The sequence below is a fragment of the Hymenobacter sp. 15J16-1T3B genome (assembly GCF_020711235.1).
Classification (GTDB): Bacteria; Bacteroidota; Bacteroidia; order Cytophagales; family Hymenobacteraceae; genus Solirubrum.
In genome coordinates this window covers 57672-285726 of the sequence record NZ_JAJFAV010000007.1, presented here as the reverse complement: position 1 = coordinate 285726, position 228055 = coordinate 57672, and the positions used below count along the sequence as shown (strand labels likewise).

Annotated in this window: 198 protein-coding genes, 1 tRNA gene and 1 pseudogene (1 of these 200 running past the window's edge); 109 read left to right on the top strand and 91 right to left on the bottom strand. The window is 65.2% G+C overall.

Annotated features, from left to right (window positions below; all coding sequences use genetic code 11):
* Positions 1-53: 53 nt before the first annotated feature.
* Positions 54-1019 (top strand): alpha/beta fold hydrolase, encoded by a 966-nt coding sequence (locus LJ737_RS14240; RefSeq protein ID WP_227766826.1) that lies wholly within the window; start codon positions 54-56, stop codon positions 1017-1019.
* A 168-nt stretch (positions 1020-1187) separates the two neighbouring features.
* On the opposite strand, the gene LJ737_RS14235 is transcribed toward LJ737_RS14240, so the two are convergent.
* Positions 1188-1595, bottom strand: coding sequence for a hypothetical protein (locus tag LJ737_RS14235; protein WP_227766825.1), 408 nt, complete (start codon positions 1593-1595; stop codon positions 1188-1190).
* Positions 1596-1956: 361 nt separating this feature from the next.
* Between LJ737_RS14235 and LJ737_RS14230 the strand changes: the two genes are divergently transcribed.
* The 5 genes from LJ737_RS14230 to LJ737_RS14210 all read left to right on the top strand — a co-directional run bounded on the left by LJ737_RS14230 (position 1957) and on the right by LJ737_RS14210 (position 3644).
* Positions 1957-2334, top strand: coding sequence for a hypothetical protein (locus LJ737_RS14230; RefSeq protein WP_227766824.1), 378 nt, complete (start codon positions 1957-1959; stop codon positions 2332-2334).
* A gap of 57 nt (positions 2335-2391) precedes the next feature.
* The gene (locus LJ737_RS14225) at positions 2392-2670 is read left to right on the top strand and encodes a hypothetical protein (protein WP_227766822.1); all 279 of its coding nucleotides are present in this window, start codon (positions 2392-2394) and stop codon (positions 2668-2670) included.
* Positions 2671-2769: 99 nt separating this feature from the next.
* Positions 2770-3120 carry a hypothetical protein gene (locus LJ737_RS14220; RefSeq protein ID WP_227766820.1) on the top strand — a complete coding sequence of 117 codons (351 nt, stop codon included), beginning with the start codon at positions 2770-2772 and terminating at the stop codon, positions 3118-3120.
* 17 nt (positions 3121-3137) lie between these two features.
* Positions 3138-3422: a hypothetical protein gene (locus LJ737_RS14215; RefSeq protein WP_227766818.1), complete on the top strand. Its 285-nt coding sequence runs from the start codon at positions 3138-3140 to the stop codon at positions 3420-3422.
* A gap of 12 nt (positions 3423-3434) precedes the next feature.
* Positions 3435-3644, top strand: a complete 210-nt coding sequence (locus LJ737_RS14210; protein WP_227766816.1) for a hypothetical protein — start codon at positions 3435-3437, stop codon at positions 3642-3644.
* A gap of 88 nt (positions 3645-3732) precedes the next feature.
* Here the strand turns inward: LJ737_RS14210 and LJ737_RS14205 are convergent, their stop codons facing one another.
* From LJ737_RS14205 to LJ737_RS14185, 5 genes are all read right to left on the bottom strand, one after another.
* Positions 3733-5184 (bottom strand): TolC family protein, encoded by a 1452-nt coding sequence (locus tag LJ737_RS14205; protein WP_227766814.1) that lies wholly within the window; start codon positions 5182-5184, stop codon positions 3733-3735.
* Between the two features lie 80 nt (positions 5185-5264).
* Positions 5265-8393: an efflux RND transporter permease subunit gene (locus LJ737_RS14200; protein WP_227766813.1), complete on the bottom strand. Its 3129-nt coding sequence runs from the start codon at positions 8391-8393 to the stop codon at positions 5265-5267.
* Positions 8394-8472: 79 nt separating this feature from the next.
* Positions 8473-8928 (bottom strand): GNAT family N-acetyltransferase, encoded by a 456-nt coding sequence (locus LJ737_RS14195; protein ID WP_227766810.1) that lies wholly within the window; start codon positions 8926-8928, stop codon positions 8473-8475.
* Positions 8929-8972: 44 nt separating this feature from the next.
* Entirely contained in the window at positions 8973-10121 is a 1149-nt protein-coding gene (locus LJ737_RS14190) for an efflux RND transporter periplasmic adaptor subunit (protein ID WP_227766809.1), read from the bottom strand.
* A 203-nt stretch (positions 10122-10324) separates the two neighbouring features.
* Positions 10325-10828, bottom strand: coding sequence for a YciE/YciF ferroxidase family protein (locus LJ737_RS14185; RefSeq protein ID WP_227766807.1), 504 nt, complete (start codon positions 10826-10828; stop codon positions 10325-10327).
* Between the two features lie 443 nt (positions 10829-11271).
* On the opposite strand from LJ737_RS14185, the gene xseA reads away from it, so the two are divergent.
* The 8 genes from xseA to LJ737_RS14145 all read left to right on the top strand — a co-directional run bounded on the left by xseA (position 11272) and on the right by LJ737_RS14145 (position 17972).
* Entirely contained in the window at positions 11272-12768 is a 1497-nt protein-coding gene (xseA, locus tag LJ737_RS14180) for an exodeoxyribonuclease VII large subunit (protein WP_227766804.1), read from the top strand.
* 45 nt (positions 12769-12813) lie between these two features.
* The gene (gene xseB, locus LJ737_RS14175; RefSeq protein WP_227766801.1) at positions 12814-13047 is read left to right on the top strand and encodes an exodeoxyribonuclease VII small subunit; all 234 of its coding nucleotides are present in this window, start codon (positions 12814-12816) and stop codon (positions 13045-13047) included.
* Between the two features lie 26 nt (positions 13048-13073).
* Positions 13074-13796 (top strand): hypothetical protein, encoded by a 723-nt coding sequence (locus LJ737_RS14170; protein WP_227766798.1) that lies wholly within the window; start codon positions 13074-13076, stop codon positions 13794-13796.
* 145 nt (positions 13797-13941) lie between these two features.
* Positions 13942-14259 carry a hypothetical protein gene (locus LJ737_RS14165; RefSeq protein ID WP_227766797.1) on the top strand — a complete coding sequence of 106 codons (318 nt, stop codon included), beginning with the start codon at positions 13942-13944 and terminating at the stop codon, positions 14257-14259.
* A 63-nt stretch (positions 14260-14322) separates the two neighbouring features.
* On the top strand, positions 14323-14970 hold the full coding sequence (locus LJ737_RS14160) for a hypothetical protein (protein ID WP_227766795.1): 648 nt from the start codon (positions 14323-14325) through the stop codon (positions 14968-14970).
* Positions 14971-15291: 321 nt separating this feature from the next.
* Entirely contained in the window at positions 15292-16122 is an 831-nt protein-coding gene (locus LJ737_RS14155) for a sensor histidine kinase (protein WP_227766793.1), read from the top strand.
* Complete coding sequence (locus tag LJ737_RS14150) at positions 16119-16523, top strand: response regulator (RefSeq protein WP_227766791.1); 405 nt, start codon at positions 16119-16121, stop codon at positions 16521-16523. The genes LJ737_RS14155 and LJ737_RS14150 overlap by 4 nt, the downstream gene beginning before the upstream one ends.
* Before the next feature lie 33 nt (positions 16524-16556).
* Positions 16557-17972: a hypothetical protein gene (locus tag LJ737_RS14145; protein WP_227766789.1), complete on the top strand. Its 1416-nt coding sequence runs from the start codon at positions 16557-16559 to the stop codon at positions 17970-17972.
* Positions 17973-17978: 6 nt separating this feature from the next.
* On the opposite strand, the gene LJ737_RS14140 is transcribed toward LJ737_RS14145, so the two are convergent.
* Positions 17979-18335 carry an MGMT family protein gene (locus LJ737_RS14140; RefSeq protein ID WP_227766786.1) on the bottom strand — a complete coding sequence of 119 codons (357 nt, stop codon included), beginning with the start codon at positions 18333-18335 and terminating at the stop codon, positions 17979-17981.
* A 154-nt stretch (positions 18336-18489) separates the two neighbouring features.
* On the opposite strand from LJ737_RS14140, the gene LJ737_RS14135 reads away from it, so the two are divergent.
* Together LJ737_RS14135 and LJ737_RS14130 are read left to right on the top strand one after the other, a co-directional pair.
* A complete protein-coding gene (locus tag LJ737_RS14135) occupies positions 18490-20616 on the top strand; it encodes a M13 family metallopeptidase (RefSeq protein WP_227766784.1) in 2127 nt (708 codons plus the stop codon).
* Between the two features lie 143 nt (positions 20617-20759).
* Positions 20760-21206, top strand: coding sequence for a hypothetical protein (locus LJ737_RS14130; RefSeq protein WP_227766782.1), 447 nt, complete (start codon positions 20760-20762; stop codon positions 21204-21206).
* Between the two features lie 102 nt (positions 21207-21308).
* Here the strand turns inward: LJ737_RS14130 and LJ737_RS14125 are convergent, their stop codons facing one another.
* From LJ737_RS14125 to LJ737_RS14115, 3 genes are all read right to left on the bottom strand, one after another.
* The gene (locus LJ737_RS14125) at positions 21309-22061 is read right to left on the bottom strand and encodes a peptidylprolyl isomerase (protein WP_227766780.1); all 753 of its coding nucleotides are present in this window, start codon (positions 22059-22061) and stop codon (positions 21309-21311) included.
* Between the two features lie 112 nt (positions 22062-22173).
* Positions 22174-23076 (bottom strand): manganese catalase family protein, encoded by a 903-nt coding sequence (locus tag LJ737_RS14120; protein WP_227766778.1) that lies wholly within the window; start codon positions 23074-23076, stop codon positions 22174-22176.
* A 154-nt stretch (positions 23077-23230) separates the two neighbouring features.
* Positions 23231-24451, bottom strand: coding sequence for a zinc dependent phospholipase C family protein (locus tag LJ737_RS14115; protein ID WP_227766776.1), 1221 nt, complete (start codon positions 24449-24451; stop codon positions 23231-23233).
* A 128-nt stretch (positions 24452-24579) separates the two neighbouring features.
* Between LJ737_RS14115 and LJ737_RS14110 the strand changes: the two genes are divergently transcribed.
* On the top strand, positions 24580-25617 hold the full coding sequence (locus LJ737_RS14110; protein WP_227766775.1) for a hypothetical protein: 1038 nt from the start codon (positions 24580-24582) through the stop codon (positions 25615-25617).
* Positions 25618-25891: 274 nt separating this feature from the next.
* Here the strand turns inward: LJ737_RS14110 and LJ737_RS14105 are convergent, their stop codons facing one another.
* From LJ737_RS14105 to LJ737_RS14095, 3 genes are all read right to left on the bottom strand, one after another.
* Entirely contained in the window at positions 25892-26575 is a 684-nt protein-coding gene (locus tag LJ737_RS14105) for a hypothetical protein (RefSeq protein WP_227766773.1), read from the bottom strand.
* Positions 26576-26650: 75 nt separating this feature from the next.
* Positions 26651-27232: a hypothetical protein gene (locus LJ737_RS14100; RefSeq protein ID WP_227766771.1), complete on the bottom strand. Its 582-nt coding sequence runs from the start codon at positions 27230-27232 to the stop codon at positions 26651-26653.
* Positions 27233-27294: 62 nt separating this feature from the next.
* Positions 27295-27810 carry a CinA family protein gene (locus tag LJ737_RS14095; RefSeq protein ID WP_227766769.1) on the bottom strand — a complete coding sequence of 172 codons (516 nt, stop codon included), beginning with the start codon at positions 27808-27810 and terminating at the stop codon, positions 27295-27297.
* 232 nt (positions 27811-28042) lie between these two features.
* Here LJ737_RS14095 and LJ737_RS14090 point away from each other — a divergent pair, with 232 nt between their 5' ends.
* Entirely contained in the window at positions 28043-30052 is a 2010-nt protein-coding gene (locus tag LJ737_RS14090; protein WP_227766768.1) for a lipase family protein, read from the top strand.
* 95 nt (positions 30053-30147) lie between these two features.
* Complete coding sequence (locus LJ737_RS14085; protein WP_227766765.1) at positions 30148-30708, top strand: sugar O-acetyltransferase; 561 nt, start codon at positions 30148-30150, stop codon at positions 30706-30708.
* 35 nt (positions 30709-30743) lie between these two features.
* Here the strand turns inward: LJ737_RS14085 and LJ737_RS14080 are convergent, their stop codons facing one another.
* Entirely contained in the window at positions 30744-31529 is a 786-nt protein-coding gene (locus tag LJ737_RS14080) for a hypothetical protein (RefSeq protein WP_227766763.1), read from the bottom strand.
* Between the two features lie 61 nt (positions 31530-31590).
* Entirely contained in the window at positions 31591-32886 is a 1296-nt protein-coding gene (locus LJ737_RS14075) for a metal-dependent hydrolase family protein (protein WP_227766762.1), read from the bottom strand.
* Between the two features lie 138 nt (positions 32887-33024).
* On the opposite strand from LJ737_RS14075, the gene LJ737_RS14070 reads away from it, so the two are divergent.
* Complete coding sequence (locus LJ737_RS14070; protein WP_227766760.1) at positions 33025-33285, top strand: acyl-CoA-binding protein; 261 nt, start codon at positions 33025-33027, stop codon at positions 33283-33285.
* A gap of 274 nt (positions 33286-33559) precedes the next feature.
* Here LJ737_RS14070 and LJ737_RS14065 read toward each other — a convergent pair whose 3' ends face one another.
* Both LJ737_RS14065 and LJ737_RS14060 read right to left on the bottom strand, forming a co-directional pair.
* Positions 33560-33784, bottom strand: coding sequence for a CDGSH iron-sulfur domain-containing protein (locus LJ737_RS14065; RefSeq protein ID WP_227766758.1), 225 nt, complete (start codon positions 33782-33784; stop codon positions 33560-33562).
* A 113-nt stretch (positions 33785-33897) separates the two neighbouring features.
* Positions 33898-34419, bottom strand: a complete 522-nt coding sequence (locus LJ737_RS14060; RefSeq protein WP_227766757.1) for a GNAT family N-acetyltransferase — start codon at positions 34417-34419, stop codon at positions 33898-33900.
* A 155-nt stretch (positions 34420-34574) separates the two neighbouring features.
* Here LJ737_RS14060 and LJ737_RS14055 point away from each other — a divergent pair, with 155 nt between their 5' ends.
* Complete coding sequence (locus LJ737_RS14055; RefSeq protein WP_227766755.1) at positions 34575-35276, top strand: hypothetical protein; 702 nt, start codon at positions 34575-34577, stop codon at positions 35274-35276.
* Between the two features lie 136 nt (positions 35277-35412).
* Here the strand turns inward: LJ737_RS14055 and LJ737_RS14050 are convergent, their stop codons facing one another.
* Entirely contained in the window at positions 35413-35898 is a 486-nt protein-coding gene (locus LJ737_RS14050) for a hypothetical protein (RefSeq protein ID WP_227766753.1), read from the bottom strand.
* 112 nt (positions 35899-36010) lie between these two features.
* On the opposite strand from LJ737_RS14050, the gene LJ737_RS14045 reads away from it, so the two are divergent.
* Complete coding sequence (locus LJ737_RS14045) at positions 36011-36634, top strand: deoxynucleoside kinase (protein ID WP_227766751.1); 624 nt, start codon at positions 36011-36013, stop codon at positions 36632-36634.
* A 220-nt stretch (positions 36635-36854) separates the two neighbouring features.
* Here the strand turns inward: LJ737_RS14045 and LJ737_RS14040 are convergent, their stop codons facing one another.
* The 5 genes from LJ737_RS14040 to LJ737_RS14020 all read right to left on the bottom strand — a co-directional run bounded on the left by LJ737_RS14040 (position 36855) and on the right by LJ737_RS14020 (position 41094).
* Positions 36855-37529 carry a DUF2461 domain-containing protein gene (locus LJ737_RS14040; RefSeq protein ID WP_227766749.1) on the bottom strand — a complete coding sequence of 225 codons (675 nt, stop codon included), beginning with the start codon at positions 37527-37529 and terminating at the stop codon, positions 36855-36857.
* A gap of 155 nt (positions 37530-37684) precedes the next feature.
* Entirely contained in the window at positions 37685-38482 is a 798-nt protein-coding gene (locus tag LJ737_RS14035; protein WP_227766747.1) for a DUF547 domain-containing protein, read from the bottom strand.
* 157 nt (positions 38483-38639) lie between these two features.
* The gene (locus LJ737_RS14030; RefSeq protein ID WP_410779953.1) at positions 38640-39110 is read right to left on the bottom strand and encodes a nucleoside-triphosphatase; all 471 of its coding nucleotides are present in this window, start codon (positions 39108-39110) and stop codon (positions 38640-38642) included.
* 3 nt (positions 39111-39113) lie between these two features.
* Positions 39114-40184, bottom strand: coding sequence for a hypothetical protein (locus LJ737_RS14025; RefSeq protein ID WP_227766743.1), 1071 nt, complete (start codon positions 40182-40184; stop codon positions 39114-39116).
* Positions 40185-40263: 79 nt separating this feature from the next.
* On the bottom strand, positions 40264-41094 hold the full coding sequence (locus tag LJ737_RS14020) for an MOSC domain-containing protein (RefSeq protein ID WP_227766742.1): 831 nt from the start codon (positions 41092-41094) through the stop codon (positions 40264-40266).
* 81 nt (positions 41095-41175) lie between these two features.
* Between LJ737_RS14020 and LJ737_RS14015 the strand changes: the two genes are divergently transcribed.
* Positions 41176-41997: a DUF3667 domain-containing protein gene (locus LJ737_RS14015; protein ID WP_227766741.1), complete on the top strand. Its 822-nt coding sequence runs from the start codon at positions 41176-41178 to the stop codon at positions 41995-41997.
* Positions 41998-42257: 260 nt separating this feature from the next.
* On the opposite strand, the gene LJ737_RS14010 is transcribed toward LJ737_RS14015, so the two are convergent.
* Entirely contained in the window at positions 42258-43217 is a 960-nt protein-coding gene (locus LJ737_RS14010) for a YitT family protein (protein ID WP_227766738.1), read from the bottom strand.
* A gap of 239 nt (positions 43218-43456) precedes the next feature.
* Complete coding sequence (locus LJ737_RS14005; protein WP_227766737.1) at positions 43457-45118, bottom strand: S8 family serine peptidase; 1662 nt, start codon at positions 45116-45118, stop codon at positions 43457-43459.
* Positions 45119-45281: 163 nt separating this feature from the next.
* Between LJ737_RS14005 and LJ737_RS14000 the strand changes: the two genes are divergently transcribed.
* The 4 genes from LJ737_RS14000 to LJ737_RS13985 all read left to right on the top strand — a co-directional run bounded on the left by LJ737_RS14000 (position 45282) and on the right by LJ737_RS13985 (position 50939).
* On the top strand, positions 45282-45746 hold the full coding sequence (locus LJ737_RS14000; protein ID WP_227766735.1) for a hypothetical protein: 465 nt from the start codon (positions 45282-45284) through the stop codon (positions 45744-45746).
* A gap of 126 nt (positions 45747-45872) precedes the next feature.
* Positions 45873-48608: a PIG-L family deacetylase gene (locus tag LJ737_RS13995; protein ID WP_227766733.1), complete on the top strand. Its 2736-nt coding sequence runs from the start codon at positions 45873-45875 to the stop codon at positions 48606-48608.
* Between the two features lie 448 nt (positions 48609-49056).
* Positions 49057-49209, top strand: a complete 153-nt coding sequence (locus tag LJ737_RS13990; RefSeq protein ID WP_227766730.1) for a hypothetical protein — start codon at positions 49057-49059, stop codon at positions 49207-49209.
* Positions 49206-50939: a sodium:solute symporter family protein gene (locus tag LJ737_RS13985; protein ID WP_227766729.1), complete on the top strand. Its 1734-nt coding sequence runs from the start codon at positions 49206-49208 to the stop codon at positions 50937-50939. The genes LJ737_RS13990 and LJ737_RS13985 overlap by 4 nt, the downstream gene beginning before the upstream one ends.
* Positions 50940-51258: 319 nt before the next feature.
* Here LJ737_RS13985 and LJ737_RS13980 read toward each other — a convergent pair whose 3' ends face one another.
* The 4 genes from LJ737_RS13980 to LJ737_RS13965 form a co-directional block, all read right to left on the bottom strand.
* Positions 51259-52317, bottom strand: a complete 1059-nt coding sequence (locus LJ737_RS13980) for a DUF2911 domain-containing protein (RefSeq protein WP_227766727.1) — start codon at positions 52315-52317, stop codon at positions 51259-51261.
* Between the two features lie 108 nt (positions 52318-52425).
* Positions 52426-52674 (bottom strand): hypothetical protein, encoded by a 249-nt coding sequence (locus tag LJ737_RS13975; protein WP_227766725.1) that lies wholly within the window; start codon positions 52672-52674, stop codon positions 52426-52428.
* Between the two features lie 9 nt (positions 52675-52683).
* Entirely contained in the window at positions 52684-53187 is a 504-nt protein-coding gene (locus tag LJ737_RS13970; protein WP_227766723.1) for a YcxB family protein, read from the bottom strand.
* Positions 53188-53201: 14 nt separating this feature from the next.
* Positions 53202-53702 carry a hypothetical protein gene (locus tag LJ737_RS13965; protein ID WP_227766722.1) on the bottom strand — a complete coding sequence of 167 codons (501 nt, stop codon included), beginning with the start codon at positions 53700-53702 and terminating at the stop codon, positions 53202-53204.
* A 156-nt stretch (positions 53703-53858) separates the two neighbouring features.
* Here LJ737_RS13965 and LJ737_RS13960 point away from each other — a divergent pair, with 156 nt between their 5' ends.
* Positions 53859-53969 carry a T9SS type A sorting domain-containing protein gene (locus LJ737_RS13960; protein ID WP_227766719.1) on the top strand — a complete coding sequence of 37 codons (111 nt, stop codon included), beginning with the start codon at positions 53859-53861 and terminating at the stop codon, positions 53967-53969.
* Between the two features lie 106 nt (positions 53970-54075).
* Here the strand turns inward: LJ737_RS13960 and LJ737_RS13955 are convergent, their stop codons facing one another.
* The 5 genes from LJ737_RS13955 to LJ737_RS13935 form a co-directional block, all read right to left on the bottom strand.
* On the bottom strand, positions 54076-54714 hold the full coding sequence (locus tag LJ737_RS13955) for a hypothetical protein (protein WP_227766717.1): 639 nt from the start codon (positions 54712-54714) through the stop codon (positions 54076-54078).
* Between the two features lie 78 nt (positions 54715-54792).
* Positions 54793-56625 (bottom strand): ABC transporter ATP-binding protein, encoded by a 1833-nt coding sequence (locus LJ737_RS13950; protein ID WP_227766715.1) that lies wholly within the window; start codon positions 56623-56625, stop codon positions 54793-54795.
* 131 nt (positions 56626-56756) lie between these two features.
* Positions 56757-57239: an energy transducer TonB gene (locus LJ737_RS27140; protein ID WP_227766713.1), complete on the bottom strand. Its 483-nt coding sequence runs from the start codon at positions 57237-57239 to the stop codon at positions 56757-56759.
* 127 nt (positions 57240-57366) lie between these two features.
* Positions 57367-58869 (bottom strand): sodium:solute symporter, encoded by a 1503-nt coding sequence (locus LJ737_RS13940; protein WP_227766711.1) that lies wholly within the window; start codon positions 58867-58869, stop codon positions 57367-57369.
* A 70-nt stretch (positions 58870-58939) separates the two neighbouring features.
* Positions 58940-60001, bottom strand: coding sequence for an NAD(P)H-dependent flavin oxidoreductase (locus tag LJ737_RS13935; protein ID WP_227766709.1), 1062 nt, complete (start codon positions 59999-60001; stop codon positions 58940-58942).
* Between the two features lie 146 nt (positions 60002-60147).
* On the opposite strand from LJ737_RS13935, the gene LJ737_RS13930 reads away from it, so the two are divergent.
* The gene (locus LJ737_RS13930) at positions 60148-60402 is read left to right on the top strand and encodes a hypothetical protein (protein ID WP_227766707.1); all 255 of its coding nucleotides are present in this window, start codon (positions 60148-60150) and stop codon (positions 60400-60402) included.
* Positions 60403-60657: 255 nt separating this feature from the next.
* On the opposite strand, the gene LJ737_RS13925 is transcribed toward LJ737_RS13930, so the two are convergent.
* Together LJ737_RS13925 and LJ737_RS13920 are read right to left on the bottom strand one after the other, a co-directional pair.
* On the bottom strand, positions 60658-61155 hold the full coding sequence (locus tag LJ737_RS13925) for a YciE/YciF ferroxidase family protein (protein WP_227766705.1): 498 nt from the start codon (positions 61153-61155) through the stop codon (positions 60658-60660).
* A gap of 112 nt (positions 61156-61267) precedes the next feature.
* On the bottom strand, positions 61268-62296 hold the full coding sequence (locus tag LJ737_RS13920; RefSeq protein WP_227766704.1) for an MBL fold metallo-hydrolase: 1029 nt from the start codon (positions 62294-62296) through the stop codon (positions 61268-61270).
* Between the two features lie 126 nt (positions 62297-62422).
* Here LJ737_RS13920 and LJ737_RS13915 point away from each other — a divergent pair, with 126 nt between their 5' ends.
* Both LJ737_RS13915 and LJ737_RS13910 read left to right on the top strand, forming a co-directional pair.
* Entirely contained in the window at positions 62423-63160 is a 738-nt protein-coding gene (locus LJ737_RS13915; protein WP_227766702.1) for a Bax inhibitor-1/YccA family protein, read from the top strand.
* An 83-nt stretch (positions 63161-63243) separates the two neighbouring features.
* A complete protein-coding gene (locus LJ737_RS13910) occupies positions 63244-63903 on the top strand; it encodes a hypothetical protein (RefSeq protein ID WP_227766700.1) in 660 nt (219 codons plus the stop codon).
* Here the strand turns inward: LJ737_RS13910 and LJ737_RS13905 are convergent.
* The 3 genes from LJ737_RS13905 to LJ737_RS13895 form a co-directional block, all read right to left on the bottom strand.
* Entirely contained in the window at positions 63854-65104 is a 1251-nt protein-coding gene (locus tag LJ737_RS13905) for an MFS transporter (RefSeq protein ID WP_227766698.1), read from the bottom strand. The two genes, LJ737_RS13910 and LJ737_RS13905, sit on opposite strands and share 50 nt — an antisense overlap.
* Positions 65105-65244: 140 nt before the next feature.
* Positions 65245-67131 (bottom strand): M61 family metallopeptidase, encoded by a 1887-nt coding sequence (locus LJ737_RS13900; RefSeq protein ID WP_227766697.1) that lies wholly within the window; start codon positions 67129-67131, stop codon positions 65245-65247.
* A 365-nt stretch (positions 67132-67496) separates the two neighbouring features.
* Positions 67497-68138 carry a class I SAM-dependent methyltransferase gene (locus tag LJ737_RS13895; RefSeq protein ID WP_227766695.1) on the bottom strand — a complete coding sequence of 214 codons (642 nt, stop codon included), beginning with the start codon at positions 68136-68138 and terminating at the stop codon, positions 67497-67499.
* 100 nt (positions 68139-68238) lie between these two features.
* Here LJ737_RS13895 and LJ737_RS13890 point away from each other — a divergent pair, with 100 nt between their 5' ends.
* The 3 genes from LJ737_RS13890 to LJ737_RS13880 all read left to right on the top strand — a co-directional run bounded on the left by LJ737_RS13890 (position 68239) and on the right by LJ737_RS13880 (position 70003).
* The gene (locus tag LJ737_RS13890) at positions 68239-68955 is read left to right on the top strand and encodes a phosphatase PAP2 family protein (RefSeq protein ID WP_227766693.1); all 717 of its coding nucleotides are present in this window, start codon (positions 68239-68241) and stop codon (positions 68953-68955) included.
* Between the two features lie 173 nt (positions 68956-69128).
* Positions 69129-69210, top strand: a tRNA-Leu gene (locus tag LJ737_RS13885).
* A gap of 118 nt (positions 69211-69328) precedes the next feature.
* Positions 69329-70003 (top strand): phosphatase PAP2 family protein, encoded by a 675-nt coding sequence (locus LJ737_RS13880; RefSeq protein WP_227766691.1) that lies wholly within the window; start codon positions 69329-69331, stop codon positions 70001-70003.
* Between the two features lie 64 nt (positions 70004-70067).
* On the opposite strand, the gene LJ737_RS13875 is transcribed toward LJ737_RS13880, so the two are convergent.
* Positions 70068-72407 (bottom strand): GAF domain-containing protein, encoded by a 2340-nt coding sequence (locus tag LJ737_RS13875; RefSeq protein WP_227766689.1) that lies wholly within the window; start codon positions 72405-72407, stop codon positions 70068-70070.
* 154 nt (positions 72408-72561) lie between these two features.
* Positions 72562-73170 (bottom strand): hypothetical protein, encoded by a 609-nt coding sequence (locus LJ737_RS13870; RefSeq protein ID WP_227766687.1) that lies wholly within the window; start codon positions 73168-73170, stop codon positions 72562-72564.
* 279 nt (positions 73171-73449) lie between these two features.
* Here LJ737_RS13870 and LJ737_RS13865 point away from each other — a divergent pair, with 279 nt between their 5' ends.
* Positions 73450-73938 (top strand): hypothetical protein, encoded by a 489-nt coding sequence (locus LJ737_RS13865; RefSeq protein WP_227766686.1) that lies wholly within the window; start codon positions 73450-73452, stop codon positions 73936-73938.
* A gap of 49 nt (positions 73939-73987) precedes the next feature.
* Here LJ737_RS13865 and LJ737_RS13860 read toward each other — a convergent pair whose 3' ends face one another.
* From LJ737_RS13860 to LJ737_RS13835, 6 genes are all read right to left on the bottom strand, one after another.
* Entirely contained in the window at positions 73988-74929 is a 942-nt protein-coding gene (locus LJ737_RS13860) for a T9SS type A sorting domain-containing protein (protein WP_227766683.1), read from the bottom strand.
* Positions 74930-75384: 455 nt separating this feature from the next.
* Complete coding sequence (locus LJ737_RS13855) at positions 75385-76947, bottom strand: M16 family metallopeptidase (RefSeq protein WP_227766681.1); 1563 nt, start codon at positions 76945-76947, stop codon at positions 75385-75387.
* A gap of 136 nt (positions 76948-77083) precedes the next feature.
* Positions 77084-78448, bottom strand: coding sequence for a M16 family metallopeptidase (locus LJ737_RS13850; protein ID WP_227766679.1), 1365 nt, complete (start codon positions 78446-78448; stop codon positions 77084-77086).
* Positions 78449-78739: 291 nt separating this feature from the next.
* Positions 78740-79405, bottom strand: coding sequence for a hypothetical protein (locus LJ737_RS13845; protein WP_227766677.1), 666 nt, complete (start codon positions 79403-79405; stop codon positions 78740-78742).
* A gap of 223 nt (positions 79406-79628) precedes the next feature.
* The gene (locus LJ737_RS13840; RefSeq protein ID WP_227766675.1) at positions 79629-81062 is read right to left on the bottom strand and encodes a dicarboxylate/amino acid:cation symporter; all 1434 of its coding nucleotides are present in this window, start codon (positions 81060-81062) and stop codon (positions 79629-79631) included.
* A 101-nt stretch (positions 81063-81163) separates the two neighbouring features.
* On the bottom strand, positions 81164-82363 hold the full coding sequence (locus LJ737_RS13835; protein WP_227766673.1) for a hypothetical protein: 1200 nt from the start codon (positions 82361-82363) through the stop codon (positions 81164-81166).
* A gap of 201 nt (positions 82364-82564) precedes the next feature.
* Between LJ737_RS13835 and LJ737_RS13830 the strand changes: the two genes are divergently transcribed.
* Complete coding sequence (locus tag LJ737_RS13830) at positions 82565-83593, top strand: dipeptide epimerase (protein ID WP_227766671.1); 1029 nt, start codon at positions 82565-82567, stop codon at positions 83591-83593.
* Positions 83594-83667: 74 nt separating this feature from the next.
* On the opposite strand, the gene LJ737_RS13825 is transcribed toward LJ737_RS13830, so the two are convergent.
* A complete protein-coding gene (locus tag LJ737_RS13825) occupies positions 83668-84252 on the bottom strand; it encodes a DUF6799 domain-containing protein (RefSeq protein WP_227766669.1) in 585 nt (194 codons plus the stop codon).
* A gap of 166 nt (positions 84253-84418) precedes the next feature.
* Between LJ737_RS13825 and LJ737_RS13820 the strand changes: the two genes are divergently transcribed.
* Both LJ737_RS13820 and LJ737_RS13815 read left to right on the top strand, forming a co-directional pair.
* Entirely contained in the window at positions 84419-84868 is a 450-nt protein-coding gene (locus LJ737_RS13820; protein ID WP_227766667.1) for a MarR family winged helix-turn-helix transcriptional regulator, read from the top strand.
* Between the two features lie 53 nt (positions 84869-84921).
* Entirely contained in the window at positions 84922-85569 is a 648-nt protein-coding gene (locus LJ737_RS13815; protein ID WP_227766665.1) for a YceI family protein, read from the top strand.
* A 98-nt stretch (positions 85570-85667) separates the two neighbouring features.
* Here the strand turns inward: LJ737_RS13815 and LJ737_RS13810 are convergent, their stop codons facing one another.
* From LJ737_RS13810 to LJ737_RS13800, 3 genes are all read right to left on the bottom strand, one after another.
* Complete coding sequence (locus LJ737_RS13810) at positions 85668-86384, bottom strand: hypothetical protein (protein WP_227766663.1); 717 nt, start codon at positions 86382-86384, stop codon at positions 85668-85670.
* A gap of 113 nt (positions 86385-86497) precedes the next feature.
* The gene (locus LJ737_RS13805; RefSeq protein ID WP_227766661.1) at positions 86498-87049 is read right to left on the bottom strand and encodes a hypothetical protein; all 552 of its coding nucleotides are present in this window, start codon (positions 87047-87049) and stop codon (positions 86498-86500) included.
* Positions 87050-87231: 182 nt separating this feature from the next.
* Complete coding sequence (locus LJ737_RS13800) at positions 87232-89460, bottom strand: S9 family peptidase (protein ID WP_227766659.1); 2229 nt, start codon at positions 89458-89460, stop codon at positions 87232-87234.
* Positions 89461-89646: 186 nt separating this feature from the next.
* On the opposite strand from LJ737_RS13800, the gene LJ737_RS13795 reads away from it, so the two are divergent.
* The 3 genes from LJ737_RS13795 to LJ737_RS13785 all read left to right on the top strand — a co-directional run bounded on the left by LJ737_RS13795 (position 89647) and on the right by LJ737_RS13785 (position 93679).
* Positions 89647-89928, top strand: a complete 282-nt coding sequence (locus tag LJ737_RS13795; RefSeq protein ID WP_227766657.1) for an ATP-dependent Clp protease adaptor ClpS — start codon at positions 89647-89649, stop codon at positions 89926-89928.
* A gap of 136 nt (positions 89929-90064) precedes the next feature.
* Complete coding sequence (recR, locus tag LJ737_RS13790) at positions 90065-90679, top strand: recombination mediator RecR (RefSeq protein ID WP_227766655.1); 615 nt, start codon at positions 90065-90067, stop codon at positions 90677-90679.
* Between the two features lie 429 nt (positions 90680-91108).
* Entirely contained in the window at positions 91109-93679 is a 2571-nt protein-coding gene (locus tag LJ737_RS13785; protein ID WP_227766653.1) for a pectinesterase family protein, read from the top strand.
* Positions 93680-93765: 86 nt separating this feature from the next.
* On the opposite strand, the gene LJ737_RS13780 is transcribed toward LJ737_RS13785, so the two are convergent.
* Complete coding sequence (locus tag LJ737_RS13780) at positions 93766-94113, bottom strand: hypothetical protein (protein ID WP_227766651.1); 348 nt, start codon at positions 94111-94113, stop codon at positions 93766-93768.
* Positions 94114-94263: 150 nt separating this feature from the next.
* Between LJ737_RS13780 and pta the strand changes: the two genes are divergently transcribed.
* Positions 94264-96357, top strand: coding sequence for a phosphate acetyltransferase (gene pta, locus LJ737_RS13775; RefSeq protein WP_227766648.1), 2094 nt, complete (start codon positions 94264-94266; stop codon positions 96355-96357).
* A 108-nt stretch (positions 96358-96465) separates the two neighbouring features.
* Here the strand turns inward: pta and LJ737_RS13770 are convergent, their stop codons facing one another.
* Positions 96466-97806, bottom strand: coding sequence for a serine hydrolase (locus LJ737_RS13770; protein WP_227766647.1), 1341 nt, complete (start codon positions 97804-97806; stop codon positions 96466-96468).
* Between the two features lie 105 nt (positions 97807-97911).
* On the opposite strand from LJ737_RS13770, the pseudogene LJ737_RS27260 reads away from it, so the two are divergent.
* Positions 97912-98016 (top strand): annotated as a pseudogene (locus tag LJ737_RS27260) (phosphate acyltransferase); the annotation flags it as partial.
* Between the two features lie 232 nt (positions 98017-98248).
* Entirely contained in the window at positions 98249-99187 is a 939-nt protein-coding gene (locus LJ737_RS13760) for a DUF808 domain-containing protein (RefSeq protein ID WP_227766642.1), read from the top strand.
* Between the two features lie 84 nt (positions 99188-99271).
* On the opposite strand, the gene LJ737_RS13755 is transcribed toward LJ737_RS13760, so the two are convergent.
* Positions 99272-99790, bottom strand: coding sequence for an N-acyl amino acid synthase FeeM domain-containing protein (locus tag LJ737_RS13755; protein ID WP_227766640.1), 519 nt, complete (start codon positions 99788-99790; stop codon positions 99272-99274).
* Positions 99791-100048: 258 nt separating this feature from the next.
* On the opposite strand from LJ737_RS13755, the gene LJ737_RS13750 reads away from it, so the two are divergent.
* The 6 genes from LJ737_RS13750 (at position 100049) to LJ737_RS13725 (ending at position 107857) form a co-directional block, all read left to right on the top strand.
* A complete protein-coding gene (locus LJ737_RS13750) occupies positions 100049-101329 on the top strand; it encodes an acetate/propionate family kinase (RefSeq protein WP_227766638.1) in 1281 nt (426 codons plus the stop codon).
* Between the two features lie 126 nt (positions 101330-101455).
* The gene (locus LJ737_RS13745) at positions 101456-102418 is read left to right on the top strand and encodes a S41 family peptidase (RefSeq protein WP_227766637.1); all 963 of its coding nucleotides are present in this window, start codon (positions 101456-101458) and stop codon (positions 102416-102418) included.
* Positions 102419-102463: 45 nt separating this feature from the next.
* Entirely contained in the window at positions 102464-104455 is a 1992-nt protein-coding gene (locus tag LJ737_RS13740) for a glycosyltransferase (RefSeq protein WP_227766634.1), read from the top strand.
* Between the two features lie 146 nt (positions 104456-104601).
* Entirely contained in the window at positions 104602-105729 is a 1128-nt protein-coding gene (locus LJ737_RS13735; RefSeq protein WP_227766633.1) for a lipase family protein, read from the top strand.
* A gap of 214 nt (positions 105730-105943) precedes the next feature.
* Positions 105944-107170, top strand: a complete 1227-nt coding sequence (locus LJ737_RS13730; RefSeq protein WP_227766631.1) for a pyridoxal phosphate-dependent aminotransferase — start codon at positions 105944-105946, stop codon at positions 107168-107170.
* 126 nt (positions 107171-107296) lie between these two features.
* Entirely contained in the window at positions 107297-107857 is a 561-nt protein-coding gene (locus tag LJ737_RS13725) for a YfiT family bacillithiol transferase (RefSeq protein WP_227766629.1), read from the top strand.
* An 88-nt stretch (positions 107858-107945) separates the two neighbouring features.
* Here LJ737_RS13725 and LJ737_RS13720 read toward each other — a convergent pair whose 3' ends face one another.
* Positions 107946-108215: a TenA family protein gene (locus tag LJ737_RS13720; protein ID WP_227766627.1), complete on the bottom strand. Its 270-nt coding sequence runs from the start codon at positions 108213-108215 to the stop codon at positions 107946-107948.
* 184 nt (positions 108216-108399) lie between these two features.
* Between LJ737_RS13720 and LJ737_RS13715 the strand changes: the two genes are divergently transcribed.
* Positions 108400-109410, top strand: coding sequence for a bifunctional heptose 7-phosphate kinase/heptose 1-phosphate adenyltransferase (locus LJ737_RS13715; RefSeq protein WP_227766625.1), 1011 nt, complete (start codon positions 108400-108402; stop codon positions 109408-109410).
* A gap of 242 nt (positions 109411-109652) precedes the next feature.
* Here LJ737_RS13715 and hemE read toward each other — a convergent pair whose 3' ends face one another.
* The 3 genes from hemE to LJ737_RS13700 form a co-directional block, all read right to left on the bottom strand.
* Positions 109653-110702: a uroporphyrinogen decarboxylase gene (gene hemE / locus LJ737_RS13710; protein ID WP_227766899.1), complete on the bottom strand. Its 1050-nt coding sequence runs from the start codon at positions 110700-110702 to the stop codon at positions 109653-109655.
* A gap of 80 nt (positions 110703-110782) precedes the next feature.
* On the bottom strand, positions 110783-111271 hold the full coding sequence (locus tag LJ737_RS13705; protein WP_227766623.1) for a hypothetical protein: 489 nt from the start codon (positions 111269-111271) through the stop codon (positions 110783-110785).
* Between the two features lies 1 nt (position 111272).
* Positions 111273-111890, bottom strand: coding sequence for a MarC family protein (locus LJ737_RS13700; RefSeq protein ID WP_227766621.1), 618 nt, complete (start codon positions 111888-111890; stop codon positions 111273-111275).
* 138 nt (positions 111891-112028) lie between these two features.
* On the opposite strand from LJ737_RS13700, the gene purE reads away from it, so the two are divergent.
* Both purE and LJ737_RS13690 read left to right on the top strand, forming a co-directional pair.
* Positions 112029-112574 carry a 5-(carboxyamino)imidazole ribonucleotide mutase gene (gene purE, locus LJ737_RS13695; protein WP_227766619.1) on the top strand — a complete coding sequence of 182 codons (546 nt, stop codon included), beginning with the start codon at positions 112029-112031 and terminating at the stop codon, positions 112572-112574.
* Positions 112575-112704: 130 nt separating this feature from the next.
* Positions 112705-113898, top strand: coding sequence for an endonuclease/exonuclease/phosphatase family protein (locus tag LJ737_RS13690; protein ID WP_227766617.1), 1194 nt, complete (start codon positions 112705-112707; stop codon positions 113896-113898).
* 78 nt (positions 113899-113976) lie between these two features.
* On the opposite strand, the gene LJ737_RS13685 is transcribed toward LJ737_RS13690, so the two are convergent.
* Together LJ737_RS13685 and LJ737_RS13680 are read right to left on the bottom strand one after the other, a co-directional pair.
* The gene (locus tag LJ737_RS13685; protein WP_227766615.1) at positions 113977-119004 is read right to left on the bottom strand and encodes a DUF8693 domain-containing protein; all 5028 of its coding nucleotides are present in this window, start codon (positions 119002-119004) and stop codon (positions 113977-113979) included.
* A 126-nt stretch (positions 119005-119130) separates the two neighbouring features.
* Positions 119131-120273, bottom strand: a complete 1143-nt coding sequence (locus tag LJ737_RS13680; protein ID WP_227766613.1) for an FAD-dependent monooxygenase — start codon at positions 120271-120273, stop codon at positions 119131-119133.
* 307 nt (positions 120274-120580) lie between these two features.
* On the opposite strand from LJ737_RS13680, the gene LJ737_RS13675 reads away from it, so the two are divergent.
* Positions 120581-121240 (top strand): hypothetical protein, encoded by a 660-nt coding sequence (locus LJ737_RS13675; RefSeq protein ID WP_227766610.1) that lies wholly within the window; start codon positions 120581-120583, stop codon positions 121238-121240.
* A 132-nt stretch (positions 121241-121372) separates the two neighbouring features.
* Complete coding sequence (locus LJ737_RS13670; RefSeq protein ID WP_227766608.1) at positions 121373-122059, top strand: hypothetical protein; 687 nt, start codon at positions 121373-121375, stop codon at positions 122057-122059.
* 62 nt (positions 122060-122121) lie between these two features.
* Here LJ737_RS13670 and dnaK read toward each other — a convergent pair whose 3' ends face one another.
* The 5 genes from dnaK to LJ737_RS13645 all read right to left on the bottom strand — a co-directional run bounded on the left by dnaK (position 122122) and on the right by LJ737_RS13645 (position 129090).
* Positions 122122-124071 carry a molecular chaperone DnaK gene (dnaK, locus tag LJ737_RS13665; RefSeq protein WP_227766606.1) on the bottom strand — a complete coding sequence of 650 codons (1950 nt, stop codon included), beginning with the start codon at positions 124069-124071 and terminating at the stop codon, positions 122122-122124.
* A gap of 299 nt (positions 124072-124370) precedes the next feature.
* Positions 124371-125354 (bottom strand): alpha/beta hydrolase, encoded by a 984-nt coding sequence (locus LJ737_RS13660; RefSeq protein WP_227766604.1) that lies wholly within the window; start codon positions 125352-125354, stop codon positions 124371-124373.
* Positions 125351-126274, bottom strand: a complete 924-nt coding sequence (locus LJ737_RS13655; RefSeq protein WP_227766601.1) for a pseudouridine synthase — start codon at positions 126272-126274, stop codon at positions 125351-125353. Before LJ737_RS13655 ends, LJ737_RS13660 begins: the two co-directional genes overlap by 4 nt.
* 84 nt (positions 126275-126358) lie before the next feature.
* Positions 126359-126793, bottom strand: a complete 435-nt coding sequence (locus LJ737_RS13650) for a hypothetical protein (RefSeq protein ID WP_227766599.1) — start codon at positions 126791-126793, stop codon at positions 126359-126361.
* Positions 126794-127011: 218 nt separating this feature from the next.
* Positions 127012-129090, bottom strand: a complete 2079-nt coding sequence (locus LJ737_RS13645; protein WP_227766596.1) for a VWA domain-containing protein — start codon at positions 129088-129090, stop codon at positions 127012-127014.
* A 195-nt stretch (positions 129091-129285) separates the two neighbouring features.
* On the opposite strand from LJ737_RS13645, the gene LJ737_RS13640 reads away from it, so the two are divergent.
* The 4 genes from LJ737_RS13640 to LJ737_RS13625 all read left to right on the top strand — a co-directional run bounded on the left by LJ737_RS13640 (position 129286) and on the right by LJ737_RS13625 (position 133656).
* A complete protein-coding gene (locus tag LJ737_RS13640; protein ID WP_227766594.1) occupies positions 129286-129843 on the top strand; it encodes a hypothetical protein in 558 nt (185 codons plus the stop codon).
* A 190-nt stretch (positions 129844-130033) separates the two neighbouring features.
* Entirely contained in the window at positions 130034-130873 is an 840-nt protein-coding gene (locus LJ737_RS13635) for a hypothetical protein (RefSeq protein WP_227766592.1), read from the top strand.
* A gap of 100 nt (positions 130874-130973) precedes the next feature.
* The gene (locus LJ737_RS13630) at positions 130974-132128 is read left to right on the top strand and encodes a hypothetical protein (protein WP_227766590.1); all 1155 of its coding nucleotides are present in this window, start codon (positions 130974-130976) and stop codon (positions 132126-132128) included.
* Between the two features lie 46 nt (positions 132129-132174).
* The gene (locus LJ737_RS13625; RefSeq protein WP_227766588.1) at positions 132175-133656 is read left to right on the top strand and encodes a rhomboid family intramembrane serine protease; all 1482 of its coding nucleotides are present in this window, start codon (positions 132175-132177) and stop codon (positions 133654-133656) included.
* 32 nt (positions 133657-133688) lie between these two features.
* On the opposite strand, the gene LJ737_RS13620 is transcribed toward LJ737_RS13625, so the two are convergent.
* On the bottom strand, positions 133689-134339 hold the full coding sequence (locus LJ737_RS13620) for a YiiX family permuted papain-like enzyme (RefSeq protein ID WP_227766586.1): 651 nt from the start codon (positions 134337-134339) through the stop codon (positions 133689-133691).
* 228 nt (positions 134340-134567) lie between these two features.
* Positions 134568-135317 (bottom strand): 3-oxoacyl-[acyl-carrier-protein] reductase, encoded by a 750-nt coding sequence (gene fabG / locus LJ737_RS13615; protein ID WP_227766583.1) that lies wholly within the window; start codon positions 135315-135317, stop codon positions 134568-134570.
* 448 nt (positions 135318-135765) lie between these two features.
* On the opposite strand from fabG, the gene LJ737_RS13610 reads away from it, so the two are divergent.
* From LJ737_RS13610 to LJ737_RS13600, 3 genes are all read left to right on the top strand, one after another.
* On the top strand, positions 135766-138102 hold the full coding sequence (locus tag LJ737_RS13610) for a TonB-dependent receptor (protein ID WP_227766582.1): 2337 nt from the start codon (positions 135766-135768) through the stop codon (positions 138100-138102).
* Between the two features lie 11 nt (positions 138103-138113).
* A complete protein-coding gene (locus LJ737_RS13605) occupies positions 138114-139007 on the top strand; it encodes a DUF4249 domain-containing protein (protein ID WP_227766580.1) in 894 nt (297 codons plus the stop codon).
* A gap of 307 nt (positions 139008-139314) precedes the next feature.
* Positions 139315-139725, top strand: coding sequence for a hypothetical protein (locus tag LJ737_RS13600; RefSeq protein WP_227766577.1), 411 nt, complete (start codon positions 139315-139317; stop codon positions 139723-139725).
* An 81-nt stretch (positions 139726-139806) separates the two neighbouring features.
* Here LJ737_RS13600 and LJ737_RS13595 read toward each other — a convergent pair whose 3' ends face one another.
* The 3 genes from LJ737_RS13595 to sppA form a co-directional block, all read right to left on the bottom strand.
* A complete protein-coding gene (locus tag LJ737_RS13595) occupies positions 139807-140652 on the bottom strand; it encodes a purine-nucleoside phosphorylase (RefSeq protein WP_227766575.1) in 846 nt (281 codons plus the stop codon).
* An 81-nt stretch (positions 140653-140733) separates the two neighbouring features.
* Complete coding sequence (locus LJ737_RS13590; protein WP_227766573.1) at positions 140734-141135, bottom strand: hypothetical protein; 402 nt, start codon at positions 141133-141135, stop codon at positions 140734-140736.
* An 89-nt stretch (positions 141136-141224) separates the two neighbouring features.
* Positions 141225-142991, bottom strand: a complete 1767-nt coding sequence (gene sppA / locus LJ737_RS13585) for a signal peptide peptidase SppA (RefSeq protein WP_227766570.1) — start codon at positions 142989-142991, stop codon at positions 141225-141227.
* Positions 142992-143316: 325 nt separating this feature from the next.
* Here sppA and LJ737_RS13580 point away from each other — a divergent pair, with 325 nt between their 5' ends.
* Positions 143317-145119: an RICIN domain-containing protein gene (locus LJ737_RS13580; protein ID WP_227766568.1), complete on the top strand. Its 1803-nt coding sequence runs from the start codon at positions 143317-143319 to the stop codon at positions 145117-145119.
* A gap of 88 nt (positions 145120-145207) precedes the next feature.
* On the opposite strand, the gene LJ737_RS13575 is transcribed toward LJ737_RS13580, so the two are convergent.
* Complete coding sequence (locus tag LJ737_RS13575; protein ID WP_227766566.1) at positions 145208-146518, bottom strand: replication-associated recombination protein A; 1311 nt, start codon at positions 146516-146518, stop codon at positions 145208-145210.
* Positions 146519-146656: 138 nt separating this feature from the next.
* On the opposite strand from LJ737_RS13575, the gene LJ737_RS13570 reads away from it, so the two are divergent.
* Together LJ737_RS13570 and map are read left to right on the top strand one after the other, a co-directional pair.
* Positions 146657-147607 carry a DMT family transporter gene (locus tag LJ737_RS13570; RefSeq protein WP_227766564.1) on the top strand — a complete coding sequence of 317 codons (951 nt, stop codon included), beginning with the start codon at positions 146657-146659 and terminating at the stop codon, positions 147605-147607.
* Positions 147608-147740: 133 nt separating this feature from the next.
* A complete protein-coding gene (map, locus tag LJ737_RS13565) occupies positions 147741-148508 on the top strand; it encodes a type I methionyl aminopeptidase (RefSeq protein WP_227766562.1) in 768 nt (255 codons plus the stop codon).
* A gap of 19 nt (positions 148509-148527) precedes the next feature.
* Here the strand turns inward: map and LJ737_RS13560 are convergent, their stop codons facing one another.
* Positions 148528-148749, bottom strand: coding sequence for a hypothetical protein (locus LJ737_RS13560; RefSeq protein ID WP_227766560.1), 222 nt, complete (start codon positions 148747-148749; stop codon positions 148528-148530).
* A gap of 183 nt (positions 148750-148932) precedes the next feature.
* On the opposite strand from LJ737_RS13560, the gene LJ737_RS13555 reads away from it, so the two are divergent.
* From LJ737_RS13555 to LJ737_RS13485, 15 genes are all read left to right on the top strand, one after another.
* On the top strand, positions 148933-149610 hold the full coding sequence (locus LJ737_RS13555; protein WP_227766558.1) for a response regulator transcription factor: 678 nt from the start codon (positions 148933-148935) through the stop codon (positions 149608-149610).
* Positions 149611-149841: 231 nt separating this feature from the next.
* Entirely contained in the window at positions 149842-151221 is a 1380-nt protein-coding gene (locus LJ737_RS13550; protein WP_227766556.1) for a sensor histidine kinase, read from the top strand.
* Entirely contained in the window at positions 151218-151655 is a 438-nt protein-coding gene (locus LJ737_RS13545) for a hypothetical protein (RefSeq protein ID WP_227766554.1), read from the top strand. The genes LJ737_RS13550 and LJ737_RS13545 overlap by 4 nt, the downstream gene beginning before the upstream one ends.
* A 149-nt stretch (positions 151656-151804) precedes the next feature.
* Positions 151805-152071, top strand: coding sequence for a hypothetical protein (locus LJ737_RS13540; protein ID WP_227766552.1), 267 nt, complete (start codon positions 151805-151807; stop codon positions 152069-152071).
* A 104-nt stretch (positions 152072-152175) separates the two neighbouring features.
* Positions 152176-153393, top strand: a complete 1218-nt coding sequence (locus tag LJ737_RS13535) for an efflux RND transporter periplasmic adaptor subunit (protein ID WP_227766550.1) — start codon at positions 152176-152178, stop codon at positions 153391-153393.
* Positions 153394-153725: 332 nt separating this feature from the next.
* On the top strand, positions 153726-156950 hold the full coding sequence (locus LJ737_RS13530; RefSeq protein WP_227766548.1) for an efflux RND transporter permease subunit: 3225 nt from the start codon (positions 153726-153728) through the stop codon (positions 156948-156950).
* Positions 156951-157242: 292 nt separating this feature from the next.
* Positions 157243-158709: a TolC family protein gene (locus LJ737_RS13525; protein WP_227766547.1), complete on the top strand. Its 1467-nt coding sequence runs from the start codon at positions 157243-157245 to the stop codon at positions 158707-158709.
* Positions 158710-158764: 55 nt separating this feature from the next.
* The gene (locus LJ737_RS13520) at positions 158765-159001 is read left to right on the top strand and encodes a hypothetical protein (protein WP_227766545.1); all 237 of its coding nucleotides are present in this window, start codon (positions 158765-158767) and stop codon (positions 158999-159001) included.
* Positions 159002-159461: 460 nt separating this feature from the next.
* The gene (locus LJ737_RS13515; RefSeq protein WP_227766542.1) at positions 159462-161984 is read left to right on the top strand and encodes a hypothetical protein; all 2523 of its coding nucleotides are present in this window, start codon (positions 159462-159464) and stop codon (positions 161982-161984) included.
* Between the two features lie 114 nt (positions 161985-162098).
* Positions 162099-163094, top strand: coding sequence for a hypothetical protein (locus LJ737_RS13510; RefSeq protein ID WP_227766541.1), 996 nt, complete (start codon positions 162099-162101; stop codon positions 163092-163094).
* A complete protein-coding gene (locus tag LJ737_RS13505; protein WP_227766539.1) occupies positions 163087-163959 on the top strand; it encodes a hypothetical protein in 873 nt (290 codons plus the stop codon). Before LJ737_RS13510 ends, LJ737_RS13505 begins: the two co-directional genes overlap by 8 nt.
* A 10-nt stretch (positions 163960-163969) precedes the next feature.
* A complete protein-coding gene (locus LJ737_RS13500) occupies positions 163970-164593 on the top strand; it encodes a hypothetical protein (RefSeq protein WP_227766537.1) in 624 nt (207 codons plus the stop codon).
* Positions 164594-164645: 52 nt separating this feature from the next.
* Positions 164646-165581: a hypothetical protein gene (locus LJ737_RS13495; protein ID WP_227766536.1), complete on the top strand. Its 936-nt coding sequence runs from the start codon at positions 164646-164648 to the stop codon at positions 165579-165581.
* A 39-nt stretch (positions 165582-165620) separates the two neighbouring features.
* A complete protein-coding gene (locus tag LJ737_RS13490; RefSeq protein WP_227766534.1) occupies positions 165621-166697 on the top strand; it encodes an exonuclease/endonuclease/phosphatase family protein in 1077 nt (358 codons plus the stop codon).
* Between the two features lie 45 nt (positions 166698-166742).
* Positions 166743-171290 (top strand): hypothetical protein, encoded by a 4548-nt coding sequence (locus LJ737_RS13485; protein WP_227766533.1) that lies wholly within the window; start codon positions 166743-166745, stop codon positions 171288-171290.
* Between the two features lie 230 nt (positions 171291-171520).
* Here LJ737_RS13485 and LJ737_RS13480 read toward each other — a convergent pair whose 3' ends face one another.
* The 5 genes from LJ737_RS13480 to LJ737_RS13460 all read right to left on the bottom strand — a co-directional run bounded on the left by LJ737_RS13480 (position 171521) and on the right by LJ737_RS13460 (position 175943).
* Positions 171521-172198 carry a response regulator gene (locus LJ737_RS13480; RefSeq protein ID WP_227766531.1) on the bottom strand — a complete coding sequence of 226 codons (678 nt, stop codon included), beginning with the start codon at positions 172196-172198 and terminating at the stop codon, positions 171521-171523.
* Positions 172185-172997, bottom strand: coding sequence for a sensor histidine kinase (locus tag LJ737_RS13475; RefSeq protein ID WP_227766529.1), 813 nt, complete (start codon positions 172995-172997; stop codon positions 172185-172187). Before LJ737_RS13475 ends, LJ737_RS13480 begins: the two co-directional genes overlap by 14 nt.
* Complete coding sequence (locus tag LJ737_RS13470; RefSeq protein ID WP_227766527.1) at positions 172976-173599, bottom strand: hypothetical protein; 624 nt, start codon at positions 173597-173599, stop codon at positions 172976-172978. Before LJ737_RS13470 ends, LJ737_RS13475 begins: the two co-directional genes overlap by 22 nt.
* Positions 173600-173686: 87 nt before the next feature.
* Positions 173687-174370, bottom strand: a complete 684-nt coding sequence (locus LJ737_RS13465) for a hypothetical protein (RefSeq protein ID WP_227766524.1) — start codon at positions 174368-174370, stop codon at positions 173687-173689.
* 379 nt (positions 174371-174749) lie between these two features.
* Positions 174750-175943, bottom strand: a complete 1194-nt coding sequence (locus LJ737_RS13460) for a lactonase family protein (RefSeq protein WP_227766521.1) — start codon at positions 175941-175943, stop codon at positions 174750-174752.
* A 175-nt stretch (positions 175944-176118) separates the two neighbouring features.
* On the opposite strand from LJ737_RS13460, the gene LJ737_RS13455 reads away from it, so the two are divergent.
* A complete protein-coding gene (locus LJ737_RS13455) occupies positions 176119-176385 on the top strand; it encodes a hypothetical protein (protein ID WP_227766518.1) in 267 nt (88 codons plus the stop codon).
* Positions 176386-176392: 7 nt separating this feature from the next.
* Here the strand turns inward: LJ737_RS13455 and LJ737_RS13450 are convergent, their stop codons facing one another.
* From LJ737_RS13450 to LJ737_RS13440, 3 genes are all read right to left on the bottom strand, one after another.
* Positions 176393-177103, bottom strand: a complete 711-nt coding sequence (locus tag LJ737_RS13450; RefSeq protein WP_227766517.1) for a LytR/AlgR family response regulator transcription factor — start codon at positions 177101-177103, stop codon at positions 176393-176395.
* Positions 177100-178158, bottom strand: coding sequence for a sensor histidine kinase (locus LJ737_RS27135; RefSeq protein ID WP_227766515.1), 1059 nt, complete (start codon positions 178156-178158; stop codon positions 177100-177102). Before LJ737_RS27135 ends, LJ737_RS13450 begins: the two co-directional genes overlap by 4 nt.
* 215 nt (positions 178159-178373) lie before the next feature.
* A complete protein-coding gene (locus tag LJ737_RS13440) occupies positions 178374-179549 on the bottom strand; it encodes an acyltransferase family protein (RefSeq protein ID WP_227766513.1) in 1176 nt (391 codons plus the stop codon).
* A 234-nt stretch (positions 179550-179783) separates the two neighbouring features.
* On the opposite strand from LJ737_RS13440, the gene LJ737_RS13435 reads away from it, so the two are divergent.
* From LJ737_RS13435 to LJ737_RS13380, 12 genes are all read left to right on the top strand, one after another.
* Positions 179784-180293, top strand: coding sequence for a nuclear transport factor 2 family protein (locus tag LJ737_RS13435; RefSeq protein ID WP_227766511.1), 510 nt, complete (start codon positions 179784-179786; stop codon positions 180291-180293).
* 132 nt (positions 180294-180425) lie between these two features.
* A complete protein-coding gene (locus LJ737_RS13430) occupies positions 180426-180995 on the top strand; it encodes a cupin domain-containing protein (protein WP_227766509.1) in 570 nt (189 codons plus the stop codon).
* A 55-nt stretch (positions 180996-181050) separates the two neighbouring features.
* Positions 181051-181530, top strand: coding sequence for a hypothetical protein (locus LJ737_RS13425; protein ID WP_227766508.1), 480 nt, complete (start codon positions 181051-181053; stop codon positions 181528-181530).
* A 57-nt stretch (positions 181531-181587) separates the two neighbouring features.
* A complete protein-coding gene (locus tag LJ737_RS13420) occupies positions 181588-182460 on the top strand; it encodes a class I SAM-dependent methyltransferase (protein WP_227766505.1) in 873 nt (290 codons plus the stop codon).
* 65 nt (positions 182461-182525) lie between these two features.
* Positions 182526-183395, top strand: a complete 870-nt coding sequence (locus LJ737_RS13415) for a DUF7003 family protein (protein ID WP_227766503.1) — start codon at positions 182526-182528, stop codon at positions 183393-183395.
* 53 nt (positions 183396-183448) lie between these two features.
* On the top strand, positions 183449-185767 hold the full coding sequence (locus tag LJ737_RS13410) for a GH92 family glycosyl hydrolase (RefSeq protein WP_227766502.1): 2319 nt from the start codon (positions 183449-183451) through the stop codon (positions 185765-185767).
* A gap of 21 nt (positions 185768-185788) precedes the next feature.
* Complete coding sequence (locus LJ737_RS13405; RefSeq protein ID WP_227766501.1) at positions 185789-186406, top strand: hypothetical protein; 618 nt, start codon at positions 185789-185791, stop codon at positions 186404-186406.
* A gap of 197 nt (positions 186407-186603) precedes the next feature.
* On the top strand, positions 186604-187053 hold the full coding sequence (locus LJ737_RS13400) for a hypothetical protein (RefSeq protein ID WP_227766500.1): 450 nt from the start codon (positions 186604-186606) through the stop codon (positions 187051-187053).
* Positions 187054-187180: 127 nt separating this feature from the next.
* Positions 187181-187744 carry a hypothetical protein gene (locus LJ737_RS13395; RefSeq protein ID WP_227766499.1) on the top strand — a complete coding sequence of 188 codons (564 nt, stop codon included), beginning with the start codon at positions 187181-187183 and terminating at the stop codon, positions 187742-187744.
* 308 nt (positions 187745-188052) lie between these two features.
* Entirely contained in the window at positions 188053-188748 is a 696-nt protein-coding gene (locus LJ737_RS13390; protein WP_227766498.1) for a helix-turn-helix transcriptional regulator, read from the top strand.
* An 88-nt stretch (positions 188749-188836) separates the two neighbouring features.
* Complete coding sequence (locus LJ737_RS13385; protein WP_227766497.1) at positions 188837-189247, top strand: VOC family protein; 411 nt, start codon at positions 188837-188839, stop codon at positions 189245-189247.
* 441 nt (positions 189248-189688) lie between these two features.
* Positions 189689-190375, top strand: a complete 687-nt coding sequence (locus LJ737_RS13380) for a GNAT family N-acetyltransferase (protein WP_227766496.1) — start codon at positions 189689-189691, stop codon at positions 190373-190375.
* Between the two features lie 68 nt (positions 190376-190443).
* On the opposite strand, the gene LJ737_RS13375 is transcribed toward LJ737_RS13380, so the two are convergent.
* Positions 190444-191154, bottom strand: coding sequence for a DUF1345 domain-containing protein (locus LJ737_RS13375; protein WP_227766495.1), 711 nt, complete (start codon positions 191152-191154; stop codon positions 190444-190446).
* A gap of 484 nt (positions 191155-191638) precedes the next feature.
* Here LJ737_RS13375 and LJ737_RS13370 point away from each other — a divergent pair, with 484 nt between their 5' ends.
* From LJ737_RS13370 to LJ737_RS13360, 3 genes are all read left to right on the top strand, one after another.
* Positions 191639-192751: a pectate lyase family protein gene (locus tag LJ737_RS13370; protein WP_227766493.1), complete on the top strand. Its 1113-nt coding sequence runs from the start codon at positions 191639-191641 to the stop codon at positions 192749-192751.
* A gap of 126 nt (positions 192752-192877) precedes the next feature.
* On the top strand, positions 192878-193417 hold the full coding sequence (locus tag LJ737_RS13365) for a GNAT family N-acetyltransferase (RefSeq protein WP_227766488.1): 540 nt from the start codon (positions 192878-192880) through the stop codon (positions 193415-193417).
* Between the two features lie 36 nt (positions 193418-193453).
* Positions 193454-194731: a glycoside hydrolase family 2 TIM barrel-domain containing protein gene (locus LJ737_RS13360; protein ID WP_227766484.1), complete on the top strand. Its 1278-nt coding sequence runs from the start codon at positions 193454-193456 to the stop codon at positions 194729-194731.
* A 6-nt stretch (positions 194732-194737) separates the two neighbouring features.
* On the opposite strand, the gene LJ737_RS13355 is transcribed toward LJ737_RS13360, so the two are convergent.
* Both LJ737_RS13355 and LJ737_RS13350 read right to left on the bottom strand, forming a co-directional pair.
* Positions 194738-197200 (bottom strand): TonB-dependent receptor domain-containing protein, encoded by a 2463-nt coding sequence (locus LJ737_RS13355; RefSeq protein WP_227766483.1) that lies wholly within the window; start codon positions 197198-197200, stop codon positions 194738-194740.
* A gap of 518 nt (positions 197201-197718) precedes the next feature.
* Entirely contained in the window at positions 197719-201111 is a 3393-nt protein-coding gene (locus LJ737_RS13350) for a DEAD/DEAH box helicase (RefSeq protein ID WP_227766482.1), read from the bottom strand.
* A gap of 167 nt (positions 201112-201278) precedes the next feature.
* Here LJ737_RS13350 and LJ737_RS13345 point away from each other — a divergent pair, with 167 nt between their 5' ends.
* From LJ737_RS13345 to LJ737_RS13335, 3 genes are all read left to right on the top strand, one after another.
* Positions 201279-201602, top strand: a complete 324-nt coding sequence (locus tag LJ737_RS13345) for a hypothetical protein (RefSeq protein WP_227766479.1) — start codon at positions 201279-201281, stop codon at positions 201600-201602.
* Between the two features lie 140 nt (positions 201603-201742).
* Positions 201743-202396 (top strand): hypothetical protein, encoded by a 654-nt coding sequence (locus LJ737_RS13340; protein WP_227766477.1) that lies wholly within the window; start codon positions 201743-201745, stop codon positions 202394-202396.
* Positions 202397-202536: 140 nt separating this feature from the next.
* Positions 202537-202941 (top strand): hypothetical protein, encoded by a 405-nt coding sequence (locus tag LJ737_RS13335; RefSeq protein WP_227766475.1) that lies wholly within the window; start codon positions 202537-202539, stop codon positions 202939-202941.
* 80 nt (positions 202942-203021) lie between these two features.
* Here the strand turns inward: LJ737_RS13335 and lpdA are convergent, their stop codons facing one another.
* Positions 203022-204416, bottom strand: a complete 1395-nt coding sequence (gene lpdA, locus LJ737_RS13330; protein ID WP_227766472.1) for a dihydrolipoyl dehydrogenase — start codon at positions 204414-204416, stop codon at positions 203022-203024.
* A gap of 185 nt (positions 204417-204601) precedes the next feature.
* On the opposite strand from lpdA, the gene LJ737_RS13325 reads away from it, so the two are divergent.
* Positions 204602-205399, top strand: coding sequence for a tetratricopeptide repeat protein (locus LJ737_RS13325; RefSeq protein WP_227766470.1), 798 nt, complete (start codon positions 204602-204604; stop codon positions 205397-205399).
* Positions 205400-205560: 161 nt separating this feature from the next.
* Here the strand turns inward: LJ737_RS13325 and trxA are convergent, their stop codons facing one another.
* Together trxA and LJ737_RS13315 are read right to left on the bottom strand one after the other, a co-directional pair.
* Positions 205561-205872: a thioredoxin gene (gene trxA / locus LJ737_RS13320; protein ID WP_227766468.1), complete on the bottom strand. Its 312-nt coding sequence runs from the start codon at positions 205870-205872 to the stop codon at positions 205561-205563.
* 120 nt (positions 205873-205992) lie between these two features.
* Positions 205993-206427: a hypothetical protein gene (locus LJ737_RS13315; protein ID WP_227766466.1), complete on the bottom strand. Its 435-nt coding sequence runs from the start codon at positions 206425-206427 to the stop codon at positions 205993-205995.
* Between the two features lie 246 nt (positions 206428-206673).
* On the opposite strand from LJ737_RS13315, the gene LJ737_RS13310 reads away from it, so the two are divergent.
* Together LJ737_RS13310 and LJ737_RS13305 are read left to right on the top strand one after the other, a co-directional pair.
* Positions 206674-206991 carry an HNH endonuclease gene (locus LJ737_RS13310; protein ID WP_227766465.1) on the top strand — a complete coding sequence of 106 codons (318 nt, stop codon included), beginning with the start codon at positions 206674-206676 and terminating at the stop codon, positions 206989-206991.
* Between the two features lie 38 nt (positions 206992-207029).
* Positions 207030-208106 carry a DUF6687 family protein gene (locus tag LJ737_RS13305; protein ID WP_227766463.1) on the top strand — a complete coding sequence of 359 codons (1077 nt, stop codon included), beginning with the start codon at positions 207030-207032 and terminating at the stop codon, positions 208104-208106.
* Positions 208107-208126: 20 nt separating this feature from the next.
* Here LJ737_RS13305 and LJ737_RS13300 read toward each other — a convergent pair whose 3' ends face one another.
* Positions 208127-211852 carry an AAA family ATPase gene (locus LJ737_RS13300; protein WP_227766461.1) on the bottom strand — a complete coding sequence of 1242 codons (3726 nt, stop codon included), beginning with the start codon at positions 211850-211852 and terminating at the stop codon, positions 208127-208129.
* A gap of 250 nt (positions 211853-212102) precedes the next feature.
* The gene (locus LJ737_RS13295) at positions 212103-213365 is read right to left on the bottom strand and encodes an exonuclease SbcCD subunit D C-terminal domain-containing protein (protein ID WP_227766458.1); all 1263 of its coding nucleotides are present in this window, start codon (positions 213363-213365) and stop codon (positions 212103-212105) included.
* Positions 213366-213565: 200 nt separating this feature from the next.
* Between LJ737_RS13295 and LJ737_RS13290 the strand changes: the two genes are divergently transcribed.
* Positions 213566-214300, top strand: a complete 735-nt coding sequence (locus LJ737_RS13290; protein ID WP_227766457.1) for an MOSC domain-containing protein — start codon at positions 213566-213568, stop codon at positions 214298-214300.
* Positions 214301-214467: 167 nt separating this feature from the next.
* On the opposite strand, the gene LJ737_RS13285 is transcribed toward LJ737_RS13290, so the two are convergent.
* Both LJ737_RS13285 and LJ737_RS13280 read right to left on the bottom strand, forming a co-directional pair.
* Complete coding sequence (locus LJ737_RS13285; RefSeq protein ID WP_227766455.1) at positions 214468-215844, bottom strand: MBL fold metallo-hydrolase; 1377 nt, start codon at positions 215842-215844, stop codon at positions 214468-214470.
* Positions 215845-216237: 393 nt separating this feature from the next.
* Positions 216238-216711, bottom strand: a complete 474-nt coding sequence (locus tag LJ737_RS13280; protein WP_227766451.1) for a Spy/CpxP family protein refolding chaperone — start codon at positions 216709-216711, stop codon at positions 216238-216240.
* A 210-nt stretch (positions 216712-216921) separates the two neighbouring features.
* Between LJ737_RS13280 and LJ737_RS13275 the strand changes: the two genes are divergently transcribed.
* Positions 216922-218490 (top strand): APC family permease, encoded by a 1569-nt coding sequence (locus LJ737_RS13275; protein ID WP_227766449.1) that lies wholly within the window; start codon positions 216922-216924, stop codon positions 218488-218490.
* Positions 218491-218675: 185 nt separating this feature from the next.
* On the opposite strand, the gene LJ737_RS13270 is transcribed toward LJ737_RS13275, so the two are convergent.
* A complete protein-coding gene (locus tag LJ737_RS13270) occupies positions 218676-218885 on the bottom strand; it encodes a hypervirulence associated TUDOR domain-containing protein (protein WP_227766447.1) in 210 nt (69 codons plus the stop codon).
* A 306-nt stretch (positions 218886-219191) separates the two neighbouring features.
* Between LJ737_RS13270 and LJ737_RS13265 the strand changes: the two genes are divergently transcribed.
* The 5 genes from LJ737_RS13265 to LJ737_RS13245 all read left to right on the top strand — a co-directional run.
* On the top strand, positions 219192-219863 hold the full coding sequence (locus LJ737_RS13265) for a response regulator (RefSeq protein ID WP_227766444.1): 672 nt from the start codon (positions 219192-219194) through the stop codon (positions 219861-219863).
* Between the two features lie 327 nt (positions 219864-220190).
* On the top strand, positions 220191-220397 hold the full coding sequence (locus tag LJ737_RS13260; RefSeq protein ID WP_227766442.1) for a putative molybdenum carrier protein: 207 nt from the start codon (positions 220191-220193) through the stop codon (positions 220395-220397).
* A 130-nt stretch (positions 220398-220527) separates the two neighbouring features.
* Entirely contained in the window at positions 220528-222582 is a 2055-nt protein-coding gene (locus tag LJ737_RS13255) for an RICIN domain-containing protein (protein ID WP_227766440.1), read from the top strand.
* A 111-nt stretch (positions 222583-222693) separates the two neighbouring features.
* Entirely contained in the window at positions 222694-223611 is a 918-nt protein-coding gene (locus LJ737_RS13250; RefSeq protein ID WP_227766437.1) for a DUF6929 family protein, read from the top strand.
* A 735-nt stretch (positions 223612-224346) separates the two neighbouring features.
* Positions 224347-228055, top strand: partial view of an Ig-like domain-containing protein gene (locus tag LJ737_RS13245; RefSeq protein ID WP_227766435.1) — the 5' portion only. The gene runs 3335 nt beyond the window's last position; only the first 3709 of its 7044 coding nucleotides appear in the window; its start codon is at positions 224347-224349; its stop codon lies beyond the right edge, outside the window.

The window sequence follows — 228055 nt, the reverse complement described above, 5'->3', positions numbered from 1 at the left end:
CTGTCGCCCCGGAGCCGCCCCGGATGGCGGCCTGCTGCCTTACTTCCATCCCCATGTTCCGCTTCCTTGCCCACCGCCCGCGCCGGGCCGCTCTGCTGCTGGCCCTGCTGTTTCCGCTCACGCTGCTGGCCGCGCCCCGGCCCGCTAAGCTTACCAACGGCCCCGTCGCCCTTAAAACAACCGACGGCGTGCAGCTATTTGCCTCCGTCACCGGGCAGGGTGTGCCCTGCGTGTTCGTGCACGGCGGGCCCGGCGCCTGGAGCGGCATGCCGGAGCAGCTGGCCGGCCCCCTGCTCAACGACCGGCTGCAGATGATCTGGCTGGACCAGCGCGGCTGCGGCCGTAGCCAGAACGCCCCCCGCCACGACTACTCCCTGGCCCGCCTGGTGCAGGATTTGGAAGACGTCCGCCAGCAGCTCGGCTTGGAAAGCTGGGTGCTGATGGCCCACAGCTTCGGCGGCACCATTGCCACCGAATACGCTGCTCGCCACCCCGAACGTGTGCGCGGCTTGGTGCTGGTGGAATGCACGCTGAACCTGCCGGCCTCCATGCAGGACATGATTCAAAGCGGCTTTGATTTCGTGCAAGTGCCCGACCGCACGCCCTACCTCGACCAAGGCAAGCCCGTGCAGGAACGGTTCGGGCTGATGGTGCAGCACTTCAACGAGCACAACGTGTGGCGCCAGCTGCAGTACACCACCGACGCCGGCTTCGACAGTGTCAGCAAAGCCGACGAAAGCAACCCGCACACCGGCAACGAGTTTGGCCAGTACGCCATGGGCATCAGCGACTACCAGCGCGACTTCACGGCCCTGACGCCGGACATCAAAGCGCCGGTGCTGGTGATGACGGGCAAGCGGGACCTGTGCATCGGCGCCAACCATTACAAGCTGTTTCGCTTTCCGCGCCAGCAGGTAGCGCTGATGCAAACCGGGCACGTGCCCTTCGTAGAGGAGCCCGAGGCGTTTCGGCAAGCCGTGCTCACGTGGCTGAAAAAGCTGCCCCGCCGGGCTGCATAAGGTGGTGCCCGGCGCAGTACACGCCGGGGCCGGGCAGCCCGAATTCCAAGCTTGGTCGATTCGGCAAGACCGGGGCTGCGCACGGATTGCCGACGCGGAACAACGGGGCTGGCTCCAAGGCCAACGCCCGCGGAAGCGGCAAGGAACAACCGGTGGACCTTGCCGGACTCAGCCGTTCAGCCACTGCATGGCGGCGCCCTCGTCGCCGAACAGCAGCAGGCGGTAGGGGCGGCTGTCGGCTTGCCCGTAGGCCAGGGTGCGGCGCTGGTATTCGTCGCGCTCATACACCAACATGCGGGTGGGCGAAGCCAGGGTGGCAATGCGCAGGGGCGGAGCGCCCAGCTGCGCGGCAGCCCGCGGAAAGAAGTCGTGGGTAGTCCAGTGGGCCAGCTCCGGCGCCAGGTCTTCGCGGCGGCGCACGTCGAGCAGCCAGCGGTGGGCCTGGTGCGAAGCCGCTGCGTGCAGCACAGCCTCAAAATCGGCCTGCAGCTGCGGCAGCGGCGCATCGGCGGGCCAGCGCACCACGAGCACCTGCAAGTCGGAGCGGTATTGAATCGAGCAGCTAGGCGGTAGCATAGCCAGCAAGTTAGGCGCTCCAATCCAAATACGCAGCCTAGTGCGCCGGCGCCCGGTGCATCTTTCCCCGCGGAGTGCAATTGGCGCGGGCAAGCGGCCGCCGCGCAGTCGCTAAGCCGTGGTTGGCGGGCACGGGGCGCCGCAACCCGCGACGCCGCCGGCGCGCAAGGCAATGGGCGCGGGGCAGGCCGTCCGCCGGGGTTGCAGGCGCAGGCGGATATTTATTTTCCTACGGACGAGTAAAAACCGGCCGCCGCCGCCGGGACTGCGTACAGGCCAAGGTCAAGAGCTGCGAACCGGTGATAGTACGCCGGGGCTATGGACTGAGTGGGTGGCCGCCAAGCGGCCGTTTGGATGTGGTATGAACAGTCAGTGGTCCTATAAATACGCCTGCAGCAACCTGCTGCAGCTCTTGGCCGGACAGGCGTGGCTGCCGGAGGCATCCGGGCGGCTGCAGGAGCGGGCGCAACTGGTGTTTCGCAGCCTCAGCCCGTACCATCCCACCTACCTCAGTCAGCAGCTGACCGACGCCCACTCGCTGTACTTCAACGCCTACCTGCGCACCCCGTTGCTGGCCGAGGTCGAGGTATACAGCACGCCGGCGGTGCCCGACAATCCCGCTTCCGTGTACCTGCGCCTGCTCGAAGGCGGGCAGTACGTGCTGCAGCAGGAAATGGCCCCCGGCGAAATAGCCGGCCGCCTGGCCCTGTACTACGCCGCGGCCGATCCGCCGCGCTAGGCCGCTTCCTCCCGGCACTGGCTGCCGCGGGCTTTCCCACCCTTCAGCCCGATTCCCATGACGCCGTTTCTCCCCGATACCAACCTTTCCCTCGCGGCGGCGCTGCTGGTTAGCCCCGTGCTCGACTATGCCCGCTGCCTCGACGCCAGCGGCCGCCCGCCCGGCCACGTCGGCGACTGGCCCGAAGAAGGCCGCGTGTACCCCGTGCGCGTGGTGCAAAACGCCCACCGCGGCATCACCCTGGTGTATTTGCTCGGCCTGACGGCCCCGCCCCCGCACTACAACGCCTTTGCGCCGCACCGCTTCCGCATGGTGTGCTCGACTTGGCTCAATTAAACGCCACACCGCGCGGCCGCTGGCTGCGTGGTGCCCTGGTCCGAGTGGGCGGCGGGAGTTGTTCGGTTCGTTTTACGTCACCTTTTTTCCCTTCTCCCGATGACCGCTCCTTCCTTTCACGCGCTGGGTTTCAGCCCCGTTACCGACTCCGGCCAGGGGCGGCCGACGTCGACTTTCTTCAATACCTGGCTGTACCGCCACGACCAAGCCGCGCGGGACGGCAGCCACTTGTTTCTGGCCTTGCCCTTCGGCATTCCGCGCTGGCGCCTGAGCATGCTGCCCTGGCCGCTAGCTCATCAGGACGTGGTGCAAGACCTGGCCATCGACGACCTGCCGGGCTTGCAGCGGGCCGTCGACGCGTTTTTTACCACCCACGGCGGCCGGGCCGAGGACATTCCGGCGCCCAAGCGCTGGAAGCCCGTCGGTTTTCCGCACGAGGCCACCCGCTAGCCCCGGGCTAGTAGGTCATGACCCGCGCCGATTTCCAGGCCGCCGGCTTCGATTACCAGCCCCCGCTGGGCGACCCGCTGAGCTGGCGCATGGACGACGTGCGCGTGTACCGCCACCGCGACTGCCCCGCCGACGGGCCGCAGCTCTACGCGCTGTGGCGGGTGGGCGAGGCCAGCTACCTGCTCTCGACGGCCGCCGACAGTCACGACACGGCGGCCGTGCTGCGGCGTCTGCCCATGCGCGAGCCGCAGCAGCTGGAACGAGCCGTCTTCGCGTTTTTTCACCCTTCCTCGCTTTCCTGATATTCTCCACCGATGAGCACTGCCCAGGAACTAACCGCCCGCACGACCATGCTGGAAGAGCACTTTCGCGACTACCAAGTTATCGTGGCCAACAGCCCGGTGCTGCAGGCGGAAATGAGCTTTTCGGCCTACCTGGCCTACGCCACCGCCGAGCACCGCGACAAGCAGCTGACCGATCAGCTAAAAAACATGATTCACCTGCTCAACCGCATCGACCACTAAGCCGCCGCTACAGCTGCCCCGAAACCCCGCCGCCCGCGTCGTCCCCTGTTGGGGCAGCGCGGGCGGCGGGGTTTCGGGGCGAAGCAACTTATTTCGGCGCGCCCGGCGGTTGCTGCACCAAGTCGCCGCTGAGCTGGCGCAGCACCACTTCGGCCTGCTTGGCCAAGAAGCGGGCGTCGAGCAGGCGGTTTTCGGCGTCGAGCAGGTTGCGCTGAGCTTCGCGTAGCGAGAGTTGGTTGAGCAGTCCCAGGCGGTAGCGCTCCAGCGTGATGGCCACGTTCTGGCGGGCCAGCTGAATGTTGCTTTCTTCCAAGTCCAGCAGCTGCAGGCGGTTTTGGTACTGCAAAAAGGCCTGCTCGGCCTGGGTGTTGAGGTCGAGCTGGGCTTGGTCGAGCTGCAGCTTGCTGCGCTCGATGTTCACACGGGCATTTTGCTCCAGGCGGCGGCGGTTGAAGCCGTCGAAGATGGGCACCGAAGCCACTACGCCGTAGTTGGGCCCGTACACGCGGTTGGTGTTGGTGGCCAAGGTCGAACCCTGGGGCGTGTTGATGAAGGCAGCGTTGTTGATGTTGCGGTTCAGGTTGTAGCCGCCCACCACGTCCACCTGGGGCAGGCGCGTGGCGGCCACCTGCTTGCGCTCCAGCGTGGCCACGTCCACGCCCAAGCGGGCCTGCTGCAGCACCGGGTTGCGCTCCACGATGCCGGCTACTACCTGTTCCTTGTTTAGCGCCCGGTTCACCACGATGGAGTCGGCCGGGTTCATGTCGGTGCTCGGCGCGCGACCGAGCAGGTTGTTGAGGTTGGTTTTGGCCGTGGCCAGGGCTTCCTGCTGCTGAATGAGCAGGGCGCGGTCGGCGTTGTAGTCCACCTGGGCCGTGAGCAGCTCCACCTTGGCCGTCACGCCCACGTCCACCTGCGCCTGCGTCAGGTCGATGCGTGCCTGCCCGACTTTCAGCGCCTCCTCAAACGCCCGGATCTTGCCCCGCTCGCGCACCACGGTGTAGTAGGCGTCGGTGATGTCGGCCACGGCCTGCTCCACGGTGGCGCGCGTGACCTGCTGCTGCTGCTGGTCGAGGGTGCGCAGCCGGTCGTAGGCGATGAACATGCCCAGCCCGTCGAAAATGGTCCAGTTCAGGCCCAATCCCACGCCCAGGGCGTTGGCCTTGCCGCCGCTGACGAGGCGCGGCTCGGTGTTGTTGAGCTGCTGGCGCGAGTAGTTGATGTTGAACGTGCGCGAGAGGTTGCCGCTGACGGTGGGCAGCTGCCCAGCGTTGCCGCGCGTCACGTTGTTGCGCACGATTTCCTCGTCGCGGCGCGCAATACGGATGCCGTAATTGTTTTCGAGCCCGAGGCGGATGGCTTCTTCCAGCGACAGGGGCGTGCCGGGCGCCACCGTCTGCGGCTGGGCCAGCTGGCTGCCGGGGTTGGGCGCCTTGGCGGGGGCCTTGCCGGGCTGCTGGGCAGCGGCGGCCAGGGGCAGCAGCAGCGCCACGGCCGGTAGGAGGGAGCGGAACGGGGCTATGTGTGTGGGGAAACGCATTCGGGGAAGCTTGCGAAATCGAAGCTAAAAGGTGACTGGAAAGCCCCGCCCCTCAACGGAGCAGCGAAGCTTTCGACTGGTTAGTGCGCCAAAGCCGGTTCGGCCGGCTCGGCGTGCTTGCTGGTATCCTCGCTGGGCGCGGGCTTGGCGTGCTTTTTCTTGGCCGTGGCGAAGTACGAGTACATCACCGGTACGATGTAGAGCGTCAGGCCGGTGGCAAACACCAGGCCGCCCACCACGCCGATGCCCATGGCGCGGCGGCTCAGGGCGCCGGCGCCGGTGGCAATGGCAATGGGCATGATGCCGAGAATGGCGCACAGCGAGGTCATCAGAATGGGGCGGAAGCGGGTGGCAGCGGCTTCTACCAGCGCTTCGAGGTAATGCACGCCCTGCTCGGCCCGCTGGTTGGCAAACTCCACGATGAGGATGCCATTTTTGGTCACCAGGCCGATGAGCATGATGATGCCAATCTGCGAGAAGATGTTGAGCGTCTGGTTGAAGTACCACAGGCTCAGCAGCGCCCCGGCCAGGGCCAGCGGCACCGTCACCATGATGATGGCCGGGTCCTTAAAGCTCTCGAACTGCGCCGCCAGCGTGAGGTAAATCAGCAGCAGCGCCAGGCCGAAGGCAAACACCAGCGAGGAGGAGCTTTCCTGGAAGTCGCGGGAGGTGCCGGCCAGCTCGGTGGAGTACGTGTCGTCGAGCAGCTTGTCGGCAATGGCCTGCATGGCGGCAATACCGTCGCCCACGGTCTTGCCCTTGGCCAGGGAAGCCGAGAACGTGGCCGCGTTGTAGCGGTTGAAGCGGTAGAGCTGCGGCGGGGTGCTGCTTTCCACCAGGCGCACCACGTTATCGAGCTGCACTTGCTCGCCGCGGTTGTTTTTCACCGAGAGCAGGCGCACGTCCAGGGGCTGGTTGCGGTCCTCGCGGGCCACCTGCCCGATGATCTGGTACTGCTTGCCCTCCCGCAGGAAGTAGCCGTAGCGTTGGCCCGAGAGGCCGGCCTGCAGGGTCTGCGAAATGTCCTGCACCGACACACCCAGCGACTGTGCTTTTTCCCGGTCGATGATGATGCGCAGCTCGGGCTTGTTGAACTTCAGGTTCACGTCGGCGAACTGAAAGGTCGGGTCGGCCTGGGCCGCGGCCAGAAACTTGGGCACGATTTCGCGCAGCTTCTCGAAGTCCTGGTTTTGCACCACGAACTGCACCGGCAGGCCACCGCCCCCGCCGCCACCCCCGCCGCCGCCGCCAATACTCTGGTCCTGCGACACCGAGGCGCGGGCCGCGGAGAACTTCTTCACCATGCCGCTAAGCTTGTCGGCGAGTTGCTGCTGGGTCATTTTCCGCGCGTCCGGATCCACCAGCAGCACGCGGGCAATGCCGGAGTTGGCGCCCGAGCCCGAGCCCGGCGAGGTCACGGCGTAGGTGCTGCTCATGTTCGCGCCGGCCGAGTCCATGGCCGCCTGCTGCATCTGGCTCATGTATGCGTCCATGAATTCGAACGAGGAGCCTTCCGGGGCTGTGGCGCTGATGTTCACGCGCGAGCGGTCCTCAATCGGGGCCAGCTCCGAGGGAATGGCCTTGATGAAAAACGCGATGCCGCCAATGGTGGCCGCCACCATCAGCCAGGCCCAGATGCGGTTCGCCAGGAAGCTTTCCAGGCTGTGCTTGTAGCCGTTGGTGAGCTTCTCGAAGAAGGGCTCGGTTTTGCGGTAAAACCAGTTGTGCGTCTCGCTGCGCTTAAGCAGCCGCGACGACATCATCGGCGTCAGGGTCAGCGACACGAAGGCCGAAATCAGCACCGAGCCGGCCACCACGATGCCAAACTCGCGGAACAGGCGGCCGGTGATGCCCGAGAGAAATACCACCGGCAAGAATACCGCCGCCAGCACCACCGTGGTGGAAATGATGGCGAAGAAGATTTCGTTGGAGCCCTTGTGGGCCGCTTCCATGGGTTCTTCGCCCGCCTCGATGCGCGAGTAAATGTTTTCGAGCACCACAATGGCGTCGTCGACTACCAGACCAATGGCCAGCACGATGGCCAGGGTGGTGAGCACGTTCACCGAGAAGTTCAGCAGGTACATCACGAAGAAAATACCCACCAAGGACACCGGAATGGCCACCATCGGGATGATGGTGCTGCGCCAGTCGCGCAGGAAGAGGAAGATGATGACCACCACGAGCACGAAGGCCTCGAAGATGGTGTGCTTCACCTCATTCAAGGACTTGCGCACGAACTGCGAATTGTCGAAGCCCGGCTGGATTTTCAGGTCCTTTGGCAAGTCGGTACGCAGCTGCGTCAGGCGCTTGTTGAACGCGTCGGCAATTTCAATCTGGTTCGAGCCCGGCTGCGGAATCACGGCCACGCCCACCTGCGGCACGCCGTTGACGCGAAACAGGGTCTGGTCGTTTTCGGGGTACAGCTCGGCGTAGCCCACGTCGCTGAGGCGAATCAGCGAGGTGGAGTCGCGGCGCAAGATGAGGTTGTTGAAGTCGGCCTCGGTGCTCAGGCGGCCCATGGTGCGCAGCGTGAGCTGGGTGCTGCTGCCCTGCACCGAGCCGGAGGGCAGCTCCACGTTTTCGCGCGTCAGCGCCTGCTGCACCTCCGTCGGCGACACGCGCAGGGCGGTAAGCTTCACCGGGTCGAGCCAGAGGCGCATGGAGTAACGCCGCTCCCCGAACACGCGCACTTCCGACACACCCGGGATGGTCTGAATCCGCTCCTTGAGCACGTTCACGGCGTAGTCGGTCAGCTCCAGCAGGCTGCGCTTGTCGGAGCTGAGGTACACCATCATGATGGGCTGCGAGTCGGCGTTGGCCTTGGTGACGGTGGGCGGGTCCATGTCGCGGGGCAGGCGGCCCTGCACGCTCGACACCTTGTCGCGCACGTCGTTGGCGGCCGTTTCCAGGTCGGCTTCGAGGTCAAACTCCACGGTGATGTTGGAGCGGCCGTCGCGCGAGGTGGACGTGAGGTTTTTGATGCCGGCAATGCCGTTGATGCCTTCTTCCAGCGGCTCGGTCACCTGCGACTGAATCACGTCGGCCGAGGCGCCGGTGTAGGAGCCGCTCACGGTGATGATGGGCGGATCGACGCTGGGGTACTCGCGCACCGAGAGGTAGCGGTAGCCAATCACGCCGAAGAGCACGATGACCACGCTCATCACGATGGCCAGTACGGGCCGGTCGATACTGGTGGAGGATATACTCATAGCAGCAAACTGCGGTAGGTTCTATTGGGAAAAACGAGGCGGCCGGAGATACTTCGGCAAGGGAAGGGCGGCCGAAACATCAGCCGCCGAGCAGCTTCACGAAGCGCTTGGACTGTTCCTGGTAGCCCTCGCGCAGGTAAAAGCGGTGCGCCGCCTCGCGCGAGAAGCCGCTGGTGATTTCCACGCGCCCGCAGCCCCACTCGCGCAGCACCCGCTCGGCCTCCTGCAGCAGGCGCCGGCCCAGGCCCTGGCTGCGCAGCTCTTCGGCCACGGCCAGCGTCACCACGCGGCCGTCAGGGGCGCGGTGCAGGAAGGGCATCTGGTGCAAATGCGCGTAGCCCACCACCCGGCCTTGCAAATCCGCCACCAGCACTTGGTCGCCGGCGGCCGTGAGGTGGGCCAAGCGCCGGCGCAGCACGGCGGCCTCGGTGGGGTAGCCGATAGAGCCAATCAACCCGGCCAGCGCCTCCGCGTCGGCGGCTGCGGCGGGGCGGAAGAGGACTTCGCTAACGGTAATAGGAGCGGGGACGTTCATCAACGGGGGCGTTTCGGGGGCGAACAGCAAGGAAGAAGCGGCCGTTAGGGGTTGCTTTTCTGAATCTTCACCTTGTCGCCGGGCTTCACTTGCAGGATGCCGGTGCGCAGAATCGTGTCGCCCTGGGCCAAGCCGTCGGTAATTTGAATCAGGCTTTCCGAGCGAATCCCAATCTTGACCGGCTGCCGCTCGGCCTTGCCCTTCACTACTTTGTACACGATGTAGCCCGAGGCTTCCGGCGACACCGACTCGGTCGGAATCTGAATGGCCTCGTCGACCTGCCCGATCTGCAGGTTCACCCGCACGAAGGCGCCGGGGCGCAGCTCCTGTTGGCTGTTGGGGTAGATGGCCCGCACCGAGAGCGTGCGCGAGGTCGGGTCGATCTGCGGGTTGATGGCGTAGACCTTGGCGGTGTACTTCTTGTTCGAGGCTTCGTCGAGCACCTGCACCTGGTCGCCCACTTTCACGGCCGAGGCGTAGCGGCCCGGTACGGCGAAGTCTACCTTCACCGGCGACACCCGCGACACGGTGGTGATGGGCGAGTTCGGCGATACGTAGGCGCCCACCGACACCGAGCGCAGCCCCACCACGCCGTTGAACGGGGCCCGCACGTAAGCTTTGGCCAGCTGGGCCTGCAGGAGGCGCAAATCGGCCTGGGCCGTGAGCAGAGCATTGTTCGACTGTTCGTACTCCTGGGCGCTGATGTACTCTTTTTCGAGCAGGGTGCGCTGGCGCTTTTCCTGGTCGGCGTAGAGCTTGATGTTGTAGCGCAGCTTCTGCAGCTGGGCTTGGATTTCGTCGGCGTTGATGGTCAGCAGCAGCTGGCCCTTGCGCACCGGCTGGCCTTCCTGGAAGTTCAGGCTGGTGATGCGCCCGTTGATTTCGCTGCGCACGGTCACCTGCTCGTCGGCCAGCACCGAGCCGGTGGCGGCCACGGCGTCGGTGAGCTTGGTGGGCTTAACCACGTACACCTGCACGGGCACCGGCCCGCCGCCCGCGGCTCCTTTGCCGCCGCCCTTGCCGCCTTCGGCCGACTGCGAGGGGAAGTACTTGATTTTGACGAAGGCCAGCACCGCCACCACCGCGGCGGCCAGCAGCCACCAGCGCCACGCGCCGCCGGAGCGGGGTTCTTCGGGGCCGCTGGTTTCGTGGTGAACGTTTGGGGAGTCGGTTAACGGCTCGGTTTGGGGCATGACAAGAGGTATAGAAAAGCAGAACGGCCGGGCTTGCTGCCGGGCCGACCAGGCACAACAGCCGAAACCCGGCGGAAAGTTGCCGGGCGCGCAAACACCCGGCCAGTTCACGGACAAGTCCAGTAGACCCAAAAAAAGCCTGCGCGTTGCAGGCTTTTTTTGGAGAAAGGGCGGCCCGGCCGTGCGCCGGGCAGTATACGGCGTTACATAGCGCGCTGGTTGATGTAGCCTTTGGCTAAATCATTCAGCTTGGTGTCAGTGAGTTGCTCTTCCTGCAGCGTTTGCGAGAGCAGCGCCGCCGCTTCGGCGTGGCCCAGGCGCTCGGCAAAGTGCCGCGCCGTGCCGTAGCCCGATATTTCGTAGTGCTCGATGCGCTGCGAGGCGGCAATCAGGGCGGCGTCCTTCACCTCGGGGGTGGCGTCTTCGCTCAGGGTTTCCTTGCCCTCGGCCACCAGCCCCTGCATGGCCTTGCAGGTGTGCCCGCCCAGGTCCAGGCTCAGGCTGCGGCCGATTTGCTCCAGGCGCGACACCTGATCCTGCGTTTCCTGCAGGTGCATCTGAAACGCCTCGCGCAGGCGCGGGTCGCTGGCTTCCTGGGCCATCATCGGGAGGGCCTTCACCAACTGGTTTTCGGCGCTGTACAAGTCTTTCAGCTGTTCGGCGAACAGGTCGTCCAGGGAATTGAGCTTGCCTTCAAAGAAACTCATGATGTGCGGGTGTTTTGGGTGAGAATGGTAGGTGAGGCTTCGAGCGGCAACTGCGGTTCCTACGGCGGCCCCGGCGTCTGGGTTGAAACGGCCGAGTATGGGATTTGCGCAGCAACGGCGGTACGGATGCGAATAGGGCAGCAGCTGAGTAGCCAAGCCCGTCATTCGGAGGCGCGGCCGAAGGCCCTTGCTCGCGCCTCGTACTAACGGGGAAGCGCCGCCATCAGCACGTTCTTCCGCCAGGGCCGCGGCGGCTGCGCGTCGGTATTTCAGCCGGCGGCAACAACGTTTGCTCGTAGTAGGGCGAGGCGGAGCAGGGCAGAAGTAAGGTCCTGGGCCAGGGCTACGGATGAGAATCCGGGTTAGCGGCTTGTCTGTTATCTGCCCACACGCATAGCTGTGCATTCCGGCATCCACGCATTCATCCGTACCTTGCAGGTTGCATGCCTCCCCGTAGTCCCCGCCGTACCGCCACTCCGCTGCTGCCGCCGGCACCCGTGCCCCTGGCCGAGCTGCTGCGCCGCGTGCGCGACGTGCTGCACCTCGCCTTCGACGACGCCTACTGGGTGACGGCCGAAATTGCCGAAATCACCTTGCCGCGCTTCGGCGCCGGCCACTGCTACCTTACCCTCACCGACCCCGCGGCCGGCCCCGGCGGCGCCGAGGTGCGCACCCAGGTGCGGGCCACCATCTGGCGCACCCGCTACGAGGTGCTCGGGCCGCATTTTGAGGAGCAAACCGGGCAGGAACTGCGCGCCGGCCTGCGGGTGCTGGCCCGCTGCCAGGTGCGCTTCCACGAGCAGTACGGCCTCAGCCTCGACGTCATTGCCCTCGACGCCTCCTATACCGTGGGCGACCTGGCCCGGCAGCGCGCCGAAACTATTGCCAAGCTTAAGGAGCGCGACTTGCTGGAACGCAACAAGCGCCTGCCCCTGGCGCTGGCCCCGCAGCGGCTGGCGGTGGTGTCGTCGGCCACGGCGGCGGGCTGGCAGGACTTCGTGCGCCAGCTGGAAGAAGCGCCTTACGCCTTCGAGGTGGCCCTGTTCCCGGCTCAGATGCAGGGCCAAGATGCCCCGGCCAGCATGTTGGCCGCGCTGGATATGATCCGGCGCGAGCGGACGGCCTTCGATGCAGTGGTCATCATCCGCGGCGGCGGCTCCCGCACCGACCTGCTGTGCTTCGATGACTTCGGCCTTGCCGCGGCCGTGGGGGCGTTTCCGCTGCCGGTGCTCACCGGCATCGGCCACGACCGCGACGAAGCCGTGGTGGACCTCGCCGCCCACACCTCGCTCAAAACGCCCACGGCCGTGGCCATTTTTCTGGTCGAGCGCCTCGCCCGGCTCGACGCGGCCTTCGACGGCTACGGCGTGCGCATTCACGAGCTGATGCTGCAGCAACTGGCCCAGTACGGCGCCGGGCTGGAGCGCCTGGGCCGGCAGCTGGTGCAGGCCAGCCAGGGCCGCCTCGCCGCCGAGCAAACGGTGCTGCGCCAGCGCCTGCGCCGCGCTACCGACGCCCCGCGCGAGGCCTTGCAACGCGAAGCCCGGCAGCTCACCGCCCAGCGCCACCAGTTGCAGCGCACCGCCCGCCGAGCCGTGGAGCGCCAACGCCAGTACGTGCGCCACCTCGGCCGCGAGCTGCTGCGGCGCTGCCGGCGCCAGCACCAGCGCCGCCGCGAGGCCCTGCTGCGCCAGCGCTACGAGCTGGAGCTGGCGGCCGTGCGCGCCACCGCCCGCCACGCCCTGGCCCTTTCGGCCGCCACCACCCGCCACGCCGCCCTCGACCCGGTGCCGCTGGCCCGGCGCGGCTACCTGCACGCCGACAGCCTGCAGCCGCTCACGCCCGCCACGCCCCCCGGCACCGTGCTCGTGCTGCAGCTGCCCGCCGGCCCCTTGCCCGTGCAGGTTATCAACCCGGCCGCTCCGCGCCTGCCGTTCTGATAGCGGCTTCCGCATATTCCTTAACGACTCCGATTACCGCCTGACATGCCTGACCAACAACCCGCCGCCGACCGCAGCTACCGCGACGCCATTGCCGAGCTGGAAGTGCTGCTGCGCCGCCTCGAAACCGAATCCGTCGACGTGGACGACCTGACCGCCAGCGCCGAGCGCGCCGCCGAACTGATCCGCTTCTGCAAGCAGCGCCTGCGCACCGCCGAGGCCACCCTCGACCGCGTGTTCGACGCCCTCGACGAGGAAGACGACAACGCCGAGGCCTAACCACTTGCTTCTGAGTTGTTGGTACTATGAGTTTCGAATGGCCGCCGTGGCTGGACCACTGGAACATGCTCATCAACTACGTGGGGAGTTTCGGCATCATCGTGCCCACGGTGATGGGCCGGCGCCGCTGGGACCGACTATCGAGCCCCATGCGGGCGGTGTGGTGGTATTGTTTGTTCTGGTCCCTGGAGGCCCCCGTCAACCTGTTTTGCCGCAAGGTGCTGCATAATAACCGGCCGATGTATCACATCGACGTGCTGGCCGAAACGCTGCTGCTGGCCTGGGCCTACTACCTGGCTCTCGGGGCCCAACACCCCCGCCGCTGGCTGCTGGGCGGGGCCGCTTTCACTGCCATAGCCGTGGCCGACGCCACGGTGCTCAGCGGCATTTGGGAAATGAACGTGTACGCCCACACGGCCGAAACCATCCTGCTGGTTGTGCTGATCATGTTCTACTTCGAACGATGGGTACACATGCCCGAACGCCGCATCGGGCTGCGCGAAGGCATGTTTTACGTCAGCAGTGGGCAGATGATCTACTTGACCGGTTCCATCACCGGTTACGTGCTGATGCCCATGGCTACCAGCCGCGACCTGCAAGTGCCGCTGGGGGCTGTTATCGATCTGCTGTTCCTGGTGTGCCTGGGGCTGCTCATCGAAGCCTTCCGCGTGGAAGGGAAACGGGCGTCGGCAGGGCCCGCGCAGATGGTAGGGCAGACGCTAAGTCGCGAAGTAAGCCTTAACCGTTGAGAATCTTAGTGCTGCTCCGACGCGGAGGGGCTGCCAAGATGAATCCAGAAAATTATTGGCTTAATAATGTAGGTGGATACATATATTTGGGCGCCTATACTGGGCATTGACCTCTTTCCACTTTCACCTATTCACCAACAACTTTATGGGATTCAGCGGCGACGAAGGCAGCCTCATCAGCCTGGAGGCAGGCGTGGAAATGACGACCGTGTTCCGCGAAGAGCAGCCCACCCAGAATAAGGGCGTGTTCTTCGGCAAGGCCATGCTCACCGAGTTGCTCAACCAAGCCGGCGCCAAAGGCCTGCGCTTTTACTTCGCTTACGACGAAACCGGCAAGATGACGCTGGTGACCGTTGCCGCCGACGGCGAAGGCAAGGATATCCTGGACCGAGTGGGCAACAAGGGCGAAAAGTGCCCGGACAACTGCTGCGCCGCTAGCCCTCTTTGCAACGGCGAAGCCTAAGCGTACCTTTGGGCGATGGATGCTCCCACGCCAGCGCCCGCATGGCTTGATACGGCCAGACACGTGCTTAATTACATAAGCAGCTTTGGCGTATTTATTCCCCTGATTATCGGGCTCCGGCGCTGGGGCAGCCTCTCGGCGCCGGCCCGAATCATCGTTGGGTATTTCGGCTTCTGGGCGCTGGAAGCCGTCGTCGACCGGTGGAGCCGCAAGGTGCTGCACACTAATATGTACCTGTTTCACGTCACGGTGCTGGTGGAAACCTGGCTGCTGGGCTGGGCCTATTACCAGGCTTACGACCTGAAACCGGTGCGCCGCGTCATGCCGTGGGTCGGCGCCGTATTTACGCTGGTCGCACTGGCCGACGCGTTCTGGTTGGAAGGTCTCAACCACGAGAACCTAGTGGCCCGGGCCGTGCAGGTGCCGCTCATGATTATCATGATTTTGCTCTACTTCGAGCAGTGGGTTCGGGAAATGCGCCTCGACAATCCGTGGCATAACTTCATGTTTACGGTAAGCGTGGGATTGAGCATTTACTACGCAGGCTCGGTCATGAGCTACCTGAACGACACCCGCAATCCGCTGGCCGTTTCGGTTATGGGCTTTATCATCGATGCTTCCTACATCATCAACTTGGTGCTGATGACCGGGGCCCTCTGGCGCGAAGCACAGCCGCAGGCCGGCGAGTCCTACGGCCCGAAAGCGGCCTGAGGTCCGAAGCCCCGCTGCCGGATGCACCGCCTGCGAAGGAACGGCACTCCGGGGCCTAACCGGTTTTAGCAAGAAAGCCCCGCGCAAATCAGCCCGCTCGCTGCACTGGCGCCACTTGGTGGGATAGAACCCCGGATAGGATAACTTGGCTTATGGCGAGGTGCCTGTAATATGCGCGTTGGGAAATGCCGCTAACATCGGCTACATTTAGACCTTCCGAGCCATTGCCTCCGCCCTCCGGGGTTTGCATTCGGGTTCTTGTGCTTCTGCGCGGCTGTTCGCCCGGCATGGCCCGCCCCGAGTCTTGATGTAATCTACTGAATGAACTCCCTGCTTATGTCCCTCATGCTCGTCACGCCGGTCTTGCTGATCCTGGCGCTGGGCATTGTGGGCTTTGTGCTGCGTTACCAGCGCCGGCTGCTGCAGCAGCAGGAGGAGCTGCGCCGCGAGCGGGAGTATGCTCAGGCCCAGTCGCTGGAAGCGGCACTGCTGGCCCAGGAGGAGGAACGCCGCCGCATCGCCGGCGACCTGCACGACGCCGTCGGCACCATGCTCTCCATCGTGAAGCTGCACCTGAGCGGCCTGCCCGAATCGGCTACCACGGTGGAAATGACAGCCATGCTCGACCAAGCCATTTCGGAAGTGCGCCGCATCTCGCGCAACCTGCTGCCGGCCGTGCTCCAAAAATTCGGGCTGGCCTTTGCCGTGGAGGCCCTGGGCCGGGCCGTGCCCGAAGGCGGCCCTCGCGTCACCATTCAGCAGGTAGGGGAGCCCCGCCGCCTGCCTCCGCACCACGAACTGGCCGTGTACCGCGTGGTGCAGGAGTTGCTCGGCAACGGCCTCAAGCACGCCCAGGCCCGGCAAATCACCGTGCGCCTGGAATACGGGGAGCACCGCCTCGCCATCGAATACGCCGACGACGGGGTGGGCTACAACCACGCCGCCATCGAAGCCATGACTTCGCCTGATATTCGCACTGGGCTGGGCCTGACCAACCTGCGCAGCCGCGTAGCCGTGCTACGCGGCGTGCTCCGCCACGAATCGGCCCCCGGGGCCGGTACCCGGGTTTGGATTTCCTTCCCGGCCGCCTATCTTCCTATTGCTCAATCCACTCCGGCGGCTGCGCCGCTTACCGTCTCGCTTACCTCATGAGTTCTACTTCGCCGATCCGGCTAGCCATTGCCGACGACCACATCCTGTTCCGCAAGGGCCTGCGCGCCCTGCTGACGGGGTTCGACGAGATGGAAGTGCTCTTCGAAGCCGGCGACGGGCAGGACCTGCTCGAACGCCTCGACTCGGTGCCCGTGCGCCCCGACGTGATTCTGATGGACTTGCAGATGCCCATTCTCGACGGGCTGCAAACCACTCGCCTGCTGCGCGTGCAGTACCCGCAGGTGCGCGTCATCATCATCTCCATGCACGACGAGCCCGAACTCATCGAGAGCCTGAAAAGCGAGGGCGCCTTCGGCTACCTGCTTAAAAATGCCTCGCCGGAAGAAATGCGCCGGCTGATTTACGCCGCGGTGGGGCGCAAGGTGACGGCCACGGTGTGAGCCGTCAGCTGCTTATCTGAATCTAGTTACAGAATGCCGGGGAAGGCCCTGTTGTACGCCGTGAAGTGCGCCCTGCTGCTGCCGATGCCGGCACTGGCGCAGGTAAAGTACATTTCGCTGGTCGAACAGAAGCTGACCGCGCCGTTGCGCTGCGGGCGGGTGCAGCAGGTAATCGACGCCCGCGCCGACCGCGTCGGCATCGGGTGGGTGCAGAAGGGACTCGACAACAAACGCACGCTGGCCGCCCTGCGCGAGCCGCTGCCCGTGGCGCTGACGGATCTGCTGGCTACCGGCGTGGGGGCCGCCACCACGCCCTACGCCATGCGCGTGCACCGGCTGCGCGTGAGCGAACTGACCGCCAACAATTCGGAAACCGGGACGGCGGAACTGGTGGTGGATTTTCTGCGGATGTTGCCCGACCAGCGCTACGAACTGGTGCTGCGGGCCGCAGGCCGCGCGCTGCACCGCGACGTGGACGTGACGGCCCGGCATCCCGTCAATATCGCCGCGGCCGTGCAGCAATGCCTGACGCAGCTCGACTCGGCTGCCGCCCGGGGGCTGACCGTGCACGCCGTGCTCACGGCCGCCGAAGTAGCGCAGCCGGTGACGCCGCTGCTGGCCTTGCTGCCGTTTCCCATCGAGCAGGCCGCCGCGGCGCCGGCCGCGGGCATCTACCGCAGCTTCCAGGCATTTCGCTACAACCAGCCCGACGCGCAGCACCCGACGACGCTGACCAGAAGCCCCAGCACGAAAGCCGGCTGGGCCGGCACCGACGAAATTGAGGTGCACTACGTGGGGGCCGGCGGCCAGCGCACCCCCGTGCGCGACGCCTGGGGCTACTGCGACGGAAAGCACACGTACATCCTGCATCGGCGGCATTTCTACCAATTGGAACGCACCACCGAGGGCTACCGCTTCGTGGCGCCGAGTGCCCCCGATGCCGGCGCGGTAAATGCGGCGGCGCTGACGGGCGGGCTGGTCGGCGGACTGATTGCGGCCAACAATACGAGCAGCTATCGGCAGGAGCTCTGGCTGAACCTGCTTACCGGGGCAGTGGAAGCCGAGCCCCTGGCGCCGCTAGCCGAGCCGCCCGCGCACTACCTGCCGGCCGTGCCCGGCCAGCCTGCCCGCTTGGTGCTGTACGGGCGCACGCCGGCCGCCGCCACCGTGGAGGTCAACGGCCAGCCCTACGGCGCGCTCAGCGCGGATTCCGTGCAGACAACCTTGGTGTGGCAGGAACGGCGCGGCCCCGCGCAGCTGTGCATCCGGGCGACGGGACAGCCCGAAGCATGTGCGTCGGTGTACCCGTACGCCGGCCAGACGGTGTATCTGAAATGGATGCCCGGGGCATTGGTGGAAATGCCGGCCCGGGAAGCGCAGTTCGACCTGCGCCGCGGCGTGCTGCGCCAGCAACAGGCGCAGCGTAAACTGGCGGGGCGGCCGAAATAGCCGCTATCAGGGCTGTAGCTCCACGCTCGGGTCCCAGAACAGCCGCGGGAAGTCCTGCACCTGGTCGTCGACGACGCGCACGCCTTCGGCTTCGAGGGCGGCCTGCATGGCCGTGGGCCCGCCGAAAAACTGCTTGCCAGTGAGCATGCCGAGGCGGTTGATGACGCGGTGGCAGGGCACGTACTCGGCGCCGCTGAGGGCGTGGGCGGCCTGCATGGCCCAGCCCACGGTGCGGGCGCCCGAGCGGCTGCCCAGGTAGCCGGCAATGGCGCCGTAGGTGGTCACGCGGCCGGGTGGCACGAGGCGCACCACCTCGTACACGTCGTGGAAGAAGTTGCGGTTCTGCTCGTTGGGCTGCTTCATGGAAATGCGAAGATAGGGCGCGGCTGCCCGCGCCTGAACGAGCCGCGGCCGGCTAGTGTTGGGGGAAAAGGGCATCAAGGCCGGTAAAAACGCGCTTCTGTGCTACCTTACCAGCCCAATTCCCACTACCATCACCGCTTTTCCCTTCATTTTTATGAAAAACCGCAACCGCGTAGCGCTGGTCGCTACGGCCTGGAGCGCGCTGGCGCTGGGAGGCTGCGCCTCCAGCTCCAAAACCACCACGGCCAGCACCGCCCCCGCTTCGCAGCCCACCGCCAGCGCTACGCCGGCTCCAGCTGCCGAAACGTTTCCGAAGGGCACGGGCCTGAACGTGAGCAACATCGATAAGGCAGCTTCGCCTTGTCAAGACTTCAACCAGTACGCTTCGGGCAACTGGTACAAGAACAACCCCATCCCGGCCGCCGAGGTGCGCTGGGGCTCGTTCAACGAACTGGCCGACAAGAACAACGCCGTGATGCGGCAGATCTTGCAGGAGGCTGCGGCCAATAAGAACGCCGCCAAGGGCACCAACGCCCAAAAAGTCGGCGACTACTACGCCACGGCCATGGACACCATGGCCATCGAAAAGGCCGGCATGGCGCCGCTGAAGCCGGAGCTGGACCGCATCAGCGCCGTCAAGAACCTCGACGGGCTGCAGATTCAGATTGCCCGCAGCCAGCAGCTGCAAACTGGCGCGTTTTTCAACGCCTACGTGGGGCAGGACGACAAAATCAGCTCGCAGTACGCCGTCAACATCTCGCAGGGCGGCCTCTCGCTGCCCGACCGCGACTACTACCTGAAGGACGACGCCCGCTCGAAGAACATTCGCGCGGCGTACCAGACCTACTTGGTCAATACCTTCAAGCTGGCCGGCGACAACGAGGCCACGGCCCAGAAAAACGCCGCTACCATCATGCGCCTGGAGACGCGCCTGGCGAAGGCCTCCAAGAGCCGGGTGGACCTGCGCGACCCGTACGCCAACTACAACAAGATGACGGTGGCGCAGCTGCAGCAGAAGTACCCGAATCTGAACCCCAAGCACATCCTGGAGCACCTGGAGCTGAAAAGCGCCAAGGACGTGATTGTGGGCCAGCCGGCCTTCTTCCAGGAGCTGAACACCATGCTCAAGCAGGAGCCCCTGGCCGACCTGAAAACCTACCTGCGCTGGCACCTGGTGACGTCGATGACCTCGGCGCTGCCCCAGGCCTTCAACGACGAGTCGTTTAAGCTCACGCAGGTACTGACGGGCGCTAAGAAGCAGCAGCCCCGCTGGAAGCGCATGAACCGCGCCACCGACGGCGCCCTGGGCGAAGCCTTCGGCCAGCTGTACGTCGACAAGGCCTTCACGCCGGCCACCAAGGCCAAGGCTATGACGATGGTGCAGAACATCAAGGAGGCCATGGGCGAGCATATTCAGCAAAGCGACTGGATGAGCGACGCGACCAAGAAGGAAGCCATGAAGAAGCTCAACGCCTTCACGGTGAAAATCGGCTACCCGGACCAGTGGAAGGACTATTCCTCGCTGACCATCTCGCGCGACTCCTACCTGCAGAACGTCATTGCCACACGTCTGTGGAGCTACAAGGACAACACCAGCAAGTTCGGTAAGCCCATCGACCGCAAAGAGTGGGGCATGACGCCGCCCACGGTGAATGCCTACTACAACCCGGCGATGAACGAAATCGTCTTCCCGGCCGGCATCATGCAGCCCCCGTTCTTCGACCCGAACGCCGACGACGCGGTGAACTACGGCGGCATGGGCGCCGTCATCGGCCACGAAATCACCCACGGCTTCGACGACCAGGGCCGCCAGTACGACGCCGAGGGCAACCTCAAGGATTGGTGGACCAAGGAAGACGCGGAAAAGTTTGAGGCCCGCGCCGCCGTGGTAGGCAAGCAGTACGACGCTTTCACCCCGCTCGACTCGGTGCACGTGAACGGCAAGCTGACCATGGGCGAAAACCTGGCCGACCTCGGGGGCCTCAACATTGCCTACACGGCCCTGCACAAGGAGCTGAAAAAGCAGTACCCCGACGGCAACTACCCCAAGTACGACGGCCTGACGCCCGACCAGCGCTTCTTCCTCTCGTGGGCCCAGGTGTGGCGCACCAATGCCCGCCCCGAGTACCTGCGCCAGCAGGTGATGACCGACCCGCACAGCCCGGCCCAGTTCCGCACCAACGGCCCGCTGATGAACATGCCGCAGTTCTACGAGGCCTTCGGCTGCAAAGAGGACGCGAAAATGATGCGCGCCCAAGCCGACCGCGCCAAGGTGTGGTAGGGCTCAATGGCCTAACTGTTGCCTCCTTTTAAAGTTGAAAAAGGGCGGCCCGCACCATGCGGGCCGCCCTTTTTGTTTACCGCGGGTTGGTTTATCACCGTACAACCAGCTCCGAGCCGCCGTTCGAGCCTTTTCTTTGCAGTATGAGTAAATCCGTTGCCGCTGTGGCGGCCCTGTTGCTGCTGGGCCTCGCGGCCTGCCAGTCCGAAAACAAACCCGAACAAGCTGCCACGGAGCCGGCCAGCACCGAATCGACCACGCTGGCCGTGCCCGCGCCGCCGGCCGATAAAACCGCCGAATACCTGGCCAACCCGCTGGTGGGCGACGTGCTGGTGGTGCGCTTCGTGCCCGAGGGCAGCGCGGCCGAGCAGTTCTACTTCTACCAAGTCTACAAGCTCGGCGGCGACACGGTGTACACGCACCCGGCCCGAAAGCCCGTGGCCTCGGCCGATGCCGACGCCAGCCGCCCCGACATCTTCGCCGCCGAAGCCACCCGCGCCTACACCAAGCGCGAACTAGCCGAGTACCAGCACGAGTCGCCGGCCGATCCGCAGCACTCGCGGCTGGTGCGGGTGCGCCGCGGGGAATAAGGCACCCCTCATAAGCCGAACGTCATTCCGAGCGCAGCCGAGGAATGACGTTCTTTTCGTGTCTGATTCACTCCGCTGGCGTATGCACCTACACCTAACCACTCACTTCACTACTTCGACCTTCATGGTCACGTCTTTCTCGGGCCAGTCGTAGCGGTCGACGGGCACTTGGTTGATTTTCTCCACCACGTCCATGCCCTCGATGACCTCGCCGAAGACGGTGTATTGGCCGTCGAGGGCAGGGGCGCCGCCTTCGGTGGCGTAGGTTTTGAGCTCGGCGGGGGTGAGCTTGCGGCCGGCAATGCTCTGAGCCTGCTGCGGGGTGTATTTCTGGCCCACGGTGAAGTAGAAGTCGTGGGAGGAGGAGAGCTTGCCGGGATTTTTCTCGTCGTCGTAGCGGGCCATGCCCAGGGCGCCGCGGCGGTGGAAGTGGCCGGGCCGGAACTCGGGCGGAATGTGGTACTTGCCCAGCTTGATTTCGCGCTTGTCGGAGTTGCCGCCCTGCACCACGAAGCCCTTTTCCACCCGGTAAAACACGGTTTGGTCGAAGTAGCCCTTGTTGGTGAGCAGCAGGAAGCTGGCCCGGTGCAGCGGGGTGTCCTCGTACAACTTCACTTTCACGTCGCCCATTGAGGTGTGGAAGAGCACCTGCGTTTCGGGGTGTTCCTTGCCATAGGCCGTTAGCAGACGCACGGCGTTGGAGTCGCGCATGGCCGTCAGGTCGGGGCCGGGAATAGCCGGGGCCGCTGGAGCGGGCTTTTCCTGCGCGGGCGGGGGCTGCTGGTTACAGGCGGCCAGCATCGTCAGCAGGCCACAGGCGGCCGGCAGCAGCGGGGTGGGGCGGGAGCGGAGCATAAGCGGGCACGAAAAATCCCCCGAACCCAAGGGCGGGTCCGGGGGACAAACATACGAGGCAGCCGCCCGTTCGGCCGCGGGCCGGGGGCGTCGGTGGCGTTGGTGGGGGCGGTTAGAGCTTGATGCCGAGCTTCTTGGCAATGTCCTTGAACATATCCGGGTCGTAGTCGTCGGCGCCGGGCGAGTTCAGCTGTGGTTCTTCTTCCAAATCGGGGTAGGGCACACCTTCCACCGAGCCCTTCACCACTTCCAACGGCTGCCCGTCCTCGGGGTGCGGGCCGTTCCAGATCAGGCCGGCCTGCAGGTAGTCTTCCTGGCTGAAGGTGTAGAGCTTGCGGTGCAGACCCTTTTCCTCGTGCTTGCGGGCCTCTTTGAAGGCTTTGTTGCTCAAATCGGGCACGGGCACCAGCTTGGTCACTTCCACGCCGGTGAGGTATTCGAGGGCGCGGGCGTAGGCCACCACGTGCACCCCGCCGCGCACCAGCAGGTAGCCCACCATTTCGCGGGCCGTGGGGTCGGTGACCATCGAGTACACCCGCATTTTGTTGGCGCGGGCGCCGCATTCGAGGAAGAAGTTGTGCAGCAGGTCCAGCTTCAGGTTGCCGGAGTTGTGCACGTACTGCCCGGTCCAGGGGTTGCCCATCGAGTCGTAGGGCACGGCGCACTGGTTGCTGCTCAGGAAGTGGTAGCTGTTGCGCGCGTCCACGGCACCCTGCAGCGGGCCCGGCTCCGGGTCGTGCCCGCGCTTGGTGGTGCCGGTCAGCAGCAGGTTGATGGCGTACGACACGGCTTCGATGTGGCTGTATTCCTCCGCCGCAATGCTGGCCACCAGCTCGTAGAACGGCCGCAGCCGCTTGCGCCCCCGAAAGTTGAACGACTGGAACGTGTAGTTCATCAGCGTCGACATCTCGCCGTACTTGCCGCCGAGTAGCTCCTGCACGGCCGCCGCGTCGTTGGGCGAGGCGTTTTTGGGGGTGGGCAGCTCCAGGGCCAGCCGGTCAATGCGGTGAATCATAGGACGCAGGGTTATGGTTGAGGATACGACAACGCGGAACAGCATGCGGCGCTAAGGCTAACGCCCTGGCCCGGTAACAGTTATAGCCGAGGTAAACAAAAACGCCCCCGGAAACCGGGGGCGTTTAGCCGAATCGAGGGCGTACGGGTAGATTTTAGTCGCCGAAGGGGTCGTCGGATTTTTTCTCGTCTTTCTTCTTCCCGTCGTCCTTCTTCACTTTGGTTTTCTCTTTCTGCTTGGGCGCGTCCTCCTTCTTCTCCTTCACTTTCACCTTGGCCGGCTGCTCGGCGGGCTTGGCCTCCGCCGATTTGGGCGCGTCGGCGGGCGCCGCCGGGGCGGCCGGCGTCGAGGTTTCGTCCGGTATGTCGGCGGGGTTGGTGGGGCCGGCGGCTTCCTTCTGCATGGCCAGCAGCAGGTTCTGGTCCACCAGCTGGTTTTCCTTCCAAGCCTTGAGCTGGGTGTCGAGTTGCTCCTTTTCGTCCTTGCTGAGCTTGCTCGGGCGCATGAGCTTGTTCAGGTCGGGGCTGCCGGCGTCTTTCCAGGCCGAGTACCAGAACGAGGCCACCATGGTGGGGGCGCCCTTCAGGCGGTAGGCCACCATGCCGCCCACTTTCTTGTTGTACTCCTTGGCAAACTCGTCGGAGTAGGAGCGGCGCGTCTTGCCGTACTTGTGCGAGAAGGTGTACTTCTTCTCGGTGGTAAACTTCTTGTTCAGCTCCGCCTCAATGTCGAAGGTGGCGCCGAGGAAGCCGTAGGAGCTTTGGATCACGCCCCAGATGGCCGCCTGCGGGTCCTTGAGGTAGTCGGCTTTTTCCGAATCGAGCTTGTACTGGGCAATGAACAGCTCCGGCAGCTTCGATTCCCAGAGCGAGTGAATGCCCTGCTGCTTGGTGAGCTGCCCGTCGTAGTTTTCGGTGGTGTGCAGCGGCACGAAGGCGTCGGCCACGTAGTGGTCCAGGTCGGCCGAGAGGGCAATGATGGCGGTGGTGTCGCCGTCCCGGAATGCGTCGGTGAGCTTTTCCTTCACCTCCAGCACCGTCCACGGCACGGTGCCGTACTTCTTGAGCGTGTCGGCCGTGTACTTGGCCACCGCCTTGTCGTAGGCTTTCGGCATCAGCCCGAAGGGGTTGTCGCCGAAGTGGTCCATGTCGATGTAGTGTTTGTGCTCCTCGTTGGGGTCGTCGGTGCGGCGCTCGTCCGGGGCGGTGCTCAGCTTCACCAGCTGGGCCATGTGCCGAAAGTAGAAGTTCTGCATGCCGCTCGGCAGAGCGTACACGGCCACCTGCGTGATGGTGCGGTGGCCGAAGAAGCCCCAGCCGGGCGAAAACACCGGCACGAGCAAGGCCAGCGCGAGAGGAAGTAAAGCTTTTTTCATGGGCAGAAGGCCGCACATGCGGTCAGGCGGTTAAAGTTCGGGAATTTTCGGCGACGCCCGAACTCCCTGCCGCCGCCCCGCCGCCGAGTTTGCCGTTCTTGTCAGCTGCCACCGCCGCTTCCCGCCCCATGAACGACAACATTTCCAAGAAAAAGCCCTCGTACCGCATCAGCGCGGGCCTGCGCCAGTACCTGCACCAGTACGACCGCGAAACCCGCCTGCCCGTCACCTACGCCGATTTGCTGCGCCACACCGGCTCGTTTCCCTTGCTCGACCGCCAGGGCAAGGACACGCTCTGGGAAACCGTGCAGTACGAGCCGCACACGCTGCTGGAGCTCAGCCAGGGCCTGACCGAGGTGTACGCCCGCCTGAAAACCGACGGCGACCTGTCCTTCACCGAGCACCTCATTGCCGACCGCATCGACTACTGCCGCTTCGGCAATTCCAACCCGTTTCGGGTGCGCATCGTCAACCAGTTCAACGACAACTACGACTACTTCTACGTCAAGCGCGCCGATGCCTCGCGGGTGTACGGGCTGGAGCTGGAGCACCTGCTGAGCCCGAACAGCATCAACTTTCTGGTGGCCGGCGACACGCTTATCGAGGAGCACATTGCCGGCATTCCCGGCGACGATTTTATTCGCACGCGCCTCGACCGGCCCCACCTCAACCAGGTGCGCATTGCCAAGGAGTTCGTGAAGTTCAACGAGCGGTGCTTTGCCCGCCTGCTCGGCGACATGCGCTCCTACAACTACGTCGTCGACGTGACGCCCGACTTCGAGGACGAGCAGTACCGGGTGCGCGCCATCGACTTCGACCAGCAGAGCTACGAGGGCCACAAGGCCATGTACCTGCCCCAGTACTTCCGCGACAACCGCCCCGTGGTGGACTTGGTGCGCCGCCTGCTCCCGGCCGAAACCATCCGGCAGTACCAAGTGGAGGAGCGAGCCCTGATGGCCCGCCGCGCCCGCGCCGAGCGGTACCGCCTCAAGGACCTCGTCGACTGCATGCGGCAGGAGGAACTCTCGCAGCCCGACAAAATTGCCCAGCTCAAAAAGGAGCTGAACCTGCACCACCAAACCCAGGAATTCGACCGCTGCGACTCCGTGGGCGACATCGTGCGCCTGAACCTGCGCCTAGTGCTCGGCCGCCCGCGCAATCAGTGAGACGGGTAGGCAGATGGGTAGATGCGTGGCTGAGCAAATGGATGGCTGAGCTGATGACCGGACAAAAGAGCGTCATCCTGAGCCCAAGCGAAGGACCTTGCACCGCCGCTGAAGCCAACGAGCAGACACGTTCCGCCCTCCAGCTCGGAACAAAAAATGCAGCCACAGCGGCCCTGACGAATGGGCGTTGGTGGCTGCGCTTTTCAGGTAGTGCAGGGGCGAGCAAGATCCTGCGCGCTGCTCAGGATGACGGGCTAGCTTAGCTACTCATCTGCTAGTTGCGGCCCAGGCCGAAAAGCACCCCCACCGATACCTCCAGGCCGCCGGCGCTCATGGCCCGCACCACGTTGACCATGTCCTGGGAAGGCATGCCGTACGCGTAGGTATCGTTGAAGACCACCGGGTCGCCGGTGAGGCGGGCGCCGTAGCCGATGGAGCCCAGCAGGCCCACCGAGCCGGGCTGCCAGCGTACCCCGCCGCGCAGGTGCAGCACGCCGCTGGGCTTAAAGCTGAAGTTGGCCTTTTCCTCGCGGCCGCGCACATTCAGCGTCATGTCCACATTGTCGATGCGGCCGGTGCGGGCTAGCGCCGCCCCGAAGTAGGGCGTCACGCGCCGGTCGGGGCGCAGGAAATAGCGTGCCCCCACCCCGATTTTGCCGCCCAGGCCCAGCCCCAGCCCGGCGTTGACGTCGAAGTGCGGGGCCACCAGGTAAGCATATTGCACGCCGAAACCGTACGGGGCGCCCCAGCCCATTTCGAGGCCGATGGCGCTGGTGGGGTAGAGGCTGGGCAGCGGCGGCGCTTTGTAGGGCGCCGAAACCGTGGGCGTGGGCACCCGCGGCGCCGGCTGGGCCGCGGGGTCGGGGCGGCTGGGCAGCTCGGTCTGGGCCTGCGCCCCCAAAGCAGTAAATACGGCCAGCACAGCGGCCCCAATAGCAGCAACAGTATAGGTCTTCATACTACGAAGGTGGGGAAAAGCGCACGCACTGCGACGGGCGCCGGGCAGAAAAACCTGCCGCACAACGCCGCTACGCTAGCGCCGCGGGCCCAGCCCAATGCTCATGCCGAAGGAAATTTCCAGGCCGCCGGGCGCAAAGGCCCGCGCCATGCGCACGGTTTCGGGCCGCGGCCCGGCCTGCCCCTCGGCGGGCTCCCGAAAACGGATGGGGTAGCCGCTCAGGCGCACGCCGTAGCCCAAGGTGCCGAGGAAGCCCACCCGGTCGCTCTGCCAACGCAGGCCGCTGCGCAGGTGCAGCACCGCGCTGGGCCGCACGTCGTAATGCACGTCGTTGCTGAAGGAGGCGGTCTGGTCGCGCAGGCGGCCGGAGTACACCGCGTTCAGGCCGAAGTAGGGCGACGTATTGCGCTGCGGGAGTAGAAAATAGCGTGCCCCAGCGCCGGCCTTGAGGCCGCTGGCCGCCAGGCCGCCGCCCACGGTGGCCTCCAGCTTGTCGCTGAAGAAACGGCCCACGTCGAGGCCCCAGCCGTAGGGGGCGCCCCAGCCGGCCGTCAGGCCTAGGGTGGTGCGGTAGTAGGGGCCGGGCGGTTCGGCGCGGGCGGCGCTCAGGGCCAAGGGCAGCACAATGATGCCGGCCAGCAGACGGGGAACGTTCATGCCGTAAAGAACCGCGCTAGCGGCCCCGTCGTCAATCCCCTAATGATGTGAGGGCCTGCGGGCTAGCTGCCTTGCACGGCCGCCGTCGGGCTGTCCTGGCGCCGCGCCAGCAGTTCGCCCAGCTTGGTATAAATGAAATCCGCAGCCAGGTCGCGAAACTTGTCGGTGGCGCCTTGGAGCACCTCGCGGTACTCGTGGGCACGGCCTTCCAGCAGAATAGTGACGAAGATGGTGCCGGCGGGCTTGTCGGGCGTTTCGGAGGCACCGGGCCCGAACAAGCCGGTGATGGACACGCACACGTCGGCGGGCAGGTGCTTGTGCAGGCCTTCCACCATTTCGTTGGCCACCTGCTGGCTTTCGGCGGAATATTCCTCCAGGGTTTTCTTCTTCACGCCCAGCAGGCGCTGCTTGGCCTCGGCGTGGTAGGTGACCACCGAGCCGAGCAAGACCTCGCTCACGCCCTGCGCCGGGGCCAGCTGGGCCGCCACCCAGCCGCAGGTGCAGCTTTCGGCCAGGGCCAGGGTGAGCTTGTGCTGAATGAATTTCTTGACGAGGGCGTCGACGTCGGGGGACTTCATGGAAAGCAGGGAAATTTAAGGACGGCGCGGCGGGGGGCATACGGTCGCCTTGCTTTGGGGTTACGCTTGTGATGCGGCAGCGCGTGCCCTTGGCAGAGGAGACCCGCGCTAGTTGCGCTGCTAGGTTTCACTTAATAAGAAAGTATTAGGCAATTTTAATATGGATAGTCTTGCATTGGACTTGGTAAATTGCTACTTTATTATGCTCTGATAACTATAAACGGTTTCGAGGATGGCCACTATTTCTGCGCAAACAAACTTCTCTTCCTCATCTGGCCAGGCACAAGTAGAAGTGCACGAAGCGGGCCCGATTCCGGCTGTGTCCGGCCGGGAGGTTACCAAGGTCATTGTTGCAATACACGGTGTGGGCGACCAGCACAGTTTTGGCACGTTGCAGTCGGTTGTCAACCGCTTCTGCTCTTACCATCACGCGCCAGCAGCGGTACCGCTAGGCAGCTTTCACACCAAGGATAATCTGTATTGCCTGCCCGATTGGTATCCACGCGAGCAGTTTCAGCACTTGGCGTTTGCCGAGGTATACTGGGCTGATATTCCCCGGGCAGTAGTCAAAGAACGTTACACCTTGGAGGAAGCCAAGAACTGGGCTCGCACCATCGTCGAGCGGATGCGCATGCGCCAAAAAGCGGCCCAGTTGCGGCAGGGGCCGGAACTGCCCGCGTCCGAGCGCCGCGCTGTCGATGCGGAGTTTCAGCGCATCAAGTTCATCATGACGGAGATGATTGAGAGCCTGGCAGTGGCCGAGCGCTTCTGTTACCTGGCCGAAAAAGCAAGTTTGTTCACGTTTGACCTGCGCAAATTGCTCGATAACTACTTGGGCGACGTGCAGGTAGTGACGGAGTTCGGCACGGCCCGCGGGCAAATCCTCACCGCCTTCGACAAGATGCTGACGCGCGTGCACGAGGCCTACCCGGGCGCCGAAATCCACATAGTGGCCCACAGCGAAGGCACGGTCGTGTCGCTGCTGGGGCTGCTACAAGCCCTGCACGAGCCGGGCAAAGCTCCGTGGCTGGAGCAAGTGCGCGGCTTCATGACGCTTGGCTCGCCGATTGACAAGCATATTGTTCTATGGGAAGACCTGTTTAGCTGGCCCGAGGGCGCGGGCTTGGAGCGCAAGCAGGATCAGAAAATCCACTGGCGCAACTACTACGACTTCGGTGACCCCATCGGGTTTAACCTCGACGAGGCCCGCAACCGACTCGAGCAGCACAACCTGAAAGGCGTTTTCGAATTCGAAGACCAACACGACCACGGATTTGCGCGCTACCAGTTTCCGGGCAAGGCCCACGTCGACTACTGGGAAGATGAGCACGTGTTCGGCCACTTTATCCGCACGGTGGTCAACCGCAATGAATCCCCCGAACGCCGGCATGATGTCTACACTAAACCCCCGGGCAGCAAGCTGAAGGCGCAGCTGATCAGTTACACGCTGCCCTACGTGGGCGTGCTAGGCATGCTGTTCGGCGCGGCGTACGTCGTATTCAAAGCCTTGCTTGATTACTTTTTTAAAAATTACGGCGACGTTGCGACCAAGGCTGGCCAAGCGGTAGGCGAGGTAGCGGCCGCCGCCAACGCCGGAGCGGCGGCGGCCAAGCCGTTATTTAGTTTCACGCTCGAAAAGCTCAACAGCGACTATTTCGTGTTTGCCAGCGCCCTGGGCGGCATGTGCCTCTTGGGCGGTCTGACCTTGGTAGGGCGCCTGCCGCGGCTGAAGCAGAACAGCTGGGTGCAGGTCGGCGCCTGGGTCGGCGCTTTGGCGGGGCTGGGCCTCGGGTGGTTGCTGCTGGCCGGGCAACTTGCCAGCGCGGACGCAACTGCTGATTGGGCGGATAGCCTCGACTGGCTACGCCAACACAGTCAATTTCCTTTGCTAACACTAGCCGGCGCCCTGGTAGCTTACCTGACGGCGCGGTTCTGTACCCACTGGGGCATGGTGCCGCTGCTGGTTCTGGGGGCCTTGGGCGTAGGAGTACTGGTGTGGGAAGGCACGCACATGATGCGCGAGGACCAGGAGCCCGGGCCGCTCTGGCCGGTGCTGCTGGCTACTGCCGTGGCACTGTACGTGTGGTGGCTGGCGGCCCTGCTGTTCGACATGGTGTGCGTCTGGCACGCCTCCATTCGTCAGTCGGCCTGTGTGCAGCACATCACCCAGATGATGGAAGCCAAACCCTTGCCCGACGCAAAAGCTCACGCCGCGCAGAAGCCCACGCTGGTGAAGGCATGAAGGTCTCCAGCTTCTCTACCCCAGGATTTTGCGTTCTAGGTGTAAAGAGTTGAGTAGGAGCAGGCCTGCGCAAACCGGCTGCTACCTTCGCCGCCATGAGTGCTCCTACCGAAAAAGACAAGATGCTGGCTGGCGAACTGTACCAGGCCAACGACCCGCAACTGGTGGCCGAGCGGCACCGCGCCAAGGAGCTTTGCCACCGCTACAACCAGAGCCCCGTCGACCTGGACCGCGCCACCCTGGTCGAGCTGCTCGGCCGCGACACCGATGCCCACCTCGAAGCCCCGCTGCGCCTCGACTACGGCTACAACCTACGCCTGGGCCGCCGCGTGTACGCCAACTACAACCTCACCGTGCTCGACTGCGCCCCCGTCACCATCGGCGACGACGTGTTCATTGCCCCGAACGTGGTGTTGAGCACGGCCGGCCACCCCGTGGAGCCCGGTCCGCGCACGGCCGGCTGGGAGTTTGCCCGTCCCATCGTCATCGGCGACCGGGCCTGGCTGGGCGCGGGCGTCATCGTGCTGCCCGGCGTGCGCATCGGCGCGGGCAGCACCATCGGGGCGGGCAGCGTGGTCACGCGGGATATTCCGGCGGGCGTGGTAGCGGCCGGCAACCCCTGCCGGGTGCTGCGCGAACTGCCGCCGGAGGAGTAAGCGGCCGCACGTAGGGGGCCGCCGAGGTGACTGCGCTACGAGCGAGCCGGCCAGCTATACAGGCCCAGCGTGAAGCCAAAGGCCGAACCGCGGGCCCGCAACTGGCCCTGGGTGATGGCCGCGCCGCCAACGCCGTACTGGGTTTCAAAGCTGAGCAGGTCGGCCAGGCCCTGGGCAACATACACGCTCACAAAAGCCCGCTCCCGGTTGCGCCAGTGCACCCGGGTGGTGAGGCCTGCGGTGAACTGCGGCGCCCAGGCCCGGTGGAAGCTGCTGCGGGCTCGCAGCACGGTATCCTGGTTGCTGACAACGTAGCTAAAGCCGCGTTGCTGCTCCACATCACGCCCGAGGTAGTTTATTCCTGCCCCGGCCAGCAACTCCCATATCAAGCGCAGATTGCGGACCGCCCGGGTCGGGTCATGGACCCGGCCCGGGCGGTAGTGCGCTAGCCAGCTGAGCCGCTCCAGCTCGAAGGAGTGACCAACGCGGGCCCGGAGCAAGCTGCTCGGGGTGCCGGCCGGTGGCGTGATGACGTAGCTGCAGTCCAGCACGACCACGGCGTAGTCAAGCGAGGTGCTCCAGCGGCCCGGGCCGCGCAGGCGCAGGGCCACCCCAGGGCGGGGACTCACGCTGCCCGGACGCACGCGCAGCCCGGGGGCCTGGGGTCCTCGCAGCCACCCCTGGGCGTAACCGGCTTCAAACTGCCCGCGCAGGTCGAGGTACAGGTGGTGCTGCGCCGGGCGGGCACGGTCAGCAGCAACGCGCCGCCGAGCAGATAAGAGGTAACGCGCGGCATAAAACGGGTAATAGCAATACGGCAATTAGCCGGCTAAACGTCGGGGCCTGTGGGCGTAATGCGTGCCGGCTGCCGGGGCCCGCGGGTTAGTCCTGCCGGTACACCGCGCCCTGCTTCATCACGAAGCGCACCCGCAGCAGGCTGCCCACGTCCTGCAGCGGGTCGCCGTCGACGGCCACCACGTCGGCCAGCTTGCCGGGCTCCAGGGCGCCGAGGTTGTCGGGTTGGCCGAGCAGCTCGGCGGCGTTGAGCGTGGCGGCGCGCAGGGCTTCGAGCGGGGGCATGCCGGCCTCCACCATATACTGGAATTCCTTGGCGTTGACGCCGTGGCGGTACACCGAGGCGTCGGTGCCGAAGGCAATTTTCACCCCGGCCTTGTAGGCGCGCCCGAATGTGCCCTGCAGCCGGGGGCCAATGGCCAGGGCCTTGGGGGTCACCAGCGGCGGGTAGTAGTTGGGGTGTTTCGTGGCCGAGTCGGCCACCGATTTGCCGGCAATGATGGTGGGCACGTACCAAGTGCCGTTTTTCTTCATAAGCCGGAATACCTCGTCGTCCATGAGCGTGCCGTGCTCGATGCTGTTGACGCCGGCCCGCACCGCCCGCTTCATGCCCTCGGCGCCGTGGGCGTGGCAGGCCACGCGCAGGCCCAGGTCGTGGGCCGTTTCCACCACCGCCCGGATTTCCTCCTCCGTCATCTGCGGGGCCGAGCCGTCCTTGGCCACCGACAGCACCCCGCCGGTGGAGGCAATCTTGATCAGGTCGGCGCCGCGCTTGTACTGCTCGCGCACGGCCTGCCGGGCTTCGCTGGGGCCGTTGGCCACGCCTTCGGCCGGGCCCGGCACGCCCATCAGGTCGAGGCGGTAGCCGTTGGTGGGGTCCATGTGCCCGCCGGTGCCGCTGATGGCCTTGCCCGCGGTGAAAATGCGCGGCCCCTGCACCAAGCCGCGGTTGATGGCGTTGCGCAAGGCAATGTTGACGCCCGAACCGCCCAGGTCGCGCACGGTGGTAAAGCCCGCGCGCAGGGTGGTGCGGGCGTACACTTCGGCTTGGTAAGCCACGTCGGCGGGGTTGTCGGTGAATTCCTTGAGGAAGCCGTTGGGGCTGGTTTCGCCCTCCAGGTGCACGTGGCAGTCGATGAGCCCGGGCAGCACGGTGCGGTTGCGCAGGTCGATAACCTTGTCGGCCGGACCGGCGGCGGGCGTGTAGCCGGCTTGTACGGCCTGCACCCGCCCGTTTTCCACCACCACGGTTTGCTCCGTGAGCAAGCGGCCGGCGCGCACGTCGAGCAGGTGGCCGCAGTGCAGGTAGGTTTTCTGGGCCGCAGCCGATAGAGGAAGCAGTGCCAGCAGGGCGAAAAGGGTAGGAGCGGAACGGAGGCGCATGGTGGTGGGAAATGAGGCAGGGCCGGATGGCGGAAGATACGCGCTAAAAGAACGCTGCATGCCTACCAAATTCCGCGCAATCCGTACCTTACTGCCCGGGCCGCAGTGGCCCGCTCACTTTCTACCCATTCCCCGCCCATGGCAACCCAGCAAGAATTTCAGGACGCCGCCGACCGCGCCCAGCAACTGCCCAAGAAACCCGACAACCTGACCCTGCTCAAGCTCTACGCTCTCTACAAGCAAGCCACCGAGGGCGACGTGAGCGGCGACCGGCCCGGCGGCTTCGACTTCAAAGCCATTGCCAAGTACGACGCCTGGGCCGGCCTGAACGGCAAAGGCCAGGAGGAGGCCCGGCAGGAGTACGTAGACCTGGTGAACCAGCTCTTCCAGCAAGCCTAAACCGTCACCCCGGTTGAGCCAGCGGCCGCACCGGCCGTCATTGCGAGCGAAGCGCGGCAACCGCAGAAGGCGTCGCCAAGCCTTCCGCCAGGAGCACTGCCGCTACAATCCTTGCCAACCAAAAAGACACCGCCCGAAACTGGCTTTTGCAGTTTCGGGCGGTGTCTTTTGGGCTCCTGCCAATTGCGGTGTCGTGCCGCGAGAGGAAAGATGGCGTCGTCCTTCGTTCTCGCAATGACGGTGGGGTGAACCCGTGCTGCTGGCCGGCGGCTACTTATGCCTTCTTGGGCGGCAGGTCGAAGGCTACGGCGTTGTGCTCGAAGTGGCCTTTGTGCGACCCGTCGCAGAAGGGCTTGTTGCTGGAGAGGCCGCAGCGGCAGATGCTGACCAGGGTGCGGCCCTGCAGGCCGTACTCATTGCCTTGGGCGTCGACGATGACGAAGTCTTCGCCTTCGACGCGCAACGAGCCGTTGTTGTTAACGGTGAGTTTCGTGGGCATGGGGAACAGGAAAAATGGTGAAGTGACAGAGTAGATGGTGACAGGTGCGGCAGCGGAATGAGCCGGCAATGAGAACAGCGAAGCGGACCGGGCACCAGTCCCGGGTTGCCCGACTACCCGTTCAGCTTTTTTCGCATCACGTAGTCGTTCATCCAGTACGGGCCGATGGGAATGTCTTCCTCGCGGTGCTGCTGAAAGCCCAGGCGCTGGTAGAACGTGAGGGCGGGGTTATGGCGGTTCACGTTCAGCTCCAGCCACTGGCCGCCGGCCATGCGGGCGCCGCCCTCCACGGCCGTCACCAGGCGCTGGCCCAGGCCCAGGCCCTGGTGCGAAGGTAGCACGTAGAGTTTGTGCAGCTTGAACACCTCGGGCTCCGTGGAGCGGGCGCTGTACGACGCGTAGCCGGCGGGGTGGCCGTCGTAGTACACCAGCAAAAAGCGGTGGCCCTCGTCCTGCATCTGCCGCGCCAGCGAGGCGGGCGTGTAGATGACGCGGTACATGTACTCGATTTGCTCCTTGCTGATAATGAAGCGGTAGGTGGGCTCCCAGGTGGCCTCGGCCAGCTCGATGATGAGGGGAATATCGGCCGCGGTGGCGGGCTGAATGGTGACGGGAGCGGCTACCGAATCGGGCATAGGAGGCGGGCAGAATATAATTTCGCAAAATAACGAACGTTCTTCCGGCCCGTAAGTGGGTTTGGCCCGAAATTTAAAGAGCCGGGCTGTAGCCCGGTTGCGGGCCCCGCGGCCCGGTGCCGGACCGCGCCTCTTTTTTCCCTCAGTTGCTCGCTATGAAACGAATCCTGCGTTCTGCCGCCTTCGCCGCCGCCACGCTGCTGGTCGCCTCCGCGGCCTCGGCCCAAACGACGCCGGCCAAGACGCCTACCAAGACCACCACGCCCGCCAAAACGCCCTCCAAAGCGTCGTCGACCACCGACCAAGTCCTCTCCGACGTGGAGCGCGACCTAGGCGTGTTCCGCGAGTGGGTAAACGACCACCTCGACAAGGCCGACGTGGTCACCAAGCGCGAACTGCCGCGCATCAAGGAAGAATACGAAACCCAAAGCTCGCGCATCGACCGCGGCCTCGACAGCCTCACGGCGGCGGGCAAGCGCGAATACGCCGGCCTGAAAAACCGGTACGAAACCTGGGAAGCCCGGCAGGAGCGCCTGGAAAAGCAAGCCAGCCAGCCCGAAACGGCCCAGCAAACCCAGACGCGCATGCTCGGCGAAAACGTGAACGTGACCACGGCCCGGGCGTCGGAGATGACCGACCTCTACAGCCGCTTCATCGACTACGTGCGCACCAACCGCAAAAACTGGACGCCCGAGGACTGGGCCCAGGCCTCGGTGGTGCTCACCCGCCTCAACCAGCGCTACGAGAAAGTGCGCGACTTGATTGAGGTCGATGACCGCCTGCGCATTCGCTCCTGGCAGGCCGAGTTCCGCACCTTGGAGCAGGCCAAAAAGACCAAGGAGGCCATCAGTGAGTAAGAGTAGGCCCTACTGACCGCCGGGCCGCGCGAAGCTGGGCAGCTGCCGGATTTCCTTGTTGAGGTGGCCATCCGGCATTGGTCCGCGAGATGCTCCGACAAGGCCGACGTGACAGGCTAGGCAATTCCCGAATGGTTTAAGCTGCTGCGCCAGTGCGCCGAAAGGTGTGCTGGCGCAGCCATTTCCAGGCCGCCCCGACGCTGTAGAACGTGCGTAACTCCACTTGCTCGCGGATTTTGTCGATCAAGGCGGCGTTTTCGAACGACACCATCATGTCGGCGTTGATGACGTAGGCAAAGCCCGTGAGGCCGCTGACTTTGGCCCGCGGAATCCACTCGTACTCGATCCACGCCATGGCTTCGCCCCAGTCGCCGCTGGTGCCGCGCTTGTCGTTGAGCAGGCCCGTGGGGTGCAGCTGCTCCAGCCACGGCAGGCTGGCCTCGGCCACGCGGATGACCTCGTCGGCGGTGAGGTGGCCGTGCCAACGGATGTAGAGCACGCGCTCGGCGGCAAAATAGCCGAAGTCGGCCACGCGCTGCCCGTGTGCGTCGTCGACGTGGTAGACCAATTCCACGGGCGAATGGATTTTGCAGGTGCGGGGAAGCGGGGCAGACAGCGGCATATAGATAAGTTACCATATTTCCAGCGGCCCCGCAATTCCTGCGCACTCAGCACAATCGGCCCGCGGCTTTCCCGTACTTTTGTCGGCCTCATTCTGCATTTGCCCTCCACCCATGCATATCGCCATTGTCGGCAACATCGGCGCCGGTAAGACTACCCTGGCTCACAAGCTGGCCCACCACTTCCAGTGGGAAGTGTTCCTGGAAGACGTCGACGACAACCCCTACCTGAAGGATTTTTACGACGACATGCCGCGGTGGGCCTTCCACCTGCAGGTGTACTTCCTCAACAGCCGCTTCCGCCAGACGCAGCGCATCAAGGAGCTGCAGAAGGGTAACAAGGGCGTGATTCAGGACCGCACCATCTACGAGGACGCCCACATCTTCGCCGCGAACCTGAACGAATCGGGCCTGATGAACGAGCGGGACTTCAAAAACTACCGCTCGCTGTTCGATTCGATGATCAGCATGGTGGAGCCGCCCGATTTGCTGCTCTACCTCAAGGCCGATCTGCCCAAGCTCATCCAGCAGATCGAGAAGCGCGGCCGCGACTACGAGACGCACATGCGCATTGAGTACCTCAAAAACCTCAACGAGCACTACGAGCGGTGGATCAGCAGCTACGACGCCGGTAAGCTGCTCGTCATCGACGTAAACCAGCTCGACTACGTGGCCCGCCCCGAAGACCTGGGCGTCATTATCGAGAAGATTCAGGGCAAGCTGTTCGGCTTGTTTTAAGAAGCCCCGTCATCCTGAGCAGCGGGAAGGATCTTCCTTCAGCCCCGTTAAAAAGAAGCGCAGCCACCGATCTGGTGGCTGCGCTTCTTTTTGCTATCCTGTCGAGCGGGGCGTTTGGGCTTGGCTCTGCGTAAGCCGCGGCGGTGCGGGGTAGGAGGAAGGTCCTTCGCTGCGCTCAGGATGGCTGTCGGGATGATCGGGCTCCTTACTCTTTACTCCCTTATTCCCCCGCCATGGCTTCGTTCAGGAAGCTGACCAGCGGCTGCGCGGCTTGCCAGGCGGCCAGCACGCGCTCGGGGAAGTCGGGGCGGAGCACTTCTTTGTCGGGGAAGGCGCGCCACACGAAGAAGCTTTTCAGCCGCAGCCACTCGATGTCGGGGTCGGTGCGGTCGTAGCCTTTGGGGGCGGTGCGCAGGGCCTGGCTCATGTCGAGGCCATTGGGGAATTCGCGCAGCAGCTCGGGAGCTTGGCGAATGGAGTGGAAGGCGTCGGCGTTGTAGTGAATTTCCTGGCGGATGCGGGCTAGTTGCTGGGGTTCGGGCTGCCAGCGGCCGGCGCCCACGTAGGTTTCGCCGCCAGCCTCGAGGGCCACGAAGTAGCCGGCCCAGGGGCTTTGGCGGCCGTCGCGCTTGAGGCCGGCGCCCATGTGGTTTTTGTAGGGCTCGTCGCTTTGCTGAAACCGGTCGTTTTTGTTGATGCGGTACATCACGTCCGACGGGCTGAGCGTCAGGAGCCCGGGCTCAAACTGCTGGGCGCGCTGCAGCAGGTCGGCAATGAGGGCGGTGTAGGTTTTGCGGGCGCGCTGGTAGTCGGCGCGGTGCGCGTCCATCCAGGGTTTGTTGTTGTTCTGCTTGAGCTGGCGCAGAAACTCGAGTACGGGGGCGAGGTCCGTCACGGGCGGAGAAGGGGAAGTGGGAAGTGCGAAAAGCGGGCCGGCGGGCCCGGTGATGAACAACCACCCGAGACGGTGGTTAGTGCCGCCGGCAAAGAAAAAGGCCCGTTGCCGGGCCTTGGGGTTTGGATAAGGAGCAACACGGGCCGCCCCCGCGGCTAGCGGTGGCGCTGGGCCATCACGCCGGGGTGTTCCGCCTCGTTGAGCGACCAATCGTAGGGCAGGTACTGCACCGTGGCGGTGGGCGCTACCGGCGTCTGGGCGTAGCGGTTGAGAAAGGCCACGAGCCGGGCCGCGTCGCCAAACTCGGCGGCGTGCCAGTCGAACACGCTGGACACCTGCACGGCCGCCGGCGTGAGCTGGTTACGCGTGGCGTCGTTGACGAAGCGGCGGGCCTGGGCGTCGAGTTGCGCGTCGAGCTGTGGGCCGCTGAAGGCTTCGGGCAGCAGGGTTGGGCTGGAGGCGGCGGCGCAGTGCAGGGCCAGGAAGCGGCGCGGGTCCTGGGGCAGCAGGCGGGGCAGGATTTCGCGCTCAATCTGGTTGAGCGAGTACTGCTTGCCGCCCACGTTGACCTCGGGCGCTTCCCACACCGAGCGGTAGCCGCCCACGGTCTTCACTTTGATGTCGCTCAGGCGCTGCACGGGGTAATACTCCACCGCCAAGTGCACCGTGTACGCGTTGTACACATTCAGCCAAAACGCCGCTTGGTCCTGGCGCGACCAAGCGGCCTGGGGCGTGGTGCGGCGCAGGGCCTGCAGGTAGCCGCGCAGCTGGTCGTCGTGCTCGGCTAGGTCGGCGTAGCTCAGGCGGCCGTCGGCCTGCACGTTTCGTTTGAGCAGATCATCCCAGGGCTGGTGCAACAACTCGAGGGTGTTGTTGTCGGCGCGGGCGCCGGTGCTGATGAGCAGCGTAAGCCACAGGAGCAGCTGTGACCAAACGAAGCGGGGTTGAATCATTGCTTAGGTGCAGGCAGGGGCGCGAAAAGAACTTTTGCCAAGGGCCTGTTCCTATTTCGGGATAAGAGCCAGCCACTTGCGCGTGGCAAAAGTATAATCAAGCCGGCATTTTACCAATGCTAAATAAAATTATTCCGGAAGGGATATGTAATAATTGTTAGCTGTTACCAAAATGGGACATAGGCCAACGGTGCAGTTTAAACCGCCGCCACACTGCTTCGACCAGCCCACTGCGGACCACAATTATCAAATGATCCGGATGTGATGCTGCCCTGAGCACGTCGGTCAGGGCTGGGGCCAGTCCCTCGCCGCGCAGCTCCAGTGGGCCAATTTCATCGACCACTAGCCAGTGAACAGCCGGGTCCGTAGCGGCGCCGCGCAGGGCGGCGTTGGCCCAGGCAAAGGCCGCCGGAGAAAATTGAAAGCGGCCCACCGACAAAACCGGCCACTGGCCCGGCCGCGCCGCTACGGGCCAGCGCAAGCCGCTGCGCAGGTCCAGGAAGTGCCGCTGACTCTGGTAGTCGGTGGGCATAAGCAACCCGCCTACTCCGGCCTGGCCGGCGACCCAGCGGCGCAGGCAAGTGGTTTTGCCGGAGCGGATGGGGCCGCTGAGTAAGTGAATCTGCATGGCTCAGGCAGCCGGCGGCCCGTCGTCGGGGCGCAGCAGGACGTTGACGGCCAGGGCTCGGCCAAACCAGCGCAGGCGGTTGCGGCCGCGGTACCCGGCCGAGTGCCGCCAGCAACTAGCTACCAGCTGCCGGGTGGCGGGCAACAAAGCGAGGGTGTGACGTAGGTCGGCGGCCCAGCGGCCGCGCGGCCGCGTGAGCCAGTGGCGCAGGCGCTGGGTGAGCCAGGGCCCGAGCAGCAGCGTCCACGCGCCGTAAAGCAAAACGGAGCGCAGCAGCAGGCCGCCTAGGCGGTGCTCGTTGGCCGCCGCGGCCGGCACCCAGCCCAGCTCGGCGGCCAGCCACAGCCCCAGGCACCCCAGCCAGAGCCCGAGCAGCAAGCGGCTGATGCCCCCGCGGCGGGGGCGGTTCGCCGCCGATTCAGCTGGGCTTTCCGTCTCGTCGTGGGAGGCCTCGGGGTGCAGCTGCAGCCAGGCGTAGCGCTGCACGAGGCCGGGTAGGCGGGCCGGCAAGCCCCCGGCCCACCAGCCCAGCGCCGCGCCCACCACGGCGTGCGCGCCGAAGTACAGGCCCACCAGCCAGAGCGCGTAGTTCGGCTGGCTGGTAGCGGTGGTGCCGAGCAAGCCGCGCACAAAATCATTGAAGGCGGCCGGCAGAGCTTGGCCGCCCAGCAGCCACAGCGTCAACACCCGCTGCCCGGCCGACTCCACCATCGTGAGCAAGCCTAGCAGCAGGCCGCGCAGGCGAGGCAGGGCCCGCGGCCAGCTCAGCACTTCGCCCAGCAGGCCCTGGAAAGCCACGGCCACGTAGGCATTGGGCGAGGTATGCGGGCTCAGCAGCGCCTTGATGGTAAGCACCACCAGCAGCGCGCGCAGCACCGTGCCGGGGCCGCGGCGGTAGTGGCCCAGCAGGGTCAGCAGCACCACGGCCGCGCCGCCCACCAGCAAGCCCGTCACCGGCAGCCGAAACGCGTGCAGCACCCCGCCGAGCAGGGCTTCGCTCAGCGCCCACAGCGCCACGAGGCGCGGCAGCAGCAGGGGCGGGGCAACAACGGCGGTAGCGGCGGGCTGGGGCATGGCAAGCGGGGCGAAGCGGCGGCTGAAAACCCGGCGGCGGGCAAAACGAGTGGGGGCAGGCCGGACGGGGCGGCGGGGGCTACGTGAGCAGGTGGTGGCTGACCACGGCCGCCGCCGCGCCCACGCGCAGCAGCCCCTGGGCCGGCCCGACGACGTTCATGCCGAACATGACCTTGTTGCCCTGGGTGCGGTAGCCGGCCAGGGTGCGCAGGGGCTCGGGGCCGCGCTGGGCCGTTTGCTGGTCGGTGGTGGTGAGCACGCAGCGGGCGCAGGGCCGAATGCCGTGGAAGGTCACGCCGCCGAGCTGAAACTCGTACCAAGTGTCCTCGGCGTAGGGCGCCGCGCCGCTCACCACTAGGTTGGGGCGGAAGCGGTTCATGGGCACGGCCTCGGGCAGGCGCTGGTTCAGATCGTCGAGCGAAGCTTGGCCGATGAGTAAGTACGGGTAGGCATCGGCGAAGCTAACCAGACCGGGGGCGTAGCCGCCGTCGGCGTCGCGCAGGGCGGCTTCGGGCATGTGCACCAGGCGCACCGGCAAGCCCAGGGCCTCGGTCAGCCACTCGTCGTGCTCCTTGAGGCCGCGGAAGGCAAACACCATGTCGTCCCAGATGGTGACGAACTGCGTGCCCTTGTGTTCGGCCTCGAAGGGCACGAGCAAGGGGCGTAGGTCGGGGCGCTGGATGTGGCGGATGATGAAGCCGTTGTGGGCGTAGTCGAGGTGGAGCAGCGCCATTTGCGGGTGGGTGCGCTGCGTCAGAAACTGCCCGCGCTGGTCGACCACCAGCCAGCGCCGGTCGTGGCGCAGGCCGCGGCTGGTCAGCTCGGCCTCGGGCACGCGCAGGCCCCCGAGCGACTTGACGGGGTAGAGGTATAAATCGGTCAGCGTGAGCGGAGCGGAGGTATCGGCCATAGTGGGACGAAGGTACGGCTTGCGCGGGAGTCGGAAAGGGGGTAAACTGCGGAGCCGCTGCTTACCAGTGGTGCCGTTGCTATGCATCCCGCCGCCACTCTGCCCGCCGACGTGGCGGAACTGCCGCCCGCGGCCGAGCCCTGCCTGAACTGCGCGCAGCCCCTGCTGGCCGGGGCCGGTTACTGCCCGCACTGCGGGCAGCCGCGCCCGCACCGCCTTTCCACGGCCCACGTGCTGCACGAAATCCTGCACGTATTTACCCACGCCGACAAGAGCATCGTCGGCTTCGTGGGGCAGGTGCTGCTGCACCCCGGCCGCGTGGTGCGCGACTACCTGGCCGGGCGCCGCAAGCGGTATTTCAACCCGTTTCAGTTCTTGCTGCTGGCGGTGGGCGTGGCCACGGTACTGGCCGTGCAGCTGCACTACTATGAGCGCATCGGCGAGCAGGTGCAGCACACCATGCAGGCCCACGGCGCCCCGGCGGCCGTGCTGGCGCGGGTGGGCCGGTATTTTCACGCCGTCGGTAAGTTTTTCAACGTGTGGTGGCTGGGCCTCATGCCCGTGCACGCGCTGGTGGCCTGGGCCGTTTACCGCCGCCGGCTCAACTACGCCGAGTCGTTCTTCGTGCTGGTCGTCATCGGCAGCGCCTTTCAGCTGCTGCTGATTCTGGCGCTGGTAAGCGTGTTTCTGTTCGTGGGGCTGGAGCCGGGCAGCAGCACGGCCCTGCTGCAAGGCCTGGTGTACTTCGGCTACCTGAGCTGGATTGGGCGGGGCGGCTTGGAGCTAAGCTGGCCGCGGGCCCTTGGCAGCGCGCTGGCGGTCAGTTTGCTGGCCGGGCTGATCAACTTCGGCGCCAACTGGGTGGCCTTTTGGATCTACGTCATGCACTTCTGGCTGCCGTAGCGGGCGGGCAGCAATTGGACGAACCAATCAGCCCGTCATCCGGAGCGCAGCGAAGGACCTTGTTGGCACCTTGCATATCCCCTAATGCCAACGAGCAGACGCTAACCAGCCCTAAAGGCGAAGCGCAGCCACCACGACCAATATGAAGGCCGTTGGGGGCTGCGCTTCTCGGTTGGTGCGGGGCACGAAGAAGGTCCTTCGCTGCGCTCCGGATGACGGGCTGTTTTACTCATCTGCTCATCCACTCCGCCACAAAGCCGCTAATGCAGCGGCCGTTTTTTAATCAAGCCGCCGCGGGTGTCCTTGATGCTGTGCATGAGGATGAAGGCCTGGTGGTCAATGGCTTCGACTTCGGTGCGCAGGCGGGTGAGTTCCAGGCGCGTGACGGCGGTGAAGACGATGTCGAGGCCTTCCTGCTGGTGGCCGTGGCCGCCGTAGCCGGTGCGGCCGGCGTAGATGGTCACGCCGTGGCCGAGCTTCTCGGTAATCATCAGGCGAATGGCCTCGCTGCGCTTGGAAATGATGGTGACACCGGTGTACTCTTCGAGGCCGTCAATCATGAAATCGACGGTTTTGGAGGCCGAGAGGTAGGCCAGGATGGAGTACAACGCGGTTTCGACCGACAGCACCCAGGCCGCCACCAGGAAGATGACGATGTTGATGAGCAGAATCACGTCGCCCACGCTCAGCGGGCTTTTGCGGCTGGCAAAGACCGAGAGAATTTCGGTGCCGTCGAGCACGCCGCCGCCGCGGATGGTGAGGCCGATGCCCGCCCCGAGGAAAAACCCGCCGAACACCGAAATCAGCAGCTTGTCGGTGGTCAGCACCGGGAAGGTGACGAAGTAGAGCACCAGGGCCAGACCAATAATGGCCAGCGTGGCGCGCACGGCCACCACCCGGTCGAGGTGGAAATAAGCCAGCAGCAGAAACGGCGCGTTGATGACGATGATGAGCACCGACAGCGGCCAGCCCGTCACGTGCGCCGTCAGCAGCGACATGCCCGTCACGCCGCCGTCGATGAAGTCGTTGGGCAACAGAAAGCCCTTCAAGCCCAGCGCCGCCGAGAAAATGCCCGCCAGCATCAGCCCTGCGTTGACGAGCTGCCGCCGCAGCAGCCGCCGCGCCTGCTGCCACAGCTCGTGGTTGGAGGGTCCGGGCGTGGGGCCGTCGGCTTGTTGCTGGCGGAGGACGTTGCGGATGATGAGTTGTTGGATCAGCATGCGGCGGCGAGGCTAGGTAATAGTGCTAGGTACGGCCAAAGATGGTTTTTTGACCGGAATGAGCGTACCCTAGCCGGGCGGCTGCGAAAAAAGGCTACCCAACGGGCCTGCCCTTTCCGAACCAAGCCGCCGCTGAGCCCGCCCGCGGGCACGCCGAGGGCTCCGGCGCGTATGGCCCAAAAACGAAGCCGCCACCAACGCCGAAGCGCCGGTGGCGGCTGCCGAAGGAGGGAGCTTGCTTATTTGCCGCCGGCGGAAGTGGCGCCGCTAGCCGAGGCCGTGGCCTGCTGGGCCAGTTGCACGGCGCGGTAGAGGTTCACCACGCCGCCGGTGTTCGACAGGGTCGTGAAATCGACTTTTTTCTTTTCCTCGCCGGGCTTGAGCACCTGCGTGTGCACCGGCTCGGCCGACTGCATGATGATGCGCTTCAGGTCGGCGGCCTGCAGCTGCGGGAAGTAACTTTTGAGCACCGCCGCTACGCCGGCCACCGTGGGCGCGGCCATGCTGGTGCCGCTTTCGTTGCCGTACTTGCTGCCGGGCAGCGTGTTGTAGATGGCTACGCCCGGGGCGAAAACGTCGACGCGCTTGCCGTAGTTGGAAAACTCAGCCGCCAGCTTCTCGTCGTTTTTGCTGGCCGAGGCGCCCACGGTCAGCACGTTGGGGTAAGTGGTTTTGGCGCCCTCGGCAATGGCAGCCGGGAAGTGGTCCACCTGGTCGATGTTGTTCGACTCGTTGCCGGCCGCGTGCACCAGCAGCACGCCCTTGGAGCCGGCGTAGCGGATAGCGTCCTCCACGGCCTTGCGCTGGGGCGAGTAGTACTTGCCGAAGCTCATGTTGATGACCGTCGCGCCGTTGTCGACGGCGTAGCGGATGGCGTTGGCTACGTCCTTGTCGTGCTCGTCGCCGTCGGGCACGGCGCGCACGGCCATGATGCGCACCGGCGCATCAGCCACGCCGAGCACGCCCTCGTTGTTGCGGCGGTCGGCGGCGATGATGCCCGACACGTGGGTGCCGTGCATGGGGTCGGGGCCGTGCACGTCGTTGTTGCCGTAGGTGCGCTGGGCCACGTTGTTTTCGTCGTCCTGCACGATTTCGGCCCGGGGATTATAGTCCAGGTTCAGCGAGTATTTCACCCGCTTCTCCGAACTGGTGGCCGCCTCCTGCATCTGCGTCACCACCGATTCCATGTCGGGCGCGCCCGAGGCCACCAAGCTCTGGTACCACTGCGAGGCCACCGATTTCAGGCGGGCATCCTGGGTGGGCGGGTTGCGCAGCACGGCCGTATCCAGCCGCTGCACGCCCAGCACCTTCTTCACGATGTCCACGTTCTTGCCGATGGTTTCGCTCAGCGGGCCGTACTGCTGGGCGTTTTCGGTGTCTTCCTTGACTTTCTTGTCGTAGTCCTTCTTCACGCGCTGGTACAGGTCGTACTCGGCCTGCTTGTCTTTGGCTACCGCCGAGCGGCTTTTGCCCTCGTAGAGCGGCTTGAGCTTGGCGACCAGGCGCGTCTCCTCGTAGGTGTCGGTGTCCACGTTGCGGCCGTCCTTGCCGCCGAGGAAGTTCCAGCCGTAAATGTCGTCGACGTAGCCGTTGCCGTCGTCGTCCTTGCCGTTGCCGGCAATTTCCTTGGGGTTGTGCCAGAGCACGCGTTTCAGGTCCACGTGGGCCGTGTCCACGCCCGAGTCGATGACGGCCACCACCACCGGGGCGGCGGTACGGCCTTTTAGCAGCTCGGCGTAGGCGCGGTCGGCGCTAATACCCATCACGTTGTTGGCCTTGGGGTCGAGCATCGTCCACTGGGGGGCGGCGGCCGGCGCCGGGGCGGCGCTTTGGGCAAAAGACGCGGCGGGCAGCAGGGCCACGCCGAGCACGGTCAGCCAGGGACGGAGGGAAATGCGCATGGGCAAAGGGAAAAATCTAGGGTAAGGTGCGGCGGCAACCAAACGAATTGCGTGCCGGAAAGATAGGCCACTGACGCCAGCCGGAGGGCGGGCGTTGCGGCCAAGTCAGGTTTTTCTATCCATAGGCTTTAACTGATATTGTGGTATATCTCGTTCCCGCCGCGTGAATTACCGGCCCGATACTCTCCATCGGTTGCCGCCGCAGGTGTGGGCCGGTGTGCTGGGCATAGCCTGGCTACTGGTGCTGCCGGTGCTGGCGCTAGCCGTGCTGCTGCCCTGGCTGGAGCCGCGGTCCGTGCCGGCCAGCCCGGCCGCCGAAGCGCCGCCGCCCGCGGCCGGGCTGGCCGGGGCGCTGCAGGTATTCGGCAACTCCCTCGAAGCCGCTTTCTTCTTCTTGGGCTGCCTGCTGGTGTTCAGCGCACTCGTGGTCGTGCAAGCCTTCTGGAGCCCGTGGCCCTCGTACCGGCGCTACCTGCACGCGCGGCCGCGGACGCTGCAGCTGGGGGCGGCTGTGGGCTGGTACGCGCTAGTGCACGCCTCACCCAGCTCGCTGGCCACCGCTTGGTCCACGCGCTACTGCCTGGGCTGTGGCGCACTGGCCCTGGGCCTGCCCGCCCTTATTGAGTAGCTGGGCAGTACCCGGCGGCGCCCGGCTGGGCAGTGACTGCCAGCACCGCGGGCCTGCCGAGTCTGCCGAAACATCTTACCCCTTCGGCGGTCTACCTTTACGCCCCGCGTTTCTAGTCTTGCCCGAATGTCTTTGACCCGTCGCCTCGTCCGCGCCGCCCTGCCGGCCCTCAGCCTGTTTGCCGCGTCGTTCTTCCCCGCCCAAGCCCAGGCCCAGGCGCCCAAAATCTACTCGTCCTCGGAAATTCTGCTGGGCCTCAAAAAGCTCAACGTCCTGGGCTCGGTGCTCTACCTTGCCGCCCACCCCGACGACGAAAACACGCGCCTGATTGCCTACATGGCCAACGGCCGCCTCGTGGAAACGGGCTACTTCAGCTGCACCCGCGGCGACGGCGGCCAGAACCTCATCGGCCCGGAGCTGCGCGAGCAGCTGGGCGTCATCCGTACCCAGGAGCTGCTGGCGGCCCGCCGCATCGACGGCGGCCGGCAGTTTTTCTCCCGCGCCAACGACTTCGGCTTCTCCAAGACCTCCGACGAGACGTTCAAGATCTGGGACAAGGAGCAAGTGCTGGCCGACATGGTCTGGGTGATTCGCCAGCGCCGGCCCGACGTGCTCATCACCCGTTTCCCGCCCGACGCCCGCGCCGGCCACGGCCACCACCAAGCCTCCGCCATCCTCGCCGCCGAAGCCTTCGACGCCGCCGGCGACCCGAAGCGCTTTCCCGAGCAGCTCAAGTACGTGCAGCCCTGGAGCCCGAAGCGCCTGCTTTGGAACACGGGCTCCTTCTTCGTGAAGCCCGGCGAGTCGATGGAGGGCTACCTCAAGCTCGACGCCGGTGGCTACAACGCCCTGCTCGGCCAGAGCTACGGCGAAATTGCCGCCCGCAGCCGCTCCCAGCACCGTTCCCAGGGCTTCGGTTCGGCCGCCCAGCGCGGCGAGGCGCTGGAGTACCTGCAGCTGGTGAAAGGGGAGAAGGCCACGAAAGACCCGCTCGACGGCGTGGACCTGAGCTGGAACCGCGTGAAGGGCGGCGCCGCCGTGGGCAAGCTCATTGACGAAGTCATCCGCAAGTACGATGCGAGCAAGCCGGAAGCCTCGGTGCCCGCGCTGCTCAAGGTGCGGGCGGTCCTGGCGAAGCTCAGTCAGAACGTGGGGGAGAATAGCCTGCCGACCACCGAGTCCTTTTGGGCCCGGGAAAAGCAGCAGGAGCTGGAGCAGCTGTGCCAAGCGGCGCTGGGCCTGAGCGTGGAGGCGCTGGCGCCGGCTCCCTTGCTAGGCGCCCGCGAACAGACGCGCCTGCGCGTGGAAGTGCTAAACCGCTCGAGCATGCCGGTGAAGGTGACGGACGTGTCATTCGACGGCACCACGCCGGGCCTGGCCAAGGATACTACCTGGACGCAGACCCTGCTGCCGGGCAAGTTGCTGACCTTGCGCCCGGCTTTCTCCATTCCCGACTGCGGCCCCAACTCGCAGCCCTACTGGCTGCAGCAGCGTAGCCAAGGTGCAGGCATGTACGAACTGCCGTATGCCGTCAGCCTCAACCGCTGGGTGCGGCCGGGCGACAACTTGGATGCGCCGCACTCCCTGATCGGGGCTCAAGAGCTGGTATTCTTGACGAATTTAACCAGCCCGGATGGCACCAAAGCCTACCAGGCCGGCACGCACGACTTGCTCGGCCGCCCTGAAAACCCAACGCTGGCCGTTGCTTCGGTGGCGGTGCAGGTCGGGGAGACGCCGCCGCTGCTGATCAGCGTGCCGGTGCAGTTCAAGCGCGTCGATCCGGCCGTGGGCGAAATCTACCAGCCGCTGGTGGTGCTGCCGCCGATTCTGGTTAACCTGCCCGGCGCCCGGGCCTACGTGTTTGCCGATCAGCAACCGAAAACGGTGCCCGTCACGGTGCGGGCCGGGCAAGCCAACGCCAGTGGCTCCGTAAGCTTGTCGGTACCCGCGGGCTGGAAGGTCAGCCCGGCCGCAACCGAGTTCAAACTGGCCACCAAAAACGAAGAGAAAACGCTGTATTTCCAAGTGCAGCCCGGACCGGAGGTGGCCCCCGGGCAGGCCGAGCTACGGGCTGTGGTTAGCTACAGCGGCTATTTCTGCGTGCCGGGCCCGGAGGGGCCCCGCAAGCTCACGCGCGGCATCCAGCAGATCAATTACCCACACATTCCGACGCAAACGCTCTTCCCCGAAGCCGTGGCCCCGTTGGTGCGCCTCGACGTGAAGCGCCGCAAGGAGGAAATCGGCTACCTCATGGGCGCCGGCGACGAAGTGCCCGACGCCCTGCGCCAGCTCGGCTACCGCGTCACCCTGCTCAAGCCCGAGGAGCTGTCGGCCGACAAGCTTAAGCGCTTCGACGCGGTGGTGCTCGGCGTGCGCGCCTACAACACCGTCGACCGGCTTAAATACCAGCAGAAGGAGCTGCTCGAATACGTGGAAAAGGGCGGGACGCTGGTGGTGCAGTACACCGTCAACCGCGGCACGGTGCTGCCCGAAATCGGCCCGTACCCCATGCAGCTATCGAATGACCGCGTGACGGTGGAAGACGCGCCGGTGACCATCACCCGGCCCCAGCACCAGCTCATGAGCCTGCCCAACAAGATTACCGCCAAGGATTTTGAGGGCTGGCAGCAGGAGCAGGGGCTCTACTACCCCAGCTCCTGGGACCCGAAGTACCAGACCGTCATCAGCTCCCAGGACCCCGGCGAAAAGCCCAAGGAATCGGCCATTCTCGTCACCGACTACGGCAAGGGCCACTATATCTACACCGGCCTCTCGTTCTTCCGCGAGCTGCCCGCCGGCGTGCCCGGCGCCTACCGCCTCATCACCAACATGATCGAGCTGGGCAAGGACAAGGCGAATTAGGGCCGGCAGGAATGAGGGTAGTTGTTTAGAAGTTGAATCGGCCAGGTAGGGCAGGGGCAGCAGAACGACCAACTACCCTCCTCGGACGAGGAGGAAGCCGCCGCGCCAGCGGCGGCCTGGGTGGCGGACCGTCGTTGCTGACGCTGAAAGCTACACTTGCCCGCAACGCATTGCCACCAATCAGGCTGCGCCGGCAGCCTGGTAATCGGTTCCGTCGGTTGTCCGTGGCGCCCGGCCGCCATTCGCGTGTTGCTACCGGCTCACCGACACTTTCTGCCGCCTCGCCGACGCTGCTACCGCCGAAGTGTCCGGCTGCCTCGCCGCTTGTGCCGGCCGGCGCTGCGTCGCTTCCCGCCATCTGGCACGATATTGCCGGCTGATGACCAGCGTCCGCGCCGCAACCTGCGCCCAGCCGCCCACGTCCCTTCCGCGCATTCCCGCCCTGCCCATGCCCCAGCCTGCCACTTCGCCCGCCGATGCCGCCAACGATGCCCGGCCCCCGCTGCTGTCCTCGTGGCGAGCCTGGTACGCGCTGGTGCTGGCCGCGCTGGCCGCCGAAATAGCCCTGATGGCTGCCCTCACCCGCTATTTCGCCGCATGAGTGCACTTGATTGGGCCGTACTCTGCGGCGCTCTGCTCTTCATCATCGGCTACGGCACCTGGCGCACCCGCCGCGCCGGTCACTCCCTCGATGGCTACCTGCTCGGCGGCCGCCAGACGCGCTGGTGGGGCGTGGGCCTGAGCATCATTGCCACTCAGGCCTCGGCCGTTACCTTCCTGAGCACGCCCGGCCAGGCCTACGCCGACGGCATGCGCTTCATTCAGTTCTACTTCGGCCTGCCCGTGGCCATGGTGCTGATTGCGGTGGTGGCCGTGCCCATCTACCACCGCCTGCGCGTCTACACCGCCTACGAATACCTGCAAAGCCGCTTCGACCGCCGCACCCGCACCCTGGCCGCGGGCCTGTTCCTGGTGCAGCGCGGCTTCAGCAACGGCCTCTCGCTCTACGCCCCGGCGCTGGTCCTCTCCGCCATTCTGGGCTGGAACACCACCGCCACCGTGCTGCTGCTCGGCGCGGTGATGATAGCCTACACCGTCAGCGGGGGCACCCGGGCCGTCACCGTCACCCAGCAGGGGCAGGTGGCCGTCATCTTCGCCGGCATGGCCACGGCCGGCTATTTGCTCGTGCATTACCTGCCCCGGGAGGTCGGCTTTCAGGACGCGCTGCACCTGGCCGGGGGCCTGGGCCGGCTGAACTTCGTCGACTTCCACTTTAGCTGGACCGACCGCTACAACTTCTGGACCGGCATGACCGGCGGCCTGTTCCTGGCCCTCTCGTACTTCGGCACCGACCAAAGCCAAGTGCAGCGCTACCTCTCGGGGCAAAGCGTTACCCAAAGCCGCCTTGGCCTGCTCATGAATGGCCTGGTGAAAGTGCCCATGCAGCTCGGCATCCTGCTCATCGGCGTGTTGATGTTCGTGTTCTACCTCTTTCAGCCGGCTCCGCTTACTTTCAACCGCCCTGTGTACGACCGGGTGATGCAGGGCGCCCAGGCCCCCGCTGCCCGCCAATTGGAACAACAACACCAGGACCTGCAGCGTGCCCAGCAGCAGGCGGCCACCGCCTTCGTGCGGGCCCGCCACGCCCACGACACGCCGGGCCAGGCCGCCGCCCGCCAGCGCCTGCAGCTCGCCCAAGCCGCCGCCGCCGGTCTGCGCCAAGACTGGCTGGCGCTGGTCAAGCAAACCGCGCCCGCCGCCGACGCCAAGGACACCGACTACGTGTTCATTTCCTTTGTGCTGCGCTACCTGCCGCAGGGCCTCGTCGGGCTGCTGATAGCCGTGGTGCTGAGCGCCGCCCTGGGTTCGGCCGCGGGCGGGCTGAACTCGCTTGGCTCCACCACCCTCATCGACCTCTACCGCCCCTACACCCGCCGCGAGCAGTGCACCGACGAGCACCTCGTGCGCGTGTCGCGCTGGGCCACGGTGGGCTGGGGCGTGCTCGGCATCGGCTTTGCGCTGTTTGCCGCCCGCATGGAAAACCTCATTCAGGCCGTCAACATCCTCGGCTCTTTGTTCTACGGCACCATCCTGGGCATTTTCGCCGTGGCCTTTTTCCAGAAGCAGGTGCACGGCCGCGCCGTGTTTTGGGCCGCCGCCGCCGTGCAGCTGGCCACCGTGCTCTGCTTCTGGCTCACCGACATTGCCTACCTCTGGTACAACATCCTCGGCTGCGCCGCCGTGATGCTGCTGGCCGCGCTATTGCAGCGCCTCTGGCCCGAGCCGAAAACCCAACCAACAGCGCATAACCAGGAAGCCGTGGTCGGTTGAGCCCCAGCTCAACACGGTAGCCCCGGCCGTCATTGCGAGCGAAGCGCGGCAATCCTTCCGCTAGCTGCACCGCCGACGCAATACTTATTACCCGAAAACAGCCGCGCCCAGAACTGATGCTACAGTTTCGGGCGCGGCTGTTTTTTAGTTGCTGCCAGCTGTATCGTCGCGCCGCGAGGGGTCGGATTGCCGCGCCTCGCTCGCAATGACTACCACCCGAACCGCTGGGTTGAGCGGCTGAACGTGGCAAATAGGTTGAAAAAACGAACGGCCCGCTACCGGAGGGCAGCGGGCCGTTCGTGGCGGCTAGAAAAGCAGCTTAGCTTTTCTTGGCCGGCTCGTCAGCTTTCTTGTCGTCGGCTTTGGGCTTGTAAAGGGCTTTTTCCTTCACCTCAGCCTTCTTGTCGTCGGCTTTGACTTTGGTTTTCACCTCCGCTTTGTCGTCACCCTTGGGCTTGGCTTCGGCTTTCACCTTCACTTTCTCGTCGGAGCCACCGCCCAGCTCGGCCTTCTTCGCGTCCACGATGAGTTGGTCGTTCAGGCGCACGTAGTCGGCGTTGTTGGCGGCCAGGGCCAAGGTGCGCGACTGTTCGGCGGCCGTGGCGGCCCCCTTGTAGTCCTTCTGCTTCAGCTTGATTTTGGCCTCGGTGTGCACGTTCCAGAACTTCGGGTCCGTGGCGTTGGCCTTCTGAATCCAGGTCAGGGCCTGCGTGAGGTCCTTGTTGTTGTCGTAGTAGTACGAAGCGGCCGCGGCCAGGTCGCCGGCGGCGGGGGTGGCGTTTTTCACCACCTTCTCGTCGATCTGGGCCATGACCTTGGGCTCCACGTCGGCGGTGATTTTAAACTTGGCGCCGGTCAGTTCCCACTGCATATCCACGTTGGCGGTGGCGGGAGTGAGGTCGGCGAAGTTGATGGTGAAGGTTTCCACCTTCGAGCTGAGCTTGTAGGGCTTGATGGTGAAGCGGGCCACGTCCTGGTCGTCCATGAACTTGTCCACGTCGGCGCCGCGCTTCAGGTCCTTGTTGAACACCACCAGCCACTCGGTTTTACCCGGAATGGTGTAGATGCCGTACTCGCCGGCGGGCACTTTTTTGCCTTCCACCGTCACGTCGTCCGAAAACTTGATGCTGGTGGTGCTGTTGGCGCCGGTGCGCCAGCGCTTGCCGAAGGGCACCAGGGCGCCGTACACGGCGCGGCCCTTGGCGCTGGGGCGCGAGTACGTCACGGTGACGTCGGTGAGGCCCACGCGCTGCTGCACGGTGCTTTTGGGGCTGGCGGCGGGGGTGTTGAGCTGGGCCTGGGCAACCGAAGCGCTAAGGAGCAGTACGCCTGCCACGGCCGAGCCGGCCAGCCGCGAAATCCGGGTTTGTAGCAACATGAAAGGAGAGTAAGTGGAGTTGATACGTGCCGGTAAAAGTACGGCTTTCGGCCAAAGTAGCCGTGCTAAAGCCACTGGTTTTGTCAATGAAATTAGCAAACGGTGCCTTTAACCCCGGAACACCTGGCCATCGATCAGCAGGCGCGCAAACGAATCGTGGTGGTGCAGCAGCCGCCAAAACCGCTGCAGCGACACCTGCGTGTAGGGCCCGTACAGCGTGAAAGTCACCGTGGCAGGTGCCGGACTGTAGCCCCGGCTGTATTGCGCCCCGGCGTCCATGGCCGCGTAGAACAGCTGCTGCACCGTGGGCACATCGAGGTAATTTTCGTTGAAGGTGACGCGCAGGCGGGTTTGCATGGCTTGTAGTTACCCGAGGGCGACGCCGTGGTGTTGGAGCAGGCGCAGCACGTTGTCGGCCGCATAAGGCGGCTGCACGCGGCGCAGGTCGAGAAAGAAGCCTTGCTGCCCTCCGCCGTTTAGGATGAGCCAATGGCCGAATTGATAGGCGCGGGGCAGCACCTGCCAGTCTAGCTGCGTGTTTTGCTGCTCATTGACCACCCGCAGCCCGTTGTCGCTTAGCTCGTAGGAAGTGCTGCCGCTCAGCAGCGGCGTCCGGCGGTACTGTTTCCGCATCTGAAAAGGTATTAGCAGCAGGGAACCCAGCAGGATGATGAACACCAACGGCGGTTCGCGGAGCGCTTCTCCCAGCAGGTGAGGCTTGGTGATGAAGCTGATTATTCCACTGACCACGCTTAGCAACGGCAGCAGCACCACCCACAGGGCCGGATTGGTTTTAAGAGTAAAACGCCAGGCGAGCAGGAAATACTGCCCAAACGCCAGGCGGACATCGGGAATGGCAATGAAGTACATAGAATCGTTGTAGCTCAGGCCAGCAGGCCGCGTTGGCGCAATAGGGCGGTAACGTCGGCGGAGCTAGCGGGCGGTTGCACCCGGTCGGCGGGCAGCAGGTAGCTACCGGTGGTCGTCTGCAGATGCCACCAGCCGTCGGCAACGGCAGCGCGGTGAAAGGCGCTCCACTGCACATTGCTGCTAACGGAGGTGCTGAAAATGCTCACGCCTTCTTCGCTCAAGATGTAGGTCGTCGGCGTCGACAAGGCGCGGTTGGCGGTGTAGGCCGTCCGCACGGCACGACGGGAAAGTACCTGCAGCATCACGACCACGAAGCCCAGCAACAGCGCAATTATCACCGCGTTTGCGGCAGTGAGGGGCTCGGTGCCGCCGCGGGTAAGCGTGCTCCAGGAAACAAAACCGCTCAACACCGGCAGCGCCCACAGCCTGAGCAGGCGCCGGCTGGTGAGCTGTTTGTTCAGGCGTTCAAACTCCTCGAATGATACCGTGACGTCGGCAATGACAATGGGCTGCATGAGAGCGAAGATAGCCACGCGCGCCCAGACGGTTGGCGTACGGCTGCAGCCCATACCTAACCCCGTCACCGAAACCGTGACCCTGCGCGTGGACAAGGCCGAGTAGCAAGCCCAGGCCATGCTGATGGACCTGACCGGCCGCGTGCAGCAGGGGGCGTGCAAAACCTGCAGGCCAGCTTCCGCCAGAGCCCCCTGCCCGCCGGCGTGTACTTGGTCCGCTACCAGAGCGAACTGGGCAGCCATACCATCAGGGTGGTGAAGCAGTAAAGGTAGCCTAACGACGCAACAAGGCCCCGCGGCGGTAGCTGCGGGGCCTTGTTGCGTTGTCCGTGTGCAATACAATGAATCTTTCCATACTTGTTGGAGCAAGCATTTAGCGGGAAAAGGCTAGGTGTCTGACGTAAAACCGATAAAGATGCTGACGCTGCAAGGTGCGCATGAAGCGTTTGATGTCAGCCATTTGGGTGCGGCTGTCGGCGTTCAGCACGATATACGGCGCGCTGTTCAGTAGGCGAATGTTGCTCTGACGGCCAGTAATAACGCAAGCTGTTAGCTGGTCGTTGGAATAGTTGTAAGGCAAGCCGGATAACGCTTGTTGCGGCCGCGCATAGCTTGGCAATGACAGATAAGCCGGGAGTTGTCGGACGTCCATGCCCAGGTATGGCAACTGGGCCAGCTCCCGCTGCTGGGCAGCAGAGAAGTGAACATTGTGCCGATTGGCTAGCTGCTGAATTGTGGCGGTCTGAATGGACCTGGAATCAGCAGAGAAGTAGCTGCGGCCCGCGGCATCCATGCTAATAACAATTGAGCCTTTATCGGGCATGCATCTGCTGACACCAGAATTAAGCACCGGCAGATGAACGTGTGGCGGCTGTGAAATATCAGAATAGTAAATATCCGCGCAAGCAAGCCAAGCCGTGCTAATAGCTAGTAAAGTAGCCGCAAGAGCAGACCGGTCCGGTAAACAGAAGGTGCGACGAGGGCGGCGCGGGTAAAGAGGAGCAGCAATCATAGAGCCGAAAAGCCAAGCGGCGCGAGGTATGCTCAGCATAACCCGCGCCGCTTGGCTTTTATTGTCCGTCCTGCAGTCTTATGTCAGCTCAAACTGCAGCTTGAGCAGGTTGGCGTACAGCCCGTTGTCGTCGTGGCTCAGTTCCTCGTGGGTGCCTTGCTCCACGATGCGGCCGCCGTCGATAACCAGAATCTTGTCGACTTTGCGGATGGTGCTCAGGCGGTGGGCAATGATGATGCTGGTGCGATTCTGCATCAGCTCGTCCATGGCTTGCTGCACCAGTTTCTCGCTTTCCGAATCGAGGGCGGAAGTAGCTTCGTCGAGCAGCAGGATGGCGGGGTTTTTCAGGATGGCGCGGGCAATGGCAATGCGCTGGCGCTGCCCGCCCGAGAGCTTGATGCCCCGCTCACCCACCACGGTGTCGAGCCCCTCGGGGAAGCTCTGGATGAACTGCCAGGCGTTGGCGCGCCGGGCCGCGTCGATGATGTCGGCCTCGGGGGCGTCGGGGCGGCCGTAGAGGATGTTTTCGCGGATGGTGCCGCCGAACAGCAGCGTTTCCTGCGGCACGATGCCGATGTGCTGGCGCAGCTCGGTCAGGTCCAGGTCGTTAATGTCGCGGCCGTCGACGCGGATGCTACCGCCGCTGAGGGGGTAGAGCAGCATCAGGAGCTGCACGATGGTGCTCTTGCCCGCGCCCGAGGGGCCCACCAAAGCCACTTTTTCGCCGGCTTCGATGTGGAAACTGATGTCTTTGAGCACGGTCAGGTCCGGGCGCGTGGGGTAGCGGAACTCCACGTTCTGGTACTCGATGTCGCCGTGCACCTTGAGCGGCGCAGCGCCGGCCGGGCGCGGCTGGTGCACCGGCTCGGAGGTTTCGTCCAGGATTTCGAGGATGCGCTCCGAGGCGCCGAGGCTGCTCTGAATCTTGCCGTACATCTCGCCCAGCCCGGCCACTGAGGCGCCGATAAACATGGTGTAGAGAATGAACGACACCAAGTCGCCCATGGGCAGGTGGCGCGGGTCGGAGGCGGGCAGCTCCACGTAGGTGGCGCCGCGCCAGAGTACCAGGAAGATGCCGCCGAAGATGGCCACGATGATAAACGACACGAAGCCGCCGCGGAATACGCTGGCCTTCAAGGCCGCCTGCACGGTGCGGTTCAGGCCGGCGCCGTAGCGCTGCACCTCGTGCTGCTCGCTGGTGAAGGCCTTCACCGAGTTGATGCCCTGCATGGTTTCCTCCACGATGACGTTGGTTTTGGCCAGCTCATCTTGGGTTTGCTTCGAGAGCTTGCGGATGCTGCGCCCGAACAAGAAGGCCAGCAGCACCAGCGGCGGAAACGTGGCCAGCATAAATAACGACAGCCGCCACGACTCCCACATGATGAAGGCCACGCCGGCCAGCAGGGTCAGGATCTGGCGCATGAACTCGGCCAGCGTCAGCGTGAACGTGTCCTGGATGTTGGCCACGTCCGAGGTCAGGCGGGAGGTGATTTCGCCAACCCGGCGCTGCTCGAAGAAGGGAATCGGCAGCGTGACGAGCTTCTGGTAGAGCGTGCGGCGAATGTCGCGCACCGTAAACTCGCTGACCCGCGAGAAGAAGAAAATGCGGAAAAAGGAAAAGATGCCCTGCAGCAGCACCACGCCGAACAGCACCAAAGCCACGCCGGTGATGGTCTTGGGCAGGTAGGGCGGCAGGGTGGCCGTCTGGTGGTTGGCAATGTTGACGAGGTAACCCAGCATTTTGGGCATCACCATCGTGGAGACGCTGCTGAGAACCAGCAGCAACAGGCCCGCGATGAACGGCGCCTTGTAAGGCAGCACGAAGCGGAAAATCCGCAGCCCGCGCTGGAAGTTTTCTTTGGTGAGCTTGACCTTGGGTACGTCGGCCCCCACCTGGCCGCTGGTATTCATTCCGCTTCTGGCTGCCATCCTTTATGCAAGTGGTGAAGTTGTGAAGTGGTGAAATGGAAAGTGTGGTTCTAACTGCTTGAACATCAGATTCACTACTTCACCACTTCACAAATTCACCCTTGTAGTCGCTGTTACTCAAATTTTACTTTGCCCTTCTCTACAATTAATTCCCCGGAGTGCCCGATGGGCACCGGCAGCGTCACGTCCACGGCTACGGGCTTGCCCTTGCGCGTGGCGGGCTTCCAAGCCGGCATCAGCCCGAGCACCCGCAGCGCTTCGGCGTCGCACTCCGCGTTGTAGCCTTTCTCCACCTTGAGGTTCGACAGGCGGCCGTCTTCGCCCACGTTGAAGCTGGTGAAGACGACGCCCGATTTCTGCTGGTCGAGCATGGCCTGCGGGGTTTTCACGTTCTGCTGAATAAACTCGCTGAGCGCGGGCTGCCCGCCGGGGTAAGCCGGAGCCACGTCGGGGCGGTTTTCGCCGGGCTTGAGCTGCGGGCGCATCTGGTCGGCGCGCATCACCACCGGACCGCGCACGTTGGGCGGGCGGCGTTGGGCCACGGCGGCCGAGCCGCAAGTTGCCAGCAGCAGGATGAAGAGCAGGTGATATTTCACGGGCAGAAGGGGTTACAACGCAGCGCGGGCCCGAGCCCGCGTTCATCGGGCGGCAACCTGCGCACGGCAGGCAGGTACCGTCCGACGGACGCGGGCTCAAGCCCGCGCTACCGGGCAAAGGTACGGCTTAGCTAACCAATTCGGGGGCAGCGGGGTTCACCGCCGCCGCGACTTCTGCCGGGCGCGAAATGGCCAGCAGCGAGCAGTACGTGAGCAGGCCGTTGACCAGCAGAATTTCGAAACCGAATTCGTAGCCGCCCAGCCAGGCTTTGGAGTTGGCGTTGAGGATGTAGCAGAACACCGGCGGCCAGGCGCACATCCAGGGCACGTACTTGTCGATGAGCTGGCGCTTGGTGAAAATGCCGAAGGCGAACAGACCCAGCATGGGCCCGTAGGTGTAGCCCGCGGCTTTGAACACGGCCGTAATCAGGCTCTGGTTGTTCAGGGCCCGGAACACCAGGATGATGGCCACCAGCACCACCGTGAACATGAGGTGGGTGCGGTGGCGCAGGGTAGTTTGCCGCTCCTCCGAATACTTGCCGATGCTCAGGAAGTCGACGCAGAAGGAGGTGGTCAGTGCCGTCAGGGCCGAGTCGGCGGAGGAGTAAGTGACGGCAATGATGCCCAGGATGAAGATGATGCCGGCAAACAGGGTGAAGTGCCCGGTGGCCAGCATCGGAAACACGTCGTCGCCGATAACCTTGCCGTTGGGCCCGACGGGCAACTGAATACCCTTGGCGGCGGCGTATTGGTAGAGCAGCACGCCCAGCGAGAGGAAGAGCATGTTCACCGGCACCAGGATGAGGGCAAACCAGAACATATTCTTCTGCGCGTCCTTAAGGGAGCGGCAGCTCAGGTTCTTCTGCATCAGGTCCTGATCCAGCCCGGTCATCACGATGGTAATGAACATGCCCGAGATGAACTGCGTCCAGAACTTGCGCGAGTCCGTCCACTCCCAGAAGAAGATGCGCGACATTTCCGAGTTCTTGATGGTGCTAATCACCTGCCCGAAGCCCAGGTTCAGCTCGTCGGAAATTAAGTACACGCTCACGGCCACGCAGGTGAGCATGGCCAGGGTCTGGAAGGTGTCGGTCCAGAGAATGGTGCTCAGGCCCCCGCGGAAGGTGTAGAGGTAAATCAGCAGAATGCTCACGGCCACCGTCACGGCGAAGGGCACGCCCAGCTGATCGAACACGGCAAACTGCAGCACCCCGGCCACCACGTAGAGGCGTAGGGCGGCGCCCACGGCCCTGGAAATCAAGAACAAAGCCGCGCCGGTCTTGTAGCTCCAAAAGCCGAAGCGCTTTTCCAGGTAGGTGTAGATGCTGACCAGGTTGAGCTTGTAGTACAGCGGCAGCAGTACCGTGCCGATAACCAAATAGCCCACCAGGTAGCCCATGACCACGGCCATGTAGCTCCAGGCTTGCGCGTACACCATGCCCGGCACCGAGATGAAGCTCACGCCCGACAGCGAGGTGCCAATCATGGCAAAAGCCACCATGTACCAGGGCGCGTTGCGGTTGGCCACGAAGAACGAGGCGCTGGTGGCTTTGCGCGAGGTCAGGAAGGCGATGATGATGAGAATGACGAAGTAGCCGGCAATCAGGCTCAGGACCAGGGTAGGCGACATAGGCGGGGAAAGTAGGCGGCAAAGATACGCAATGCCACCCCCGCGGCGGACACCCCGGCAGCGGCGCCGCTCAGCCGCCCGCTGCTGCCAGCTCGGCCAGCAGTGCGCCCACCAGCTCGGCCGCCGGCAGGGCCCGGGCCAGCGGCGCGCCCTGCCCGGCCCACTGCACCGCGACGTCGGCGGCGCCTTGGGCTTGAGCGGCGGCAATCAGTGCGCGGGCCGCTTCGTAGGCCCGCGGGTACGCCGCCACGGCCGCCCGGCCCGGCGCGTCCGCTTCGCGCACCAAACGCGTCAGAAAACCCCGCGCCGGCCGGCCGGAAATCACGCTGCTGATAACCGTGGGCGGCTGGTCGGGGCTTAGCAGCCGGGCCCGGTACGCCGCATCGGCCGCCGACTCGGGACAGACCACGAAGGCCGTGCCGAGCTGGGCCGCCGCGGCGCCGAGCCGGCGCACGGCCGCAATGCCGGCGCCGTCCATGATGCCGCCCGCCGCCACCACCGGCAGGCGCAGCGTGCGCACCAACAGGCGCGTGAGCGGCAGCGTGCCCAGGCCGGCGTCGCCCAGTTCGGGCCGGAACACGCCGCGGTGCCCGCCCGCTTCCGCGCCCTGCGCCACCACCGCGTCGAGGCCGGCGGCCTCGACCTGCCGGGCTTCGGCCAGCGTGGTGGCTGAGGCCAGCAGCACGGCCCCGGTGCTGCGCAGCGCGGCCAGTGTGTCGGCGGGCGGCAGGCCAAAATGGAAGCTGATGACCGGCGGCCGCGCATCCAGCAGCAGGGCCAGCAGTTCGTCGTTGTCGGCGAAGCTGGGGTAGGGCTCGGCGAGGGCCGCGGGCGGCTCGGCCCCGAATTCGGTGAACAGCGGTAACAGGTAGTCCAGCCACGCGGCGTCGCCGGATGCGTCGGGGGCGGGCTGCGCGTGGCAGAACAGGTTCACGTTGAAGGGCCGCGCCGTGCGGGCGCGCACCTCGGCTATCTGCTGGGCCAGGGCCGCGGCCGGGGCCGAGCCCGCCGCCACCGAGCCCAGCCCGCCGGCTTCCGACACGGCCGCCGCCAGCGCCGGGGTGGAGACGCCGGCCATGGGCGCTTGGATGATGGGGTGCGGGATTCCCAGGCGAGTGAGCAGGTCGGGCATGGCAGCGGGCGGAGACGCCGAGTACGCGGCTCCAGGTGGTTATATGCCGGAGGGCCACCGAAGGTTCGGGTGTTGGCAGGGCAGCTCGACCAAAACAGGCGCCGCGGCGGTGCGTACCTCTCCCCATACCAACTTTCCCCTGCGCCATGCCATTGCATCCCGAACTCGATAAAAAGCTCAGCAAGCAGTACGAGCCCAAAACGCGCGTCGACGACGTGTTCAAGGGCTACGACATCACCTTCCTCACCAACGAGCACGGCGAACCGGTCGTGCTCTTTTTCGGCCGGCGACGCCCCGACGGCGCCATTGTCGGCGAGCGGTACACCCGCACCATCAAGCGCGTGCCCAATTCGCTGGAGGTACGGCACAGCCACTGGGACTTGCAAGGCAAGATTCGCTAACGCCCAGCTCATGCCCGGCGGCTCACCCTCGCCGTCATTGCGAGCAACGCGAAGCAATCCTTCCGCTAGTAGCACCGCCGCTGCAATACCTACTTGCCAGACAACGGCCCCGGCCGAAACCCCGCGTCTGCAGGTTTCGGCCGGGGCCGGTTGCGTCCGAATGGCTTTTCGGTTTCTGCCAGCGGTAGCGTTGTGCTGCTAGCGGAAGGATTGCCGCGCTTCGCTCGCAATGACGGCGGCGTGAGCCGGGGGCACTTACTCGGCTTTCTTGTTCAGGTAGTTCTTGGCCAGCTCGTTGAGCTTGGTGTCGGTGAACTGCTCTTCTTCCAGCGTCTTGCGCAGCAAATCGGCGGCGTCGGTGTAGCCCAGGCGCTCGGCGTAATGGGCGGCCGTGCCGTAGCAGGCTATTTCGTAGTGCTCGATTTTCTGCGAAGCTCCGATCAGGGCGGCGTCCATGACCTCCTCGGTGGCGTTTTCCGACATCAGCTTCTGGCCCTCCTTGATCAGGCCTTTCATGGCCACGCAGGTTTCGCCGGTCAGGTCCTGGCCCAGGGACTTGCCGATGCGCTCCAGCCGCTTAACCTGCTCTTCGGTTTCGCGCAAGTGCCGCTCCAGGCCGCGGCGCAGGCGGCCGTCCTTGGCCGATTCGGCCATTTGGGGCAGGGCTTCCACCAGTTGCGTTTCGGCGCTGTAAAGGTCCTTGAGGCACATCAGCAGCAAATCATCCAGGGTTTCGAGCTTGTCAAACAGCATGGCGTAACGGGGTTGGTTGTGGGCGGCGGGCACGTCCGGCCGCCGCAACAGTTACGCGCCCGCCAGCGGGGTGTTAAGGCCGAGCTGGCGCCCGCAACCCCTACGGCGGAGCTTATTCCATATCCGCCAGGCGCAACGGCTGGCCCACGGCGGGCGTGTGCAGCTGGGCGTTGAGCATGCCCTCGGCCGCCACTTGCTCCACGGTGCGCAGCGGCTCGGAGGCGGGCTCGTCGGAGAGGTCGTAGGTGCCGTAGTGCATGGGGACGAAGTGCCCGGCCCGCAGCTGGTTGCTGATTTTGGCCGCCTCGTTGGGGTTCATGTGGCTGCGCTGCATCATAAAGGCCGGCTTGTAGGCTCCGATGGGCAGCAGCACCACGTCGAGGGGCCCGAACTGCTCCTCGATTTGAACGAAGTGCGGCCCGTCGGCCGAGTCGCCGCAGAAGTAAAGCGTGCGGCCCGACTCCTTTTCGCGCAGCAAAAACGAGCCCCAGAGCACGGTGTTCAGGTCGCCGATGCCGCGGCGGTGCCAGTGGGCGGCCGGCAGGTAAACCACTTCCACGGGCGCGTCGGGGCCGAGGTCGAACTGCTGCCACCAGCCCGCTTCCTGGGTGGGCGGCAGCGCGCCGGCGGTGCGCTTCAGCAGCCCGGCCACCCGCAGCGGGCCCAGCACCTGCATCCCGGGGTTCTGGCGGGCCAGCAGGCGGATGGAGTCGTCGTCGAGGTGGTCTCGGTGGCCGTGGCTGAGCAGCAGGTAGTCGATGCCGGTCAGGTCCTGGGGGGCGCACGGCAGCGGGTGGCGGCGCTTGATGAGGGGCAGATCGAAGAGCACCGGGTCGAAGAGGAAGGTGCGCCCGCCCCAGCGCAGCCAGAACGAGGCGTGGCCCAGCCAGATGAGCGTGCCCTCGGGGGGCTGGCGCAGCACCTCGGCGCAGGGCTGCACGGCCGGGGCCCAAGTGTCTTGCTTTTTGGCCTCTGCCTGCGGGTTCTTGCTGAGCACTTTCCAGCGAAAGACCGTGGAAAACGCCGGTTCGTAGAGCTGCTCGTTGGCGTTGGCAAACTCGCGGCCCACCATCAGGTTGCCGGGGTAATTGGGGCGGATGGTCGGCAGCTGCTCGTTGCGGACGCGGCGGGAAGAAGGCATAAGCGGGGGCAGAATCGGCGCGAAAGGTAGCCCGGCCGGCGGCTGGTTTTGCGGCGGCAAACAACTATTTTACCCCCGCATTTGCCTTCCTGTTTCCGCTTTTCTCATATCCACCGTTCCGCTTTCATGGAAAACCTTACCCCGGCCGAAGAAACCCACGAGCCGCGCCCCCGCCAGATTACCTTATCGGCCGAAGAGGCCTCCGCCATCCAAACCCGCTTTCTGACCCAGGTTTACGGCTGGATGACCGGCGCGCTGGCCGTCACCGGCGGCGTGGCCATGGTGGTCGGCGCCTCCCCCGAGCTGCAGGAGCTGGTCGTTGGCAACCGCTTGGTATTCTGGGGGCTGTTGTTGCTGGAGCTATTCATCGTCGGCTACATCGGCGCGCGGCTCATGAAGATGTCGGCCAGCCAGGCCATCGGCGCCTTCGCGGCCTACTCCGTCATCAACGGCCTCACCCTGGGCATCATTTTCATGGTGTACACCGCCGACAGCATTGCCTCCACCTTCTTCGTGACGGCCGGCACCTTCGGGGTGATGAGCGCCTACGGCTACTTCACCCGCACCGACCTCTCGCGCTGGGGTAACCTGCTGCTGATGGCGCTGATTGGCGTCATCATCGCCACAGTGGTCAACCTGTTCCTGCAAAACAGCATGCTCTACTGGATTACCTCCCTGCTGGGCGTGTTCATCTTCGTGGGCCTGACCGCCTACGACACTCAGAAAATCAAGGAGCTGGCCTTCGTTGGCCTCGAAGACGAGGAAGTGGACCGCAAAGCCGCCGTATGGGGCGCCCTCACGCTCTACCTCGATTTCGTGAACCTGTTCCTCTACTTGCTGCGCTTCTTCGGCCGGCGCAAGTAGCACCTGCTCGTCTCTGTTCCCGAAGCGCGCCGGCTGAGTTATCAGCGGCGCGCTTCGTTGTTATCCTGACTAGTCCCAAAACCGTGGAAGCCGATTTTCAGACTTACCAGAAGTATCCCACCCTGGCGGCCACCGAACCGCTGCTGGCCCTGCTGCAGCAGCACGACGTGTCCTACCGCCTGCAGGAAGACCGCGCCACTGTGGAGCCGGCTTTTGCCTTCAACGAGCACGACCGCAGCTTTTTGGTGAAGCTGCGGCCCGCCGATTTCGCCCGCGCCGACGTCCTGCAGGACGAGGCCAACGCCCAGCTCGTGGCCGCCACCGGGCCCGAGCACTACCTCTTCGGCTTCAGCAACGAGGAACTGATGGACCTGCTGGTGCACCCCGACGAGTGGAGCCGCTTCGACGTGCTGCTGGCCCAGCGCCTACTGCGCGAACGGGGCCAACCCGTCAGCCCCGACACGGTGCGCCTGCTGGAGCAGCGCCGCCACGCGGAGCTGAACAAGCCGCCCGAAAAGCAGACCGCCTGGGTGATGCTGGGCTACGTGTCGGCCTTGCTGGGCGGGCTGCTGGGCCTGGCCATCGGCTGGCACCTCTACGCGCACCGGCGCCGGCTCACCACCGGGCAGCTGGTGCCCGCTTTTGCGGCCGAGGAGCGCGTGCACGGCCTTCGCATCGTAGCCCTGGGCGTGGTCAGCCTCGTGACGTGGGTGGGCCTGCAGCTGTATTTTGGGGGCGACTGAGTCCGCGCCAGGCTACCACCGCCACGCCCGCCAGGCACAGCGCAAACCACGCCCACGGCAGCCGCAAATCGACCACCGACAAGGCCCCGTACAGCAGCGTGGAGGTGATGCTGGCCAGGCCTTGCACGGCTTGGTTCAGCCCGAATATTTCGCCGCGGTCCTGCTCGGAGGTGTGCTGCGCGATGAGGCCGTCGAGCAGGCCAGGAATAAGCGAGAGGGTGAGACAATCGACGGCGACGATGCTGAACAGCGCCGGACGCGAGGCGCCCACCAGGCCGTAGGCCCCGAGCACCGGCACCCCGAGCACGGCCAGCCACTGAATGAGGCGGCGCTGGTTGAGCCGGTCGGCCAGGAAGGTGAAGAAGCCGTAGTTGATGGCAATGCTGAGCGTGCCGAAGAAGATGAAGAACAGCGAAATGGCCCGGGCATCCATGCGCAGCGCGCTCAGGCTGGCGTAGGGCACGAAGTAGGAGTAGTAGCCGATGCTGAGCGTGAAGAGCAGCTGCGTGAGCACCAGCGGCAGCAGGCCGGGGTGCTCCTGGCCCTTGCGCTGCAGCCGCCGCCACAGCTGGGGCACGTTCAGGGCCTCCACCACGGTGCGGCGCAGCTCTTGGCGACTCAGGCCGGTGCGCTCGGCGTGGGTTTCGCGCAGCAGCACGCTCAGCCCGATGTTCAGGGCCGCCAAGGCCACCGCCAGCCCCACCACGGCGCGGGCCTGCTGCTGGGGCGTGAAGTCGTACACGGTCAGCAGCAGGCCGCCGGCCATGGGCCCGAGCACAAAGCCCAGCGAAATGATGGCGCCCTCTATGCCCAGGTTGCGAAACAGCCTTTCGGGCGGCGACACGTCGGTAATGGCCGAGCGCACGGTGGCGTACATGCCGTTGGTGAGCCCGTCGCTGAGGCGGTTGACGAAGTACAGCCCGGCCCGCACCGGCAGCAGCAGCCCGTTGGCCAGCAAGGTGCCGATGGCCGACACGATGAGAATGGGCCGGCGCCCGTAGCCGTCGGAGAGCTTGCCCAGCAGCGGCGCGGCCACCAGCTGCACCCCCAGAAACAGCCCCGTGCCCAGCGCCAGCCACAGCTGCGGCCGCGGCAGCCCGCGCACAAACTCCGGTACTATTGGCCCAGTAGCTGCCCCTACAATCACGTCGACCAGGATGATGGCGTAAAGCAGCCAGAGGCGACGGTCGGGTGGGGGCATAATGGATCAGAAAGTAGCAAGTACGACAAAGCCGGACGGTTGAGGTCCGGCTTTGCACTTTGGGTAACGAAGCCACGCTGCCCGGGTGACGGCCCTAGGACACCCGCAGCTAGGCAAATGATTCGAAAGGGGCTCTAGAGCTACTTCACCTGGGTGCCAAGCCAGGCCGTGCGGAAGGCCAGCTGCTCGGCCGTGGGCTGCTGCCCAGCTTTTTCCAACGTCAGCACTTCCAGCACCGACGAGGCCAGCAGCGGCACCTGCACGGTACGCACCTGCCCGCGCGAGCGGACTTCCAGCGCCGCCGTGTCGCCCACCTTGTGCTTTTTCAGCGCCTTGGCCAGGTCGGCTTCTTTTTTCAGCTCCTTGCCGTCGAGGCGCAGGATTTCGTCGTCGCGGTCGAGGCCGGCCTGGTAGAGCGGGGTGCCCGTCTGGGTATTGAAAGTGATGACGAAGCGGCCGTTGTTGAAGGCCACTTGCCCGGGCAGGCCCAGGCTGGGGTCGTTGGGCCGGGCCGGGCGCACCAGCAGGCCGGCCGGGGCCAGCAGCGTGGCGTAGTCGTGGGCCGCGGCGGCCGAGTAAATGTGCTGGCGGAAAAACTGCCCGGCAAAGGCCGTGTCGCCGCTGACCTGCCCGAGCAGACGCTGCAGGTCGGGCACGGTGTAGGGGCGGGCGGGGGCGTAGTTCTGCTGGGGTTTGCCGTGCTGGTGCCACACCAGGCGCATGTACTGGTCGAGGGTGGTGCGGTAGCGCTGGCGCAGGGTCAGGTCCAGGGCCAGGGCGGTGGCCCCGCCCAGCGGGTAGTACGATTGGTAGGTGTTGGCCCGGTTGCTCGGGTCGATGGACTTGGCGGCATCCACGAACGGCGCCTGCTGGCTCATGTAGATGGCCCCGTAGCGCTTGGCCCCGGGCGCCTGCATGGCGTTGACTAGGCCCGTCAGCGCCTCCTCGCAGTACTGCTGGTCGGTGGCATAGGCGCCCGAGCGACGCAGCACCAGCTCGCCGTAGTACTGCGTGAAGCCCTCGGCAAACCAGAGCATGTCGCTCATGTTGGCCCGCTCGAAGTCGAAGGGCTCCAGGTCGCGCGGGCGGATGCGCTCCACGTTCCAGCTGTGGAAAAACTCATGCGACACGGTGCCCAGGTTGTCCAGGGCGCCGGGGCCGCTGAGGGGGCGCGGGCTGGTCACCGAGGTGGAGTTGCGGTGCTCCATGCCGTCGCCGCTGGCTTGGGGCAGGTAGTCGGCCACGAAGGTGTAGCGGCCGAAGTCGTAGGCGGGCAGCTCGCCAAACACGGCGCGGGCTTCGGTAACCACTTTCTTGGTCAGCTCGGCAAAGCGGTCCAGGTCGGCCTCCGCGCCCGGGTGCAGCACCGCCAGCTCGATCTGCTGGCCGGCTTCCTGCCAGCTGCGCACCTGCTGGGCGCCCAAGGAAGTGGGCGAGTCCATGAAATACTGCAGGTGCGGCGCCTCGTACTGGCCGGGCACGGTTGTGCCGTTGAGCTGCACGGGGATGAGCTGGGTAGCCACTTTCCAGTCGGCGGGCAGCTGCTCAAACACCACGCGCACCGGGCGCTGTTCCAGCCCGCGGGCGTAAGCGAAGGTGGCCGGAATGTTCAGGTGGGCGTGCTGCTGGTCGATGCCGGCGTAGGTGCCGTCGGTTCGGTCGCCGTAGAGCGTGTAGCTCAGGCGCACGGTGCCGTCGGGGCCGGGCGTCACGTCCCAGCCGTAGGGGTCGGGGTGGGTGAGGGGCAGGGGGCGGCCCTGGGCGTCGGTGGCCTTCACGTCGTACACGTTCTTGGCGAATTCGTGCAGGGCGTAGCGGCCGGGTGAGGAACGGGCCATGCGTACGTGCAGCGGCTGGCCCGCGGGCACTTGGCTAAACTGCGCCACCACCTGCGCCTCGTGGTGCACGGCGTTGGGGAAGCTGATGCGGTATTGCACCGGCGCGGCGGCCTGTTGGGCCGAAAGAGTCAGCGGAACGGCCAGCAGGCCCAGGCCCAGCAGCCGGGCGGCAGCGGAAGAAGAAAGCATACGGGGGAAGGTCAGCGGGAAAGGGCCCGAAAGTACGCGCCCGCCAGCAGACACCGAAACCGGCTCGGCCGTTGCGCCTGGCCGTTGCCAGGACTGAGCCCGTTTATCCGCCCGTCGTCCTCCATCTGGCGTACGGCGCAGCCGAAGGACCTTTCTCCAATCCCGCACCAGCCACGAAGCGCAGTCACCAACGCCCTGCTACACCGGCTTGATGGCTGCGCTTCGGCGTTTCGCCGCCAGTACGAAAGCGTCGGCACTGCTTCGGCAGCGGCGGTGCAGGGTGAGAGGAAGGTCCTTCGCTTAGGCGTACGCCAGATGAGGATGACGGGCAACATCAACAACACCTACTCAACACGGAGCTCGGGTTACTGCCACACCCCGGCCTGCACCAAGCCATCGGCCCAGCGCTGCTCCCAGGTTGGCCGCAGGCCCAGCCCGCCCAACGCGGCGGCTATGTCGGGCATGCGCCGCCCGCGCACGCCCGAGGTCAGCCCGAAGAAGCGGTACATCAGCCACTGCAGGCCGCGCTGCCAGCCGCGCCGGGGCGGGGCAAAATCGGCCACCAGCCAGTGCGTGCCGCCGTGCGCGTGCTGGCGCAGCCGCACCAGCAGCGCGCTGAGCTCGGCCGGCGGAAACAAATCGAACAGGAAAAACGCGATGATGACGTCGAACTGCTCGGCGGGCTGTAGGGCGGCTTCGGTGCCGTGGCGGAAGCTGATGCGCGCCGCGGCGCCGGGCAGCTGCCGCGCCAGTTGCTCGGCCTGCGCCAGCATCCGGGCCGAAGCCTCCAGATACAAGACGTTGGCTGCCGGGCTAGCCGCCCGCAGCTCGGGCAGCACCCGCCCCGTGCCTCCGCCGATGAAGAGCACCCGCGGCGCGGCCCCGGCCAGCGGCAGCCCGGCCCGCAGCGCCGCGCGCTGGGCCCGCAGCAGCGTGGAGCCGAATACCAGCCGGGCCAGCGGGTCGTAGACGCCGGCCACAAAATCAAAATCAGGAGCAGCAGCCATAGCGCAAAGTTGCCCGATCATACGCGGACGGCGGCCAAGGGGTATCCTTCGGCGGCGGCTTTGCGTTGTTTCCGGTACCCGTCACCGCTTCCCCCTGCGCATGACCACCACGCTCCGCCGCCTGCTCGCCGGCTTCGTCCTGTTTTTCACCGAATTTGCCCTGACCCTGGCTGTGGGCACCGCCGGGGTGGTCGTGTTCCTGCTGCTGGGCCGGCAGGTGCTCGGCGACGGGCAGCTCAGCTTCGACGAAGGCGCTTTCGCATGGTCGCACGCGTTTTTGGGCGAAGCCAACCGCCGCTGGGTGGATTTCATCACCTTTCTGGCCTCGCGCAACTTCATCATCGGGGCCGCGCTGGCCGTTATCGGCTATTTTCTGTTTCTGCGCCAGCACCGCTGGTACTCGCTGAAAGTGCCGGTGGTGGCCCTGGGCAGCATCACGCTCAACCTGCTGCTGAAAAACTTCTACCACCGCCCGCGGCCCCTGCTGCCGCTGACGTCGGCCTCGGGCCTGAGCTTTCCGAGCGGCCACGCCATGATTTCGGCCTCGTTCTACGGCTTGCTCATCTACCTCGTCTGGCGCCACGTCGACAACCGCTCCCTGCGCTGGCTGCTTACTGTGCTCATCGGCACGCTCATCCTGCTGATTGGCCTGACGCGGGTGTATCTGCGCGTGCACTACGCCTCCGACGTGCTGGCCGGCTTCGCGGCGGGCGGGCTGTGGCTGCTGATTGCCATTCCGCTGCTCAACCGGCTCGAACGCACCGTTAAGCACCGCGTGCGCACCGCCACGGCCGATTCCATCCTGCCGGCCGAGTAACGCAGCGTTACCGGTAGGTTACGGCCGGTGAAAAATTTCCCGCTGATTGTCAGGATAAAAAGCAGCTGATGGGAAAAATCTTTGCCCGAGTGCTTGACAACTGCCCGGAAGCCCTCTACTTTTGTATCACAATTCGCCACTGACCTACCAACAGCGGCGAGTTTTTAAAAGCTGCGGTTGTGGCGAAATTGGTAGACGCGCTGTCTTCAGGCGGCAGTTCCGAAAGGTGTGAGAGTTCGAGTCTCTCCGACCGCACAAGCCGAAAGCCGGTTCCGAAAGGGCCGGCTTTCGCCTTTTTGGCGTTTTCGGTTGGACGCCCTGCCAAGGCCGCCTTGGACCGCCCGCCGGGTTTTGCCGTAAGCCAAGGCCAGTTATGAACCGTCTTGCCCAGTTCCTGCTTCGCCTGACCGGCCAGCTCACGGCCGAGGTGCTGACGTTAGCCGGGGCCTTCGTAGCGTCCTTTCTGGCTTTTCTGTACCTCACGCGCCTGGTGTTCGTGGCCGGCCCGGAGCACTTCGACCAAGCTGCCTTCGATTTAATGGACCGGCTGCGCGCCGCCACGCCGGGCCTGACCGAATGGGCCCTGCGCGTGACGTTTTTCGGCTCGGCCCGCTGGTTTGTCATTGCGGCCGTGGCGCTGCCCGCGCTGCTGTGGTGGGGGCTGAAGCGGCAGCGCGAAGCCGTGGAGGTCTTTGCCGCCATTGCCGGCTCGGCCTTGCTGAATCAGTTGCTCAAGCACTTTTTCGGCCGCGTCCGGCCGCTCACGGCCCTGGTCTACCAACCCGGCTTGAGCTTTCCCAGCGGCCATTCCATGATCGGGTTGGCGCTGTACGGCATGCTGGCTTGGCAGCTGTGGCGCCACGGCCGGCACCCGGCTTGGGCGGTGTTGCTAGTGGTCTGGGCCCTGTTCATTGGTCTGACGCGCATCTACCTGCACGTGCACTACGCCACCGACGTGCTGGCCGGCTTCGCGGCCGGGGTGGCTTGGGTAGTGCTGGTACAGACCGCCGTGCGCCGCCGCCTGCGCCGCATGGGGGCAAAAGGGTAGACGGGTGCGCAGTAGGAAGTCCTTGCAACGATAACCGACTCAACTCGCATCCGCCTACCCAGACTCAGTCCAGCTTGACCTTCACCCGGATGGCCTGCAGGCCTTTCACGCCCTGCAATTCCTCTAATTCCAGCTCTTCCACGCCGGGGTCGAGCAGGCCCCGGTCCTGCAGGTAGTCCACGTACTCGCGGTACTCGGCGGCTTCGCGGGCCTGGGCGTACACCAGAGCAATGTGGCCGGGCTGGGTGAGCCGCTCGCCGGTGCCGGCCACGGTGGCCTTGTCCACGCGCTTCTTGATGATTTCGTAGCGGATGTTGTAGGCCCCGTCCACGTCGAACTGCCGCTCGTCCATGCGGAAGCGGATGCTTAGGGCCTGCGAGTGGATGAGCACCAGTTGGGTGGTATCGAGCGGGACGGGCAGCGTGGGCTTGAGGCGGTGGGTGAGGCGGGTAATTTCGCAGCTTACCAGCAGCTGCCACAGGCGCAGGTTTTTGAGGAAGATGAGGTCGAAAGGCTTGTCGTGCACCAGGGCGGCGCCCACGTAGATGTTGTACTCCACGCCGTCGGTCTTGAAGCGCTGGAAGTAGTGCGGGAACATCTGCTGGGCGCGGCGGTCTTCCTCGTCGAGGTAGTCGCTGACGGCGTCGTTGAGCTGGGTGATGCTCTGCTCGAAGGCCTTGCGGCGCTTGTACAGAATGCCCAGCTCGGGGTCAATGTTGGACCAGTACTCGCTGATAACCGGGCGCAGCTCGGGCGTGTGCTGGGCCAGGTACTCGAACAGCGGCTCGACCTCCGACTTAATCGACTCCAGAATGCTCACCTCGTCGCCCGACAAAATGCCCTGGCGCAGGCGCTTCAGATTTTTGGTGACGTAGAATTTCAGCTCGTCGAGAATGGGCAGGGCCTGAAACTCGGTGGCTTTTTTGAGCACCCGGTTGGCCAGCGTCAGGTGCTCGATCAAGTCGCCCTGAATGGCCTCGTTGCGGGCCGTGCTCGAGCCGCGCACGTCCGACGAGCCGTAGAGCGGGTACACGTCCTGGAACACGATGGGCTCCATTTCCGCGTTTTTGTTGCCGTCCTCGATTTTCTCGAGCAGGTTCAAGGCCGCGTCGGTGAAGCGCCACTCCATGCTGGGGTGAATGGCCGTGAACTTCTCCTTGATGATGGCCTGCACCCGGGTCTGGATTTCCTCGGCGTTGCGCTTCACCGCCACCGCAAACAGCGGCAAAAAGGCCGTGACTTTATCCAGGGAAAACTCGTCCAGGTCGCCGGCGTTGGGCGAACCCAGCTCCAGCAGGCCCACCGCGTCGTCGCCGTAGGGCAGCAGGGCCAGAATGGCCGAGCGGATGCCGATGCTGGTGAGCTGCTCGCGCAAATCCTCCGGAATGTCGGCCGTGGCCACGTCTTCCAGCACCAGCGGGCGGCGCTCCTGCGTCACTTGGGCGTACACGCGCCGGAAGCCGGAGTTGGCATCCTGACGCTGCAGCTGCTTCATCAGGAAGCTGTGGTTGATCTTGCGCCCGAAGTCCACAAAGGCCTTTTTCTTCTCGTCGTAGGCCGCAATGCCGAGCTGCAGGAAGGGCCGGCCGAAGAGCACGCGCAGCTTTTCCTGGATCTGCTCCAGCCGGTCGGAGGCCTGCAGCACGTCCCGCTCCAGCAGGTCGTACTTCAGCTCGGAGAGGATTTCCTGGTTGGTGACGTCGCTCAGGTTCAGGATGTTGAAGCCTTCGAGAGCGAAGTTTTCGGGCGGCAGCAGCTGGCGCCACAGGGCCACGTCGTAGGGGTTGCGGCGCAGCTGCTCCAGGTCGTCCGGGCTGAGCTCGGGCTTGTCGCCCACCACTTTCACGTCGAGAAATGCCGAGTTGAAGGCCACGCTGTAGTGCCGGTACAGGCCGATGCTGTAGTCGGGCACGGTGAAGATGATGCTGCCGTAGTGGTCGGGCAGCTCCTCGCCGTAGAGCTTCTCCATGATCTGGGCGTAGACCATGTGCACCATGTGGCGCTCCATGGTGGCCGCGTCGATGTTGAGCGGCTGCTTCACGCGCTTGTCGGGCGCCAGCAGCACCTCCGCGAAGTGCGGGGTGTGGTAGAAGCTAAAGCGCTGAAAGGGCGGAATGGCCCCGCTGATGTCTTTATCGAAGGAAGCGGGCGGAAACACGGCCACCATCAGCGCCTGCACTAGGGGCTGGTGAGCGTCGAGCACGGCCGGCTCGGTCAGGGGGCCGCGCAGCTCGGGGGCCTGTTCCAACTCCCGCAAAATGCCGCGCGCCAGCAGCGACACGCCGGGGTTGGGGTCGTCGGTGCGGGCCTGCCACCACGCAATGATGGGCTCCAGGCTCAGGGTGGTCTGAAAGAAAAAAGTCGGCGCGGCGGGTGCCGGGGCAACGTCGGAAGGGCGGGGCATACGGAAGGGGAAGTCAGCCAGGGCGGCAATCGGCGCAACTACCGGACATATACGCAGCCACCCGCCCGGCGGACGTAGCCCGGGCGGCCCGCCGCGTGGCCGCCGCGTCGACGGCCGCGCGGCAGCTCGGCAAGGCGCGGCCCAAACCGACCGTCTAGCGCCGCAGAATAGTTACCCGCGGCTCGGTGCCGGGGGGCGTGTGCGCGTCGACGAGCGTATCGCGGCGGGTGCCATTGGCGAAGGAGCTGAGGGTAAATTGCTTGGACTCGTTGCGGTAACAGCTGCAGCAGCCATCGGCCTCGTACTGCCCCCGAAGCTGCACCCGCCCGATGTAATAACGCGCCACCACCCGGCCCCGGCGCGCCGGCTCGCGCACCAGAATGGTGTAGCGGTACGATTTGCTGGCTGTGGAGTCGCCGAGCTTGCGCCCGTTGACGGCCGCAAACGGCTCGGCATTGTCGAGCACGATGGGCGTGGTGAAGACCAGGGACCGGTCGCGGACGATGCTGGCCGTGTCGCCCTTGGCGTACGTGATGCCAGTGGCGGTGGTGGTAGACGTGTCGCGCGGGTACACCGAGCGCACCAGCAGCACCGTATCGAGCTGGGCCGCGGTAAAGGAGCCGGGCTTGAAGTTGAACAGCAGCGCGTCGGCGCGGTAGTTCTGGCAATTGCACGACACCGAGCCGCAGCAGCCGGCAAACAGGGCGGCGCACAACAGCGGAAAAACCACGGACCGGAGCAGCACAGCAGAGGAGAATTTCATCACAAAACGCGGGGCAGCCGCCCCCACGCGGGACCGGCTGCGAAGAAGCTTAACGAACGGCCCGTAAAAATAGTGGTACCAAGCCAGTAAAGCCCGGACCAGGCGGGCCGACCGCGCAGTGCTGACTTCCGGCACCGGTCACGCGCGGCCCAAACGCAGCGGTGCCACGACGTGGGGGTCGTGGCACCGCGGGTCTTCACTAGGCTCAGCAACTGGCCGCTCGCGCCGACGTCCGGCCGGCTGGGGCACTTAGAGCGTGTTGGGGATTTACCTTTATCCATGCTCGAACGTGTAACTCGGTGTTGGAAGCTGCTGGTAATGGCCGGTATGTCTGCTTGCCAGTCTGATAGAAATGCTGGTCTGGAGAAAGTGAGCCCAGTCCTCATGCCGTTTGTAAAAGGCTATATGGAAGCTCACAAAGTAGATCAGAAGTCAGACACAATCATCATTATCGGTTTCGATTCAGCGCGAGTCTCTATCCATAGCGAACCAATGACTACCGCAATGGCCACACAGATACAAGATGTTTTACTAGGAGTCGAGCACCTTGGTAAGTACGATCTTTATTTCGTTGGCAAACCCAATCCATACATTTATCAGCCAACGAAACGTCCTGCTCGAAGCAAGCCACCCATCCAACGAGAGGTAGATGGGCCGCCGCCACCACCTCCACCTGGCTATAACTATGAACTCTGGGAGTTAAGATTCCAGGGGGACAGTGTGATCAGCTATAGTCCCAAAGAGCGTATTGACCGCTACGTTCAATAGCAGCCGATTATGTCCCTTTCTACGAATCCCCAACACGCTCTTAGGGCCGTTACTCCTTCACGAAGCGGCGGGTTTCGGAGCTGCCTTTGCTCGTGATTTTGTAGTAGTACGTGCCGCGGTTCAGGTCCGCGAGATTCACGTCGAGCGAGTGGCTGCCCTTGTCCTGCTTGCCGTCGAACACGGTGCGCAGGGTTTTGCCCTGCTCGTTGAGCAGTTCCACCTTCACGTTGCCGTCCTTTTTTATCTCGTAATCCAGGCGCTGGGCGCTGCTGGCGGGGTTGGGATACATAGCGGCCGGGCGGCTGGCTTCCACGGCCGTAGCCGGGGCGGAGGCGTTCGGGTCCAAGAGCAGGAAGCGCGTGGCGCCGAAGAAGTTCTGCTTCGGGCCGTGGCCGCCGCGGCCGTGGTGCCCGCGCGGGCCGCCGTGGGCTTGGTGCTGCGCCAGGTTCTGCTGCTGCTCGGGCGTGAGCTGCTTCTGCACCAGTGCTTTGATATCGGTGGCCCACTTTTCGCGCTGGGGCTGCACCTCGGTTTTCAGCTGGTTGATCTGCGCCGCGTACTTGGTGGCCAGTTGGCCGACGCCCTGCATAATGGTGCGGCGCTGCTCGTGCAACTGCTGCAGCTGCTGACGCTGGGCATCGGTGAGGGCCGGGCGCTGGCCGGGTGTGGCACCGGCCGCCGGCTTAAGCGTTTCGCGCAGGGCCTTGCCTTGCTCGCGCAGGGCTTTGAGCTGGGTGCGGTAGGTGGCGAGCTGGGCTTGGTCGGCGGCGGCAAGCTGGGTTTCCAGCTTCTGGCGCTGCTGCCGCACCACCGGCAGCACGTTCTGCTCGACGTAGGCGCGCACTTCGCCGTTGCCGCGGTGGTGGCCGGGGCCACCCAGCCCGGGCCGCTCAAAGCCGGGGCCGTGTTGGAGAGAGGCGCCGAAGCCAGCCGTGGCGGGCAGCAGGGCGCAGGAAAAGGCGAGGACCTTCAGCCAGGAGGAGGTTTTCATGCTTATGCGAGGAGGAAATAGTTACCGTTTTCTGCTCACATAGAGGCGTAAGTGGTCGGGGAGTTTAACGCGGTGATGGAAAATTATCCGGACCAGAAAGCATTGGTTCACTCCCTAGTCATTGCGAGCAACGCGCGGTAACCGCAGGAAGGCGTAGCCAGTCCTTTCGCTAGCAGCACCGCCGTCTCAATACCTACCGACCTGAATACATCGGCCCAAAAGCCGGACCGCCCGGAACCACAGATGTTGGTTGCGGGCGGTCCGGTTTTGGTTAGTGCTTCTTGTACCGTCGTGCTACTAGCGGAACGATTGGCTACGCCTTCCTGCGGGTGCCGCGCGTTGCTCGCAAGGACTACCGGGTGCTACCGTCGGCGGCCTACCTCCTCGCGCTGCTGGCCTGGGGAAGCCGGATGGCTGCCGCGCAAGGACGGGGAGCCAGCAGCTTGCGGGGCGGCTTACTTGAACGTGTCTTTCGTGTCAACCACCTTTACGTTCGTCACATTCAGCTTGTACGTTGCCACTTGCTCGTCTTCGGCCAGGATTTCCTTGGGCAGGCCTTCGCGCACCACTTTGGCGTAGCTCATGGGCGAGGCGGTGTTGGTTTTGAGCACCTCGGCCAGGGGCTGGGCTTCGCTGTCGTCGGTAACGATGGTGACGTACATATTCTGCACCTGCCAGTACTTCTTGATGGCTTTGTTGACGTCGTCCAGCGTGAGCTTGGCCAGCTGCCCGTCCAGCTCCTGCAGCCAGTCCTTGCGGCCGTAGAACTTGGAGTCGAGCAGGAAGCCGAGCTGCTTGGCCGAGGTCAGGCCGTAAAGCTTGGTGTAGGAGCGCAGGAAGGTGCGCGTCAGCTCGAAGTCTTCCTTCGACATGCCGTTCTTCACCAGCCCGTCCATTTCGCGCAGGGCCAAGCGCAGTGCGAAAGGCGCTTGGCCCACTTTCAGGTCGCCCAGCTCGGCGGGGTACTGCTTGCGCAGGCCTTCGGCAATTTGCACCGGCCGAATCCAGATGCTGGCGTAGTTGGCGTGGCGGGGCACGCCGGGCACGGGCAGCATGTTGTTGCCGCCGGCCTCGTACCACTCGATGTAGCTGTAGTCGCCGTAGTTCATCGAGCGGGCCGTGCGGATTTTGTCGTAGAGCTTGCCGTAGCTTTTGCGGTGCTCCCCGAGAAAGGAATTGGCCACCATCAGGGCCGCAAAGTCATCCTTGGCCCGGGTGGTTTCGATGGGGAAGCCCGCGTACACGGCCGAGCCCAGCGCGTCGGGCTTGCTCACAATTTCCACCTGCACGCCTTTTGGCGCGGCGGCTTTGGGCACGTCGGGCTTCACGGTGGCGGTGGGCAGCGCATCCATGTCCTTCTTGAGCTTCTGCACGAAGCTTTCGGGGTAATTGCCGCTCAGGCCGATGGTGAGGTTGTTTTTGCCGTAGGCCGCGGCGTAGAATTTCTTCACGTCGTCGAGCGTGAGGCTCTGCACGCCGGCCGCGGTGCCGCGGGTCATGTGCTGGTAGCGGGTGCCGCGGAAAAGCTGGTCTTCGAGGGCAAACTTGCTGTAGTCCTCATCCGAGGAGGCCCGAATAACCTGCTCCACGTAGTTGAGCTGGTTGGACTTGAGGCGGGCAAAATCCTCCGGGGTGAAGCTTGGGGTGAGCATCAGACCCTTGAGCACCGGATAAAACTGGTCGAGGAAGTCGCGGTGAAACTCGAAGGTGAAGGTGGTGACTTCCTTGTCGGTGCGGGCGCCGTAGCGCACGGCCATGGGGTAGAGCTTGTCCTTGAGCTGGCTGGCCGTCAGCTCCTTGGTGCCGCCCTCGGTCACGAGCTGGGAGGTGAGGTAGGCCAGGCCTTCCTTGCCCTTGGGGTCAGAAGCCGAACCGTTCTGGAAGCGCAGCATCACCACCACCTTGGCGGCGTTGGGCTGCTTGAGTTCTACCACGTCGGCGGCCAGGGCCGGACGGGCGGTGATGGTAGCCGCGCCCAGCAGCAGGCCGAGAGAGGCGCGGAGAAAGGTCTGTTTCATGGGAAGCAGCGCGGGCTTTAGCCCGCGTTATGTAGACCGATGACGGCAAAGCGGCGTCGCTCGGGCAAATGAAAACTGGTATCTGGCGGACGCGGGCCAAACCGAAGGTCGGCGTAGCCCAGCCCGCGCCACATGGTTACTGCACGCCGCCGGTGTCCTTCGGGCCGATGGTGCCCACAGTCAAGTGCTCCGGCACGAAGTACTTCTGGGCCGCGGCCTGAATGTCGGCCGCCGTCACCTGGTCGTAGAGGCCGTAGTAGCGGTTTACCGACTGCGCGTCGCCGCTGAGCCAGATGAATTCCGACAGCGCGTTGGCAATGTTGTCGGGTGCGTCCAGGCTCATCAGGTTGCCGTACTTCAGCGCCGATTTGGTGTCAGCCAGCTTCTTCTGGTCGATGGGCTTGGTCTTCGCGTCCTCCAGGGCCTGCACGATGCGCTGCTTCACGTAGGGAATGTCGTCGGCCTTCACCACCGAGGCGCGGATGCTGGTCAGGTACGGGTCGCGGGTCATGTTGGGGGCGCCGCCCACGAAGCGCACTTTCTGCTCCTTCACCACCAGCTGCTGGTACAGCTCCGAGTTTTCGGCGAAGAGCATGGTCATCAGCACGTCCAGGGCCGGCAGGTCCTTGCTCTGGTCCGAAAAAGCCGGGCCCTTGTAGCTCAGGCTGAGGAAGGGCGGGAAGTTGGCGTTCTGGATGTGCACGTAGCGCGGGGCCGTCTGCGCGGGCTCGGCCTTCATGTTGGGCACGTAGGAGCCGCGCTGCCAGCCGCTGAAGTATTTCTGGGCCAGCTGGTTGACCTCGGCCGCTTTCACGTCGCCGACCACCAGCAGGGTGGTGTACTCCGGGCGGTAAAACCGGTCGAAGAAGGTCTTGGAGTAGGCGTACTGGTTGGGCATGTCCACCACGTCCTTGAAGAAGCCCATGGTGGTGTGCTCGTAGGTGTGCTGGTCGAAGGCCGCGTCGGCCACCTTCTCGTTGAGCTGGGTGTAGAGCGAAGCGGAGTTCTTGGTGTACTCGCCCTTCACCGCGCCGGCCTCGGTTTTGAAGTCGTGCTCGGAGTATTTCAGGTGCTGAAACCGGTCGGCTTCCACTTCCAGCATCTTATCGAGCATGCGGGCGTTGCCGGTCATGTGGTACACGGTGCGGTCCAGCGAAGTGTTGGCGTTGGCCGCCGCGCCCAGGCTCTTGAGCACCTCGTCGTACTGCTCCTTGGAGTACTTCTCGGTGCCGCGGAACATCACGTGCTCGAAAAAGTGCGCGAAGCCGGTTTTGCCGGCCTCCACTTCGTCGCGCGAGCCGGCGCGCACCACCAGAAACACCGAGGCCAGTCCCGGCGAGGCATAGGGCACCGTTACGATTTTCAGCCCATTAGGCAGTTGGCTCTGCTCGATGGCGTAGGGGAAGGCGCCCTTGGCGGCCGCCTGCTGCGCCCGGGTGGTGGGCGCGGCGGCCGTCAGCAGACTAGCGGCCAGGCCAAGCGACCGAAATGCGTGTTTCATATTAATGGCAATGGAAAAAGCACAAACGCGCCGCCCCGGTTGCGGGGCGGCGCGGCAAAGAAACGGGATAGAGGCCAACCGTTGCAGCGGGCCCAGGAAGGCGGAGCCGTGGCCCGCGCGTTAAGTTGGGTGAAGCAGATGCTCGCTAGGCGCGCCTGACAAGGCGCTACTACAAGCAAGCCCTGCCGATGGGGACAAGCTGGCAAGTATCCGGACCCAGCCGGCGGCCCCAGTAAGCCAATTCCGGTAGCCGAACGGCGCTACCGGCTGCGTGTCGCCGGGGCCGGCGCGCTACGGTTCGACCCGCGCCGAGCCGTCGGGCGGTGCCGCGGCGGCGGAGTAGCCCCGCACTTTGCCGGCGGTCAGCAGTGCCTCGCGCAGGCGGGCGGCGTCCAAGTCCAGCTGGGGCTTGATGTGCGCCAGCGCCAGCCGCAGGGCTTCCATATCAGCCAGGCGGTGGGCCTGCGTTTGCGGGTAGCCGTGGTACATGGCCACCCGAACCCTGGATTTGCCCGCGCCGGTGTACGTCGCCAAGGTGTCGCCCTTGGCGCTGATGATTTGCACGGCCGCTTTCAGGTCGGTTTCGTACCACTCCAGCGGCACGCCCAGCAACGACGGCGTCATGAAAGTGAGCATCTGCAGGCTCTGCAGCACCTTGCCGGTGCGGACGGTGCGGGCCTCTTTTACCAGCAGCCGGGCGTAGCCGTAGCGCGCCGTGTCTTCCGGGTCCGAAAGGTTCATGCGCACATCCCGCTCAAACAGGCGCTGCGCATCTTCCAATGACGCGCCCGTTGATTGGTCGAGCGGCCCATTTTCGACGGCTATTTCCAACGACGGGAGCCGGTCGACCAAGGCCGCCGGTGAAGGCTGGAACAGCACTTTGTCGACTGATTTGCAGCTGCCGACCAGCAGTGCTGAGGCTAACAGCAGGAAACAAATGCGAATCGGGCTAGGCATGGCGGTAGCAGAAAGGCCAATGGCCAGTGGAGCAGGAGAGGAGGCAACAGGATATTATTAATTGCAAGTATAACTTATTGTTGACTATTATTTATACTTTAAAAATAATTTATATGAATAAAATGCGTGTATTCGGCGTTCATAGCTCAGTAAACGCACAACGCCCGGACAAGCACGATGGCTTGTCCGGGCGTTGTGAGCCGCTTGCGTTTGGGCCGCAGGTCTAGTGCAGGTGGCCGGCCGGTTGCGCTTCCTCAAACAGCTCACTGACGGGCTGCCCCTGGTAGTTATCGACAAATTCACCTTCCCACCGGGCCACGACGGCCGAGGCCAGGCAGTTGCCGATGACGTTGACGGCGGTGCGGGCCATATCCATCAGCGCGTCGATGCCGAGGATAATGAACACCGGCCAGGGCGGCAGGTTAAACGAGGCCACCGTGGCCAGCAGAATCACCAGCGAGGCGCGCGGCACGCCGGCCACGCCCTTGGACGTGAGCATCAGGGTAAACACCATCACCAGCTGCTCGCCGAAGCTCAACGGCACGCCGGCCGCCTGGGCCACAAAAATGGCCGCCAGCGAGAGGTACAGGGTGGTGCCGTCGAGGTTGAAGGAGTACCCCGTGGGCATCACGAAGGCCACCACCCGGCGCGGCACGCCGATGCTTTCCATGGCTTCCATGGCCCGGGGTAGGGCCGCCTCCGACGACGTGGTGGCAAAGGCAATGCTCACCGGCTCGGCAATAGCCTGCACGAAGCGCTTGATCGGGATGCGGGCAATGAGAGCCACCGGCAGCAGAATCAGCAGGATGAAGGCAATGAGCGCGCCGTAGAGCGTCAGCAGCAGCTGCAAGGCGTTCAGCAGGGGGGCAAAGCCCATTTTGCCCACGGTGTAGGCAATGGCGCCGCCCACGCCCAGCGGGGCGAAGAACATGACCACGTTGGTGAATTTGAACATCACCTCCGAGAGGCTTTCCGACCACTCCAGCATGGGCCGGCGGTGCTTTTCGGGCACCATGGCCAGGCCAATGGCGAAGATGATGGCGAAAACCACTACCTGCAACACCTGCCCTTCGGCCACCGATTTGGCAATGTTTTCGGGGAAGATGTGGGCGATGATGTCGGCCGCCGACTGCTTGGGCGCGGTGGCAATGGCGTCGTTGGTGGTATTGCCGGCGCGGGCGGCGGCCAGTACGGCCGGGTCTAGCTTGCCGGCCTGCGTGAGGTTGATGGCGGCCAAGCCGATGAAGAGGGCAAACGTGGTGACGATTTCAAAGTACACCAGGGCCTTGACGCCCATGCGGCCCACCTTCTTCAGGTCGGCGTGGCCGGCAATGCCCACCACCAGCGTGGCAAATACCAGCGGGGCAATGATGGTCTTGACGAGGCGCAGGAACACGTCGGACAGCACCTTCAGGTTCTGCGCGCCTTCCGGAAAGTCGGCCCCCGCTTCGGCCCCGACGAGCATGCTCACCACAATCCAGAAGGTGAGGGAGCGGCGCTGCACGGCCCAGGCAATCAGGGCCACGAGGGCCAACCAGCGGGCAGCCAGCGGCACCGCGGGCGGCAGGGCCAGCACGCCGTAGTGAGAAAGGGCAGTCAGCAGCGCGGCCACGAGCAATAGGAGCAGCGCCGGCACGGCAAAGCGGGTAAGCTTCATACAGCAGATAAAAAGGACGGACGCTGCCCGGTGGGAAGGGGGCAGCGTCCGGCAAAGATAGCCGATTGGGGCAGAGCCCAACGGCAGCGCAAATCGAGCGACTAGGGCAGCGTGAGCAGGTAGCCGATGGTGAAGTTGGCGTCCCAGTCGAACACAAACTGCTGGCAGCCGGTGGCCTTGGCCACGGCCTGGTAGATGTTGACGCCGGCCTGGGCCTTGGCGCCTTCCAGCGAAGTATAGTCGGCGGGCGCTTTCAGCACGGTGTAGCGCTCCGTGCCTTGGCGGTGGGGCTTGGCCAGCTCGTACGGAATGCCGCCGATGATAAAGCAGGTGGCGCGCTCCTCGGCCGGCACTTGCTGGGCTTTGGCCTGCACATCGGCGGCGACGGCGGCCGGGTCGGCGTTTTTCTGGAAGTACTTCGAGCCGTAGGTGTCGGCCGTTTGCACCGTGCCGGTTTCCAGCCACGCCAGCTTGGTGTTGCCCGAGCCCATGTCGGTCAGGAAGGCCTTATCGGCGTAGGCGGCGGGCAGGGCGGCGCGCAGGCCCAGGGCGGCTTCGCGCTCCGGCGTGACGGTGATGACCACGTAGTTCATGGCCCGCAGCGCCTTGATGATTTTCTGGGTGCCCTCGGCCGCCACGGCGCCGGAGCTGACCACGAAGTGAATGTCGCGCCCGCCCACGCCGTAGTCGAGCATCTTGCCGATGTAGGTTTTGAGGCCCTTGCGGATATCATCCTCGGAGGCCAGATTTTCCATCACCAGGCTATTGCCGAACTCCGACTTCTCCAGCTTCCAGTTTTTGTCCGCGTCGACGCGCACAATGAAGGAGTTGAAGCCGCTGGCACCGAGCTCCACCACGCCGCGCAGCTTGCCGTTGACCGGCGCAGCAGGACGGAAGCTGAAGGTCATAGGTGTTTTGGCGGGGGCCGGCTTGACTACGGGAGCCGGCGCGGCGGCCACCGGGGCAGCCGAGGCTACGGCCGTAGCAGGAGCTTCGGCCGTCGGGGTGGGGGCCGGCGTGGCCGGCGTAGGCGCCGCCGAGGCCACGGCGCTTTCTTTGGCTTGGTGCACTTCGCCGTACAGCGTCACGGTGTCGCCTTCGCGTAGCACCACTTTCTGGCCGCCGGGCAGCATGGCCGTGCGCGTCTGGTAATCGAGGCGGGTGCCGTTGATGAGCACCACGCTCTTGGTCAGCGGGGTGGACTTGGTGTTGGTTTGGACCACCAAGGAGTTGTCTTTCACCGCGAACCACGAGGTGAAGCCGGCTCCGCCGCCCGTTTGCGCCCATAAGCGCGTCGGCATGGTCAAGGCCCACAGGAGGCAAAGGAGTAAGAAGTTTTTCATGTGCAATAGGAGAGTGTAGAACAGTGTTGCAAGATAGATATGATAATAGTCATATAAAATAAAATTTGCCCTAACGCCGCTAATTTCTGTCCCAAAGCCCTTCAATACTGGCTAAGCGAATTTCTGCCCATCTTCGGCCGCTTTACGTTTCTGCTGCCAATGCTACACTGGTCGATCCGCCCGCTGGAGTTGCCGCTCCGCTTTACCTGGAAAATTTCCCGCAACGCCTCCGACGCCAAGACCAACCTGGTGGTGCGCGTGGGCGAGGCGGCGGGCGCGTCCGGCTGGGGTGAGGCGGCCCCCAACGTGCGCTACGGCGAGTCGCCGGCGCTGCTGCTGACGCAGTTCGAAGGGCTGCTGCAGGCCGGCCTGGCCCAGGTGCAGGAACTACCGGACCTGACGGCCTTGCTCGAAGCCCAGCAGCCGGCCCACGCCCTGCGCTTCGCCGTCGAGTCGGCCTACGTGCACTACCTGGCGCAGCGGCGCGGGCAGTCGGTGCCGGCTCTGCTAGGCGTGCCCGCGCCCTTGCCGGCCGTGGGCACGGCCTTTACCCTGCCGATTATGGCGCCCGCGGAGGTAGCCGGGTTCATCGAGCGGTACGGGCTGGCGCGCTTCCCTTTGCTGAAGGTGAAAGTAAACCAGGAACTGGGCGCCGACCTGCTGGCCGAAGTAGCCCGCCTGCTGCCCGGCCGGCCGGTGCTCGTCGACGGCAACGAGGCCTGGACCGACGCCGACGCGCTGCTGCGCTTTATCGAGCAGGTGCAGCGGGTGCCCGCGCTGAACGTGCAGCTGCTGGAGCAACCCCTGCCCGCCGCCTGCGCCGACGACTACCGCTACCTGCGCCCGCGCAGCCCCTGGCCGCTCATTGCCGACGAGTCCGTCACCGACGCGGCCGACTTCCACGACATTGCCCGGCAGTTTCACGTGCTGAACATGAAGCTGATGAAGGCCGGCGGCTACCTCAACGGCATCCGGCTGCTCAACGAGGCCCGGGCCCACGGCCTGCGCACCATGGTCGGCTGCATGGTCGAAACCTCGCTGGGCATCTGGTCGGCCCTGCAGGTCAGCGGCCTCTGCGAAATCTGCGACCTGGACGGCCTGCTCATCGTCCGCGACGAGCCCTTTGGCGTGGTGCAGGAAGAAAGCGGCCGCCTGATGCCGCAGCCGCAGGTGCCGCAACTAGGGTAGGGCGCAGCCGAGCAACCCAACAAAATGAACGTCATTCCGCGGCACGCTCGGAAGGACGTTCTGTAAGCTCGTCTTTACTTTACCGCCCGCAGCTGCTCGTCCAGCGCTTTGAGCTGGCCGTCGAGCTGGGTGGTGTCGGGGGCTTTGGGGTTGCCTTGGCTGAGCAGGCTGATCTTTTGATTGAGCAGCTGAATCTTCTGCGCCATCAGCTCCACGCGGCGGTTCAGGCCCGAAAGGCGTGCGTCGACATCGGCGGCGGAAGTCGGGGCCGGGCCGCGGTCGACCACCTCGCCAAACTTGGCATCGGCCGGGGCGGTTTCGCCCCGCGCGGCGGCCGCGCTCTGGGGTGTGGCGTACATCACGCCGCCGTCGGCGGCCACGTAGTCGCCCTCCTTTAGAGTAATCATTTTGCCGGTGGGCAGCTCCACGATGCCGCTTTTCACGTTCACCTTCGTGCCGTTGGGCAGGCGCACGTTCTGGCTCAGGCCGGTGGTCTGGCCGTTGCGGCGGCGCACCACGGCCCCGTTTTGCATCACAAACTGGTCGCCGTTCTGCAAATCCACGCGGTTGTCGGCGGGCGTTTTGGAGGATTGGGCCTGGGCAACGGGGGCGGCGGCCAGGGCGGCGAGCAAAACCAAGAGGGGGGCAAACGGTTTCATGGCGGAGCAGTGGGGAAATGTGGTGTGGTTGTTGGTAGAAGCGCGCCCCTGCATACGCAAGATGCCGCGGCAGGGTGGTAGCCTGCGGGATACCTAAAAAAGTATGGAACCAATGTTGTGACATTAAATGTATGTACATATATTTGCACCGTCATTTGGTTCTGCCATGAAGCTTGAAGACGAAATCCAGCAGCGCGCCTTTAAAAACGTCCACCAGAAAGCTCACCTGAACGTGGTGTTCACGGCGGGCTGGCTGCAGCAGCGCCTGGCCGCGGCCTTCAAGCCCTACGGCCTGACCCTGCCCCAGTACAACGTGCTGCGCATCCTGCGCGGGCAGCACCCCAAGCCGGCCACCGTCAACTTGCTCATCGAGCGGATGCTGGACAAAACCAGCAATGCCTCGCGCATCGTCGACAAGCTGGAAGCCAAGCATCTGGTTACGCGGCAGATCTGCCCCAGCAACCGCCGCGCCGTGGACATCCGCATCACCGAAGCCGGCCTGGAGCTGCTGCGCCAGACGGAAAGCCTGGCCGACTCGCAGCACCGGGGCCTGCACAACCTCAACGACGAAGAAGCCGCTCAGCTGAGCGACCTGCTCGATAAAATCCGCGACTGACGGCCGCATATCTCAGTCAAACCAACCCCAGACTCTCTCACCGTTTTCAAAACATGAAAAAATTGATCCTGCCTCTGCTCGTTGCCGGTGCCCTGTTTGCTGCTCCGGCTCAGGCCCAGCAAAAAGCCACCGCCGCCGTTGCTGCCGTGGGCAAATCCACCAAAGGCGCCCAAACCTACGCCGTGCAGCCGCAGCTGAGCACCCTGGGCTGGGTGGGCAAAAAAGTGGGCGGTCAGCACAACGGCACCATCTCCGTAAAGGACGGCGCCGTGCAAGTGAAAGGCAACCAAATTGTGGGCGGCACCTTCGCCTTCGACATGAACACCATCAAGGTGGAAGACCTGAAGGACGCCGAGTGGAACGGCAAGCTGGTGGGGCACCTGAAGAATGACGACTTCTTCGCCGTGGACAAGAACCCGACGGCCAATTTCGTCATCACCTCGGTGAAGCCCATCAAGGCTGACGCCGCCGGCAACAACGCCCAAATCACCGGTAACCTGACCATCAAAGGCAAAACCAACCCCGTGAGCTTCCCCGCCAAAGTAGGCGTGAAGGACGGCGTGGCTTCGGCCTCGGGCGTGGCTACCGTGGACCGCACCAAGTACGACGTGAAGTACGGTTCGACCCTGTTTGGCGCCGCTGCCGATAAGGCCATCGAAGACAACTTCACCCTGAGCTTCAACGTCATTGCCAAGCAGTAATCGTTGATATTTCGTCCGCAACCCGGCCCAAAAGCGAAACGGCCCCTTCACCGCTGCGGTGAAGGGGCCGTTTCGCTTTTGGGCAGGTAGCCCGGCGCTTATTGGCCGCCCGAAGCCGGCACGGTGGTAGCCGGAGCGGCCGGAGCGGCCGGTTCGGCGGGCACGGCCGTGGGCGCCGCGGCGGCGGCGCCCCGCAGCTGCAGGCGCAGCGGGGCCACGTTCATTTCGCGCAGGCTGATGATGCCGTACACCGTTTCGCCGGGGCGGATGATTTTGTTGGTCATTTCCTGCGACACGAATTCCTTGCGCATGTTGGAGTTGGCCGTAGCCGCCCCGATCATGTTGCCGGCGCCCACAATCGGGCCCCAGGGCAGCAGGGTGCCGCCGGTGGTCTGGCCGGTGTAGGGGTCGTAGGTGCCGCCCACCTGGCCGATGCCCAGGAAGTAGAGCACGTAGATGGCCACGCCCTGCTTCATATCGTTGGCGGCTTGGATGGCCGGCACCGGGATGGTGGGCCGCTCGCCGAAGTACAGCTCCAGGTCGCGGGAGAAGTTCAGGTCGGTGCTCGTGTTATTTTTCACGCGCACGGCCACGGTTTGGTAGCCGCGCTTGCGTTCCTTCTTGATGTACTTGCGGTTGCCGCCGGCCAGCTGCAGGGCGCTGAACTGGTAGCTGAACTCCACCGGCGCGCCGGCCGGGCTCACGGATTGGTAGCGGGTATAAGTAGCCGGGCGGATTTGGCGGTAGCTGCCAGCGCAGCTGCTCAGGGCCAGGGCCAGGACGCCAGCGGCCAGGGGCGTAGCGGTCAAACGCATAGAGAAACGGGTAAACGGTGGGGATGAAGGAAACGTGAACAAGTGTCGAACTTTCAAAGATACCGCTTGCCGCTGGCCAGCCAACAACCGCCGCACGTAAAAAAAGAGCTGCCCTAGGCGGGCAGCTCCAGTTCGGTGGGCAGCGGGTAGCGCAGCTGCCGGTGCTTGTCGTGGGCGCGCAGGGTGCGCAGCATTTCGTCGAAGTCGTCCTTGTACTCCAGCCAGAGGTCCTCGTGCAGCTTCGGAATGAGCTTGGCCGTGCGCACCACGAAGCGCACCGTGGCCACGTAGAACAAGTGGAAGTAGCCGTCGAAGTACTGCTGGTACTCTTCGAGCACGAGGCGCAGCACGTACATGTTCAGCTCCACTTCCAAGCGCTTGTCCTTGGTGATGCGCTTGGCGCGGGCCACTTCCTTGGCGGCTTTGCCCAGGGCCCGGGCCAGGGCGCGGTTCATCACGCGGCCGTTGGCTTTCTGCAGCAGCTCGGCAATGCGCTCGGCGTGCTCGTCCTGCACGGCGCGCAGGTCCACTTCCGGCAGGATTTCGTAGCGCACCAAGTCGTAGAGCTCCGCGTCGCGGCGCACGGCTTTCAGCAGCAGGTCTTCCTTTTCCTTGTCGGTGAGCTGGCGCAGGGCGCGCTTGAAGTCGGTACTGGGAGCGGGCATTCTTGTCAGGAAAGAACGAGGAGTGAGGAATCAAATGAATAAGAACGTCATGTCGAGCTTGCCGAGACATCTCGCGTGCTGACGTTGAATAGCCGTCTTTCGTTCAACGAAGACTCTACTAGCTGGCTAAACACGCGAGATGCCTCGACTTCGCTCGGCATGACGTTCGGGTAGTCCTAAACTTACTGCCCGTTGCTGGTGCCGGCGGCCGGGGCTTCGGGCTTCAGGTACTGGTCGAGGTAGTTGGTAATCTTCGTGTAGAGGTGCACGCGGTCCTTGCCCATCACGTTGTGCGGGTGGCCGGGGTACACGAAGTAGTCGAGCTGCACGCCGTGGTCGACGGCATTTTTCAGGTAGTCGAGGCTGTGCTGCCACACCACCACGTCGTCCACAGTGCCGTGAATCATGAGCAGCGGGGCCTTCAGGTTCTGCACGTAGCCGAGCAGGTTGGCCTTCTGGTAGCCCTCGGGGTTTTGCTGCGGGGTGTCCATGTAGCGCTCCGTGTACATCACCTCGTACATGCGCCAGTCGATAACCGGGCCGCCGGCCACGCCCACCTTGAAGGTGCCCTCGGGGGCGCGGGTGAGCATGGTGGTGGTCATGAAGCCGCCGAAGCTCCAGCCGTGCACGCCGATGCGCTGGCTGTCCACGTAGGGCAGGCTCTTGAGGTAGTCCACGCCCTTGAGCTGGTCGGCCAGCTCCTGGGTGCCGAGCTGGCGGAACGTAGCTTGCTCGAAGGGCAGGCCGCGGTTGCCGCTACCGCGCGAGTCGACGGTAAACACCACGTAGCCCTTCTCGGCCATCATCTGCATCCAGAGGTTGCCGCCGCCCAGCCAGGAGTCGGTGACGAGCTGCACGTGCGGGCCACCGTACACGTAAATCACCGCCGGGTACTTTTTATTCGGGTCGAAGCCGGGCGGGGTGATGAGGCGGGCGTACAGGTCCGTCTGCCCGTCGGCGGCCTTGATCGGGAAGACCTTGGTCTGGCCCAGGCGGTAGTTGCTGATGGGATTGGGCGCGTTCAGCAGCTGCTGGCGCGCCTTGCCATCCTTGGTGCCCAGCACCGCAACGGTGCGCGGCGTGGTTTGGCTGCTGTAGCTGTCGAGTAGGGCCTCACCGGAAGGGCTGAGTGTGCCCGCGTGCGTGCCGGCCTGGCTAGTCAGCTTCTTGGGTTTGCCGCCGCTCAGGCCCACGCTGTAGAGGTGGCGCTGAATGGTGCCGTCCTGGTTGCTGGCGTAGTACAGCGTCTTGCCCTTGGCGTCGAAGCCGAGCACGTCCGTTACCAGCCAGGTACCCTGGGTGAGCTGGCGCAGCAGCTTGCCCGAGGTCGAGTAGAGGTAGAGGTGGTTGTAGCCGCTTCGCTCGCTCTGGTAGACGAACTGGTCGGGGTGGCCGGGCACGAACATCAGCGGGTGCGTGGGCTCCACGTACTCGGTGTCGGTTTCCTCGAACAAGGTTTTCACCAGCGCGCCCGTTGTGGCGTCGTACTGGCGCAGCCACATGTGGTTTTGGTCGCGGTTGAGCACGGCCACGTAGATGCTCTTCTCATCCGGGCTCCAACTGATGTTGGTGAGGTACTGCTCCTTCGGCTCGCCGGTCTGCAAAAACACTGTCTTGCCCGAGGCCACGTCGTACACGCCCACGGTTACTTCGTGGCTTTTGTCGCCGGCCATGGGGTACTTGATGGGCTCGGCCTGGGCCGGCGTGGGCGCCACCGACACCAGCGGGTAGTCCGTCACCATGGTCTGGTCCATGCGGTAGTAGGCCAGCTTGGTGCCCTTGGGGCTCCAGAACGTGCCTTTGGTGATGCCAAACTCCGAGCGGTGCGCCGCCTGCCCGTTCACGATGGCCGGGTTGGCTTCGGTGGTCACGGCCACGTTTTCCTGGCCCGGCAGGCTCACGTACAGGTTCTGCTCCTTGGTGAAGGCCACGCGGGTTTTCGCGGGGTCGAAGTCCACGTTGTCGGCGCCGGCCTGGTAGCTTAGCAGCTTGGTGGCTTTGCCGTCGGCGACGCTGTACCGGAACACGTCCCGGCTGGGCATGCTCACCACAAACGCGTCGGGGCCCGCCCACTGCAGCTGCGGAAACGCGGCGGCTTTGAGCGTGGGGGCACCGGCGGCCTGCAGGGCTTTGTACAGGTTGGCCATGCTCACCACCGGCTGCAAAGGGCCGCCGGCCGCGCGGCCGCGCACCAGCTCGTCCTGTCCGTTCTCGGTGCGCACGAAGCTGAATTCGTCGTTCGAGCCCGGAATCCAGGTCAGCTGCTTGAGGTTGGCGGGGGCGAGGGCGGGGTTGCGGAAGGCGTCTTCCACGGTGAGCAGCTGCTGCTGGGCGCGCAGGGCGGTGGTGGGGGCCGCGGCCAGGGTCAGCAGCAGGGCGGGCAGCGCGAGGCGCCGGAACGTCAGGGTCATAGCGAAAAGCAACGAGAGAAGGGGAGGGGAAGGCAGGCGGTTCGGGCCGGGAATTTACGGCGGAATCAACAGACCCGCCCGCCTACAAATTCCCCAAGCCCGGCGGCACTATCCGGCCGGCCGCAGTGTTAAGGGGTGCTTTTTGCGAGACACGAACCTAGCGCCCTAATCCGTACCTTTACCACCATGAACACCAACCCGCAGATTGCACACGACGAGGACGTTCTGTTGTTGGAAGAAACCACCGACCTGCGTGACCTCATCGTCTACAACGACGACGTAAATACCTTCGACCACGTTATCCAGACGCTCATCGACGTGTGCCAGCACGAGCCCATGCAGGCCGAGCAGTGCACTTTGCTGATCCACCACAAGGGCAAGTGCACCGTCAAAATCGGTTCGTACGAAGAGCTGGAACCCCTGTGCACCGCCATCCACGACCGCGGCATTTCGGCCGACGTGGTGTAGCTTTTGCCGAAGAAAATATCTGTCATCCTGCGCTTCGCGAAGGACCTTATCACGCCGGGTAATTGTTATCTGACGTATGCCGTTTCGACGGCGTAAGGTCCCTTGCAAAGCTCAGGATGACATCCGTATAGACTGAATGGAATTTCCCTCCAAACTCATCGAAAACGCCGTCGGCGAGCTGGCCAAGCTGCCGGGCATCGGCCGCAAAACGGCCCTGCGCCTGGCCCTGCACCTGCTCAAAGCGGATACCGATACCACCAGTTCCCTGGCCGAGGCCCTGGCCAAGATGCGCTTCGACATTCGCTACTGCCAGAGCTGCCACAACATCTCCGACACGGAAGAGTGCTCGATCTGCGCCAACAAGCTGCGCGACCACAGCACCGTCTGCGTCGTGTGCGACATCCGCGACGTTATTGCCATCGAAAACACCGGGCAGTACCAGGGCGTGTACCACGTACTCGGCGGCGTCATCTCGCCCATCGAGGGCATTGGCCCGGCCGATTTGCACATTGACTCCCTGCTGACGCGCGTGCAAACCGAAGGCTCGGAAGTGAAGGAAGTTATCCTGGCCATCAGCCCTACGATGGAGGGCGACACCACGGCCTTTTACCTCACCCGCCGCCTGCGCGAAACGCCCGAGGTGCACATCAGCAGCATTGCCCGCGGCATCCCGGTGGGCGGCGAACTGGAGTACGCCGACGAAATTACCCTGGGCCGCTCCATCGTGGAGCGCCAGCGGCAGGCCCGGTAACGCCCGCCAAGCAACCATCAACCTCGCGAAAAGCGCCGTCCTGCTCAGGGCGGCGCTTTTTTCGTGGTCAGCTCAGGCCCGCTGGCTGTTCCGCCGCAGTGGGGCAGAAGGCAACACGTCCGCCTGGATGCGGGCCGCCAGCTTTGGGCACAGGTCGCTATGGCGGGGCGGGCCGCGGCAAGTGCGGCAGAGCCGCAGATTTTCTAAGCGGCTGCTTTTCAAGGCCGGCTCACGGGCTGGCGGCGCCATCGTTGCCGGGAACGATGCCAGTAGTTATTCCCGGGAAATGCTTGGCGAGGCCGCGGCGGGCGTCCACCTTAGGGCACTGAAAACGATTCCGAAGCCGGCGTAATCTGCTTGCCGCTTTCGGAATAGGTGGAGTAGCAAGGGCCGAACGGCCCGGTGCCTGCCGCCTCAACGCCTTTGCCTATGACCCCAACCTCTACCCGTCGCCGGCGCAGCTGGCTGAGCCTATTGTTGCTGCTGCTAAGCCTGAGCGCCTACGCCCAAACCTACGACGCCGTGGTGGCCAAAGACGGCAGCGGCACCTACGCCACGGTGCAGGCGGCCGTCAACGCCGCGCCCGCGGGCCGCACCACGCCCTGGGTTATCTTCATCAAGAACGGCAAGTACCGCGAGAAGCTGACCGTGCCGGCCTCCAAGCCGTTTTTGCAGCTGGTCGGGGAGAGCGTGGCCAACACGTTCATTACCTGGAACGACGCCAACACGCCCACGTTTCCGGGCAACTCGTCCACGGTCATCGTCAACGCCTCGGACTTTTCGGCCCTGAACATCAGCTTCGAAAACTCCTTTGGCGAGTCGCCGCAGGCCCTGGCCATGTACACCACCGGTGACCGAATAGCCTTCAAGAACTGCCGCTTTCTGGGCGGGCAGGATACGATGCAGCTGAACTCGGGTGTCGGCAACCGCAACTACTTCAAGGACTGCTACATCGACGGGGTGGTTGACTTCATCTTTGGCAGCGCCCGGGGCGTGTTCGAAACCTGCATGATCTACCCCAAGACGCGGCAGAACGGCGGCAGCCTGGGCTACATCACGGCGGCCAACACCCAGCCCGGCCAGCCCTATGGCTTCGTGTTCCGCAACTGCACCATTCTTAACAACCGCGGCGTGACCACCTACACCCTGGGCCGCCCCTGGCAAAACGACGCCGGCTCGACCGCCACCGACCGCTCGCACACGAAAGTGGTGTGGCTGAATGCGACGATGGGCTCGACCATCCGGCCGGTGGGCTGGCAGCTCTGGGACGCGGGCACCGTGCCCAGCGTCATCACCTACGCCGAGTACAAAAGCCGCGACTTCAGCGGCAACCTGGTCGACGTGAGCCAGCGCATTGCTTGGTCGCAACAGCTCACCGACGCCGACACCGCGCAGTACACCCGCGCCGCCGTGCTCGGTAGCTGGAACCCCTGCGCCCTGCCGGGCTTCTGCGGCAGCGCGCCCGCGCCCATTGCCGTGGCCAACTTCCGGGCGGTGAAGGGCACGGGCACCACGCCCTCCGCGCTGACCTGGAACCTGAGCTGGCCCATCGGCGGCGTGCAGTACCAGCTGCTGCGCAGCACCAGCCGCCGCGGCCCCTACGCCCCGGTGTATACAACTACCGGCGCCGTGGCTACCGACGTGAATTTCGGCACGACCGACGCCGTGCCGGCGGCCGGCACCTCGTACTTCTACTACGTGCAGGCCACGAAAACCGGCCTGGCTGCGCACCTCACCGACACGCTGCAGATTTCGAGCACGCCCACCATTACCACCAGCGGCACGCTGCAGGCCTTTTTGCAGGGCGTGGGGCTGCCCTCGGCGGCACAAACTCTGTTGGTAACGGGCGAGAACCTGACGGCGGGCTTGGTCGTGACGCCGCCGGCGGGCTATCAGGTTTCCGCCAACGGCGGCACTACCTGGTTTGGCAACGCCGCGCCGCTGACCCTGGCCCCGACGGCCGGGGCGGTGGCCAGCACCCCGCTGGCGCTGCGGCTGAATGCGGCCGCGGCCGGCGCCTACGCGGGCAACCTGACGCTGACCAGCCCGGGCGCCGCGCCCGTGACGCTGCCGCTGAGCGGCACGGTGCAAAGCAGCCCGCTGCCGCAGTCTATCCCGCTGCAGTGGTGGCCCCTGACGCGCAACAACCAGGACAGCGCGGCCGTGCGCGCGGCCCAGATGCTGGCCAGCGCGCCCACTTTCCGCAAGCTGGCGGTTTCCACCGGCTCGGCCACGGCCGTTATTCCGCCGTACTCGGCCCGCTACGGGCAGGCCTTTGCGCCCTCGGCCGAAGGCGGCTGGACGCCGGCCGTGGGCGGCAACGGCTCGAACCTGAACCGCACGTACTACGAGCAGTTCACCGTGCGGGGCACGCCCGGCAGCCCGCTGCGCCTCGATTCGCTGCTGCTGACCTCGTACGTGACCAGTTCCACCACCGGCACCAAGCTGGCCGTGGCGTGGTCGAAATCGGGCTTTGCCGCCGACTCGGCCGACGTAACCGGCGGCAGCGGCCCCGGCGGCCCGCTGCTGAGCACGGCCAACGGCGCCTTTGCCACGCCCATTCTGCTGGGCGCCCAAAGCACCTACCGCCTCTCGTTCGCCGGCGCCGCGGGCGTCACGCTGCAGCCCGGCCAAGCGCTGACCTTCCGCCTCTACTACAGCTGCGGCTCCACCACCGTCACCACCCGCTTTGCCACCTTGCGCAACGTGGTCGTGAAGGGCGAAGCCAGCATCGTCAACGGCACCCGCCCGGCCCGCAGCAGCGCCGTGCAGGCGTACCCCACCCCCGCCACTGAGCAATTAACCCTCACGCACCCGGCCGCGCCGGCCGACGCGCAGCTGGCCGTGTACACCGTGCTCGGGCAGTGCGTACGCCGGCTGCCGTGCGCCCCCGGCACCCGCGAAACCCAGGTGAGCCTGCGCGGCCTGGGCAGCGGGCACTACGTCGTGCACTACACCAGCGGCTCCCAGCGCTTCACCGTACCCGTCAGCAAGCTTTAGCGTGTACGTCAGGCTGGGAGGCCGGTGCCCAAAGCAACACCCGGTCCGCTGAGGACTGGCCTTGGTGGCCGGACGGCTCCATCTACTCAGATGGGGCCGTTCAGCGTTTTGGGCGTCACCCACACGGTTTTGTGTTCGTAAGGCTCGGTGCGGAGGATGCAGCCTTGGCCAACGGCATGCGGGTAGGTGCCGAATAGAATCGTGCTGCCGACCTGCAGGTAGGGCTCGAGCACCTCGGGAATGATGGTGGCAATGCGCACCACCGTCGGGGTATCTGCGTGCAGGCGCTCGGTTAACTGAAACTCCGAAGGGGTGGAGCCCGGCGCCTCGCGCCCCCACAGCGACATGCGGCGTGGGCCGCTCATGGGAAACTTCGGCCAATCCGCGTTGGTGGCGTAGAAGACGACTTCGGCTAGCAGGGTGACGTTTGTCATGCTACGGCGGCGGGCCAGCCCGGATGTTTGCGGCGCGAAAGCGCGGGCTTCGCCTGCTCAAGGATAGCAAGCAAACGAATTCTTGCGTAGGTACAGCCAAAACCCGCCTTCCGCGGTTCTGTTGCTGTCCACCCGAACGCACCCTCCGGCATGACCAAAACCGTTTTCATAGCCTCCGCCGAGCCCTACAGCGGCAAATCCCTCGTCACCCTGGGCCTGGTGAACATGCTGCTCAGCAAAGCCCAGAAAGTCGGCTACTTCAAGCCCGTGGTCAACGCGGCCACGGCCGACAAGCGCGACGCGCACATCGACACGGTGCTGCGCTATTTTCAGCTGCCGACGGCCTACGAGGACACCTTCGCCTACACCGGCGCGCAGGTGCTGCAACTGATGGAAAGTGAGCGGCAGGGCGAAATGATTGACACCATCATTCGTCGCTACAAACAACTGGAGGACGAGCACGACTTCATCGTGGTGGAAGGCACCGACTTTGTGGGGCAGGGCACAGCCTTCGAGTTCGACCTGAACGTGACCATTGCCAAAAACCTGGGCGTACCGGTGCTGCTGGTGGTGTCGGGAGAGGGCAAAACCACCGCCCAGATCATCAGCAGCACGCTCACGGCCCTGCGCGGCTTCGAAGCCCGCGAGGTGCCGGTGCTCACGGTGGTGGCCAACAAGGTAGGCCCCGAGCAGGTAGCCGACGTGCAGCAACTGCTGCGCGCGCAGCTGCCGGCCGAAACCGGCTTGTCGGTGATTCCCGAGGACAAAGCCCTGCTCAACCCTACCATGCGCGAAATCCACGAGGCGGTGGGCGGCAAGCTGCTCTTCGGTGAAGAGCTGCTCAGCAGCCAGGTCGACAACTTCGTCACGGGGGCCATGAACGTGCCCAACTTCCTGAACTACCTCAAGCCCAACGTGGTCATCGTCACGCCCGGCGACCGGGGCGACATCGTCATCTGCGCGGTGCAGGCCAATATGTCGGCCAGCTACCCCAAGGTGGCGGGCGTGGTGCTGACGGCCGGCTGGCAGCCCGAGGAGCCCATTCTGCGCCTGCTGCGCGGCCTGCAGGGCGTGATGCCCATTCTGGCCGTCGAGACGGGTACCTTCGAAACCAGCGCCCGGCTGGCGGCGGTGAAGTCGCGTATTTCCGCCGACAACCCCAAAAAGGTGCAGCTGGCCATCCAGACGTTTGAACGCTACGTAGACGTGCCCGCCCTGGACCGGCAGCTGGCCGCGTACCAGTCGGAGGGCATTACCCCGCACATGTTTCAGTACCGGCTGCTGCAGTGGGCCCGGCAGCAGCGCCGCCACATCGTGCTGCCCGAGGGCAACGACGACCGGATTCTGAAGGCCGCCGCGCTGCTCTTGCAGCAGGACGTGGTGGATTTGACCATCCTCGGCAACCCCGCCGAAATAGCCGCCTCGGCCAAGCGCCTGGGGCTGAACCTGCCGCTGGGCCATTTGCGCGTCATCGACCCGGTGCACTCCGAGTACTACGAGGACTACGTGCAGACCTTCTACGAGCTGCGCAAGGCTAAGGGCGTGAACGAGGACATGGCCCGCGACCTGCTGCGCGACGTGTCGTACTTCGGCTCGATGATGGTGTACAAGGGCCACGCCGACGGCATGGTGTCGGGGGCGGTGCACACCACCCAGCACACCATCCGGCCGGCCCTGCAGTTCATCAAAACCAAGCCGGGCATCTCGCTCGTGTCGTCGGTGTTTTTCATGTGCCTGCCCGACCGCGTGGCCGTGTTCGGCGACTGCGCCGTGAACCCCAACCCCACGGCCGAGCAGCTGGCCGAAATTGCCATTTCCTCGGCCGAAAGCGCACAGCGCTTCGGCGTGGCGCCGCGGGTGGCCATGCTTTCGTACTCCTCGGGCACCTCCGGCGAGGGCGCCGAAGTCGACAAGGTGCGCCGCGCCACCGAGCTGGTGCGCCAGCTGCGTCCCGACTTGCCGGTGGAAGGCCCCATTCAGTACGACGCCGCCGTGGACCCGTTGGTGGGCCAGCAGAAGCTGCCCGGCTCGGCCGTGGCGGGCCAAGCCAGTGTGCTCATCTTCCCCGACCTGAACACCGGCAACAACACCTACAAGGCCGTGCAGCGCGAAACCGGCGCCCTGGCCATCGGCCCGGTGCTGCAGGGCCTGAATAAGCCGGTAAACGACCTGAGCCGCGGCTGCACCGTCGACGACGTGTTTAACACGGTTGTCATCACAGCCATCCAGAGCCAGCAAGGGTAGGAGCGGAGCAGTACACGGACGGCCGTAGCTAAGGGGCGTCGAGGTTTCAACTCTGGCTGAAACATCGATGCCCCTTGAATTTGCGTGGGTAATTTTTGTGCGGTGCTGTTATATCTTGTCGGCTATTTTTGTCGCCAATCCCTGTTTTATTTTTAGTTGGACGATTTTATCGTCTTTAGAAATAAATTCCAAGGCCATGTCCTCGTCGTTGATAAAGAAACGGTTTTCGCTTTCTGCCAACAGCTTCACCTTGTCTCCGTTGTTTATTCTCATAAAGAGTTTATCGGCTTCTTGTGATATTTCTAATTTGTAATTAGCTGATACTTCGAAGAAGCCAGTGTATCGGAGTAGCGCCTTTTCTCCTAGTTTAATTTCCTGTTGGGGCTTAGGGATACTGTATGGTTTATTTCGTAACGCGGCGTACATAGATTTGCCTGTTTTTTCTAAAGTCGTCGAGGTTATATTGTTTAGAAGGATAATGCAGGTTTGGTGCTCGGGTGAGAACAGAAAGTAGCTGGTAGCGCCTGGGATATTGCCGCCATGATCAATAACTCGGTCGCCGTGTATCACGTCGAGAAACCAGCCGTACCCATAATGTCCTAGAAGAGGATTGGTCGCTTGTTCTAACGTTTGCTCTGATACAATTTTAAAGCTACTCAGGCCCTCGTAGAACTTAAGAAGGTCTCCCGCAGTGCTGTACAAAGCACCGGATGAATATGTCAGGTTTGAATTCCAAATTTTTACCTCGGCTTGCCTTGTGGGTGATAAATAAGCGTAATTGGTGACTTTGTTGTCGTCCTGCAGCTTCTGAAAGTTGAAGCCGCTCTTCTTCATCTGCAGGGGACCAAAAATATACTTGCTAACGGCCGCGGAATATGGCAGCCGCGTTACTTTTTCAATAATGACACCCAGTAAGTCGTAGCCGGAATTGGAGTAGCTAAACTTACTGCCGGGCTCAAAATCAAGCGGCTCGTTTTTGAAAAAGCCCATGACTTCCGCGGGCTTGAACGCATGGTCAGCCACTACTTGCTCTAGGTACTTTGGGTTTCTGAGCGGTTCGTAAATACCAGCTGTATGCGTAAGCAAATGTTTTAGCTGTATTTGGCTGCCTCGCGGGTAATCGGGTATGAATTTGCTAACGGGGTCAGTTAACGATAACTTGTTTTCTTCGACAAGCTTTAAAATCACCAGAGCAGTAAACGGTTTAGTTAATGAACCGACGGGATATATGCTGTTGCTGGTATTTAGCTTCTTGGTAACCGCATCTTGATAGCCAAAGCTTTTTTCATACACTGTTTTGTGGTCTTGGGTAACCAAGGCTGTTCCATTGAATTTATGGACCGAAGCGTATGCGTTTAGCAGGGTGTCAATTTTGCCGTAGCCACTTTGTGCCCTTGCTGAAATAATGGTTGATAAGCATAAGACGATTGTTTGTAGTTGTCTTCTCATAAAAATCAAGCTGCTGTTTTAGAGCAAGTTTATACCAACATCCGAATTGCCGTTATTGGCAATCAGCGGCGAAGCTCGGTAATCTGGCAATGCCATACAACGGACCCGGTATTGCCGGGCCTGAACAAGCCCGTACATGACCTGAGCCGCGGTGGCACCGTCGGCGACGTGTTCAACACCGTCGTCATCACGGCTAACCAGAGCCAGCAGGGACTAGCCACCGGGGCCGGCGGGAGCGAAGACGTAATGCAGGCCCTCTTGCCCCGGGCCGGTGCTGCTGCCGGCACGCCGCAGCCACAAGCCGAATACCTTTGCCCGCTTCGGGCGTTGCGCCGACCGAGGCCGTCGAAGCACAACTTCGAGCGGCCAATTTCGGACCGCGAAATCAGCCGCTGCGTACGTCCTGACAAACCCACGTTCCTCCATAGCACCACCCGCCTGCATGCCTTCCGGATTTTTTGCCCTGTTAGATGATATTTCGGCGCTGGTGAAAGCCAGTGCCGCCAGCCTCGACGACGTGCCCGCGCAGGTGGCCAAAACCACCGGCAAGGTGTCCGGCATAGTCATCGACGACACGGCCGTGACGCCCAAATACGTGGTGGGCCTGGACCCCAGCCGGGAGCTGGCCATCATCTTCCAGATTGCCAAAAAGTCCCTCGTCAACAAGCTGCTGATTCTGAGCCCGGCGGCGCTGCTGCTCGGGTATTTTGCGCCCTGGGCCATCACGCCCATTCTGATGCTGGGCGGCGCGTATTTGTGCTTCGAGGGCTACGAGAAAGTACATTCACTGTTCGGCCAGCACCCCGAGGCCGCAGCCGAAGACGAGGCGCTGCCGACCATTACACCGGAGGAGCTGGAGCAGCAGCGGGTGGCCGGGGCGGTGCGCACGGACATCATCCTGTCGGCCGAAATCATGGCCATTGCCTACAGCCAAGTCACCGATCAGCCGATAGTAAACCAAATCCTGGTCATGCTGGCGGTGGCGGTGGTCATCACCGTGGGCGTGTATGGTTTCGTGGGGCTGATTGTGAAAATGGATGATATCGGCCTGCACCTAGCCCAGGACAAGCACGGCGCCGCCACCCAACACCTCGGCCGCGGCATCGTGCGGTTCATGCCGCATTTCCTGCGGATTCTGAGCTACGTCGGGACGGCCGCCATGCTCTGGGTGGGGGCCGAAATCATTGCCCACGGCATTCCCGTCACCGCCCACTGGCTGCACGAGCTGGAACTTGCCCTGGCCGACGTGCCGGCCGTAGCCTGGCTGGCCAAGGCCCTGGCCTGCGGCGTGTTTGGGCTGATGGTGGGGTTTGTGGTCGAGAAAATCGTGGGACTGGTGAAGAAGGTATGGCCGGGCAAGAAGGAGGGCAGCGCGGGCTGAACCAGAACTTCGCCAGCCAGTGAATAAACCCCAGCGGCCGCGCCGCCGGTGCCCCGGCTACCGCCGGGTTCGTGCGAGCGGCAACTACTTGATCAGGGCAAACGCTTCGAGCTGATCTGCGGCGCCGTTGCCCCAATCGTATTCGACGGAGCCCACCGGGTGGAACCCCAACCTTTTAACCGCGTTGGTCCGCTCGGGGATGATAAAGCACAGCGCAAATGCAACCGAGGGCGTTTGGAGAATAAAGTCTTTGACCGCATGATCGAGTTGCAGCATGACCCGGCCAGTCCGGTAATCGGGGTGGACTGCCGTGCGGCCGCAGTACGCGAACGTGCCAGTTGGGGGCACGTCCAGCTGGGAAATGTCCTCGGGCAGCAAGCTCCGGTCCTCGATGACGGCCGCGCGGACCGACCCGATGATTTCGGTGCCGTCTTCCACAATCCAATGGTAAGTCGTGGCGAGTGGGTCCAATTCGTCGAAGTAGCCGTTGGGGTATTTCTCGCCGTTGACGTATTCCGCATAGGGCGAGGCTTCGTAGGCCTTCACCCGAAGCCGGTAGATATCCTGCAGCCGACTTTTGTCGGTTAATAGCTTGGCTTCCATGGGACAAGAAAATTAGGGGTGACAAAAAGCGTCCGCGAATCGATTGGGTTCTTAAACTAGGCAATGTGACCCGGCAAGTCAACGGGCGCTGGCCGGGTGGAGCGCCGTGCCGGAGGGCCGCCAAGCCACCCGCCACCTCTAGGCGCCCCGCAAACGGCTGCGGGCGTACTTTGCCACGTAACCACCGCGCGGCCCCGCACCGCGTAAGTGCTAGCTCCGTCTGCTGCGGCGGACTGGGCGCCCCGAACCAACTTCTGCATGAACATCTTCGTCGTCAACTCCGGTAGCTCGTCCATCAAGTACCAACTGTTCCGCTGGCCCGCCGAGCAGCCCGTGTGCGCGGGCCTCGTGGAGCGCCTCGCCCTCCCCGATTCGGTTATTACGCACACCGTGTTCAGCCCCGACGGGGAGCCGCGCAAGCAGCAGCGCACCCTCGCGCTGCCCGACCACGCCGCCGGCCTGCGCGAGGTGGTGGGCCTGCTCACGGCTGCCGAAACCGGCGTCATCCGGGACCCGGCCGACATTGCCGTCGTCGGGCACCGAGTGGTGCACGGCGGGGAGAAATTTGCCGCCACCACGCTGATTGACGCCGCAGTAAAGGCCGAAATCAAGCGGCTGTTTGCCCTGGCCCCGCTGCACAACCCGGCCAATTACCTCGGCATCGAAGTCTGCGAAGAGCTGTTTCCGCAGGCCCAGCAGGTGGCCGTGTTCGACACGGCCTTTCACCAGACCCTGCCTGCGCACGCGTTTCGCTACGCCTTGCCCGCCGCGCTCTACCACGAGCACGGCATCCGCGTCTACGGCTTCCACGGCACCAGCCACCAGTACGTGGCCGCCCGCGCCGCCGAGCACCTCGGCAACCCCGCCGCCCGCCTCGTCACGGTGCACCTGGGCAACGGCTGCAGCATGGCCGCCGTGCAGGCCGGCCGCTGCCTCGATACCAGCATGGGCTTTGGCCCGCTCAGCGGCCTGGTGATGGGCACCCGCTCCGGCGACCTCGACCCCTCGGTGATTTTCCACTTGGTGCAGCAACTCGGCTACTCGGTGGACGAGGTCAGCGCCCTGCTCAACAAGCAGAGCGGCATGCTGGGCCTGACCGGCCACAGCGACATGCGCGACGTGGGCGCGGCCGTAGCCGCCGGCGACCCGGAAGCCGCGCTGGCGCTGGAACTCTACGCCTACCGCATCAAGAAGTACCTCGGGGCCTACGCCGCCGTGCTCGGCGGGCTCGACGCGGTAGTGTTCACGGCCGGGGTAGGGGAGAACGACGCCGCCGTACGCCGATTGGCTTGCGCAGGGCTGGCGTTTCTAGGTATCGAGGTCGACGAAGCGCGCAACGCCGTCCGCAGCCGGGAGCTGCGCGAAATCAGCCCGGAAGGTGCGGCCGTGAAGGTGCTGGTGGTGCCCACGAACGAAGAGCTGGAAATAGCCCGGCAGTGCGCGGCGCTGCTGGAAGCGGCTGGTGAGCCAGCTTCGGGCGCACGAACCCAGTCGGTAGGGTACTCCCGCTGGTCTTTCATGCGTTCAACCGGTAATTAGCAGGTCGCCATGCATGGAATTCCTGCACGTCAGCGTTACCTGTAGATCAACGACGTCCAGGCCGCAGCGCGAGGCCGCAAATCGGTTCGTTGACCTGATAACTACCCATTTTTTATCCGCCGACCCATGATCCGGAATGCTCTACTCCTCCTGTGTTGCGCGCTGTGTGCTCGGTCCGGCGCGGCCCAGATTCTTTCCCCGGCGGCCGAAAAATACCTCGACGACGCGCTGGATCTGATGCAGCGGCACTCCATCAACCGGGACAACATCGACTGGCCGCAACTGCGGCAGCAGGTAAAGAGCCGGGCTTTCCAGGTGAGCAGTATCCCCGAAACCTACACCCTGATTCAGGCCGCGCTGCGCGGCCTCGACGACAACCACAGCGGTTTCACAGCCGCCTCGGCCCTGGCGGCGCGCACGCAACGGCAGGCCGCCGAGCTGAAGGAGCCCGTCCCCGCGCCCCCGGTGCTGCCCGCCGGCGTGGGGTACCTGCGCATTCCCCACTTCAGCAGCGGCAACGACTCCCTGGCCCGGCAGTACGTGGCGCAGCTGCACGCCCAGATCCGGCGGCAGGACGGACCCGCGCTCCGCGGCTGGGTGGTCGATTTGCGGGGCAATACCGGTGGCAACATGTGGCCCATGCTCATCGGCGCCGGGCCGGTGCTGGGCGAGGGGGTAGCGGGCTACTTCGATGATTTGCACGGCCGCGCCACCGAGTGGGGCTACCGCGCGGGGCAAGCCTACATTGGCGAGCAGCCCCCCATGCAGCTGGCGCCTGAGTTGCGCTGCCAGCGTCCGGGGCTGCCGGTGGCGGTGCTTACCGACGAGCGAACGGCCAGCTCGGGGGAGGCCCTGGCGGTGGCCTTCCGGGGGCGGCCCCGTACCCGCAGCTTCGGCATCGGCACCTACGGCGTGTCGACGTCCAACCAGTCGTTTCGCCTCGCCGACGGGGCCCGGCTGAATCTGACCACCGCCGTAATGGCCGACCGCAGCTGCCGCCCGTACGGGCACAGCGTGACGCCCGACGAGGTGGTGGATGATAGTGAAGTGCTGGCGCAGGCCGTCCGCTGGATTCAGGCGCAGCCCTGAAAAGCCGCAATCCTGCGTAACTTTCGCAGTCCGTATTGCCCGCCCGTGCCCGCCCCGACCAAGCTTTCCGTCGTTATTGTCAACTACAACGTCTGCTACTTCCTGGAGCAGACGCTGCTGTCGGTGCGCCGGGCGGTGGAGAAGCTCGCGCAGCCGGTGGAGGTGTTCGTGGTCGACAACAACTCGGTGGACCGCTCCGTGGCCATGGTGCGGCAGCGCTTCCCCGAGGTCATCCTCATCGAAAACCACGACAACCCGGGCTTCTCGAAGGCCAACAACCAAGCCCTGCGCGTGGCCACCGGCGAGTACCAGCTGCTGCTGAACCCCGACACGGTGGTGGAGGAAGATACCTTCCTGCGTTGTTGCGAGTTCATGGACGCGCACCCCGACTGCGGCGGCCTGGGCGTGAAAATGCTCGACGGGCAGGGCAAGTTTCTGCCCGAGAGCAAGCGCGGGCTGCCCACGCCCTGGGTGGCCTTTTACAAGGTGTTTGGGCTGGCGGCCGTTTTCCCCCGGTCGCGGCGCTTCGGGCGCTACCACCTCGGCTTCCTCGACAAAGACCAGACCCACGAAATCGAGGTGCTCAGCGGGGCGTTTATGCTCATGCGCAAGGCCGCGCTGGACCAGGTCGGGCTGCTCGACGAGGACTATTTTATGTACGGCGAGGACATCGACCTCTCGTACCGGCTCACGCAGGGCGGCTGGAAGAATTACTACTACCCCGGCACCCGCATCATTCACTACAAGGGCGAAAGCACCAAGCGCACCAGCGTGAACTACGTGTTCGTGTTCTACCGCGCCATGGTCATCTTCGCCCGCAAGCACTTCGCGCCGCAGCGGGCGGGCACGTTTTCGCTGCTGATCAATATGGCCATCTGGCTGCGCGCCGGGGTGGCCATTGCGCGGCGCTTCTGGGACTCGGCCTGGCCCATTCTGCTCGACGCGCTGATCATCTTCGTGGGCATGTACTTCCTGAAGGAGTACTGGGAAGACAACCACAAGTACGTGCCCACGCCTTACCCGCCGCAGTACATGCTGGTGGCCGTGCCGGCCTATATCGGGCTGTGGCTGGGCTCGAGCTACCTCAGCGGGGCCTACGACGAGCCCACCAAGTCCGCGCGCATCGTGCGCGGGGTGTTTTTCGGCACCGTCATCATTTCGGCGGCCTCCAACTTCCTCGATGCCTGGCGCTTTTCCAAGGCGCTCATCGTGCTCGGGGGCGTGTGGGCGGTGGCGGCCATGGTGGGCCGGCGGCTGGTGCAGCACTTTCTGCGCTACCGCGACCTGCGCCTCTCGGAGCGGCGGCAGAAAAACATTGCCATCGTGGGCTCGGAGGCCGAAAGCCGCCGCGTGCGCCACCTGCTCGAAGCCGCCAGCGTGCAGGCCCGCATCATCGGCTTCGTGAGCCCCACCGCCGACGCGGCCGCCGCCGACGCGCCCGAGGACCTGCTCGGCTCCCTGCGCCAGCTCGACGAGGTGCTGCGCATCTACGCGCTGGACGAGCTGATTTTCTGCGGCAAGGACCTCTCGGCCGGCCAGATCATGGGCCGCATGGTGCAGCTGCAGCAGACGCACCCGAACGTGGCGTTCAAGATTTTGCCCGAGGACAGCCAGTACATCATCGGCTCGTCCTCGAAGGATTCGCCCGGCGACTATTACGCCCTGGACATCGAGCTGAACCTCTACAAGCCTCAGCAGCGCCGTGCCAAGCGCCTGGTGGACATCCTGCTCAGCCTGGGCCTTTTGGTGGGTGCGCCGCTGCTGGTGGGCCTGCAGCGCCAGGCCGGCGGCTACCTGCGCAACGTGTTGCGCGTGTTGGCCGGCCGCCGCACCTGGGTGGGCCTGCGCTACTCCGCCCCGCGCCAGGGCACGGCCCGGGCCGTTCTCTCGCCCGCCGACCACGCCGAGCCCGAAGGCGCCTTGCCGCTCACCGAGGCCACGCGCCGCCGCCTGGAGCTGCTCTACGCCCGCGACTACACCCCCGCCGACGACCTGCGCCTGGTGCTGCAGAACCTGCGCGGGCTGGGGCGGGAGTAAGGACGGGGCTGGCGCCAGCCGACCAGGGACAAGCAACTGGTACTTCGTGGCCGGGTTGCCGAGAAAAGCACGTAGAATTACCCTGTTGCGGACGCGCGGCGAGGCGGACATTTGGCCCATCCTCAACGCTTTAACCTCTTTGCTCCGTGGCAACTACTCCCGCTTTCCCCGCCTCCGCGCTTAGCAGCCCGGCCCCGCTCATCACCCCGCCCAACCCCATGCTGCCGCCGGCGGCTATCTTTTGCATGATAGCCTACGTCGACAACCCGAACGAGCCCAACGCGGGCGGGCAGCTCAACATCGAGGCGGCGGTGCAAAGCATCTTCCCGACCTGCAAGGTGGTGTGGTCGTCGACGAACACCTACGACGACAACTACGCCTACATCGTCCAGTCGCCCGACAACGAGTTTTTCCTGGCCGTGCGCGGGTCCCTGCCTTTCGAGGTCGACGGGCACACCGTCATCGACTGGGGCATCATTGCCAACTGGCTGCTGGAAGACTTCAAGGTGTACACGCAGAGCAAGTGGCCCTACGTGAACAGCGGCAAGGCCTACATTGCCAGCGGCACGATGGACGCGTTCAACAACATCAGCTCGGCCACCAATTACTTCGGCAACACCGGGGAGTCGGCCTTGAGCTACCTGCAGGACAACGCCGTGGCCCACGGCTACCCCGTCTACATCACCGGCCACAGCCTGGGCGGCAACGTGGCCAACGTGTACGCCTCCTACTTTGCCCAGCAGTGCCCGGCGGCCAACGCCTCGGTGTTCAGCTTCGCCGCCCCGGCCGCCGGCAACCAAGACTTCGTGACCGATCTGCAGGCCAAGTACCCGGCCGGCAAGGCCTACCACTACGAGATGAACAACGACATCATCCCGCGCTTCCCGGTGGTGGCCGCGGTGGAGTCGCTGGAAGACATGTTCCAGCCCAGCCCGCTGGCCACCGCCATTTCCGAGCTCGACGTGACGCTGGCCGACCTGCTGCAGGGCGTGGCCGACACGCTGAAATACGACGCCGACATCGACCTCATCGACCCCTACGTGGCCACGGAAATTACCTACGCCAGCTACCCACTCTCCCCGGCCTGGACGCAAAACACCTTCGGCGACTGGTTTGGGCAGGCGTCGTACCAGCACACGGCCTCGCACTACGCCAGCATTTTCTGGCAGAATACCGACGCCATTGTGGCCGCGCTGGCGCCTAAGATTACCAAGGCCCGGGCCGTGTACACCGCCGAGCCGGCCGCCGCGGCCAGCCCGGCGCCGCTGGCCTAACCGCCGGTTTAGTACTCCACCGCTCCCGTAAACCCGAAAAGCCCGGCGCCCGCGCGCCGGGCTTTTTTGTTGCCTCCGGCCTCCGGAAGCGCGGGCGCCGCCGGGTGCCGCGACGCCGGCAACTTGCTAGCTTTGCTAGGAGCGCCGGCAGCACCGGCTGCTGCTTACCTTTGCCGTTTATTCCCGTATTCCGAGCTTTTCAGCCTGCCCCGCCATGCCAACCGACGCCGCTGCCACGCCTGCCCTGTCCGTAATTTCCGACCGCATCAACGCACTCGAAGCCCCGCAGACCATCGAAATGGCCAAAAAGGCCCGGGCCCTGGCCGCCCAAGGCGTCGATGTGATTAGCCTGAGCTTCGGCGAGCCGGACTTTCAGACGCCGCAGTACATCAAGGACGCGGCCAAGCAGGCCATCGACGAGGGTTTCACCTTCTACACCCCGGTGCCCGGCATCCCGGAGCTGCGCCAGGCCATCTGCGACAAGTTTAAGCGCGACAACAACCTCGACTACAAGCCCGAAAACATCGTGGTGGGCACCGGCGCCAAGCAGGCCCTGGCCAACGCGGTGCTGGCCCTGGTCAACCCCGGCGACGAGGTCATCATCTTTTCGCCTTTCTGGGTGAGCTACGAGGAGATGGTGAAGCTGGCCGAGGGCGTGACCATTCGCCTGGACGGCGCCCTGGATAACGACTACAAAGTGACGGCCGCCCAGCTGGAAGCCGCCATCACGCCGCGCACCAAGCTCATCATGTACTCCTCGCCCTGCAACCCCACCGGCGCGGTGTGGTCGCGCGAGGAGCTGGGGGCCATTGCCGAGGTGGTGGCCCGGCACCCGCAGGTGCTGGTGGTGGCCGATGAGATTTACGAGTACATCAACTTCGTGGGCGAGCACGCCAGCCTGGCGCAGTTCGACGCGGTGAAAGACCAAGTCGTGACGGTCAATGGCTTCTCCAAAGGCTACGCCATGACGGGCTGGCGCATCGGCTACCTGGCCGCCCGCGCCGACGTGGCCGCCGCCTGCGAAAAGCTGCAGAGCCAGATTACCTCGGCCACCTGCTCCATCACCCAGCGCGCCGGCCTGGCCGCCCTGCAGGGCGGCCGCAGCTCCTCCGACGAAATGGTGGCCGCCTACCGTCGCCGCCGCGACCTGGTACTCGACATCGTGAAGGACATTCCGGGCCTGGTGACGCCCACGCCCGCCGGGGCTTTCTACATCTTCCCCGACGTGTCGGCCTACTTCGGCAAAACCACGCCCTCCGGCGACGTTATCCACTCCTCGCGCGACCTGGCCATGCACCTGCTCAACGACGGCCACGTGGCCGCCGTCGACGGCGGGGCCTTCGGGGCACCGCGCTGCCTGCGCTTCAGCACCGCCACCGCCGACGAGAAGCTGGTGGAGGCCTTCCGCCGGGTAAAGGAAAGCCTAGCGCGGTTGCGGTAAAAGTCGCTTCACGGTCGTCCCGTGCTCTGCGCCGCATGACAGAAGAATAATCACTGCAAAAGCCGCGCCCGGCCACCGGGCGCGGCTTTTTGCTTAAACTGCCAGCGCAATTCTCCTCACCTTGCTATGAGCCAAATCCCCGTTGCCCCGCTGCCCACCGACGAGCACCTGCGCTACCCCATCGGCCGCGTGCAGTTGCCCGAGGGCCCGCTCACGCCCGCCGAGCGCGCCGTGTACATCCAGCAGATTGCCGACCTGCCCGCCCAGCTGCGCGAAGCCGGCAAGGCCGCCGGTGGGGTGCGTCTGGAGCAGCCCTACCGCCCCGGCGGCTGGAACGGCCGCCAAGTTATCCACCACCTGGCCGACGCGCACCTGAACAACTACCTGCGCTTTCACCTGGCCCTGACCGAAGAACACCCCAGCATTCCGGCTTGGAACCCTAGCGCCTGGGTGGAACTGCCCGACGTGGCCGCCACGCCCGTCACGGTGTCGTTGGGCCTGCTGGAGCACCTGCACGCCCGCTGGGTGGTGCTGCTGCACCACCTCACCGCGGCCGACTGGCAGCGCACCTTCTACCACCCGGTATTCGACCGCGTCTACACGCTCGACCAAGCCCTGGTGCAGTACGCCTGGCACGGCCGGCACCACCTCGGCCACGTGCAGCTACTGGCGCGCGAAAACGCGTAGCGAATCGGGGCTTCTGCCCAAAAAATAACCGCCCCGCGCTGATTCCTCGTTGGAAGGAGCGCGGGGCGGTTGAGCCAGGGCCGGGGCCTTAGTGGGTGCCGTGGTGACCGTCGATGGCGTGGTCCATGGCTTCTTTGAAAGCGGCCATAATCTTTTCGCGCTCCTCGTTGGAGCTGTGGCGCAGCACGCGGTCCACCATGTTGCGGTAGACCTTCACCATGAAGCCAGGGCCGTAGGTAGAGAGAAAATCGTCGTGGATTTTGTCGAATGCCACTTTTTCCGCGTCGGAAATAGAAAGGGATAGGGCCAGCCAGGCTTTGGCGTTGTTGGCGAGGCTGGTTTTGAGGTCTTCGTCCATGCAAAAAGGAGGATAAGGAGGCGGTGAATAAGTCGTGGCGTGCCTCACTACCTCAACCCGGCTGCCCGTGGATTCGTGCCTCGGAAGGTACGCTTCTTTAGCCAGATAGGCCTTGGTCCGGAGTCCGATGCGGCGGGCAAGCACGCCCGGGCGTATCTTTGCGCCCTCATTTGCCTTGCTACTGATGCCCGCTGCTGCTTCGCCTGCTCCCGCTACGCTGCCCGACCTCTTCAATGCCTTCAACGACCTGACCGTGCTCATCGTGGGCGACGTGATGGTGGACGCTTACGTGTGGGGCAAAGCCACCCGCCTTTCGCCCGAAGCCCCGGTGCCGGTGGTCAACGTGACGCGTACCGAGCAGCGCCTCGGCGGGGCCGCCAACGTGGCCCTGAACGTGCAGGCCCTGGGCGCCACGCCGCTGCTGTGCGCCGTCATCGGCGACGACGCGGGCGGCGACCAGCTGCTGCACCAGCTGCACGAGCGGCACCTCTCCGCCGACGGCCTCGTGCGCAGCCAAGAGCGCCCCACCACCGTCAAGCAGCGCATTCTGGCCCACGACCAGCAACTGCTGCGTATCGACGCGGAGGTGGAAACCGACCTGTCGGCCACGGAGGACGCGGGGCTCACGGAAGCTTACACCCAGCTGCTGGGCCGCGCCGACGTGGTCATCTTCGAAGACTACGACAAGGGCGTACTCAACGCCGCGCGCATTGCCCGCTTCATCGAGCTGGCCCGGGCCCAGGGCGTGCCTACGGTGGTCGACCCGAAAAAGCGCAACTTCCTGGCTTACCGCGGCTGCACCCTGTTCAAGCCCAACCTGAAAGAGCTGCGCGAAGGCCTTAAACTCGACTTCGCCGACGGCGACAACGCCGGCCTGGAACACGCCGTGCAGGTACTGCGCGGCCACCTCGCCCCCGACATGGTGCTGGTGACCCTTTCGGAGCGCGGCGTGTTCTGCGACGCCGGCCGGGGCCCCATCTACCTGCCCGCCCATGTACGCGCCATTTCCGACGTATCCGGCGCCGGCGACACGGTTATCAGCATTGCCGCTCTGTGCGTGGCCCTGGACGTGGCTCCGGCCAGCATGGCCGCCCTGGCCAACCTCGGCGGCGGCTTGGTGTGCGAACAAGTGGGCGTGGTGCCCATCGAGAAAACGCGCCTGCTGCAGGAAGCCGAAGCCGCCCAAGTGCTGTAAAAAGCAATGGCAAAACGAGGAAACCGGCCCGGCATCCTAAGCCTTAGCGAAGGACCTTCCTCGCACCCCGCACCGCCGCTGCCGACGAAGTGCTGACGTTCTGATCAAACAGAAGCGCAGCCACCTTGCCCGGACGAAAGGGCGTTGGTGGCTGCGCTTTTGAGGTAGTGCTAGTAAGCGGAAGGTCCTTCGCTAAGGCTTGGGATGACGGACTTTCCCTAGGGTTTTTACAGCTTTTAAGCTTACGCCAAGTCCTGGCGCATGCGCAGGCTGTGCTCCTTCACCGTGTCGATGAACACGCGCACGCGGTCGGGGTTGGTGTCGGGGTACACGCCGTGGCCGAGGTTGGCAATGTGGCGCTGCGGGCCGAAGCGCTCCAGCATTTCGATGGTGGCGGCGCGCACCTGCTCGGGCGAGCCGTACAGCGCGCAGGGGTCCAGGTTGCCCTGCAGCGTCTTGTCGCCGACCAGAGGGCGCACTTTGCGCGGATCCTCGTTCCAGTCCAGGCCGATGGTGCGGCAGGGCAGCTGGGCGAAGTCCTGGTGGGCGAAGTAGGCGCCCTTGGCAAACACCGTCACCGGAATGTCGGCGGGCATGGCGGCGCAAATTTCGCCGATGTAGCTGGCCGAGAACGTGTGGTAGTGCTGCGGGTTGAGGATGCCGGCCCAGGAGTCGAACACCTGCAGCATGTTGGCCCCGGCTTCCACCTGGGCGCGCAGGTAGGCAATTGTGGTGTCGGTGATTTTGCGCAGCAGGGCGTGGGCCAGCTCCGGCTCCTGAAACAGCATGCGGCGGGCCTTGCTGAAGGTCTTGGAGCCGTGGCCTTCCACCATGTAGGCCAAGATGGTCCACGGGGCGCCGGCGAAGCCGATGAGCGGCACGCGCCCGTTCAGCGCCTTGCGCGTCACGCGCAGGGCTTCGAGCACGTAGCCCAGGTGCTCCTCGGGGTCGGCCACGCGCAGCCGCTCCACGTCGGCGGCCGACTTCACCGTCTCGGGGAACAACGGGCCGCGGGCTTCCACCATTTCGTAGGTCAGGCCCATGGCTTCGGGCACCACCAGGATGTCGCTGAAGATGATGGCCGCGTCCACGTCCAGCGCGTCGATGGGCTGAATGGTGACTTCGGCGGCCAGCTCCGGCGTCTCGACCAGCTCCTTGAACCCGCTGAGCTTGGCGCGCAGGGCGCGGTACTCGGGCAGGATGCGGCCGGCTTGGCGCATCAGCCACACGGGGGTGCGTTCGGTTTGTTCGCCGCGGGCGGCACGCAGGATCAGGTCGTTCTTCAGCATCAGCGCAGGGAGTTTCGGGCCGCAAAGATAACCCACGGGCGGCAGTGGCGCGCAGCTGATAGTTGTCAGGGCAACTATGACACTCAAGGAATGCTAATGGGGCCTTCCATGATGTGGATGAAGAGGTGTTTAGGCTCGTAAAGTTCTGCTACAACAGCATCTACTCCCTCGGGCGGTTCCATCTGCCTTATATGGTTAATATCTGCCTCGTCGAGCTTTTTGTAATTGAAGCCTACGAACACGTGCGTCAGCGGATTGCGCACGATAATCGTTGAATCCAGCCGCAACTGGTTCATGCTATTCACAACTCGGATGTGATGCTCCCCAGGCCGAATGCTCAGTTGATAGGTCTGAAACTGGTCACTGACATTGGTATAGCGGAAGGTGTCCTGCGCTACTACGGTGGTGTCCCAGCGGATGAGCAAGTCAGTGGCTGGCTGGGTTTTGCTGCTGTTTTCGACGTAGAACGTAACCTGATACGCCTGCTGAGCCGGTGGCTTGGTTGTCGTTGGATAGTCGCAACCCGCTAAGGAACTGATACCACTAAGCAGCAACAAGGGACGTGACTTCATCCTAGCTCTGAAACAGCGCCTTGATGGCCGTGGCCAGAAAGTTCACCCCGATGGCCAGGGTCAGAAAGCCCATGATGCGGGCCAGGGCGGCCATGCCGGGGCGACCCAGAAAGCGCGTCAGGCGCAGGGAGGACAGCAGAATCATGTAGCTGGCGGCGGCCACCAGCACGAAGCCAAAGAAAATCAGGCCCATGTCCAGCCAAGTCAGCTTCTCGGTGAAGAGGCCGATGCACACGGCCATGGAGCCCGGGCCCGAGAGCATGGGCATGGCCAGCGGGGTGAAGCTGATGTCGTCCTTGTGCATGCTCTCCTCCAAGGTGGCCTCCGATACCTTGGCGCGGTTGCCGCCCGGCGTGAGCAGGTCGAAGGCCGAGCGCATGAGCAGGATGCCGCCGGCAATGCGCAGGTGGTGAATGTTGATGCCGAAGAAGTTGAGCACGTACTGCCCGGCAAAAAACGACACCGCCAGCACGCCCACCATGTACATACAGGCGCGCAGCGCGGTGCGGGCCCGCTCCCCGGCCGATTCGTTTTCGGTCAGCGTCAGGAACACCGGCATGGCGCCGAAGGGGTTCACGACGGAAAACAGGGTGGTGAAGGTGGCGAGCAGTATTTCCATGCAACGGGCGAAAATCCGGCTAAAGGTAGGCCAGAAGGGCATACGAACGGGCCCGAAGTTGAGTATGTTTAGCAGCGGGTGCGCGGGCTTGTTGCCGGGCTGCGCGCCCGCCGCTTCATCCTTCCGGTTTTCGCTTACATGACCACCACTTCCCCCGCCGATACCACCCCCGATACGCCCACGCCCATTGTCGGCATCCTCGTGGGCGGGCAGTCCGATCTGCGCGTGATGAACGCCGCGGCCGAAATGCTGCGCCAGTTCCAGGTACCCTACGAACTGACCCTCGTCTCGCCCCACCGCACCCCGCACCGCCTGGTCGATTATGCCGAGTCGGCCCGCAAGCGCGGGCTGCGCGTCATCATTGCCGGCGGGGGCGGGGCGGCCCACCTACCCGGCATGGTGGCGGCCTTCACCACCATCCCTGTCATCGGCGTGCCCATCAACGTGGCCACCTCCATCGGCGGGCTCGACTCGATTCTGTCCATGCTGCAGATGCCCACCGGCGTGCCCGTGGCCACCGTGGCCCTCGACAACGCCGCCAACGCCGCCGTGCTGGCCGTGCAGATGCTGGCCCTGGGCAACGCCCGCCTCGCCGACGCGCTGGAGAAGTACCGCGCCGCCCTGCGCGACAAGGTGATGCGCACCGTGGATGAGTTGCGCAAAGGCGGGCTCGACGACATCTAGCCGTCCGGGAATTTCTGAGCAGGGTGCAATTTTGCAAACGACAAAGGCGGATTGCGGCCGGGCCGTGCAACCAACTCGGCGGGGCGTAGTACAACACCACAATTCCCCTGCTTCTCTCTCCCGCCCACCTGTGCAAACCTTGCTCTCGATAACCGTTCCGCACCTGCTCACCGGCCTCGTGGCCGCGCTGGGCGTGGCTGGGCTGGTGGCCACGTTGCTGCCGCTGATCCGGGCCACGGCCTGGTGGATTCGCATATTTGACTTTCCACGCCTGCAAATTGTGGGCGTTATGGCCGTGGTGCTGCCCGCCGCTCTGCTGCTCGATTTCTGGCACTGGCAAGACTATCCCTGGCTGGGCAGGGGCCTCGTGTTGGCTCTGGGCGCGGCCATCGTCTACCAGTTCGTGCGGATTTTGCCCTACACCCCGCTGATGCGCAAGCAGGTGGGCGACAGCAGCGTCGACAGCAGCCGCGGCCACGTAAGCCTGCTGATGATGAACGTGCTGCAGTACAACAAGCAGGGCGCACGGGCCTTGCAAGTCATCCGCGAAGCCGACCCGGACATCATCATGGCCGTCGAAACCGACCAGTGGTGGCTGGACCAATTGCGGCCCCTGCAGCAAACCCACCCCTACACCTGCCACGAACCGCTCGACAACACCTACGGCCTGCTGTTTTTCTCGCGCCTGCCGCTCATCGGCTGCCGCATCAAATACCTGCTCGACGACGACGTGCCCAGCCTCCACACCCGCGTGCAGATGCCCGACGGCACCAAGTTGCACGTGTACGGGCTGCACCCCAAGCCGCCCGCGCCGCAGGAATCCAAAACCAGCACCAAGCGCGACGCCGAGCTGCTGCTGGTGGGCAAGGAAATCGACCGCAAGGACGAGCCCACCATCGTGTTCGGCGACATGAACGACGTGGCTTGGTCGCACACGTCCGAGCTGTTTCGGCGCATCAGCGGGCTTATGGATCCGCGCGTGGGCCGGGGCCTGCTGCCCACCTTCCACGCTGAGTACCGCCTGCTGCGCTGGCCTCTCGACCACGTGTTCGTGTCCCCGCACTTCAAGGTCGACGACATGCAGCGCTTGCCCTACGTGGGGTCTGACCACTTCCCCATTTTCATCAAGCTCAGCTACGAGCCCCGCGACAAGCACGAGCAGGAAGCCAACCTCGAAGAAGCCGACGAATCGGACCACGTGGAGGCGCTGGAAAAAATCAAGGAGGGCTTCGAGGAAGAGGTGGAAGAAGAGCGCGAAGAAGCCAAGGCCGAGCCGGTGCGCAACGTGACCCGCGTGCGGCCAAACCGGTCGTTGTGGCTGTAGCCCACCACGCCGATCCGCCATAAAAAAGCCCCGCCGGAACGCTCCGGCGGGGCTTTTTTAGGACTGAGGCCTACGCGGCTATTCCACTACCACGCGGCGGGTAACGGGGGCCTGGCCCGCCGCCGTCACGCTCAGCAGGTAAGTACCGCGCGCCAGGCCGGCAGTGGGCAGGCTGGTGCTGCTCCCGGCGAAGGCCTGCGTGGCCACTGTGCGGCCCACCACGTCGCGCAGCGTGGCGGTGGCAGCCGGCACGGCTTTGCTCAGGGTCAGGTGCAGCGGCGCCTGGCCGGCTACGGGGTTGGGCCACACGCTCAACTGCAGCGTCTGGGCGGCGGCCGTTGCCAGCGGGCGTTGCGGCGAGAAGACCAGCTCGAAGCGGCCGGTAATCAGGCTAGTGGCATTGGTTACCGTGAACTGGTAGCTCGGCTGCTGGGCCAGGTCGATGACGGCGCCGGTCTGCAGGTCGCGCAGGTAGGTGGGCACCCCGGCCAGGTTCAGCAGCTCGGCGGCGCTGAGCGAGTAGGTGCCGGGCGCCGGCACGCCCACGGCCAGCGGTACCACGCGCGGGGCGGTGCCCAGCTCGGCGCGCCCGTCGATGCTCAGGCGCTGGGTGGCCGAGAGGCTGGTCGAGAGGTTCAGGCCCGAGGGGTTGGGCAGTTTCTCCGCGTCGTACTGCGCGTCGTAGCCATCCGTTGCGCCCTGTTCGAAGTACACAAACGCGGCGTCGCTCACCGCGCTGCCCGCGGCGCGCAGGGCCAGCTGCACCAGCGGGCGGGTTTCGTTGGGGCGGTGGTAGGTCGGGTTCGTGTAGGCGGTGGGGCGCTGGCTGTTCCGGAAGGTGAGCGTGCCCGCGGTTTGGCCGGCCGTCACCCGCACGAAGAAGCCCTGGCCCAGCGGCAGCACCGGGCTGATGGTGCCGATGCCGTTGTTGTAGAAGCCGTAAGCGCCGGCGTACGCGTTGGACGGGTCGTTGCTGGCAAACACGTAGATGCTCCCGTCCACGTTGGGGCGGTCGGCGGCCGACAGCAGGCTCCAGTCCAGGGGCGAGGGGTAGGGGTTGCCCACCAGCGCCAGGCCCGCGTCGGCAGCCGTGGCGCCGCTGTTGCGGCCCAGCGCGACGGCGAGGGTGCCGTTGTTCTGCGGGCCGGTGAAGCTCAGCGCCTGCCCGGCGGCCAGGTTCACGGTGTAGCCCTGGCCCACGTTCAGCGCGTCGTTCAAGGTGCCGGGCGAGAACCAGCCCTTGTCGAAGGTCGACAGGTTGTTGCTGGCCGCGGTCAAGCGGCTTTGGTCGTAGCCGAATACAGTCGGGAAGGGCGTCACCGCAGCGGGCGTGGCCGAGCCGTTGTACGCCGGGTTCACCACCGGGCTGAAGCCGGCCGTGGCCAGGCTGCCGACCGTAGCCGTGCTGATCGGGGCCGACACGTGGCGGTAGCCCAGGTTCGGGTTCAGGTCCGGCGTGATGTAGCGCTGCACCGTCAGGTTGCCCGTTACCACGTTGCTGCCGTTGTTGACCACCATGGCCGTGTTCGTCGCGTCAGAGGCCAGCGTGAGCGGGTTGCCTTGGCTGGCGAGGTTGCCGTTCAGCGTGAGCAGGCGCCGGACGGCCGCGCCGGCCGAGGTGCTCACCTGCGCCCCGTTGCTGCTCACCGTCAGATTCCAGAAACGGGTGCTGCTGCTGCCCAGCAAGTTGCCCAGCGTGGTGCTGCCCAGCACCACGGTGCCGCCGGTGGGCCCGAAGGTGCCGTTGTTGGTCAGGTTGGCGCGCACGTCGAGCGTGCCGCCGGTTTGCGTCAGCGAGGCTCCGCTGCCGATGCTCAGGCTGCGGGTAGTGGCCACGCCGCTTGCAATCAGCGGCATGCGCGGGGCTGCGCTGGGAATGGTCGCGTCGAGCGAAGCCGTGGGCACGCCGGCCGTCCAGTTGCCCGCCGTGTACCAGTCGGTGCTCACGGCGCCCGTCCAGGTGGTGGCCGTAGCCGGGGCGAGGTAGGTCAGCGAGTACGACGAAGACGCCAAATTGCCGTTGCCGGCGGCGTCCTGGGCGGCGCCCGCTGCAACCTGTACCGTGGTAGCCGTACCAGCCGTGGTGGGCGTGACGCTAAACGTGTACGGCCCGCTGCCCGAGCCCGTCGGCCCGCTGCTCACCGTGCCGTTCGTCACGCTGATGCCGCTGGCTGAGAAGCCCGTCACCGATTCCGAGAAGCTCACCGCGAAGGGCAGGGGCGTGGTTGCGGTCGACGCCCCCGACGCGCCGGCCGAGGAGCTGAGGGTTGCCGTCGGGGCCGTGGTGTCAACGGCGAAGGTGTTGGTGTTGCTGTCCACGCTGGTGTTGCCAGCCGCGTCGGTGGCGCGGACTTTCACCGTGTGGCTGCCGTCGGCCAGGGCCGTGGGGTGGGAGAGGCCCCAGGTGCCGCCCGGCACGGCGGTGGTGGTTCCAATCGGAGTACCATCGACGAACACCGTAACGGTTGCGCCGGCTTCACCCGAACCGCCGTAGAGGGGGCGGTTGTTGCTGGTCTGGCTGCCGTTGGCCGGCACCACCACCACCGGCGCCGCGGGCGGGGTCGTGTCCACCGTGAAGGTGTTGCTGTTGCTGGCGGGGCTGACGGCACCGCCGCTGGCCTGGGCGGTGGCCGAGGCCGTGTACACGCCGTCGGCCAGCAGCGTGACCGAAGTCATCGTCCAGTTGCCGGAGGCGTCGGTCGTCGCCGAGCCCACGCTGCTGGCACCGATGTACACCGTCACGGTGCTGCCGGGCGTGGCCGTGCCGGTGTAGGGCGGGCGGGTGTTGTTGGTCAGGCTGCCGTTGGCCGGGTTCAGCAGCACCGGGGCCGCCGTAGCCGGCTGGGTGGTGCTAAAGACGGTGCTGGCCGCCGCAGAAGTGGCGCCACCGGCGCAGTTCGAGACGATGTTGACCGTGTAGCTGGTGCCCGGCGTGAGGCCCGTCAGGGTCACCGGCGAACCGGCCACCGTCTGCGGGCTCGTGGCGGGCGTGGTCGTCACGGTGTAGCTCGTGGCCGAGCCGCTGGCCGTAAAGCTAACCGAGGCCGTGGTTTGCGTGATGCTGCCGGCCGACAGGTTGGTGGGCGCATTGCAAACCGCGGCGGTGATGGTGAAGTTGGTATTCGAAATGTCGAAGAAGTAATTGTCGGCCGCTTCCACCATGATGCGGGCCGTGGTGGTGGCCACGTTGGGCACCGTGACGGCTTGGCTGCCGTCGTTGGCCACGCCGCTGGCCAGGGTAGTGGGATAGGTCAGCCCGCCGTCCGTGGAGAGCAGGATGTTGACCGTGGCGCAGTTTACCCCGTTGGCGGTGGTGCCGGCCACGTTCCAGGTCACGGTTTGGGTGCTGCTGCCCGTCCAGGTCAGGGCCGTGTTCGGGGCCGTTACCAGGAAGGGGCCGGCCGCGCTGGTCACGGGCAGCACTAGGTTGGCGCTGTAATTTACCCCGCCGACCACGCCGGCCGCGCCGTTGTGCTGGTCGCGGGCGGTGCAGCGGAAGGTGAGCGTGCGCGACACCGTGGGCAGCCGCTCATTGGCGCTGCTGGTGTTGCTGATGATGTCGGCCAGACGCGGAAAATACCGCGTGGGTGAGCTGACGGGCAGGAAGGAGCGAAACAGCGGCACGTTGCTGTTGGCCGCTTGCGGGGTCGTAAGGGTAGCGTAGGCTCCCAGGTCCATTTCCTCCCAGCAGTACGTCAAGGCGTCGCCGTTGGCGTCCGTGGCGCTGGCCGTCAGGCGGAAGGGCGTGCCGATGGGCAGCGTCCGAGCTGCGGGAATACTCACCACCGGGGCCGTGTTGCCGGTGGCCGTCGAGGTGCCGCAGGCCGTGGAGGCAATAAACGCCGCCATTTCCTGGAAACTGCCGGTGTGGAAGTAAGCGTCGGAGTTGGGTTGCAGGTTGTCGGGCGCGCAGATACCCGCGTAGGCCATAATCGTGCTGCCCGAGCCCGGTTCGAACGCCGTGCCGGGGTTGCCGTTGCTGGTGCCGCAGTTGGGCCCGGAAGCGCTGTTAAAGGTGTGGTTGCCGCCGAACTGGTGCCCCATTTCGTGGGCCACGTAGTCGATGTCGAAGGCGTCGCCCAACGGGGCGCTGCTGCCGGTCACGCCGCGGGCTTTGAACGAGGCGTTGCACACCACGCCCAAGCCGGCGTAGCCCCCGGAATTGGTGCCGAACACGTGCCCGATGTCAAAGTTGGGCGTCCCGATAACGTTGGTGATGTTGGTCTGGGCCTCGCCAATCATCAGGTCCGCCCGGCCGTTGGTGTAGGGGTCGGATCCGCCGTCGGTATAGATAATTTGGGCGTTGGAACCCACCAGCTGCAGGCGCACGGCCAGTTCCTTTTCGTACACGCCCACCACCCGGTTCACCGTCGTCACGATGGCCGCCTGGGCCAGGGCTACGGTACCGCCGTGGAAGGCGGTGTACTCGCCGGTAGCAGCCACGGCCAAGCGGTAGGTGCGCAGGGTCGGGCCGGTGGCAATCAGCACGCGGTTCTGGCCGTTGCCGGCCGCTATGCCCCGCATCTGGCTGGCGGCCAGCTCGGCGGCCGTGGGCTGAAACTGGCACACCGGCACGGCTCCGGCCGCCGCCCGGTTCATGTCGCGGCGGTAAAAGCTGAGCACGTGCTGCTGGTCGCCGCGCGTGGCCGGGTCGATGTACACGGTGCCGGCCGTCTCCGACAAAATCTGGGCGTGAAAGCCCTGGGGCGTCACATCCAGCCGCACGGTGGCCGTGGGGTCGTCGAGGCCCACGCCGCGGTAGGTCTTGATCTGCGGAAACTGCGCCGCCAGGGCCGGCGCCATCACGGCTGTTTCCGTCACCGCGAAGCGGCCTGAGGTGCCGTCAGGCAGGGGCAGGGCTAGGGTCAGCGGCGCGGCGCCGGCGCGGGTTTCGGCCGGGGCCGCGGCCAGCGCCGTTCGCAGGCCGGCGGCGTTTAGCGTGAGCGGCCGGCTGTGGCGCAGGGCCGCGCCCAGGGCCGAGCGGGCCGCCGTGGCGTCGTCCTGAAAATACGGGGCGGCCGCCCGTTGCTGGGCCTGAGCACCGCCGCCCAAGCCGAGACCCAGGGCCAGCGCGTAGGCGGATGTGTGGAGGTATTTTTTTATCATAAAAACCAGAAAGCGTGCGTAAAAAAGCAAGGGGTCAAAGATGGAATTATAGGTGCAGCCGGTAAAGAGCGGGGTCGAAAATAATTTTGCCCGCCCCGCCGCCGGCCTTGGTTAGGGCCCGGGCGGCTACTCGGCGTAGAGAAAGGCCATCTGCCGGGTGTTCACGGCCGCGGGCAGGCGGCGCATCACGGCGTTGCGCAGTGTTACCAGCAGCGGGTGGCGCAGCTGCGCCACCCAGCCCAGCTGCCGCGACTGCCGCACGATGCGCGTGGTGCGCGGCCGGCGGCGCTGGTCAAACAGGCGGAAGGCAGCCGTGGTATCCGCGGGGTGCTCCTGCAGGCAGCGGGCGAGCATGGCCGCATCTTCCACGGCCTGCCCGGCGCCCTGGCCCATGTTGGGCGTGGTGGCATGGGCCGCGTCGCCGGTGAGCAGCACCCGGCCAAAATCGAAGCGCGGCAGCGGAGCCAGGTCGATGATGTCGCCCCACAGCACTTGCTCGTCGGTGGTGAGGGCCAGCAACTCGGGAATGGGCCGGTGGAAGCCGGCGAAGTGGCGTTGCAGATCCGCGAGCCGGAAGGCCCGGTAGCGCGGATTCTGGGGCTCGGCGCTCGAAATGCAGGCAAACCAGTACACCTGCCCCGTGCCCAGCGGCACCACGCCGAAGCGCCCGGCCCGGCCCCAGCTTTCGGTGCTGCGCCCCGGCGGCAGGCCCAGCGCCGCCGCCTCGATGACGCCGCGCCAGCAAGTGTAGCCCGCGTAGCGCGGCTGGGCGGCGGGCAACAGCTGCTGGCGCACCCGCGAGCGGATGCCGTCGGCGGCAATCAGGTACGGCGCCTGCGCCTGGGTGCCGTCGGCAAAATGGGCCGTGACGCCGGCAGCGCTTTGTTCGAAGCTGGTGAGGCTTTTGCCCAAGTGTAGGCAGCCGACCGGCAGGTGCTCAAGCAGCACGCGCTGCAAGTCGGCGCGGTGAATGGCGAGGTTGTCGTAGCCCAGTGGCTCGGTGAAAGCGCGGGTGTCCACGTCGTTGAGCACCTGGCCGTGCTCGTCGAGCAGGCCGATGCTGGTGACGGGGGAGCCAGCGGCGCGCACCGCTGCGTGCACGCCCAGGTGGTCGAGGGCCCGCATGGCGTTGGCGCCCAGCACCACGCCCGCCCCGATTTCGCGCAGCGCCGCTGCGGCTTCGAACACCCGCACCTGATGGCCGAGTTGGTGCAGGGCCAGAGCCGTGGCCAGGCCCCCGATGCCCGCGCCGATAATGAGAAACTCCATGGATTAACGCCGTAAGGTGCCACCCTCGCCCAATGATGTGGGGCAGCGCCATTGCGGCCGCAACTTACTCAGCAGTCGGCGCCCGCTCTACCACATGATCGGGTGAGAAGTGCACCGCAGTGCCCGCGGGGCTGCTACTTTGCTTACACCAAGGGCCTGACGGCCGCCGCGGTCGGGTTTCCCAGATAGGAAAAGCAACCTCCCAAATAGGGAGAAGGCAAATTGAACTAAAGTTTCCGCCGGCAGAGTTTCGGGCGGGTAGCTTTACTTGAAGTAGCGCAGAAATATGACTTTTCTCTTTACCTCTTTGTTGATCGGCCTTGCGGGGCTAACCACGCCCAACCCCGAGTCCGGGCCCGCTTTCAAAGCCGACATGGTGCCGGCCACGGCTACGCGCGCCACGGCCTTCGTGCCTGCCGGCTGGCTGCTGGAAAAGCAGATCAGCGGCGACCTGAACGGCGACAACCGCCCCGACCCGGTGCTGATGCTGGTGGAGCGCCCCAGCGCCTCGGCCCCCGAAGCCCGCCGCGAACGGGCTCTGGTGGTGCTCATCAACGAGCCCACCGGGCAGCTGCGCCGGGTGGCCACCTCCGGCACTGCCCTTTACTGCACCGGCTGCTTCGCCTCCGACCGCACCGTGGCCCCGGACCTTGCCATCAGCAAGGGCACCCTCTCGGTGCGCCACCTCTCGGGCGTGGAACAGTCGTTGGATGTGACCCAGCGCTACCGTTTCGACAATGGCCGCGTGCGCCTCGTGGGCGAAAGCGTGATGCAAAGCAGCCGCCTCAAACTCGACACCACCTACAAGCGCACCGATTACCTCACCGGCCAGCAGCAAACCGAGCACATCGTGGCCGACCCCGCCGACCCCAGCGGCGCCAAGCAGCTCGTCACGCGCAAGGAAGCCAAAGTGCCTACTGCGCCGCGCTTTCTGGAAGACGTGAACGTCGCCAGCCTGAATCTGTAGTAATTCCGCTCAATCTGCTCACATAGCAAGCGACAGGCCGGGGCCATGCTCCGGCCTTTGTTGTGACCGGTCCGCCGCGTATCTGCGTATCTTAGGAGTGATATGCGAGCCGCGGCATTGTTCATTGGTCTGTTGCCGCTTCTCGTCGGCTCGGTGGCGGCCCAAAGCCGCAAAAGCCAGCTTGCGTCCCTCGAGCAGCTGCCCGTTACCGCCCGGCAGCCCACGGCGTTTGTGCCCGCCGGCTGGCGCATCGAAAGCCGCCTCGGGGGCGACCTGAACGCCGACCAGCGGCCCGATTCGGTGCTGGTGCTGGTGGAAAGTTCTGAGGAAGAGCCAGGGGCCGCCGATGTCAACCGCAACCGGGCGCTGGTGGTCATGCTGGCCCAGCCCAGTGGCGCTTTTCAGCGCGTTGGCGTGGGGGTAGGGGCCTTGTACTGCACCAAGTGCCTGTCCCGGGATTCGTCCCGGGTCGGCACGCCCGGCGTAAGCCTGGTGCGGGGCGACATCTTGGTGAAACACCGGGCCGGCACCAACCAGCGGCTGACGCAGACGCAGCATTACCGCTACGAAAACGCCAGCGGCCGCGTCCGGCTGGTGGTCGAGGACTACAGCTGCCTGGACCGGGCCAACGCCACGTTTGTCAGCGCAACGACCGATTTTCTAACCGGGCAGCAGATTGTACGCCGCGGCACGGGGCATTGGTACTTCACGATGGCCAAGCCGACCACCCGCGCCGTGGAGGTGCCCCTGCTGTACCTGGAAGACGTCAACCTGCACAAGACCATACCCGCCTGGCTGCCGCCCGATTTCTTCAATTAGGCCACAAAAAAAGGCCCCGCAGCATCTGCTGTGGGGCCTTTTGCTTACCGAAGTTGGCCGGGTTACTTGCCTACTTCTTCGTAGTCTACGTCGGTCACGTTGTCGTGGCCCGCGCCCTGGCCTTGCTGGCCGTTGCCGCCGGGCTGGCCGCCCTGGAAGCCGCTGGCGTCGCCGCCGGGGTAGCCCTGGGGCTGGCCTTCACCGCCCTGAGCGTACATCTCCTGCGAGGCTGCCTGCCAGGCCGCGTTGATGGCCGTCATGGCCGAGTCGATGCGGGCCAGGTCCTTGCTCTCGTGGGCCGAGCGCAGTTCCGTCAGGGCCGATTCGATGGCCGACTTGTTGCCGGCGCTCAGCTTGTCGCCGTACTCCTTCAGCTGCTTCTCGGTCTGGAAGATCATCGAGTCGGCCTGGTTAACCTTCTCAATCCGCTCCCGCTCGGTTTTGTCCGCTTCGGCGTTGGCCTGGGCTTCCTGGCGCATCCGCTCGATGTCGGCGTCCGACAGACCGGACGAGGCCTCGATGCGAATTTTCTGCTCCTTGCCGGTGCCTTTGTCCTTGGCCGTCACGTGCAGAATGCCGTTGGCGTCGATGTCGAAGGTCACTTCGATCTGCGGCACGCCGCGCGGCGCGGGCGGGATGCTGTCGAGGTGGAACTTGCCGATGGTGCGGTTCTGCGAAGCCAGCGGACGTTCACCTTGCAGCACGTGGATTTCCACCGAAGGCTGGTTGTCCGAAGCCGTCGAGAAGGTCTCGGACTTCTTGGTCGGGATGGTCGTGTTCGACTCGATGAGCTTGGTCATCACGCCGCCCATGGTTTCGATGCCGAGGCTCAGCGGGGTCACGTCCAGCAGCAGCACGTCCTTCACCTCACCGGTGAGCACGCCGCCCTGGATGGCAGCGCCCACGGCCACCACTTCGTCGGGGTTTACACCCTTCGAGGGCTTCTTGCCGAAGAACTTCTCTACTTCTTCCTGGATGCGCGGAATGCGCGTCGAGCCACCTACGAGGATAACGTCGTTGATGTCAGCGGCGGTCAGGCCGGCGTCGGAGAGGGCCTTTTTGCAGGGCTCCATCGAGCGGCGGATCAGCGAGTCGGCCAACTGCTCAAACTTGGCGCGGCTGATTTTTACCACCAAGTGCTTGGGGCCCGAGGCGGTAGCCGTGATGTAGGGCAGGTTGACTTCCGTCTCGTTCGAGGACGACAGCTCAATCTTGGCCTTTTCGGCGGCTTCCTTCAGGCGCTGCAGGGCCATCGGGTCCTTGCGCAGGTCCAGGCCTTCGTTTTCCGAGGAGAAAGTCTCGGCCAGGAAGTTGATGATAACCTGGTCAAAGTCGTCGCCGCCGAGGTGGGTGTCGCCGTTAGTCGACAGCACTTCGAACACGCCGTTGTCCAGCTCGAGGATGGAAATATCAAACGTACCACCGCCGAGGTCGTACACGGCGACTTTGTGGTTCGAGTGGTCTTTGTCGAGGCCGTAGGCCAGGGCGGCGGCCGTGGGCTCGTTGATGATGCGCTTCACGTCGAGGCCCGCAATGGCGCCGGCCTCTTTGGTGGCCTGGCGCTGGGCGTCGTTGAAGTAAGCCGGAACGGTGATAACCGCTTCGGTTACGGGCGTGCCGAGGTAGTCCTCCGCGGTCTGCTTCATTTTTTGCAGCACCATCGCGGAAATTTCCTGCGGGGTGTACTGCCGGTCACCGATTTGCACGACGGCCGTATCGTTGTTGCCGCGCACGACTTGGTAGGGCATGTGCGCCGCTTCGTCGGAAACTTCCGAGAAACGACGGCCCATAAAGCGCTTGATCGAGGCGATGGTGTTCTTGGGGTTGGTAATAGCCTGGCGCTTAGCGGGGTCGCCCACTTTACGCTCGCCTTTGCCATTATCGAGGAAAGCCACAATCGACGGGGTCGTGCGGCGGCCTTCGCTATTCGGAATTACAACCGGCTCGTTGCCTTCCATCACGGCCACGCACGAGTTGGTCGTGCCGAGGTCAATACCGATAATTTTGCCCATTGCTATGGAGTGGTGAGTAAGGTGAAGGTGTCTCAGTTTGAGGGGCCGCCCCGCTCGGGGCAGCTGTGCGGCAGATTACAAGCAGCGTACCAAGGGCCGGAATTGACTTTTTAGCTGCCACAATGTCACCGTGCGGCAGGGACAGCGCGGGTTTTCTGACGAAAAGAAGTTGTACGGCGGATAGCGGCCGACAGATATTCCGAAAAGCGCGAAAGCCGGCAATTTGTGTCTGCCACAAAGCGAATGAGCCCACAACCTGGGCCTTGCGTGCGGATTTGCCGGCAACTGCTGCGACGTCGCTACGGGGCCACGGCGGCGCTGTCGCGTTTTTCCAGAAAGGTCCAGATAGCACTCTGCCACGCGGCTTGGTGCCGGCGCCAATACGGCTCGTGGCCGCTGCCGGGAAAGTCGCGGCGCTGCTTGGGGCCGGCCAGAGCGGCGTAGATGGCGTCGGTTTCCGGGCGCGTCACGCGCGGGTCGGCCGTGCCCCAGAGCAGCAAGGTGGGCACGGTAATCTTGTGTGCGTAGTGCTCGGCCGAAAGGTCGTAAGCCCAGAACCCGTTTTGCACGCCGCCCCAGAACACGAGCAGGTTAGCCATCGGGAAAGGAGGCACGCCCATGCTGCGGAAACGGTTCTGGGCCGTTTGCAGCATGCTGCCGTAGGGGCACTCCACAATGTTGGCGTCGGCTTGCACGCCCAGCTCACTTTCGGCCCGCAGGATGGCCACGGCGCCCATGCTCACGCCGTAGAGCACCAAGCGGGCCTCGGGCTGCCGCTCGCGCAGCCAGCGCACCACGGCCGCCACGTCGTCGGCTTCGCGGTAGCCCACGGTGGTGCGGTAGCCGGCCGAGCCGCCGTTGCCGGCGAAGTCGGTCAGCAGCACGGAGTAGCCGAGCTGTCGGAAATACGCCGCCTCGGTGAGCAGCTTGGATTTGTCGCTGGCGTAGCCGTGAAACAGCGCGACCGTGCCGTGGGCTTCCTCCACCGGGCAGTACCAGCTTTGCAGCCGGCCGTTGGGGCTGCTGATGCTGACTTCCTGAAAGAAAAACGCCGGTGCCTTGCCGTTGCGGGGCTTGGGATTCTTGATGCCGGTGGCCAACACCCACAGCTTTTCGGCCACCGAGAGCTGTTCGGGATTGGCCGTGTGCGTGCCGGCTTCGGCCGAAAAGTGCGTGAAGCGCCAGGCGTGGTTGAAGGCCACCACGTTGGCCAGCAACAACAGCAGCAACGCGGCTAGCAATAGCCGGACCCCGAACCGACGGCGCTTCACGGGTGATTTCATTTGCCGCGGCGCGGGGAGCGGCTCGTCGGAGCCGATGAACGGCCAGGAGCCGTGGGGCGGCCGGTGCCGGTGGGTTTGCCGCCACTGCGCGGGGTGCCGGTGCTGCCGGCGGGCTTGGGGCCGCGCGGGGCGCCGCTGCCCGGGCCGCCGCTACGGGCGCTGCCGGCTGCCGAAGCGGAACGGCCGCCCGAGCGGCCCCCGCCCTTCGGGCCACGGCCGGAAGCCGCTTTTTCGGCGGCGCGGCGGGCGCGGGCAGCTTTTTCGGCGGCTACTTTCTGCTCGTAGTTGGGGTCGTACTTCACCGTGGGCTTCTTGCGGGCGGGAGCCGTTTCGCCGGGCAGGGCCGCCGCGGTGAGGCTTTTCAGCTCCTGCACTTCGGCGGCGGTCAGCTCGCGCCACTTGCCGGGGGGCAGGCCCCGCAGGCCCAGGCTGGCAATGCCGGCGCGCACTAGGCGCAGCGTCGGAAAGCCCACGGCCGCCGTCATCTTGCGCACCTGCCGGTTCATGCCTTCCGAAATGGTCAGCGCCAGCCAGCTGGTGGGAATGTTGGCGCGGAAGCGCACCGGCTTGCTCCGCTCCCAGAGGCCGGCGGGCGGCTCGGGCAGCAGCTCCACTTCGGCGGGGGCGGTGAAGCCGTCTTTGATCTGCACGCCGCGGCGCAGCTGTTCCAAGGCTTCTTCGGTCGGCTCGCCCTCCACCTGCACCCAGTAGGTTTTGGGCACTTTGTAGCGCGGCTCGGAGAGGCGGAACTGCAGCTGCTTGTCGTCGGTGAGCAGCATCAGGCCCTCAGAGTCGTAATCGAGGCGGCCGACGGGATACACGTCGGGCACCTGCACCAGCTGCTTGAGGGTGGCACGGCCGGCCTCGTCGGTAAACTGGGGCAGGACTTCGTAGGGCTTGTTGACGAGCAGGTAGCGCATGGGGCGGGGTAGGAGCACGCAAGAGGTGCCCAGCGGGAAATAACGGCCGAAGCCAGGGTTTTGATGCGGCGCTACGCAGCGCCGCTAGTCGAGCCAGGTTTCGACGTCCTTCCGAATGGAATTCGAGTCGCCGGCCAGCACAAAGTTCCACCCTAATTCGATAGCCTGCACGGCTCGTTGCATTTCGGCCACGTCGGCCGGGGCAAAACCGGACTCGGCGGCCATCCAAGCGGCATATTTTCGGCCCGTCGTGAGCAGGCTGTTGAGGGCGTACACCAGCGGACGGTCCAGGGCCGCGGCCTTGGAAGCGTCGTCGGCATCAGCGGGCTTTTCACCGTTCAGGTGCTGATTTACCGTTTCCAGCGCCACCAGCACGTCGTCGGCCAGCGGCTGCACCGGGCGGAAGGCCTTTTTGTCGCTGATGAGGTAGAGCACGTACTGAAAATCTTCGGCCGAGGGCTTCTGTTTCGAGAGGCCCGCGTGGCGCAGGAGCTTTTCGAGGGAGGTGGGATAGTCCATGTGGGAATATAGGGGCAGTGCTAACAAAGAACGTCATCCTGCGCAGAGCGACGGACCTTCCTCGTGCCCTGCACCGCCGCTAAAGTCTTGGCTTAAGCCGTTCAGTTGAAAGCGTCAGGGGCTGCGCTTCTCAGTTAGTGCGGAGTGGGAGGAAGGTCCTTCGGCTACGCCTCAGGATGACGGAAAAACAAGGGCCGCGGCTCAACCTGAAAAGAATGTTAAATACTGCCCGAGTACCGCCGCACGGCCCATTCGGCCGAGGCCAGCAGCACCAACAGCACCAGCAGCCAGGGCTCGTCGATGAGGTCCTTGAGCTCCTCCTGGGAGTAGAGCACGGGCTTGAACTTGGCCTGCACGAGCTGCTGCTCCAGCTGCTGCAGCTGCTGCGGGTAGTAGAGGCGGCCGCCGCTGCGTTGGGCCAGTTGGTAGAGGGCGTTGTGGTCGGCGTGAGCGGCGCCGGCTTCCAACTGCTGCTCCTGCACCAGCAATTCGCCGCGGTCTTGCTGGGCCTGGCCGGCTACGGTGGCCGTGGCCGTATAGCGGTACACACCGCCGGGCAGCGGGCCGAGGCGCAGCGGGCCGCCGTTCTGGCGGTTGGTGAAGGTGAACGTGCGCGGGCGGTTCTGCTCGTCGGTCAGCGTGAGGCTGATCTGCTGGTCGTACACGCGCTCAAACACGGCGTTGTAGGTTTCCACGCCCAGGGTCACGTCGTCCGAGGTATTGAAGACGTCCTGGGTGGGGTACACGTCGAGGCGCTTGCGGCGCGCGTCCTGGGTGAGCAGCTGCAACAGGCGCGTGACGAGGCCGTCGTAGGCCGGGGCCCGCTCGTCGGGGTGGGTGGCGGCCTCGTGCAGGCGCCACTGCCAGCTGCCCTCGGTGAGCAAGGTGGCCTGGCGCTGCCCGGCGGGCCCGGCCACCAGCAGCAGCGGGCGGGCGGTGCTGGCGCGGCCCTGCCGTTGGCGCAGAATCACTTCGGCCCCGCCGCCCACCTGCGCGTCGGTGGCAGCCACGGGCACGGCGGGGTAATCGGCTACGCGGGCCTGGGCATCCGCGTCGAGGGTAAAGCGGGTGAAGTTGGGGTTGACCACCGGCGAGACTTCCGCGCCCGGGCCGCCCGCCACGCGCAGGCCGGTGCCCAGAGCGTTGTAGGCGGGTAGGTCCGACTGCGCCCCGAGCACGAACAGCGCCGGCAGGTGGCGGCTGCGCACGTAGTTGAGCACCTCGCGGCCCTCGCCGGTGCGGCTGGGCAGCTGGTGCAGAATGGCCACGTCGTAGTCCTGCTGGGCGCGCAAGGGCTCGATACCGGGCAGCACCAAGGTCACGTCGAAGTTGTCGTTGCCGAGCAGGGCGGTGCGCAGGGCTTTCAGGTCGGGGTGGGGGGCGGCGCCGGCCAGCAGCACCCGCAGGCGGCCCTTCACCACTTCGATGTAGGCGTTGCGGGTGTTATTCAGCTGGGTAAACTCGCCGGACTGGGCCTCCACCACCACTTCGTAGCGGTGCTTGCCGGGGGCGGTGGCGCTCAGCAGAAAGCGGGTGCGCTGCAGGCGCTGGTTCGGGCTCAAGGCCACCTGCCGGCGCTCCAGCACCCGGCCGTTTTCGCGCAGCAGCACCGTGGCCGTGCCGCCCTGCGGAAAGCCGTCGTAGCCGATTTCGGCCTCCAGCGGAAAGCGGTTGCCGGCGAAGGCCACGCGGTTGTAGCGCAGGTCGGTCACGCGCAGGTCGCGGCGGGGCAGGGTGTCGCCGAGGGCCACGGGGTAGATGGGGTAGCTGAAGTCGGCGTAGACGGGCGGGCGGCCCTGGTTGGCCAGACCGTCGGAGGCCAGCACCACGGCGGCGAGGTTGCGGCCCTGGTAGCTTTCCTGCAGGTCGGTGAGCAGCGCGTCGAGGTTGGTGGCCGGTTCGCGGAAGCGAATCTGGGCGGCCTGGGCGGGCGCGGCCGTGTCGAGGGTGCGCAGTTGCACCGTGTAGCCGGCTTGGCGCAGGCGTTCGGTCAGGCCATCGAGGCCGCGCAGGGTGCCGCGCAGGGCCGCGGAGTCGGGCGAGTACAGCGGTACCGAGCGCGAATCGTCGACAGCCAGCACCACGGTGGGCGCCTCCTGCGTGGTGGTGTCGCGGCGGAAGATGGGGCCGAGCAAGAGCCAGCACAGCCCGCTCACCAGCACGAAGCGCAGGACGGCTAAACCGAAATTGACGGCCCGGCTCCAGGGAGCTTTTTTCGAATAGAGCAGCGCCGCGTAGCCGGCCCCAACGGCCAGGCACAGCAGGATAAACCAGGAAGAGTAGGCAGTAGTCAGCAAGGACCGGAAATCAGCAGATGGAGAGCCTAAGAACCCCGCCGCGCGCTAAACAGTTGCGCGGGGGCGGCTTGGGCACGAAGTGAGCGAAGGTAGAAAGTTGCGGGCGGGGAAGCACAGCCGGGGCGCTAAGCCAGTAGCTTTATCCGTTATGAGCGAATCGGTACAACAAACGTCACGCTAAAACAGAGTCGTCGGATGCTACGGGTACTTGGATCTTTTGCGGCCGTTTGCGCGCTGATTCTGCTGCTGGCTAGATCATGTGAATCAGATTCGAAGCCGGCTGTTATTTCTAGTCAGGGACACATTATTGGTAACATAGCCTGGCGGGATACGCTATTCTTATCTGCTTCTTTCTCTGAATGCGGCGAATGGGGCGGGCATCGGGAACTAATCAAGGTTTATCTGCGGGCTGATAAGTTACCCAAAGCCGGGCCGGAATGGATTAAATGGCGCAAAGGGCCACTGACCGCTGCTTTTTGGCTGGATACTATCGGTTGCTCTAAGCCTATCCGAAAGTTCTTTCCGGTGAGCCAACACCTGATTAGCTTAGGTGAAGAGGAATCCATAACTCGTTATCTGCAGCAGCTGCAGACGCATAGCTTGCAAGAGGTATATCCATCCCAAACCGGCTCTGTATATCAGGCTTGGCTAACGAACGATGAGTTACGGTTGCATTTTCTTGACACCCGAGAAGGATGGACTGGCTTTGGCGAATTGCGCGAGAAGCTGTTCAAGCAAAACAAACGTCCATAATGCCGATTGAAATACGCTTCCTTCGCCGCCTCCGATGAAGCATAAGCGCAATGCTACCCCCTGCGACACGGGTAATCAAGCAGGAGCGGACCCACTAGGCCGAAAACTAAACGCCAGCCCCGCCCACAATTGGCGGCAGATTTGCGAGGGCCGGAAAACGACATCCTTGTACGTTTATCCCCCTCGCTCTATGAAGTTTTTCTACGCGCTCGGCGCCGTGGCCGCTTCCTGCATCACCACGCCGGCCCCCGCGCAAACAGCCCCGGTCGCCCCAGCCGATTCCAGCCGCGGCTTCTTTCGCCACCCGCGCTGGTACGTGGCCCCCAGCGCCGGCGTGGCGCTTACGCACCTGCGGCTGCGGCGCTACACCGGCTACGATGAAACCCTGTTCGAGCGCAGCTACCTCAGCGGGCAAGACCTCGACCGCGGCCCGCGCCTGCTGCTGGGCGCGCAGGGCGGGGTGGTGCTGGCCCACGGCCACTTGGCCCTGCACACCGAGCACGAGCTGCGGCGCTTCGGCACCTACCAGCAGACCTTCGACACCGGCCACCCTGATTTTCCGGAGAAAACCTACTACGCCCGCGGCGCGGCCCTCTCCAGTGGGCTGACCGTGCGCTACCTACACACGTACCGGCGCGTGCAGTGGTTTGGGGGTCTGGGCCTGAGCCGGCTTACGCTGCTGGGCCTGCGCTCCGGCAGCTACTACAACGGCGTGGACCGGCGCGAGGCCTACGGGCTCAGCCTGCCCACCGACGGGCAGTTTCTGCAGCAGTGGCAGCACGGCCACGGCTACGGCTCGTTTCACCCGGTGGGCGGGCTGTACTTCGAAGCCGGTTCCGCCCGGGGCCGCTGGTCCCTGACGTGGAGCTACCGGCACACCTGGTACGGGCTGTACATGGACGACAACTCCGTGTACAGCTTTCCGGCCGACCGCCTGACCGGGCAAATCACGCGCTACACCACCGGCTACCAGTACAGCCTGCGGCCGGTGGCGTTTTGCTGGACGGCCGCCTACCGCCTGAACCGTTAACGGTCCGGGTCAGGAGAGTACAGGCATGGGCTGCCGCGCCCGATTGCCTAATTTTGCTTGGGCCCGCCGCGCGTCATCCGGCCGCGGGCCCGCTACCCACATGAAACACGGGCTACTCGCCACCCTCGCCGCGCTCTTCGTGGCGCTGCTGCTTACTGCCTCTGCCCACGCCCAGGGCCGCGTCGTGCGCGTGCGCCTCGGCGACGGCATGGCCACGCTCAACGCCAACTTTCCCAAGGATTACACCGACCGGACCTTCATCAAGGGCTTGGCCATGTACCGCAACAAAATCGAGGATTTGGCCGGCTGCCTGATCCTGCTGGAAGACCGCGACAAAGCCAGTATCATCGGCCAGTACGTGAAGTCGGGCGAGCCGCCGCTGAAGAACGTGGCCCTCTCCGACGTGCTCTACAGCTCCAAAATCAGCGCTTCCTTCAAGATGAACGGCAGCTACATGATTGCCTCGGTGGCGGCCACCACCTCCTCGGTGGTCGAGCTCATCGTCACCGACATCAACGGCGTGCTCGTGCCCGAAACGTCGATTCCGTACCTGGACATCTGCCGGGCGGCCAAAAACGTGGATAAGGAGCTGAAAAAGAAGATTTACTACATCCGCTCGGCCAAGCTCACCAGTGTGCACAGCCGCGCCTACCAGGAAGTCAACGCCGAATCCGGGGTGACGGGCACCGTGTTCAGCGCCGGCGGCAAGGTGTACAGCTCCTCGGATCAGTTTAAAACCGACTACGTGGTCAGCGTCGATCTGGTGAGCCTTACGAACCTGCTGCTGACCAAAAACTGCGACAACCTCATCAGCAGCAGCGAGCTGGCCAGCCGCCAGCAGCAGGACCGCGCCAAGCAGGACGCCGAGCGGGCCGAGCAGGAGCGCCGCCAGAAGGAAGGCGAGCTGAAATCGGCCAAAGCCGAGGCCGACGACCTAAAGAAAAAGGTGGCCGAAATCCAGGAAAGCCTGAAGCGCCAGGCCATTACCACCGACGACTACCGCAACCAGGTGGAGGCCCTGCGCCGCGACTTGGTAACGGCCCAGGCGCGCGTCAACCAGGTCAACATCGAGTTCAAGCAGGTGGAAAACAACACCAAGGTGGTCGTGGCCAACGCCGAGCAGCAGCAGGCCCAGGCCAAAACTGAGGGCGACGCCAAGCTGGTGCAGAAGTCGGACGTGGGCGTGATTTCGGAGGTAAAAAACCTCTCGGAGGAGGAAGTCAAGAAAATGGGCTTCAAGGACGTGAAACCCTAAGCTAGCGGCGGGGCGGGTTAGCTTTGCGGACCGCATCCGCTTGCTTATGGCTTCCGAAGAAAACGCCTCCGCTTACTCGCTTGCCCTGCCCATCGAGCCGCTGGCGCCGCCGCAGGCCCTCATGCTGGCCGACGAAACGGCCCGCCGCCTGGGCTGGGCGGTGTTCCACCTGAGCTCGTTCGGGCTGCGGGCCCGGCGCGCCGGCGCCCGCCCCGCCGGCGCCGACGTGCAGCTCACCGTGCTGCTCTACGCCAACGCCGTCGAGGTCAGCAGCGGGCCCGCCGACGGGGCCCCGCCGGAGCCCGCGGACGATTACCGGCAGCCCATCGAAGCGTTTGCCCGGGCCTTTGCCGCGGAGCTGCCCGCGGCCGACGCGGCCGCGCTGCAGTGCCGCTTCGAGCAGGCCCGGCCCGCGTTTGTGCCCCCCTCGCGCGACGTGCTGGCCCCGCCCGCGGAGCGTCGCACCTTCCTGGATTGGCTGGGGCTGCTGCGGCCCCGGCGCGGCTACGTCGTCACGCCTGTGCTCATCGTGGCTTGCCTACTGGTGTTCGTGCTAATGGCGGTGAACGGGGCCAACCTCATGCTGCCCGCCGGCGAAGACCTGCTGCGCTGGGGCGCCGACTACGGCCCGCTCACCCTCGGCGAAGGGCAGTGGTGGCGGCTGCTGAGCAGCGCGTTCGTGCACATCGGCATCATCCACCTGCTGCTGAACATGTACGCGCTGCTCAACATCGGGCTGCTGCTGGAGCCGCGCATCGGGCCGGTGCGCTTCGGACTGGCCTACCTGCTGGCGGCCGTGGGCGGCGGCCTGGCCAGCCTCTGGTGGCACGATTACACCGTCAGCGCCGGGGCGTCGGGGGCTATTTTCGGCATGTACGGAGTGTTTCTGGCCCTGCTCACCACCAACGTGGTGGAAGCCGAGGTGCGCAAGGAGCTGCTGGGCAGCATCACGGCCTTTGTGGGCTACAACCTGCTGTTTGGCTTAGCCGGCAACATCGACAACGCCGCCCACCTCGGCGGGCTGCTGACCGGCCTGCTGGTGGGCTACGGGCTGTGGCCGACGCTGCGCCCCGGCGTGCCCGCGCTGCGGCAGCACCTGCTCACGACGGCCCTGGCGCTGGCGCTGCTGGCCGGCGCCGGGTGGGCCTACGGCCGCCTGCCCAACGCCTGGGCCACGTACCAAGCCCTCATGCAGGAGTTCAGCAAGCAGGAGGTTCTGGCCCTGAATGCCCTGAACCAGCCGCCCGGCACGCCCCGCGACGAGCAGCTGCGCGCGCTGCAGGAGCACGGCATCTATTACTGGGAGCAGAACCTGCGCCTGCTGCAGCGCCTCGATTCCTTGCGCCTGCCCGACGAGGCCGAGGAGCGCAACGCGGCGGTGACGCGCTACACCCGCCTGCGCCTGCGCAGCTACCAGCTGCGCTACCGGGCCCTGGCCGAGAATTCCGCCGCCTACGCCGATTCCATCCGCGCCTACGACCAGCAGATCGAGGCACTCATCGAGGCGCAAAAACCCAAGCCGGAGTAGCACCAGGTTCAGCACCGGGTACGGAGGCGGCGCTACTTCTGCACCACCGTCACCAGCTCGGGGCTGCTGAACATGCGCGCCGGCGAAATGACGGGCTCGTCCAGCGGCAGCTTGCGGCCGTACCGCTCGCGCATCTTCTGCTGCACGGCGGGGTGGGTGAGGTCAAACTCGCGCAGCTGCTGCAGCCGGCCGATCTGCCGGCCGGTGGCCTCCTGGTACACCTTCCAGAGCAGCTCGGAGCAGTAAATCCGCTCGTCGGACCAGCCGAAGTAGAGGTCGTAGGGCCGGCCGCGGTACCGGTGGCCGGCGCGCAGCAGGCGGCGCAAGGTAGGGGGCGTGAGTACCTGCTCGGCATCCCGCAGGCGCTTCACCACGAAGTGCCCGCCCTGGCCGCGGACAATCCACTTCTCCAGGGGCGTGATGCCCACCGGCTGCACGGCCTCCAGCACCTGCCACTCGCCGCCCTGCCGAAACAGCAGGCCGCAGTGGCTGTACGGGGAGTGCGTGGCCAGCTGAATGGCCCGGCTCTGCGCTGACTGTGAGGTGTGGAAAATCAGGTCGCCCGGGCGCAGCTTCCCGGCCAGCACGATGACGGTGCCCTCGGCCCGCTGCCGCTGCATGAAGCGGCTCACCCGGTGCTTGAGGCGCGGGTAGGCCAAGCCCCCGGCCAATGCCAGGGCCAAGACGGCAAGGACAACAAAACCCAGACGGCGCATGCGTAGTGCTAAAGCGGAAAAAAGAACGTCATGCCGAGCGCAGCCGAAGCACCTCTACCGCGTCGCTCCCGCGAAGTCGTTCGGTAAAGATGCTTCGGCTGCGCTCCGCATGACAGTACTATGTGTAGCGAAATGCCCCGGCGGCTCCCGGCTCAACGCTTGATTGTGGCTGTGGGGCCGCCGCAATCAGTCGGCCTAGGTCAGCATGCCGCCGTCGACCTGCAGCACCTGGCCGGTGATGTAGCTCGAATCGTCGGAGGCGAGGAAGGCGGTGGCTTTGGCAATGTCCTCGGGCGTGCCGCCGCGCTTGAGCGGAATGGCCTTGCGCCACTCGTCGACCACCTTGGCGTCCAGCTCCCCGGTCATTTCCGTCTCGATGAAGCCCGGGGCAATGGCGTTGCAGCGGATGTTGCGCGAGCCCAGCTCCAGGGCCACCGACTTGGTGAAGCCGATGATACCCGACTTGGAGGCGGCGTAGTTGGCCTGCCCGGCGTTGCCTTTGATGCCCACCACCGAGGTCATGTTGATGATGCTACCGGCTTTGGCGCGCATCATGGGCTTGGTGGCGGCTTTGGTGAGGTTGAACACCGACTTGAGGTTCACCGTCAGCACCTGGTCCCACTGCTCCTCGCTCATGCGCATCAGCAGGCCGTCCTTGGTGATGCCGGCGTTGTTGACGAGGATGTCGAGCTTGCCGAACTCGGCCACTACGTCTTCCACCAGCTTTTCGGCCTGGGCGTAGTCGGAGGCGTCGGAGCGGTAGCCCTTCACCTTGGAGCCGTGGGCGGCCAGCTCCTGTTCGAGCTGCTGGCCTTTCTCCACGCTGGAGAGGTAGGTGAAAGCCACTTGGGCGCCTAGTTGGGCAAAATGCTGGGCAATGGCCCGGCCAATTCCTTTCGAAGCGCCGGTAATCAGCGCCACTTTTCCGTCGAGCAGTTTGGTCATAGGGCAAAGCTACGCAAACCGGCGAATGAGCCGCCACGCGGAGTTGAAGGCCGGCGGCTAACGGTGGCACCGGCCGTCATTGCGAGCGAAGCGAAGCAATCTTTCCTCCAGTAGCACCGCCGATGCAATACCCACCAAGCCAAAACAGGACCGCCCGAACCTGCAGATACCGGTTTCGGGCGGGGCAGCTTGTGCCGTTTGTGCCGCGAGAGGAAGGATTGCTTCGCTTCGCTCGCAATGACAGCGGGGTGAACCGCGCCGGTTCCTAAATTCTGTAAGCGAAAAGGGGAAAGCTGTACGGCCACCTTGGGTCCTTAGGGCCATTTTTGCGGCCAGAATCGGCATGGCAGGCAACCTTTTTGCTCGTCGCGGCCTCAAACTAATCGGCCCGCCCCGGCGTTAGCCTCTGACATGCCGCCGACCGGTGCGGCGGGCTTATCCACCCTTGATGATGCGTTTTTACTCTTTCCGGGTCGCGTTGGCGTTGCTGCTGCTGCTGGCACCGCTCACGCTGCTGGCCCAGGCCCAATACCTGCTGCGCGGCGTGGTGCGCGGCACCGACGGCGGCGCGCTGCCCGGCGCCAACGTGGCCGTGCCCACTCTGGGCCTGGGCGCCGCCACCGACGCCAACGGCCGCTACGAGCTGAGCCTGCCCGCCGGCCGCCACCGCGTGGTGGCGTCCTTCATCGGCTACAAAACCGTGACCGAGGACGTGAACCTGCGCGGCCCGCAGCGCCTCGACCTGGTGCTCAGCGCCGGCACCGAGCTGCAGGAAGTGGTCATCGAAGGCTCAGGCACGCTGGAGCAGAAGCTGCAAACCACCCAAATGGGCGTGGAGCGCCTCTCGGCCCGCGAAGCCAAGCTGCTGCCGGCCCTGTTCGGCGAGGTCGACATTCTAAAAACGCTGCAGCTCAAGCCCGGGGTGCAAAACGGCGGCGAGGGCACCAGCGGCCTGTTCGTGCGCGGCGGCTCGGCCGACCAGAACCTCTTCCTGGTCGACGACGCGGTGGTGTACAACCCGAACCACCTCTTCGGCCTGTTCTCGACCTTCAACTCCGACGTGGTGCAGTCGGTGGACCTCTACAAATCGGGCTTCCCGGCCCAGTACGGCGGGCGCCTCTCTTCGGTGGTCGACGTGAAGCTGCGCGAGGGCAGCCGCGACTCGTTCGGGGTGTCGGGCGGCATCGGGCTGATTTCCTCGCGCCTGGCGGTGGAAGCGCCCATCAAGAAAGGCAAGGGCTCGTTTCTGGTGGCCGGCCGCCGCACCTATTTCGACGTGTTCACGCGCCAGATCAACAAGCTCAACGAGGACACCAAGGACTACAACCCCATCCCGGACTACTACTTCTACGACCTGAACCTGAAGGCCAACTACCAGCTCACCGACAAGGACCAGGTGTTTCTGAGCGGGTACTTCGGCAACGACGTGTTCGGCTTCAACTCCACCCGCGGCTTCAACTTCGACTTTCACTGGGGCAACCGCTCGGCCACGGCCCGCTGGAGCCACGTGTTTTCGCCCAAGCTGTTTACCAACAGCACCGCTACCTGGTCGTACTACACCTACAACATTGCCAACAAGCTCGACCAGTTCAGCTTCGGGCTCGGCAGCAACATTCGCGACTGGAACCTGCGCTCCGACTGGGAGTGGCGGCCCACCGAGAAGCACGTCGTGCGCTTCGGGGGCTCGGGCACCGTGCACCACTTCGGGGTGGGGCGCCTGCAGGCCAACGGCGGCTCGTTCAACATCGGCCAGAACGTGGAGTACGACGGGCTGGAGGGCGGCTTGTTTGCCGCCGACAACTTCACCGTCACCGACAAGCTGGCCCTCGATTACGGCTTGCGCCTGACGGGCTTCCGCTCGGGCTCGAACGACTACGGCGGGCTGGAGCCGCGCGCCGCGGCCCGCTACAGCCTCACGCCTAGCCTCTCGCTCAAGGCCAGCTACGCCCTGATGTACCAGTACGTGCACCTGGTCACCAACTCCGGCGCCTCCCTGCCCACCGACATCTGGTACCCCTCGCGCCTCTCGGTGAAGCCCCAACGCTCCCAGCAGGTGTCCACGGGCTTCAGCTGGCTGCTCGGGGCGGGGAAGTTTCTGCTCACCGACGAAGTGTACTACAAGTGGGCCCAGCGCCAGATCGACTTCCGCGACGGGGCCCAGCTGTTCGTGAATCCGGAGCTGGACGCGGAGTTTCTCTTCGGCCGGGGCTGGGCCTACGGCAACGAAATCTACCTGGAGAAAAAGCAGGGCAAGACCACCGGCTGGCTGGGCTACACCCTGGCCTGGACCAAGCGCGAGTTTGAGCCCCAGCGCGGCACCAACGGCATCAACGGCGGCCGGGCCTTCTTCCCGACCTACGACCGGCGCCACAACCTGACGCTGGTGCTGCTGCACAAGCTCAACAAGCGCGTGAACCTGACCGGCTCCTTCGTGTACACCTCCGGCAACCCCACCACCTTGCCCACGGCCCGCATCGGGGTGCAGGACGTGTACGGCGGCGAGCTGCAGGCCGTGCCCATCTACCCCGACCGCAACTCCTTCCGCCTGCCCAGCTACCACCGCCTCGACCTGGGCGTGGTGTACAAGCTCAAGCCCTGGCGCACCATCGGCGGCGAGTCGGACCTCACGCTGAGTATCTACAATGCCTACAACCGGCGCAACCCCTACTTCATCTACATCGACGAGGTGAAAAACGAGGAAACCGGCCTGCCCGAACGCTACCGCGCCCGGCAGGTGTCCTTGTTCCCGGTGATTCCCTCGCTGACCTACAACTTCAAATTCTAAGCCCCGCAACGATGCAGATTCGACAACTGCCCTGGATTTGGCTGACGCTGACCCGCGGTGCGTGGCTGCGCGGCCGGGCCCCGCGGCGCCTGCTCGGCGGCGCGGGGCTGCTGGCGGCCCTGCTGCTCACGACCGGCTGCGGCCTGCAGAAAGACGTGGACGTGGACCTACCCGCCGAGCCGGCCCAGCTGGTGGTGGAGTGCTACCTCGAAGACGGCAAGGTGCCGGAGCTGACCGTGACGGAAACGGTGCCCTACCTGAGCGCGCCCACTGCCACCGTGCTCAACGACGTGACCGTGACGCTGACCAGCCCCACGGGCCGCGTCGAAACGCTGGTGTTCCGGCCGGGCCGCAACTTCACCACCCGCAAGTTCTACACCCACCGCGGCCTGCGCGTGCTGCGCATCCGGCCCGGCGACACCTGGCAGCTGTCGGTGAAGGACACCAAGGGCCGCGTGGTGACGGGCGCGGCCACCATGCCCGCCACCGTGCCCTTCGACACGGTGGAGTGGAAGTTCAACGACCGGCCCGCCGACGAGCGGCGGGCCCTGGTGACCGTCAAGTTTCAGGACCCGCCCGGCGTGGGCGACTATTACCGCTTTCAGATTCACCGGGACAGCATTTCCGGGGCGCGCGAGGTCGACTACAACCCCGAGGACCGGCTGCTCGACGGGCAGCTCATCACCCTGGGCACCAGCTACGAGTTCGAGCCCGACGACACGCTCTTCGTCACGCTCTACCACCTCGACCGGCCCTACTACCGCTTCCTGCAGTCCGTCGACGACGCGCAATCGGCCAACGGCAACCCCTTCGGCCAGCCCGCCGCGGTGCAGAGCACGGTGCAGGGCGGCATCGGCGTGTTTACCATCCTGAATTACCAGCGCCGCCAGATTATTGTCCGCTGACCGGACGTTGTGACTTTGCGGGGAATGTGCCCGGCCTACCGGCTCCGCACCCGCTCATTTTTATCTGCTTTGGTGGCTGCTCGCGGGGCCTACACGCTCACCACCATGCTGATGGAGGCCATGGCCCCGAAAAAAGGCCAGGACGCCAGCGACTTTTAGCGCAAGCCGGCCCAGCGGCGTGTGCGGCCCCTGAAGCCGCGAAATGATTGTGCTTGAGAATGAGTAGGTATGACTGGCCAGCGGCTGGGCTTGCAACCGCCGCGGCCCGGCCGGCATCATGCCCATACCACCGTTTATTTCTCTCGTAATGATTCGTTCCCGTTTTGTCCTCGGCGCCCTGGCGTCGGCAGCCGTATTTGGCGCCTGCAAAAAAGACAACCCCAGCCCCAAGAACGTCGACCAGCAACTGCTGCTGGCCCACGAGTGGCGCCTCAACGAAACCCGCCTCAACGGCGTGCTGACCGCCCGCGACACGGCCGTGAAGGACCGCTACGACTGGCACTTCGTGAGCGGCGGCAGCTACCACCTGACCTACCTCAAGGATGCCTCGGCCGAGCAAGGCCAGTGGCAGGTCAACAACCCCAACACCCTGCACATCGTCGACCACAAGGGCGACGCCCACGACTACGCCATCCAGCAGGTCGACAACGCCACGCTGCGCCTGAGCTGGGAAGAGCGCGCCGGCGAACTGCACGAGGACGTGTACACCGCCAAGTAGCAAACCGGTCTGAACAAAACGAACCGCCCCGGCGCTGCAGCCCGCAGCGCCGGGGCGGTTCGTTTGGGGCAGGGCCGCGGCCTACGCCTGCTGCTCCACCACGTGCCGGAGCAGGGCCGTCAGGCGGGGCTCGGCGTCGGCGGCGGCGGCCAGGATGTGCTGGATGTTGACTGGTTTCAGGTGCTGCGGGGCGGCCAGGTCGGTAATGACCGACACGGCCAGCACCGGCAGCTCCATGTGGCGGGCGGCAATGACCTCGGGCACCGTGCTCATGCCCACCGCGTCGGCCCCGATGCGGTGCAGGTAGCGGTACTCGGCCGGGGTTTCGAGCATGGGGCCGGGCAGGGAGGCGTACACCCCGCGGCGCACCCGCCCGCCGAAGCCCAGCTCGCGGGCGGCCGCTTCGGCCTGGGCCAGCAGCTGGTGGCTGTAAGGCTCGAACATATCGGGGAAGCGCGGGCCCAGCTCGTCCAGGTTCGGGCCCACCAGCGGGTTGGTTGGCTGCAGGTTGATGTGGTCCTCGATGAGCATCAGGTCGCTGATGGCAAAGTCGGGGTGCAGGCCGCCGGCGGCGTTGCTGACCAGCAGCTGCCGGATGCCGAGCAGCTTGAGTACCCGCACCGGAAATACCACCTCGGGCATGGAATAGCCCTCGTAGTAGTGAAAACGGCCCTGCAGCACGGCCACCCGACGTCCGCCCAGCGTGCCCAGCAGCAGCCGCCCGGCGTGGCTTTCCACCGTCGAAACGGGGAAGTGCGGAATGTCGGCGTAGCTGAGCGTGTGTTCGACCTGCACTTCGCGGGCCAGGGCGCCGAGGCCGGTGCCGAGGATGATGCCGAAGTCGGGCTGGTAATGGGCGGTTTGGGCTTGGATGTAGGCGGCGGCTTCGCGGAGCTGCGCCATTTGCTGGGCGGCGGAGAGGTGCATAAACAAACGCCGCCGACTGGTGTCGGCGGCGCGGTAAAAGTAGAACGAAACGGCGGACCACGGCTGCGGCTAGGCCGCCGGCTAGTCGGTCCGGCGGCCTAGCCGCTGGTCGAACACGGGTATCAGCAGGGCCTCTACCAGCGCGGCGGGCAGAAAAGGCGTGAATTCCCGCTTGAAATCGGCCCGGATGGCGGCCCAGCTGGGCGCCGACTCCGCGGCGGCCCAGGCCCACAACCCGAGCACAAACAAGCCCGCCAGCAGGCTGGCCCGGAGCAGAACCGTTTGCACCGGGCCGGGGCGGAGGGTAGCGGGGCGGATCAGCTCGTACAGGCCCACGCCCAGCAGCGTCGGGACCAGCAACAGACCCAGGCTCAGCAGGCCCGCCAGGCCCCAGCCGCCCACCAGGCCCAGCAGCTGGCAGATCTGCATGGTGAAGCTGCCGGCTAAGTCAGCCCACAACATCAGGCGGAGTACTCGGGGCATAAACGGCAGGGGCGTAGGTCCGCCTAAACATAGCGGCGCCACAACCCCCGGGTCGTGGCGCCGCTTCGTTCGGCCGGAAAACCGCGCGGTTACTGAATCGTCAGCTCGTAGGGCAGGCGGGCCTGCACGCCCTGCATCTGCGTAACGGTGCGGTACTGCTGGAACACCGGGTACAGGGGGCCGAGCTTGCTTTGCAGGGCCTTGGCCTCGGCTTCCTCGGAGTTGCCGCCCGTAATCATGTTCACGAAGCTCTCGATGGCCGATTTGCGGCGGGGCAGGGCCTGCAGGCGGTAGTCGTTCTTGTCGAGGCCGGCGCGGCGGGCGGCAATGGCCACCGCGTCGTCGAAGGAGCCGAGCACGTCCACGAGGCCGCGGTCCTTGGCTTCGGTGCCCGACCACACCCGGCCCGAGGCCAGGCGGCGCAGGCGCTCCACCGGCATGTGGCGGCCGATGGCGGCTTTGGAGGTGAAGTCGGCGTAGGTGCGCTCCACTTCGCGCTGCAGGCTTTGCTGCTCGAAGGGCGTGAGGCGGCGCGTTACGGTCGGAATGTCCGAGAACTTGCCGGTGGTCACGCGGTCGACGGTGATGCCGAGCTTATCGGAGAGCAGCGGGCCGAGGTTGGGCAGCACGCCGAACACGCCGATGGAGCCGGTAATCGTGTTGGGGTGCGCCACGATGGTGTCGCAGCCCATGGCAATGTAGTAGCCGCCGGAAGCCGCCACGTCCGACATCGAGGCAATGACCGGCTTTACCTTCTTGGCCAGCATTACCTCGCGGTAAATCACGTCAGAGGCCAGGGCCGAGCCGCCGGGCGAGTTGATGCGCAGCACGATGGCCTTCACGTTCTTGTCTTCGCGGGCCTTGCGGATGGTTTCGGCGAACTTGGTGCCGCCGATGCTTTCCTCGCCGCCCTTGCCGCCCACGATGTCGCCCTCGGCGTACACCACGGCAATCTTGTTGCCCGACACCTTGTCGTCGTCCTTGTCGGCCTTTTCGTAGGTCGAGAGGCTCACCAGGCTGGGCTTCTTGTCTTTGTCCAGCTTCAGCTTGCCGCGTAGGTAATCGAGCACCTCGTCGTAGTAGCCGAGCTTGGTGACGAGCCCGTAGCGCTTGGCATCCTGGGCGTTGTGCACCAGCATGGAATCCTGCACCGTCTTGAGGCGGGCCACCGGCAGCTTACGCGCGGCGGCAATCTGGGCCACCGAGTGGTTGTTGATGGAGTTCAGGAACGACACCGTCTGGTAGCGGGCCGAGTCGGAGAAATTTTCGCGGAAGTAGGGCTCCACGGCGCTTTTGAACGAGCCCACGCGGAAGATGAAGGGCTCCACGCCGAGCTTGTCGAACAGGCGCTTGTAGAAGAACGCCTCCGAGCTCAGGCCGTTGAACTCCAGCAGGCCCTGCGGGTGCAGGTACACTTCGTCGGCCACGGAGGAGAGGTAGTAGCCCTTTTCGGAGCCGGTTTCGTGGTAGGCCACGATGAACTTGCCCGACTTCTTGAAGTCCAGCAGCGCGTCGCGCACTTCTTCCAGCGAGGCCAGCCCGCCCGACACCACGTCCAGATCGAGCAGAATGCCCTTGATGTCGTCGTCGGTTTTGGCGCGCTTGATGGCTTCCTTGAGCGTGTTCAGGCCGATGGAGGAGTTGCCCATGCCGAAGGGCGTGAATTCGGCCTCCTGCTTGCGTTCGGTCAACGGCTTGTTGAGCTTAATCTCCAGCACCGAGTTGCTGGCCACCGTCACCTCGTCGGAGGAGGAGCCAATGGCCGCCACGATGCCGATGAAGAGCACAAAGCCGACCAGGGAAAACAGCACCAGCCCCACGATGGTGGCCAGCACGTACTTGAGGAATTGCAGCATTGTTGAGGGAAAAGAGAATCAGCGGTAGAGAAACAAAGGTAGGCGGGTTTGGCGGGGCACCTGGGTTTGGCGAACTGCGGTGGGGCTGGCTTCGGCCTCGCCGATGCTCAAAGTACGGGAGGCACGCAGCGGGTAGTCGGGCTTAATCGACAACCGGGCCATTCGGCGGCGTGAATGCCGTGCCGCCTGCCGGTACCGGCCGCCCACCCGGGGTTGGTACTGCGGAAGACGCCGAAGCGCCCGAATTACTTTATGGCATTTGCCAGATACGATTTGCTTTTGTTTAGCTTGCTGGGAACTTCTACGCTTCATTCCGCCCCAACGCATGGCTTTAATTGTCCCTGGTGACCGTTCCTTCGTCATTATTCCCAAGCACAGCAACCTGCCGCTGGCCCCTACCCACCACCAAAAGCATCCGGGCAACACCATTCAGCAGCAAGAACCCTACACGAACAACCCCGCCCAGCAGTTTCAGCTCAAAAAGAAGGGCACCGGCGAGTACCACGTGTACCTGCCCTACGACAACCTGTACTGGGCCATTGCGGGCGTCTCACCCGATACCGGGGCCAACCTGATTCAGTGGCACATGCAGGATAGCGGCGACCAGGTGTCGCCCAACCAGCGGTTTCGCTTCATGTACGCCGGCGACGGGTACTACTACCTGCGCCCGGTGCACGCCCGCGGCCGCGTGCTGGAAGTGACCGGCGCCACCCACGGCCAGGACACTATCAGGCAGGGCGACCTGGCCCCGGTTTCGGCCCGCGACCATCAACTGTTTCGCGTGGTGCCGGTTTCGGCCGACTACCTCTCCAACGAGGTGCGCACCTTCCACAAGCACAGCGACCAGCTCCGCGACCTGGTGCTGGGCGTCACCGGCCTGATTCCCACCATCGGGGGCGGGGCCAAGGCGGCCCTGGGCGTGTTCTGGCCCGATGGGCACGACCAGGACTTCTGGAACCAGATGACCCAGTACGTGGAGCAGCGCATGAAGCAGCTGCTGCTGCAGGAAAACATGCTCAAGCTGCACGGGCACTTGGCCGGCATCCGCAAAAAAACCAAGCAGTTCCTGAATACCACCGAGGTCGACGTGAAGGGCACACGCCTCATTGCCGCCATTTCGGAGGCCACGGGCGACGAGTACGACTTCCTGCGCGACCGGGAAGGCGTGACCGTGTTGCCGCTGCTGGCCGCCTGGGGCACGCTGGTGCTGACGCTGCGCGCCGAACTGGTGCAGGGCTACGAGACGCTGTTTCCGGACAAGACCGCGGAGCACAAGGCCGCCGGCAAAGCCGAGGAATTGGGCTTTCTGCGGGAGGAAATCGAGGAGTACGTGGCCGGGGTAGCGCACAGTCGCCAGCGGGCCCTGGAGTGGCGCCTGAGCCACATCAAGCAGGGCAGCAGTGAGTCTTCGCGCGACTTCGACTCGGGCAACATTACCGTCACCGAGTTTTACCGCAAAGACTGGGTGGTGGACGAGTACGACGGCTGGCGCATGGACCGCGGCAATACCACCTACAGCTACAGACCCGACGTAGCCGGCGACCCGAACAGCCAGGCTAACATCACCGCCGCCCGGCTGGCTCGTCAGGCGCAGGTGCGGGCCCAGTTCAATGCCGAGCTGGATGCGCTGCTGGCCCCGGCCTACCTCTGGCCCTACATGGACCCCTCCAAGCCGACCAAGCCAGCGGCCCTGCCGGTGAACGTGGCCGTGGGCCCCTTCGGCGTCCGCCCGGGCGGCACCGCCTTCGACATACAACCCGGCGGCCTGCGCAAAGTGGTTATCTGCTGGGGCGACGGGCACTCGTTCATCTGTGGCCTGAAGCTGACGTACGCCGACAACGTGGAGCGCACCTACGGCGTGGCGGGCAGCCAGCAGGCGAAGCTGGATCTGGCCATGGGCGAGTACATCGTCAATGCCCGCGGCTACGAGTGGGACCAAGTGGAAGGCCTGCTGCTGGAAACCAACCACGGCAGGCTGTGCGAGGGCGGCCGCATGGGGGGTGGGACCTTTTTCGAGGCCGGCCTCGACGACGCGGTGAATGCCCGGCTGGTGGGCATCTCGGGTACTTACCAGGGCAACCTCCTCAACACGCTGACCTTTCACTGGAAGTACACGCTGCAGAAGTAAGCGCGACTTGCTGGCAGAAGCACGCGGCCCCGCCCGGTTATCAGGGCGGGGCCGCGTTGTTTGGGGCTGTGCAATGGCTACAGCCCTATCAATACCCGTACTTGTCGCCCCACCAGTAGCGCAGCCGCTCCTGAATCTTCTGCTCGGCCGCGTTGTCGCCGGGGGTGTAGAAGCGCAGCTGGCCCAGGCCCTCGGGCATGAATTCCTGGTAAATGAAGCCGCCTGCCCCGTCGTGGGAGTACTGGTAGGTGTCGCCGTAGTTGAGCTGCTTCATGAGCTTGGTGGGCGCGTTGCGCAGGCCCAATGGCACCGCGGCCACGCCGTGCTGGCGCACGTAGGCCCGGGCTTCGCGGATGGCCTTGTACGAGGCGTTGCTCTTGGGCGAAGTGGCCAGATACACCACGGCCTGGCCCAGAATGATGTCCGATTCGGGCATGCCGATGACGCTGACGGCCTGAAACGTGCTCTGAGCCAGCAGCAGGGCGTTGGGGTTGGCGTTGCCCACGTCCTCGGAGGCCAGAATGAGCAGGCGGCGGGCAATGAACTTGGGGTCTTCGCCGCCTTCCAGCATCACGGCCAGGTAGTAGAGCGCCGCGTTCGGGTCGGAGCCGCGGATGCTCTTGATAAAGGCCGAAATGACATCGTAGTGCATTTCGCCGCCCTTGTCGTAGCGCGAGAGGTTTTGCTGGGCTAGCTGCTGCACCACCTCGTCGGTGATGACCACCTCGCCGGTTTCGGGGTTGGCCGTGGCCGATTGCACCACGATTTCCAGCAGGTTGAGCAGCTTGCGGGCGTCGCCCCCCGAAATGCGCAGCAGCGCGTCGTACTGCTCCACGCGCACCGGGCGCCGGCGCAGGGCTTCGTCCTCGCGCAGGGCCCGGTCGACGAGGCCGGTGAGGTCTTCCTTGCTCAAGGGCTCGAGCACGTACACCTGCGCCCGGCTCAGAATGGCCGGAATCACCTCGAAGGAGGGGTTTTCGGTGGTGGCCCCGATGAGCGTGACGATGCCCTGCTCCACCGCCCCGAGCAGCGCGTCCTGCTGTGATTTGCTGAAGCGGTGAATTTCGTCGATGAAGAGCAGGGTACCGCGGCGCGACTTGGCCTGCTGAATCACGTCGCGCACGTCCTTCACGCCCGCGTTGATGGCCGACAGCGCCACGAAGGGCAGCTTCAATTGGGAAGCAAGCAGGTGGGCCAGGGTAGTTTTGCCCACCCCGGGCGGGCCCCAGAGGATAAGGGAAGGCAGGCGGCCGGCGTCGAGGTAGCGGCGCAGCACGCCGCCCTCGCCCACGAGGTGCTGCTGGCCCACGTACTCCGCGAGGGTGCGGGGGCGCAGGCGCTCGGCCAGCGGGGCGCCGGGCCGGGGCTGATCGGCGGGTGGATCGAAAAGGGAAGCCATGAACAGAAGTAGCGCGAACTTTGTAGTTCGCGCATTCAAGTACGATTAGTGGGAGCACGAAGTCGACCTGAATACGCGAACTACAAAGGTAGAGCCGCCGGCCGGCGGTTCTGCGCGACGCACGCTTCCCCTTACGGCTTGACACCTTCTCCCTCGACTTCTGCCCTGCGCGTGCACGCCGCCCTGTTTGTGGTGGCCGCCATCTACGCCGCCAATTATTCCCTGGCCAAGGAAGTGATGCCCCGCTTCGCCCACCCCAACGGCATCGTGGTGCTGCGCGTGGTGACGGCCGCGCTGGTGTTTGGACTGCTCGACAAGCTGCTGACCAAGACGCCTATCACTGGCCGCGCCGACACCATCCGCTCCATTCTCTGCGGCATCTCGGGCATCGGCCTGAACCAGCTGCTGTTTTTCGGCGGCCTGAACCTGACCACGCCCATCAGCGCCTCGCTGATTCAAACGGTGTCGCCCATCGTGGTGGTGCTGGCCTCGGTGGTGCTGCTGGGCGAGCGGGTGACGCTGCTGCGCGCCGTAGGCATTCTGGTGGCCGGGGTGGGGGCGGCGCTGGTCATTCTCAGTCGCGGGCCGGCCGGGGCGGCCGGCGAGCAGGTGGCGCTGGGCAACCTGCTTATCTTGCTCAACGCCACGTTCTTTGGCCTGTACCTGGTGCTGGCCGCCCCGCTGATGAAGAAGTACCACGCCTTCACGGTGCTGGCCCGCAGCTTTTTGGTGGGCGCCTGCATCGTGGTGCCCTTCGGCTGGCACGAGGCCCTGGCCATCGACTACGGCCACCTGCCTGGCCGCATCTGGGCCGACATTGTCTACATGGTGTTCATGCTCACCATCGTGGCCTATCTGCTCAACAACTGGGCCCTGAAGTACGCCTCGCCGGCGCTGCTGGGCGTGTACATCTACCTGCAGCCCATCCTGGCCGTGCTCATCGCCGTGAGCCTGGGCCGCGACCATCTGACCTGGGCCCGGGTGCTGCAGGGCGGGCTGATTTTCCTGGGCGTGTGGCTGGTGAGCCAGAAGCCGAAGACACCCACGGTAATCGGCACGGAAGTGCCGCTGGAACCGGTGCAGGACTAAGCGCCGCCCGCCGATACAGCTGGCCCCGCCCGTGCGCTGGCTGGAGCAAGCGGGCGGTCCTGATTCCCCCGTTGGCTACCTTTACCCCAAACCGTTCGGTGCTCGAAATAGCCCGGCAGAACCCCGTTGCCTTATGTCCATTACCTCCGAAGCCGACCTGACCGGCCTGCAGTTGATCAGCACCGCCGTGGCGTCCACGCTGCGGCAGATGCGCGAGTACGCCCAGCCGGGCATGAGCACCCTGGAGCTGGATGAGTACGGCGGCCGGCTGCTGACGGCGTTGGGCGCCCGCTCGGCCCCGCGGCTGACCTACGGCTTCCCGGGCTGGACGTGCATCAGCGTCAACCAGGAAGTGGCCCACGGCATTCCCTCGGCCCGCAAGGTGCTGCAGGAGGGCGACCTGATCAACATCGACGTGTCGGCCGAAATGGGCGGCTACTGGGCCGACAACGGCGGCTCCTTCGTGCTCGGCGCCGACCTGCACAACCACCGCCCGCTGGTCGAGGCTTCGCGGCAGATTCTGCGCACGGCCCTCAGCCGCATCCGCGGCGGCGTGCGCATCGCCGATATCGGCGGCCTAATCGACGCGGAGGCGCGCAAGGCGGGGTTTCGGGTTATCAAAAACCTGGTCGGCCACGGCGTGGGTCGCAGCCTGCACGAGGAACCCTCGGAAATTCCCTGCTACTACGACCGGCACAACCTGAAGCGCTTCAAGAAAAACTCGGTGGTGGCCGTGGAAACGTTTATTTCCACCCGTGCCAGCCTGGCCCATCAGCTCAACAACGACGGGTGGACCCTGGCCACCAAGGATGGCTCCTTCGTGGCCCAGCACGAGCACACGGTCGTCGTCACCGACGGGCAACCCCTCATCCTCACGGCCGACAACCGCATCTGGGACTAGCAGCCCGACGCGGCGCGGCCTAGGCCTCCACCACGCGGCGGCGTACCTGCACGGCCCAGCGCACGGCCTGCATCAGCAGCAGCACCTGCGCCAGCAGCACGCCCACCATGCCCACCAGCAGGCCGCCATCGGCCCAGAGCGGGTGCAGGTGCGCGACCTTGAAAAAGCCGCCCAGCCCGACGAGCACGAGGCCGCTGAGCAGCAGAAACAGCAGGTGGCGGAAGCGGGGAAGCAGGTGCATCGGCGGGCGTTTTGGACGTGGATGACGGGAGCGGGACCTTGCAGGAAGCGTGCCAGCCGGCGGCCGGCGGCGTAGCGTTAACGTCCGCGGTGGGGCGGCTTATTGTGCCGGGCTGCGTATGCAAGCCTAACGCGCCGTTACTTTGGGCCACGGCGGCCCCGTAGCGGCGCGTCCGATGCGCGTATGAAACTACTGCTGGTGGAAGACGAGCCCAAGCTGGCCTCGTTTATCAAGAAAGGCTTCGAAAACGAGGCGTACGAGTTGGAAGTGGCCTACGACGGCCGCGTGGGCCAGTCTTTGCTGGAGCAGAACCGCTACGACGTGGTCATTCTGGACGTGAACCTGCCCTACGTCAACGGCTTCGAGCTGTGCCGCCGCCTGCGCCAGCACGACCGGCAGGTGCCCGTGCTCCTGCTCACCGCTCTCGACAGCATCGATGACAAAGTGACGGGCTTCGAGGCCGGCGCCGACGATTACCTCGTGAAGCCCTTCGAGTTCCGGGAGTTGCTGCTGCGCACCCGGGCCCTGGCCAAGCGCGGCACCGACGCGCCCACCGTCAAGCACCTGCTGCGCATGGCCGATTTGGAGCTCAACCTCGACGCCAAAACCGTGACCCGCGCCGGGCAGCGCATCGAGCTGACCACCCGCGAGTACTCCTTGCTCGAGTACCTGCTGCTGAACCGCGGAAAGACCGTCACCCGCGTCGACATTGCCGAGCGCGTCTGGGAGTTGAATTTCGACACTAATACCAACGTCATCGACGTGTACGTGAGCTATTTGCGTAAGAAAATCGACAAAGGCTTCGAGCCCAAGCTGATTCACACCGTGGTGGGCATGGGCTACGTGATGCGTGAGGGGTAGGAGGGAATAACGACGGATTGCCAATGAAAAAGAACGTCACCCTGAGCCCAAGCGAAGAACCTTTCTCGCGCCCGGCACCGCCGGCGCCGGTAGCAACAAGGACCGGACCCTAAACAAGTTGAAGAAAGAAGCGTAGCTGCCCAAGGCCTTTAAGGCGTGTGCGCTTATACTTACCCGTTGGTGCAAAGTCTGAGGAAGGTCCTTCGCTTTGCTTAGGATGACAGACCAAGCATGCTGATTCGCAACAAGCTCATCTTGCGCTTTACCCTGCTGGTGCTGGCCATTCAGCTGAGCTTGTCGCTGTTTGTGTACTACTTCCACGCGGCCACCCGGGAGCAGAAGTTCGTCAACCGCCTGCGCGGCAAGGCCGAACTGACCGGGCGCATCCTGCTGCAGCGCGGCAACCTGCGCAGCGGCATTCTGCGCACTTTCCGCCGCCGCGACCTGCTCACCATGCCCCGGGAGCAGATCAGCGTGTACTCCCCGCACGGGCGGCTCATCTACGAAAGCGACGACCGAATTGACCAGCGCGGCAACGAGGCGCACTTGTCCGAAATCAACCCCGAACGGCCGGTGAGCTTCCGCTTCGCCGGACGCGAGGCGCTGGGCGTGGCGTACCCGTTTGAGGGCGAGAATTACCGCATTTTCGCCGCCGGCTACGACGACGTGGGCTTTCAGCAGCTCGACAAGCTGCGGCTCATCCTGCTGGTGGGCAACCTCGGGGCCCTGGCGCTCATCGTGGTGGCGGGCTGGTACTTCGCCAACGAGTCCTTGAAGCCCATGGCGCGCGTCGTGCGCGAGGTGCGGCGCATCACGGCCTCGAACCTGAGCCGGCGCGTGAACGAGGGCAACCAGAAAGACGAAGTGGCCCAGCTGGCCATGACCTTCAACCGCATGCTCACCGGCCTGGAGCAAGCCTTCGAGGCGCAGAAAAGCTTCGTGGCCCACGCCTCGCACGAGCTGCGCACCCCGCTGGCCAACGCCCTGGGCACGCTGGAAACCTCCGTGCTCTACGACCAGGATCTGGCCGAGGCCAAGCGCAGCATGCAGTCGGCGCAGCAGGAAATCCGCCGTCTCATCGGCCTCACCAACGGCCTGCTGGCCCTGGCCCGCGCCGACGAAGCGACCATGCACCGCCAACGGGTGCGCCTGGATGAATGCCTGACCCAAGCCCTGGCCCACGCGGCGGGCAAGTACCCCGGCCGGCAGGTGCGCCTGAGCTTCGGCGAAGTGCCCGAGGAACTGGACGAGCCATTTGTAGTCGAGGGCAACGCCCCGCTGCTAACCACGGCCCTGCTGAACCTGCTCGACAACGCCTGCAAGTACTCCGACGGCCCGGTGCAGGTGGAGCTGGGCTACCGCGCCGGCCGCCTGCAGGTGGTGGTGCAGGATGCGGGCATCGGCATCGAGCCGGCGGCGCTGGAACGCATTTACGAGCCGCTGTTTCGGGCCGAAACCGGCCGGCAAACGGCCGTCGGCTATGGGTTGGGCCTACCCATTACCCAAAAAATCGTGCGGCTGCACGGCGGCGAGTTGCGGGTCGAATCCGCGGTAGGGCAGGGGACCACCGCCACGGTGGGCCTGCCCGCCGCCATCAGCGCGGCGTTATGAACAAGGGAATTTGGCCGTACGTGGTGGTCAAGGATCTGAGCATTGCGGTTCTGTATTTCGTGATGATGAAGTACAACTTGACCAACGAGACCTACAGCGAAACCACCCGGAGCAACTTTCCCGGGGCCCCCGAAATGGATCCGGTAGCTATGGTGGTGGCCGCGCTTTATATCACGTGGCTGCCCATGCTCGCGGATGCGCTATTGTTGATGGGGCTGCGCCGGGTGCGGGCGCTCAACCCTGCGACCATAGCGGCGCGCTTCGGGCTGGGCATGGCCCTGCACGTGCCCATGGCGGCGCTGGTACTGGTGGCGGTAGCCGCGCACTGGGTAACGCCCAACGCTGCCGCCCGAATAAGCTTGGCGCTGAGCTTTTTGGTGGCCGGGCTGGCCTGGGTAGTAGTTAGCGCGGGACGGCGCGGGGCGGCCGAGTAAGGGTTCGTATGGCCCGGTTGCGAGTACTCCGGCCGGCGGAAGCCTGCCGCGGCGAAGCCCGGCGCCGGGCTTCTAATCTTTTCTAATCCGGTTCTCACTTGGCTCTAATGCCCGGCGGCCTCCTTTGTGGCCGACCCACGCATTGTGCCATGAAGAAAAAAGACCGTCTGCAGCTGCCCGCGTTTCTGCTGCTGCTGGCCCTGATCCTTTCGGCTGGCCTGAACTGCTATTTGCTCATGGCCGAGCATTCCCCGCTCGAACAAGCCTTCGAGGCCGACGCCCGCGCGGCCGAATCGGAGGTGGAGCTGCGGCTGGCCCAGACGCAGCTGGCCCAGTGCCAGGCCGAGCAGCTGCGCAAGGACAGCGTGCTGGTGAGCCTGCTCGGCCAGCCCCACGCCAACGCGGTGAAGCTTTAACCGGCTTTTAATGTTTTCTAATGCCGTTCTCACACGGCTCTAATGCCCCGGCGCCTCCTTTGCAGCAGAACCTCGCTACAACTGCCCGTTTCGGCGCCTCCGCCATGACCATACCCTTAATCCGAACCCTGACCCTGCCGCTGGCCGCGGCGGCCCTGAGCGCCCTGCTCGCCGGCTGCTCGGCCAAGGGCGAAACCGAAGCATCGGCCGCCGCCGCGGCGGCCGACGAACAGCCCACCCTGCCCGTCACCCAGTTGGTGGCCAAGGACACGGTGCTCTTCCGCAAGTACGTAGCCGACATTCAGGCCCTGCGCAACGTGGAGCTGCGCGGCCGCGTGCCTGGCTTCCTCGAAAAGATTCACGTTGACGAAGGCCAGCCCGTGAAAGCCGGCCAGCTGCTGTTCAGCATCAACGACGCGCCCTTTCGCACCCAGATCAGCAAGGCCCAGGCGGCCCTCTCCAGCGCCCAGGCCGACACCCGCGTGGCCGAGCTGGAGGTGAAGCAGGTGACCATGCTGGTGCAGAAAAGCATCGTGTCGGACACCGAGCTGGAAGTGGCCAAGGCCAAGCTCAAGGCGGCCCAGTCGCACGTGGCGCAGGCCCAGTCGGCGCTGGCCTCGGCCCGGCTGAACCTGAGCTACACCCAGGTGCGCGCCCCCTTCGACGGCATCATCGACCGCATTCCGCTCAAAGTCGGCAGCCTCGTCGACGACGGCACCTTGCTCACCACCGTGTCGGACATCCGCTCGGTGTACGCCTACTTCACCGTGTCGGAGGGCGAGTACCTCGACTACGTGAAGCGCCACCCCAAGGGCGTGAGCAGCGCCGAAAGCTCTGACGACGTGCGCCTGATCCTGGCCGACGGCTCGACCTACCCGCAGGCCGGCCGCATCGAGACGGTGGAAAGCGAGTTTGACGCCAACACCGGCTCCATTGCCTTTCGGGCGCGCTTCCAAAACCCCAACGGCCTGCTCAAGCACGGGGCCACCGGCCGCGTGCAGCTCACCAGCGAAGTCGACGACGCGCTGCTGCTGCCGCAGAAAGCCGTGTTCGAGCTGCAGGACAAAAACTACGTGTTCGTGGTGGACAAGCAGAACCGCTTGCACCAGACGCACTTCGTGCCCAAAACCCGCCTTTCGCACTTCTACCTCGTCGAATCGGGCCTGAAGGCCGGCGACCGGGTGGTGTACGAAGGCGTGCAGGACGCCCGCGACGGGATGCGCATTCACCCGCAGGCCATCGGCATGGACAGCCTGCTGGCCCCCGCGCCGCAGCCCCGTACCGGCGGGGGCGGCGCCGTAGCCGTCGTGCACGCCCGCTGACGGCTTTTCCCCGACGCGCCCGTCTTACTCTCAACGGGCGGCGCGTCCGTCTGCCGCGCGGCGCCGGATGCTTCTGAGCCGAACTTCTCTTTTGGGAGAAAGGACGGAAATCGGCTCAGGGCCCGCATCCGCCGCGCCGCCGGCAGGCGCAGGACCTCACCCCCGGCCCCTCTCCTTCGGGAGCGGGGTGCGGCCTGACCACCTCGTTCCACCTTCAGAGTAGTCAGGCTCCCCCTCTCCCCCAGGAGAGGGGGCCGGGGGGTGGGGTTTAGCGGGGCTACTTCTTTCACGTCGCCGACAACGCACCGCTGCCGGCCGACAACCAAACCCGTATGCTCGCACTGTTCATAAAACGGCCCGTCTTGTCGCTGGTGATTTCGCTGATCATCGTGCTGCTGGGCGGGCTGGCGTTTTTCTCGCTGCCCATTACGCAGTTTCCCGAAATTGTGCCGCCCTCGGTGACGGTAACGGCCAAGTACACCGGCGCCAACGCCGAGGTGTGCGCCAAGGCCGTGGCCACCCCGCTGGAGCGCGCCATCAACGGCGTGCCGGGCATGACCTACATGTCGACGGTAACCTCGAACAACGGCATCACGGCCATCCAGGTGTTCTTCGAAGTGGGCACCGACCCCGATCTGGCGGCCGTGAACGTGCAGAACCGCGTCACCACCATCATCGACGAAATGCCGGAGGAGGTCATCAAGGCCGGTGTGACCACGGAGAAGGAAGTGAACAGCATGCTGCTGTACCTGAACGTGATGAGCACCGACCCCTCGGCCGACGAGGAGTTCATCTACAACTTCGCCGACATCAACATCCTGCAGGAACTCAAGCGCATCGAGGGCGTGGGCCGGGCCGAAATCATGGGCTCCCGCGAGTACTCCATGCGCGTGTGGCTCAAGCCCGACCGCCTGCTGGCCTATGATGTATCGGCCGACGAAGTGGTGGACGCCATCCGGGCGCAGAACGTGGAAGCCGCGCCGGGGCAGACCGGGGAAAGCTCCGGCCGCACCGCCCAGATGCTGCAGTACGTGCTGCGCTACACCGGCAAGCTCTTCGAGCCCGAGCAGTACAAGAACATCGTGGTGCGGGCAAATTCGGACGGCTCGGTGCTGCGCCTCAAGGACGTGGCGGAGGTCGAATTCGGCACCCTGAGCTACGGCATGGCCTCCAAAACCGACGGCCGCGCCTCGGCCGCCATCATGCTCAAGCAGCGCCCCGGCTCCAACGCCCGCGAGGTGATTGAGAACGTGAAAACCCGCATGGCCGAGCTGCAGAAAAGCTCCTTCCCGCCGGGCATGACTTACAACATCAGCTACGACGTGTCGCGCTTCCTCGACGCCTCCATTCACGAGGTGCTGCGGACCTTGTTTGAGGCCTTTGTGCTGGTGTTTATCGTGGTGTACCTGTTCCTGCAGGACTGGCGCAGCACGCTGATTCCGGCCCTGGCCGTGCCCGTGGCGCTCATCGGCACGCTGGCCTTTATGCAGATGTTTGGCTTCTCGATCAACCTGCTCACGCTTTTCGCGCTGGTGCTGGCCATCGGCATCGTGGTCGACAACGCCATCGTGGTGGTGGAGGCCGTGCACGTGAAGATGCACGAGGAGCACTTGTCGGCGCGCAAGGCCACGCTGGCCGCCATGCAGGAAATCGGCGGCGCCATCGTGGCCATTACCCTCGTGATGACGGCCGTGTTCGTGCCGGTGGCCTTTATGAGCGGCCCGGTGGGCGTGTTCTACCGCCAATTCTCGCTCACGCTGGCCATTTCCATCGTCATTTCGGGCATCAACGCCCTCACGCTGACGCCGGCCCTGTGCGCCCTGATGCTCAAGCCAGTACACGCCATCGAAGGCGACTCGGCCGACGCGCCCGGTGAAGCCGATGCCGCGCTGGCGAAAAAGCCCGGTTTGCTGGCCCGTTTCTTCGGCGGCTTCAACCACTTCTACGACCGGCTGGCCCGCGGCTACGAGCGGCTGCTCTACCGCCTCGCGCCGCGCCGCTGGCTGACCATCGGGCTGTTCGTGGTGTTCAGCCTCGCCACCTGGGGCATCAGCCTGATTCTGCCCTCGGGCTTTATTCCGAACGAGGACCAGGGCATGATTTACGTGAACGTGACGGCCCCGGCCGGCGCTACCGTGGAGCGGACCGAGCGGGTGCTCGACCAGATTCAGCGGCAGGCGGCCAAGCTGGAGCCGGTGGAATCGGTGACCACGCTGGCGGGCTACAGCCTGCTCAACGAAGTGGCCGGCGCCTCCTACGGCATGGGCATGATCAACCTGAAAGGCTGGGATGAGCGCGAGGAATCGGTGGACGACCTCATTGCCGAGCTGCGCAAGCGCACGGCCGGCATCCGCGACGCCCGCATCGAGTTCTTCTCGCCGCCCACCGTGCCGGGCTTCGGCAACAGCAGCGGCTTCGAGCTGCGCATTCTCGACAAAACCGGCCGCGGCGACCTGCAGCAGACCGCCAACGCCACCAACAAGTTCATCACCGCCCTGGCCAAGACGCCCGAAATCGGGGCTGCCTTCACCACCTTCGACCCGAACTTCCCGCAGTACTTGATCCACGTCGACCAGGAAATGGCGGCCAAGCGCGGCGTGACCGTGGACCGCGCCATGAGCACCCTGCAGACCCTGTTGGGCTCGTACTACGCCTCCAACTTCATCCGCTTCGGGCAGATGTACAAGGTGATGGTGCAGGCCGCCCCGAACTACCGCGCCGCCCCCGAGGACGTGCTCAAGCTCTACGTCAAGAACGACCGGGGCGAAATGGTGCCGTACTCGACTTTCCTCACCATGGAGCGCGTGTACGGCCCCGAGCAGCTCACGCGCTACAACATGTACACCTCGGCCATGCTCAACGGCGACGCGGCCCCCGGCTTTAGCTCCGGCGAAGCCATTGCCGCCGCCGAGCGGGTGGCCAAGCAGGAGCTGCCGCGCGGCTTTAGCTACGAGTGGTCGGGCATGACGCGGGAGCAGATTCTGTCGGGCAACCAGGCGGTGTACGTGTTCCTGATGGTCATCGTGTTCGTGTACCTGCTGCTGGCCGCCCAGTACGAAAGCTTCCTGCTGCCGCTGCCGGTGCTGCTGAGCCTGCCGGTGGGCGTGTTCGGGGCCTTTTTCTCGCTGAAGCTGCTGGGACTGGAAAACAACATCTACGCCCAGGTGGCGCTGGTCATGCTCATCGGCCTCTTGGGTAAAAACGCCATCCTCATCATCGAAGTGGCCAACCAGCGCCGGCAGCAGGGCGCCTCGGTGCTCGACGCGGCCGTGGAAGGGGCGGTGTCGCGCCTGCGGCCCATCCTGATGACGTCCTTCGCCTTCATTGCCGGCCTGATTCCGCTCTGCATTGCCTCCGGCGCCGGCGCGCTGGGCAACCGCAGCATCGGCACGGCGGCGGCGGGCGGCATGCTCATCGGCACGCTGTTCGGGGTAGTCATCATCCCCGGGCTGTACGTGCTTTTCGCCTCGCTGAGCAAGCCCGCCACCGAGGACGACGAAGCGGACGAAATGGAAACGGCCGCCGTGGTGCGCCGCCTCGAACCCAAACATGCTTAAACCGACTCCCGCACCTAATTCGGCTCGTCCGGCCAGACCGAAGGACGACGCCAGCCAAGCATTCTTGCTGCCTATGCCTGAGGGTTACGGTTGGGGAACCGCCAGCACGCGCAGCGGCGGGGATGTTTGGCTGGCGCCGTCCTCTGGTTCGGCCGGACAAGCCGCTGGGGTTGGGACGCGGCGGCGCGTAAGCCGCGCCGCCCGCCTGATATCCTTATCCATCAGTCCGGTACCGTCCCGCGTCACCGCTTCGTTGCGCTGGGGGCGCACGCCGGTGCTACCGTCTTTTTCCATGCGTTTCCTTCCTCGCTATATCCTGCCCGCGCTGCTCACGCTTGGCTTGCTCGGCGGCTGCAAAGTCACCGAGCCGGTGCCGCCGCGCGTCAGCGCCGCCCTGCCACCGGCCTTCGGCCCGCTCGCGCCCACCGATTCGGCCAGCATTGCCGACAAGCCCTGGCGCGAGTTTTTCAACGACCGGCAGCTGGTCGGCCTCATCGACACGGCCCTGCACAACAACCTCGACGTGCAGATTGCCGTGCGCCGGGTGGAGCAGGCCCGCGCCGCCCTCACCGCCGCCCGCGGCGCTCTGCTGCCCACGGTCAACGGCGTGGCCTCGGCCGGGGTGGACAAGTGGGGCGACTACACCCTGAACGGCGTCGGCAACTTCGACACCAACCTCTCGCCCAACATCGAGCGGCGGCAGCGCATCCCCACGCCCTACACGCCCGACTTCTTCCTGGGGCTGCGCAGCTCCTGGGAAGTCGACCTCTGGGGCAAGCTGCGCCACCGCCGCCGCGCCGCCATCACCCGCGTGCTGGCCTCGGAGCAGGGCCGCTACCTCGTCACGACGGCCGTGGTGGCCCAGGTGGCCACGCTCTACTACGAGCTGCTGGCCCTCGACAACGAGCTGGACGTGCTGCGCCGCAACACCGACTACCAAGCCCGGGCTCTGGAAATCGTGCGGGTGCAGAAGCGGGCCGGCCGCGCCACCGAACTGGCCGTGCAGCAGTTTACGGCCCAGTGGCTGCGCACCCGCGGCCTGGAGCAGCAGGCCCTGCAGCGGGTGGTGGAGCGCGAAAACCAGCTCAACCAGCTGCTCGGCCGCTACCCCCGCAGCATTGCCCGCGGGGCGCCCATCCGTGAGCAGGCGCTGCCCGATACCGTGGCCGCCGGCCTGCCTGCCCGCGCCCTGCTGCGCCGCCCCGACGTGCGCCAGGCCGAGCTGGAGCTGGCCGCCGCCCACGCCGACGTGTCGGCCGCCCGGGCCGCGTTTCTGCCCTCGCTCACCATCACGCCTTACCTGGGCCTGAACGCCTACAGCGGCGCCCTGCTTTTCCGGCCCGAGTCCATTGCCCTGGGCGTGCTCGGCGGGCTGACGGCCCCGGTGCTCAACCGCAGCCTCATCAAGGCCGACTACCAGCGCGCCACCGCCGCCGACCAGGAAGCCTTCTTTGCCTACCAGAAGGCCCTGCAAACCGGCTTCCGCGAGGTGCACACCAACCTGCGCGGCCTCGCGCACTACCGCCGCGCCTACGCCCTGAAGCAGCAGGAAGCCGCCGCGCTAACCCAGGCCGTGGAAGCCGCCGGCGACCTGTACCGCGCCAACCGCGCCGACTACCTCGAGGTCATCACGGCCCAGCGCAACGTGCTCGACGCCGAGCTGGAAGCCGCCCAACTGCGCCGCGAGCAGTTCAGCCTGCTCATCGACCTGTACCGCGCCCTCGGCGGGGGCTGGGAAGCGGCCCCGGTAAACCTCTGATCTGATTACCTTTTCCGAAGGGAAGCCCGTCCGGGCTTCCCTTCGCTTTTTTCGCATGAGTAGAGAAGAACTGGCCCTGGCTGGCTTTTTTCCCGCCGACTGGATTCCCAGCGGCACCCGGTACCTGCACGGCGAATTGCTGGTGCGCATGAGCGCCCGCGGCAGCCTGCGCCTTTTCATTCCCGCCGGTGGGGGCGAGGTGGAAGTCTCCTCCGGCAGCCTCTTCGACCCGGTGGTGCACTACGTGGGGGCGCTGGAGGGCGTGGCCGCCCTGCTCGGGCCGCTGCTGTAGCGCGAAGCAACGCTTCGCGCATCATGGGCGGTGGTGGCAGAACACCTGGCCGAGGCAACGCTAACCGTGCTGGGTACGCGAACTGAAAGTTCGCGCTGCGGCGCGGGTAGCGCCCGTACGAACGTCAACAAGCCGGCCGCAGGCGAGCAATTTGCTCGGCTGCGGCCGGCTTGTTTTTGGACTTGATGGCGGGGAGAATGGGCCCGACAGAGGCGGCATGGGCCATTTTGGGACAAACGGGTGACGTAGAAGTACGGGTGCCTGGGTAAAACTACGCGGGTCGCAAATCCGGTGAATTTACGCTGATGGACGGGGCAGCAGGGGCCTTATTTCGCCCTATCGGTTTGGCCCGCTGCGGGTCGGCCGGCGCCTGCTGGTCGGCTCCCGCGCCGCCCGCCGCCGGCCGGTTGCTACGGCGTCCGGCTGCCCATTTCGTCACCTCCTTAACCCCTTCCGCATCATGCTCGACCTCCTCAAACGGGGTACCGTACCGCTCGGCTCCGCCACTTGGGAATACCACGGCGACACGGCCGACCAAACCATCTTCTACATCACGCCCCAGCCGGTGTGGGTGATGAACGGGGCGCTGCCCAGCATTCAGCTCGTCGAATACAAAACCGAGGGCAGCCTCAACGGCGCCGGCTACTGCACCCTGCAGCTGCAGCTGAGCGTGCCCGACGCGGCCGTGCAGGCCGTGCGCCAGGACATCGAGGGGCGCTACGGCGTGAAGCCGCGCTTCCTGACCCTGCCCTTCCAGCCGGGCACCATCGTGAACCTAACCTACCCGGACGGGCAGGGCGGCACCACCGGCATGCAGGCCGCCGGCACCGACTTCGGCAGCAACGGCGCCATCTTCCAGCTGCCGCTCGACGCGGACCAGATGAAGACCTTCAAGCAGGTGCTCGGCAAGCAGGGCGGCAGCCCCTTCGAGGTGCAGTACGCCATTCAGGTGCCCTCGCTGATGCCCGCCGTGAAAGTGGCCGTGTCGTTCGACTCCAGCATTGCCCTGCAGTACCAGGTGACCTCGCACGAGCACACGCACTGGGCCTCGTCGTCGACCTACACCTACGACATCAGCAAGCAGCTCACGGCCTCGAACGCGGCCAAGATTGTGGTCGACAAAATCAACCCCAACGTGCCCGAGGCGCTGATGCAGAGCCTGCGCGCCTGGGGGCAGTCGGTGGTGGAAGCGCGGGTGGCCGATGCCGTGAAGGCGGCCCTGGCCCTGCAAAACAGCGCCGGGGGCACGCAGTCGTTCAGCGCCTCGCAGATATCTTCGTTCAAGGAAACGTACGAAGAGAATCAAACCATTCTGTGGCGGCTCATGCCCCAGACGGTGCTGCCCAGCTTTGCCGATCTGGGCCTGACCGTGGCGCAGATTGAATCCTTGGAACCCGTGGTGGACAAGCGCAAATTTGTGACGCAGGTGACGCCCAAGTGCAACTTCGTGGGCAGCGAACAGTCGCTCAACCCGAGCATCGAGCCCGACAAGGACAGCGTGTACATGAGCGACAAGCAGAAGCTCAAGCGCCTGGAAGTCACCATCAAGTACCCCACGCTCAACGACAAGGCCGACCGCACCCACACCTTCACCGACAACACGCCCTACACCTGGGAGGCCGACTGGGACGAGCTGGCCGGTGGCGTGTACACGCTGGAGTACAGCGCGGTGTACGAGGACTCCGCCCAGCCCACGGTGACGGGCACCGCCGAGGACATCGACGCGACGAACTACACCATCACGCTGGCCGACATCGGCATTCTGAACGTGACCTTCGACGCGAGCATCTTCTTCGGCAACAGCGAATCGGCTTCGCTGGTCGACAAGCTCATCGTCAACTTCGTGTTCGACATTCCGCAGGCCCCGCCGGTGCTGCTGCCCTTCACCCTCGACGCGGAAAACACCTCGCACGTGGTGTCGAGCCTGACGGCGGCGCCCATCGAGACGGACTACACCTACACCATCACCTACATCTTCAAGCCCGAGGCCAAGGCCAACCCCTACACCTCCGACGCCAAGTCGCAGAACGGGCAGTGGGTGCGCCTGGCCGAGCCCGACCTCGCGCAGTCGGTGTCGGTGGTGGTGGACATGACGGGCGTGTACAAGGCCCGCGTGAACATCTACTACACCGAGGATCCGTACTTCCCGAACATCCCGGCCAGCGAAAAGCTGCCCCGGCCCACGGCCAAGAGCCCGATTCAGCTCGTCTTCCCGGCGCCCAAAACCGGCGGTGGGGCCGCCCGCGGCGTGGCCGATGACTTCGACAACCTGCTCGCCACGGCCCCGCTGGCCAGCGCCACCGACTTTGCGGCCGGCGAGCTGGGCGCGCCGCAGTGGGAAGTGCAAACCGCCCGCTACGCCGCGCCCGTCGACCAGCCCCAGGCCAAGACCAACGGCGTGGCCGCCCGCGGCCTGGCCGTGGAGGACGACCCGGACCCGAGCGAGCAGGACGTGAACCTGTTTGCCAACTCCAAGCTGGCCCCGCTGCAGATTACGGCCTCGGTGCTGACCAAGAAGATGAAGCAGATCAACATCGGGCCCTTCAACTTCAACCCGCAGAACGCCACCTTCTTCGTGCTAACGGCCACCCAGACCTTTGTGATGATCGGGGCCGACCCGACCATTGTGGACTGGAACGAGCTGAACCTGATCAACGTGCGCATCACGGCGGTGCGGTACACGGAGCCGGGCACGGCCAAAGCCGGCACCAAAACCACTTACGAAGACAGCATCGACCAGCAGGCCATCGGCCTGGACGCGGTGCAGCAGAAGTCGTACTCGGCCTATTTCCAGGTGCCGAACCTGCCGGTGGGCTACACGGGCCTGGAATTCGACTGGGAAGCCGACTACGTGTACAACGGCGGCACCAAAACGGCCGCCGGCACCGTGCAGGGCACCCAGCTGACGCTGCCCAAATCGGCCGCCGAAGCCCCCGCGGCGCCCGCCGCCCGCGCCGCCCGCGCGGCCGACGTGGAGGCCTAACCCACCCCGGCGGCGCCCCGGCCCGCGCCGGCTGCTGCGGCAGCCGGGCGGCCGGGGCGCCCACGGCCGGCCCCCGCGCCGGCGCTTTCCTCACCCGTCGCGCCCTTTTCTCGCATGTCTCGTACCCTTGCTGCCCCCGCCTTACGGGGCCTGGAAGTGGCGCGCCGTCACTTTCCGGCCGCCGCGCCCCGCCTCGACGCCGCCCTGCCGCACCTGCTGCAGCCGCTGCTGACCGATACGGCCGACCCCGCCCGTTGGGGCGCCAGCCTGCTCACCGACGGCGGCTACCCCCTGGAATTCACCTGCACCACGCTCAACGACAGCATCCGCTACACCCTGGAAGTAGCCCCGGCCCGCGACAACCCCGCCGCGCGCCTGGCCCAGGCCTGCGCCGTGGTGGAGCCGCTGCTGGGCCGCTCCCTGGCCGATGACCCGTTGCGGGCGGTGCTGGCGCAGGTGCAGGCGCCCGGCGGGCTGCGCTACGGGGCTTGGGTGGGCGTGCGTCACTCGGCTCGCGAGTCGAGCTACAAAATTTACGCTGAGGTGCCGCCGGCCGGGCAGGCCGCGGCCCTGGCTTACCTGAACCCCCGCCTGCGCCGCCCGGTGGGCGTGGCGGGCCGCCCCATCACCGTGCAGATGATTGGCTGGTACCCGGCCACCGGCGAGCTGGAATTCTACTTCCGCGTCGAAGGCCTCAAGCCCTGGGAGCTGCCCGCGCTGATGCACCCGCAAGGGCTCGACGGCAGCCATAAAGTGGTGGCCGACGCCTTCCAGGAGGCCTACGGCCGGCCCATGCACCAGCAACTGCCCGGGCCGGTGTTCGGCTTCAGCTACACCGTGCCGGCCGCCGAGGCCGCGCCGCGCATGTTTTCCTTTTACACCTTCGCCGACACACTCTTTGGCTCCGACGCTAACGCCCGACGCAAGCTGGCCCGCTACTTCGAGCGGCGCGGCTGCGACATGGGCCACTACCTGGAGCTGAGCCAGCCCACGCTCACGCACGCCGGACCCTGGCACCACCACGGCATGTTCGGCGTGACGGTGGGGGCGGGTACCCCGGCCATTGCCCACATCGGCCTGCGCCCGCCGGCGGCTGCGGACTATGAATGAGGCGCTGATTACGGCCATTCGCCGGCAGATGTCGCCGGGCGGAGCCTTCCTGTCCACGGTGCGCACCAGCTACGGCGAGGTGGAGGACCGCAACTGCTTCGTGAGCGGCCTGGTGCTGCGCGAGCTGGCCGGCCTGCCTACCCACCCCGAGCTGGACGAGGCCCGGCGCCTGGCCACGGCCTTTCTGCTGCGCAGCGCTTACCCGCAGATTTACCCGTACTGCTTCGCCTTCTGGCCCCCGCAGTACCCGCCGTTCTGGCTGCGCACGGCCCTCTACGCCGACGCCGACGACACCTGCGTCATCGGGCTGGAGCTGGTGCGGGCCGGGCACTGGCCGGCCGAGGCGCTGGAATACATTGCCGATAACTACCTGCAGCCCCACCGCGCCACCGGGGCGCTGCGCCACCACCTGCGCCACGAGTGGCAGCCCGAGGGCGTGTTCCTGACCTGGTTTACCACTGCCGACGCGCCCAATCCCATCGACTGCTGCGTGAATACCAACGCGGTGGCCCTGCTGGCCCGCGCCGGGCTGAAAGCCGCCCCCGGCTACGCCGAAGCCTGCACCATGATCAACACCGCGGCGCACCTGCTGGCCCGGCACCCGCAGCAGGTGCAGCACTTCACGCCCTACTACCCGCACCCCGGCGAGTGGCTGCACGCCCTGCGCCACGCCGTGGCCGCCGGCGCCGACGAGCTGCAGCCCGCCCTGGCCGCCGTGGCCGGCTTGCCCCAGCTGGCCGCCGCCACCGGCCCCGAAATCCCGGCCCCGCTCTGCTCCGACGTGAGCGGCGACATCGTGTGGACGGCGCCGGTGCTCGGGCTGGCCCGCGAACTGCGCCGCCGCTATTTCCAGTCTCTTTCCTAACGCCCCCGACATGGCCGGTATCCTCAATGCCGCCAGCCAAGGTACCTACCCCTTGGCCGGCGCCAACTGGACCTATTTTCAGGACCAGGACGACAGCAACATCTTCTACATCGTGCCGGTGCCCACGCTGGCCGTGCAGAGCAGCGTGCCGCAGTTTCGCCTCACCGAGTACCTCGATACGGCCAAGCAGCTGATTTCGGCCCAGTGCCAGCTCACGACCATGCTGGTGGTGCCGCCCGAGGTTATCCGCGGGGTGCAGGCCCAGCTCAAGCAGCAGGGCGTGGCCGCGCCCACCTACCAGGCCATGCCTTTCATCGACGTGGTGCAGGAGGGCGTCAGCCCCAGCCAGGCCACGCTGCACTACGCCGACGCGGACGGCACCGTCAGCGGCACGGTGCAAACCACGCCCTCGTTGAGCGGCAGCCAGACGGCCGTGTTCAACATCAGCAACATGCTGCCCTCGGCCGTGAACCTCTTCAAGGCCTACTTCGGCGGCGACGCCACGGCGGGCGTGGTGGAGGTGGTGTACCGCCTCACGGTGTGGGCCCGGCTCGGCGCCATCACCGCCCAGGTGCAGTTCGACGCGCAAGCGGCCTACACCTACCAGCGCACTTTCAAGTGGGTGCGCTCCTAGGCTCCGCGGCAGCGCGGCTCATCCGGCTTTTCTACTTCTCACGCGGCTAGGTATGTCTTTCCTCTTCCACCAGAACATGCGGCGCTACGGCGGCGGCTCCCGGCCCCGGCGCGACGCGTACAACTCGCCCTTTGGCGGCTTCGCCATCATCAACGGGGGCTTGCCCGCGCCGCTGCCGGCCATTGCAGTGGCGGGCTTCACCGAAATTACCAACAACCGCTCGTCGCGCGCGGCGCTGGCCACCTCCTGCGAGGTGCTGGGCGGCATGGTGGCCGGGCCGGCGCCGGCGCTGGTGCCCATCGGCAACGTGGCCTGCGGCATCACGGCGCTGGCCCACGGCCCGGAGTACATCTACCTGGCCCGCAACACCAACTACCCGCTGGTAACGGTGGGCCGCATTTTGTTTCAAACGGGCCGCGGCGGCGTGCAGCTGCTGCACCAGCGCGCCGCCACGGCCGCCGCCCTCAACAACCTGCGCCTGCCGCCCACGGCCTCGGCCGACTTCCGCGGGCTGGTGTACTGCGTGGTGACGACGCCGGCCGGCAACATCGCCGTGGGCTTCCTGCACAACCTCTACACGTTTCTGGCCAACCGCACCATCGTGGCCGGGCAGCTGGGCGGCATGATGGCCATGATGGGCCAGGGCATCGGGACGCTGCCGGCGGTGGCGCCCGCGCCGGTGGCCCGCTACATCGGCGGCGACTTCAACGTGGCGCCCATTTCGCCGCGCGGGGGCTACACGGCCTACTCGACCAGCGCGCCGGGCGGCAGCTACCCGGCCGGCGCCGCGGGCGTGGGCACCACCTACAGCGGAAGCCTCTACGACTACTGGTACTCCGACGTGACGGGCCTGGCCGTGCCGCCGGGGCTCATCGTGCCGGTGCCGGTGGCCAGTACCGCCACCCTCGATTCGGGCCCGGGCGCCCTGGCCGCGGGCCTGGCCCGGCGCATGTCGGACCACACCGCCACGCTGCTGCAAATCAGCTAGCCGCCCCCGTTTCTTCTCTCTTTCCCAAGCTAGTGCATCATGGCGCAGGCAAACATCATTACCTGGAACCTGGGCGGTTTTCGCCAGAAAGAAGCGCTGTCGAGCGGCCTGCAGTACGTGCAGTTTGTGGCCACGGTCATCGAGCGCAGCGGGGCCGACCTGATCGGCTTTTGCGGCATCTTCGACAACCTGGCGGCGCCCTTCGGCACGACGCTCATCAACGAGCTGAACAACCGCGCCCAGAAACCCAACAAGTGGCGCGAGCAGGCCAGCCCGCAGCTGGGCCTGAGCCGCAACGAGCAGTACAGCTTCGTGTGGAACAGCGAAAAGCTGCAGCCGGCCAAAACCAGTCTGACCGACTACTTCCAGTCGGTGTACCCGCTGCCCGACGAGCCGAAGGAGCGCTACGGCTTTCCGCGCCTCGACGGGCAGTCGACCGACATGCCGCCCTTCCTGGCCTACTTCGAGCTGCTGGGCGCCTCGAAATTTCTGCCGGTAGCCATCTTTCACGCCCCCGAGTGGAGCGAGTACCAGGCCCTGCTCATCCGCATGGCCTGCCTCAACCTGGCGCAGCTGGCGGCCTTCAACCAGGGCAACGGCTGCCTGCTGATGGGCACCTTCAACGTGCCGCTCGACGACGACGTGAACACGCCGGACTCCAACGGCGCCGTGGCCTTCGGGCCGCTGGCCGGCGCGAGCGGGCCCTACACCCAACTGCTGGCCCGGCAGCCCAACCGCCTGGCCGACAACGCCGAGGTGGCCATGACCATGGAGCAGGCCCTAGTGCAAACGGCCGACAACTTCTTCTTCCGCAAAGCCGCCAACGGCGTCAGCGTCAGCAACGCCAAAGTGCTGAACGTGTTCGAGGGCGTGTTCGGCTCCTTCACTTACAACAGCCAGCAAGAAGATTGGCAGTGGCACACGGCGCCGCTGGGCCCGGCCCTGAGCGCGCTGCAGGCCGTCATTGCCAACGTGCAGGACGAGGAGGATACCGACAACGACGACCTGATGACGGCCCAGCCCGACGGCAGCTACGCCAAGCTGGAAGACGCCTTCCCGCCTTACCGCGCGCTGGTCAGCGCCTACATGCCCCTGATGGTCACGGTGAATTACTAAGCCCGGCGGCCCCGTTTCCTTTCCCTTCTGATTTCCTCCCCCGACATGGATTTTTCGACCCTGCAAGCCACCGTGACCGGGCAGTACGACGCCCAGGCGCAGCTTTTCGCCTTCTTGCCGGCGCCCTACGACTCGCCCGCCCTGACGGACCTGCTCACCGCGGTGGTGCACCAGACCGCCTGGACGCTCACCGCCGCCCAGCCGCCCGTGGCCGACGCGCAGGCCGGCACCGTGACGGTGAGCGGGGTGGCCGCCGACTTCAACGAGCGCACCGCCGTGGGCCTGACGATGGTGTTCTTCCTCGACCAGGCCGGCGCCGCCCAACTGCTGCTCAAGGAGTACCTGGAGCTGGGCTGGAACTTCACCACTGCCTGGCCCGAGCTGCAGGGCACCGTGTTCGACGAAGTGGGCATCGAAGAAGGCAACGTGCCGCTGTACGCCTTTGCCTCGGTCGACTGCGTTGACACGACGCTGGAAAACGGCTCGTTCGTGAAGGGGCAGAACTTCTACGGGCGCGTGGTGCCGGCCAGCCTGAGCCCCACGCTCGGCAACCTGATGCGGGTGCTCGGGCAGTTCGTCAACACCACGGCGGTGGGGCCGCTCACGCTGTTTGAGGGCGTGCCCACCATGCGGCTCACCCTGGGCTTTCAGAAAACGCTGGAAAGCTACATTCCGCTGCTGCAGAACCACGTCGAAATCCAGCTGGTGTGCCGCCTCGACGAGGTCTACAACGAAGTGGGCCTGCTGCTCGGCACCCGCTTCGACTTCGGCCTGAACAAGGGGCTGGAGCTCTACACCCTGCTCACCCCCGCGCCTCAGGGTATTTTGTCGCTGACCGGGCGCTTCACGGGCATTGCGCTGCCCTCGCCCACGGACTTTGCCCAGGAGTTTCAGCGGCTCATCGGCGCCAACGACCTCTACGAGTCCCTGCCCGATACCTACCAGCAGAGCAGCAACCTGGAGCTGAAAACCCTCAGCGTGGGCATCGGCATCAGCTCCCTGCAGCCGGTGCTGGTGGCCCTGGAAATCGGCATGCCCAAGGACGCGCCGGGCTGGGACCTGGGCGACTTGGCCACGGTGCACGGCGTGACGGTGACGGCCCGCGTGCAAAACCCCTTTGACTCGACCTCCCGTCTGATTGCCCTGGCGGTGGGCGGGCAACTGGAGCTGCCCACGGCCGGGGCGCCCATCGACATGAACGTGCGGGCCGCGGCCACCTTCGCGGCCCAGCGCCCGGCCATGTACCAGGTGCAGGCTGGGCTGGCGCCGAACACGCCGCTGACCCTGCCGGTGGGCGAGCTGGTGAACAAGTACCTGCCCACGGCCGTCAACCTGCCCGACATCACCCTGAACCAGCTGGGCGTGGATTTCCGCTTCCAACAGCCCAAAAACCACTACGCCTTCTACGCCGGCCTCGACCCGGCCCATCCGCTGGTGTTCGAGTTTGGCGGCCAGTCGGTGTTCGAGGTGCTCTACGCCAACCTGCACATCGAAAACGACAGCGGCCCCGACGGCGGGGCGGGCGGCGGCCTCATCGGCGGCATGAAGCTGTTCGGCATCCAGACCGACTTTCAGTACCAGACGCCCGGCAACTTCAAGGTCACGGCCCTGATTCCGGAGTTCGAGGTGAGCGTGAAGCAGATAGCCGAGGGCCTCTTGCCCGCCAGCTGGGAGCTGCCTGACTGGCTGCCCGTCATCGACTTTCCGCAAACCAGCCTGTACGTGGAGCGGCAGGGCAGCGGGTCGGCGGCCAACTACACCTTCGCCGTGCTGGCCCAGCCCTCCTTCGGCAACATCGTGCTGGAAGTGGCCAAGCAGAGCAACAGCGCCGACTGGGCCTTTGCCGCCGGCCTGCAGCTGCACGCACCCAAAATTGCGGCTTTCGAGTCCTTGAGCATGCTCTCGGGCATGGACACCATGTTCCGGGTCAACGACCTGGTGTTCGTGTTTACCTCGGCCGACATGCAGCAGCACTTCCAGTTTCCGGCCACCAACAGCTTCCGCGGCGGCGCGGGCCAGACGAGCATCAAGGTGCCGGCCTGGGCCGGGCCGGTAAAGGCCGGCTTCTACTTCTACGGCAGCATGTCGCTCGACATCGAGCAGCGGCCCAACCTGGCGCTGGTGCCCCAGCTGCTGGGCCTGAGCGTGGAGCTGGACTTCGACCTGACCGTGTTCATCGGCCTGGACCCGACCAAGAATGCGTTTGCGCAGGCGCGCATCGCGGGCAACATCAACAAGACCACTACGCTGGCCGGCGTCATCGGGGCGCGCATGGAGGCCGGGGAGCCGCAGTTCTACCTCGAAGGCCTCATCAGCACGCTCGTCACCGACGGCAACGGCTCGACGACGGAGCTGACCTCGTGCACCGCGGCCAACAAAAACGACTGCCTCACCGCCGGCGTGGGCTTCGTGCTCACCCCGAACGCTGCCTTCCTGAGCGCGTCGATGCTGGGCAGCATCACCTTCGGGCCGGTGACCCTCTCGAACATGGTCGTGGTGGTCGGCATCGACTTCGAGGGCATTCCGAGCCTGGGCTTCGCGGCGCAGATTGACCTCTCGGCCTACGGCACCACCTACGACTCGTCCATTGCCTTCTTCTTCGACTCGGGCGACCCGGCCAAGAGCCTGTTTGCCGGCTCCATCAGCGACGTGACGCTCAAGCAGATTGCCGACACGGTGGTGGGCGTCATCACCGAGGGCGAGGACAAGCCCCCGGTCTGGCTCGACGAACTGCTGGCCGAAGTGGGCGTGAGCGGCACCGATACTTTCTACCTGCCGGCCACGGCCGCCGCGGCCCTCAACGCCAAGGACTTCAAGGGCATCAACGACGCCTTCAACGCGGCCACCAAGTCGACCAAGTACGACTTCTCGCTGCTCAGCTCTCTGCTGGTGGTGGGCGAAACGGCCCTGCACGAGCCCGGCGTGTGGTTTATCACCGACTTCCCGAGCAGCAACGTCATCACCCACTACGAGCTGCACACCGAGCACGACGGGCGCATCCGCGTGGCGCTGGAGCCGCAGTTCTACTACTGCATGCCGCCCGGCGGGGGCAGCGTGGTGCTGGGCCCGCCCAGCTCGGGCCTCACCTTCAACGCGGGCGTGCTGCTGGCCGGGCAGCTCGACTTCTTCATGGTGCACCTAGCCGTGAAGCTGGAAATCGTGCCCAACAAGGGCTTCGCCGCCGAAGCCCGCTTGGTCGACCCCATCGTGCTCATCCCGAACTACCTGGAGCTGACCGGCAACGAGGACCGCTCGCGCGGGCCGTACTTCAGCATGTCGACCTACCCGGTGCAGGTGACGGACCCGAAAACCCACCAGACGGAAACCAAGCCCGCGCACTTCTACCTCGACGGCCGCGCCGTGCTGCTGGGCCTGGAAGTGGCCACCACCATCGACGTGTCGTCCGCGGGCTTGCTGCTCGACTTCCTGATGCAAACCGGCGACGAGCAGCTGGGCGCCAACCTGGCGGTGAAAACCACCCTGAACAGCAACACCGGCTTCGACTTCGCCATCCGCGGCGGCGTGCACATCAACGACCCCGACTTCGAGCTGTTCAACGTGAAGCTGGGCACCCTGCCGCTGACGGTGAACGTGGACGTGGACCTGGCCTTCGGGGCCAACACCAAGGGCGCCTACCTGCGCCTGCAGGAAACCAAATTCGAGTTCGGCGACGTGAAATTCACCATCCCGGGCGTCGACCTGAACGTGACGGTGCAGCAGCTCAAGGACATTCCGGGCATCATCTACGACGCGGTGAAGAACCTGATCTGGGAATTCCTGCAGGACGTGGAGCACTGGCTGGAATGGGTGGCGCAGGGCGTCATCAAGTTCGTGGGCGACATTGCCGAAGTACTGGAAGACGTGTACAACGCCATTGCCAGCGTGTGGGGCAACGAAAAGCGCATCGTGGTGGCCGTGTCCGAGTCGTTCCACAATTCGCAGAGCACCAACATCATCCTGGTGCCCGACCAGCCCGGCAACGGCATTACCCAGGAAATGCTCGACGCGGCCCGCGCCTGGGCCGAGCAGACGGCCGAGTTCTTGGCCACGCAGGCCATCATCGAGCAGGTCAAGCAGGTGTCGCCCGACGACGTGGGCAACTTTGAGGTCAGCTCGGTGCAGAGCTTCTCGAACACCTACGAGCTAAACCAGAACGTGAACTGGTTTATCGAGCCCCACGGCGGCCTGCCCACGCTCACCAGCCTGGGCTTCCAGAACCCGACCAAGGACCAGCGCTTCTTCGCCCAGACCACCACGCAGCGCAAGTTCCAGACGGCCATCAGCCTCGACGCGGACTTCGCGCAAGTCAACCGTGTGGCCCTGCAGGTGCGCTACAACGGCGCGGTGCTCCCCAAGTGGACCTACACCAACGCCGTGGCCCACACCTTCAGCACGGCCTGGAGCAAGGACGCGGCCGAGAACTTCGAGGTGCAGTACGAGGCGCAGTTTGCCGACGGCTCGACGCTCACCACCGACTGGCTGCGCCAGAAAGGCCCGGTGGTGGTGCTGCCCCTGGGCGACAAGGCCCAGCGTCTGCAGCTCAAGCGCGCCGCCCCGAAAAAGCCCGCCGCCAGCCGCAAGGCCAAGGCGTGAGTTGGGTGGGCGTTTGTCAAAAGGCCGCCCTGCCTGCTTTGGCGTCCACGCAGTCGAAGCAGCTCAACCGCTTCGATGAACAGCCAACCAGAACCTCATGTCGAGCTTGTCGAGACATCTCGCTGGATAGTAATCTGCTCGTTGAACATGATTCTACTATCCCACGTCAGCACGCGAGATGTCTCGACTTCGCTCGACATGACGGTCCTAGTTCGGGTCTGTATCAGCCGCTAGCTCTTCTCCATCAGGCCGTGCTTGGCGGCGTACTGCACCAGCCCGGCGGCGTTAGGGGCCTGGGTTTTCTCCAGCAGGTTTTGGCGGTGGCCCTCCACGGTGCGGCGGCTGATGAACAGGCGCTCGGCAATTTCGGCGGCGGTGTGGCCCTCGCAGATCAGCTGCAGGATTTCCTTTTCGCGCGGGGTGAGCTGCACGATGTCCTTGCGTACGGCGGGCTCGGCGGCGGGGCGGGCGGGCTGCTGCACGCTCAGCATCAGGGCCCGGGATACTTGGTCGGTGAAGTGGTAGCCGGTGGTGAGCACCTCCTCGATGGCGCGGCGCAGCTGCTGCTGGTCCACGTCCTTGGGCAGGTAGCTGCGGGCGCCGAGCTTGATCATCTGGGTGATGAACTTGTCGGCCGAAAACATCGACAGCACGATGATTTTCAGGTCGGGGTATTCCTGCAGCAGGCGCTGGGCCACCTCGGGCCCGTCGATGCCGGGCATCTGCAGATCGAGCAGCAGCACGTCGGGCAGGCGCTGACGGAAGGCCGCCTGCAGCTCGGGCAGCGTGTCGGTGTCGACCACCGATTCCACGTAGGGCAGGGTTTTCAGGATGAAGGCAATGCCCTGGCGGAACAGTTTGTGGTCGTCGAGCAGCGCAATTTGAACCGGGAAATCAATGTTGGGCATGGGGTAGGGAGGCGGAGGCAGTGGGAATCTCGATGCTAATCCGGGTGCCCTGCTGCGGGGCCGACTGGCTGAGCAGGCGGGCGCCGAGCATGCGCACGCGCGCGTCGATGCTGCGCAGGCCGGCCCCGCCGCTGGGCAGCGTGGCGCGGTCGAAGCCGCAGCCGTCGTCGGCGACGGTGAGCGTGAGCGTGGAGCCCTGCGGCTGCAGGCTCACCGTGAGCAGCGAAGCGCCCCGGGCGTGTTTCATAGCGTTGTTGACCAGCTCCTGGCAGATGCGGTACAGCGCCAGCTCCTGCTGCACGGGCAGCAGGCCGGCGTAGTCCAGCGTGAGCTGCACCCGGAGCGGGCCCGCCTCGTCGCTGACCTTGGCCAGGTGGCGCAAGGCTTCGGCGAGGCCAAAGTGGGTCAGTACGGCGGGGTAGAGGTTGTGGGAAATGCGCCGGGTATCCTGCACCGCCGTGCTCAGGATGTCGGTGACCATGGCAAACAGCTCGGTGTGTTCGACCGGGGCCATCTGCTCCAGCCGGTGCACCAGCAGCTTGGCCGTGGCAATGGTGGAGCCGATGCCGTCGTGCAGGTCGCGCCCGATTCGCTCCCGCTCGTGCTCCTGTGCCTCGATGGTGGCGGCCAGCAGCTGTTGCTGGTAAGCCACTTCGGTGGCGCGCAGGTGCTTTTGCTGGCGCAGCAGGCGCTTCTGGTACACCACCAAGAAGCCCACCAGCCCCGCGCCCAGCAGCAGCATCAGCACCACCGCGCTCAGCAGCAGCCAGCTGAAGGTTACTTCTTCCGGGGCAGCCATAGGGCCAGGGAAATGCAGCAGTAGAGCACCATGTAGAGCACCGCGTGAATGGCCCACACGGTGAGATTGAATTCCTTGGAGTAGTTCAGAAACAGGAAGTTGCTGAACAGGAAGATGTGCACGTCGCCGAGGAAGTAGAGCAGCAGGCCCAGCGACACCCAGAACATCGGCTCGCGCTCCAGGTGCTCCACCGTTAGCTCGTTGAGCAGCTTGCGGAAGTAGAGCCCGAGGATGCCCAGCACCATCACGCTTTCCACCACCCGCAGCGTGGAGCCCAACGAAGCCAGGTCGGCGGTCAGGAAACTGGCCGTTAGAATATACAGGCTGAATCCGCCCACCAGCCACGGGGCCACCCGGGCAAAAGCCGCCGAGCGCAGCTCCTGCCGGTAGAGCAGCACCAGCAAGCCAAACTCGCCGACGGCGAAGATGGGCTGCAAAAACAAGTTGGGCCGGTGCTGCCACCAGAGCAGGCGCGACACGGCTTCGGTCAGCAGCGTGAGCCAGGTCAGCGCCACCAAGTACCGCAGCGTGCGCGGCAACTGCCGCCACCGTAGCAGCCCAATAGCCCCGGCCAGTACGACCGGGGCTACCGACGCTTTCATGATCTGCAGTTGAATAGAACCCAGGAGCGCGCCTGCTATCATGCGTTGCCTAAAAAGCGGTGGATCCAGCCCGGGCGGGCCGGCTGATTAGCACGTGTAAGGGCAAGGCATGGAAATGTCGAACATAGGCTCGGTGGGCTGGGTCGCGCTGCTGAGCTGCAGCACCAAGCCGAAGGTGCGCACGGCTACGTCGGTGCCGTCCGGGGTGGGCTGGTAATACTGGTGCAGGCCGAAGCGCACCAGCAGCGACGACTCCACGCCCGGCTGCAGGTGGGCCAATGGCCGGATGAAGTCCTCGGCCTCGAAGGTGTAGCCTTCGAGCGCGCCGAGCGGAGTCATGAACATATCGGCCGAGAGCTGCGTCACTTCCTGCCAGTTGTTGAGCCACACCTGCGCCAGGGAGCTGGGCACTTCCGCCGTGGGCGGCGCCGGCGGCGTGGCTGCGCCCCAGTACGTGGCGTTGGTGTAGTACGACGAAATGCGCTCGTCGCGGGTATTGGCCGCATACAGAATAACCGCGAAGTGCAGCTGGCCCGTGGTATCGTCGGTGAGCAGGCCGAACTTGACCTTAATTCGATACAACCCGACGGTAGATACTAAACTGATAAGCTGCGCGGCGGGCAACTTCACCGAGGCCAGCAGCTGACCGCCGGCGGTGAAGCTCTCTTGCAGAGCACTCGCGCTGGAACTGTTGACTGCCTGCTTCCACAGTTCGGTTGCATTTTCAAACTGCTCATTTGTGATTATTCCTGGAAAGGTAATTGTGCTCATCGGGGTTTGAAAAAGTTGAAAGGACCGGCCAAAGGTAGAATTTGGCCGGGACAAACCGGCATTATTCTTTGATTCAGCCGTTTTGTTTCCGCACTGTTCACTGCCGGTTCCTGTTACCGTGGGTGTTGTGTCATTTCCGGAAAAGCTTGCCGGATACAGCCGAGCTTGTCGAGGCCCCCAGCAGATCCGTTCGGATGTATTGACTGGGTTGTGCCCAGCGCCTAGCCAACAGTTTTCCCAAAATGACACGGTGCCGGCCGAGCTTCCCTATGCCTCAGCTAATAGTGCATTGCTCCGCATAACCAAGCTTCGGAGCATGGCAAACGGCTAGGAAACAGTGCGTTTTCAACCCTCAGATGCCGGAGTACGGTGGCGGGGGTTAGCGGCCCGTAAAATCGGGTAGCAGCTGCAAGCACACAGGCGCCGGCACGGTGGCCCCAAAGCCGGTGGGCCGCAGCCGGCCCGTGCGCGCGTCCACGTGGTAGCTGAAGATGGAATCGGAGTTTTGGTTGGCCACCAGCAACAGCCGGCCGTCGGGAGCAAGAGTGAAGTTGCGCGGCGTTTTGCCCTGCGTGCTCACGTGTTCCACCAGCGTCAGCCGACCCGTTTCGCCGTCGACGGCAAACACCGCGAGGCTGTCGTGGCCGCGGTTGGAGCCGTACACGAAGCGTCCGTTGGGCGAGACGTGGATGTCGGCGCAGCTGTTAGCGCCGCTGAAGCCGGCGGGCAGGGCGGAGAGGCTGTGTAGCTCGGCAAACGTGCCGGCCGCCGCGTCGTAGCGCAGGGCCGTCACGGTGGAGTTCAGCTCGTTGATAAGGTAGGCCCAGCGCCCGTTGGGGTGAAACGCCAAGTGGCGCGGCCCCGCGCCGGGCGCGCCCCGAAACGCCACCTGGGCCGGCAGCTGCAGCAGCGGCGCCTCGGGCCGCAGCGCGTAGCTCAGCACTTGGTCGTTGCCCAGGTCCACGGCCAGCGCGAAGCGGCCCGCTGGGTCGGGTAGGATGCAGTGGGCGTGGGCGCGGTCCTGGTTTTTGTGCGGGCCGGAGCCCTGGTGCTGGTCGACGGCCGAGGCCGCCGCTAGCGTGCCGTCGGGCTGCACGGGCAGGGCCGCTACGGTGCCGCCGAAGTAGTTGGCCACCAGCACCCCGCGGCCGCCCGGGGTAAGGCTCACGTAGCACGGTCCGGCGCCCTCCGAGGCCTGTTCGTTGAGGCTGGTTAGCGCGCCGGTGCGCTGGTCGACGGCGAAGGCACGCACCGAGCCGGTGCTACGGCCCTGGAAGTCGAGGCTGGCGTTGACGGCGTAGAGGAAGCAGTGGTCTGGGCTGAGCGCGAGGAAGCCCGGCTTGATGCCCCCGCGAAAACCCGCCACCCGTGTCAGCTCGCCGGTGCGCGGGTGCAGGCGGTACAGCCAGAGGTTGTCCTGCTCGGCCGGGCCGTAAGTGCCCACGTACAGCAGCCACTCGGCGCCCGCGGCCCCGCCGCGGCCGGTGGCGCAGCCGGTGAGCAGCGCGCCGGCGGCCAGCACGGCGGAGCGTTGCAGAAAAGTGCGGCGGGACCAGGTAGGGGCGAGGCTCATGGGCAAAGCAGGTAGAAGGCGCGAGGCCGCAAGGTAAGGGCCACTGGCGGCGCCGCGGGTTGCCGAGGCTGCTTATCTTGGCCCGCAAGAGGTTTTTTTACCCGCCAAACCCGGTTTTCGCCCCGCCCGCTACACCGATCTGCTGATCAGCAACTACCAACCTGGCGACGCCGCGTTGCTGACCCGCCTGGTGGAGCGCAGCCGCAACGAGCACACCCTGGAGCAGCTGGCGGTGAGCTACTGCCAGATTTACCAAGCTAACGCCACCGCCGAGTGCGCCGCGCCCCTGCTGGCGCTGTACGGCAACATGACCTGCGGCATCCACCGCCGCGCCGTGGTCGAGTTGCTGATCCACAACCGCGTGCTGCCCGCCTGGCTGAACGCCGAGCTGCCCCACGACAGCTACGCCGACACCCGCCTGCTGCACCAGCCGCCGGCGTAACCGAGGCCTACGCCGCGCCCAGGCCCAGCTGGGCCAGTACCTGCGCCCGCAGCAGCTTGCTGATGGGCACTTCGTCGGGGCCGAGCCGCAGGGTGTTGCCCGCTAGGCTGTCGATATGGGCCGGGGCCACGGCGTAGGACTTGTGCGTTTGGACCAGCGCGCCGGCGGGCAGGCGGGCCAGCAGGGCCTTGAGGGTGGAGTGGGTGATGAGGCGCCGGCCGGGCAGATGAACGACCACGTAGTTTTCCAGGGCTTCCACGTACCGGATATCGGCCACGGTAACCTTTTCCAGCCGGCCCTCGGCCTTCACGAACACGTAGCCCGGCGCGGGCTCGGCGGGCGCGGCCCGGCGCAGGCGGAAGTAGTCGTAGGCCTTGCCGGCGGCGCGCACAAACCGCTCGAAGGAAATGGGCTTCACGAGGTAATCCAGCACGTCCAGCTCGAAGCCGGCCAGGGCGTACTGCTCGTAGGCGGTGGTGAAGATGACCTGGGGCCGGGGCTCGGGCAGCGCCCGCAGAAAGTCCAGCCCGCTGCGGCCGGGCATTTCGATGTCGAGGAAGAGCAGGTCGACGGGCTCCTGCTGCAGGTGGGCGGCCAGCTCCTGCGCGTCGGCGCAAAGGCCGCGCAGCTCCAGAAACGGCAGCTGCTGCACGTAGCGCTGCAGGCCCTTGCGGGCAAACGGCTCGTCGTCGGTAATCAGGCAGCGCAACGGGTTCATGCGGGGGGCAGCAGCGGCAGGGTGAGGTGGGCGGTAAAGTACGCCCCATCCGGCTCGATGCGCAGCGCGTGCCGGCCGGGGTAAAGCAGCTGCAGGCGGCGGCGCAGGTTGCTCAGGCCGATGCCGCCGGGCGCCGCCGGGCTGGGCGCCGCCACGGCCGGCTCGGCCCGCACCGCGTTGCGCACCACGAAGGTCAGCTCCGCCGCCGTCAGCGCGGCCCGCACCTCGATGGTGTAAGCCCCGCCGACGTACTTAAAGGCGTTTTCAAGCAGCGGCAGCAGCAGCAGCGGGTACAGGCGCTGCTCGGCCAGCTGCGGGGCAATATCGACGCTGAGGCGCAGCTTCTCGGAGCTGCGCACCTGCTGCAGGGCCAGGTAGCTGCACACGTACTGCAGCTCCTGGCGGATGGGCACGGGCTGCTGCTGGTCGTAGAGCTGGTAGCGCAGCAAATCGGCCAACTGCTCCACGCTGCGCTTGGCGGCGGCCACGTCCTCGTCCATCTGAAAGTACACCGTGTTCAGGGCGTTGAAGAGGAAGTGCGGGTGGTACTGGGCGCGCAGAAACTTGAGCTCCGTGAGGGCCTGCTCGTGGGCGGCCTGCTCCAGCTGCAATTGCTGCCCGAGGGCCGTGCGCAGGAAGTGGTGGCTGCGCACCCAGCCGTAGTACACGAGCATGAACAGCAGCGGAATGGTGTTGATAATGGCCGTGTCGCCCCAGGACAGGCCGTCGTCGGTGAAGGCCGCCAGGGGCAGAAACACCACGTTGTTGAGCACGGCGGTGGTGCCGGCCACGGCCAGCACCTCGCGCAGCAGGTGGCGGGGCTGCGGCGTGGCGGGCCCGCGCCGGTCGAAGTAGCGCAGCAGCGCGTCGCACACCGTCAGCTGCACGTAGCCCAGCAGCATGCTCATGCCGGCTTCCAGCAGGTTCTGGCCCCAGCCCCGCTCCCAGAACTCAAACCGCGAAATGGTGTCGTTCAGCAGCCGCACGGTGGCGTAGGTGGCCAGGCCGAAGCCGGCCGGCAGCAGGTAGCGGCGCAGAAAGGGGAGAAGCTTCACAGCGGGCGAAATTAGGCGGGAAGAACGCACAACGTCATCCTGCGCAACGCGAAGAGCTTTCTGCACACCCTGCGCTACCCGAGCAGCGCAGCCACCAGCGCCCATCGTATGGGGCGCGGGGCTGCGCTTTGGCGTTACTGGAAAAGCGTCGGCACTTCGTCGGCAGCGGCGGTGCGAGCAAGGTCCTTCGGCTGCGCCTCAGGATGACCGGGGAATTAGGCGGGTTGTAGCTGCGCAATAGGCTGCGGAGCCGCCGGTTCCGCCGCTGCCGGGCGCGGCTCCTGCGGCTTCATGCCGAACAGGAAGCGCAGCACGGGTACCGGGCGGATCAGCAGGTGGAACAGGCCCATCGACACGAGCAGCGTGACAACGACCAGGAACAGGTACTTGCTCGGCACGCTGTCGGGCGTTTGCACCACGTAGTAGGCCAGTACCACGATGACCGTCTGGTGCAGAATGTAAAAGGGGTAGGCAGCCTGATTGAGGTAATTCAGGGCCGGGTGCGGCCGTTGCAAGTAGTGCTTGCCGTAGCCGATGAAGGCCAGCACCAGGCTCCAGGCAATGGTGGGGGGGAAGACGGGCGGAAAGCCGTCGGGCAGCTCCACGTTGTTCCAGCGCAGGTAGTTCAGGGCCAGCAGCGCCACAAAGCCCACCGTGAGCGAGGAACGGCGCAGCTGCTCCAGGCGCGCCAGCAGCGCGGGCTGGGCGGCGCAGACGAAGCCCATCAGCACGAACAGCAGCCAGTACACGAAAAAGCTGCCGTCGTGGATCAGGTCGTTGGTTTGCGGCAGGGCGCGGCTGGTGGCGGCGTACCACACGATGCCCGGCACGGCCAGCAGATACACCCGGTAGCCCCCAGCCAGCCGGCCCAGCCGGGCCCGAAAACCGGCGCTGCGCGGCCCCGCCAGCCAGGCAAACAACGGGGCCAGTAGCAGGTCGTAGTCGAGCAGGTAGGCCACAAACCAGAGGTGGTGCCAGCTCAGGTTGCCGTGGGGGTAAGAGCCGGTGGTGAAAATGCTCGGGTAAAAGTGCCAAAACGAGCCTTGAAACCCCTGCGTGAGCCGCTCCATGTAAATCTGCGGGGGCACGACCACCAGCATGCCAAACACCAGCGGCACCAGCAGCCGGCGCACCCGCAGCCCCACAAAGGAGCCGGCCGAGCGCCGCCGCAGCATGTAGTAGCTCACCGCCCCCGACACGAAAAACAGCAGCGGCATGCGCCACAGGTGCATAAACGCCACCAGCTCCAGCAGCAGGTTGCTGCTCTCGGCGTTGCGGATGTGCCACTGCTCATCGGTGGCGAAGGGCATGGCGCAGTGAAACACGAGCACGCCGGCAATGCAGAGCAGGCGCAGCCAGTCGAGGTAGGTGTGGCGGGCAGTGGGTTCCATGGGGGCGGGGCGTTTGGAAGTCGATGATGGGCCAAAGCAACCCGCCCCGGGCGCCGCCGCGAAATCCATTTGACCACCGGGCGAAAACCGGTGACGAACGGGCGAGGCCGCGGCGCCGGTCACTCACACAAGCATGTGAGCAGCGCCCAAGCCGCCCGGGTTTGCCCTTACTTTTATGGCCGCCGGCGGGCCGGGCCAGCGGGTGGCCTCGCCGCCCAGCCGCTGCCCCTGCTGATGCGTCTCGTTTCCCTTGTTGCCCCGGCCGCACTGCTGGCGGCCGCCGCCTGCGCCCCCGCCCGGCCCGCCGCTCCGCCCGCTACCGCCGCCGCGCCGTCCGCCGCCCACGCGCCCGTCGATGCGGCGCTGTACCGCGCCATTGCCCAGCAGGACAGCCTGCTGTTCGTGGCTTTCAACCGCCACGATTTGGACGCCATGCAGCCCTACTTCGCCGAGGACCTGGAGTTTTTTCACGACAAGGGCGGCCTAAGCAATTTCGCGCAGACCATGCAGGGTTTCCGCCGTCTGTTCGAGCAGAACCGCAGCACTGGCCTGCGCCGCGTGCTCGTGCCTGGCACGCTGGAAGTGTACCCCATCAAGGGCTACGGCGCCGTCGAAACCTACCAGCACCGCTTTTGTCACCAGGAAAACGGCAAGGACGACTGCGGTACTTTCAAAAACCTGATGGTGTGGCGCCTGCAGAACGGCCGGTGGCAGATTACCCGCGTGGTCAGCTACGACCACTGACGCGGGCCCGCCGCGGGTAAATTATTGGAGAAAGGCTATATTAACAGGCCGCCGGCGCCGGCGGGCCGCGCTCCGGCCGCGGCGGCAAGCCTGGCTGAAAGTAGTGCCACCTGATTAACCCGCCCGCTGCCCATGAAACGCCGCCACTTTCTGCAGGCCTCCCTGGCCGCTCTGCCGCTGGCCGCCGCGCCGGCCGCACTGGGCGCAGCCGCGCCGCCCGACCGCGCTACCAAGGGCTTCAAGGCCAGCGCCGGCGAAGGCCGCCTGCACGGCCACATCCAGCTCAAAGGCGTCAATCAGAACATTCTAGACGTGAAAGTGTCGGGCCGGGATACGGGCGGCGACCTTGCCATCTTCGAGCAAACTAGCCTTTCCCAGGGCCGCGGCACCCCGCTGCACGTGCACCCCCGGCAAGACGAAATCTTTCACGTGCTCGACGGGGAGTATGCTTTCCGGGTCGGGGAGGACCACTACCGCCTCACCGCTGGCGACGTCGTGTTTCTGCCCCGCAACGTACCCCACGCCTGGACGCAAATCAGCCCCCGCGGCAAAATGAGCGTGACCGTGCAGCCCGCCGGCCAGCTGGAAGAGTTTTTCGTGACGATGGCCGCGCTCAAAACCGAGCCCACGCCCCAGGAAATAGCCCAGATCTTCGCCGCCCACGACATGAAGGTGGTCGGGCCGCCGCTGAAAGTAGACTGAGGCCCGTGTGGGCGAAAGGCGGCGGAGCCGGGTGCCGGTCCGTAACTTGGCCGGCATGAAACCACGCAACGTTGTCGTGCTGGGGCTGGGCTGGATGCTGAGCGCCTGCCAGTCGGAGGTGCCGGCCGGGCAGGCGGTGGTGCTGGACCCGCAGACCGTCCGCGTCGGCCCCATCCGGCACGACTCGCTGACCTCAGCACAGGTAGCCCGCATTACGCGCATCCAGGCCACTTTTGCCGAGGTGGTGCCCGCCAGCTTGGCCGAAACCCTCAACAACTTCCGGCGCGACGCCGACCCCGACCGCGAAATAGCCGTGTGGGAAACCATGGCCGCGGCGTACGAGCGGTATCTGCGTCGCCAGCCCCGCCTGAGCTTCGCGCAGAAGAAAGAAGTGTTTGCCCTGCTGTTGTCGCGCTCCATGATGCCGGCTGCAGCCGCCTTGGCCAACGCCAACCCCGTGCGGCTGACCCCGACCGAAGCCCAGCAGGTGCTGGCCGAGTACGAGGCCGCGCCCGCCCCGCTGACGGTTCAATAACCCCACCCCGGGCCCGCCGGCGCGCTGCACTCGCCGCCCGCCCACAACTGCACGCTCATGGCCGACGCCGAAATACGGGCTTCCCTGGCCGCCCTGGCCGGTCAAACGGCGCTGTTGGCCGAAGCCAACTTTGCCGCCCGCGCCGCGGCGCTGGACGAGCTGGAACTGCACCTGCTCGGCTGGCCCGCCGAGCTGCCACCCACCACCGCGGCCGCGTTGCGCCGCCAGGCCGAAACCCTGCAAACCCAGCTCGAAGCCGTGGACCAGCGGCTGTTTCAGCGCCTGCAGGCTGATATCCGGGCCGGCCGCCTCGCCCCCGCCGAACTGCGGGCGCTGCTGACCGCCTACGCCGGCCCGCCCGACCCGGACCCGGAAGCCACCCGCTACGACCACCTCGACGCGCTGACCAACGGCCTGTTTCCCGTGCCCGCCCAGCCGCTGCAACCGCAGTTCAGCGACCCGGAAATGGTGTACTACCAGAAAACGCCCGCCCGCATCATCTCCCGGCTGGCCGCCCGCCTCGCGCCCGCCGACGTGCTCTACGACCTCGGCAGCGGCCTGGGTCAGGTGCCATTGCTGGTACACTTACTGAGCGGCGCTACCACCCACGGCATCGAAATAGAACCCGGTTACTGCCAGTATGCCCAGGCCTGCGCCGAAGTCCTGGACCTACCCCACGTGCGGTTCCACTGCCTCGACGTCCGCCGCGCTGACCTTGCCGACGCTACGGCTTTCTACCTGTTCACGCCCTTCACCGGCAGCATCATGCGCGAAGTGCTGGTGCAGCTACGGAAGTTGGCGCGCCATCGAGCGCTCAAGCTGTTTTCCTACGGCCCCAGTACCGAGGCGCTGCAGGAGCAACCGTGGCTGCGGCGGGTGGGGGAGGAGGGGCATCTGTACCAGTTGGCGGAGTTTCGGAGTGCGGCGTAGCCCCCGCTGCGGACACTGTCTACCTTTAAGCAGCGCTTGACGCTACGATTACCACGGTTGATATTATGCGCGCTTTGCTAATAGTGACATTACTGCTATCAGCTTGTACATGGAACCGAACAGATAAGGGCAAGCATGAAATGACGTATTCGGCGCAAGAGGTATTAGAACAACTGGACTTAGCTTTTCAGGGGAAGCTGAGTGATTACTTCCCTGCTGGAGGCAACAACGATGTTCGGTACAATTTCTTTCTCGATCTGGAGCACGGTTACTGCGAAACGGCGGGTAGCAAGATTCATCTGTACGGCGACGCTACGCGCTGGGCAATAGTCTTCGAGAAAAGTGGGTATCAGAACCGCGGATTTGCTGCAGAAATCGAGTTGAACTATGTCGGTAACTGCACCCGCTACTCTGTAGAGCAAGCGGCCGGGCGGAATTACATCACCAATTCCCGACGGGTAAACCTTATTGATGCTAACGAATACGAGCGTATTCGCAATAAAACAGGTGGTGAGATGGAGCAATTCGAATTAATATCTGCCGGTGCAGTTACTGTAAACGTGCGTAATACCCAAGTGAAAATTGAGCACGACCCTGCAAAGTATAGAGCGGCGGGTATACAGTTACGTGATTTTGACAACCCGAATCATTTAGTTGATTACAGCAGCCTCTTGCGTTACCTACTTGCTTCTAACCCGGCCCTGGTTGGCGCAACCGAAAACGATATCAAGCAACAGCTGCCTTCGGACCTGCCCAAGCTACTGACCATTGATAGCTTCCATTTCGAAAGCACTTACGATAAGGCAAGCCCGCCTAGTGCACAGGAAACGTATCAACTGCTTGCAAAAGTGTTGGTAAATCAGAGCCCTGCCCTCTGGCAGCCGAAAGAAAAACCTAACAACGATTGGCGCAATTGGGAGTCGGGGAATCTGTAGCCTAATCGCCCTACCTTGCCCGCTTCAACCGCCACCCGCCACGATTGAAGCTGATGCTCCGCCCGCTCCACCTCGCCGCCCTTTTCCTTGCCGCCAGTTCTGCTTTCGCCCAGAAAAACCAGCCGAAAGCCGCTAAGCCCACCGAAAGCCTCGTGCAGTACGCCAAGCCTATCGTGGGCACGGCCAAGATGGGGCACACGTTTCCGGGTGCCACGGTGCCCTTCGGCATGGTGCAGCTCTCGCCCGATACCGATACGCTCAGCTACGAGCAAGACGGCAAGTACAACCCCGACGTGTACAAGTACTGCGCCGGCTACCAGTACCAAGACCCTACCATCGTCGGCTTCAGCCACACCCACTTCAGCGGCACCGGTCACTCCGACCTCGGCGACTTTCTCGTGATGCCCACCACGGGCCCGTTGCAGCTCAATCCCGGCACCGCCACCCAGCCCGAGCGCGGCTACCGCTCCCGCTTTAGCCACGCCACCGAAGTGGCCGAGCCCGGCTACTACCGGGTGAAGCTCGACGACCACGGCATCCTGGCCGAACTGACGGCGACGAACCGGGTGGGCATGCACCAGTACACCTTCCCGCAGGCCACCGACCAGGCCCACCTCATCCTGGATTTGATGCACGGCATCTACAACTACCCGGATAAGAACGTGTGGACCTTCGTGCGGGTGGAAAACGACAAGCTGGTCACTGGCTACCGCCAGACTAACGGCTGGGCCCGCACCCGCACGGTGTACTTCGCCATGAGCTTCTCGCGGCCCTTCACCGACTACGGCAGCCGCAACTACGCCAAAAAACAAGCCTACCGCGGCTTCTGGGGCAAGTTCGACCAGACCAAGAACTTCCCCGACCTGGCCGGCGAGCAGCTGCGCATGTACTTCAACTTCAAGACCGCCGCGGCCGGGGAGAAGGTCAAAGTCAAATTTGCCCTTTCGCCGGTGAACACCGCCGGCGCTCTGCAGAACCTGCGCACCGAAGCCCCCGGCTGGGATTTTGACAAAGTGAAGGCGCAGGCCCAGCAGCTCTGGCAGCAGGAGCTGAGCAAGGTGGTCATCGAGTCGCCGAAGCGCGAAGACAAGGAAAACTTCTACACGGCCATGTACCACGCCTTCCTGAGCCCGACGACCTACATGGACGCCGACGGCCAGTACCGCGGCCTCGACCAAAACAACCACAAGGCGGACGGCTTCACCAACTACACCACCTTCTCGCTCTGGGACACCTACCGCGCCCTGCACCCGCTCTTCAACGTGCTCCAGCCCCGGCGCAACGCCGACATGGTGCGCTCCATGCTGGCCCACTTCGACCAAAGCGCCGAGCACATGCTGCCGGTCTGGAGCCACTACGCCAACGAAAACTGGTGCATGATCGGCTACCACTCGGTGCCCGTGGTGGCCGACGCCGTGCTCAAAGGCAACGCCCCCTTCGACGCCAACAAAGCCCTGGACGCCTGCGTGACCACCGCCCGCACCGCCCGCTACGACGGCATCGGCTACTACCTGCAGCTGGGCTACGTGCCCGAGGACAAAAGCGGCTCCTCGGTGTCCAAAACCCTCGAATACGCCTACGACGACTGGTGCATTGCCCAGATGGCCCAGAAGCTCAATCGGCAGGATATCTACCAGGAGTTCAGCAAGCGCGCCCAGAACTGGCAGAACGTCTACGACCAGCGCATCGGCTTCATGCGCCCCCGCCTCGCCGACGGCTCTTTCCGCCCGAATTTCGACGTGCTGAGCACACATAACCAGGGCTTCATCGAGGGCAACGCCTGGAACTACAGCCTCTACGTGCCCCAGGACCCCACGGCACTCATTGCCAAAATGGGCGGCAACCGCCGCTTCACCGAGCACCTCGACTCGCTGTTCACCATGCACCTGCCCGACAAGTTTTTCGCCGAAACCGAGGACATCACCCGCGAGGGCATCATCGGCAACTACGTGCACGGCAACGAGCCCGCCCACCACGTGGCCTACCTCTACAACTGGACCGACCAGCCCTACAAAACGCAGGCCCGCGTGCGCATGATCCTGCCCAAGATGTACCGCCCCACCCCTGACGGCCTCGGCGGCAACGACGACTGCGGGCAGATGTCGGCCTGGTACATCTTCTCCGCCCTGGGCTTCTACCCCGTCGCGCCCGGTTCCCCGGAGTACGCCCTGGGCAGCCCCGCCGTCCACGGTGCCACGCTGAACCTGGAAAACGGCAAGACCTTCCGCATCACGGTGAAAAACCAGAGCGACAAAAATGTCTACGTGAAGGAAGCCCGCCTCAACGGCCAGAAACTCACCCGGCCCTTCCTCGCGCACGAGGCCATTATGAATGGCGGGGAACTGGTATTTACGATGGCGGCGCGGCCGTGAGGATTTATAATATTGAAAGCTATGTCAAGCCTAGAACTACCGAGAACAATCCGACTTGCGGGGAAAAGTGAGGTGCCCCGTGCCTACTGGGAAAGCGTTGACGCAGGCCAAGCCGCAACCTTCGTTGAAGGATTCGTGCTATCGGAAGTAGAAGACCCTAAGCAACTGTTCCGCTTCTACGCCGAAGTGAATGTGAACAACTCCCGTTTGTGGGCGGTGCTGACGGACTTAGCCGCTATGTTGCCTGATGCATGTGCCTGCATCTTCGGCGCCAGCGGCGACGAGGTGGCCTATGGCGACTATCAGGAGAAGGAATTTATTACGGCAGTATTAGACTCGCTGCAAAAGGAGTTGATCCAGGACTGCTTCCTGGAATTTGGTCTCATCTATAACGATGCAGCCACGCTGATCGAAGTCTATGTGGCCGAATCAAAGTTTGTTAAAGTGTGGGGCGTAGATCGGCAGCACTTCGAGCAGCTTATGAAGCAACATGGCATTCCTGCATTTGAGAAAATGAGTTTTGTGGATGAGTTCCCCAAAGTGAGGGTGCCCTTGACTTCGCTGGATACTGAGGCTAGGTCGACAGAAGAAATGATTGCTCTGTTAGAAAAGGCATTTGTTTCTACAGCAATGGAGTAGATACACCCACCCTAGCTCAAGTTTAGCGCCGCGTAACTAGTACCCAGCTTGGGTGTGGAAACTGGGCCTCCACTGCGGCCCTAGCTTAGCGCCATAGCCGCGCCGTTCGGGTGGTAGCGCTAGCGGAGACACTAGAAACCAGCCACGGGGACACGGTGGAATATCCTGCACTTGATAAGACTTATTGTACATAAGCAGTGAAAAATATCAAAAGAAATTTTGCTCAGGGCAATCGAAGCTTGCTTTCGTACGTTGCTTTGGTTGGTTGTGCGTTGACGTCATGTAGTCCGATAGGCAACCAAAAAAAGTTCGACTGGCATAACGTCTGGGCATCAAACAGGGAGAAACTTATTTTGCTTACGGAGGATATCAAGGTAAATGGGGGTAAAAAATACAAGCTCGGTAACAATGAGTTTGTTGATGGATTCCCGTATCCTTTCAATGAAGGCTTTGTTGTAAAGGGTGGTAGGGAAATAGATTCAGCTAAAATCTTGGTTAAATATTATTTGGATCGTGGAGTAATGGATCATTATTCTGCGTTTGTCTATACAAATGATTCTTCCGAGGTAAGAAACCTTAATAAAAAGGTGGAAGCGGGAGCAAATGACTATAAGCTGGAAAGTAACTGGTACATCATAAATGATTGATGAGAAACTGCTACAGGCTAGGCGCGTAGCATTCATTGCTGCAAAAACGATCAGTCATCAGCGTGCCATTTGGGCGACAGCATTTAGGTTATTGGTTTGGTTGAATTCAATCAGAAGGGACTAAGGAATGAATCTGTTTAAATACACCTGCTGCTTTAGCTTCGCGCTAGTTACGAGCTATGAAGCGACTAACGGACCGGTAACCGCTCAGCCACTACGGCATGCTTCGGCTGCTGCCAACCAGAGCCTACAGGAAACCTGGATGTTATTCGCAATGGCCGTGATTAAAAATGATGTTGCGACTATAAAGCTATTATCATCTAGCAAAGTATATTGTGTTGATTGCATGCGTAATACGGCAAAAGAACAAGCGGTTTGGGAGGTTTATGAAAATAAAAACCCCGACACTTGGTATGATAAAATGTACGGAGAGTTTGCGTATATAGATATTGATAAATTTATAAAGGAGGACCTGCCCCTTGTCTTTAATCAACGAATTAAGAAACGCCTGCTCGATAAAAACAAACTAGTGTTTACCGACCAGGTGCTGTACGGCGGCCAACAGAACATGGGAACGGTTTTGGTCACCATTATTGATCCATCCGATAAATGGGAAGGAGCACAGGCGGCTTTTGGGTTCGTGAAAACCAAGAACGGTTACCGGTTTTGCAACTACTCTACCATACCGTAGGTGGTAGCCTACCTTTTCACCTAGCAGGAGCGTAGCGCAGCTAGCCGCTTTAGGATGGAAGTGTGGCGGTAAAGGACTGCGTATTTCCCGGCTTCCTCCCTTGGGTCAGCGCAGCACTACCCGGTCCCTGACGGGAAGCCCGGTCGTCACGTCGGTGCCGTACTGTGCGGGCTACATCGTTCGAGCGGACGAATTAACAACGCGCAGCCGCATCGGCGCGAATTACACTGGCTGAACTCGCGCCAGATAGGCAAGGTGCAGGAATAAGCCGCCGGGGCGGATACCCCCGCCGGCCGCTACCTTGCGCCATGAACCGCATCGAGCGCCTGTTCGGGCTGACTACCCTGTTGCAGGCCAAAAAATACGTCCCGGCCGACGAACTGGCCGCGCACTTTGATATCAGCGTGCGCACGGTGTACCGCGACATCAAGGCCCTGGGCGAGCAGGGCATTCCGGTGAGCTTCGAGTCGAACAAGGGGTATTTTCTCGTGCAGGGCTACTTCCTGCCGCCGGTGGCCTTCACGCCGGCCGAAGCCAACGCCCTGGTGCTGCTGGAAGCCCTGGCCGCCACCCTCACCGACGCCAGCATCCAAGCGCACGTCGGCACCGCCCTGGCCAAGGTGAAAGCCGTATTGCGGGAGCCCGACCGCAGCCAACTGGAGCAGTTTACCAGCAGCATTCAGCTACATCTGCCCGAGTACTTCCGGGGCCCGGCCGACTACTTGGCCACCCTGCAGGCGGCCCTGGCCGAGCGCCGGGCGGTGGAGCTGGACTACTGCGACAAAGCCGGCCAGAGCAGCCAGCGCTACGTCGAGCCCATCGGGCTGGCCTTTTACAACTTTGCCTGGCACCTCATCGGCTGGTGCCAGCTGCGTCAAGCCTACCGCGACTTCAAGGTGGCCCGCATCCGGCGGCTGACGGCCACCACTCGGCCTTTCAGCCGGGCCGAGCACCAGTTGCTCACCGAGTACATTGCCGACCTGCACCTGTCGCCGGCGGGGTGACTTTTTTTAAGGCGCCGAAACCGACTGCCATAGGGCTGTCAGTGGGCGGGTGGTGCTTTGTGGCATCATTCATCTTTTTTCACGCCCCATGAAATTTGTTTCTGCCCGCATCATCACCGCCGACCTGCCGCGCCTGGTGCAGTTCTACGAACACGTCACCGGCCTCGCGGTGACCCGCTACACCGAGGATTTCGTCGAAATGCAGATGGCCACGGCCACCCTGGCCATAGCCACGCCGCGCACCCTGGCCCTGTCGGGCGGCGACGCGGTGGCCCAGCCCGCCGCCAACCGCTCGGTGTTCCTGGAGTTCCGCGTGACCGACGTGGACGCCGACTACCAGCGCCTAGCCGCCGGCCTCGACGCGGCGGCCGCCGTCGTGCAGGCCCCGACCACCATGCCCTGGGGCAACCGTTCCCTGCTGCTGCGCGACCCGGACGGCAACTTGGTCAATCTCTTCGCGCCCGTCACCCCGGAAGCCCAGCGCCGCTACGACGGGTAAGTATGCGGCGAACCGGCCAGCCCCGTGCCCGTCGGAGGCTGGCCGGTCCGCCACGTGCTCCAGCAACCAGTAGATCAGCCAGAAAGCGCGCAGGAGGAAAAGCCGGCAAGCACCCAAGGCCTGCGCTGTGCCTCGCGCACTAAACGCGGCGTAGCATCAGCCGTAGGAAAGTTGCAGGCTCGGCACACATGCTCACGTGTCGCAGGCCCGGTCAACTGCATAACCAATGCGGCCATAACAGGCTCGGGCCAACGCGTCGCAAGGTCTGTGAAACGCAACGTGGGCTTCGCCGGGCGCCTAACACCAGCGACCCAACGCGTTGCAGCGGAACACGCCTCGCCGCCGGGCGTCGGTGGGAGGGAAGCGGAACTGAACTTGCGCTGGGTGGCGCGGTTACCTGCCCGTGAAGAACCGCGCATTGCCGTACTTCGCCCCGCTGACATGGAACACGCCCTCGACAACCCCGTCTGGAACGCCCTGCTGACCGGCAACCAGGCCCTGGCCCTCGGCGACGAGCTGGCCCGCGTGCTGCCCCGCGACGTGGGCGCCTTCGCGGGCCTGGCCGACTACTCGCCCCGCGCCTTCGCCCGCCTGCACGAGCTGGTGCCGGCCGGCGCCCTGGCCATCCTGTTTACCGCCGAGCCCATTGTGCTGCCCGCTGGCTGGCAGCCGCGCCTGCACCGGGAGCTACTCCAGCTGGTGTACGACCTCCCGACGGCCCCCGCGGTGGACAGCAGCCAGCTGGTGGCCTTGCAGGAGCCGGATGTGCCCGCCATGGTGGCCCTGACGGCCCTGACCAACCCCGGCCCGTTTTTGGCCCGCACCATAGCCTTCGGCGGCTACTACGGCGTGTTTCAGGAAGGGCAGCTGGTGGCCATGGCCGGGCAGCGCCTGCAACCCTCGCCCTATACCGAAATCAGCGCGGTGTGCACCCACCCCGCGTACCTCGGCCGCGGCTATGCCAACCAGTTGGTGCGCTTTCAGGTGGGCCGTATCATAGCGGCTGGCTGCACGCCGTTTCTGCACGTGTACGAGGACAACACCCCGGCCTACCCCTTGTACCTGAAGCTGGGTTTCCGGCTTCGCAAGCGGCTGCACGTGTACGTCCTCGAGCAGCAGCCTGCGTAGCCGCACTAGGCGGCAATGGGCCGGCGAACCTGCCCCAGACGGGCGCCTGTGGCCCGTAGCCTGCCGCCTCAGAGCAGGGCCGAGAGAATGTTGATGCCCAGGGCCAGCACGGTGGTGTTGTAGGCGAAAGAGAGCAGGCTGTGCAGCATCACCAGCCGGCGCATGGTCTTGGTGGTGATGAGCACGTCCGGGGTTTGGGCGGTAATGGCAATGCCCGAGGCCAGGTAGGCGAAATCCCAGTAGCTGCAGGGCGGGGCGCCGGCAAAGCGGAAGCCGCCCAGCTCGTGGCCCGGTCGGTTGGGGTCTTCGCAGAAGTAGAGGTGGGCGTAGCGCAGCGTGAAGAGCGTGTGCAGCAAAAACCACGAGCCCACCACCGAGCCGACCGACAGCAGCACGTATTGCAGGCGCTGTGGGTAGGGCAGGTGGTCGAGGCCGTGGAGCAGCAGCAGCACCGCCCCCAAGCTGGCCACGCTGCCGAGCACCAGCAGCACCGACATGAGCGTCCAGTTCTTGTGCGGGGCCAGGGCCCGGGCCGAGCGCCGGATAAAGCCCAAATCGGCGTGGGCCATCAGGTGCCAGGACATGGCCAGGGCGCTGACCACGTAGCCGTCCCAGGCCAGCATCAGGCGGGCGCCGAACATCAGGTTGGGCGCCAGCAGGAACGCCGCCAGCCCGGTCATCAGGCTCAGCAGCAGCCGCCAGGTGCGGCCCCGGGCAGAGAGCTGCGCCGCCACCACCGGGGCGTGCAGCTTGCGGGCAACGGGTAAGCTAGTGTGCATGACGCCGCGGCCCCCAGGCAGGGCGGCCGCTACCTAAAGATAACCCATTTCGACCGGCCGCGCCACCGGAAATTGGCGGGTTGTTGCCTGGTATTCCGGGCGGTGTCGGTGCCGGGCGGCGCGGCCCGCAGCTTGCCGGCCGCTGAAACCGCGGACAGTGGCGGTGCCTGAGAGCATGGGACTGGTCCTACCGCGCCGGCCTGAAGTTACCGGGGAAGCGGCGCTGGGCTTGGCAACGTTGCCGGCATCGATTGCGCAGATTTATCCGGAGCTCGGGCATTGGATTTTGCCGCGCAGCCTTTCCTTCGGTGGCGTATTGTCCGGGCCGTCAGTCGCTTCCGCCGCGTTGCGCCCGAGCCCACCGCCGCCCGCCGCGGCCCCGCGTACCCCGGCCCGCTGGCTCCGGCAGCAGGCCCCGCTCCCTCCGCGCTTACCGCCCTGCCACGGTCGTGGCAGCGGCTTTCCACAACCAATTCCCACCACAATGAACGTACCCGCCTTCCTGGCCAGCGCCCTGCTGGCCGGCTCCACCGTGCTCACCGGCTGCGACCGAAGCAGCCCGGCTCCCACTACCCCCGCCGGCGCGTCCGGCACCCCGGCCGCGGCCGACGTCGAGGCCAACTGCGCCGCCCAGGGCTGGGCCTCGCAGAACGGCGGCACCACCGGCGGCGGCACCGCCACGCCCACGGTGGTGACCACCTACGCCCAGCTCAAAACGGCCCTGACCACCGCCACGGTGAAGGTGGTGCAGGTCAACGGCGTCATCACCATTCCCGCGGGCGGGCGCATCAGCCTGCAGGATCAGGCAGGCAAGACGCTGTTCGGCACGGCCGGCGCCCGGCTGGTGTCGACGGACCAAACCCAGGCCGGCTCGGGCATTCTGTACGTGAAGCGCTGCAGTAACCTGGTGATTCGCAACCTGATTTTCGACGGAGCCGGCGCCTACGACGTGGACGGGCAGGATAACTGCACCATCGACGCGTGCACCAACGTGTGGGTGGACCACTGCGAGTTCCGCGACGGCGTCGACGGCAACCTGGACGTGAAAAACACCTCGAACTACATCACCGTCTCGTGGACCAAGTTTGCGTACCTGAAGGCCCCGCGCCCCGACGGCCCCGGCGGCTCCGACGACCACCGCTTCTCCAACCTCATCGGCTCCTCGGACGACGCCACCGCCGACCGCGGCAAGCTCAACATCACCTTCGCTCGCTGCTGGTGGGCGCCGGGCTGCGTGGCCCGCATGCCGCGGGTGCGCTTCGGCAAGGTGCACGTGGTGAACAGCTTCTTCAACAGCACCAGCTCCTCCTCGGGCGTGCAGGCCGGCTTCGAGGCCAACCTGCTGGTGCAAAACAACGTGTTTGAGGGCGTGAATCGGCCCATCGACCTGATGGCAAATAACTCCACGGCCGTGCAGGTGACGGGCAACGTCTTCACCAGCACCTCCGGCAATACCGCCGGCAACGGCAAAACCGCCTTTGCACCGCCCTACAGCCTGTCGGTGCTCAGCGCCAGCAGCGTGAAAGCGGCCGTGACGGCCAGCAACGGCGCGGGCGCTACCGTCGGCGGCAACACCTGCGTTAGCAGCGGCATCTAGCAGAAAGTGGCGAAAATCACCAGAAGGCGCGGGGCAGCTGCTTCGCGCCTTCTGTGCGTGGCCCCGCCCGGGGTGGTATTGCCGCCCGCGGCGGATATCTTAGTGGCCACCCCACCCCGTGCCCGCATGATTACCCTCGACACGCCCCGCCTGCGCCTGCGTCCCTTCGAGCCCGCCGACGCGTCCGGCATCCTCGCCCTCGACTCCAACCCCGCGGTGCTGCGCTACGTGCCCATGCCGCTGATGAGCACGCTAGAGCAGGCCGCCAAGGTCGTGGACTACATTCGGGCGCAGTACGAGCGCAACGGCGTGGGCCGCTGGGCGGTGGAGCGCAAGGAAGACGGCGCCTTCCTGGGCTGGTGCGGGCTTAAGTTCGTCGACGACACGACCATCAACGGGCGCACCAACTACCACGACATCGGCTACCGCCTGCTGCCGCCGTACTGGGGACAGGGCTACACCTCGGAGGCCGCCGAAGCCAGCTTGCGCTACGGCTTCGAGGTGCTGCGCCTGCCCGTGCTGAACGCCACCGTGATGGAAGGCAACGTGGCCTCGCAGCGGGTGGTAGAAAAGCTGGGCTTCGGGCGTACGGCGGCCTTTGAGCAGGACGGCGCCACGTGGTATTGGTACGAGCGGGTCAATGGTTTGTCGTCGGAAGCAAGCTAGCTTTAGCGCCGCAACCCTCGACCTCCCTTCCTGCCTGTGAACCTGCGCCTGCTACTGCCGCTGCTGACTTTCAGCGCCGCTACTTACGCCCAAGCCCAACCCGTCAAAGTTGAAATCAAGCAAACGGCCGGGCGCTACGTGCTGCTGCGCGGCGGGCAACCTTACTTCATCAAGGGGGCCGGGGGCGGGCAGTTTCCGGAGCGCATCCGGGCCTACGGGGGCAACTCGGTGCGCACCTGGGGCACCGGGGAGGCCCCGCGGGTGCTGGCCAAGGCCAACCAGCACGGGCTGACCGTCATGCTCGGCCTCGACGTGGCCCGGGAGCGGCACGGCTTCGACTACAACGACGCGGCGGCCGTGGCGGCGCAGCTGCAGAAACTGCGCGCCGAGGTGCTCAAGTACAAGGACGACCCGGCCGTGCTGTTTTGGGGCATCGGCAACGAGCTGAACCTGGAGTACACTAACCCTAAGGTGTGGGACGCGGTGGAGCAGATTGCCCGCATGATTCACGAAGTCGACCCGAACCATCCCACCAGCACCGTACTGGCCGGCTGCAACCCCAAGGAAGTGGAGCACATCAAGGCCCGCTGCCCCTCGGTCGACATCCTGAGCATCAACACCTACGCCGGGCTGGCCTCCATTCCCCAGCAGGTACGCGCCGCCAAGTGGACCGGCCCCTACGTGGTGGCCGAGTGGGGCCCCACCGGGCACTGGGAATGCCCAGTTACGCCCTGGAAAGCCTCGGTGGAAGAAACCAGCAGCCAGAAAGCTGCCGTGTACCAAAGCCGCTACGAAGCCTCGGTGGCCAAAGACCAGACGCAGTGCCTGGGGACCTACGTGTTCCTGTGGGGCCAGAAGCAGGAGCGCACGCCCACGTGGTACGGCATCTTCACCGAGGATGGCAAGGAGTCGGAAGTGGTGGACGTGATGCAGTACCTGTGGAGCGGCCAGTGGCCGCAGAACCGCGCCCCGCACCTCGCCTCGTTTACGCTCAACGGCCAGCCGGCCACCGCTGGCGTGCAGCTGCAGCCCGGCCAGACCTACCCCGTAGCCGCCGCCGTGACGGACCCCGACCAGGACCGGCTGACCTACCGCTACGAGCTGCTGCCCGAAAGCACCGACCTGAAAACCGGCGGCGACCGGGAAAGCCGCCCCACGGCCGTTCCGGGCCGGGTGCCGGCCGGGGCCCAAGGCCAAACCACGCTCACCGCGCCCACCCAGCCCGGGGCCTACCGCCTGTTCGTCTACGCCGAGGACGGGCACGACAACGTGGCCACGGCCAACATTCCCTTCCTGGTACAGGCGGCCAAGTAGACGGCTTTACTGCGCCCGGCGCATTTCGTCGTCGGCGCCGCGGCGGCGGGTGCTGCCGGGCTGGTCGGCGCCCAGGCGCCAGCTCAGCGAGAGGGTCACCGTGCGGTTGTCGCGGCGCAGGTAGAGGCGCTCCTGGTAGTTGGTGTAGTGCGACACGGCGTGCAGGGGCGTGGTGCGCAGCAGGTCGTTGGCGGCCAGGCGCAGGGTGGCTTTCCGGTCCCAGAGGTCCTTTTTCACGCCCAGGTTCAGCTGCCCAAAGTCGCGGAACACGAAGAACCCCTCGCGCTGGGCCGAGTAGTAGTTGGCGTTCAGCTCGGCGCCCCAGCCCCGGCCGAATACAAAGGTGCTGTTGCTGCTCGCGTTGAAGGCGCCCTGCCCGCGGCTGAGCGCGGTGCCAGCCAGCTCGCCCTGGTAGTGGATGTAGAAAAACACCGCGTTGTTGTAGACCTGCCACCACTTGGCCGGATTGAGCGGCACGGTGAGCGTGAGCGAGGTGTAGTGCTGCCGGCTCAGGTTCACGAATTTCGACACGGTGGACGTGGTCGACTCGGGCACGGCTACGTCGGTGATGGGGTTGTCGGTGAGGCTGTAGCTAACGGCGGCGGTGAACTTCTGCTTGAAGGTGTGGCTCAAGTCCAGGTTGTAGGAAGTTTCGGGCAGCAAGCCAGGGTTGCCCTGGCTGGAGGTGGTCGGGTCGTTGTAGAAGCGGAAGGGGTTGAGCTGCCGGTAAGAAGGCCGGTTGATGCGCCGGCTCAGGGCCACGGTCCACTCGTGCTGGGGGCTGGCGGTATACTTGAGCGAGGCGTTCGGGAACAGCTGGAAATAGTCGCGCCGGAAGGCCTGGGTTTCGTCCAGGGGCACGCCCTTGGCGTGGGTTTGCTCGCCGCGCAGGCCCAGCTGCAGGTTCAGCTTGTCGTGGTTGCGGGTGAGCGTGAGGTAGCCGGCCGAAATGACCTCGTCGTAGCGGAAGCGGTTGGTGCGGCCCAGGTCCACGGTCGTCACGCCCTCCACGGTGTTTTCGAAGAGCAGGTCGTTGTCGGCGTGCACGCGGCTGGCCTTGGCCCCGCCTTCCAGGGTGGTGCTGGCGCTTAGGGCGTGGGTGTAGTCGGCCTTGGCGGCCTGAATGCCGAGCGTGCCGGTTTGGTCGCCGCTGAACAGCTGCGTGGGCCGGCCGCTGAGCTCGTAAAACGTGGTGAGCGTCTGCAGGCGGTTGGTGTAGTAGTAGGCGTAGTCGGCGTCGGCGGTCAGCTCGCGCTTGCCCGCGGCCCCGGCGGCGAAGGTGTGACGCAGGTTGAGGTTGGCCGTGATGTTGGGGTTGTAGCCGCGGCCGGTGCCCGCGCCGGTGTAGTAGTCGGTCAGGCGCCCGGCTGCGTCGTAAAACGCGCTGGTGTTGGTGTTGTAGCCGTGGGGGTGGGGCCGGGGCACGGCGAAGCCCGTCACGACGCCGCCCACGGTGGTGTTTTTCGAGAGGTCGTAGTCGGCGCCGAGGCGGTAGATCAGGAAGTGGTCTTGCCCGACGCCGTAGTTGCGCTGATCGGCCCGGCTCACCAGCACCGGCTGCCCGTCGCGGGTTTCGTAGTAGGAGCGCTCGGTGTTGCGGATGCCGTAGCTCTGGCGCTTGGTGTAGGTGGTCGAGGCAAACAGGTTCAGGCCCTGGCGGCGGTAGTTGCCACTCAGGCTACCGCTGAAGCGCCCGAAGCGCCCGCGCCCGTAACTGAGGCTGCCGCTGCCGTTGGGTCCTTGGCGCTGGTCTTTCTTAAGCTTGATGTCGATGATGCCGGCCGCGCCCTGGGCGTCGTAGCGGGCCGGCGGGTTGGTAATCAGCTCAATGCTCTTGAGCTGGTCGGCGGGCAAGGCGCGCAGGTAGTCGGCCAGCTCCGAGCCGGTCATGGGCTGGCGCTTGCCGTCGATGAGCACCAGCAGGCCGGTGCGCCCGCGCAGGGCCAGGTTGTCGTTGGCATCCACCGACACGCCCGGGGCGCGGCTGAGCACCTCCAGGGTGGTGTTACCGGTGGCCAGTGTCGAGCCTTCCACGTTCACCACGGTGCGGTCGGCCAGGCGTTCGTACAGCGGCTTCTGGCCCACCACCTGCACTTCCTTGAGTTGGGTGGCGGCACTGGCGGCCAGCGTCAGCGCCGGCACATTCACCGCCGATGCGCCCAGCTCAAAGCGCGCCGACCACTGCCGCCCGAACCCCACCTGCGAGGCCGACACCAGGTATTGCCCCGTCGGCGCGCCGTCGAAGCGGTAAGCGCCCTGTGCGTCGCTGAACTCGGTTTTGACCACCGTCGAGTCCTGGGCGCGGTGCAAGGTCACGGTGGCGTAGTCGATGGCGGCGCCGGCCGCAGAGCGCACGGCCCCGCTCACCGCGGCGGTGGTTTGGGCCTGCGTTGCGGCCGGAGCCAGGAGGGCGGCAGCCAGCACGCCGGGCGCGAGCAGGCCAAGACGGTGGGTAAAGTTCGTTTTCAAGGCGCAGAAAGGTTTGGTAGTCGGAGAAGCGCGTGGTAAAGCCGCCCGCGGCCCGCGTTCCGAGTGGGCAATACCTTGCCGCGGCGCCCGAAAAACGGCGTCGGTGGGGTAAGCTTCAGCGGGAAAGGCGGTGCGCAAGCCGCTGCGTCAACGAAGGGTAACGGGCTAGCGGAAGGCAGCAGCAGTCGGTATTCGGATGTGGACACTGCGCCCCGAAGGGAAGGTTACAGCCCGACGTAAACTTTTTTTGGTTGGGCTTGGAAAAGGCCAGCGGCTTGCTTCCCTGAACAGCTGAAAAAAGGCCGTCATGCTGGGCCTGTCGAAGCATCTCTACCGCTTCGTTGCGTCGTTCGGTAGAGATGCTTCGACAGGCCCAGCATGACGTTCTAATTGTCCTTTATGCCAACACGCAAGATGTTTCGGTTATGCTCGACCTGCCAGGGTGCTAAGCGCAGCGGCAATGATGCTCCGGCAAGCGGATGCTGGATAAAGTCCGCTGCCCTTTTATGTTCCTGACGTCAGCTCAGCAGCGTCAGCAGGTCGTCGCGGCTGAAGGTTTTGAGTAGGGCCGCGTCGGTTTTCACCAGCTCGTAGGCCAATTCCCGCTTGCCTTGCTGCAGGGTCATCATCTTTTCCTCCACCGTATCGGGGCAGATGAGGCGCACGGCTACCACCGGGCGCGTCTGGCCGAGGCGGTGGCTGCGGTCGATGGCCTGGTTTTCCACGGCCGGGTTCCACCACGGGTCCACGAGGTACACGTAGTCGGCCGCGGTCAGGTTTAGACCCACGCCGCCGGCTTTCAGGCTCACGAGAAATACCCGCACCGATTCGTCTTCCTGGAAGGCCCGCACGGCTTCGGCGCGGCGGCGCGTCTGGCCGGTGAGCACGGCGTAGCGGATGCCGCGGGCGTCGAGCTCGGGGCGGATGAGGTCGAGCATGCCCACAAACTGCGAAAACACCAGGATTTTGTGCTGCGGGGCGCGGGTTTCCAGCTCTTCCAGCAGCACTTGGAGCTTGGCCGAGCTGCGGCCGTAATCGGCCTCGTCGGGGAGCAGGGCGGGGGCATTGCAGAGTTGGCGCAGGCGCGTCAGGCCGCGTAGCAGGTGCAGGCCCTGCTTGCCCGGCAGCTCTTCGAGCTGGCCCATGAGGCGGGCGCGCACGTCCTGGCGGCAGGCTTCGTAGAGGCGGCGCTGCTCGGCGTCCAGCTCACAGTACAGCACCATTTCCGTTTTGGCCGGCAGCTCGGCGGCCACCTGGCTTTTGGTGCGCCGCAGCACGAAGGGGCTAATTTTCTGCTGCAGCGCCCGGGCCCGCTTCAGGTCCTTGAACTTATCGATGGGCAGGGCATACTGGTCGCGGAAGTGCTGGCGGGAGCCCAGCAACCCCGGGCAGGCGAAGGAAAGCAGCGCGTAGAGGTCGGTGGTGCGGTTTTCCACCGGCGTGCCCGTCAGCACCAAGCGGCGGCGGCTTTGCAGCAGGCTCACCGCCTTGTAGCGCTGCGAATCGGGGTTCTTGACGGCCTGGGCCTCGTCGAGCACCACGTAGTCGAAGGCGTACGCGCGCAGCCAGCGGATGTCCGAAAGCACCGTGTGGTAGGTGGTCAGCACGATGTCCGCGTCCTCGAAGGCCGCGGCGCCGGGCCGGCTGCTGCCGTGCAGGGTGCGCACCCGTAGCGCGGGGGCAAAACGGGCGGCTTCCGCCTGCCAGTTGAAAAGCAGGGAAGTCGGCACCACCACCAGCGAGGCGCCGCGGTGGCCCTGGGCGTGCCGGTGCAGCAGCAAGGCCAGCACCTGCAGCGTCTTGCCCAGGCCCATGTCGTCGGCCAGGATGCCACCGAAGCCGAAGGTGTCGAGGAAGCTCAGCCAGTGCAGCCCCAGCAGCTGGTACTCGCGCAGGGTAGCGCGCAGTCCGGTTGGCGCGGGCACGGGCGCAATGCCGGTGAAATCCTGCGCGGCGGCTTGGTACTGGGCCACGCGGGCGCGGGCGGCGGCCGTGAGGGCGGCCGGGTCGTAGAGCTCCAGCAGGTTGACAAAGCCCACGCTGGGCGTGCGCAGCCGCTCGTCGACCACTTCCGCGGCGGCAAAGTAGGCGCTGAACTTGGCCACCCATTCTTCTGGCAGCAGCCCTTGGGTGCCGTCGTCGAGCGGCACGTAGCGGCTGCGCTGGCGCACGGCTTTTTGCAAGTGGCGCAGTTTGGCTTGCTGCGGCCCGAAGCGCACCAGCAGCTCGGTGTCGAACCAGTTGTTTTCGCCGCAGTGCACCTGCACCGACACCTCGGCCCGGTAGGCGTTGAGGCGGTTCTGGCGCAGCTCGTTGAAGCCCAGGATGGTCAGGCCCGCCCGGCGCCACTCGTCGAAGGCCGGCAGAAACCACTCGGGCTGCAAGAACTGGGTGCGCGGCACGTGCAGCGCCTCGGTGGGCTGGGCCAGCTGCGCGGCAAAATCGGGGTATTGGCCCAGCAGCACGCTCGTCACCCGCTCTTCGGCGGCCGCGTCGCGCTGCAGCACGAAGGCCCGGCCCAGCTCGTCGGTAGCATAGAGCTGCTGGCGCGACAGAATAGGCACCTCGCGCGGGCCGTAGCGCATCACCGGCAGCAGCTCCACGTGGGCGCCGCGGTCGGTGAGGTAGAGCAGGGCCTCGGGCGGGGCGTCGAGGCCGCTGGCCTGCGCTTGGGCGGGCGTGGCGGGCCGGGCGTGGTGGTAGCTGATGTGCAGGCGGTTTTCGAGCGGGGCCAGCACGTCGGCCCGAAACTCCTCGAACTTGCTCTGGTGAATCAGCAGGGTGTTGTTGCGGCGCTGAAAAAACTCCACCACCCGCCACACGTCGAGGTCGTCGAGCAGGTAATACGCGCCATGGGCGGCCACGAAGTACTCGAAGGCTACGCTCAGCTCCTGCAGGTCGAAGGGCTGGTCGTGGAGCAGGAGCTGCCCGCTGAGCTCGTAGTACTCGTCGCGCTGCCGCACTTCCAGGCGCACCGCGGGCGGCACGCGGCGCAGCTCCACCGGGCGCAGCGAGGCGGCGTTGGGCTTTTCGGCCACCTCGGCGTCGTGGGCGAAGACGGGCAGCCCCAGCGGATTGTGCACCACGGCGCGCAGGGCCTCCAGGGTGGCGGGCGAGCGGGCGTCGTCGTAGTTCTGCTGCAGCCGGGCCAGGCCCGAGTAGAACTTCACCGCCGCCGGGTCGGCGAGGCGCCAAATTTCGTCCAGCGGGTTGAGCAGCGCAATCTTGCCCTTGAGCTTGCCGGCGGCCGTGGTGGCTGCTTCGGCCAGTTGCAGCTGCAGGTGCCCGTAGTAGCGGTGGCGGCCGAGCACCACCAGCCGCGCGGCGCCCGCGGCCCCGGTGGGCGCGGCCGGGGCCGCGGGCAGCAGCTGCGCCATCAATTCCTGCTTGGCGGCGGGCGTGACGGGGTACAAGGCCGCCTGCCGGGGCGTTATCGTGAGGCCGGCCCGCTCGTCGTAGCGTAGCTCGAAGTGCGCGTCGAGGTCGGCGGCTTGGTCGAGGCCGTAGTCGCGGGCCAGGGGGCGCAGGTAGGCGTGGCGGGCGGGTGCATCGAAGAACAGACGTAGCTCCTTGCGCTGCACCAGCGCCAGCAGCACCTCAGCTTGGTGGGCGCACAGGCCCGGCAGCTGCTGGCCGCAGGCGCAGTTCAGCCGCAGCCCCGCCGCCGACTGCGTCACCGTCACCCGCGGAAAAGGCGTCGCGCCCAGGCCCGCGACCGGGCGGCCGAAGACGCCCGCGTCGAGCGTCAGCGTCTCGGGCTGAACGGCGCGGGGGCGGGCGTCGGCGGGCAGGGGGGCGGCGCTGTGCAGCTCTATCACGGTGCTGGTGAGCGTGGGCACGCTCAAGCCGGGCAGCTGGTGCTGGTGGGGCGCCGGCAAGGGGGCAGCAGGGTCGTCGTCCGGTAACAGCACGGGCAGAGAGGCGAAACTAGCGCGCCGGCGCGGCCGCTGCCGCAAAGATACCGCGTGCCGGTCGGGCCCAAAATGCCCCGGACCGGCAGCCCGCCGGGCGGTTGCGCCGTACACTTACTAGCGCCGCCGGCCGCGCCGCCTTTCTCTACCTAGCCGCCTTTGCCGTCATGGAACCCACGCCGCAACCCGACCCCAAGCAACCCACCCAGCCCAATCCCGCCGCTACGACCTTGCCCACCAAGGGCAGCGCCGACAGCCAGAGCGCCGACAAGGCCCCGCTGACCAACCAGCCCCGCCCCGACAGCGTGCCCGACGCGGGGCAGGCGCCGCCCGCCGCGCCGGAAGCTGAGGCCGACAAGCCCACCGCCGAAAGCCAAGCGGCCGACGACGCGGCCCCGGCCGCCGACCCCTCGGCCGCCGATATTCAGCCCGATACCCGCGGCGACGCCGACCCCGGCGCCAGCAACACCGGCGACGTGCAGCCGCTGTAGTAGGATAACTGCCCGCGGCGCCCACGTGGCGTCGCTCTGGCAAACGCAACCACGCTACGGGCAGCAGGTCGGCCAAAGCCCGCTCGGCTGCCAGCAGCGCCCATTCTAGCTCCGTTCCACCCTCAACCAACCCACCACCTATGGCTTACTTCCCGCAATCCGAAGAAGAATTCCGCGACGAGTACGGCCGCGGCCGTTTCAGCGCCGACAGCCAGCGCTACCGCCACGACGAGCAAGCGGAGCGCACCAGCGCCCCCAATGACTTCCGCGACTACAACCACGGCCCCGGCTCTTACGACAACCGCTGGCACCGCGGCCCGCAGCCTGAGGATGGCCGCCCCGACTACCGCCGCGCCGCTCAAGAGTTCGGCCACGCTAGCCGCCCCGAATCGGACCTACAGGCCCAGCGCCGCCGCGGGGCCGCCGGCTACGGCTACGGCGACGTGGCCCGTGAATTCGGCCAGGGCCGCGCCGGCTACAACGGCGACGAAGACCGCGGCTACGACCAGAACGGCCTGCGCGGCGGCCTCGGCAACAGCGGCGGCCACGACGATTTCGCCGACCGCCGCTTCGACCAGGACCGCAACCCCTTCCGCGGCGGCTACGGCGGCGGCGACTACGACCACGGCCAACGCGACGAGCCCCTGCTCGGCCGCATCGGCATGAACAGCCGCGGCCCGGCGGATCAGCGCCCCGACGAAGGCCTGTTCAGAAACCAGCAAAACCAACCGCGCGACACCCGCCGCTACGGCCGCGGCTGGAACGACCTGGACGACCACAACCGGGAGCGGTAGGCTACCGACAGCAAGCGGAAAACGGCCCGGCAGAGTTATTCTGCCGGGCCGTTGCTGCATGGTAGCCTCCCATTAGGTTTGGAGCGACCAAGGAGCAAATCGGATAGGTTTGCTCAACCATACCCATATGCCCAAACTTCATGATTCAGGCAAAAGCTCTTCAGACGGCTATAGCAAGCTTCAACCGGCCAGTTGTAGCGGGAATTCAATACAGCGCCAAGAGCCAGAGGCTTATCATCGAATTCCGCAGCAACGGCAACGAAGACGTCGATTACGAAATAATATTTGAGCATACCCGAGGCTTCAAGTTACTGGATGAAGGCGACTTACTTAATTATTGGGAGGCGCTTTGGAAAACCAAGATGTTGCCTCACGATGCACTGTTTGAAATCGAGAGCGGCGGGTGGCTGGATATGGAAGACCAAGCGGGCGGCTTCTCATCCAAATTCCTTGGGTTTCGCGAGTTTTTAATTACCGGTGAAGATGATTGCGTGTTGGTAATTAGCAACGATGAACCCTTGATTGTCAAATGCTCGGCTTCTTAAGCGCAAATACTATATAGAACAAAACGCCCCGCCGGAACCAGGTTCCAGCGGGGCGTTTGGCACGTAATCAGCCCGACGGCTTACAGATGAATCACCTCACCGTAAGCCGCGGCAGCGGCTTCCATCACCGCTTCCGACATGGTCGGGTGGGGGTGGATGGCCTTGATGATTTCGTGGCCGGTGGTTTCGAGCTTGCGCGCCACCACGGCTTCGGCAATCATGTCGGTCACGCCGGCGCCAATCATGTGGGCGCCCAGCCACTCGCCGTACTTCTTGTCGAAGATGACTTTCACGAAGCCATCCTTGGCACCCGAGGCCGACGCCTTGCCGGAAGCCGAGAAGGGGAATTTGCCCACCAGGATGTCGTAGCCCTGCTTTTTGGCTTCTTCTTCCGTGAGGCCCACCGAGGCAATTTCCGGGGTGCAATAGGTGCAGCCGGGCACGTTGCCGTAGTTGATAGGCTCGGGGTGGTGGCCCGCAATGGCCTCCACGCAGGTGATGCCCTCGGCCGAGGCCACGTGCGCCAGCGCCGGACCGGGCACGATGTCGCCGATGGCGTACACGCCGGGCACGTTGGTGCGGTAGTACTCGTCGACCTTGATGCGGCCCTTCTCCACCGTGATGCCCAGTTCTTCCAGACCGATGTTTTCCAGGTTCGGCTGAATGCCCACCGCGCTCAGCACGATGTCGGCTTCCAGCTGCTGCTCGCCCTTGGCGGTTTTGATGCTCACCTTGCAGCCCTGGCCGGCGGTGTCCACCTTGGTCACTTCGGCCGAGGTCAGGATGTCGATGCCGGCTTTCTTGAACGAGCGTTCCAGCTGCTTCGACACTTCCTCGTCTTCCACCGGCACGATGCGCGGCAGGTACTCCACGATGGTCACCTTGGTGCCCATGGTGGCGTAGAAGTAGGCAAACTCGACGCCGATGGCGCCGGAGCCCACCACCACCATCGACTTGGGCTGCTGGGGCAGCACCATGGCCTCGCGGTAGCCGATGATTTTCTTGCCGTCGATGGGCAGGTTGGGCAGCTGCCGGGCGCGGGCGCCGGTGGCCAGGATGATGTGCTTGGCCTGGATGGTTTCCTTGCCGCCGTCGGCCTTGGTCACGTCCACTTCGCCGGCTTTCAGCACCTTGGCCGTGCCCATGATGGCGTCGATCTTGTTCTTTTTGAACAGGAAGTTGATGCCCTTGCTCATGCCGTCGGCCACGCCGCGGCTGCGCTTCACCACGGCCCCGAAGTCGTAGCCCACGTTGTCGGCCGAGAGGCCGTAGTCCTGCGGGTGCTTCAGGTAATCAAACACCTGCGCCGATTTGAGCAGCGCTTTGGTGGGGATACAGCCCCAGTTGAGGCAGATGCCGCCGAGGGATTCGCGCTCCACCACGCCGACTTTGAAGCCCAGCTGGGAGGCGCGGATGGCTGCCACGTAGCCGCCGGGGCCCGAGCCAATCACGACTACGTCGTATTGCAATGCCATAGTAAACTGTCTGAGGGGAAAAAATGAGCAAATGGGGGCCGGAGCCAGGGCGCCGGGCCGGCAAAGATAGCCGCCCCGGCCGTACCGCCCCAATCGGCGTTACCTAAGTCGGAAACAGCCGTATACAACCCCGAACCCGCCGTTGGGTTTTGCCGCTTTTCCTGCCTTTTTCCTTTCCGACTTCCATGCGACACGTTATACCCCGCCTTCCCGTTGCTGCCGCCAGCCTGCTGTTCGTGCTGCTGACGGCCCAGTGCTCGGCCACCCGCGAAAACGAGACGCCGAGCATGGCCGCCCGGGCCCGCGTCAGCGAGACCCAGGCCGCTGCCAACGCCGACGCCGCGGCTGCCAGCGCCGCCCCGGCCACGCCCGCCACCGATGCCGCCGTGGCCCCCGCCGACGCCGCCAACCCGCCGGGCACGGCCACCGCTACCCCGCCGCCCGCGCCCGCTACGGCGGCCGTAGCCGCCAAGCGCAGCAACGCCGAGTACAAAGCCGACATCAAAGCCGCCTCGGCCACCATCAAGGCCAAGCCCCGCGACTTCGACGCCTACCTGACCCGCGGCCGGGCCCACGCCGCCCTGAAAAACTACCGCGACGCCCTGACGGATTTCAACATGGCCCTGCGCCTGAAGCCCACCAACGCCGACGCGCTCTACAACCGCGGCCTAACCCGGGTGAAAACCAAGGAGTTCAACGCCGCCATCAGCGACTTCGGCAAGGTGCTTCGCTACCGCCCCGAGGACAAGGAAGCCTTCTTCGGCCGCGGTTTGGCCAAAATGTCGCTGGATAATTTCAAGGGCGCCATTCCGGACTTCAACAAGGCCATTGAGCTGGACGCCAACTACGCCGATGCTTACGAGTACCGCGGCATTTGCTACTCCAGCATCAACAAGCCCGAGGACGCCCGCCGGGACCTGGAAAAAGCAACCCAGCTCAACCCCGAAGCCACCCAAAGCCTAAAACGCTACGCTAAGCAGTAAGGAAAGAGGGTTGCTGGTTATCAGAACTAAACTACCTACTTCACAAGTAGTTACTTATAAAACGCCCCGGCCGCCGTTACCATGGTAACGGCGGCCGGGGCGTTTGTCAGTCCGGGTAATCAGCCGCAACAGCCGCCTGTCACGGCTGCGTACCTTGACGACTACTTGCCCACGTACCCGGCCAGCACCTGATTCAGCTGCGGCTCGGGCACCACCCCCGACTGCCGCCACACCGGCTGGCCCTGGTGGAAGAGAATCAGCGTCGGGATGCCCTGCACGCGGAACTGCTGGGCCGCGGCCGGGTTGCGGTCCACGTCGACCTTGATGACCTTGAGCTTGCCTTGGTGCTGGGCCGCGACCTGCTGCAAAATGGGCGCCATGGCCTTGCAGGGGCCGCACCAGTCGGCGTAAAAATCAACGAGCACGGGCATGCCGGGGCTGTTGATGAGTTCGGCGAAGGATTTTTTAGCCATTGCGGAAGGAAATGCTTGGTGAATACTGGGCTATACGAGCCCGGTCGCTGGTAGATAACAGCGGCGCCCGGCTCTGCACGCAGAGCCGGGCGCCGGCAGAATAACCCGAAGTGGGAACGGCTAGCGGGTGCGTTCTACCACCGTCACGTCGTTGGCCACGGTGGGCATCACGAAGCGGCCGCCGGCCACTCGCTTGCCGCCCACTTCGCAGTACCAGGTGTAGCTGCCGGGGTTGGCGTTGGCCGCGATGCCGGCGCTGGTTTGGAAGAAGTCGGCCTCGGTGGGCGGGGAGGGGAACAGCACGTCGACGCCGTTCTGGCCTTTTTCCACTTGTCTCACGAGCGAGTATTCCTTGCCGTTGCCGTTGACGACAAACTTCGCCGTGTACGAGCCGAGCTGCCCGAATTTGTCCGATACCCCAATTTTCACGAAGGGGTCGGTCGAGACCAGCCAGGTCTGGGCCTGGGCTTTGGGGGCCGAGAGGAGCAGGAGCGCGAACAGCAGCCCGAGCAGGCCGCCAACGCGTTTCCCGAAGACAGAAGTAGAGGTTTGCATAGAGCGGAAAAGTAGGAGAGTGAAGAGAGCAGTGTGAGCGTAACGGGGCGGGTGGGCAGGCAAAGGGCGCGAACAGTTCAATACCGGCCGAATCAGCCGGGGAGTGGCGGCGCTGCAACACCGCACTCTATCAAATATATCAATCCAATAAGAGACCTGGCATTATTAGGAGAATATTTTTTTGGAACCAGGCCAGCTCCGGCGTCGCTGCATCTTCGGCCGGCGGGCCGTCGTACAAAAATACGCATGGCCCGCCGTTCCACCCCACCCGTCGCCGCGCCGGCTTCCCCGGCCGAAACGCGCTGCCAGCTCTGCGAACGAGCGGTGCAGCACACTTCCCGCCACCACCTGGTTCCCCGCGAAGAAGGCGGCCGCTACGGGCCCACCGTCGACCTCTGCCAGCCCTGCCACAGCTCGGTGCACCTGCTGCTGACCAACAAGGAGCTGGCCCGCCGCTACCACACCGTGCAGGACCTGCAGCAGGCCGAGGAGCTGCAGAAATACCTGCACTGGATTCGGCGCAGCCGCGTGGAGCGCATTACCAACCGCCGCCGGCGCCGCTGAGGCCGCGTGTGCCCGCGGCGCCGTTTCTTTGCCGCTCTATGGCCTCTTTGCAGTTTTTGTCCTTCGCCGATGCCCGCCGCCACGCCGCCGCCACGGTGGTAGTCGACAGCATCTTGCCCCGCGCCGCCCTCACGCTGGCCCACTGGCGCGGCGCCCCCACGCCGCCCGCATTTCGGGACGACACCAGCGCCGGCTCGGCCCTGCGCGCCGTGGCTGCTCCGCCCGCCGCCCTGCTGGCGGCCCGCTACGTGACGGCTAATCACTTCGACGTCGACGGCTTCGTGGGCGTGTGGGCGCTGCTGCACCCCGCGCTGGCCCGGCGCCACGACGAGCTGCTGCGCCTGGTGGCCGTGCTCGGCGACTTCCGCGAAATCGACTGGCGGCACCCGCTGGCCGAGCCCGCGCTGCAGCTCGTGTGCTGGCTGAACGCCGAGGAAAAAGCCCGCTTCTACGAGCCGTTCGGCGCCCCGGCCCGGCGCCGGCGCGAGGACGAAGCCTCGGCCGAGAAATTCGACTGGTTTCTGCCCCGCTTCGCCGAAATCCTCGAAAACCCCGCGGCCGGCCGCGCCGCCTGGCTGCCCGAATTCGAGCGCGTACGGGCCGCCGCGGCCGTGATGCAGGGCCCGGCCACCACGCTGCGCCGCTACCCCGACCTCGGCCTGACGGTGGTGCGCACCCCGCAGCCGCTACCCTACTACGCCCTGTTCGGCCCCACGGCCGGTACCGACCTGGTGCTGAGCCTCTACGACGGGCAGCGCTACGAATTTGAGTACAAATACACCACCTGGATTGACCTCGAAAGCCGCCCCACGCGTCCGCGCCTGCCGCTCGACAAGCTGGTGAACGAGCTGAACGCCCGCGAAACCAGCGGCCACGCCTGGGCCGCCGACGGCGTCACCGACACCGGCCCGCTGCTGCGCCTGACCGGGCGCAAGCTCAGCAAGGTGCAGCGCTATGCCGACCCCGACCAGCGGCCCATCTACGCCTCCAGCATCAGCCCTGATGAAATGGAGCAGCTCGTGGTTCGCTTTTTTCAGCAGCACTACGCCGGCATCGAGCCCCGGCGCTACTGGAGCTGGGACGAGGTGCGGGCGGCCGGAGCGGTCCTAGGGTAGGATCGGCTCCGGCCGCCGCGTTATTTCTCTTCCTGCGCGGCGCAGCTGGTTTCCTTGCCCATCACGTCCACGATGTGCACGGTGCTGTTGCCGCCCGCACCGGGCCGCACCCGGATCTGCGTGCCGATGCGCTCCTTCAGGTCCGTCACGTGCGAGATGACGCCAATCATCTTGCCCGAGTGCTGCAGGCGCTCCAGTGCGTCGAGGGCCGTGTTGAGCGAGTCCGGGTCGAGCGTGCCGAAGCCCTCGTCGATAAACAAGGACTCGATGCGGGCCTTGTGGCCGGCCAGCTCGCTCAACCCCAGCGCCAGCGCCAGGCTGACAAGGAAACTCTCGCCGCCCGATAGGGAGGCCATGGGGCGCACCGTGTCGGCCTGGTCGTGGTCAATGATTTGCAGCTCCAGGTTGCGGTTAGGCGTTTTCAGAATGGTGTAGCGGCCGGTGAGCTGGCGCAAACGCAGATTGGCCAGCCGGGCGAGGTGGCTGAGCGTGAGGCCCTGGGCAAACTGGCTGAACTTGTCACCGCGGGCCGAGCCGATCTGTTCGCTCAACTCCTGCCAGCGCTGCTCTTCCAGGCGGCGCAGTTGCAGCTCGCGTTGCCCGTCGGCCTGCTGCTGCCGGGCCGCATCGTCCTGGCTGAGCTGGTTGCTGACGGCCCCGAGGCGCTGCTGCAGCACATCGTCGGCGGCAGCCAGCTCGTGCAGCTTGGTGCTGAGCTCGGCGGTGGTCAGCGAGGTCAGGCAGGCCTCGGCGTGGTGCTGCTGCTCGGCCGCCAGCTCGCGCAGGCGGCGCGCCGCCGATTCCGTGGCCGTGTGGTGCTCCTGGCGGCGCTGCTCCAAGCGGGCGGCGTCGGCAGCGGGCAGCAGCAGCAGGCGGGCTTCGTCGGCGCTGCTTAGGCCAGTTGCGGTGAGGGCCGCAGCCAGCTCGGCCTGGCGGGCGGTGTGGGTGGCCTGGTCGGCGGCCAGCTGGGTTTTCAGCTCCTGCTGGCTGTTTTGCTTGATGGCTAGCTCCTGCTGCTGCCGGGCCAGCTGCTGCTGGGCCGAGGTGAGGGCGGCGGCTAGCTGCTGGGTGCTGCGGCGCAGCTGCTCGGCTTCGGCGCTGGGGTCGGTGCCGGCGTAGCGGGCCTGGCGGGCGGCGCGCTGCTGGTCCAGGGCCAGTTGCTCGGCGTCCAGGGCGTCCAGGTCGGTGGTCAGCTTCTGCTGCCGGCGGGCCAGCTCCTCCGTCTGCGACTTGTGCTGGCTGGTGCGCTCCAGTAGCTTGGCGCCCAGTCCCTTGAGTTTGCTGACCTGCGCCTCGTACTGCAACGCGCGGTCCTGCAGCGTGGCCAGCACGCCGTCGAACACCGAATTGGCGGGCAAGGCCAGCTGGTGGGGCTGCAGGTATTCGCGGATGGTCTGCTGGTAGATGCCGGCCTGCTCACGCCAGTGCGCCAGCTCCGTTGCCAAGGTTTTCAGGTCGGCTTCGAGAGTGGTTTGGCGGTCGAGCAGGCGCGGAATTTCGCGCTGGGCGGCCGTGGCGGCTTCACCTTCCTGCAGAAACTTCTCGCGCAGCTCCGCCAGCCGCGCGTCGAGCACGGCGAGGCGGTTGCGGCTGGTTTGGGCGGCCGTCAGCTGGGCGGCGGTGCCGGCCAGCAGGGTTTGCAGGGCCGCCGCCTCGGTGGGGGCAGGCGGCACGGGCTGCAGGGTGCGGGCCAAGTCGGCGGCTTGCTGCCGGGCCGCGGCGGCGGCGGCGTGGGCCTCCTGCAGCAGCTGCTGACGCTGGCGCTGCTCGGTTTGGCGGCGGGCTAGCTCGGCCGCCGCTTGGCGCAGCTCCTGGTCAAGCGCGGCCAGAAGCTGCTTCTGCTCGGCTTCGCGGCGTTCTTGCTCGGTGGTTTCGGCCCGAAAATCAGCTCCGAACGGGTGCTCGGTGGCCCCGCACAGCGGGCAGGGCTGGCCGTCGTGCAGGTGCTGGCGGTGGGCGTTGAGGTCGGCCAGGGCCTGCTGGGCGCGCAATTCGCGCTGGTAGCTCTCCAGCAGGCGCTGCCCGTCGACCTGCCGCACTTCTAAGTGTTGGTAGGCGGTTTCGGCAGCGCGCAGGGCCGGCGCTTCCCGCTCGAGGGCGGCGGTCAGGGCCTCGGCGCGAGCCTGCTGCTCCTGCGCAGTGTGGGCCAGGGGCAACAGCTGTTGCAGGCTGCGCAGGTAAGTGGCCAGGTCGTCGGCGCGCTGCACCAGCTCGGCGGCCGTGGTGCCGCGCAGCAGCTCGTCGCGCTCGGTGCGGCAAGGTTGGCCCTCGTTTTTAATGGCCTGCTGCCGGTCCAGCGCTTCTTTTTCCAGGGTTTGGTAGCGGCGCAGGTCGGCCGCCAGGGTTTGCTGGGCGTGCAGCAGCTCGTGGCGGCGGGCTTCGCGAGTGGCCGCTTCTTTCTGGGCCGCCTGCAAGTCGATGATTTCCCGGCTCAGCTCGTTGATCTGGCTTTTCAGGTCGGCCTCGGCGCTGTGGGCTATCAGCCACTGGTTCAGGGCGGCATCCTCGGTTTGCAGGCGGGCAATTTCCTCGGCCTGGCGGGCCAGGTCGGCCCGGGTTTGCTGCACAGCCTCTTGCTCCTGGGCGTGAGCAGCGCGTTTTTTCACCAGTTGCTGGTGCTCCACGGCAATGGCCGCGTCTTGCCGGCCCACTTCTTCCAGCAGCGGCAGGCGCTGACTTTCCGCGGTTTGGGCGGCGGCGTGCTGCTCGTGCGCCGTTTGCTGGGCGGCGGCGGCCGTGGTGCTGGCCTGGTGCAGCAGCGGCAGCTCCCGCTCCAAGTCCAGCAGCTTCCGCTCGGTGGCGCGCACGGTCTGCTCGGCCACTTCGGCCAGGGCCAGGGGCGTGGCTACGGCGGCGGCGCGCTGGTGGTCGGCGAGGCGGGCAAAATCGGGCTGCAGCTGGGCATCCACGAGGCGCAGGCGCTCTGCCTCGCGGGCGGCGGCGTCAAGCTGCTTATCCAGCTGATCGAGGATGGTGCGCCAGGTCAGGCACAGCGTCAGGTCTTCCTGCTCTTGGTAGTGCAGCTCGGTTTGCCCGTGCAGCGTATCCAGTTCGTGCTCCAGCGCGGCGCGCTCCTCCTCGGTCAGCAGCTTGGTGGCGTCGAGCTTGGCTTGCAGCAGCTTGGTTTTCAGTTCTTCCTCCTTGGCCTTTTCGAAGGCGGCCACCGACAGCCGGGAGTAGATGCCCACGTTGGTCATCTTTTCCAGCAGGGCGCTGCGCTCTTTTTCCGGGGCGTGCAGAAAGCGGGCAAACTTGCCCTGGCTCAGCAAGATGGCCTGCTCGAACTGCCCAAAGTCCAGCCCCGACAGCTCCCCGACCTTCGCCGGCACCGCCTCCTTGCCGCTCACCACCGCCTCATTCGAGGAACTCACTACCAGCGACATAGCATCCTGGTTCAGCCCGCCCTTGTCCTCGCCGCGGGTTTTGCGGCGCACTTCCCAGCGCGAGCGGTAGCGCACCCGCTGCGTCTCGCCGGAGTCGGCGTCCGTGGTGTACACCTCGAATTCGACCTCCGAAAACGCGTAGGGCGCGTGGCGGCTCACCATTTCGCCTACCTGCCGGTCGTGGCGGGGCACGCGGCCGTACAGGCCCACCGAAATGGCGTCGAGCAGGGTGCTTTTGCCGGCGCCGGTGGGGCCGGTAATGGCAAACAAGCCCGTGTCGGCCAGCGGCGTCGTGTCGAACCGGATCAGGTACGGGCCGGGCAGCGAGTTGAGGTTGGCGAAGCGGACGCTGATAATTTTCATGCTAACAAAAAGCCGGGAAGCACCCCGAAGATACGACGACGGCCGGGGTGACCGAAGAGAAGTGTAGTCGCAAAAACGAACGTCAGGTCGAGCTTGGCGAGGTGTCTCGCGGGCTGACGTCCACAGGTAGTGTTCTGCTCATCGGGCGTCTGCGCAGTCGAGTCAGCGCTACCGCTTCGTTGAGATTAGTATCCAACGTCAGCCCGCGGGATGCCTCGCCAAGCTTGGCCTGACGTTCTTCTTCCATGGCTCAGGCGTCCGGGCCGCCCCAGGCGGCCGGGTCGGCTTCGGCCAGCAGCTGGCGCAACTCCCCGAAGGTGGCGGTAAGGGCGGCGGCGCGCTCGGGCGGCAGGCCGGCCACGCGGCGGGCAAACACCTCGTCCACGGTCAGGTCGCTGAGCATCTGCTGCGGGGCCACGGTGGCGGCCAGGTCGGGGGCTTCGGTGGCGCGCTGGTGGCGCACGCCGCGCGGGGCCAGCACCTGGGCTTTTTGGTGCTGCAGGGCGGCCTGCACGCGGCGCTGCACCTCGGCCGGCGCTTCGTCCGAATGCACCAGCACGTCGGCCCAGGCCACCAGTTGAAAAGCGGCGTTGTCGTAGGCCAGCACGTCAGCCTCCACTTCCTCCAAGGTGCCGTGGAAGCGCTGCAGCCGGCGCGTGACGGGCACGGGCAGGGCCGTGATGCTGGGCGCGGCACCGGCGCCGGCAAATTCCAGCAGCAACACTTGCTGCCGGTCGTCGGCCTCGGTAAACGACAGCGGCACGGGGGAGCCGGAGTAGCGAATGTGCGGGCGCCCGCCCACCACCTGCGGGCGGTGCAAATGGCCCAGGGCCACGTAGTCGAAGGCGGCGGGGAAGTGCTCGGCGCCCACCAGGCCCAGCCCGCCGATGTGCACGTCGCGCTCGGCGCCTTCGCGGGCCTCGCCGCCGGCGGCGTACAGGTGGCCGGTGGCCAGCACGGGCACGTCCTGCTCGCGCGGGCGCAGCACGTTTTCGTGGTCGGCAAGGGCCGCGTAGTGGGCCGCGATACTGTCGCGCACGCGCTGCTGCCGCTCCTCGGGCGTTTCGCCGGGCAGGGCCAGGCGCACGTCCCGGTCGCGAAGGAAGGGCACGGCGCACACCACCAGGCCGGCGCGGCCGTCGGCGCGGTCCAGGGTCAGTACCTGCTCGGCGGGCTCGGCCGGCACGTTGCCCACCACGTGGATGCGCAACTGCCGCAGCAGTTGGCGCGAGGCGTTGAGCAGGGTAGGAGAGTCGTGGTTGCCGCCCACTACCACGATGTGGCGGCAGCCCGTGCGCTGCATCTGCACCAAAAACGTGTAGTACAGCTCCTGGGCCGCGTGCGAGGGCGACGTGGTGTCGAATACGTCGCCGGCCACCACCAGCGCATCCACGCCGTGCTCTTGCACGGCGAGCAGCAGCCAGTCCAGAAACCGCCGCTGCTCCGTTAGGCGCTCCTGCCCGGTGAGGAAGTGCTGGCCTAGGTGCCAGTCGGCGGTGTGAAGGACTCTCATGGGGGAAATAGCGCTGATGCAACTTCAAAAATAATGTTTGCTGCGTCGTTTTTCTCCGCAACTTGGCGGCTCTTACGCAGAATTATTATTAAGTAATACGGGTTACTTGTTGTGGGTAGTAAACATATATACTTGTTGTGATTTAAGGAATTGCCCTGCTGTGGCTTGCCCGGGCCACTGCTTCACCTTTCGAACTCGTAATGATGGACACCACCGCCCCGCTGAGCCTGCCGCTGGAATCGTTGCGCGTGGGCCGGCCGCAGCAGCTCGGCCTCGCCGCTGCCACCGAGCCGCTGGCCCGCGCCTGGACTTCGGCCATCCACAAAAGCGAAGTGACGGCCCCCGTATGGCTGACCGCGCTGAATCTGGCGGGCGACGAGCAGGCCGACCAGCGCAACCACGGCGGCCCCGATCAAGCCCTATGCGCTTATCCGGCCGCCCACTACGCCTACTGGTCCGAGCGCCTAGGCCGGGAACTAGGGGCCGGCGCCTTCGGTGAAAACCTCACCATTGGCGGCGCCTACACCGAAGCCGACGTGTGCCTGGGCGACGTGTACGCCCTAGGCGAGGCGCTGGTGCAAATCAGCCAGCCCCGCTCACCCTGCTGGAAAATTGCCCGCCGCTGGCAGGAACCGCTGTTTTCGCAGTGGCTGCAGGAAACCGGCTTTACCGGTTGGTACCTGCGCGTGCTGCAGCCCGGCCGCGTGGCCCCCTCCGACCGGTTGGTGCTGCAGAACCGCCCGCACCCCGACTGGCCGCTCACCCGCGTCAATGCCGCCAAGTACGAGCAGCGCCACGACCGGGCCTTGGTAGCGGAACTGCTGGCCTGCCCGGAACTGGGGGAAGCATGGCGGCGCAAGCTGCAGGGGCGCCTCAGCGGCGCGTTGCCGATCAACGACGATGCCAACCGTTTGGTCGGCCCAAACGCGGGGTAGCGGGGCGTCGCGTAAAGGCACAGAGCGAATAATTACGCCACAACGCTGGCAACGGTATGCGGGCTATCAATTCGCGCTAGGCTGCCGGCTGAGTCGCGTATTCACCAACAAAAAGCCCCAACCGGATAGCGGGTGGGGCTTTTTGTTGGTGCAAACCGGCGGCCGACTTAGTGGACCGCCTGCTTCTGAAATTCGGTAATGGCTTCGCCCAGATCGTAGATTTCGGCGCCCTCTGGCAGGGCCGCTTGCAGAATGCTGGCCCCGGCAGCCGAGCGGTAGCCCCCGGCGCAGTGCACCAGCACCGGCTTGCTGGTGGGCACTTCCTGGGCCCGCTCGCGCAGCTCGGGCAGCGGGATGAGCAGCGCCCCCTCAAACACGGGCTGCTTAGCTTCGGTGCGGTTGCGGATGTCGACGATGGTAAACTGCTCCGGATGCTGGCGCACGCGCTCCACGTCCACGTCGGGGCTGGTGGCGGGCTGTTCGCGCGGGGGGAGCAGGGCGCCCTGGATGTTGCCCTCGTAGCCGATTTTGGCCGCCTTGCGGATGACCGTGTCCAGGGCAATCTGCGACTCGGCCACCAGGTAGAACGGCTCTTTCGGGCCCACCACCGAGCCCAGCCAGGTTTCAAACTTGCCGCCGTCCATCAAGTTGATGGCCCCGGGCAGGTGGCCCTTGCGGAACTGCGCCGCCGGCCGCGTGTCGATGATGAGCACGTCAGGCTCCAGGGCCGAGCCGCTGGGCAGGTGCTTCACGGCGCGTACCGAGTCCTCAAAAGCCGGCGCGCCCTGCTTGTTCAGCTGCACGTCGCGGCCGAAGTACTTGGGCACGAAGGGCTGGTCTTCGAGCAACACCTGAATAAACTCCTCCCGGCTCATGGGCTGCAGGGCGTAGTTGGTCTTGAGCTCCTTGCCGATGGTGCTGTCGAGGTCGGGGGAGGTGGTTTTGCCGCAAAGGCTGCCCGGGCCGTGCGCCGGGTACACCTTGGTGGCCGGCGGCAGGGTCATGAGCTTGTCGCGGGTGCTGTCGTACATCAACCCGGCCAATTCCTCGCGCTTGTGCCCGCCCACGGCTTCGTCCTCGCGCAGGTCGGGGCGGCCCACGTCGCCCACGAAGAGGGTGTCGCCGGTGAAGGCGGCCCGGATCTGGCCCAACTCATCCACCAGCAGAATGGTAATGGAGTCGGGCGAGTGGCCCGGCGTGTTCAGCGCGTGCAGTTCCACCTGCCCGATGCTGATTCGGTCCCCTTCGTCGAAGGGACGGTGGGTGTAGCTGGCCTTCACCAGGCGGCTCACGTAGATGGCGGCTCCTGTTTCCTGCGCAATTTCCAGGTGCGACGAAACGAAGTCGGCGTGCGGGTGCGTCTCGATGACGGCCACGATGCGGGCTTCCTGCTCGTCGGCAAAATCGTAGTACGGCTGCGGGTCCCGGCCCGGGTCGATGACGGCCATGCGGCCGCCGCTGAGCACGGCGTAGGAGGCGTGGGCCAGGCCCTTGTCGTAAAACTGGTGTATCCTGAAAGGTTGTGTGGAAGGCAGCGGACTCATGAGGGTAAAGTAAGGTGACTACTCCCAGAACCGGCGAACGGGCCCTGGTGCGGCGGCTGACGGGGCTGCAAGCACCGCGCCGATTGGCCGCCGCCTGACAGCATGGCCGCTTGGGCGAACCAGCAGGCTGACAATTTCAAATATAAGGACGGAGCTACGGCTTGGCTCGGATAGCCGGGTTAATTTACCGGGTTGCTGCGCAAGTGATTGTTTGATAATCATTTAGGATACATGGCAGCGGGGCGACAGGTACCACCAGGGCTTTTCTTGCCCAGCGGCCGAATCAAAGTGGTACCCGCCGCTTGGGTGCGGGCGACGGGTGACACCAACACACACCGGCCCGCCCTCAAAGTAGAGAGCGGGCCGGTAGGACGTTGAGAGAACGGGACGGGGTTAGCTGGCTTTGGTCTTGATCTTGTCCTTCTTGGCCTTCACCTTGCCTTCTTTTTTGGCCTCTTTCAGCTCGCCCACGCGTTCCATGCGGTCTTCGCGCTGCTGCTGGTACTTGGCATACTGCTCGGGGGTGAGCACGGCCTTGAGTTGCTCGTCGTAGCGGGCGCGGCCTTCCTGCATTTTCTGGCGCATGGCCTCGCGGTCCACGCTGCCGGGCGTCATGCTGGCGCGGGCGGCGTCCACCTCGTTGGCCTGGGCCAGGAAGATGGCGCGCACTTTGGGCTGCTGCTCGGCCGTGAGGGTGAGTTGGTTGGTCAGGCGCTGGGTTTGCATGTCGGCGCGCTGCTCGGGCGTGCGCTGCTCGCGGCCCATGCCGCGGCCTTGGAAACCGCCGTTGGCGGGCGGGGTGGTTTGGGCTTGGGCGCTGGCGAAGCCGAGGGTGGCAACGGTCAGCAGGAAAAGCATCTTTTTCATCGGAAGTGGGTCAATTGGAAAATCTACCGGCTTAGAGGGCCGCTGGGCCGCAAGGTTTAACCGGCCCGCGGGGCCCAAGACAACTTCCGGGCCAACACCCGCGGACGCCGGATTCTGCCTATATTCGGGCCCCGGCGTGTCGGTGTGCCGCACTTGGGGCCTTGCCACGACCACCTTCTCTCTAAAAATTCTCCCCATCCCAATCATCTAATGGCAAACATTTTCGCCAAAAAACCGCTGGCCGTGCTGCTCGGCGAAGCCAACGCCTCGGGCGAAGGCGCGCTTAAGCGTACCCTGGGCGCGGCGAGCCTCGTCGCCCTCGGCGTCGGGGCCATCATCGGCGCCGGCCTGTTCGTGCGCACGGCCGCCGCGGCGGCCCAGGCTTCGGGCCCGGGCGTGACGCTGGCCTTCATCGTGGCCGCCATCGGCTGCGCTTTCGCCGGCCTCTGCTACGCCGAATTCGCCGCCATGATTCCCATTGCCGGCTCGGCCTACACCTACGCCTACACCACCATGGGCGAGTTTGTCGCTTGGGTGATTGGCTGGGCCCTGATCATGGAATACGCCCTGGGCGCGGCCACCGTGAGCATTGCCTGGAGTGAGTACCTGAACAAGCTCTTGGCGGTGTTCGGGACGAGTATACCCTACGAGTGGTCCCACTCCCCGCTGGAAAGCGCCGTCATCAACGGCGTATCGCACACCGGCCTGCTGAACCTGCCGGCCCTGTTCATCATCGTGGCCCTGAGCCTGTTGCTGATCAAAGGTACCCAGGAATCGGCCACGTTCAACTCCATCATCGTGGTGGTGAAAGTGGCCATCGTGCTGGTGTTCATCGCCGTGGGCTGGCAGTTCATCAACCCCGCCAACCACACGCCCTACCTGATTCCGGAAAACGCCGAGCCCGTGGTGAGCGGCGGTAAGATCGTGCGCGAATACACCGAGTGGAACAAGCACGGCTGGGGCGGCATCCTAGGCGGGGCGGCCATCGTGTTCTTCGCCTTCATCGGCTTCGACGCCGTGTCGACGGCCGCGCAGGAGGCCAAAAATCCCAAGCGCGACATGCCCATCGGCATCCTCGGCTCCCTGGCCGTGTGCACCGTCCTCTACATCCTGTTCGGCCACGTGCTGACGGGCGTGGCCAACTGGCGCGAGTTTGCCGACCCGGCCAAGGGCGGCGAAGCCTCTGTGGCTTACGCCATCAAGGAGCACATGCCCGGCTACGAGTGGCTGTCGACGGCCGTGGTGGTGGCCATTCTGGCCGGTTTCTCCTCGGTTATCCTGGTGATGCTCATGGGCCAGAGCCGCGTGTTCTTCTCCATGGCCAAGGACGGCCTGATGCCCAAGGCCTTCTCGGAACTGCACCCCAAGTTCCACACGCCCTACAAGTCGAACCTGGTGCTGCTGGTGTTCGTGGGCGCCTTCGCCGCCTTCGTGCCCGGCTCCCTGGCCGGCGACCTGACCTCCTTCGGCACGCTGCTGGCCTTCGTGCTCGTGTCCATCGGCGTGTGGATCATGCGCCGCACCGACCCGGAGCAGCCGCGTCCGTTCCGCTCGCCCCTGTCCTCGGCGTCGTTCCCGCTGGTTCCCATCCTGGGCGCCCTGATTTGCCTCGCGATGATTCTGGCCCTCGACGCCATGACGCTGAAACTGGCCCTGGGCTGGATGCTGATTGGCTTTATCGTGTACTTCGTCTACGGCCGGCACAACTCCAAGCTGCAGCAAGGCATCGTGGTGGTGCCCACGGAGCTGGAGGAGCAAGCCTTCATCGAACAGAAGTAACGGCTGGACGTACCACCGACCGCACAAAGCCCCGCCGAAGCACTCGGCGGGGCTTTTCTGTTGAATTATATATTGGTACGGCTATGCAACTTCCGCTGTGTGCGCGGGCTCCTGAAGCCGGTGAAATTGTCCGGCCCCGCCTTCCGCAATGTCTTAATTAGCCCGCTGTCTGCCCGGGCTGGCGCTCAAGCGGCAAGCTGCAACTCACTTTTGAGTTTGAGCACCCGCTCGCCGTTGGCTTGCACGATGAGGAATGCCGGGTTGTCGGCGCTGCCGTGGCGGGTGACGGACACGCCTTTGAGTTGCCGCGTTACCGACTCTTTGAACGTCTGCTCAATCTTGCCGGTGGCCCGGCCAGTACCGTACTTCCAGGAAACCGCAGTGCCTTTGCGCATAAGGTGGGTCGGTGCTTAGTGACTTGGAAGTTGTACGGCTTCATCATCGGATAGGTCAATTTAGTGCCTTATTGCGCTGACGATGAAGGCGGTACCGCTCACCAACTGGACAGATGCGTAGCAAAACAGCTGCTTTCATACTTATTTTGCAGTGTTTTGCTTGATTTTTGCGGGCTTTTATCGGTTTTCTCTGCGGCTTTGCACGCAATGTATTAGGCCCTTGGCCGTTGGTAAGAGGGCCATTTGGCAACTAGCCTGGGCCAACGGGCGCCTTTCCTAAGTTTATCGACGCAGTAAATTGATTGTATGGACGAACCTTTCCACGAAGTCATTCAGGTATTGCTGGTCGATGATCATCCGTTGGTTATCGAGGGCATCAGCTCCTTGCTGAAGGATGTGGACGACCTGCACGTGGTAGCCACCGCCAGCAGCGGCTACGAGGCTTTGCAGCGGCTGCAGGAGCAGCCGGCCGTGCGTATTGCCATCGTGGACTTGAACATGCCCGGCATGGGCGGCGTCGACCTGATTCGGCTAATGCAGCAGCAATACCCGGCCGTACGGGCCCTGGCGTTGTCGGTGTATTTTGACTACAGCTCTGTGACCGATGTGCTGGACGCGGGCGGGGCAGGTTACTTGCTAAAAAACACCAGCAAAAAGGAGCTGATTGACGCTATCCGCCGAGTAGCGGCCGGCAACCGCTTCTTCAGCCAGGAAGTCGGCGACACCCTGTTGCAAAACATTCCGCGGCCCAACGCCCCGGCCCCGGTACGCGAGGAGCGGCCGGTAGAACTCACGGCCCGCGAAAAAGAGGTTTTGGAGTTGATTGCCGACGAGCTGCCCAACTCGCTTATTGCCAAAAAGCTATTCATCAGCGAGCGGACGGTCGAATCGCACCGCAAAAACCTGTTGACCAAGACCAACTCTAAATCGGTGGTAGGCCTGATTCAGTACGCGCTGCGCCACAAACTGATAGATTAAACTCCGGCGGTTGTGCTACCCCCGCGACGACGCCCGGCCTTACCCAAGGCCGGGCGTCGTCGCGTGTGGGGGATGGTGACGTTGAGAAAAAGGGGCTTAGCAAGGCGCAACACGGGAAAATTGCTGGCTTAGCAGCTTGATTACCAGCGCGGAATCAGGGGTAGCCCGTAGGGTAAAATACGGGTTAGTACGGATATCGTTTTTGCTAAATATTCTTTTATCTTAGCATCGTTCAATAAAATGAAGCTTACTTCATATTGAACAGCGCGCTTTTCAGGTTAACCCGTCCTTTGCTTCATTTTCCACCTCATTTCACCTGTCTGCATCATGGCTTCAAAGATACTTTCGTTCATCTGCCACGTACCCGGCGTGATTCCCGGTGCGTACCCGGCCGTGCCGACCACCGACGCCAGCACCCCCGCCCGCACCGCGCAGGAACCGCGGCGCAGCAGTTCCACCGACGGCGGCCATTTCACAGCTATCTATGAAAACGAGCGGTTCGTCCGCTTCAAGTACATCAGCAACGCGAGTTAAGCCCCGCCACTGCCGCTGACTCCGTCTTTCCGACCCGCTTTGGCCGCCCGGTTTGCTTGCTGCAAGCCGGGCGGCGGCGTGCCGGGGGGTATTTAGGCTAACTTGCGCACCAGAACTAGTGTGCTTACTCATGCCTACTTCCCCGGTGCTGTTGCGTTGCGTGGCTGGATTATGTTGGATACTCGCGCTGATGGGCCCGCCCCGGGCCGTGGCCCAGAGCACCCCGGAGGCCGGTACGTGGTACGGCGTGGTAGCCCGGGGCAGCGGCCGGGCCCTAGAAGTGCGCGGCGCAGCGGCCGAAGCCGGGGCCGCCGTGGTGCAGTGGGAGTTTACCCAGGCCCCCAGCCAGCAGTGGCGGTTTGTGCCCGTCAGCAGCGGCAGCGAGTGGTTTCGCATCGAGGTGCGCCACAGCGGCAAGTGCCTGACGGCCGACGGGCCCGCCGACAACGCCGCCGTGACGCAACGGCCGTATTCGGGCGGGCTGTTTCAGCAGTGGAAGCTGGTGGCGGCCGGGCCCATCGGGAGTGCCCAACTCGTGAGCCGTGGCAACGACGCGATGTGCTTGGCGGTGGCCAACTCCGATAAAGCCAACGGCACGGCCGTGGTGCTGCAGCGCTACCAAAACCGCGCCACGCAGCAGTGGCGGCTGTTTCCGCTGCGCCTGCGGGTGGCAGCCAGCGCGCCCACCTTCGGCAAGCCCAGCCCGCTCGGCGCGGCCATCAACACGCCGGCCAACGAGTTGCACCCGGTGCTCACGCCCGACGGCAACACCTTGTTCTTTGTGCGCACCCGCTACGCCGGCAACAAGGAGGGCGTAGCCGAATCGGGCGACATCTGGACCAGCCAGACCACCGACGGCGGCCAGACCTGGAGCTCGGCCACCCGCCTCGACGCGCTGAGTACTCCGCAGCACAACGGCGTGCAGGCCGTGCTGGCCGGTGGCAACGCCCTGCTGGTGCGCGGCTGGTACGAGCCGCGCGACGGCGGCTCGCGCGACGAAGGCGTGTCGAGGGCGCGGCGCGTGGGCAACAGCTGGGGCAAGATAGAGTCGCTGGAAATCAGCAACTACTACTCCACCGGCACGTCGACCACCTTCTTTCAACCCGCCGACGAGAAAGTACTGCTGATGAGCTTGGAGCGCGCCGACGGGCAAGGCGGCAATGACCTCTACGTGAGCTTGCCCGACGGAGGCGGGGGCTGGAGCGAGCCGCGCAGCCTGGGGCCGGTGGTCAACTCGCCCGGCTTCGACTTTGCGCCCTGGCTGGCGCCCGACGGCAAAACCCTCTACTTCGCCTCGTACGGGCACGCCGGCTACGGCAGCGCCGACGTGTTCGTGACAGAGCGGCAGGACGAGACGTGGACGCGCTGGAGCGAGCCGCGCAACCTGGGCCCCAGCGTGAACAGCGCCGGTTTCGACGCCTACTTCCTGCTCGGACCCGACGGCAAGTCGGCGTACTGGGCCATGTCGCGCACCGCCAACGGCCCGGCCGATATTGTGCGGGCTGCCGCCGGGCTGACCCCGCCCGCCGATACGGCCAAACCCGAACCGGTGCCCGTGGCTACCCGCGCCGAGCCCGCGCGCGGGCTGGTGACGGGCCGCGTGCTCGATGCGCGTACCCGCAAGCCCGTGGTGGCCGAGGTAAAAGCCGACCGCCTTGGCGGCGACATAGTGTTTAATGCCGCGGGCCGCACCGACGCGGCGGGCGGCAATTTTCAGTTCAGCCTGCCGGCGGGCCGCTACCGCCTCGCCGCCACCGCCGGCGGCTTCCTCACCGCCACCGACACGGTGCTGATAACCGGGCAGCGCACCATCGATTTGCTGGTGGTGCCCGCGGCCGTGGGAGCCAAACTGGAACTGCCCACCATCATCTTCGCCCAGGGCAAAGCCAGCTTGCTGGCGGGCTCCTACAACGAGCTAAACCACCTCTCGCGCACCCTACTCGACAACCCCTCGGTGCAGATCCGGCTGGAGGGCCACACCGACAACCAAGGCGACGCGGAGAAAAACAAAGTGCTCAGCGAGCAGCGCGTGGCCGAGGTGAAGCGCTACCTCGTGAGCCGCGGGGTGGGGGAGGAGCGCATCACCACCATCGGGTACGGCGGCAGCAAGCCCCGCGCCAGCAACGAGCGGGAGGAAACCCGCCGCCTGAACCGCCGCGTGGAGTTTACCATCACCAAGCAGTAGGCCGGGCGGCGCGTGGGCGGTACGAGGCCGTTGGGGCCAAGCAAAACCAGTATGATAACCCAATGCCTCGGCATTGGCGTAGCTTCTCACAACCGACAACTGACCCCGCTTATGCAAGCCACCATCCTGCGCGAGATTCAGCTGCCCAACCTGCCCTCCGCCTCGGGCGTGGAAGTGGTGGGCGAGATGGTGTACATCATTGGCGATGATGCGCCGCTGCTGTACTGCTTCGACGCGCGGGAACTGACGGCGGGGCAGCCGGTAACCTTGTTTGAAACGGCGCACTTCAGCGCGGGGCGCATTCCGAAAGGCCTCAAGCCCGACCTGGAATGCCTGACGGCCGTGCCCGCACCCGACGGCGGTACGGCGCTGCTGGCGCTGGGCTCCGGGGCCACCGCGGCCCGGGAAGTGGGCTACTGGGTGACGCTGAGTGGGCCGGCGCCGGCCACCGCCAGCGTGTACCCGTTGTCGCTCACGCCGCTTTACCAGCTGCTGCGGGCCAAGCTGCCGGCCGGGCTGACCCTGAACTTGGAGGCCGCGGCTTCCACTGCCGACAGCCTGCTGCTGATGCAGCGCAGTGTGGGCATGGCCACCGGCAACTTGGTATTTCACTGCCCCCTTGCGTCTACTCTTGATTTCATCCGACACCGCACCGTGCGGGCCCCGGCCATTGGGGTGCAAGAGTACGCCCTGCCCCACATCGACGGCAAGCCCGCCGGGCTGTCGGGGGCCGTGGGCTTCGAGGGGCAGCTATTCGTCACCGCGTCGGTGGAAGACACGACCGACCCGGTGGCCGACGGGGCGGTACTGGGCTCGTTTGTGGGGGTGCTCGATGCCCAGCCGCGCAGCGCCCGCCCCCTGCCTGTGGCGCTGGCGCGGCTGCAGCGCCCCGATGGCCAGCCCTACCGGGGCAAAGTAGAGGGCGTGGCGGTACGCCGGCGCCTTGGGCCCGGTCGTTACGAACTGCTGCTCGTGACCGACGACGACGCGGGCGGCTCTACGGCCGTGGAAGTCGAGTTGAGGGTATGAGCTGCCGCCGCGGCGGACTCGGGCGGCAGCTTGCGCAGCTGCCGGGCCATTACCACCGCCCGGCCGGAAGCGAATTCGACCAGCATGGAACCGTTGCGGCCACGAATGCAGCGCCCGCGCGCGTCGAGCACGGCCCGACAGAGCTGCCCAGCAAGCGGGGAGCCACTTAGCCGGCAGAGCCGGTCGCCGAGGTAACGGTATTGGGCGGCAGCAGCCATGGCCGAGAAACTAGTCAGCTGTTGAAGGGAGCAGGATGCCGAAGCCGGTCGACCAGGAAGCATACGTTGGAACAACACTGGCGGCCGCGGAGCAGTTGGGGCGTTGCAGCGCTCCGCTTATGCCAGCGCTGACCCGGACCTGGCAACGGAGACCAGGGGCTGTTGGCAAAGAGAGGCTGCCAGGGCGCACGCGGACATTTTTCGGCTTTTCCCAAAAAAACAACGCGGCTGATAACCGTCCAGCTTACCGTGCAGGCAAAATCTTGATTATGGGTTGATAGGATATAATTGATAAGCGTGCTCCAATAATGGGAAGGATTCTACGTTTGGGAATATTCCTAAATAAGTTCAATTGGGTTAATTGACAAGGTTAAATTTAATATTGTTTTAACAGATTGATCGTGGTTGTCTGCAAAAGCAAATAGGACTTTTTGTATTTGTGTGAAGTAAATTTGGAGCTGGCTTTCTGCGCCTTAGTCGGCGGCAAGCCAAGCTTGAACCACTTCACTTATACCATATGCGAAGAACCTTACGCTTGGGGATGCTGCTGGGCGTCCTCGTTTCGTTGGGCCTTGCCAACCGGGCTGAAGCGCAATGCTCTGCCGCCGCCACCACGACACTGGCGTTCAGCAACGGCGACTACAGCGGCGATTGGCAAAGCCGCAGCGCCGTGGCCGTGCCCACGGGCGCCACGCTGACCACCATCAGCAGCCAAGGCTACTACTCCGCCGCCGCTGCCGCCGGTAACACGGCCGTGCTAGCCACGCAGGCCCTGAACAGCGCCACTACGCTGTATTGGCAGAACGTGTACGCCAACGCAACGGCCTTGGCGGACCGGTATTCCACCGTCACGTTTGCCTTTAACCGGCCGGTATCGGGGCTGACCATCCGCATTCAGGACATCGACAAAGGCGCAACCTTTACCGATGAGGTGACCTTTGCCGGCAGCAACAACGGCTCGGCCGTGCTGCCCACGCTGGCCAAAGTCAATAACAACGCCAACTCACCGGCACTCACCGCTGCCACGGCCACCGCCACGGGTACGGCTGACGTGAACAACACCTCCGACGGGACGGTGACGGCCACCTACGGCAGCGCCGTGACCAGCATCACCATCACCTACCGCAACACCTACAACGGCGTGCCCGGCAACCAGGCCGTGGGCATTGAGCAACTGACCTGGTGCCGCAAGGCCCCGGTGGCGGCCAACGTGACCAACGCGGCCAGCTTGTCCAGCGCGGCCGGCCAAACCGGCATCAGCGGGCTCAGCGCCGCGGCCGACGGCCCCATTGGGTACTACACCGTGACGCAGTTGCCGGCCGGCAACGAGGGCGTGCTCTACTACAACTCGCCGGTGCTTCTCAACCCGAACCGCTATATCGAAGTAACCGCCGCCACGCAGCTGACGGCGGCCCAAGCAGCCTCGCTGCGCTTCGACCCGGCACCTACCTTCTCGGGCGGCAACGTCACCTTTACCTACACGGCCACCGACGACGCGGGGCTGGCTTCGAACGCGGCCACCTTCACCATTCCGATTCAGGCCGTGGCCGGGCCGACGGGCTGCGGCAGCTCGTACCTCGACGGCACCGCGCGCAGCGGCCTGACGGCGGAGTACTACAACGGGTATTTCGCCGATGACATGGGTTACTTCGCCAGCCGCACACCCGCGCTGCGCCGCAACGACGCGCAGCTGGAGTTTGCCACCAACGCCAGCTGGGGCAACCTGGTAGCGGCCGGCGCCGGCACGGGCTCCAGCACCAACTCCGACTACTACAGCGCCCGCTTCCGCGGCAGCCTGTACGTGCCCGCCGACGGCAACTACACCTTCTACCTGAACTCCGACGACGCCTCCTACCTCTGGCTCGACGCGGCGGCGCTTGCTAGTACGCCCACGGTGGCCTCGGCTACCGTGAACAACGGCGGCGGCCACAGCCTGCAGGAGCGCAGCGGCACCGTGTACCTCACGGCCGGCCTGCACCACTTGCTGATTTTCTACGGCGAAGGTGCCACCGACAACGCCCTGACCTTCTCCTACGCCAGCTCGGCGGCGGGCATCTCCAAGACGGTCGTGCCCAACTCGGCCCTGTGCGCCGGCCCCGGCAACCTGCCCCCGGTGGCCGCCAACGTCACCGGTACCCTGCCCGTAACGGGCTACGCCCTGAGCGCGTCCCTGAGCGGCACCGACCCCGACGCGGGCGGCAGCGTAGTCAGCTTCCGCATTGCCACGCTGCCGGCCAACGGCACGCTGGCCCTGAACGGCGCGGCCGTGACCGTAGACCAGCTCATTCCGGCCGCCAGCGCGGGCAGCCTCTCGTTTACGCCCAACGCGGGCTACGTCGGCACGACCAGCTTCACCTACTACGCCCTCGACGACCAGGGCATGCGCTCGGTGGCGGCCGCTACCTACACCATCAACGTGGTGAACCGCCCGCCGGTGGCCGTAAACGACTCGCGCGACGTGCCGCTGAACACGGCCGTGAGCGGCAACGTGGTGCTCAATGACTCCGACCAGGAGCAGAACCTGTTCACCGTGACCCTGGGCTCGGCCCCGGCCCACGGCACGCTGGTGCTCAACGCCAACGGCACGTACACCTACACCCCGGCCACCGGCTACACCGGTCCCGACAGCTTCACCTATTCGGCCTGCGACAACGCCACGCCTTCGCTGTGTTCGGGCGCGGCCACGGTGAGCCTGCGCGTGTTCAGTACGAACACGGCCTGCACCTCGGCCACCGGCTCGAACCTGCTGCAGAACCCGGCCTTCACCAGCGGCAACGCCGGCTTCAGCACCAACTACCGCTACGTGACCTCGGGCTACGTGACGGGCGACGGCGCCTCGGGCCTATACCCCGAGGGCACCTACACGGTGGGCAGCAGCGCCCAGACCTTTCACCCGAGCTTCCGGGGCACCGGCCACACCGGCAACACCACCGACAACTTCCTGATGGTAAACGGGGCAGCTTCCATCCGCACCCTCTACTCGCAGACGGTAACCGTGGTGCCGGGCCGCTACTACTCGTTCTCGGCTTGGTTCAACAACCTGCTGCCCCCCGGCAGCAGCAGCGGCGTACCCGAACTGGGCTTCGTCATCAACGGCGAATCGGTGTCGGGCACCATCAGCCTGGGCGAGTCGCCCGACCAGTGGGTGCAGTTTTCCGACGTGTGGTACTCGGGCACGAGCACGACGGCCACGTTTGAAATTCGTAACGTGAGCACGGCCCTGGGCGGCAACGACCTGGCCGTGGACGACGTGTACTTCGGCACCTGCAACCTGGCGCCGACGGCCGTGGCCGATGCGGCCACGATGAACGGCGCCAGCACCACCCTTAACGTGCTGGCCAACGACGTGGACCCGGAAAATTCCTTTAACACGAGCTCCATCGACCTGAACCCCAACCAAGCCGGCCAGCAAACCGCCCTGAGCGTGACGGGCGGTACCTTCACGGTCGTGAGCGGTGCGGTGGTTTTCACCCCGACCTCGGGCTTCGTGGGCACGGCTACGGCCAGCTACACGGTGCTGGACGCGGCCGGCGCGGCCACCAACCAGGCCAACATTGCCGTGACCGTGCTGCCGACCACCGCCGACCTGGCCGTGAGCCTGACCGCCCCGACCAGCGGCGCGACGGTAACGGCCGGCCAGCCGGTGACCTTCACCCTGGTAACGACCAACACCGGCGCGGCTACGGCGGCGGGCGTGGCGCCCTCCCTGCAGTTGCCCGCCGGCCTCACCGGCCCGGGCACCGGCGGGGCGCTGACCTTCTCCAACGGCGGTAGCTACGATACCGCCACCGGCCTGGTGACTTTTCCGACGACAAGCCTCGCTGGCGGCAGCACGGTGACCAACAGCGTGAGCTTCCTGGTGCCCGGCAGCGGTCCGGTGACGGGCGCGGCCAGCGTCTCGGCCACCACGCCCGACCTGACCACCAGCAACAACACCGTCAGCGCCACGCTGAACGTGGCCGCCGGCTTTGATCTGACCACGGCCCTCAGCGGCCCCACCAACGCCGCCGCGGGCACGGCCCTGACCTACGCCGTGGTGACGCGCAACGCCGGCCCCTCGGCCGCCACGGGCGTGACGCAGACAGTGAGCCTGCCCGGCAACCTGACGGGCCTGTTCGTGTCGAACAACGGCAGCTACGCCTACAACGCCGGCACCAACACCACGGTGGTAACCTTCCCCGGCCTGAGCCTGCTGCCCACCGGGCAATCGGTAACCAACACCGTCA

Bases quoted from the DNA above. Each gene is read 5' to 3' on its own strand.
- LJ737_RS14240 (WP_227766826.1), top strand. From the start codon at position 54: ATGTTCCGCTTCCTTGCCCACCGCCCGCGCCGGGCCGCTCTGCTGCTG.
- LJ737_RS14235 (WP_227766825.1), bottom strand. From the start codon at position 1,595: ATGCTACCGCCTAGCTGCTCGATTCAATACCGCTCCGACTTGCAGGTG.
- LJ737_RS14230 (WP_227766824.1), top strand. From the start codon at position 1,957: ATGAACAGTCAGTGGTCCTATAAATACGCCTGCAGCAACCTGCTGCAG.
- LJ737_RS14225 (WP_227766822.1), top strand. From the start codon at position 2,392: ATGACGCCGTTTCTCCCCGATACCAACCTTTCCCTCGCGGCGGCGCTG.
- LJ737_RS14220 (WP_227766820.1), top strand. From the start codon at position 2,770: ATGACCGCTCCTTCCTTTCACGCGCTGGGTTTCAGCCCCGTTACCGAC.
- LJ737_RS14215 (WP_227766818.1), top strand. From the start codon at position 3,138: ATGACCCGCGCCGATTTCCAGGCCGCCGGCTTCGATTACCAGCCCCCG.
- LJ737_RS14210 (WP_227766816.1), top strand. From the start codon at position 3,435: ATGAGCACTGCCCAGGAACTAACCGCCCGCACGACCATGCTGGAAGAG.
- LJ737_RS14205 (WP_227766814.1), bottom strand. From the start codon at position 5,184: ATGCGTTTCCCCACACACATAGCCCCGTTCCGCTCCCTCCTACCGGCC.
- LJ737_RS14200 (WP_227766813.1), bottom strand. From the start codon at position 8,393: ATGAGTATATCCTCCACCAGTATCGACCGGCCCGTACTGGCCATCGTG.
- LJ737_RS14195 (WP_227766810.1), bottom strand. From the start codon at position 8,928: ATGAACGTCCCCGCTCCTATTACCGTTAGCGAAGTCCTCTTCCGCCCC.
- LJ737_RS14190 (WP_227766809.1), bottom strand. From the start codon at position 10,121: ATGCCCCAAACCGAGCCGTTAACCGACTCCCCAAACGTTCACCACGAA.
- LJ737_RS14185 (WP_227766807.1), bottom strand. From the start codon at position 10,828: ATGAGTTTCTTTGAAGGCAAGCTCAATTCCCTGGACGACCTGTTCGCC.
- xseA (WP_227766804.1), top strand. From the start codon at position 11,272: ATGCCTCCCCGTAGTCCCCGCCGTACCGCCACTCCGCTGCTGCCGCCG.
- xseB (WP_227766801.1), top strand. From the start codon at position 12,814: ATGCCTGACCAACAACCCGCCGCCGACCGCAGCTACCGCGACGCCATT.
- LJ737_RS14170 (WP_227766798.1), top strand. From the start codon at position 13,074: ATGAGTTTCGAATGGCCGCCGTGGCTGGACCACTGGAACATGCTCATC.
- LJ737_RS14165 (WP_227766797.1), top strand. From the start codon at position 13,942: ATGGGATTCAGCGGCGACGAAGGCAGCCTCATCAGCCTGGAGGCAGGC.
- LJ737_RS14155 (WP_227766793.1), top strand. From the start codon at position 15,292: ATGAACTCCCTGCTTATGTCCCTCATGCTCGTCACGCCGGTCTTGCTG.
- LJ737_RS14150 (WP_227766791.1), top strand. From the start codon at position 16,119: ATGAGTTCTACTTCGCCGATCCGGCTAGCCATTGCCGACGACCACATC.
- LJ737_RS14145 (WP_227766789.1), top strand. From the start codon at position 16,557: ATGCCGGGGAAGGCCCTGTTGTACGCCGTGAAGTGCGCCCTGCTGCTG.
- LJ737_RS14140 (WP_227766786.1), bottom strand. From the start codon at position 18,335: ATGAAGCAGCCCAACGAGCAGAACCGCAACTTCTTCCACGACGTGTAC.
- LJ737_RS14135 (WP_227766784.1), top strand. From the start codon at position 18,490: ATGAAAAACCGCAACCGCGTAGCGCTGGTCGCTACGGCCTGGAGCGCG.
- LJ737_RS14130 (WP_227766782.1), top strand. From the start codon at position 20,760: ATGAGTAAATCCGTTGCCGCTGTGGCGGCCCTGTTGCTGCTGGGCCTC.
- LJ737_RS14125 (WP_227766780.1), bottom strand. From the start codon at position 22,061: ATGCTCCGCTCCCGCCCCACCCCGCTGCTGCCGGCCGCCTGTGGCCTG.
- LJ737_RS14120 (WP_227766778.1), bottom strand. From the start codon at position 23,076: ATGATTCACCGCATTGACCGGCTGGCCCTGGAGCTGCCCACCCCCAAA.
- LJ737_RS14115 (WP_227766776.1), bottom strand. From the start codon at position 24,451: ATGAAAAAAGCTTTACTTCCTCTCGCGCTGGCCTTGCTCGTGCCGGTG.
- LJ737_RS14110 (WP_227766775.1), top strand. From the start codon at position 24,580: ATGAACGACAACATTTCCAAGAAAAAGCCCTCGTACCGCATCAGCGCG.
- LJ737_RS14105 (WP_227766773.1), bottom strand. From the start codon at position 26,575: ATGAAGACCTATACTGTTGCTGCTATTGGGGCCGCTGTGCTGGCCGTA.
- LJ737_RS14100 (WP_227766771.1), bottom strand. From the start codon at position 27,232: ATGAACGTTCCCCGTCTGCTGGCCGGCATCATTGTGCTGCCCTTGGCC.
- LJ737_RS14095 (WP_227766769.1), bottom strand. From the start codon at position 27,810: ATGAAGTCCCCCGACGTCGACGCCCTCGTCAAGAAATTCATTCAGCAC.
- LJ737_RS14090 (WP_227766768.1), top strand. From the start codon at position 28,043: ATGGCCACTATTTCTGCGCAAACAAACTTCTCTTCCTCATCTGGCCAG.
- LJ737_RS14085 (WP_227766765.1), top strand. From the start codon at position 30,148: ATGAGTGCTCCTACCGAAAAAGACAAGATGCTGGCTGGCGAACTGTAC.
- LJ737_RS14075 (WP_227766762.1), bottom strand. From the start codon at position 32,886: ATGCGCCTCCGTTCCGCTCCTACCCTTTTCGCCCTGCTGGCACTGCTT.
- LJ737_RS14070 (WP_227766760.1), top strand. From the start codon at position 33,025: ATGGCAACCCAGCAAGAATTTCAGGACGCCGCCGACCGCGCCCAGCAA.
- LJ737_RS14065 (WP_227766758.1), bottom strand. From the start codon at position 33,784: ATGCCCACGAAACTCACCGTTAACAACAACGGCTCGTTGCGCGTCGAA.
- LJ737_RS14060 (WP_227766757.1), bottom strand. From the start codon at position 34,419: ATGCCCGATTCGGTAGCCGCTCCCGTCACCATTCAGCCCGCCACCGCG.
- LJ737_RS14055 (WP_227766755.1), top strand. From the start codon at position 34,575: ATGAAACGAATCCTGCGTTCTGCCGCCTTCGCCGCCGCCACGCTGCTG.
- LJ737_RS14050 (WP_227766753.1), bottom strand. From the start codon at position 35,898: ATGCCGCTGTCTGCCCCGCTTCCCCGCACCTGCAAAATCCATTCGCCC.
- LJ737_RS14045 (WP_227766751.1), top strand. From the start codon at position 36,011: ATGCATATCGCCATTGTCGGCAACATCGGCGCCGGTAAGACTACCCTG.
- LJ737_RS14035 (WP_227766747.1), bottom strand. From the start codon at position 38,482: ATGATTCAACCCCGCTTCGTTTGGTCACAGCTGCTCCTGTGGCTTACG.
- LJ737_RS14030 (WP_410779953.1), bottom strand. From the start codon at position 39,110: ATGCAGATTCACTTACTCAGCGGCCCCATCCGCTCCGGCAAAACCACT.
- LJ737_RS14025 (WP_227766743.1), bottom strand. From the start codon at position 40,184: ATGCCCCAGCCCGCCGCTACCGCCGTTGTTGCCCCGCCCCTGCTGCTG.
- LJ737_RS14020 (WP_227766742.1), bottom strand. From the start codon at position 41,094: ATGGCCGATACCTCCGCTCCGCTCACGCTGACCGATTTATACCTCTAC.
- LJ737_RS14015 (WP_227766741.1), top strand. From the start codon at position 41,176: ATGCATCCCGCCGCCACTCTGCCCGCCGACGTGGCGGAACTGCCGCCC.
- LJ737_RS14010 (WP_227766738.1), bottom strand. From the start codon at position 43,217: ATGCTGATCCAACAACTCATCATCCGCAACGTCCTCCGCCAGCAACAA.
- LJ737_RS14005 (WP_227766737.1), bottom strand. From the start codon at position 45,118: ATGCGCATTTCCCTCCGTCCCTGGCTGACCGTGCTCGGCGTGGCCCTG.
- LJ737_RS13995 (WP_227766733.1), top strand. From the start codon at position 45,873: ATGTCTTTGACCCGTCGCCTCGTCCGCGCCGCCCTGCCGGCCCTCAGC.
- LJ737_RS13990 (WP_227766730.1), top strand. From the start codon at position 49,057: ATGCCCCAGCCTGCCACTTCGCCCGCCGATGCCGCCAACGATGCCCGG.
- LJ737_RS13985 (WP_227766729.1), top strand. From the start codon at position 49,206: ATGAGTGCACTTGATTGGGCCGTACTCTGCGGCGCTCTGCTCTTCATC.
- LJ737_RS13980 (WP_227766727.1), bottom strand. From the start codon at position 52,317: ATGTTGCTACAAACCCGGATTTCGCGGCTGGCCGGCTCGGCCGTGGCA.
- LJ737_RS13975 (WP_227766725.1), bottom strand. From the start codon at position 52,674: ATGCAAACCCGCCTGCGCGTCACCTTCAACGAAAATTACCTCGATGTG.
- LJ737_RS13970 (WP_227766723.1), bottom strand. From the start codon at position 53,187: ATGTACTTCATTGCCATTCCCGATGTCCGCCTGGCGTTTGGGCAGTAT.
- LJ737_RS13965 (WP_227766722.1), bottom strand. From the start codon at position 53,702: ATGCAGCCCATTGTCATTGCCGACGTCACGGTATCATTCGAGGAGTTT.
- LJ737_RS13955 (WP_227766717.1), bottom strand. From the start codon at position 54,714: ATGATTGCTGCTCCTCTTTACCCGCGCCGCCCTCGTCGCACCTTCTGT.
- LJ737_RS13950 (WP_227766715.1), bottom strand. From the start codon at position 56,625: ATGAATACCAGCGGCCAGGTGGGGGCCGACGTACCCAAGGTCAAGCTC.
- LJ737_RS13940 (WP_227766711.1), bottom strand. From the start codon at position 58,869: ATGTCGCCTACCCTGGTCCTGAGCCTGATTGCCGGCTACTTCGTCATT.
- LJ737_RS13935 (WP_227766709.1), bottom strand. From the start codon at position 60,001: ATGCCCGACCTGCTCACTCGCCTGGGAATCCCGCACCCCATCATCCAA.
- LJ737_RS13930 (WP_227766707.1), top strand. From the start codon at position 60,148: ATGCCATTGCATCCCGAACTCGATAAAAAGCTCAGCAAGCAGTACGAG.
- LJ737_RS13925 (WP_227766705.1), bottom strand. From the start codon at position 61,155: ATGCTGTTTGACAAGCTCGAAACCCTGGATGATTTGCTGCTGATGTGC.
- LJ737_RS13920 (WP_227766704.1), bottom strand. From the start codon at position 62,296: ATGCCTTCTTCCCGCCGCGTCCGCAACGAGCAGCTGCCGACCATCCGC.
- LJ737_RS13915 (WP_227766702.1), top strand. From the start codon at position 62,423: ATGGAAAACCTTACCCCGGCCGAAGAAACCCACGAGCCGCGCCCCCGC.
- LJ737_RS13905 (WP_227766698.1), bottom strand. From the start codon at position 65,104: ATGCCCCCACCCGACCGTCGCCTCTGGCTGCTTTACGCCATCATCCTG.
- LJ737_RS13900 (WP_227766697.1), bottom strand. From the start codon at position 67,131: ATGCTTTCTTCTTCCGCTGCCGCCCGGCTGCTGGGCCTGGGCCTGCTG.
- LJ737_RS13895 (WP_227766695.1), bottom strand. From the start codon at position 68,138: ATGGCTGCTGCTCCTGATTTTGATTTTGTGGCCGGCGTCTACGACCCG.
- LJ737_RS13890 (WP_227766693.1), top strand. From the start codon at position 68,239: ATGACCACCACGCTCCGCCGCCTGCTCGCCGGCTTCGTCCTGTTTTTC.
- LJ737_RS13880 (WP_227766691.1), top strand. From the start codon at position 69,329: ATGAACCGTCTTGCCCAGTTCCTGCTTCGCCTGACCGGCCAGCTCACG.
- LJ737_RS13875 (WP_227766689.1), bottom strand. From the start codon at position 72,407: ATGCCCCGCCCTTCCGACGTTGCCCCGGCACCCGCCGCGCCGACTTTT.
- LJ737_RS13870 (WP_227766687.1), bottom strand. From the start codon at position 73,170: ATGAAATTCTCCTCTGCTGTGCTGCTCCGGTCCGTGGTTTTTCCGCTG.
- LJ737_RS13865 (WP_227766686.1), top strand. From the start codon at position 73,450: ATGCTCGAACGTGTAACTCGGTGTTGGAAGCTGCTGGTAATGGCCGGT.
- LJ737_RS13860 (WP_227766683.1), bottom strand. From the start codon at position 74,929: ATGAAAACCTCCTCCTGGCTGAAGGTCCTCGCCTTTTCCTGCGCCCTG.
- LJ737_RS13855 (WP_227766681.1), bottom strand. From the start codon at position 76,947: ATGAAACAGACCTTTCTCCGCGCCTCTCTCGGCCTGCTGCTGGGCGCG.
- LJ737_RS13850 (WP_227766679.1), bottom strand. From the start codon at position 78,448: ATGAAACACGCATTTCGGTCGCTTGGCCTGGCCGCTAGTCTGCTGACG.
- LJ737_RS13845 (WP_227766677.1), bottom strand. From the start codon at position 79,405: ATGCCTAGCCCGATTCGCATTTGTTTCCTGCTGTTAGCCTCAGCACTG.
- LJ737_RS13840 (WP_227766675.1), bottom strand. From the start codon at position 81,062: ATGAAGCTTACCCGCTTTGCCGTGCCGGCGCTGCTCCTATTGCTCGTG.
- LJ737_RS13835 (WP_227766673.1), bottom strand. From the start codon at position 82,363: ATGCCGACGCGCTTATGGGCGCAAACGGGCGGCGGAGCCGGCTTCACC.
- LJ737_RS13830 (WP_227766671.1), top strand. From the start codon at position 82,565: ATGCTACACTGGTCGATCCGCCCGCTGGAGTTGCCGCTCCGCTTTACC.
- LJ737_RS13825 (WP_227766669.1), bottom strand. From the start codon at position 84,252: ATGAAACCGTTTGCCCCCCTCTTGGTTTTGCTCGCCGCCCTGGCCGCC.
- LJ737_RS13820 (WP_227766667.1), top strand. From the start codon at position 84,419: ATGAAGCTTGAAGACGAAATCCAGCAGCGCGCCTTTAAAAACGTCCAC.
- LJ737_RS13815 (WP_227766665.1), top strand. From the start codon at position 84,922: ATGAAAAAATTGATCCTGCCTCTGCTCGTTGCCGGTGCCCTGTTTGCT.
- LJ737_RS13810 (WP_227766663.1), bottom strand. From the start codon at position 86,384: ATGCGTTTGACCGCTACGCCCCTGGCCGCTGGCGTCCTGGCCCTGGCC.
- LJ737_RS13805 (WP_227766661.1), bottom strand. From the start codon at position 87,049: ATGCCCGCTCCCAGTACCGACTTCAAGCGCGCCCTGCGCCAGCTCACC.
- LJ737_RS13800 (WP_227766659.1), bottom strand. From the start codon at position 89,460: ATGACCCTGACGTTCCGGCGCCTCGCGCTGCCCGCCCTGCTGCTGACC.
- LJ737_RS13795 (WP_227766657.1), top strand. From the start codon at position 89,647: ATGAACACCAACCCGCAGATTGCACACGACGAGGACGTTCTGTTGTTG.
- recR (WP_227766655.1), top strand. From the start codon at position 90,065: ATGGAATTTCCCTCCAAACTCATCGAAAACGCCGTCGGCGAGCTGGCC.
- LJ737_RS13785 (WP_227766653.1), top strand. From the start codon at position 91,109: ATGACCCCAACCTCTACCCGTCGCCGGCGCAGCTGGCTGAGCCTATTG.
- LJ737_RS13780 (WP_227766651.1), bottom strand. From the start codon at position 94,113: ATGACAAACGTCACCCTGCTAGCCGAAGTCGTCTTCTACGCCACCAAC.
- pta (WP_227766648.1), top strand. From the start codon at position 94,264: ATGACCAAAACCGTTTTCATAGCCTCCGCCGAGCCCTACAGCGGCAAA.
- LJ737_RS13770 (WP_227766647.1), bottom strand. From the start codon at position 97,806: ATGAGAAGACAACTACAAACAATCGTCTTATGCTTATCAACCATTATT.
- LJ737_RS13760 (WP_227766642.1), top strand. From the start codon at position 98,249: ATGCCTTCCGGATTTTTTGCCCTGTTAGATGATATTTCGGCGCTGGTG.
- LJ737_RS13755 (WP_227766640.1), bottom strand. From the start codon at position 99,790: ATGGAAGCCAAGCTATTAACCGACAAAAGTCGGCTGCAGGATATCTAC.
- LJ737_RS13750 (WP_227766638.1), top strand. From the start codon at position 100,049: ATGAACATCTTCGTCGTCAACTCCGGTAGCTCGTCCATCAAGTACCAA.
- LJ737_RS13745 (WP_227766637.1), top strand. From the start codon at position 101,456: ATGATCCGGAATGCTCTACTCCTCCTGTGTTGCGCGCTGTGTGCTCGG.
- LJ737_RS13730 (WP_227766631.1), top strand. From the start codon at position 105,944: ATGCCAACCGACGCCGCTGCCACGCCTGCCCTGTCCGTAATTTCCGAC.
- LJ737_RS13725 (WP_227766629.1), top strand. From the start codon at position 107,297: ATGAGCCAAATCCCCGTTGCCCCGCTGCCCACCGACGAGCACCTGCGC.
- LJ737_RS13720 (WP_227766627.1), bottom strand. From the start codon at position 108,215: ATGGACGAAGACCTCAAAACCAGCCTCGCCAACAACGCCAAAGCCTGG.
- LJ737_RS13715 (WP_227766625.1), top strand. From the start codon at position 108,400: ATGCCCGCTGCTGCTTCGCCTGCTCCCGCTACGCTGCCCGACCTCTTC.
- LJ737_RS13705 (WP_227766623.1), bottom strand. From the start codon at position 111,271: ATGAAGTCACGTCCCTTGTTGCTGCTTAGTGGTATCAGTTCCTTAGCG.
- LJ737_RS13700 (WP_227766621.1), bottom strand. From the start codon at position 111,890: ATGGAAATACTGCTCGCCACCTTCACCACCCTGTTTTCCGTCGTGAAC.
- purE (WP_227766619.1), top strand. From the start codon at position 112,029: ATGACCACCACTTCCCCCGCCGATACCACCCCCGATACGCCCACGCCC.
- LJ737_RS13685 (WP_227766615.1), bottom strand. From the start codon at position 119,004: ATGATAAAAAAATACCTCCACACATCCGCCTACGCGCTGGCCCTGGGT.
- LJ737_RS13680 (WP_227766613.1), bottom strand. From the start codon at position 120,273: ATGGAGTTTCTCATTATCGGCGCGGGCATCGGGGGCCTGGCCACGGCT.
- dnaK (WP_227766606.1), bottom strand. From the start codon at position 124,071: ATGGGCAAAATTATCGGTATTGACCTCGGCACGACCAACTCGTGCGTG.
- LJ737_RS13660 (WP_227766604.1), bottom strand. From the start codon at position 125,354: ATGAAATCACCCGTGAAGCGCCGTCGGTTCGGGGTCCGGCTATTGCTA.
- LJ737_RS13655 (WP_227766601.1), bottom strand. From the start codon at position 126,274: ATGCGCTACCTGCTCGTCAACAAGCCCTACGAAGTCCTGCCCCAGTTT.
- LJ737_RS13650 (WP_227766599.1), bottom strand. From the start codon at position 126,793: ATGGACTATCCCACCTCCCTCGAAAAGCTCCTGCGCCACGCGGGCCTC.
- LJ737_RS13640 (WP_227766594.1), top strand. From the start codon at position 129,286: ATGCTACGGGTACTTGGATCTTTTGCGGCCGTTTGCGCGCTGATTCTG.
- LJ737_RS13635 (WP_227766592.1), top strand. From the start codon at position 130,034: ATGAAGTTTTTCTACGCGCTCGGCGCCGTGGCCGCTTCCTGCATCACC.
- LJ737_RS13630 (WP_227766590.1), top strand. From the start codon at position 130,974: ATGAAACACGGGCTACTCGCCACCCTCGCCGCGCTCTTCGTGGCGCTG.
- LJ737_RS13625 (WP_227766588.1), top strand. From the start codon at position 132,175: ATGGCTTCCGAAGAAAACGCCTCCGCTTACTCGCTTGCCCTGCCCATC.
- fabG (WP_227766583.1), bottom strand. From the start codon at position 135,317: ATGACCAAACTGCTCGACGGAAAAGTGGCGCTGATTACCGGCGCTTCG.
- LJ737_RS13610 (WP_227766582.1), top strand. From the start codon at position 135,766: ATGATGCGTTTTTACTCTTTCCGGGTCGCGTTGGCGTTGCTGCTGCTG.
- LJ737_RS13605 (WP_227766580.1), top strand. From the start codon at position 138,114: ATGCAGATTCGACAACTGCCCTGGATTTGGCTGACGCTGACCCGCGGT.
- LJ737_RS13600 (WP_227766577.1), top strand. From the start codon at position 139,315: ATGATTCGTTCCCGTTTTGTCCTCGGCGCCCTGGCGTCGGCAGCCGTA.
- LJ737_RS13595 (WP_227766575.1), bottom strand. From the start codon at position 140,652: ATGCACCTCTCCGCCGCCCAGCAAATGGCGCAGCTCCGCGAAGCCGCC.
- LJ737_RS13590 (WP_227766573.1), bottom strand. From the start codon at position 141,135: ATGCCCCGAGTACTCCGCCTGATGTTGTGGGCTGACTTAGCCGGCAGC.
- sppA (WP_227766570.1), bottom strand. From the start codon at position 142,991: ATGCTGCAATTCCTCAAGTACGTGCTGGCCACCATCGTGGGGCTGGTG.
- LJ737_RS13580 (WP_227766568.1), top strand. From the start codon at position 143,317: ATGGCTTTAATTGTCCCTGGTGACCGTTCCTTCGTCATTATTCCCAAG.
- LJ737_RS13575 (WP_227766566.1), bottom strand. From the start codon at position 146,518: ATGGCTTCCCTTTTCGATCCACCCGCCGATCAGCCCCGGCCCGGCGCC.
- map (WP_227766562.1), top strand. From the start codon at position 147,741: ATGTCCATTACCTCCGAAGCCGACCTGACCGGCCTGCAGTTGATCAGC.
- LJ737_RS13560 (WP_227766560.1), bottom strand. From the start codon at position 148,749: ATGCACCTGCTTCCCCGCTTCCGCCACCTGCTGTTTCTGCTGCTCAGC.
- LJ737_RS13555 (WP_227766558.1), top strand. From the start codon at position 148,933: ATGAAACTACTGCTGGTGGAAGACGAGCCCAAGCTGGCCTCGTTTATC.
- LJ737_RS13550 (WP_227766556.1), top strand. From the start codon at position 149,842: ATGCTGATTCGCAACAAGCTCATCTTGCGCTTTACCCTGCTGGTGCTG.
- LJ737_RS13545 (WP_227766554.1), top strand. From the start codon at position 151,218: ATGAACAAGGGAATTTGGCCGTACGTGGTGGTCAAGGATCTGAGCATT.
- LJ737_RS13540 (WP_227766552.1), top strand. From the start codon at position 151,805: ATGAAGAAAAAAGACCGTCTGCAGCTGCCCGCGTTTCTGCTGCTGCTG.
- LJ737_RS13535 (WP_227766550.1), top strand. From the start codon at position 152,176: ATGACCATACCCTTAATCCGAACCCTGACCCTGCCGCTGGCCGCGGCG.
- LJ737_RS13530 (WP_227766548.1), top strand. From the start codon at position 153,726: ATGCTCGCACTGTTCATAAAACGGCCCGTCTTGTCGCTGGTGATTTCG.
- LJ737_RS13525 (WP_227766547.1), top strand. From the start codon at position 157,243: ATGCGTTTCCTTCCTCGCTATATCCTGCCCGCGCTGCTCACGCTTGGC.
- LJ737_RS13520 (WP_227766545.1), top strand. From the start codon at position 158,765: ATGAGTAGAGAAGAACTGGCCCTGGCTGGCTTTTTTCCCGCCGACTGG.
- LJ737_RS13515 (WP_227766542.1), top strand. From the start codon at position 159,462: ATGCTCGACCTCCTCAAACGGGGTACCGTACCGCTCGGCTCCGCCACT.
- LJ737_RS13510 (WP_227766541.1), top strand. From the start codon at position 162,099: ATGTCTCGTACCCTTGCTGCCCCCGCCTTACGGGGCCTGGAAGTGGCG.
- LJ737_RS13505 (WP_227766539.1), top strand. From the start codon at position 163,087: ATGAATGAGGCGCTGATTACGGCCATTCGCCGGCAGATGTCGCCGGGC.
- LJ737_RS13500 (WP_227766537.1), top strand. From the start codon at position 163,970: ATGGCCGGTATCCTCAATGCCGCCAGCCAAGGTACCTACCCCTTGGCC.
- LJ737_RS13495 (WP_227766536.1), top strand. From the start codon at position 164,646: ATGTCTTTCCTCTTCCACCAGAACATGCGGCGCTACGGCGGCGGCTCC.
- LJ737_RS13490 (WP_227766534.1), top strand. From the start codon at position 165,621: ATGGCGCAGGCAAACATCATTACCTGGAACCTGGGCGGTTTTCGCCAG.
- LJ737_RS13485 (WP_227766533.1), top strand. From the start codon at position 166,743: ATGGATTTTTCGACCCTGCAAGCCACCGTGACCGGGCAGTACGACGCC.
- LJ737_RS13480 (WP_227766531.1), bottom strand. From the start codon at position 172,198: ATGCCCAACATTGATTTCCCGGTTCAAATTGCGCTGCTCGACGACCAC.
- LJ737_RS13475 (WP_227766529.1), bottom strand. From the start codon at position 172,997: ATGGCTGCCCCGGAAGAAGTAACCTTCAGCTGGCTGCTGCTGAGCGCG.
- LJ737_RS13470 (WP_227766527.1), bottom strand. From the start codon at position 173,599: ATGAAAGCGTCGGTAGCCCCGGTCGTACTGGCCGGGGCTATTGGGCTG.
- LJ737_RS13465 (WP_227766524.1), bottom strand. From the start codon at position 174,370: ATGAGCACAATTACCTTTCCAGGAATAATCACAAATGAGCAGTTTGAA.
- LJ737_RS13460 (WP_227766521.1), bottom strand. From the start codon at position 175,943: ATGAGCCTCGCCCCTACCTGGTCCCGCCGCACTTTTCTGCAACGCTCC.
- LJ737_RS13450 (WP_227766517.1), bottom strand. From the start codon at position 177,103: ATGAACCCGTTGCGCTGCCTGATTACCGACGACGAGCCGTTTGCCCGC.
- LJ737_RS13440 (WP_227766513.1), bottom strand. From the start codon at position 179,549: ATGGAACCCACTGCCCGCCACACCTACCTCGACTGGCTGCGCCTGCTC.
- LJ737_RS13435 (WP_227766511.1), top strand. From the start codon at position 179,784: ATGCGTCTCGTTTCCCTTGTTGCCCCGGCCGCACTGCTGGCGGCCGCC.
- LJ737_RS13430 (WP_227766509.1), top strand. From the start codon at position 180,426: ATGAAACGCCGCCACTTTCTGCAGGCCTCCCTGGCCGCTCTGCCGCTG.
- LJ737_RS13425 (WP_227766508.1), top strand. From the start codon at position 181,051: ATGAAACCACGCAACGTTGTCGTGCTGGGGCTGGGCTGGATGCTGAGC.
- LJ737_RS13420 (WP_227766505.1), top strand. From the start codon at position 181,588: ATGGCCGACGCCGAAATACGGGCTTCCCTGGCCGCCCTGGCCGGTCAA.
- LJ737_RS13415 (WP_227766503.1), top strand. From the start codon at position 182,526: ATGCGCGCTTTGCTAATAGTGACATTACTGCTATCAGCTTGTACATGG.
- LJ737_RS13410 (WP_227766502.1), top strand. From the start codon at position 183,449: ATGCTCCGCCCGCTCCACCTCGCCGCCCTTTTCCTTGCCGCCAGTTCT.
- LJ737_RS13405 (WP_227766501.1), top strand. From the start codon at position 185,789: ATGTCAAGCCTAGAACTACCGAGAACAATCCGACTTGCGGGGAAAAGT.
- LJ737_RS13395 (WP_227766499.1), top strand. From the start codon at position 187,181: ATGAATCTGTTTAAATACACCTGCTGCTTTAGCTTCGCGCTAGTTACG.
- LJ737_RS13390 (WP_227766498.1), top strand. From the start codon at position 188,053: ATGAACCGCATCGAGCGCCTGTTCGGGCTGACTACCCTGTTGCAGGCC.
- LJ737_RS13385 (WP_227766497.1), top strand. From the start codon at position 188,837: ATGAAATTTGTTTCTGCCCGCATCATCACCGCCGACCTGCCGCGCCTG.
- LJ737_RS13380 (WP_227766496.1), top strand. From the start codon at position 189,689: ATGGAACACGCCCTCGACAACCCCGTCTGGAACGCCCTGCTGACCGGC.
- LJ737_RS13375 (WP_227766495.1), bottom strand. From the start codon at position 191,154: ATGCACACTAGCTTACCCGTTGCCCGCAAGCTGCACGCCCCGGTGGTG.
- LJ737_RS13370 (WP_227766493.1), top strand. From the start codon at position 191,639: ATGAACGTACCCGCCTTCCTGGCCAGCGCCCTGCTGGCCGGCTCCACC.
- LJ737_RS13365 (WP_227766488.1), top strand. From the start codon at position 192,878: ATGATTACCCTCGACACGCCCCGCCTGCGCCTGCGTCCCTTCGAGCCC.
- LJ737_RS13345 (WP_227766479.1), top strand. From the start codon at position 201,279: ATGGAACCCACGCCGCAACCCGACCCCAAGCAACCCACCCAGCCCAAT.
- LJ737_RS13340 (WP_227766477.1), top strand. From the start codon at position 201,743: ATGGCTTACTTCCCGCAATCCGAAGAAGAATTCCGCGACGAGTACGGC.
- LJ737_RS13335 (WP_227766475.1), top strand. From the start codon at position 202,537: ATGATTCAGGCAAAAGCTCTTCAGACGGCTATAGCAAGCTTCAACCGG.
- lpdA (WP_227766472.1), bottom strand. From the start codon at position 204,416: ATGGCATTGCAATACGACGTAGTCGTGATTGGCTCGGGCCCCGGCGGC.
- LJ737_RS13325 (WP_227766470.1), top strand. From the start codon at position 204,602: ATGCGACACGTTATACCCCGCCTTCCCGTTGCTGCCGCCAGCCTGCTG.
- trxA (WP_227766468.1), bottom strand. From the start codon at position 205,872: ATGGCTAAAAAATCCTTCGCCGAACTCATCAACAGCCCCGGCATGCCC.
- LJ737_RS13315 (WP_227766466.1), bottom strand. From the start codon at position 206,427: ATGCAAACCTCTACTTCTGTCTTCGGGAAACGCGTTGGCGGCCTGCTC.
- LJ737_RS13310 (WP_227766465.1), top strand. From the start codon at position 206,674: ATGGCCCGCCGTTCCACCCCACCCGTCGCCGCGCCGGCTTCCCCGGCC.
- LJ737_RS13305 (WP_227766463.1), top strand. From the start codon at position 207,030: ATGGCCTCTTTGCAGTTTTTGTCCTTCGCCGATGCCCGCCGCCACGCC.
- LJ737_RS13300 (WP_227766461.1), bottom strand. From the start codon at position 211,852: ATGAAAATTATCAGCGTCCGCTTCGCCAACCTCAACTCGCTGCCCGGC.
- LJ737_RS13295 (WP_227766458.1), bottom strand. From the start codon at position 213,365: ATGAGAGTCCTTCACACCGCCGACTGGCACCTAGGCCAGCACTTCCTC.
- LJ737_RS13290 (WP_227766457.1), top strand. From the start codon at position 213,566: ATGATGGACACCACCGCCCCGCTGAGCCTGCCGCTGGAATCGTTGCGC.
- LJ737_RS13285 (WP_227766455.1), bottom strand. From the start codon at position 215,844: ATGAGTCCGCTGCCTTCCACACAACCTTTCAGGATACACCAGTTTTAC.
- LJ737_RS13280 (WP_227766451.1), bottom strand. From the start codon at position 216,711: ATGAAAAAGATGCTTTTCCTGCTGACCGTTGCCACCCTCGGCTTCGCC.
- LJ737_RS13275 (WP_227766449.1), top strand. From the start codon at position 216,922: ATGGCAAACATTTTCGCCAAAAAACCGCTGGCCGTGCTGCTCGGCGAA.
- LJ737_RS13270 (WP_227766447.1), bottom strand. From the start codon at position 218,885: ATGCGCAAAGGCACTGCGGTTTCCTGGAAGTACGGTACTGGCCGGGCC.
- LJ737_RS13265 (WP_227766444.1), top strand. From the start codon at position 219,192: ATGGACGAACCTTTCCACGAAGTCATTCAGGTATTGCTGGTCGATGAT.
- LJ737_RS13260 (WP_227766442.1), top strand. From the start codon at position 220,191: ATGGCTTCAAAGATACTTTCGTTCATCTGCCACGTACCCGGCGTGATT.
- LJ737_RS13255 (WP_227766440.1), top strand. From the start codon at position 220,528: ATGCCTACTTCCCCGGTGCTGTTGCGTTGCGTGGCTGGATTATGTTGG.
- LJ737_RS13250 (WP_227766437.1), top strand. From the start codon at position 222,694: ATGCAAGCCACCATCCTGCGCGAGATTCAGCTGCCCAACCTGCCCTCC.